Raw genomic sequence first — 230,686 nt, 5'->3', positions numbered from 1 at the left:
AATCCTCACTGAGAATCCTGACTTCTCCGTCACCTTTGGTAAGGCGGTTTATCATGTTATAAAATTCTTCCTGGATACCTGCCGGTATTTTACAGACACAGATCCAAGAACCGTCTTTTTGCCACTCTTCCCTTTCAAGAGTCGTTGAGGATGAAATCTCACCATATGCTTTTGGTGCATAATCTGCAGGAATTTTAACTGCAAAACGCATCTCAGCAAATTTAATGGGAAGAATTGGTCTTAAAGCCTTTATAACATCTTTTACCTGTTCATCAAGATGTCTGAACGGATCGATGCTAACTCTTGCCTCCTCCATTGCCATTTCTATTCTTTTTGGAGGATGAGGAAGTTTTGTCTGGGGATTTATTGCATTTCTTGAAATAAAGGTTATAACCTGGGCTCTTTTTGCCTCAGTCATCTGCTTTCTCTGATCAGATGTTAAGTGAATTTCACCCTTCTTTATTATCCGCTCTGCAATTTCTGCGAAATCTGTTGTCTCAAAGACCTTCTTTAAGGATTCTTCTGATGCCTTGTCAGTCTTGGATGCATTTTCAAATACAAACAAAGCGGCTACTACATCCTCAATATTTACATCCTCTCCCTGACGAATGCGCGCTGCGGCATCGGGATCCACAAGAATTTCAAATCTCTCCCCGTGGCTCTCAAGCCTTGCCACTACTGCCTGCTCAAGAGATATCATCGATTAAACTCCTATTCTTCACTTGATTTTTCTTTGTTTTCAGAAGAATAATCTTCTTCAAACCTGTCAACATATTCTTTAATTTCGTCTCTGCTCATCTTCTTAAAGAGTGAGTTTTCAAGGACAACCACACCTATCTCAACGGTGTTTACATCGAATTTACCTTCTGTTGCCGCATGAAGCGCCTTTAGGCCCATTGGAATTGCCTCAGATATTTTCATATCATCTTTGTAGTCCTCTTCAAAGACTTTCATTACAGCAGGTCTTCCTGTACCTATTGCTGTTGCTTTGTATTCCAAAAGTGTGCCTGAAGGATCTGTCTCAAAAAGACGTGTCTGCTCTTCACTTACACCTGCAATTAAAAGCGCTGTTCCGTAAGGCCTTGCACCACCATACTGAGTCAGTGTCTGCATATGATCACAGAGCTTTTTTGAAAGTGTTTCAATTTCTATAGCTTCATTATATGAAACACGGTTTATCTGACTTTCAACTCTTGCCCTGTCTACAAGTGCCCTTGCATCTCCTACAAGTCCTGAAGAAGCAACGCCGATGTGATCGTCTATCTTAAAAATCTTCTCTATTGAAGACTGCTCCAAAAGCCTGGAGCTTACACGCTTGTCAACAATTAAAACAACACCATCCAGACATTTGATTCCGACCGCTGTTGTTCCTCTCTTAACTGCCTCTCGGGCATATTCTACCTGGTATAGGCGTCCGTCAGGGCTGAAAACAGTAATTGCCCTGTCATATCCTCCCATTTGAGCATTCATTGGTTGCATTATAATTCCTCGAGATCTTCTCTTGTAAAATAAAATGTATCTTGGTGTTTAATTCCCTCTTTATATAAATCAACCTTTTCCTGTGATACAGGACAGACTAAATAATGGATTTCTCCAATGTTTACATCTTTTGTTGTTTCATAAGTATATTGTTTGGGAATTTTCCTTTTTAAACATGCAATAGTTCCTGATGTTGAAATACAGCGTATTGCACAGTTTTTTTTCCCAATTCTGTTTACGGTTGCAACAGCAGTTCTGAGTTTATCTTCAAAGCCTCTGCTGCATTTTATTATAACCCGGTCATCTTCTGAAAAAACAACACTCATGCTTATTTTTGCAGCACCATAGTCGCCGTATAGGGATGCTATTGCATCATAGATTGCATAATAAATCTCTTTTCCGTCCGCAGATATGTTTGACGGAACGATTCTTCCAAGAACATATCTTTTGCTCCCCCTGAGACTTTTTGGAAGCGGTTTCATCTAATTAATCACCTCTACAGGACTATACGGACTTAAAATACCATCTATTGTATTTAAAGCCCCCCGGACCTCATCTTTTTCCATTCCAAAAAGACCACATAAATTCTCAATATCACAGACTGACAAAAGTTCAATGTACGAATGTGCACCTGACGATATTGTTAGTGAAAATCCATATTTTCGCTGAAATTTAAGTATCTCCTCAAATGATATGAGTGCTTTTTGCCTTGATATCTCTCTTTTCCTTGTGATTGCAGAAAGATCTATATCTATTGCAACGTCCTTTTCATATGCAGATTTTGCGCAGACATCATCAAAAGCTTTTTTGGGTGCGCATTCAAGCCCGCGGAGGATTTGAAGCTTTCCGGATGTGAGAAGAGATCGGTTTAATCCGGCATCTCCTGCATGCGCCATTACAATATCTGATTTTTTTGCAGATTTAACCTGTCTTGAAAAATCCCGAAAGTCTCCGGGGCGCAAATTTAACCCGGATAAAACCTCCACTCCAAAGTAACTGCCAGATATATTTGAGCCTGCACAAACAAGCCTTTTTAGACCCAGGTACTTTGCTTCAAGCGCCATTCGTCTAAGTGAAGTATTGCCTGCAGGATATACAAATACGCAGGCGTCAGAAAATACCATCGTATTTATTATTAGAAAAAAAAGAAGAAATTATTTTCCTCTGTTCTGATTTGAACGGATACTTGGACGGGTGTGTTCTGTACCCTTGCCTCTCTTGCTCATACCACGGCCTTTCAGACCTGCACTTGTAAGACCACGTTCTGCACGTCCTCTGTGTTTTGGACTTGACATCCATGAGAGATGTGCATCGCTTTTGATTGCAGGATGATTGCCGTCAACAAGAATGACTTCAAACCATTTTGATCTGCCGTCTTCACCGACCCAGTAGGAGTTTAAAGCTTCCATATTCACAAATTTGCGTGAAGCACGCTCCTCTGCAATTCTCTGAATGCTCTTTCCCATTGTTTTTTTGCGCATTCCCATACGGGCTGTACGACGTCCACGAATGTAGCGTGCTTTTCTAAGTCCACCACGGCGGACTTTTACACGTGCTACAATAATACCCTGCTTTGCACGATATCCAAGACTTCTTGCACGATCGATTCTTGTCGGTCTTTCGATACGGACAACGCTTCCTTCTTTACGCCATCCCTGCATACGGTGCCAGAGAAGGCTTTTTACTTCAGTTTGGTCCGGGCATTTCCATGCGTCACGGACATAGCTGTACATTGATTTTGACATGGTTTTCACCTGAAAGGTTCAGCCTAAGAATTTCCTATTGGCCACATTCCTTTTATAACCAAAAGGGAAAGGTATCCCTGAGGTTCTTTACATATTGTATCTTTGACAAAAAAAAGGTTTTTACAAAGAACAAAATTAATACATTCAAAAAAATAGAACAGGATTCTTTATTCTCCTTTTTTGTTATTTTATTTGCTCACTATTTTGATTTTTAATTCGGTTTTTAATTTGGTTTCTGATTTCTATTTCCACAAGTCAAATCAGATATCCGGTTTTAATATCAAAAACATTCAGGTCAGACAAACTTTTCTTTCTTTACAACATGAATATCTTCAATTCCGGTTTCCGGGTACTGCCCTTCTTCATCTTTCTCAGCTGATTTTACCATATCCCATATTGTAAGAAGAGCAATTGATGCACCTGTCAGAGCTTCCATCTCAACACCTGTTTTTCCATAGGTTTTTACCGTGCAGACTGCCTCGATGTAGTTTTCATCACCGCCATCCTCAAAATCCACCGAAACACCACCTATTGGAAGCGGATGACACATAGGAATAAGCTTTGATGTCTCTTTGACCCCCATTATCGCCGCAACTCTTGCTGTTGAAAGTACATTTCCTTTAAGCGACTCACCTGTTCTTATATTCTCAATTGTTTCTTCACGAAGGTAGATTCTTCCGCTTGCAACTGCAATTCTTCCAACATCAGGCTTTTCTGTTACATCAACCATGTATGCCTTGTCATCTTTTATGTGAGTGAATTCTGCCATAATTATCCTCCTTTTTTTAGATTATTATCCTATTATTTTTGATTGTTATCCACTTATTATTGATTCTCTTTATAAATTACCTGTGCAATGTTCTCAATAACATCCGATGCAAATATTCCGTCACCTGACTTTTCTGATGCAATTTCACCTGCACATCCGTTTACATAAGACGCGATACATGCGGCATCAAATGATGAAAGTCTGCATAAAAGTGCACCGCAAAGCCCTGCAAGAACATCACCGGTTCCACCTTTTGTCATTGCCGGAGAACCGCTTTTGTTGAAACGGACATTATCCCCGTCTGTTATTATGTCAGTATTACCCTTAAGAATAAAAGTTCCGCCATTTTCTTTTGCGAAATCACGAAGGCAAAGGGCACGCTCATAAAGGGAAGATGAAAGATTAATCCCGGACATTCTTTCAAATTCGCCGGAATGAGGAGTATATATGCATTCACCGGCTTTTATTATGGGTGTTCTCAGGGCATCAGCGTCAAACACAGCCTTTCTGCAGTAGGGTGCAATATCGCTTATTACATTGTGGCTTTTATCACCAAGACCACACCCTGTTACAACAGAATCTGATGCCTTTGCAAGCTCAATTAATTTTTCTGTATGTTCATCTGTTATGAATTTGCCATCTAATTTCTCAATTATAAGATCAGGATACTGCATCAGATTAGGAGTTGCAATCCTGACAATATCAGCACCGGCTCTTAAGGCAGAAAGAGCGGCAAGGTAAGGCGCACCCTGATACGGCCCTCCGCCGATTACAAGGACACGGCCTCCCTCCCCTTTATGGGCATCTTTCTTTTTTCTCGATATCAGAGTCAGATCCCCTTTCCCCGTGCAGATTTCCGCCTCTAACGGGATTCCTATATTAAATATATCACATCCTTCCTGCTTGGGACGATGAAAAGCGCAGATTGTATCTGCATGAATGCCCGGTGTAGGGATATCAGCCGAGATTATCAAAGCACCGGACTTGTTTGCAAGCGCAACAAATGTTTTGTAAGGCTCTCTTAACTCTCCGCTAAGTCCAGTTCCAAGAATTGCATCAATTATTATATCAGCGGAGCTGAAGAGATAAGAAAGCCCGGATACGTCCTCAGGGCACCTGACAGGATATAAATATGCACCTGAATGAGACAGTGCCTTAAGATTTGTTCTGCTCTCAGGTGAGTGCCGGGAATCATGAGGATATATCACATGGACAGTTGAAGATCCTGCCAGATATCTTGCCGCAACGAATCCGTCTCCGCCATTCTTTCCGCCGCCGCAGAGCACAAGCACATCAGAGGGGGCATATTTTTCTGCACATAGAGCAAGAGATTTCCCTGCGCTTTCCATCAAAGCCGCGGCTGAAACTCCAAGTTCCATTGCATTGATATCAACAGCCCTCATTCTTTGAGGACTTATAATACCTGATTTTTTAAACTCCTCAAGCTTTTTTATACCCTGTAAATTATCTATCATATTTTACACCCGGATTTGTTTTTTTTTAATTACGTTCACTAATCCAATTTTTTAATGCAACAAATGACATGAAAATCAGATTTGACTTTTTATGAGTTGTATAGTAATCTGGAAAGTGAATTTTTATTTGGAGACTGAATTTTTATTTGGAGACTGATTTTATGCTGAATTTTTTTTTCTGGATACTTATCTTTCGCTGATTTTGATACAGATTGTTCCTGCTTAATGTTTCAGCTGATTTTGATGCCGATTTTCTACTTTCTGTTTTGTTTGATTTTTATTTTCTTCTTTTATCATTAAGATGTATGCATAATTGATGTAGGATATGGTGATTGTATGTCATTATTTTTCTGTATTCAGATTCCATATTTATACAGATGGGTTTTAATCAGGAAATTTCTGAGGCCGCAGAAGTTATAAAAGATGCCGAAAAGGTCACAATAATATCCCATATAGACGCTGACGGCATTACAAGCGAAGCAATCATGCGCCAGGCAGTTTCAAGATGCGGAATACAGATAAATTCTGTTTTTGTAAGACAACTTGAACCTATGACCATGAAATACGTTCCCGATGACGACAGTTTAAAAATCTTTATTGATCTGGGAGCCGGCCAACAGAATCTTTTGGAAGAAAGAGGACTTTTGGAAAAAGAGGTCTTAATAATTGATCATCACATAACACAGGATACTAACACACCATATATGCAGGTAAACGGGCTTAAATACGGTTATGAAAAGCTCTCCGCCGCCGGTACAGGATATCTGGTTGCAAAGGAGACTGATGACTACAACACAGATCTTGCAAAGCTTGCCGTTATTGGAAATGTTGGCGATATGATGGCAAGAGAGCACAGGGGACTTATCGGCCCTGCAAGAGAGATTGTAGATGACGGAGTTTTATGCGGCAATGTCGAGGTTGTAAAAGACGATCTGAACTGCTATGGAATTTCAACAAGGCCTCTTCACCTTTGTCTTTCCTTCTCTGATGATCCATTCGTTTCCGGAATTACAAATAATCCACAAAACGCACAAAAACTTATTGAACGTGATGCAGGGATTGATTTACGAAAGAGAAATGGCAAATGGCGTGTATGGGAGGATTTATCATCGGAGGAGAGAAGAGCAATTATCGGACGCCTTGCCCTTCGCCTTTACGATGCAGGAGAGCCTGTTGAAAGGCTAAAAGCCGAGCATTACATATTTCCAGATGAGAAAAAATACACACCGCTTCGAAACGCATCAGAATTTGCAACAATGCTTAATGCATGCGGAAGATGGGTAAAGCCAAAGACCGGAAGCAGCGTGTGTTGCGGCGACAGGGGAGATGCATACAGGGAAGCTGAAAATATGTTAAGGCATCATCGTTCTGTGATTCGCGAGATGATGGAATATATTCTGGATACAGGTGTAGAAGAACTAAGTCATCTTCAGTATCTTCATATCGGTGACAGGTTTCCCGATACAATCGTTGGGATAGGTGCAGGAATGGCGCTTTCAAAGCTAAACTGGAAGCTTCCGATAATGATACTCTGTTATCTCCCGGACGATCCTGAACTTGTAAAAATTTCAATGAGAACAAATGAAAGAATGGTTTCAGCCGGAGTTGATCTACAGGCGGCCCTTTTGGAGGCATCCGAAAAAGTTGGCGGTGCAGGCGGAGGGCATAAGATAGCTGCGGGTGCATATATATCCAGAAGTGCAGAAGAGGGGTTTGCAGAAAGTGTCAACAGAATCCTTAAAGAACAGTCATCTTAGACGTGTCAGGGTAATTGCTGATTACCAGTTTGGAAGAGAAACAGGCAACAGTCTTTTTCCTGAGGAATGTGAGTTTAAACTCTCATCTACCAAAAGAATCAGATATGTAATGCTTGGAAAAGAAAGGATTGCAACAATAAGGGCAAACGATGGCAGGCTGACCTTAAGCAATGAAGGCGCAAAGCGCCTTTTTGACTGCCTGCCTGCGCCTGCTTACAGGGTTGTTATCAAAGACGAGGTGAAAGAATTTATCTCGCAGGGCAAAAATGCAATGGCAAAACATGTTATTTTTGCCGATAATCAAATTCGGGCAGGAGATGAAGTTTTAGTCTGCGATGAAAAAGGCGCTCTTTTAGCTACAGGAAGTGCACTTTTATCAGCAGAAGAAATGTCTGCATTTAATTACGGTGTAGCAGTACAAATTAGAAAAGGAAGTTGATTAGATATGATTCCGGGAGTAAACCCAAAACAGATGAAACAGATGATGAAAAAGCTTGGCATGAAGATGGAAGAAGTAGAAGATGTCGAGCGGGTTGTTGTCTATACAAAAAATGGAAATTACGTCTTTGAAGATGCAGAGTTTATTATTACAACAATGCAGGGAACTACTACATATCAGGTTCAGGGAACACCTGTTTTTGAGCCGGCAGATGTAGAAATTCCTGAAGATGACGTAAAAATGGTTGCAGAGCAGGCATCAGTTTCAGAAGATGAAGCACTTTTGGCTCTAAAAGAGACAAACGGTGATATTGCTGAGGCAATTCTGAAACTTTCAGAATAAAACACTTTTATGATTTCAGAAAACGAAAGGGTACTTCTCTCAGGAGAGAAGCGTGAATTTTTTGTGAGAGCTCATGATAAAGAGCTTTCAACCGATAAGGGAATAATTAAACTTTCTGAGTTAATCGGGATGAATTCAGGAGATATTATTTATACTCATCTGAATAAGCCATTTAAAGTCATTGTTCCAAGGCCGGTTGACTACTATTCTTATGCCAAACGAACAGGTGCTCCAATGCCTCCAAAAGATATTGGAATGGTCATTGCATACACAGGAATGAACAAAAAAGACGTGGTTTTGGAGGCAGGAACCGGAAGTGCTGTTGCCACGATATATTTTGGAAATATTGCAGAAAAGGTCGTCTCCTATGAAAAAAGAGAGGAATTTTCGGCAGTCTGCAAAAAAAATATTGAGGATGCAGGGCTTTTAAACGTTGAAGTAATCGCCGGCGATATTCTTCAGGCTGAGGGTCTTTATGATATAGTGCATCTGGATATGCAGATTGAAAAAGAGCATGTCCTTCATGCACACAGTCTTTTGAAATCCGGAGGATATCTCTCTACATATACTCCTTTTCTTGAGCAGACATTCTGCGTAATGGATGCGGCAGAAGGGCTTTTTTCAGAGGTTGTCTGCCACGAGCTTATCGAAAGGGAAATTTCAAGGACTGAGAGAGGCACAAGACCATCAACACGTGTCTGCCATACAGGCTATATAACAATCTGCAGAAAATAAAAAAAAATGCATTTTTTAATTTTGGTTTTTAATTTTGGTTTTTAATTTTGGTTTTTAATTTTGGTTTTTAATTTTGGCTTTTAATTTTGGTTTTTAATTTTGGTTTTTAATTTTGGTTTTTAATTTTGGTTTTTAATTTTGGTTTTTAATTTTGGTTTTTAATTTTGGTTTTTAATTTTGGTTTTTAATTTTGGTTTTTAATTTTGGTTTTTAATTTTTCTCCCGGAGAACGCTTTTTTTGTCAGAATTTTAAATACCGGGATAAGGAAGAAGAAATATGCTGCATGAGAAGGGCTGACAAAATAGGCATAAATAATTACAATAACTGCCACAGCCGGGCATGAAAGGCTTCTAAGACTGTATTCAAGAATTACTTCAGAATCAGTATCCTCTTTTAAAAGCTCCTTTTTGGATGTGATATACAGCCATCCTGCCATCTGCAAAACACCGATTATCAAAAGGTTTGCAGAAAATGCCTCTACTGCCAGGGGGTATTCGTCATAATATCCCATAAGATCGGTTGTAAACGGAACAAGAGCAACAAAGAAAAGGACTGCTACATTAATCCAGTTAAAGACAGAATCCACATACCTTACTTTTTCCATAATCCGGTGGTGCGCAATCCAGAATGATATAAGGATAAAAAATGCAATTGCATAATAGAGTATCTGCGGCAGAAAAGAAATAAGAGAAAAATACATATCACTGCCATTTGAAGGTTTGGGAAGTTTTGAGATATCTATTGACAAAACACCAAGAGTAAGTGCAATAGCAAATATTCCGTCAGTTAAAGCTTCTGTTCTTCCTTTTCCAAGCATCTCATTTTTACTCATACTATTCACTCTGACAATTTAATCAAAAATTTTAAAAAAAAGGCTTTCTGCTATTTTTGCTTTATCCTAATTTCTCTTAATTATATATACAGAATCATCTTTAAATAGAATTTGATCAAATATTAACTTAGGTATTTAGAATATGGCCAGAGATATCATTAATTACAGTAGTCCGGGTTTTTCATCCCTCTGCTTTAATAATTCATTTTTCTTTGGCTTTTTTTTCTTTTTCTTCTTTAGATAGGACTATCGGATAAAATAAAAAACCGATAGTCCCTGTATTTTGGTCATAATTCTCAAATACCGTGAGGTTTTTACTATGTTTGGTATTACTGATCCTGGCATATGGGCAGGTTATCTGTTGTCATTTCTTCTGACAGCAGCATGTATAGCGTACGGCATAATCAACTGGAAAAACGGTTTGAATGAGGAGGATAAAGATGACAGTTGATACGCTGTCTTTTTCCATAATTACGGTTGTTTATCTGGCAGCTGTGATCTTCTTAGGTTATCTCGGATACAAAAAAACAAAGGGAAGTGATGATTTCCTTGTTGCCGGAAGAAGAATAAATCCTCTTGTTCTTGCCCTTTCATACGGCGCCACATTTATCAGCACCTCTGCAATTGTTGGTTTCGGAGGAATTGCCGCCCAGCTTGGAATGGGTCTTGTGTGGCTTACAGTCCTCTGCATCGGTGTCGGCGTTTTGATTGCATTTGTCATATACGGCAAAAAAACAAGAACTCTCGGACAGAAGACCGGCGCTGTTACATATCCGGATCTCCTGGGAAAATGCTATAATTCACATTTCATTCGAAAAATTTCGGCTCTTATTATAATTGTAAGCATGCCGATATACACAGCCGCAATTTTAATCGGCGGTGCAAGATTTATTGAAACAACACTCTCAATTCCATATGACACTGCTCTTTTGGCATTTGCCGCAGTTGTAGCAGTTTATGTTGTTGCCGGAGGACTTATTGCCGTTATGTATACTGATGCTCTTCAGGGTGCAATCATGTTTGTCGGAATGACTATCCTTTTAGTGCTTACATATGTCTATCTTGGCGGAGTGAATGCGGCTAACACTGCACTTGATTCAATGTCTTCACTTGTACCGGAAGCGCTTTTGGCCTCAGGAATGACCGGCTGGGCGTCAATGCCAGAATTTTTATCTCCAATCTGGCTTACGATGATTACAACAATGGTTCTGGGAGTGGGAATAGGTGTTCTTGCACAGCCACAGCTTGCAGTCAGATTCATGACTGTAAAGGACAATCGTTCTATTCACCGTGCAGTAATGGTCGGTGGTCCGTTTGTACTTGTCATGACAGGTGTTGCATTCACAGTCGGACCTTTGACAAATGTATGGTTTATGAGAGAAAGCGGTCAGCTTGCAGTTGATGCCGCCGGAGGAAACGTTGATAGTATAATTCCGCTTTTCATCAACTCTGCAATGCCTGATGCTTTCATTATTGTATTTATGCTTGCACTGCTTGCGGCGGCAATGTCTACTCTTAGTTCTTTATTCCATACGATGGGAACAACAATCGGATATGATTTAAATCCACGAACAAAAAGCAACAAGCCTTCGATGAAAGCAATACAGGCTGGAACGCTTCTGATGATTGCGGCAAGCACTGTTGTTGCATATGTTCTTCCGGAAAATATAATTGCAAGGGCAACTGTGATTTTCATGGGACTTTGTGCGGCGGCGTTTATTCCGGCATTTACACATGCAATTTATTCCAAAAAGCCATCACTTTATGCAGCAAAGATAAGTATCATAACAGGCGCCTGTTCGTGGTTTTTGTGGACGGCATTTGTTCATGTAAAGGAGTCGTCAGTTCTTGGATTATCGAATGCAATTTTTGGAGTTAATTCTGTTCTTCCAATGCCCTGGGGAGTAGTAAATCCAATTGTGATTGCACTTCCTGTTTCAATAGCAGCGCTTATTATAGCAATTTTTATTGAAAATCAGAAAAAAGAATGTGCTGTTATAAAAACAGACTGATTTTTACATAGAATTAAAATTTTTTTTTTTTTTAGGATTTGATAACGGATTCATTCAATATTCACATAACTAATGTTAAATCATTAAAATTCAAAACTGTGTACATAATTTCCTGCATGATTCAGGCATAACCTATGCATGATTCATATTTTAATAATCAAAAGAGGAACTGCTGTTGGAAGATATTAAAAAAATATTGTTTGTCATATTTTTTGTATGCTGTCTGGTTTTTCATGCAAATTTAGTAAATTTTGGTATTTTTGCAAATCCGGATTGTTTTAAGAAGAATAATCCGGATGATAATAATTCATACAATAACGCATATGAAGAGAAAAAATACTTTGATTATTTAAAAAATGGTGATTATTTCTCAGATTCTTTTAGATTATTGGAATTTGCAAAGCAACATTCTGCATTGATTCTGTCAAATCTGCAGAATATTGATAACCCGGATTCAGAATTAAAAATGCTTTTTTCTGCTGATGAAAAACTAAAAACAGGCGGAGTTACCAGTTCTTACAAAAATTCTGTTGAAGACATCTCTGTTGTTATTCCGGACAATCAAATAAAATACGATACATCACAGGCTGATGTTGATAAAAATTCATTTAACGAAACCCAGAAAAAATTATCCACACAACTACTCTCAAAAGTTAACCAGTCATACAGTAATCTACATCCAGATAATCTCATAACAAAAAATCAGCCCGCTGAGCCTTCCTTAAGAACACTTAAAAGCAGTGCACAAAAAAACTCTCTATCTTCTGCAAACAGTCCTTTGCATGTATATGTTCATACATATCCAAAGTTTTCAACTGAAATAATAGATTCTCATGTGATTGAAGTTACAAACCGTGATGAAGAAAACAATCTTGCTGTAGCATGGGTAAATGCTGAAAATCTTATGGATATTGCTGGATTAAGAGGCGTCAGAAGTGTTAGTGAAGTCATCGCGCCAAACATCAATACAGGTCTTGTAACTACTGAAGGAGACTTTGTCCACAAAACCGAAGATGTACGTCTGGATTATGGGTATTATGGCGAAGGGCTAAATATCGGAATCATCTCAGACGGAGTTGACAATATTAATTCTTCAATAGCAAGCGGGGATATTCCTGCAGATGTCGGAGTCCTGAGAAATACTATGGGGGGTGATGAAGGCACAGCAATGCTTGAAATAGTTCATGACATGGTTCCGTATGCCAGACTTTTCTTTCATGACTGTGGAAGCAGTACTTTAGAGTTCAATCAGGCAATTGATTCTTTGTTCTCAAATGGATGCACAATAATCTGTGATGATATTAACTGGTTAACTGAACCTTTCTTTGAGGATGGAATAATCGCAAGCCATGTTGCAGAACTTTTATCAGAAAATGAGCTGATTTATGTCACTTCAGCAACGAATGTAGCAGAAAGGCATTATCAGGGAGATTTTTATGAAAGAGGGGATAACTTTCATGATTTTAGCAGTGGAACAAGTGAAGATAGAAAATCCCTGTATGTGAACATACCTTCAGGCTCAGGCGTCTGGGTTGTACTTGAATGGAATGATAAATTCGGCAATTCCGAAAATGACTATGATTTATACCTTTCCGACTCATCTCCAGGAGATTTGGCAATTTCTGCTAATTTCCAGAATGGAACACAGGATCCAATAGAATACATAACCTACACCAACACTGGTTCTTCTTCAGTCACCGGTATAATTGATGTTCAGAAGATAAGTGGAGATGCAAAAATCCTTGAAATTTTCATCTATCCGCGGGGCGAAACCACGGTTTACAATAATAACATTGTTGCACGAGACTCTGTATATGGACATGGTGCGGTCTGTGATGTGGTCACGGTTGCCGCAGTTGACTGGATAACTCCTGAGACAATAGAGCCGTACTCCTCTCACGGACCAAGCACTATTTCCTGGCCTGAAGATGAGATTAGGCCAAAGCCGGATATTACCGGTGTTGATAATGTAAGCATAACCGGTGCAGGAGGCTTTTCTAATCCTTTTAGTGGAACAAGTGCTTCTGCACCCCATATTGCAGCTGTTGCCGCACAGATTTGGGGCGCACATCCGGATTTTTCAGCAGAACAGGTGAGAACTGCTCTTTACTATTCAGCAATTGATCTTGGAGATTCAGGACGGGACAATATATTTGGCTATGGAAGGGCTGATGCACTTTTGATGGAGGAACTATCAGAAGGCCCACAGGCAGATTTTGATTACTCTGCAATCCCCTTCGGCGATTCATACAAAATTTTATTCAGCGACAATTCTTCAGGAATACAAATTACAGGGTGGGAATGGTCGTTTGGCGACGGGGAAATATCAACAGATGAAAACCCAGAACATACTTACGAAGAATCAGGATATTATGAAGCAGTTCTTACGGTTACAAATTCTTTTGGTCTTTCAGACACCCTCTCAAAAGAAGTGAGAATTCCTACGGTATCTAAAAACTGCACCTTTAAAATCAACGGAACAGTGATTAGCGCAGATGTTGTAATAATCGACAAATCTCTGGCAGAGTCAAACGGCACTATTGTCACAATGTCAGATTTGGGAGATGTTATTACTCTGACAGGTCAGGGTTTAAACGGATGGGAGAGTATCATCTATAATACTGATAATGCAGTCAATACATCATCGGCAATCACTGCCAGTATCATAAATATTACTGCAACAACAAAACCACTATCAGCACATCTTTCAGGTGATACTGGAGCAATCGAGTTTTCAATTACTTTGAATTTTGATTCGCCCTATCCTGAAAATGCATTAATACAGCAAAATATCCTCCAAAGAACACCTGAGGCAATAAAATATGCATTCGTGAAAACTGCATCAGATAACGGTCTGATTGTTTATGATATCGCTTATTTAACTGATATTTTAAAAGAAAATTTTGTAAACGCAGATAGTGCTGTAATAAATATGGCAGTTAGTGCCGACTGGGTTATCAGACATCTTGGCAAAAGTCCATCAGAAGTTTCTGATGCCGGTTCATACATCACAGAAAAAAAATATGAAATTGAAAAGAAAATCCGGATATTAAGATATGCTGATGATGGAACGGCACATATTCTAAAAACCAGTTATGTCTCTTACGATGGTCAAAAAGTATATTTTAAGGCAGTTTCACCAGACGGACTTTGTGCATTTGGCTTAGTAGCTCTTGACAGTATATCTGCACCGGCAAAGTCCGGTTCTGACAGGGATTTTACACAAAAACCTACCGAGCTTCCTGTATTAAAAAGGGAGGTTAATGTTGGCGGAGATTCTCATATTACTAAAATTGAGGCAACCGGTACAGGAATTTCCAGTCTGGTTGTTACAGGACTAAAGAAGCAGTCACCTGGCAGTGGAGTTGTACCTCCTTCATCTGTTGTTTATGAATACATCGAACTTGTTCCTGCAGGATATGTGACAATAAAAGATTGTCAGATTACATTTGACCTTCCTGTTATCTGGGTTCAGAAAAACAATATTTCCCCGCGTGATGTTTCTCTATTCCACTATAACAATACCTTCAACAATACCGGGACTAATTCTAAAAACACCAATAAATATACTAATTCTAAAGAAAACGGATGGACTGCTCTTTTTACAGTTCCTGTGACCACAAAAAACGGCATGATTACTTATACCGCCCAAAGTCCCGGCTTTTCCCTTTTTGCAATTGCAAAAAACTCAGGTGATAAAATATCGGAATACAAAAATTCTGAATATAATGATAATCAGTCATATGATGATTTGAAAACTGATGAAAATAATTCTGAATTTGATAATTCCAAGCTGTCTGAAACAGGGAATTATCTTTTTTCGGAGCAGAAACAGACATCCGCTTTTTTGGATAGTGATATAAAAACAGATGAAAATACTAAAATATCCGGAGTTTCTTTGAAGGATATTTTGATAATTGACGCAATAATCCTTGTTTTTATTGTAATGGCCATATTTATTGTGAAAAGAAGAAGATAATGTCAGACTGAAATATGATTTTTTTCATCCGGGTTTTTATTTTTTCTGACAGCATCAGATCAGTTTTTTCATTACATAGCACAGATAACATTTAGGCAGTCATATGCATCACATAATATCCATCAGGGACTTTGAAAGGGATGACATTGACGCTTTGCTGGACAAGGCAGAAAAAATCCAGAGTCTTGGAAGCTATAAGCGGACATTGTCAGGAAAACTTGTCGCTCTTTTATTTTTTGAACCAAGCACCAGAACAAAAATGTCTTTTGCATCTGCATTATCGCGGCTTGGAGGCGATGCTATAACAGTTGACAGCGTTGAGGGAAGCTCTATTTCAAAAGGAGAGACTCTTGCAGATACAATTCGTGTAGTAAGCAGTTATGTCGATGCAATAGTCCTTCGCCATCCAAAGGAGGGTGCGGCACGTCTTGCATCGGATTTTTCAACTGTTCCTGTGATAAACGCAGGAGACGGTGCAGGACAGCATCCTTCACAGACTCTTCTTGACCTTTATACAATCAAGGAAAATATGCCAATAGATGACATTGATGTCGGCCTTTTGGGCGATCTAAGGTATGGAAGAACAGCGCACTCTCTGTCATATGCACTTTCAAACTACAACGTAAGGATTCACACAATTGCTCCAAAAGGACTTGAGATGCCACAGGGGCTTGCAAAAGAGCTTAAAGACCGCGATACACCTATAATTGAGCATACAAATATTGAGGATGTTATCGATGAACTGGATGTTTTGTATGCAACTCGAATTCAGCGCGAGAGGTTTCCGGATTCTGCAAGCTATTCAAAGGTTGCACATTCATACAGAATCACAGCTGAGACTCTTGAAAATACACGCTCAAATCTTATTCTTCTGCACCCTCTTCCCCGTGCAGGAGAAATTGACCCTGAAGTTGACTCTCTTCCAAATGCAAAGTATTTCAGGCAGGCGGAGAATGGGATTCCAGTGAGAATGGCAATGCTTGAGGATGTGATGCTTTGAAAGAAAGTAAGAAAAGACCGGAAAACGGACTTTTGATAAGCCCGATTCAGAACGGAACTGTGATTGATCATATAAAAGCCGGAGAAGCACTGACTGTTTTAAAGATCCTTGGAATAACGGGCTCTACTGAAGAGTCACTTTCAATTGCAACAAATGTGCTTAGCAATACAACCGGAACCAAAAAGGATATTGTGAAAATTTCAGACAGGGAACTTTCAAAAGGAGAAGTCAACAAAATTGCGCTTATATCTCCTAATGCAACAATAAATATCATCAGAAACTACAGAGTTGTTGAAAAAGTAGGTGTTGAAATTCCGGATGTTTTAACAGGAGTTGTCAAATGCCCAAATCCTGGCTGTATAACAAACTCAAATGAACCAATTGAGACTAAGTTTGAGGTAGTTGATGAAACACTCCACTGCCTGTACTGCGACAATATTATCACTTCGGATTTTGTTGAGTATATTGTCTGAATGAATTTTGTCTGACGGATATTGGTTAGATTAATTCATCATCTAATTTTTTTTAATTCGAAATCCGGGTTTTTAAACAATCCATATCTAAATTTCAGAATATTTACACAGAAAAAAAGTTTCCAAACCTAATTTTTCCGGGACGTCTTCTTAAGCAAATAAATGATTTAAATTGAATGATTAAAAATTATTCATTATTTTTGGATTTTAAAAGGCTTCCATGGACATCAATTTCACCTTTCCAGATTCTTGTGCTTGATATCCATCTTCCGTCAGCGGCAAGGACGCATGTTATCTGGTGAATATCCACTTTTTTCATCTTCTTTTCTTTTCTTAATTTGTTTATCTCAACAGCTGTCGGGAAAGTCTCCTCGCTTACAACTATCGCATCAAAATCCTTCTCAAGTGTTGAGCCAAATCTGTCTGAAAGCTCTTCTATCTCCCATTTTGTGCTGTAATTTTTCGACTTAAGATATTCAAAGAGATCATTTCTTCTCTCCAAAAAAGGCCTTATTGGGTGGTTTTTTCTGTTTGCAAATTTATCTCCCGAAAGACCTATTGTTACAAGTCCCAAATCTCCGGCTATTTCAAAGGAGCGCTCCAGCAATTTTTTGTGTCCGTCGTGAAGGGGATCGAATGTGCCCCCGACCATTACTTTCATCTGAGTATATCTCTATGACTGCCTGACTTAATGTATTTTTTTAATACACTTTTGATAATTTCAGAGATTTGTCAGGGAATAAAAGGTGTCGAAGAATTACATCTTTAGGCCAAAAATAGTTGTTAAGATGCAGATTATGCATTAGTCGCTTTTAAATGCCTGATTGTTGTTTATTTATATCCAGAAAGATTCCGATCCAAAGAATTGCTCATAAAAAATTTGTCTGAAATATAGTGGTAACTTAAAATAATGTCTGCCCGGATTTATAGGTAATCAACCAATACTATAATTATTACAATTGTCTCTTCTGCAAACAATTCCTGTTGGATACGTTCACAAAGTTTTTTTGAAATATAAGTACAACCTGTAAGTATTATGAGCAGTAACATCCCTCCGGGCAATGCCACTTTCATAGCAGACAATGCAAAAATAGTAGGGAAGGTAAATCTGGGACAGGATACCGGCATCTGGTTCGGCGCAGTGCTTAGGGCAGACAGGGATGAGATAACAATAGGTAAAGGCTCAAATGTTCAGGACAACTGTGTAGTTCATGAATCATCCTGCCATCCTGTAAATATTGGAAAATACGTAACAATAGGGCATGGAGCAGTTGTTCACGGCTGTACAATAAAAGACCGCGTACTTGTCGGAATGGGTGCTATAGTCCTAAACGGGGCTGTCATAGGTGAGGATTCAATTATTGCCGCAGGTTCTGTTATAACTGAAAATAAAGTAATTCCTCCAGGATCTCTTGTAATGGGAGTCCCGGGAAAAGTTGTTCGTGAATTAAGTGACGAACAAAAACAAAGCATTGTAAAAAATGCGGAGATATATATAGATCTTGCAAAGGAGTATGCAAATGGGTGAAGTTGCAGTAATAGGTGCCGGAGTTGCAGGTATTCAGGCGGCGCTTGACATAGCAAATCATGGCGTCAAAGTGCACTTAATAGAAAGAGAGCCCTCAATCGGCGGGCACATGTCGCAGCTTGACAAGACTTTTCCGACAAACGATTGTTCAATGTGCATTTTATCACCAAAGATGGTAGACGCTGAGAGAAACCCAAATATCACACTCTACACTCTGACTGAAGTTAAAGGTGTAACAGGCGATGTTGGAAATTTCACGCTAAGTCTTGTAAAACACCCGCGTTATGTAAGCGAAACAAAATGCAACGGCTGTGGAGACTGCATGGAAGTCTGTCCTGTTGAGGTATACAACAAATATGATGCAGGTGTGGGTGTCAGAAAAGCGATTTACAAACCGCACCCGCAGATTGTTCCAAATGTTACAATCCGCGATGCAGAACACTGCATCGAGTGCGGACTTTGTTATGACGTGTGCGGACCGGAGGCTGTTTTACATACAGATGAGGATTTTGAGCATGAGTTTACACTTGATGTTTCAAGCATTATTGTTGCAACAGGCTTTGAGATATTTGATGCACAAAAAAAGAGAAATCTCAATTATCTTAGGATTCCGGATGTAATAACAAGTCTTGAGTTTGAAAGGCTAATCTGTGCAAGCGGACCTACGGGAGGTATTCCAAGAAGGCTTTCTGATGGAGAAAAGCCTGATTCAATTGTATTTGTTCAGTGTGTTGGTTCACGTGACATTACAATAGACAGGCCATATTGTTCATGTGTATGCTGTATGTTTGCAATCAAAAATGCAATCCTTCTAAAAGAAAAGAACAAGGATTTAGACATTTTCATGCTCTACATGGATATTCGTGCATATGGAAAAGGCTATGAGGAATATTACCAGAGGGCACAGGATTTGGGAATCAATTTCATAAGGGGACTTCCCGGAGAGATAATTGCAGGGCCAGACAATACTATACAGCTTACTGTTGAAAATACAGAAACAAGAGCTCTTTTAACGCTTAATCCGGGTCTTGTTGTTTTGTCGGTTGGAATGGAGCCTGCCAAAAATTCTGATGAGACAGCTAAAATTCTTGGAATAGAAAAGGACGAATCAGGATTTTTCTCTCAGGAGAATATGAAAATAAACCCGGTTGGAACAATAAGACCGGGAATTTACGTTGCAGGAGCGGCTGTATCTCCAAAAGATATTCCGGACAGTGTTATGCAGGGCGGTGCGGCGGCCATGAAGGCATTTTCGGATGCAATCAAAAATTAACCAGAACCTGACTGATTAATTTATTTAAAAGAGAATAAATATCCTGTAATTGAAACTGCTAAAACATTATATTTTTGATTTTTATGAGCGAAAAGACAATCTTTTGGGATTTTGACAACAACTGCATAAAGTTTGTTGAACAGACTCTTCTTCCTGCAGAATATAAAATAATCTCGTGTGACAGCATAGAAAGGCTTGCAAAAGCGATAAAAAATCTGGAGGTCAGAGGTGCGCCTGCACTCGGGGTTGCAGGAGCATTTGGCGTTTCATTGTCAACATTCATTCATGACGACAAAAACATGGACGGTTTTTTAAAACTGGTTTTTGATGATGGAGATTACCTTTCAAGAACAAGACCTACTGCAATTAATCTTTCATGGGGAATAAAACGGGTTTTACAATCGATTCAGAATGCAAAAAGCCCGGAAGAGGCAAGAGAGAATGCACTATCCGAGGCTGTCAGCATAGCAGAAGAGGATGAAAAAATGTGCCGGCAGATAGGAGATTTTGGAGCAGAACTTCTGCCGGATAAATGCACGGTTTTGACACACTGTAATGCAGGAGCCCTTGCCTGCTACACTTGGGGAACAGCACTGGGTGTAATTCGTTCAGCAGTTGCAATGGGAAAAGATGTATCTGTAATCTCATGTGAGACAAGACCTTTAAATCAGGGTTCAAGACTTACTGCATGGGAACTTTCCAGGGATAATATTCCTGTAAAGACAATTCCAGACTCTTCTGCCGCATTTCTTATGCGAAAAGGTGAAATTGATGCAGTTATTGTCGGCGCTGACAGAATTACACAGGATGCCGTATTTAACAAAATTGGAACATATATGCATGCAGTCTGCGCGAAATATCACAATATTCCATTCTTCGTTGCCGCTCCTTCGTCGACGTTTGACAAAGAGCACAGAGAAAATGAGATTGAAATTGAAATCAGAAACCGAAACGAACTTGCTTTCTGCGGAAATAAACAGTTGATGCCGGATTGTGTTGATACTTTAAACTATGCTTTTGACCCGACTCCTCTTGAGCTTATAACTGCAATAATTACCGAAAGAGGAATTATAAGGCCTTCTTTTGATGAAAATCTTAAGATGCCTTAATCAAGAGATATTTAACTGCACAGCACACAATCTATCTCTGACAAAAATGATATCTGAAAATATCTGGGAGCAACTCATTTTTACAATCGGCGAGATTGCGATAATCTTAGTTATCGGCTTTTTTCTTTTCTCACTGATTGTTGTAGGGATATCATTTTATTCAATTAAAAAAGGCCGTTTTTATTTTCCTAGTCTTGTAAAGTCAGGAATTGTCATGACAGAAGGAATGGCCAAGGGAATCTGCAAGTTTTTTGGTCTTGATGACAAAGAGCTTACTGCTTTTTCTATTAATCTTCACAATACAATGAACCAGACGGCATTTTCAAATGTTTTGCCTGAGAAACGGGCCATTTTTCTGCCACAGTGCCTTAGAAATTCCGCCTGTCCTGCAAATCTGACTCCTGAAGGTCTTATCTGCCGGCGCTGTGGAAGATGCGAGATTGGCGCCCACATTGATGTGCTTGAAAAGATGGGCTATAAGATATGGATTGCGCCTGGTTCAACACTGATTAAGCGAATGGTTAAAAAATACAAGCCTGAAGCGGTTATCGGAGTTGGATGCATTGTTGAGGTAAGAGAAGGGCTTGAACTTCTTGACAAAATCAATCTGGTTGGGATGGGAGTTGTTACCCTAAAAGACGGCTGTGTTGAGACTCTTTTAAACTGGCATGATTTAATGGACGTTGCAGTTCTTGGAATTGAAGAAGAAATCCAGGGATAAAACTGAAAGATTGATAATGAAAATTTATATTGAAAAAAAAGCTTTATAAATGCTTTTATTTTTTCAAAAAGAGGCGATAATGGCCTTAAATGAACTTAAAACCCAATTTTAAAATATTTTTAAAAATATTTACACTTTTTAGACTAATTCTTAGATTCAGTAATCTTCCTGTTGGTATTCTTCCTGTGTTTTTTCAAATGAAAAGCCGGATTCTTCAGATTCGGAAATGACATCCTGTTTTACTGCGTAATCTCCTCTATATTCGTCTGCAGGATTTCTAAGCACTTTTACCTGTCTTCCAAGAAGTTTTCCTGATTTGACTTTTCCAAATATGTAGATTGTTCCACTGCTTTTCACATCACCTGTTTCAACACCGGGACGAAGGATTACATCTCCCCCGGCATTGATAAGAGGCATTTTTGCATTATCACATACCGTAATATCACCTTCGACATTGACATCCCCTCCAATTTTAACGTCTGAACCAATAACTGCATTCCGGCAGGTTACTTTATACCTTACTGATGAGTGCGGGCCCAACTCCAGGTTTCCGTCAACTGCCAGGTGACCCCAGAAATGAGTACATGGAGGAACGATAAAATTGCCATTTATTTTAACATTGCCTTCAAAATAAGAGCCTTTAGGGGCTATGAAAGTGTCCCCGTCTCTGTATAATTTCATTGCTAAATGAGATTCAGGCGCATACAATATAAGTATTATCCAAAAAAGACTGCGGAAATCAGAAAAATCACAAGTGCAAGAAACATGCCTTTTTTAAGAACCGATGTTGCACCGGAATTTTTTAATGATTCTGAATCCTCTGCTTTAATGCCTTTTAATGCCGCATAAAGGATAACAGCGTCTGCTATGATGATTAATGAGAGGTAATATACACCCCAGAAACGAAGGAGAGGTAACAGACTGATAATTACTCCTGTAAGAGCCAGTATAAAACTTAAAAATCCTGTTTTTTTAACTCCGATTATGATTGGAAGGGTTTTTGCACCTCCTTTCATGTCACCTTCGATGTCTTCCGCATCCTTTAAAAGCTCACGTGAAAGCATAGCAAAAAATGTTATTGCAAAAACAACAGCATTCTGATAAAGACCTTCCAGACCAAAGAAAGCGCCGCCAAATAAAAAAACTGACGCTGAAAGATATGATACGGCAACGTTTCCAATAAAAGGCATCATCTTTAACTTTTTTGCATAATATACGAGAATCAAAGAGTTAAAAACTGCAATTGCAAGGCATAAGACATTTATAAAGATGCTTAAGAATATTCCCAAAATGAAAAGCGCGGCACTAAATATTAAAGCTCCTTTAGGTGTTACAAGACCTTTTGGAATTGGCCTCTCAGGCCTGTTTACAGCATCAATTTCCCTGTCGTAATAGTCATTTATTGTATTTCCGGCGGCGGTAATTAAAGCTACAACAGGGATCATTATGAGTGATTCTGCAGGTACAAGCCCTTTTGCAATAATTATTCCAAGTATTACGGCGAAACCTGCAACAACTGAATTGACAGGGCGTGTAATATCCAGATATCCTTTTTTCAGCATCTATAAAGAATATCTTTTTTTAAACTGAATTATTCTTTTGGAAAACTGATTCAAAATAAGCTTAAGAAAAACCAAAAAAATGAAAATTTAAAACGGGCTTGGGGGGATTCGAACCCCCGACTTTTAGCTTAGGAGGCTAACGCCATATCCAGGCTAGGCCACAAGCCCTCAGGTTTCATTTGTGCTAATATAAATTGTACAGGATAAGCTATAAGATTTCCTAAATATCTGCAGAAAAAGCGTTCATGGAATTATATTTCAGGCAACAGTTTCATGTAAGTTACAAAGTAACTTTCATCTAAAAAATCATGTGAATATCTGCAAATCTGAAAAAAAATTATTACAATACCTTTTTCATTTCAGTCATGAAAAGTTGCCGCGATTAACAGATAAAAACAAATGTCTATTTTTGATGCGGTGTAATAATTTACCAGATGAAGCTTGTTGAAGTAAAAGAGGGCAAAACCAAATTTTTAGCGCCGGAAATGGATGAAAACCTGAATTTTCCGCCCTCAGGTGCGCCTGTCTTCTTCAATAAGAGAATGGAGCTGAACAGGGATACAACCATTTTAATGCTAAAATGCCTTGATGCCGAAAGCTACCTTGATGCAATGAGTGCAACAGGTGTTCGTGGAATCCGCGTCTTTAACGAATGCGGGATTAATGCAACGGTCAATGACAAAAGCTCAGGGGCAATTCCTCTTCTTGAATACAACCGTGACACTTATGCACCGGTACTTGAGATTACAAACCGCGATGCAAATGCAATAATGCATGAGAGACGTTTTGATGCTGTTGATATCGATCCCTTCGGAACACCTGCACCTTTTTTAAACGCCGCGGCCGGATGTGCAAAAAAATATCTTTTCATAACAGCGACAGACACTGCACCGCTTTGTGGTTCACACTTAAAGGCCGGCATAAGAAGATATTTTGCACGACCCATAAACAACGAATACCACAGCGAGATGGGTCTTAGGATACTTCTTGGTTATGCAGTAAGGGAGATTGTCAAGTATGACAGGGGTGTTGAGCCTTTGTTCTCATTTGCCCGCGAGCATTTTGTAAGAATATATCTAAAGCTCTCATATGGGGCAGGAAAGGCTGACAAGGCAATTTCAAGCATAGGCTATATTCACCAGTGCAAAAAATGCCCGTATAGAACAGAGCAGAAGGGTCTTTTGGCAGAGACACATACCTGCCCGGAATGCGGAGAAAAATTGACTGCCGCAGGCCCGCTGTGGCTTGGAGCTGTAAGCAGGACTGATATAATAGATGAAATGCTTACTAAAATTAACCAGTCAAAAACGGAATCAGAACCAATGTTTGGAACAGCTCCAAAAATTGAAAAGCTCCTTAACACCTGCAGAAACGAGCTTGAGACATCCACATTTTATGACTACCATGTCCTAAGCCGCTACTGGAAAGTATCACCGGTTGCAATCGATACTGTAATTGAGCGCTTAAAAGATGCAGGATACCGTGCTTCTAGGGTTCACTATGCAGGTACAGGAATAAAAACAGATGCACCTTTAGATGAGATCAGAAAGGTACTGACCTGACAAAGTCGCGTTTAAATTATGACTATGAAAATTTAGGCATGAATATTCGATTAATACCCTATCATGTCCCTATTACAGGAATAATTTTTTTTTCAACATTTTTGCTGATTTTATAAGTATGACAGTAACAATTCTTATGCGAGATTTTTAAATTTTAACAGGTTTAGCAGAGATATTTATTCATATATAACTGATCCGAAAAACCACATCTTTGTATGTTTAAGTTCAAGGTCTAACGGCCAGCAGAAAGTATATTGCCACTCACAGAAAGGAGTTGACATCCTAATAAAATTCGTTGAAGAGATAGATGAAATAGACGTTGACGGAGAAGTGTACGTCAACAATACCGGATGTTTCAGAATATGCGACAAGGGACCGATTGACATCTTCGAACCAAAAACAAATTATCAGCAAAATATAAAAACTCTATTATGAGGGGTGAAATATTTCTTTTACAAGAAGACAAGAGCTTTCTGGAGATGAAAGAAGAAAAATACGATTCAAAGGATCTTTTACAATCACTTCTTGAAGACTATCCCAATCTCATCTCTGGATCCCAGATTGATCCCGATTCTCCAAGACGCTGGATTTTGGTAAAAAGAGAGATGGGGATAAGCGATAAGAAAAACGGGAGCAATAGATGGTCAATAGATCATTTCTTTTTAGATCAGGATGGAATCCCCACATTTATCGAAGTAAAAAGAAGCACTGATACAAGAATCCGAAGGGAAGTTATCGGACAGATGCTTGAATATGCTTCCAATTCAGTCACTAACTGCGATATTGGGTAAATTAGAATGGATTATGAAGACACATGCTCCGAAAAAAATATTGATCCTGTTTCCCATCTTGCCAGATTTCTTGATAAAGAGAGAGAAATCGAAGATTACTGGAACATTGTTGAAAATAATCTAAAAAACAGCAATATCCGACTTCTCTTTATCGCAGATGAGATCCCTTCCGAACTCCAGAGAATTATAGAATATTTAAATGAACAGATGGTCAGTACAGAAGTTTTGGTAATGGAGGTCAAGCAATACACCGGACAAAATCTTAAAACGCTTATTTCGCGTGTTGTCGGAAGAACAATGAAGGCTACTGATCTGAAGGCTGAGAATAAAAAAGAATGGAACAGGGAGATGCTTCTCGACCAGATTCGCGAAAGGGATTACGCCGGGTCTGCATCTGCCACAGCCAGACTGCTTGACTGGTGCGAGGATAAGGGTTACTGGATTCAGTATGGAAAAGGAGCAAAGGTTGGTTCGGTCAATCTTGGTTTTACTTCAGTAAATGCTGACACTTACAAATTCTTCGAACTTGAGCCTAAGTATCTCAGAATCGTGTTTTACAACCTTCAGAAATATCCCCCGTTTGATGACCAGAAAAACAGGATAGATCTTCTCAAACGATTTAATGAAATAGATGGATTTGCCTTTAACATGGAAAAAACAGATACTTCATCAAATACACCGCTTACAGGTCTTTCGAGAGAAGAAAATTTCGAGAAATTCTGTGATATCTACGATTGGATGATAAATCAAATTGAAGAAAATCTCTAAAATCAAATAAAATCCATCCTTTTTTTCAAAGGGCAGAAGATTATCCGAAGCATATATTTTCCCACAAGCTAAAATTCTATCAAAGACGATTTTGTTTTAAGAATTATCTATATTCATTAAAAAGTGAATAATTTTGAGATCACCATTGTTATTATTGTACAAATAATTATACCAATAATAGTAAATACCAAGCTGATAACCCAATTCTCCTTAGCTAACTCAAAAATACCTTGAGGAGTTAAGCCATAGATTTGTCTTATGCTTGTATCAGTTTTTAATCGACTTTCTGCAGAATGTCTCAAATACTTATCAATTAGTTCAACTTTTCTTAAAGTGGAGAGATGTATTTTTGCGAATTCACCATTTTGAAAAGCCTCAGCCTCCTCTTTTCCGTTTAATAAATCACTTTGATTAAAATTATTTTTTTGTGCTAGTGCTATTAACTTAGAGTCCTTGATATATTTTTCACCATACAATTCATCAAAGATCCTTGATAGATCCAGTCGATGGTTTTCATCAATTTCAAAGGGTGTCCCTCCTAGAACTCTATATCTTTGATTTATAGCTTCAAATCCATATTTTATATTCCTCATATTCCAATTTATCCAATAATTCTGAGGGTGTTCTTTCACATATGCAAAAAAACCGTCTAAAAATTTTTTTTCCAATGAATCATAATTTTGCATAATTCTCGAATTACCCACATCTTCTTTTTCAGCAGTGGTGTCAATTGAAAATGATTTAGTTTGCCCATTATCAAAATTTTTTACTACAATAGAGGCAATTCTAGGTGTTTTAGATTCAAAAACATCATTAAACCCCTCACAAGAATAATGGATTATAAGGACGTATTCTTTTTTATTTATAATATCATTTATTCCCTTTTTTGCATTCTTATGAGCCCGTATTCTATTTTTCACTGAATCCATAAATGCTCCTGATAAATAATAGTTAGGGATTATGCCACATAAAATAATGTATTTAAAGGGCGAAAATGAAATATTAAAAGGAATTTTTTACATCTCGATCAAATGATTTTGAATCATATATTAGAGTTCCTTTAGCAGCCATTTTTTCCAGACTTAAATCAGTTAAAGAAACAACATTCATGTATTTTGGTAATTGATACCTACCAAAAGCTTTAAAGAAATCACTTCCTCTCTCACAACCATTTAATTTAAATTCACCATCCATATTTATGTAATTAATAAAATTTCTTTCAGATAGAAGATGAGACAAGTTATTTATTTTGTCCTCTAACTTTTCATTCCCTAATTTTTTTCTTAACCGGGCAATTTCTTGTTTATTTTTTATTTCAATTTTAAAATTATGAGGATTTCTATCATCACTAAATTCTAATTCTGTTAATCTTTTAATATACTCAGGAATTTGGGAATTTATTTTTTCATTTATATGTATCCGGGCTGTAACTGGAAAATTTTCAATATCTACTTCTGATAAACCCATTTGTAATGATTTTGGATTTTTCAACTGTGCAGTTAAATCATATTTTACTTTCCCTTTAATTAATTCTGCAGGAGATCTTGATTTTACTAATTGACGAGAGTAGTCAGGATCTATTCTATATGATAAATCAAAACTAAAAAAATCCGCTTCCAAGGCGGGATTTAAATCAATAATACACTTATCACCGTGGATAGTAGAGTTATTAGTAATTCTATCTGGAAATGGGGAATAAATGGTTGTTTTTACATCATATAAATGTAAAGAAGGTATTACTATTTTCCCTCCAGTAATCTTTCGATACCATTTATCGAATTTACCATCTATTTTCACGAATGTAGAAATTGTCCCTATACCTTTATTGCATTCAATTCTAAGACTTTGTTTTTTATTTGACTCAATCTGGTTTTGGATATGTTTGGCGATTTTAATGAATTCTTTTGTTTCTAAATATGTTGCAGTAGCTACTTCTGTAATCATGAAACCCTCCTAAAGGAAAAGAGATCAACAATAGGAACGAAAATCTCCTCCTCCCCTTCAATCATTATTTTTAATTTAATTGTATCAGATTGTTGTTTAAGAACATCTAAAGCAACAAGTTCAAGAGCCATATTGCATAATCCTTTCGGAGAATAAATATTTAATAAAGGATCGTTGAAAAAAACTCTATTTGTATTTCTGGTTTCTTTAAAATATTCATAAGTAGAACCCAATATATTCTTTTTAAAATCAGCATTCCCCAGCATTGCTGTTATAAAAATATCAGCAATAGTTGATAAAAAAATTTCATCACTAATTGCATCTGAATATTTAGATTCAATCTCTCTTTCAACCTCTTCAGAAAGTGTACTAATAGTTTTTGAATTGTCAAATTCAAGTATATAATCAATAAAATCAGTATAAGCTGGATATTCAGCCTTTAAATCAATCAACCCAGAATGAATTACCTCACCGATATTGAGAAATAGCATTTTTACCTCAGGTAAATAATCCATTTCACATTCATTTTCATCTAGCTTATTTACTTTAAAAAAAACAGATGTTTCTCCCTTTAAATCAATTAATATCTTTTCATATTCGGGATTTGAAAGATCGATTATTTCAGGAATAGATTTAGGGATTATTTTCGTAGTATATAATATCCTATTTTCAAAAAACTCTTTTTTTTGACCATTAGCATATTCTAAATTTACTTTCATAGAAGCTGACACCTGCGGTACATCTGAAATACAGGTTGAAATCAATCCTCCAAGATAACCAGGTGTTTCGGTCTTTGATACGAAAAGAGAATTTGAGGATAGTTCGTAATCATCAGCATTATATATTTCAATAAATTTAGAAAAACCTGTAATTTCTAATTTTAATGATTTAATTTCATCTCCCTTCCACAGAATATAGAAGGGAATTTCTTCTCCCTGAACTATATTATCAGAAAGATAAAATTCTTGCATATTTGATAATATACAACTATAATTCTATAAAATTATCTTTAATTTATTAAAAAACAAAACCCCAAAAGAAAAAAAATATTTTCTGGACTTTGATCCTGATCTTTTTGAGACAAAGCAAATCAGTCAAATAAGTTCTTCCAAATCTTTTAGAGTCATATCAGCCTGTTTCAGGATATGGGAAAGAGTTGATCTCTTTATTGGTTTATGCATTGGAATTGTAAGTTTAATAGTCTCATCAGCCATGTTTTTATGAAGACGGATATGACTTCCCTTTGTTCTGACTATAACAAAACCGTCTCTTTGAAGTGCTCGCACTACTTTGTCGTAATCCAGAAAGGGAACTTTCTTCATACAGCTATCTCGATCTGTTCTGCTCTTTCACCGAGAATTACTTCATCTTCGATCGGTTCAAGGAAAAGATCAATTGCCTCTTTAATATTCTCTATCGCCTCTTCCCTTGTATCACCCTCACTGATACAACCGGGGAGTGAAGGAACATAGACTGTATATCCTCCTTCCTCACTGGGTTCAAGGACTATACGAATATTCATAAAGACTAATTATCTGTTCGAGAATTTAAGAGTATAGTAGCTACAAAAAACCGGTTCAATTCTTTGATTGAAAATTAAATCAAAGAAAAAAAACTATTTTGCCCGGACCTGAACTTTCTCACGCTTTTGTTACAACTGTTAAAATATCTCCGTCTTCTAATGTGTGGTTAAGTCCGACACGCTGTGCATCGTGCTTTACAGAATCACCCCATACTTTTGCATACCTGAATTTTTCAACAAATTCGCGGTGAAGCTTGTTGCATACTGACTCAACAGTTGCAGGCGCTCTTATGATTAAAGGCTCTTTTAAATCTGCCTTTCCGCCGACAGGCTTTAAATAAATTCTAATGAATCCAAGCTGATTATAGATTTCATCTTTTAAATGCTCGATATTATATCCGCTGTGGGCAGAAAGCATAATAGGAGGACGTCCAAATCTGTCTGTAACATCTCCAATTATCTCCTGCCTTCTCTCTTCATCTACCAGATCAACTTTATTGACAGCGAAGAATGCAGGAATATATACTCTGCTTCCCATCATTGCATCAACAAAATCGTCCTGTGTGACATTGCCACGGGTTAAGACATCTGCATTCATTACCTTGTTTTCGGCAAGCATCGATCTTATCTCTTCAAGATCAAGCCCGGCACGTCCAACAGTATTAAATCTTATACCGCCGTTTGAAGTCTTTTTAATTGTAATATCGGGTTTTTCCTTATTCAGCCTTATTCCGGCATCGTTGAGCTCTTTTATGAGGACGTTGATGTGCTTTTCATTGTAAACATCACCTAAAAGAAGAATAAGATCAGCACTTCTGACAACCGCGATTACCTCCTTTCCGCGTCCCTTGCCCATCGCCGCACCTGCAATAAGTCCGGGGATATCAAGAATCTGAATGTTTGCGCCTTTATGCTCCATTGACCCGGGCACTACAGTTAATGTTGTAAAGGCATAACTTGCAGTCTCGCTTTCTGTACCTGTAAGCTTGTTTAAAAGTGTGGATTTACCAACAGACGGAAATCCAACCAAAACTACAGTCCCGTCACCTGATTTTTTAACAGCGTAGCCTTCTCCGCCGCCGGAAGAGGCCATTGCACGGGATACTGCCTCGTCTTTTATCTTTGCAAGTTTCGCTTTAAGTCTGCCGATATGGTTGGATGTGGCTTTGTTGTATTTTGTATTGGAGATCTCGTCTTCAATTGCTTTGATTTCTTCTTCGATGGAGGCCATATTGTGTTGTTATTAATGGGGTTAAACTGATACTTATTGGTAGTGAATAAAATATTAAAAAACCTGAAAATTTAAAGATTAAACAAAATATTTTACCTCAAACAAAACATGAGATATCCCTTTTTTAAAGTCTTAACTAAAAAAAGATTAAAAAAAGAATTTTTTTTACATTTATCATAATTCACACAATAGAATTATTATTGTGGCTGATTAATTACCGTTATCGTGGATCAAAAATCTGACTCTGAAAAAATCTTATGGCATACTCTTTCAAAAGAAGAGGTTTTTAAAAGCCTCAATGCAGATATGTCCGGAATATCAGATGAAGAAAGAGATAAAAGGCTTTTAGAGTATGGTCCAAACAAATTAGAAGAAGAGGTAAAATTATCTGCTTTTGAAATATTTATCTCCCAGTTTAAAAGCATTTTAATAGGAATACTTATTTTTGCCGCACTGGCATCGTTTGCAGTCGGAGAATTAATTGATTTTTCAGCAATTATTGCTATAATTTTACTAAATGCAATTCTTGGTTTTTTCCAGGAATGGCAGGCAAGAAAAGCAATTGATGCACTAAAAAAGATGCTTGGTCTGTCTGCTTATGTTCTTAAAAACAATACAGAGACAGTTATAAATTCTGAAGATGTGGTTTTGGGAGACATAGTTATTTTGGAAAGCGGAAGAAAAGTCCCGGCGGACATTTTTTTGTTTGAGGAAACGACCCTTCAAATCGATGAATCGGTTCTTACAGGCGAATCTGCTCCTGTTTTGAAAAACACTTCTCCATCAGAGCCTGACGCAATGACAGGCGATAAATACAATATGGCTTTTATGGGAACAGTTGTCACAAACGGACGCGGACGCGGAATAGTTGTTGAAACCGGAATGAATACAGAATTTGGAAAGATTGCAGGCCTTACCTCTAAAATATCAGAGGATGAAACTGTCCTTTCAAGGCAGATGAATACACTTGGCAAAAATATCAGTGCAATATCTGTATTTGTAGCTTTTTTAATAGTTATTCTTGGAATTTTTCAGAGTCGCAATCTGATGGAGATGTTTATGACAACTGTCTCTCTTGCAGTTGCGGTTATCCCCGAAGGGCTTCCTGCGGTTGTGACACTGACTTTGGCAGTCGGAATAAAGAGCATGTACAAAAAAAAGTGCCTTATCAGGCATTTGTCGGCTTCTGAAACATTAGGTTCGGTTTCAGTTATCTGCACTGACAAGACAGGAACACTTACTAAAAATGAGATGACTTTAACAAAAATTTATGTTCCTGACATGGTTTTTTTTGTAAGCGGAAGCGGATATGACCCTAAAGGTGAATTTTTCCTAAATGAAAAACCTGTACCTCCAAATGAATATGACGGACTTTTAAAATTTCTGCAGGCAGGTCTTTTCTGCAATCATGCAATTCTTAAAAAAAGCAAGGGTGAATGGTCAGTTATCGGAACTCCGACCGAAGGAGCACTAGTTACTGCGGCGCACAAAGCAGATATTCCGGAATATAAACTTCCCATGCAAAAGATCGCAAAGGAATTTTCATTTGACTCATCCAGAAAGAGGATGACAACTATATATGAAAGAGATGAAGGATTCGTTGCCTATTCAAAAGGCGCTCCTGAGATAATACTGAAACTTTGCAGTCATATTTACAAAAATAAAACTGCTGTGCCCTTATTAGATAATGACAGAGAGATTTTAAAAGACGTTTATGAGTCATTCGCCCGTGAAGGGCTAAGAGTCCTGGCGATTGCCTCAAAAAGGCTGGACAAAATCCCGGATAATTCAGAAGAGGCTGAAAGCAGTCTGGTATTTTTTGGATTTGCAGGAATAATAGATCCTCCCCGTTCTGAGGCAAAAGATGCAATAGCTCTTTGCCGGACAGCAGATGTTGATGTAATAATGATTACAGGTGATTTTGAGATTACTGCAAAAGCTGTTGCAGAATCTGTCGAACTAAAAAGCGATGGTGTCTTGAAAGGCACTGATATAGACAATCTCGATGACAAAGCTCTTTTGGACAAATTGTCACATGTAAAAATTCTTGCAAGGGTAAATGCTGAACATAAACTAAGAATAATTGATGTTTTGAATCAGGACGGCCATATTGTTGCAATGACAGGGGACGGAGTAAACGATGCTCCGGCGCTTAAAAAAGCTGATATCGGAATTGCAATGGGTATTAAGGGAAGCGATGTTGCAAAAGAAGCTGGTGATATGATTCTTCTGGATGATAATTTCGAAAGTATCGTCTCAGGAATACACGAGGGAAGGCGTGAGTATGACAATATCCAGAAATTCACACGTTATCTTTTGTCTTCAAACGTAGGAGAGGTAATAGCGATAATATCCGGAATGCTTATGGGTCTTCCTTTAATCCTTCTTCCTCTTCAGATTTTATGGATGAACCTTGTAACAGATGGTGTATCAGCACTTGCACTTGGACTTGAGCCTGCAGAAAAAGACATCATGCGCCAACAACCAAAAAATCCTAATGAACCTGTTCTTGGAAAAAAAACACTCCTGATGATTCTTGTCGCAGGAATTTATATTGGTCTTTCAACACTTGCCCTTTTCCTGCTGTATGATTTTGACCTTGAAAAGGCAAGAACAATTGCATTTACGGGAATTATTATAATTGAGTTGTTAAATGTTCTGAATTTCAGGTCATTCAGACAGACCTTAAGAACACGTGGATTTTTCTCAAATCCTTATATTATTATTGCAATACTCTCAAGTCTTGTTTTACAGTTAATTGTAGTATATTCTCCACCATTCCAGGCCGTTTTTAAAACAGTGGCACTTAATTTATCAGACTGGCTGGTGATCGCATTTTTTGGAATTTTGCTTGTATTATCAGGAGAAATATACAAATTATTTTCCGGTAAAATCGCTGAGAATAATGCTTCTGATAAATTAAGCACTAATTTAGCTTTTTAATTTGCTTATAAAAATTAAATCTTTTTTCACTTTTGAATACAAGTCTTTTTTTGCCGGCAAATCAGGATTTGATTTTATTAAAAAAAGGTTATCAAAACGATTTTTCATGCGCAGCTATCATAAAAACAGAAATTTGATTTCAGGAAATAGATTCATGAAATAATTTTTCATACAATAATTTCCTGTAAATAACAGCGTGATTTTCATATAAAATCCAAATCAGATTTATCCTCTTTTTCCATACCAAATCTGCTTGTGAATTATTCATGCTAAAATTCAATGCAAAAAATCATTTTTACAAATTAGTACAATAATGTATAAATATGTACAAAGGGAAATATTTATTGTTAATTATGAAAGCAATTGAAAAAACAGGTTTGGTGATGCCGGTGGAATGGACAGCGGCATAAAACCAGCATTTGAGGATAAATCCCATTTATCTTCATATAATAAGAGTTCAGGTCAGGAAAAAAAAGATTTTAAAAATTTCTTAACTGCGGTATATAAGACATTTAAAAATCCAAGGATTTCTCCTGTTTTGGCATATGAGGCGCTTCGATCCGATTATGGTTTTTTGCTTGAATCAATGGAAAATACAGGGCGAAATACTAGATATTCTGTTGTAGGAACAGGTCTTTTACTGCACATTAAAGCAGATCCCGATATCCGGATAACAGGGCCGTTTGGCAATTTCTTCGATTTCGAAGGAGAAACTTTTTCGACTGAAAATCTGCAATCGATTCTAAAAAGCATAGATTATGAATCTCCACAAATCCCGGGATATTCAGGAGGTCTTGCAGGATACTTTTCATATGATTTTGCATTGGATTTGTCAAAAGACAAAAAAATTGAAGGATTTAAAAAAGACAAAGAAGAAAATTATGATTTTCCTCTTGCAGAATTCTTACTTCCAAAAGAGCTTTTGGTCTTTGATCATATCAAAGATACAATAACAATTCTCCATTTCCAGACAAAGTCAGATGATATAGAAAAAAGTTTGCTACTAAATCCTGAAGAAAATGGCATTAAAAAATCTGATGAAAAAGAATCAGACTTTTGTTTTGAAAAAGACCAAAATGAAATTACAAAAACCCTGGATAGAGTTCTAAAGCATCTAAAGAAAAATAATGAGAAAAAAAGCACTTTCTTTTCAAATGAAATGGAAAAAAATCCTGAATGTATCAGCAGTGTTTCTAAAGAAGAGTTTGAAGAGATTGTCAGGACTGCAAAGGATTATATCAAAAACGGAGATATTTTCCAGGTTGTTTTGTCAAAGGGATCTAAATGTCCCTTCAGTTCTGATCCATTTCTGATATACCGCGAGATGAGAAGAATCAATCCTGGTCCTTACATGTATTACCTTGATTTTTCGGATATGCAAATCGCCGGCGCAAGTCCTGAGATGCTTATCAAAGTTGAGGAAAGAAGGGTTGAATCAGTACCGATTGCAGGAACAAGAAAAAGAGGTGCAACACCAAAAGAAGACGTTTTGCTTGAACATGAGCTTTTATCTGATAAAAAAGAATGCGCAGAACATCTGATGCTTGTAGATCTTTCAAGAAACGATATCGGCCGGATATCTAAATATGGAAGTGTCCGTGTCAGGGATTTTATGACAGTTGAGAAATTCTCACATGTTCAGCATATCGTATCAACAGTTGAGGGTGAACTCTTAGAGGGTAAAACTTCTCTTGATGCCTTCATGTCATGCTTTCCTGCCGGAACTGTATCAGGAGCACCAAAGATTCGGGCGATTGAGATAATAGAAGAGCTTGAAAAGACAAAAAGAGGCCTTTATGCAGGCGCTGTGGGATATATTGGACTTAACGGAAATATTGATTTTGCAATTACAATAAGAACAGTGGTAGTCAAAAACAAAACTGCTTATTTTCAGTCAGGTGCAGGTATTGTTGCCGATTCTGTTCCTGAATCTGAATTTCTCGAATCAGAGAACAAGGCCTTTTGCATGATGTCTGCTATTTTATCGGCAGGGGGGATAAAATGAAGGTTTTGATTATTGACTGCTATGACAGTTTCACATACAACCTCTGCCAGCAGATTGGCTCACTCGGTGCCGAATGCGAGGTTATAAAATGTGATTCTTCGGAGGATTTTTCTTATATTTCACAATTTGACAGAATTGTTCTATCACCAGGTCCCGGAAAGCCGGAGGATACAAAACTCTGTCTTAAGGTTTTAAAGGACTTTCACAGAAAAATTCCGATACTTGGAGTTTGTCTTGGCCATCAGGCAATCTGCCATTTCTTTGGCGGAGATGTAGTCTGCACAGGAAAACCGGTTCACGGTATGACATCAGAAATAAATCATAACTGCTCCGGGATTTTTAGTGGAATTAAAAATTCATTTACTGCAACAAGATATCATTCCCTCGCAGTTGATGAAAATACCCTGCCTGATTGCTTAACTGTTACTGCAAGAAGTGCCGATGACAAGATGATAATGGCAGTTTCTCACAGCAGTTACCCTGTTTTTGGCCTCCAGTTTCATCCTGAAAGCATCATGACAAAAAACGGCGATAAAATCATCAGGAATTTCCTCTCTCAGGGAGTGATGCAATGATTGCAGAGTGCATCCAAAAGGCATCCCGGAGATTTGACTTAAGCACACCTGAAGCAGAAGGTGCGATGAATGATATAATCACCGGCAATGCATCAGACAGCCAGATCGGTGCTTTTCTGACAGCTCTTGCAATGAAAGGGGAAACAAGCCTTGAAATTGCCGCTTTTGCATCGATTGTCAGAAAAAATGCGGTTTCAATCTCACCAAAGCCCAAATCAGGAGGGATGCTTGTTGACACCTGCGGAACAGGAGGTGATTTGAAAAACACATTTAATATAAGCACTGCCGCGGCATTTACTGCCGCAGGAGCAGGAGCTTTTGTCGTAAAGCATGGAAACCGCGGGGTTTCAAGCAGATGCGGTTCGGCTGATGTTTTAGAAGCACTCGGAGTTAATATTGACATATCCCCAAAGAAGGTTTGTGAGATTACAGAAAGTAACGGAATCGGATTTTTATTTGCCCAGGCTTATCATCCGGCGATGAAGTATGCAGGAAGGGCAAGAAAGGAGATTGGGATTCGGAGTTTTTTTAATATCACAGGCCCTCTTTCAAACCCTGCAGGTGCTTCAGCACAGCTTTTGGGAGTATATGACAATTCGCTTACTGAAAAAATAGCAGATGTTCTTAATATTTTAGGTACAAAAAGGGCGATGGTTGTCCACGGTGACGGATATGATGAGATAGCAACTACCGGCCCTACAACAGTATCTGAACTTAAACGAGGCAAAGTATCAACATACATCCTTGATGCAGAAGAATTTGGATTTGAAAGGGCAGATGAAAAAAGTCTTTCAGGCGGGGATGCAACTTTAAACGCTTCCATAATAAAAAGAGTTCTAAAAGGCGAAGAAGGGCCAAAAAGAGACATTGTCGTTTTAAATGCAGGAGCGGCAGTATATCTTGGAGAAAAGGCAGGAAGCCTAAAGGATGGAATCAGACTTTGTGAAAAGTCAATTGACTCAGGAGAGGCTCTTTTGAAGCTTGAGAATTTAATTGAGCTTTCAGGAGGCAAAATATGATTTTAGCCGAAATTTGTGCGAAATCACACATACGTGCATCAGCAATAAATCCTGAGATAATAGTGAGAGCAGAGGATGAAAAAAGACACCCTCTAAACATTAAAGAAGCCTTTGATAACTGCAGTACTGATAAAAACGCAGTAATTGCAGAGATTAAATACAAAACACCCTCAGATAAGTCAATTAACTCTCAAAAAAAGCCAAATGAACTGGCAGGCATTTATGAGGCAGGAGGGGCATGTGCAATATCGGTTTTGACTGAGCCTTTCTTCTTTGAAGGGTCTGTTGATTACTTAATGCAGGTCAAAGAGTCAACTAAACTTCCTGTATTAAGAAAGGATTTCATTGTATCTAAAATCCAGATTTATGAATCATATGTATGTGGGGCAGACTCTGTTCTTTTGATTTCCAAAGTTTTAAAGGAGAATTTGAAAGATTTTATCTCACTTTGTCAGTCATTTGCAATCGAGCCTCTGGTTGAAGTCAGAAGTTTTTCTGAGGCTGAAAATGCTCTGAATTCAGATGCAAAAATTGTGGGGATTAACAACAGAAATCTTGTGGATATGAAAATTGATCTTAATAAAACAAAAGAGATCTCTGAAATTTTATCTGATTCAGGAGTTTTGGCAGTCTCTGAAAGTGGCATTAAGACAAATGCAGATATTTCTGCGCTTAAAAAATATTGTAATGGATTTTTGATTGGAACGGCGCTTATGAAAGCCAAAGATCCAAAAGAAGTGCTGGAGGGATTTGTATTCGCGTAAAAATTTGCGGCATCACAACTATCCGTGATGCATTAATCGCTGAAGAAGAAGGGGCAGATGCAATAGGAGTAATAGTCTGTTCGGATTCTAAGCGCTGTATTACAATTAAACGTGCAAGAGAAATTTTTGAGGCTCTCTCACCAAAAACAGAGAAGATCTGTGTCACAAACACGATTAATAATTCAGATGTTGATGTGATTATGTCTCTAAAGCCTGATGCCCTTCAGATTTCGAGAGATTTGATCATCCCGGAAAATATAAAAACAAAAGTTTACCGCTATATCTCTGACTATGGAGATATTCCACTCTGCGATGCCTTAGTAATTGACAACAGCAAAGGAATGGGAATAGCGTATGACAGGGATTTTGCATTGAAAGTTGCAAAAATTTCAAAAGTTCCGATAATTCTTGCAGGAGGGCTTACACCCGATAATGTTTTTGATGCAATAAAAGATATTTCCCCTTTTGCTGTTGATGTCTCATCAGGTGTTGAGAAGTCAAAGGGAGTAAAAGACAGGCAAAAATTACGAAAATTCATAGAAATTTGCAGGGAGGCATGAAATGAGTGCGAAAAGAGGATACTATGGCAATTACGGCGGGCGGTTTGTGCCTGAGACTCTTATGGAGGCTTTGTATGAGCTTGAGAGAGAATACAAAAGACTAAAAGATGATGCCGGATTTAAGTCCGAGCTTGATTATTATCTCTGTGAGTACGCCGGACGAAAGACGCCCCTTACATTTTGTAAAAACATGTCAGAAGACTGCGGCTGTAAAGTCTATCTTAAAAGAGAGGATCTTCTCCACGGCGGAGCACACAAATTAAACAATACATTAGGACAGGCAATTCTTGCAAAGGCGATTGGAAAAAAGCGGCTGATTGCAGAGACCGGCGCCGGTCAGCACGGTGTTGCAACAGCGATTGCAGGAGCAGTTCTTGGCCTTCCTGTCGAAGTGTTCATGGGCGAGGAGGACTGCGAGAGGCAAAAGCTCAATGTTTTTAGAATGGAGCTTATGGGCGCCAAAGTCCATCCGGTAAAATCGGGGACAAGGACTCTTAAGGATGCGACAAACGAGGCTCTTCGCGAATGGGCAGGAAGTGTGGACTTCACACATTATCTTATAGGATCAGTTGTCGGCCCGCATCCTTTCCCGGAGATTGTCAGGGATTTTCAGTCAGTTATTGGAGATGAGACAAAAGAGCAGTGCTTAAAAAAAGAGGGGAGGCTTCCATCCGCACTTGTTGCATGTGTCGGCGGAGGCTCAAATGCAATCGGTATGTTTTACCCCATGCTCTCTGATGATGTAAAAATGATTGGCGTTGAGGCAGGCGGAAGAGGGCTAAAAGCCAGTGATAATGGTGCGACTCTGAATACCGGAAGGCCCGGAATTCTTCACGGGGCATTATCTTACCTAATCCAGGATGAAGACGGCCAGATTGGAGAGACACATTCTGTTTCAGCCGGACTTGACTATCCCGGAGTCGGCCCTGAACACAGTATGCTTTTTGATGAGGGAAGGGTTTTATACTCATATGCTATGGATGATGAGGTCTTGGAGGCTTTTTCGTATCTTTCAAGGACAGAAGGAATTATTCCGGCACTTGAATCCTCCCATGCAGTATCATATGTTCTTAAAAATAAGGATGAGTTTTCAGAGGATGACATAGTTGTAATCTGTCTTTCAGGAAGGGGAGATAAGGATGTGGCATCGGTTTCTAAGATGTATGGGAGGGATTTTTAATGGACGGTGTTTTGGCAAAAGGAATTTTGGGAAGGGAAAGACTTTCACGTGCATTTGAAAAGCCCGGATTTGTGGCATACACAGTCGCCGGAGATCCGACAATTTCAGATTCTGTTCAAATAGCAAAGGCTTTGATTGACGGCGGGTGTGATGTTCTGGAGCTTGGTGTGCCTTTTTCAGATCCTGTTGCAGACGGAGGTGTAATCCAGGCAGGAGATAAAAGGGCTATTGATGCGGGAATTAGTGTTGATGGTGTATTTGAGATTGTAAAAGATATCAGGAAATATTCAGATGTTGCGGTTGTTTTTCTTGTATATGCAAATATTGTTTACCAGCGGGGGATTGACAGGTTTTACAATGAGGCGAAAGAGGCCGGCGTTGACGGAATTTTAATCGTTGATATGCCGCCTGAAGAGGCAGGAGAAGTGTACTCTGCATCTCTTAAAACCGGAATTGCACAGATTTTTCTTGTGACACAGACCACATCGGATGAGAGGCTTTACGGCATTTTAGAGATGGCTTTTGGATTTATTTATCTCGTTTCAGCGCTTGGCGTTACCGGAAAGCGTTCTGAGGTTTCAGGGGAAGCATATTATCTTCTTCAAAGAGTCAGAAGAGCACTTGATTTAGCCGGAAAGGATGTACCTGTTGCAGTAGGGTTTGGAATATCAGAGCCTTTGCATGCAGAAGAGATTATCCGGGCAGGTGCTGACGGTGTTATTGTCGGAAGTGCGATTGTATCAATTATTGAGAAAAACAGGGAAGATATAAGCCGTGCCTGTAGTGAACTTAGAAATTACGTCGGGATGATGAAGCAGGCGGTGTCTTTAAAATAACACTAAAATAACTCTTTAAAATACCACTTAGAAATAATAATCAATAATAACTCTTTAAAATAACATTTTAAAATAAAGGCAGGGGCGGTTTTGTAGTCAGATCTTCTCTAAAAACGTCCATGATAATTTTTTTCATGCACCGGTTTCATGTAAGTTACAAATTAACTTTCATGTAAAAGGACTAAAAGATCTGTTTTTTTAATTCTTTTTTTGGCTTTCTTTTGGCATCAGACATTTTATCCGGGCATCATACAAAGAACATGATAAAGAGAACGTGACAGAGAGAAAAGCACACAGAGAACTAACCACAAAAGAACAGAATTTTCCAAAATCAAATTATCAATCTTTAAGTACTATTCAGGACGATATAATATACGCAATTTAGACACAATTTTTAGCTGATATAGTGTAGTCCGGCCAATCATGTCGGCCTCTCACGCCGACGACTGGGGTTCGAATCCCCATATCAGCACTCCTGTCTAAAGTGAAGAGCTCAAACGATTTTGACGAGCAAAAACTTTTAGATTCTTTTAAATTATTCATCCAGAATAATCCTGATTTTTTGTCTTCTCACCTAACTTTGCCAGTTGATAAAAATTAATAGTGTTCTTAGCGATGTTTGAATCGAGCAAAATGCAAACAAAACTAAGAACTAATGAAATTGAGCCTAACGAAAATATATCCTTTCCTATTGGTACCATTTGCCTTGTCAAAAGACTGTATGAAAGTCTCAATTTCAACGGGATATTTGGGAAACATAAGAGACATGGGGTTGATATCAATAAATTACTCAAGGCCCTTATTAGTTACAAACTGAGTGATAACTTTAGCATTAAAAGAAGTCATGAATGGATCAACAGAATTGAAGTCCTTGAATTGTTTGATCTAAATCCATTTAGTGAAAGAACCCTGTACCGTGTTCTTGAAATCATCGGGACAAACAGAGAAGAAATACTCTCAGACATACAGGATGTAATATTTGAGAGATATGACTTCGAGCATACGAACATCAACATGGACTGGACAAGCCTGGTACTCCATGGAAATAAAGCAGGACTTGGGAAATATGGTTACAGCCGTGATCACAGACCGGATAAAAAACAAATAACTATTGGCGTTACTGAACTTGCAGAACCCATAAACATTCCAATAGGACTTACTATTGAACCCGGAAACACAAATGATCAGAGTCATTTCAAAAAAACATACAGCCAGGTAAGAAAAAGGCTAAAACCTGAATCACTTGTGATTTTTGATAAGGGAGCTAACAGTATCAAAAATACTGCAATGATCCGGGCAGATAATATGCAGTACATAACTGCAAAGAAGCTAAACAAGAGTGATGATAAGATAATTGCAAATTTCGAGAATTATCATCCCGAGACCATTGATGAGGAAACCGGAATTTGCGGAATTAAAATCAAAAAACCAAACAGTATCAATTATCTCTACTTTTCAAAAAAATTACAGAAAGAACAACTGGATTCAAGAGCTCGAAAAGTCCTAAGACAGATTAAAGAGGCAAAAAATGGCTCTTCGTCAGATCGTGTGGGTAGTTATTACAACTTCTACTGAATCATCCGGGTTTTCAGCAGGATTATAACACATTCCTTAATCTAACTGATCAATTCCTGAGATTTCTGGCTGAATTGCTGATCCAACTGATTAAATTTCACCCATTCAAAACAGCGAAGAGCCCAAAAAATATTCAGGAATGTATTGAAAAAAAGAAAAAACTTCCAAAAAAATTCAGAATCAATAATCTGCTCATAGATGTGGATTACTTTGTCCAGACAAAACTGGTTGAACTTTCGGAAGATGAGGCTGTAAGACTACTTGAAGATAAGATAATCACCGGCAGAGAAGGATTTTTTTGCCTGAAATCAAGTAAGAATTTGACACTTCATGAAGCACTTCTGACTTACAGAAAAAAAGACTCGATTGAGAAGATATTCCATTCCCTTAAAAATGAAATCGAAATCAAACCCTTGAGAGTATGGACAGATGAAAGCATTTATGGAGCGATTCTAATAGGATTTATTGCCCAGTTATTCATCTCACTGTTGAGATATGAGATTGCAGAACTAAAGCATACGTCAACAAAATTCATCAAAAAATCAATATCGAATTTGACAGTTACTGTGGATTCGTGGCAACGGAAGACAAAAAAGTGGATCTATTCTAACTTTGACCCCATAAACACCATGATTCTAAGGTTGAATTGGGCAGTTTCATGATCAGATTCACGAAAAATAACTAACTGTCAAATACAGTTTCCTGACAAAAATTTGATTGAGATAGATGAAATCTCCTAAAGGTTAGGAGAGGAAACTGGCAAACTTAGGTTATATTAAAAAAAATTGTAGAAGAAAGCGGCCATCCAAACCATAAGTATCCTGTATATCTTACATTTGATTATTTACGAAATTGTCTATCCAGAGCATCAGAGATAAAAATAGGCACACTCACATTATTTCAATCAGAAAATTATATTTCCATACCTCTTCTAATCAGGCATCAAATAGAATTATGGAGTGCTATAGAATACCTCAAAAAAGGATTGGATACTTTTTATAATTCTGATCAGTCTCCTGAAAAGGAAAAATTATTTTTCAACACTTTAAATCGCTTGTTCTATGGATTAAAATATTCTGATTATCCTCAAGACCAGGAAAATAAAGAACCTGATGTAAAATATGAAAGTATTAATTGTTTAACGATGATTAAAAAAATGGATGCAAATTTATATGGGTTTCCTGTTTTGAGCATCTATAATACTCTTTCTGAACTTTGTCATCCGAATCTCCCATTAAATGTAAAAAATATACAATATGAAGCCTCTATGGAATTTGGATTCAAAATTTCAGATGAGGTTAGACAAATTCATGCCGATACACAATATTCATTTTTAATGATTTTAAAAAAATCTTCTCAAGAGATATATGATAATACAGAAGAAATATTAAATAGGTCAATTGAAGAGTATTTTCCTGAATAATTTAATTTATATAGAATAGCTTGGTTTTTTTATACTCTAATAAAGAAAAAGCTCTAATAAAGAAAAAGATTTTCAATGCCTGCAAATAATTACTATATTAGGTTATTAATATGCATTTTGGGGATTGGATAATATTTCATTCCTTTTTTATTGGGATATAATTATGAATGAAGATAGAACAATTTTTAAAAAAGTGGATATGGATCTCTCAAGTCTGCTTACATATATTGAGATAGGAGACATTGGTCTTCCGGATATTCAGCGTCCTTTTGTATGGTCTGCATCTAAAGTCAGGGATCTGTTTGATTCCATGTATCGGGGATTTCCAATTGGGTACCTCCTGTTTTGGAACAATCCTTCAAGAACAGATGTTAGGCAGATTGGAACTGAAGGAAAACAGCATAAAATTCCAAATCTACTTATCATTGACGGCCAGCAAAGGTTAACATCTCTTTATTCTGTATTTCGTGGACAACCTGTAAAGGATGAAAATTATCAGGAAAAGATAATAGAAATTGCATTTAGACCAACAGATGGAAAGTTTAGTGTATCTGATGCCGCTACAAAAAAGGATACTGAATTTATAGATGATATATCAAAAATTTGGTCAGATGGAAAATCTAGTTATACAATTGTAAAGGATTTCCTAAACAAAATAAAGGAAAAAAGGGAGATTTCCGATGAAGAAGAAGACAAAATAAGCCATAATCTTGACAGATTGTTTGATCTTCAGAAGTACCCCTTTACTGCCCTTGAAATCGCCTCAACAGTTGATGAAGCGCAGGTAGCCGATATATTTGTAAGAATAAACAGTGAAGGTGTCAAACTCAATCAATCTGATTTTATCCTTACATTACTTTCAGTATTCGGCGAAGATTTAAGGAAAGAACTTGAAACATTCTGTTACGAATCGCGATTCCCTGTAAAACCTGGCGGAAAACCCTCACCCTATAATCATTTCATAACACCGTCTCCTGATCAATTGCTAAGAGTATCAGTTGCTCTTGCTTTTAAGCGTGGAAAATTACAAAGTGTCTATCAAATACTCAGAGGCAAGGATCATACTACAGGAAAATATTCGGAAGAAAAAAGAAATGAACAATTTGAAAAACTAAGAATCAGCCAGAAATCTGTACTTGATTTAACAAATTGGCATCAGTTTTTCTCAGCTCTACAGGGTGCAGGTTTTAAGAGTGGCAATCTGATATCATCGGAAAATGCCCTTCTATTTGCATATGCATTCTATCTTATTGGAAAAAATCAGTTCAAACTTGCACAATATGAACTTGATAGGTTAATCTCAAGATGGTTCTATACAATAACTCTCTCTGGAAGATATAGCAGTTCCCCAGAATCAATGATGGACAGTGATTTAAATCTCATAAAAGATCTTCAAACAGAAGAAGAGTTTAAAAGCGTTCTGGAAAATGCAATAAATAATACTCTGACACCTGATTTTTGGACAATATCTCTTCCAAATGAATTAATTACCTCTTCTGTACGTAATCCTGTAATATATGCATTTTATGCCTCACAAATAAAGCAAAATTCAACAGCATTATTTTCAAATAAGTACATATCCAATCTCCTTGACCCTTCAATAAAAGCTAAAAAGAAATTTATGGATAGGCATCATCTCTTTCCAAAAGCTTACTTAATGCGTGAAGGAATAGAAGATTTTAAACTAATAAATCAGGTGGCAAATTTCTCATTCGTAGAATGGCCAGATAATATAAGAATTAGCGACACTCCGCCGCAAGAATACCTTCTAAAAATTAAAGAAGAAAAAAAATTTACAGAGGAACAATGGAGACTCATGCACATAAATCATGCATTGCCCGATAATTGGGAAAATATGGAATATACTGAATTCCTTGAAAGACGACGACTCTTAATGACAGATATAATCAAACAGGGATTTGAATCTTTATAAAAGTATCAAAATTGGTGGTTTGTCCTGGTATCAAAATCCCTTATTTTCACTCTTTTAATTGATAATAATTAATTTAATTCAAAAGGATTTTAATAAGATATAAGTTTTAATTATTATTTAATGACAATCTGGATTGCATCAACCAACCGGGATAACTGGGAAGTTATAAAAAAGAAGAATCTCTGGGGTGTTCCAAAGAGGAATAAAAATAGCATTGAGAGATCGAAACCCGAAGATAAAATTCTGATATTTGTCAAACAGGAAAATGTGGGAGACACAATTCTTCCATCAGCAATAACCGCCGCTTTTGAGATTACATCAAAACCTTTTGAAGATGTATCGCAGGTTTTTATCAAACCATCAACGATGCCAGGTGAAGAGAATTTTCCTTTCCGCATAAAATTAAAGCCTGTAAAAATATTCAATGAACCTCTGGATTTTAAATCCCTGATACCAAACTTGGAGTTCATCACAAATAAAATACAGTGGACCGGACATCTGAGAACGGCAATGCGGATTATTCCGGAAGAGGATTATGAATTTATTCTGAAGGCTGCTGAGACTCCGAGAGGATGACATTAAAAAAAAGTTGAATTTAAAGAATCAAACAGGTTATTTTTTCCCTGCATTTTTAGCAGCAGCGGATTGTGCTCTTGATGCAAAACCTGAATTGTTCCCCGTCTTTGCTGCAGCAGCCTGAATACGTCCAGCCGCTGATGGTGTCATTGCTTTTTTACTCACTTATTTTCACCTCCTTTTCTTGATAACAAATAATGAACAGAGATTTAATAAAACCATACTTGGAAATCATTTCTGTTTTTATCAACAAAATCATTCATTTATTATTAGCTAAAGCAAATTTTAAAGCCAGTTCTCCATTTTCTGTTATAATAAATCGTTTTTCTTTTTTATTAACCGATTTAACAGATCTTTTTTGTTTACCTTTCATACTGGTTTTAAAGACCTCAGTTTCCTGAATTAATTCCCAGTTTTCTAAAACCTCAGTCATTTTAGTAAGGGTACCTCCGTGCATTACTCTGTCTGTTTTTTTATCTCCGGTATTTCTAACAGGTCGATATAACTCTCTCATTTTACTTTCAAGAGATTTCCTTAACTCTCCTTCTTTTTTCCCGGACAATATTTTTAAAATTGAAATATAATTTGGATTTGAAGATACATCTTCGACATACATTTTAGGAATTGAAATTTTCTGAATTTCTGAATCTTCGGATACATAATAAGCATCACCAATTAACCAAATGGACATTAATAAAAGTCCTATTGTGTGGATTTTTGTTCCACCGGTTATATTAAATGAGAAATAGGCATTTGGATATTTGAGTTTAATGTCAGCAATTGCATGTCTTATAGAATTAATATCTAATTTATCAAATTCTGCCGGATAATATTCTATTTTATATTGATCTGATAGGATTCTGACATTATCATATGCCTGTTTAATTCTGATTTTTTTGGGATCATTATTATTTTTGAGAACATCAGATTCAATCAGGACATAGGTTATATCAATTGGTTTTCCATAAGGAGATTTAATATTCATCACAATATGACGATAAGTTTCTTCTATACTGGCCCCTGCAGCCATAATATGAATATGTTTTTCCTCTGGTTCTACCATAAAAGTAATTTCAATCATAAATATAAAATTATTTCTAATTTTGGAAATTATTTCTAAATTTAATTTTATCTGTATTTTTTAAAACTATCATTGAGGTAATGCCTGTAGACCTAAATTCTACAGCTTTACCCGGTATGGAGATAAAATGACATTCAATAAGATGATCCGTTCAGTAAACTGGCATTTCACTTCGAAATGCAACTACAATTGCAAGTTTTGTTGTACTCAAAAAATGAAAGGAGAAATGGAAGCATCTCTGAAACCAGAGAATATTTATGAAAAATTAAACGATCTTGGAATTGAAAAAGTAAATTTTGTTGGTGGAGAACCTTTCATGAGTCCAAGAATCTTTGAACTTGTAGAAAAAGCCAAAGAAATGGGGTTTACAACAAGTATCGTGACTAATGGATCACTTGTTGATAATGAAAAACTGAAGAGAATATCTCCTTATCTTGACTGGATAGGCATATCAGTCGATTCAGCTTCAGAAATTGTAGAAAAAAAACTAGGCAGGGGTTTGGGCAAACATATTCAAAATTCAATTCAGGTTGCCAGATTAGCAGAAAAATGTGAAATTAAATTAAAAATAAACACAACCGTTACAAAATTATCAATAAATGAATATATGGGGGGATTAATAAACGAACTTAATCCTGAAAGATGGAAAGTATTTCAGTTCATGCACGTTCCCGGACAAAATGATGAAGCATGCGAGTTATTTTCGATTACTGATGAAGAGTTTAATAATTATAAAAAACGTAATTCGGAGATTAGGTTGAAAAATGGAAAATTCCCTGTTTTTGAAAGTTCTGCAGAAATGCTGGATTCATATTTCATGCTTTCTCCATCGGGGTGTGTTCATATAAACACTGAATATCCAGGTATCGACATTCCACTTGAAAGTGTAACCAGGGATAATATTTCCGAATTGATTAATTCTAATCACTACTTTCAGAGAGGTGGAATTTACAACTGGATTAATTAAAATAAAAGGCAATTTTAATAATTTTTATTGTATTAAAATATACTAAACGTGGCAGGCTTTAAATGAATAATTTGCAGTTAGAGAAAGAAATTCAGGATATTGAACAAAAAATCCTCTCAAAAGAACAGGCCTTATTAAAATTAATGACTGAAGAAAAGGAGTTGAAAATTCAATCTGAAATTGTTGAACTTAAAGGTAAACTCATGGATTTAAAAACACAATATGAACATATTGAGGAATCTAATGAAGTTGCGAATTCAGGTTCAGTCAATGCTAATAAAAATAGTTATAAAAAAGGGGGATTACTTTATAGAACAGGACATATTTTTACAGGGGAGAATAATTCTACACAAAAAGATGAATTATTGGAGACATCTAAATCTAAACAAAAACCTACAATTCTTGCAGTTTTGGAAGACACTAAAACTGATATAAAAATAATGGAAACCGCATCAGAATATTCAAAATATTTAGGTTATGACATTCAGGCACTTTATATAATGCCTAATTCAAAAGATCTAGGGAAAAAAATAGAGCATCCTGTTTTTAGCAATCCAAATTTACATATGCTGGTATTTGGATGTGGTAAAAAATTTAATGGTGGACCGGATTGTTCTTTACAATCAAGACAAGAAACACTCAAATCAGACCGAAATCTCATTATTATTGAAAATTTTATTAATAATTTCAATTACAAAAATTGCAGTTGTGAGATTCTTCAATTTTCCGGAAACCCGGATAATTTGGAGCGTGAAGGGGCAGATCAAATAATAAGTTACGCAAGTAAAATATCTGCCAAAAAAATAATTATTGGAAATGGAAAAAAGCCTGAATATATAGAATATAATCCAATAGGGTCCTTTGGACAAGAGGTTCTACGAAAAAGTTCAATAGAGACTCAGATCATTAATAATTGAACACTTGATTTATAATTTGAATGTAACTATTCAGCTATGAGATCCTGAACATTGAAGGGCTGACCTTCGGCCAGTTTTTTCAGAGCCTCATACACTGACTTCCCATTTTTCCTGACAGTTGAGATATACCCTCTGATTCTGCAGAAAATCTCTGCTCCCTCTCTTGATCTAAACGTCCCTGAAATTTTCTGTTGTACTTTCATCATTCTGACATCTCGTTCTGCCAGATTGTTTGTAAATGGTACGATAGAATTGTACATAAACCTCAGAATATCTTCGCGATACTCATCCATCCTCATCAGAAGATTAAGTGGTTTTGACTTCTTAATCCGTCCCCTCTTTTTATCATCAGGCCGTACTGGCGGTGGATTTTCTTCAAACCCTCCCTTTAAAACAGTCTGATAAATCTGTTTAAATTCAATCAGTTTCTCTTGGTCTCGTTTTTTCTTAACAAATATGAAATCATAAATATTTTCTAAGAGAGACTTCATCTTTCCAGCCCATTTTTGTTTGTAACCGTCGACAATTCCTTCTAATTCCCTCATAATATGAGCATTACAAAGAGAATGCTTACAATCGTATCTGAAATATGTTGCCCAGAAATCATGTACCAGAATTCCTTTGAATTTTGAAATAATTCCAATATCATCAACCGCTTTTGATCCTCTTTTTTGATGAACAGCGTACAAAGTCAATCTCTCATTACCTATCGTATGCAGCCACCATCTGTTTCCAAGAACTCTTAATCCGGTTTCATCTGCATGTAAAACAGGCGATTGGAGTAAATTTTCTTCGACCTCATGTTCAAATTTATCCAGAGATTCATATGCCTCCATGCAAATATTCAGAATTGTAGCCGGACTAATCTTTTGACCATATTTATCTTTGAAATATGTTGATGTTTTTTCGAATGGCAGCATAAGTTCATCCTTCAGGTACATCACTTCTGACTTAAAATTAGGACCGTATTGAACCGGATTTGTAACATATGATGGAAATTTGCCAACAGTCTTTTTTCCACAGACAGGACAGATCTTTACTTCTGCCTGGTGCTCGATTACTTTGATTTTAACGGGTGGAATTTCAAATTCCTGTCTTTTCAAAATTTTAAAAGGTTTAATTTTCCTGAGAGTATGCCCACATTTACATATTGAAACCGGATGTGAGATGATTTCATCAGGATCTTTCACCATTTTAAGGGTTTTACCCTTATGATTATTCTGACCCCCGGGTTTCCTGCCGCTTTTTTTCCGCAGGCTTTTTGGTTTTGGTTTGTAAATGTCAGTTGAAGGCGGAAGGCTGCTATTGCGGCTATTTTGTTTTAGTTGTGCCTCTAGTTTCTCGATTCGTTCTTCAAGTTCAATGATCTTTTCAGCCTGTTTTTTAACTATCTGATGTAAATCCAAAATGAGATCAGTTGCAGCTTGGGGATTGGTTAGAACAAAATGTAATATCTGTTCCCGATCAGAAAGCATATCCATTAAAAATTAATCTGCGACCATTATATAAAGATCTGGCGGTTAAATGGACTTAAAATAGTTTAACGGGGTGAATAGTTACATTTGAATAAAAATTAAGGTAACATGGAGTAGGCAATCCTTCCGGCAAGCGTGATAGAAATTATTGTCTCTCTGCCGTTTACTTCTTTATTAACAAGAGATGCCTCCTCAAGAACACCAATTGCCTGTGAGAGAACCTGGGAACTAAGTGTTTTATTATTATTTGGATTTTTAGAAATCCTGTTTTTTAGAATACTCTGGTTGATTCTTTGATTTGTATTTCCAACTAGCTCTCTCAGAATCTGCTGATACAATTTATTCTTTGAAAGTGTGTTCATAGGCATTTTTGGAGTAGGAAATTCCAAAGGTTTTTCAAACTCTTTTGGAAGATAATATCCAATTCCATCCAGCCACAATGCCCCCATAAATGTCATTATGGCAAAATCCTTACGTCCAAATGTTATATTGAAATATAACTTCGCCTCAGGATAATTTTTTCTGATTTCAATAATTTTTTCCATTAGATCATTTAAATCTCCTTTTTTATAAGGAATCACATCTAACGGAATATCAAGCGCTGAATGGCATACTTCAATCACTTTTTCAATACTCATCTGAACATCATCAGGTGGGTTTTCTTCAGTTATTATTACATATTTTTCAACAGGATAGAAACGGGTAATTCTTTGAATTCCTTTATCAACATTTGCCCCTGCAGTTAAAATGTGGATATTCAACATATAATATTGAATATCATCAATATATGCTATAATGTTTTCTGGATAATTTCAATATTAACCTGAAAGGTGATCAACCAGATTCTCCTGAAGGCTGAAAAATGTTTCATATATATGGAACATAGTTAAAAATTCTCAAAAATTGAGGTGGAAAACATGGAAGCAATAAATTCAGCAGATTATCAGAATGTAATGAGCATCAAAGGACTTTCAAATGAAATGAAATCCTTACCTGTATGTATTAGCGAATTATTCGGCCATATTGAACCGACAGATGAACTAATAAACTGCTCCTTAAGGCATCTTAGCAAACAGAGTCTTAAAAATCTTGATTCAAATAATAATTCTGCGAAAGGAATCGCACAGGGAAAATTATTTGAATCTGTTGTATATGAGCAAATGCTTGAGATCTTAACCAAATGCGACTTTGTCAGGGCAATTGTAAAAAAGAAGGATGATGCTATTATTTTTAGCCAGAAAGCCGTTTATGGACAAAATGGCTTATTTTATAATGGGGAAGGTGATATTGTTTTAAGAGGAAATGGTCAGGATTTAGGCGAATTTGATATGTTGTTTGTTGATGGAGCCGGCCAGGTATGCTTCTGTGAGATTATGTCAGCGATTCCAAAAGGACATATCATCAGTCTGGCTAACGAAATTAAATATAAAAAGCGAATTTTGTCTAAGATTTTAAACCAAGAGTCAGTACCTTTTCTATTGATAATTGCAGAAAATTCAAAAAATAAAATAATTCAATGGAAAAATCTTTTACTCACAGAAGAATCCGATTCTTTTATTACTTTTCCTTCAATCGAAGAGATTAAAAGTAAAATCAACAACAATTCAGAATCTGTCCCTCTTAATAGCCTTGTTTTTTCTGAAAAAGCAAAAGAATTAAATTTATTAAATTTTGGAATTAATTTTGATTATAAAGAGATACATGATGAATGTGTAAAAGAAATTATAAAATTATGTAGATCTGAAGATTTTAATTCTGTGAATTTTTTAGATAGAATTGAATTGATAAAAAAACAGGTTTTTATAGGCATAATAAATCCTAAAGACATAGAAACTCTCCTTTCAATTCATAACATAGTCAATTATAAGAACCGGTTATCAGCTTCAGAAATAAGAAATAATCACGATAAAATAATTCTTGCAATGGATATTGAAAATGAATTACCAATAATATATATGAAAGAAAAAGAAAAAAAATCATATCTGAAAATGATTTTCACAAAAAATAATGAATTTCATTTTAAAAATAAAAAAAATCAGAGAAATGCAGGATTATTTGAATGGTTACAAAATATGGATAATAATATTTCAGTAGAAGATAGCTTGAATGTTATTTCATTGTGTTCCTGATATCTGGATATTTTTAAAAACAGGATATACTTATGAAAAAAGTAAATTCAGAGCAGAATATGAATTATTTAAATTCAATAATTTCAAACAGATAACTATTTAGGACAATATTTTTTAGATGATGGAAGAATAAAATGAAAGACAATAAACAGAAATCTAAAATAATACATTTTCTTCTCCTTGGAAACTCTAAGGAGCATATAAACCGTGTCATTGAATACTACGAGATACGTAATATTGTGTTTTTTACATCAATCAATCTGATTAACGAAAACCTGGAATTTATTAAGGATATTAAGAAAAAAGAGATTAATGTCCTGGAAACCGTTTTACTTGATCCTTTTGAAGAAAAAGCTCTGGAGAATATGACTAAAAAAATGCTTGATGCATATTCTCTTTATTCAAATGATGGTATAAATCACATAATCGCAGGATTAACCGGAGGAACCAATCTAATGGTTCTTTCGATGGGGATGTTATGCTTTTCTGCCGGATTAAAAGCTCATTATGTGGTTAATAATGAAAATAATGATGTTATTACGATTGATATTTTTCAAAATATGGTGAAAAATGGCGATAATATACAAATTTTTAAAGATCTTTTTAAAGGAGAGTTATAATGAATAATCTATACTACGCCAACCTTGGAGAGGAAGATCCAGAGCAACTAGAGGATAGAGTCGTTCAAAGACTCAAAGATTTTCAGATCTTTTTAAACCAGGCTGAATTTAGATTGAAGAAAAAACGCTATAAGTTTTCTTTTAGCACAAAAAATGCAACAGGCAAAATTTCAGCTACAGATGCAGATATTAATCTCAACCCGTTTTCTTCAGAGGGCATATTTCTTGATGAGAAACTGACGAACAGAATCCAGGAGAATCATATTAACAGGGATAAAAAAACCATTAAGCTAATTGAAGGGCCCTATATCAACAAGATCGTTTATGTTAAATCCAACGGAATGACATATCCTTTTCAATTCACTCCTCAGGAATTTACTCTGAACAATATTCATCCCGAATTGGTCTCAACTTCTGATAATGGGAATTCTGATGAAAAAAGAGTACGAGAAGATGAAGAGGATCTGGCTCTGAATTTTCTGTCTGATTCAGACACAATTGAGATAAAGTCTAAAGGAAAAACAAGGAATATCCGTTTCAGAAATAAGTTAAAACGAGAAGAGTCAATTATTGTCAATGAATTACCTGAAAATGGAACCTTCTGGGCAAAATACAATACTTACATAATTCAAAGACAACGTCAGGCAATTGAAGATCTGGCCTTATCGCCTCAAAGACATCAGATCCCCCTTTTAAATCTTTTCAGACAAAAGGAGCGTGATTTCAGTTGGGGGAATAGTGATACATCATTTAATCCTAAAATGTGGTTTTTGCTCACCGATAAAAACAGGGATGGGACCGATGAACAGCGTGAATTCGTTAGAAAAGCATGGGGTACGCCGGATTTCGCAATTCTTGAAGGACCGCCGGGTTCAGGAAAAACAACCACAATTCTGGAATTAATTGCACAGGCTATATCGAGAAATCAGCGAGTTTTAATGGTAGCTTCGACTCATGTTGCAGTTGATAATGTTATTGAAAAACTTCTTGAAACCTATGTTCAAACAGCTGAAGGAGAAAAAACTCTAAAAGAAGCATGTGGGGCTATCCCTTTAAGGATAGGTGATGAGGATAATGTTTCGGATTTAATAAAACCTTACTGCCTTAATAATTTTGTAGAAAATGAAAGAAATGATCTTATAAATTTTCTAAACAGTAAATCCACATCAGGCAGTTTGACAGAATCACAAAAAATATGGAACCTATCACTTACAAAAAATAAGGCTGATGCAAAAAAGAACCTTCAAACGCTTCTTCTTGATGTAGCGAATCTAATCTGTGGCACAACCATTGGAATATTACAAGCCCCAATCATAAAAAACACTCACCTGACAGAACCTCTATTTGATCTTGTGATACTGGATGAAGCCTCCAAAACAACATTCCAGGAATTTCTTGTACCTGCTCTATACGGCAGGAAATGGATTTTATCTGGTGATGTTAAACAATTATCCCCATATGTGGATCAGACTCCGATAGAAGAGAACCTTAGCAATCTTCCGTCATTTACAAAGGAGAATGGACAAAAAGACCGTGAAATTTGTTTTGCAGCATTCCAGGCATCAGGATTTGATAGAGGTCCAAAAAATGTTCTTATGATTAAAGAAACAGATGAAGATGTTTCTGATTTTTATAAATATTCCCTAAAACAAGCCGAAGAGACAAATAACTATTGCAAAGAGCATAAAATTAAAAATGAAATCCTTACATGTAAAGGGATTTCTCAAACTCCAAGTAGTTATTCAGAAAAACTTGAAATTCTTGGATCAAATTTCCTTATTGCCAAGAAAAATTTAGTCTCTAAAATAGGATCATATCTGCCGCCTGATGTTTATTTCAATGATAATGAAATTCATGGTTTTTTTTCAGATCAATTCATTCGAAAAAGAAATGCCTGGAATGCTAAAACTTATGAAAACAAATCCTGGGAAGGTGAGATCGCCTGGAGAATCAGCAGAATGCATGAGTTAAAAAATTCTGCTGATTATGATCAGCTTTCCTCTGAAGTGGATCTACTCATTCCCAAATATGAAAGAGATAATCCCAAAACGGATGATTCAAGAAAGCATAAACCGAGGTTTGATCTTGTAAAAAATGAGATCGATAAGATACGGAGAATTGCTCTTCCTTCCGTCCTTGAATTACTTCAGGAAGGATTTGAGACACATTCAAAAAGGAGAGATCATGATCTTATAGCTTTATACAGCGGTCTTTCTTATGGTGGGAAAAATCCTGAGATTTTAGATATTCGCCATACCCTTTTGACATATCAGCACAGGATGCATCCTGATATATCCAATCTGCCACGAAAGTATATTTATGAAGGCAAGGCCTTAAAAAACGCAAACGGCGATGAAAGGATGAAAAATGAGCGAGATTGGAAATATAATACATATAGTTCACGATGTGTCTGGATAGATCTAAAGCCCTCAAAAGAGGATTTGGGATTTGGGAAATCAAAGTACAATTTGAAAGAAGTTAAAGCTATAAAAAAATCTCTCAATGAATTTATTCATTGGGCTAAATCTAATCCAAATCCTGGCGATAAATATGGTCTTTGGTCAATAGCCGTCCTTTCTTTCTATAAAGGACAGGAAAAAAAGTTAAAAGATGAATTGGCTGATATTTCTGCAAAAAATGGTATTTCATCTGAATTTGTTCGCCAGGATTGCAATATTTCTGTGAAAATATGCTCCGTTGATCGCTTTCAGGGTCATGAGGCTGATTTAGTTTTCTTATCATTTGTTCAGTCCTGTCGTAGAAGGGATAATAAGCGCTGCAAAAAATCAAGCATTGGATTTCTGAATTTCCAGAATCGGCTGAATGTAGCAGTTACAAGAGCACGTTATCAGCTGGTTATGTTTGGGGATAAACAAAATTTTGAGAGAAGTAAATCTGTGTTCCTCAAAGCACTGGCAACAGAAAGTACGCCCGGGGATATAGAATTTGGAGGTTATAAAAATGGAAATTAAACTTGAACGGAATATTTCAGTCAAATCTTATGAGGCAATAATGGAGATTGCATCATTTAACAAAGATTATGACTTTCTTCTCCCTGTCTTAAAATTAGAAGAAGAAGGTGGAATTACAGCAGAGCAGGTAAATACTAAGCTTCTCAATAAAATTCCAAATAATATAATGGGGAAACGCCTGTTAGACAGAATTGAACAATACAAGCTTATTGAAAAAGGATCCAGCCTGATTAAAAAAGAATCCGTCAAAATTGAGCAGAATAATCATTCAGAATATTTGACGTATGATCGCAATGATCGAGGAGAAAAATTTGTAAATCTTCTGAAAAGTAAAAAATTCATGGACACTTATGAAGATTTTGATGAGGAACTCCTAAATTCTCTTACACAATTAGGCCTTTTAAAATTCAAACCAGATGAATACGACCAATATTCTCGATCATATTATTCACAATCATATAAATGCAAACCTCTATTAATTTCTTCCTGGCCATACACTCCTAAAAATGAAGAAGAGAATCAACTCTTCAGTTCGCTTGAATCCATGGGCTTCATAGAGAGAGTTTCTCAAAACAATCACAATGCCAAATCCTTTGAATTTGAAAATCTCAAAGATAATAATAATAATAATTATACATTGACAGAAATTGGAAGGAAGGCACTTGAAACTGGAAAAATACCCATCCCTGAAAAAGGTCTATTTGTTCTTTATACTACTGAGGACCCGGTTTTCCGTGAAAAACTGATTGCATGTGAACCTAAATCTGAAAATAAAAGACAGGATTTTGAAGAAAAATCAAGGAAAAATGCTCAAAATGAAAATAAAAAAAATAAGAATCAAAAATTCGAAAATCCGGAATGGCTAAAACAAATAATAAAATCATTACAAAATTCTCCTAAAATTGTTGAACTAGATGCACAGAACAGAGAAGAAATACAACTGCTAAATATTGAAGGAGAAGTAAACCACTCCGAACAAAGTAAAAAAATATCAATTAGTCTTAAATTCTCATCAAAACAGTCTCCGGAGATGGAAGTTTATACATCTACATATGATAAGAGAAAAAAAGAGGAAACAAAGATAAAATCTGTCTGTCAACCTGCGATAAATATATCACTCCTTGAAATCCTGAAAAAAATGGTTGCTGAACATGCCAGTGATATTATTGAATTTGAAAATGAACCTACTCTTCTAATAAAATTCTCTGAAATTAAAAATAATCCTTCTGAAATAAATTCGGGAAAAAAGTCATTGAAAATAAAATCCCCGGTTATAGAAGGATTTGGAACTTTCAATGATGTTTCAATCCAAAATATAACATTACTCCCTAAAACTTTAGAGGATGCTGTTTTATGGTCAAATTCTCTTATTTCCAGTTCAATCAATTATTACATAGATAGAGACTCGTATAATGCTCTCTGTGAAAAAGTAATCCTGCGTTTTAAAGAGAGATTTGATTATGATGAATTAATGAAGGGAGTTAGTTCTTTTAATGAACTGAAAAATGAAATCATCGAAGTAAAGGATAAAAATCCACAAAAATACTGGTATTTTACAGCTCCAGAACTACTTACATTTAAGAGGGTGAAATAATATGACAATCAATTATTCTGGTAATATCTTAAAATCTCTTGAAAAACCAATCCAAGAAACATTCAGTTTTGAAGATGAGACACTTGGAACATGCTGGGCAAGCAAAAAAGTTGCGGATTTAAATAACCTTGCGGTTTTCAATGCCGACATAATAAGAGAAACCCAACGGGATATTATCATACCTTCTAAAAAGGGTGAATTGATCAAATATTTAGTTAAAAATATTGAAAAAGCTCACGATGAAATTTATCTATCATCATTTCTTATTCAAAAAAGTCCTGTTACTGAGGCTCTTCTAGAAGCTGAAAATAGGGGAGTGAAAGTTTTCCTATTAACTGCAAGAGAAGAAGATCTCAAAAATATTAATAGTGAAAATCTGGAAGAAGAGAGTGATATAATAAAAGATCACATTGCACTTCTAAATTCTTTTGCTGGGAAGATACTTGTCAGGACATGCGATAGTTTTCATGCCAAATATATTCTGATTGATCCTCTTTCGGATAATCCATTTGGATTGATGATGACCTGTAATGCTACTGTTGATCCTATGACAGGTTCAAATATTGAAATAGCCGTTTCACTTAAGAAAAATGAAATATTATCATTTTTTTCACATTTTCTTAATGGCTTTTGGGAGATGGCAGATCATGAACTTCTGGAACCAGGTAAATTAAGAGCTGTGAAAAAAGATCTCTCTTTCAAACCTGATTTGGGAGAAATTACTCTGCCGGTAACGACCAATAAATCTAAAACATTAAGAAAATACCTGATTGAATTAATTACAGGTGCTAAAAAATCAATTTATATTACAGGATGGTCATTTGATCCTGATTATCAAATTGTTAAAGAATTAGAAGATGCCTCTTCCCGTGGTGTTTCTATTCAAATCGGAACAAAACAGACACCTAAAAGTACAAAAGCACTATTAAAACTTGCAGAGCATAATGCCTCAATTTTGGGTCACTCACGTTTTCATGCAAAATGTGTTTTAGTAGATGGAGAATCAGGAATTATTATTACATCAAATTTTACAAGACTTGGTCTTGAAAGCGGATTTGAAACATCGGTTTTATTAAATAAAGATGAAGTCAAAAAAATCGAATCTATTGTTTCAGAATGGTTTAAAAGTTGTCCCTGGAAATTAAGCCACAGCCTCCTTCTTGGAGTTGCTGATGATAAAATATTAGAATTATCAAAAACAGGAGATAATTTAATTGATTTTCCAATTATAACTGAAGAAGAGAGATCAATTCCTGATTTTTCACCTCAATCATTAGAACTGATCATGAACTACACAATTCAAAAGGGACAGGCTGAAAAAATTAGAAGGAATCTAAATGATAAAAAAATTAAAAAATTGACATTATCTCAGAGAATAATTCCTCCAAAATTGGCAAAAAATGCTAAAAAAGAGGAGCATAAAGATATTCCTTTTCCGGTATATAGCACAGGGAAAGGACTAAAATGCATTACCATCTCAAAATGGGAAGACATTAACTCAGCAAAAGAATTTGCACAAAAATTGAACGCTAAAATTGTTTTAGAAGCCTAAATAATAGTAACAAATGGGGATCTAACATGTCTAAAAAAACAATTATTGAAATTAATGAAAAAATTACGAATCTTAGGGAACAACTTGCGGGTTCACTAATGAGTGCAGAAAAAGAATATAGAATCAGATTTGAAATCAGTGATTTGCAATACGAATCACTCCAGATGCAGATAAATGATCTGCATCAAAAATTAGAGTCAAATCAAAATAAAATCTTAAAACCTCCCAGAAATGAAAATAATAAATCAATAAATTGCAAAAGAGCAATAAAAGATTTTTATAAGCAAATTGAACACTTGGAGATGGAACAACAGACAAGGATTATGAATACTGATAAAGAGCGTGAATTGATTGAAAAAATAAAAGAATTGAGACTTAAAATTCAAGAACAAGAAGATTATTTAGAGAAACAAAAAAATATTCACATGCAAAAAATAAAATAATTCAAGGTAACATTAGCTGAATTTGGTATTTTTTATTAATTATTAGTTTCCACATTCATATCCACACTCCTTCTTTTTTATATCATTATATTATCAAAATTCAGATGTTGTAGATTTAAAGAGAGATCTATTTTTTTATAAATCAGAGATTTGAATTGAAATAAACAAAATCCAACAAAAATTATACATATTTCAGTCTAAATTAAGGAATATCATTTCAAACATTTTATCAAGTTGTTTTACTAGGTTAATTCTATCAGCCACTTCCTTTCTAAACTCAAGGTCGCATTAACTGCATAAAATGCGAAGGGCCGTTTTTATTGACGCCAGATATAATTCTTTGGACCTCTTAGGTTCACTAAGGCTTTTTATTCTCTTTATTTATACCAGAGGATAATCTGGATCTGTTCCAGTCAGATTGGCATATAAGTAAAAAGATTGTCAACATTAACGTTAAATAATATTACCCACATAAAAACTATATGGTGAGAACCGTGGAAAACAAGTGCAATAACGAGGCACTTCAGGAAGGACAGGGGTTCCCCATATCAGCACTTTTAGTAATAATTCATTGTTTTTCTCTAAAAATTAGGATATATTTCTTTAATATTTCACAACATCAGATCTATCTGATAAAATTTATAGTCAAGAACCTAATTAATAATACAACTTTCATTACTAAGAAATTTTTAAATCCAGGATTTAGCAAAACTCAATGAGCAACCAAATTTTTTAAAAGCATCAAGAATTACTTGTTTTAGGTTATCTAGATCTTGAATGAATGTCCGGGAAATAATTCTCCGGATACTTTTCCAGATGTATTCTATCGGATTTAGATCTGGAGAATACAGGGGCAAATATACAAGTTTAATATTAATTTTTTCTGCGTATTGCCAGGTTATATTTGCATGGTGAGAACGAAAATTATCGAGAATTATAACAATATCATTTCCAGGATTCATTTCCCTGATGGTCTGAAGGAACTTACAAACATCTTCCTTTTTAGAATGTTCGTGAAATTCGAGAGTAGATACTCCATTAATTGAATAAAATCCAAAAGTATTTGCCCGAAATTTCGTGGTGTTTTTAATTAGTGTTGGGTGACCGCAAGACCACAATCTCTGAGTATTTGCCGTGGTTTGTGGAGATTTTTCATCCAGAAAACCAATAACCATGCCCTGATTTATTTCAGGTAAGTTTTTTTTAGGGTAGATTCGGCATCATCAGGCCGTCGATAATCAAGAGTGAATGGTTTCCCATATTTCATCTTAAATTTTTTCTTCATAATAATCCGAATTTGTTTAAGAGTATATTCCACCCCAAATTCATCGTATATTAGCTTACAGACTTCATCAGTCGTCCATGTAGATTTTTGATTTATTAGCTCCTTTAGCTGAGTGAAATCTTCGGGAGAGAGTTTCATCGGCCTTCCTCCTGCATATTTTGGAATAATTCCATCATATCCGTCCATATTCCACCTGCGTTGCCAGATATATCCCTCGTTCTTAGAAATTCCTACTCTTTGTGCGGACTCTTCCACACTCGTTCCTTCATATCGATATTTCACAAAATAAAGCCTTTTAAGAATCTTGACATCCTTTTCCAGAGTTTTAATTTTTAATTTTAATTCATCTAAGGCCATATGTTTCTCTATCGGTATTTGTTCAGACCAGGGCATACTTAGTATTGGGGTTTATTGTAATATATGTTTGGTTCCTGACTATAATTCAAAAACAGCTTTATTGATGAGTTCATCGTCATATTCCCCTCTGGCATATTGATCTGTTTTCTTAAGATAGCAGCGGAGTAGTTCTTCTTCGATGTTTTTATTATCCTCCCTCTCTTCCCAGTTGCCGAGATACTCATATTTGAGGGTGTTTTTGAATAATTTGATAACCCTTTTCTGAGTTACAATCTCAAGTTCTCCTATATTACTCATCCTTACCACCGGTTATCTTCCAGTATCCGCCTTTGTTCGGCCCGATCCTCTCAAGCCTGCCTGCCTGCTTTAGTTTTCTGATCTGCCACTCTATACCCTTTGGTGTAATACCAACCTTTACGGCCAGTTCGTTCATGCTGATGTATGGATCTGCCTCAATAAATGAGAGAATTTTATCTTTGGTTTCTTCCCTGGTTTCTTCCCTGGTTTCTTCCCTGGTTTCTTCCCTAGTTTCTTCCCTAGTTTCTTCCCTAGTTTCTTCCCTGGTTTCTTCCTGAAACCTGCGGATAGTTGTCAGGAAACCATCGGTTACGGCAAATTCAGGTTCAGGAAGACCTGCCTCCTCACACCACCTGATAATATCTCTCGTCCCTGTACCCACTTTTTCGATGTAACGTGTCAGGTACATCGGTTCAGCCAGGAGCGGATTGAAGGGAACAGAGGCGTGTGCGACCCTTAGCTTGTCCAGTGTCAGCGAAGGCGGCAGAGAACCGGGATTCCAGATCTCCAGCCGGTCGGCAAAGAGCATCACCTGAACACTGCCGTTGCTTGTATAATCGCGGTGGACGACTGCATTGACAATCGCTTCTGCGACAACTTCCCGCGGGATTTCATATTTCACGGGTGCCTGCGGGCCAAAATTGCGGGTGCCGACAGAGAGTGCTATCTTGCTCATGACGAAATCAATTGCCTGATCTACCAGTTCAAAGACAGTACCCTTGTACACCTGGTACGAGGGAATGGGTTTTCTTACTTCTGTACCATGGAAGTGTGCACATTTGACTTCCGATGATATCAGGTAACGCTGGGGATTTTTTGCGAAGAGAAGTACTGCTGCATTTGTCAGCCGCCCGTCATCGAGAAGGTTTAGGTGTTCAAGCAGTTCATGAGCATCGACATCTTCAGTAAGCGGAAAATGCCGGGATTTTCCTGCGGTACGGACAAACCATCTCATCCGTTCGGGATCAAGGTCTGAAAATCCGGCTTTCATACAGGGTGCTGCATCAAACGGGCCGGATCTTATGAGCTGTTTATCGGCAAGGTAGTCGATGAGTGCTGCGTAGAGTCCTGTCCTAAGTTCTGATGCCGTGTTGAATCTTTTTCTTATCAGATCTGATTTAACTCTGTCAATGAGTGCCTGCATCTTAGGATGGCGGTCTTTATCATCTGTTCCTTTGACATAGATAAGCCTGTATTTCCCAAGAGAGGTTGCATAATCAAACTCCTTTTCTGTCGGCGATCTGCCGCTATCGTCCACGGAGCCATAACTGCTGCCAAAAAGCCCGATGTAAATGTCACAGTTTTCCACTTCTTTAAGGTACATATCATCAGGGCTGCGGTCGGCGGCCGGCACATCCTCAAAGAGAAATACCTCAAAGAAACGCCTCATCAGTGTATCACCCGTGAGGTAATCACGAAGAGCCTCTCTTTCCTCAGCGAATTCTTTCTGAACACTGCTGATGAAGAGGCGGACCGGTTTCAACTAAAACCCCCCCTTCTCATGACAGCATGCAAAGGACATTCATAATCAGGTTTGTCACGAAAGAGTGCGACAACCCTGTTTTGTATATCTTTTTCCCTTTGCACAACCAGAACCGATGAATTCATACAAGCCGTATCCTCCCTGTCAAAAGCTCCTGCATCATTCCTTCTTTTATCATCCTAAGTTTATTGCGTTTTTGTTCCAGTTCTGTTATGTACTGTCCTGAAATTATTTCGCTTTTTAAAAAAACTGTCTTCGTTAATTTGTGCAGGTATTTGTTGTATAGGTATTTGTTTTGCAGGTTGAATTGTTCATCCAAAAAAAAAGAAAAAGTATTACAAAAATATTTTGGTTGTAGTTCTCTCAAAAATTAAAAATTAGTATCAGATTTCATTCAGCAACAGCTTATATCCTCATCAATGTCCAAAAAAAGTTTTACAGTCTTAGAAAGGCCCTGAGGATTCTGGTACATCAGACCATGGCCTGCGCCTTTAAATTCTGCTGTCCATGCACCGTCAATCTCCCCTGCCATTGCTTTTGAAAACTCAGGAGGTGTTAGAACATCTTCTGTTCCGACAATTAAAATCACAGGAATATCTATATGATTAAGCCTCTCATATGAACCGTTCCAGTTAAGCCCTGCGTTATACGCGGCTAAAATTCCATTTTCACTTAGTGTTTCAGACGAAACAGGCAGATATTCATCTGGATTGTGGCATGAAAGCCAGGTCTTTGGAAACATATTTTCAATAACAGTTGTTTTATTTACCTCTCCATAAGCCACCTGACGCAGATATTCCCTCAGATGCTTTTCATCCGAAGATGAAACACCAGAATAAGGTGCATACAATACGGCTTTTTCAACCTTTTCCGGGTACTTTAAAATAATCTCCTGTGAAACAGCGGTTCCCATCGACCATCCCATAAGATATGCTTTTTTTATCCCCAAAGCATCCATAAGTGCGGCAGTGTCGTCAGCATAAATCTCATATGTCATGTTTTCAGGCGAAATCCCCCCGGGTTCAGTATAGCCTGTTCCTCTGTTGTCAAAGATTACAACGCTGTAATTTTCGGCAAGGGAATTTAGAAGATAAGGGCTCCACGCATCCATCGTCGCCGCATATCCCATAACCATTACAAGAGAATCTCCTTTTCCTGCCTGTTTGTAACCTATTTTGACTCCATTTGCATATACAAATTTTAGTTGAGCATCATCAAAGACAAAAATGTCCGTTTTGGAAAGAGTTGTATCTTCAATTTTTTCAGGCAGAGGAGTTTCAAAATCTGTATTACCTGTGCATCCGGCAGAAAATACTGCAAAGACCAGTGCAAAAATTATTATCGCCGGATATATAATATCAATTCTTTTACGCATGAAAAACATCCCAAAGTCAGATTTGTTAAACAATCTATATCAAAACTGCCAGTATATAATAAGCATACGAATTATAGATTACAGCAAACGCCAATACTATTTTACGCAATAGTTTTAACAGATACATTTTCCTGCCGGATTTGTAACTGACAAAAACTACTTAGAACGGACTTTAAAATAATAAGGGAAATAATTAATTACATTACAAACCATATAAATGACGATGGTTAATAGCATTGTTCTGCCGATAAAAAAAGTATCAGCTCTTGTTGACTCAAAAATTACAGTTGAAATCAAAGACGAGGGCAAAAAACTTCAGGGAAAGCTTGTCGCTGTCGATGAGCACTTAAACATTCAGATGGATCAGGCAACAGAATTTATAAATGGTGAAAGGGGCAGAAACCTGGGCACTGTTGTAATCCGTGGAAGCAACATTCTGACCATCGCACCATTAATCTAAAAGGTATTTTTTGGTAGTTATGTCAGAAATTGAAGACGAAGCATTCAAACTTATTCAGTCAAATCCAAAGGGTATACTCCAGAGTGAGTTATGGAAACTTCTGAATATTGACAGCAGAAAGTGTTCAAGAATTGTAAAAAAGCTCACCGATGCTGATCAAATAGAAAGAATTGACCACAAGTCAGACGGAGTTAAAACATACCTTCTAAAAGCAAAAAAGCGGGCCATTGAACCTGAACTTTTGCTTGCCGGAGGTGACCTTCTCCCCTGCATCGGCTGTGAAGAAGAGTGCAGTGTTCAAGACTGCCCTCTTTTAATGGACTGGATGTATCAGCTTGCAATTGAAGAATTTTCAGAAGATACATCATAATATTAATTTTATCTTTTGTTTTTTTTGCAACCATTTTTTTTTTATTATAATCAGATTTGTGGCTTTCATATTCAAAATCTTAAATTGCTACGATAGTCAAAATTCCAAAAAGACTTAATCATCATTTTTGTGCGATAAAAACGCTCATAATACGGATTTTACATGCAAATCAGGTTGTGATAACAGTCAAGTCTACAAAATGATTAATTCAAATAGCAGTCCTAATTTAAATCATGGCTGAATTTGTATGCACTCTCTGCGGAAGATGCTGCATGGGCATGGGGAGATATGTGAAAATCACCGGACATATGGGTCCGGACAGATTTGTTGCCGTACATGAACTTGCAAACGAAGTTTTTTATCCTGTTGTCATGCGAAAATACAGAGATGATTTTTCTGTTGATGAAAGAGAGACACCAAAGGAATGGTGCCCTTTTTTAATGGATAAAGATGAATCAGGAAATTATCTCTGTGCTGTTCACGACACCGCACCTTCGTTTTGCAAAAAATTCAAATGCTGCATCTTTAAAATATTTGACCGGAACAAAAATTATGCCGGAGAAGTTAAGGGAAAAAGCACTCTTATTTCAAAGGATGAAAATCTCAAAAATATCTGGAATGAGGATATTATGACATATCCAATCGATGATATATCAGCATGGAAGAAGAATATGCAGTCAAAGCTTGCAGAAAAAAACTATATTTTAGAAGAATATGACTGAAAAATCAACAAGAACCCTAAAAGCAGAAAAAGGATTTGTTAAATGTCTGCCTGATAAATCTGAAAATGTTGAAAAATGCCGTTTTTGTGTTCACTCTGTTGCATTTTTACATGGGGAAAAATACATTAAATCCCCTGCAAGAGCGTTTTGCACATTGACACGTTCAACAGAAGAAGTGTCATTAAAAGACGTAACAGAAGTAGTCTGTGATGATTTAAAAGGCGAAGGATACAGAAGCATGATGAATGTTATAAGTTAAGAGGCTGATTAGAAGACGCTTTTGACTATTCATACCATATGATTCTGCAATCATGAAACAAAAAATCATCCTGCACTAATAATATTCTTATGGCAACCGATGGTGATAAAATAACAATTAGCCATTAAATATTAATATTTTATCAGATTGAAGAAACTGAGCATGTGGTTTATGTAATTGATATAATGGGATTTGTCAGGCTCATAGTGAACATAAAAAGATATTAATTTTCCGGCTTTTCAGCTTAACACGTCTATTTTTTCTGGAACTTTCTATTTTTACCTCCTTTTCCACAGATTAAAACTTATAAGAGTGTCCGGATGTGTACGTACACAGATGTACAGAAGAAATGAGAAATGGAGAAAAATCGAAAATACGCGAAATCCATAGAATTAAAAAAAAGATTGCATTTAAAAGTAAAACCCTGATAATTACGATTATATAAAAAATAACGACTTAAATGCGTCTGGATTAATGGAAAAAAAGCTCTCAATGAGAACATAAAAAATACATAATTAACATCTATTTTATAAAATAAATGGACAGAGCGGGAATTGAACCCGCGGCCTCTACCATGCCAAGGTAGCGATCTTCCCCTGATCTATCTGCCCGAAGTTACTGCCTTATGATATAGGAATTTTAAGAATAAATACTGTTTCGTTTTACTCTTATCATTTCCAAAAATTATATTCGAAAGCCTGAGACTAATGTTCAAAAGATTTTTTAAATTTTTCCTATTTCTGACAAGTACTTCCAAAAAAACACTCCTGATTTAAACCATCACCTTTAACTAAAACAATAAAAAAACAGTATTATGTGAAAGAGACATACAGACAATTTTCGCATCTTTTATTCGGACTTTTAATCTGCGCATTCATCTATATTGCAAAAACAGAAGTTTCAATATACACATTCATCGCCGTTATATTCACCGGAGTTATAATTGCAGATGCAATATCAAGAGGAATTAATGTTCCTCTTTTCTCATATCTGATTAAGAAACTTGAAAGAGACGGCTCATTTCCGGGAAAAGGGGCTCTTTTCTTTTTCGTAGGCGTTTTGTTCTGCCTTCGTTTCTTTGGAGAGGATATAACAATAACATCGATAATTGTCCTCTCCGTCCTTGACAGTGTATCAACAGTTGCCGGTCTGAATTTTGGAAAACACAAAATATATGGCAAAAAATCACTGGAAGGAACAGTTTTGGGAATCACTGCATCAATATTCGTATTAATATTTTTCATATCGCCAATAACTGCAGTCATATTGTCTGTTATCGCCGGAATTGCTGAACTAATATCTCCGGTTGATGACAATCTTACAATTCCGGTTGTATCCTGTGTCTGTCTGTTCTTCCTGGATAAATTATTCATAATCTAGAAAAACGTTCATAAAAAAAAAGTTTTCATGCACTGTTTCATGAAAATCATAATTTGATTTTTCATGGTAAATCATGACATTTTTCATCAGGAAAATACCGGCAATTTTTTCCGGATTAATAAAATATCACCTGATAGAAAATGTATAAATTCTAAAAGATCAGTTCTTTAAATGACACTAAAAAAAAATCAAAAAAACACAGATTATTCATGCAAAAAAATTTATGAGTTTTGCATATGAAAATTAAAAAAAAAGAGGTCATTTATTTTATGGAAGAAAAAACTCTTTTAAAACTGCTTATTATAGTAATAATAATACTCATGGCCTCGGTTATAGGAAATGTACTTCTCTATATGGGTATTACTGAGGCCAACACCAACACATTCACTTCACTAAAAAATACTTCAGAAACTGCAGAAGTTCCTGACTCAATATCATACATGGACTACAGCGGTGCATACTTTGAAGGAGCAGATCTTTCAGGGATAAACGGATACAAAGCTATTCTTACAGGTGCTGACTTAAGAAGTGCCGACCTTCACGGAGCAAAGCTTACACTTGCAGATCTATCAGGGGCAGACTTAAGAGAAGCAGACCTGATAGGGGCAAAACTTGACTATGCAATTCTTAGAGGAACAGACTTAAGGGGCGCAGACCTAAGCTTTGCAGACTTAAGAGGAGCTGACTTAACAGACGCTGATTTAACAAACGCACTTATCGAAGGAACAGACATCAGATGGATAAAAGGAGAGTATAAAAGGTAATCAGATGAATTTCTGAAGGGCAGATAAAACCCTTCCTCTCGATTTTTGCATATCAGGCATACTTAAAATCTGACCCTCTTTTATGAATATCTTAAGCATCGATCTTGAGTTTTCAGGAACTAATGCTCCAAAAGGAAGCATGATATGAGTTCCGTCCTCAAATTCATACACCTCCTTAACTCCGCTCTTCTTGCCACGCTTGGATATTGGTTTTCCTTCAATATCAACAATATCAAGTGAGAAATCAATTACAGGCGCATTTGCAATCGCTCCTCCGACCCCGAATCCGTCAACAATATCACGGTAACTGATAATATCCTCCAGAGTAAGACCGCCGGATAAAAAAATTCCGACGTCAGAATAGCCGTTTACGTCAAGTTCCCATCTGACCTCTTCTATTATTGCTTTCATGTCACCTCTTCGTGAGCGGGGGGTATCAAGTCTGACAGATGTTGCTCCGGCCTTTGCCGCAGAAAGAGCCTCTGTTTTTTCATCACAGAAGGTATCAGAGAGCATGACCCTGGAAACCTCCGGCGGTGCATGTCTGTCAAAGGAAGTCCACGCTTCATTTGGACTGTCATAGCACATAACAAAAGAATGCGGCATTGTTCCCATAAGCGGTATTCCTGGCGGTGCACAGGTGTTACTTACCCCGTCAACTCCGCCAATCCATGCCGAACGCTCGATCATCGCAGAAATTGCCGGATGCTGACGTCTTGAGCCAAACGACAATACAGAAACGTCACCGGAACAGGCTTTTATCATCGCGGCAGATGATGCAATTCCTGAAGCATGACATAAAAATCCAAGAAGTGCTGTTTCATATTTTGCAAAATCGCGATATTTGCCGGTTATTCTTAAAACAGGCTCTCCGGAATAGAAGATGCTTCCTTCCTGCATTGCAAATACATCAACACTGATACCTTCTAAAAGTTTTAAGACATCAGGAAGACCGCAGAAAATTCCCCAGTCATAAGAAAGATTTGCAGCGGTTACTTCAACAGTTACTTTTGGATTTTTATTTTCAACTGTTAAAATATCATCAGCCCTTTGAAAATAAATATCAGTGCATTCACCTGATTTTATCAGCTCATCACTGACAGTATAAAATATTCCCATTTAAAAATAATGGGGTGACAAACAGTATAAATTGTTTTGGTTGATTACTGCTAAAATCAGGCTCATATAAGTCTTTTTTTTAAAGTTCACATCTACCTGATAAATCTGATTGCATAAATTTTAAAAAAAAACGTTCATGTAACATAATTTAGATGAAGGTTACTTTGTAATTCTAATTGAAAATTTGCATGAAATCAGAATTTCAGGAATGTTTTTTAATGAAAAACAAATCAGGATTTTAATAACAAATCAAATAATAGCAGATAAAAATTTCATTTTTTCTTCATATAACAAAAAAATCTGTCACAAAAAAACCAGTAACTTTTTCTGGTTCTTCAGGATTTTTTAATGCTCTATAAAAACCAACAATTATGAAAGGTGAAAAACAGTCAATGCTTGGAATTTTAGGAGGAACCAGTCTGTTATATGCAGAAATTCCCGAACTGGAGAAAAAAACAGTTGCAACACCATTTGGGCCTGCAGAAGTATACCTTGGAGAAATCGCTCTTTTAATGCGCCACCAGTTTAGAACACCGCCGCATAAAATAAACTTCCCGGCATGCATATCTGCGCTTGCATTATCCGGAGTTGACAAAATAATAGCTTTTGGATCTGTTGGATCACTAAAAGAAGAGATTGAGCCGGGAAGTATAATTCTTCCGGATGATTATTACAGTCCATATTTAATCCCGACAATCCACGACAACGCAATAGGCCATGCCGTACCTTCGGTTGACAAGGAACTTATTAAAAAAATACATGAAAATGTGCCTGACACAATTTCAGGCGGAACATATGTACAGACAGCAGGTCCGCGCTTTGAGACCTCTGCTGAGATTAAGGTGCTTAGTGGTGCAGGAGATGTTGTCGGAATGACAGTTGCAAGCGAGGCGGCGATTGCAAACGAGCTTGAAATTCCGTTTGCTGCAATCTGCTCGGTTGATAATTACTGTAACGGCCTTTGCAGTGATAAGATTTCATATGAGATGATACTTAAAAGATCACAGCAGAACAAAAAGAGAATTGAGGATATTTTAGAGACTGTAATTGATTTGTTTGGCAGTTATTAAATTTTTACAAATGAAATTTTTTGAAATTTTCAGTTCATGAAAAAGATGGTTTATTCAGAAGTTATCATGAAAAAATTCAAAAGTTATAATGAAAAAAACTGCATGATTAAAATTGCCATCACATAAAAAAAGACTCATTAAGGCTTTATGAAACTTTAAATTATCATAACAAACGTCCATTATAATTTTTTTCCCTGCAACAGTTTCATGTAAGTTACAGAGAAATTTCATGTCAAACGCACATGATAAGCTTTTTTCATCATACAAAAAGTGAATGATAAGTTTATCAGGAATTTTGACTTTCATTGCAAATCAAAATAAGGTTTAAAGGAGATTTAAAAACATATGTCTGATAATATGAATGATATTGATATTTTTAATGAAACAGATTCCATACTCATCAAAAAAACGCTTGTAAACGGAAAAATAAAGGACATTTTTGTAAGCGATACCGGAATAATTGAAGAGATTTCTGATAAATACTCAGGAGAATACGGAGAGCCTGAATTTATTATTGACGGAGAATCAACTGTTGCATCACCAGGGTTTTCAAACACACATACGCATTCTGCAATGACTCTTCTTCGCGGATATGCTGATGATATGCACCTTCAGGAGTGGCTTTCTGAAAAAATCTGGCCCCTGGAAGCACACCTTTCAGCTGAAGATGTCTATAACGGGACAATGCTTGCATCAATAGAGATGATACGCAGTGGAACAATTGCCTTTAACGATATGTACTTCTTTATGGAAGAGGCCGCACGTGCAGTTTATGATTCAGGTATAAAAGCGGTCCTCTGCCACGGATTCATAGATTTTGGAAACGAAGAGAAGAGAGAGGCAGAGATAAAAGCAACAGAAAAACTGTGTGAACACATAAAAAGCATGAACAATCCGCGTATAAAAGCCGCAGTCGGACCTCATGCACCATATACTGTATCAAAAGAAGGCCTTCTTTGGTGTTCAGCATATTCGAAAGAAAACGATATTGGAATACATATCCACTTAAGCGAGACCGAACAGGAGGTCAAAGACTGCATCGAACAAAACAACAAAAGACCCTCAAAAGTTCTTGACGAATGCGGATGTCTATCCAAAAGAACAGTTGCGGCGCACGGATGCTGGCTTGATGACTCTGAATGCGAACTTTTAGGAAAAATAGGGGTTTTTGTCGCACACAATCCCGTTTCTAATATGAAACTGGCAGTAAACCGGGCAATGCCATACCAAAAACTCATTGACAGCGGGGTTAATGTAACTCTTGGAACAGACGGATGTTCGTCAAACAACAACTTAGACATTTTAGAAGAGATGAAAACCGCGGCACTTCTTCAGAAGTTCTTCTGGAATTCAGATACTGTTCTTCCGGCTCATGAAACACTTAAAATGGCAACATCGGCAGGCAAAAAAGCTCTTGGCTTTGGAGAGGGAGAACTAAAAACAGGAGCAGAAGCAGATATTGTTCTGATAAACACAAAAACTCCCTGTATGACTCCGCTATTTAACTGGGAATCAAATATTGTGTATTCGGCAAACTCAAACGCTGTTGATACAGTAATCTGCAACGGTCGTGTTTTAATGCATGACGGATTTATTCCAAATGAAGAGGAAATCTGCAAAAAAGCATCTGATTCTGCATACAGTCTTGTAAAAAGGTATAATGATTCATTGTAGAAAAATTACATATTTTAAATTACAGATATCAACTTTTCTTTTTATACAAGATCAGGCTTTTGTAAAATGATAACTTTGCCATTAAATGTTAGTTTAATAATTGTAAATTAAATAAACCCGGAATCCGGATTTTCTAAATTAAATGCCGGATTTAAATTGCCTTTATCATTACAATTCAAAAGTTTTTATAATTAAAAAATTGTTGCAATTCAAAAGTTTATACAATTGAAAAAGTATTGCAATTTAAAATGACATACAATTAAAAAAATTTTAATTCAAAAGCAAATACAATTGAAAAAAATCTTGCAATTCAAAAGTTTATACAATTGAAAAAGTATTGCAATTTAAAAGGACATACAATTAAAAAAAATTTATAATTCAAAAGCAAATACAATTAAAAAAAATTTATAATTCAAAAGTAAATACAATTAAAAAAATCTTGCAATTCAAAAGTATATACAATTAAAAAAATCTTGCAATTCAAAAGTATATACAATTAAAAAAAGATTATAATTTAAAAGAAAATACAATTAAAAAATTCTAAAATTCAAAAGTTTATACAACTAAAAAATAATACAATTTAAAGATTTATACAATTGAAAAAATGTTTTAATTGAAATATAGAATTTTCAGGCTGTCTCGATTGTTGCTTCTTTTTCAAGACCAAGCTCTTTTATTGAAATATCACGCATCTCAAGTTTTCTGATTTTTCCGGAGACTGTCATTGGGAATTCATCAACGAACTTAACATACCTTGGAATCTTATATTTTGCAATCTTTCCATCACAGAATTCCTTAAGTTCTTTTTCAGTCAGGGTCTCTTTATCGCGAAGCTTAACCCAGACCATCAGCTCTTCTCCGTACTTCTCATCAGGAACGCCGATTACGTATGCATCCTCTATCTTTCTGTTTGTGTGGAAAAATTCTTCAATTTCACGCGGATAGATGTTTTCGCCGCCGCGGATGACCATTTCCTTAAGCCTTCCGACAATCTTTACGTAGCCTTCATCATCCATTATTCCAAGATCACCTGTATGATTCCAGCCGTTTGAATCAATGGTCTGGCGTGTTGCACTTGGATTGTTGTAGTAGCATTTCATCACAACATAGCCGCGTGCACAGATTTCTCCTCTTTCTCCACGCGGAACAATTTTTTGTGTCACCGGGTCTATTATCTTTAATTCAACATGAGGAAATGTCCTGCCGACAGTTGTAACCCTTCTATCAAGCGGATCGCCTGTTGTTGTCATTGTAACACCAGGGGATGTTTCGGTCTGCCCGTATACAATTACAATGTCTTTCATGTTCATCTTCTCATTGACCTGCTTCATGTATTCCACCGGGCATGGCGACCCTGCCATAATTCCGGTTCTTAGAGTATCATATCTGTATTTATTGAAATTCGGATGTTTTAGCTCGGCAATAAACATTGTGGGAACGCCATGAAGAGCTGTGCATTTTTCGCTATCAACAGTCTTTAAAACAGCTTCGGCATCAAAAGCAGGTGAAGGAATGACCATAGTTGTTCCATGAGTTACACATGCAAGATTTGACAAAACCATCCCGAAACAGTGATAAAAAGGAACAGGAATACAAAGTTTGTCCTTTTCAGTAAAGCCCATTCCGGAGCCGATTGTATAACCGTTATTTAAAACGCTGTGGTGCGTTAATACAACACCTTTTGGATAACCGGTTGTTCCGGACGTATACTGAATGTTTATTGGATCATCAAAATTAAGAGTTGATTCCCGCTCCTTTAACTCATCCTGGCTGACATTTATACCCTTTGATAAAAACTCATCCCACGTGAACATTCCGTTGTAGGGAATGTTTCCCATAAAGACAACGTTTCTTAAAAACGGAAATTTCTCTGTTGATATTCTGCCCGGGCGTGACTCAATTACTTCAGGACATGCCTCATAGAGCATTCCTACATAGTCAGATTTTTTGAATCTGCCCTGAAGAATCAGTGTGTGAACTTCGGCCTGTTTTAGTGCATATTCAAGCTCAAATGTCCTGTATGCCGGATTAATGTTTACCATTATCGCACCGCATTTAGCGGTTGCAAACTGAACTACAACCCATTCGGCATAGTTCATTGCCCAGATACCCACGCGGTCGCCCTTGTTGACTCCAAGTGACATAAGACTTCGTGCAAGCTCATCCACTTTCTGCAGGAATTCGCTGTACGTCCACCTTATGTTCTGGTCAACCGCGACCAGAGCATCGTTGTCAGGATATCTGCTTACGATATTTTCAAGCATCTCCCCGATGGTCTCACCAATCAGGGGTACATCCGACAAACCACTCGCGTAGCTTATCTTAGCCATATTCATATAAGTATGTAAAAAATAGAAATTATATTTGACGGAATAGTTCTCAGAAAGATACTTTTTTTAGATCTTAAATTCTCATTCTGTTTTTTTTAATACCTGACTTTTTAAAAACAGCCGGATATGCAGATTTTTTTAGAGCAATATCAAAATTCTTAAATTGTATTCCATCTAAAACTAGTTGCAATCCTTAAAAAACATTTAGGGGTCGTGGCCTAGTCCGGCATGGCGACGGGCTCCAACGGTCTTTGCGTATGATGAACAATGGGTCTGCTGAGGAGAAATCCTGTGATGATCCGTTGGAGCGCTGATGCAATTGATTTGCACTTTGATGAATACAGCGTTTTAAACTATAGCGCATGTTCGGAGAGACCCGTCGATCGTGAGTTCAAATCTCACCGACCCCACTTTTACTAAAAACGCTCATGAAATTATCGTTTCATGCAACAATTTTATGTCAGTTACGAAATAACTTTCATGTAAATTTCAATCAATTATGAAGAACTGTAAGCTTACTATTTTTTACCAGTAAAACCCATATCTAAGACAGGTAGGAAACCTGATATGTATTTAATAGGAGAAGCACTCGAAGGTGAAGGCGCAGAGCTTGCGCACATAGATCTTTTAATCGGCGATAAAACAGGTCCGGTTGGAATGGCATTTGCAAATGCGGCATCACAGCTCTCAGCCGGACACACCCCGCTTTTGGCTGTAGTAAGGCCAAATCTTTTAACAAAGCCTGCAACACTCATCATTCCAAAAGTGACACTCAAACATGAGGCACAGGTCAATGCAATGTTTGGCGCAGTTCAGGCCGCGGTTGCAAAGGCTGTTGCTGATTCATATGAAGAAGGAATGTTTGACAACCGCGAATGCGACCCTGAAGAGATGGTTCTTTTGGTCAGCGCATTCCTCCATCCTGATGCAAAGGACTACAACCGCATATACCGCTACAACTATGGTTCAACAAAGCTTGCAATTGAGCGTGCATTTGAAAAATTCCCTGACAAGGCTACACTTATTAAGGAAAAAGACCGTGCAGGACATGCTGTTATGGGATTCAAGGTTCACAGACTCTGGGATCCGCCATACCTCCAGGTCGCTATGGATCTTGTTGACATGGCATCGGTTGAGAGAGTGCTTACATCTGTTCCCAAAAACGATCATGTGTTAATTGAGGCAGGAACTCCGTTAATCAAACAGTTCGGACTTTCAGTAATCGACAGCATCAGAAAGATAAGGCCTGACGCATTCATTATAGCTGATCTTAAAACACTCGATACAGGAAACCTTGAGGCAAGGATGGCTGCTAACGCCTCGGCAGACGCTGTTGTAGTATCAGGACTTGCTCCAATATCAACAATTGAAAAATTCATAAAAGAGGCAAGAAAGACAGGCATATACTCTGTTATTGATATGTTGAATGTTGACAAGCCTGCAGAACTTATAAAAGAGCTTGCAAAATTAAATGCTGTTCCAAGCATTGTTGAGATGCACCGTGCAATCGACAACGAATCAACAGAATACAACTGGGGAGATATTCCGGCAATCAAAAAGGCCGCCGGCGGAAAGCTTCTTGTTGCAACCGCAGGCGGTATACGCCAGCATGTTGTAAAGACAGCTCTTAAGTCAGGCGCTGATATTATTGTTGTCGGCCGTGCAATCACAGCAAGCAAGAATATTTCAGATGCGGCAGAGCAGTTCCTTGAGGAATTAAACAAGGAAGAGATTGATCAGTTCAGAATTATGACTGATTTCTAAATATTTTTTTTCTACATCCCAGACATTTTAAGGATTTATTTTGTAAATTAGCGGTTTTAATAACTAAATAAAGGATTTATTGTATTTTTTTAAGAATCATTTCTGCATGACCGGCACATTTATTCTTAATTCTCATAATATCAGAAGCCGTTTTTTCAAAACTATTATACATTGAGAATTTTTCTCCAAGAGACAGGTACAATTCATCCGATGCTGATTTCAGGGCATTTCTTTTCAGATCACAGCAAAAAATTCCGGCTGAGAATAAATCTTCACCAGGATTCCAGAAATTCTCTTTATTAACCGAGTATACTATTGGAGACTCAGAAACTCCGCCTTTAGCTTGTCCAAACTTTATCCCTGATACCTCCATCATCAGACTTTTGCTGTCAAACCCTGCAAGCGTATACAAAAGTTTTGGGTCATTATCAAGCATCTCAGCCATCAGAAACAAAACGGCATGTGCATGTTTGCAGAAGTCTGAATAGTCAGGACACGAACATGACGGTGAAAAATCTGTTTCTTCCGGAATCAATACAAATCCGGTATTTTCTTCAATAGTTTCTACAAAATCCTCTGAAAAATTTTCAGGACTGGTGTTTAGAAACTCTGAAAAATTTTCTGCAAGAAATGATACCAGATTTTCCTTATAACCTGAATTTTTCTCTGCATGACCAAACATTATCTTAATTTCATATGGGGTTTTCATTGTTCCCTGAACATATGCTTTTACAAGACCCGGAGTAATAGAGATAGAGATTATCTGACCACTTCGTGCATAATTCTTACCACGGGACACTTTAGTGTCACTGCTGTATGGAAGGTAATTATTCTGAATTTTTTTTGTCCACCAGGATGTGCCGATATTACCTCTTTTACTTTCAACCTTAAGCCCTCCTTTTACCTCATAAGGTCTGTTATTTGTATAATAATACCAGCTCATATAAGCTCATCCCCGGCAATACTAAGAGATAATATTTCTCTTATCTCATCATTTGAAAGAGTAGTAAGCCAATTATCCCCGGGAGTTAAAACCTTATCAGCAAGATCTTTTTTTCTCTCAATCATCTGATCTATCTTCTCCTCTAATGTTCCGGATGCTACCATCAGATGCACCTGAACATTTTTATCCTGCCCAATCCGAAATGCCCTGTCTGTTGCCTGTGACTCAACAGCCGGATTCCACCACCTGTCAATATGAAAAACATGTGATGCGGCGGTCAGGTTTAATCCGGTTCCTCCTGCTTTTAGAGAAAGAATGAATATCCCGGGACCCGGTGTTTTCTGGAAAAGCTCAACCATCTGCTCTCTTTTTTTCCTGCGGATTTTACCATGTATGATATATACCGGCACACCTGCTGAAGTCTTTAAGTAATCACCAAGCATATCTGCAAAAGTGGCATACTGGGTGAAAATAAGGGCTTTTTCATTATTGGCACAAACCTCCTCAAGCATCTCTGTGAGCCTGTCAAGCTTTCCGGATCTTCCTTTTTTTAACCTGTCTTCCTTTAGAAATAGTGCAGGATGGTTACATATCTGCTTTAGTTTTGTAAGAGCACTCAACACTCTGCCTTTTCTCTCAATTCCGCCGGACTCTTCTATCTCTCCAAGCATCTCAGAAACAGCGGCAGTATAAAGTGCGGCCTGCTCCCCTGATAGCGGGCAATATACCTTCATCTCCATCTTATCGGGAAGATCTGCAATAACTGTCTTATCAGCCTTCAGCCTTCTTAGCATAAAGGGCCGGATAAGACGCCTTAATTTTTCAGCGGATCCCTCTTTAAGCCCGGATTCACCAAATGTTAATTTATATTCGGCGTAACTTCCAAGATAACCCGGATTTAAAAAGTCCATTATTGACCAGAGTTCCAAAAGGCGGTTTTCAACCGGAGTTCCGGTGAGAGCCAGTCTTTTTTCTGATTTGAGTTTTCTAACAGCTTTTGACTGTTTTGTCCTGTGATTTTTGATATTCTGGGCTTCGTCAAGGACAACCAAATCCCAGTCAATAGCAGATATGAACTCCTCATCCCTCTGCACCAGATGGTAGGTCGTAAGAATTATTCTGTGATTTTTTATGGCCTTTTTAAAATCATCACTCTTTTCTCTTGATGTTCCGTGATGGATGTATACATCTTCTTCAGGCAGAAATACAGTTATCTCTCTCTTCCAGTTTCCAAGAACAGACATTGGCGCAATGATTAATGTCTGCTTTGTTTTTTCCGGAGATAAAGCGAGATACGCAATTAGCTGAATTGTTTTTCCAAGCCCCATATCATCTGCAAGACATACTCCAAATCCAAATTCTAACATATAAGACAGCCAGCACATGCCCCTTTCCTGATAGGGTCTTAATGTCCCCTTAAATGTCTGCGGAACTTTTGCATCGGGGATTTTCCCGGGCTCTCTTATTACAGCAAGCATATCTCCAAAACGGCCTTTTGCCTCAATTTCAATATCAGTCTCGGCCTCAAGCCTGAGAAGCCCGGCAGATGACAGAATATTTTCAGGATGCCTTTTTTTAAGATAATTTATCTGCTTCTCAATATTTTCTATATCAAGTCGTATCCAGTTGCCCTGATATTTTATGACAGGGATTTTTTGTCTGACAAGCTCTTCAAATTCTTCTGCTGAAATCTTTGTACTGCCTATAGCCGCTTCCCATCTAAACCCGGCAAGAGAATTTGCTGAGAAGAGAGTGTCTTCATATGGCTCTGCTGAAATTTTCATCAGGGGCTTTTTTGCAGGGGATTTCCACCAGGATGGCACTTCAACAGTAAAATTTTCTTCCTCAAACAGACCGGCATAGTTTAGTAGAAAATCAAAGGCGTCATCTGAACTTATAACTAAAGGTTCGCAGTACATCGTCTGTAAACTCTTCTTTAATTTAAGGTACAACTCTGATGCACGGTTTATGAGGGAGAATAATTCGGCCTTTGAATAGTGATTTAATTCAGGATTATTGAATATTTCATCAGGATTTATTATATCCCCGGGAGAATTTCCGGTTAAAAATCCATAAGAGACAAGCCAGTCTGCATAAATATCTTCAGGATTACAGCTTAGCCTTATCAATGGTGTGTATTTTTCAGATATTGTTTGTTCAGAATCTGTTTTAAGGAAAAATTTATCTATTTCAGTTAATGAAAGCAGATTTTCTGCTCTCCTTGCAAAATTACCTGTTTTATACTCATCAGATGTGAACTGACTCCTTTCTCCCCGAAGGCATTCGATAAACTGCTTCTCAGGAGAAGTTTTATTGTCAATTTTCTTCTCTTTTCTGTTTAATCCTGAATTTTTGCCAAGTGATTCTCCAAGAGTGCCTGCAATTACTGCACCAAAAAACGAATCAAGTGTATCTTCGGCAGATTTGCCGGACGGAAGTGCGGCAATTGGCGCTGATCTTTTAAGGAGTTCGTAATAGTTTCTGATTTCTTTACCAATAATCAGAGCTTTCCATCCGACCATTGTTTTTTCCGGATAATTGTATGTTATCTTTGGAAATATGAGTCCTGCAGAACAGAGATTTATTATAAAAAAATAGGCAAGCCGCCAGTATTCAAGCGTGCTTTTGTCAGGGACATATGAGTCGGGATTGATTTTTCCAAAAAGAGTATGAATATCAACAGGGTTTAACATAAGGGAAGGAACAGTTACTTCTCTCCATTCAACATTATCAGGTATATTCTCATGCGAACTGAAGGGTATATTTTGCTTTACAGGAAGAGTTATTGTATGACTGCCGGTATTGGCTTTTATAATTACATCAGGCAGGATTTTTTCAAGTAAGCTTAATAAAGTGCCCGGTGTTGCAGAAAAAGGATGAAGGATATTCCTGCCCTTTTTTGATTCAGGCATATTGTTTAAGCGTGATTTATCTTCTCCCCATATAACAAGGCATTCATCTTCTATGCTCCAGAATGAATGAAGAAAAACACCTGGTGCTTCAGATGATTCCTTATTAATAGTATCCTTCAATTAATTCCTCCGTTCATATGTACCTTTTATGACCCAGGCGTCTGTTGACAGTAATTTTTCTGAGAATGGGTGATAAAATATATATCACTTGTACATTTTTAGTAATATCTATAATATTTCAGATAAAAAAAATCACTTATTGCGCCTGTATATGGCTGAATTATATATTACATCCTGCTATACTTTTTATGTGCCTGTTCAATTATCATAACATCATGGACAAGGACTACATGACTCTCATTGTATATTTTATAAAATATTGTATAGCTTCTTCGAATATGAAGCCTGAGTTTTTCTTTATCGTTGCCCGCACCCGGCCACGGGTTATTTTCAAGGCTTTTAAGTGCATCAAAAATTATTCTCCGGGTTTTTTCCGGCAGTAGATTTATAGCCTCAGCTGATTTGTGTTTGATTAAACCATAAATCCTCAAATTATTATCTCCGACAAAGGAACAAAGTCATCTTCCAACATAGAATGCTCAACATCCTCAACAAGACGACGCTTTTTTTTAGCTTCAATCATCTCACATTGTTAATCTGATCTTTCGGTTTCATCTCTAAAAGCTCTTTTCCAGATATTTTTTGGTAACAGGTATTCTTTTAGTAAGATTCATAACAAATATTGTAAATATTAAAATTATTCATAATACAAATAATACACACAGAAATTTGAGTTCTCATTATTTCAGGATACAGAGAAATCAACATATTAATCTGATACCGGATTATTTTCAGGAGACTATGGCCTTATCACTGACATTAAAATCTGTCAGCATCTTTGTAAAAACAGGCTTTAAGATCAGTATAATCTCCGATAATTCCAAAATCCTTATCAGCAGTTGCAATACCTGTTGCGCCGTTTGTTAATGCAATCCCTGCGATAAGGATGTCCATAACATTGACAGGTTTTCCTGATGCTGAAAGCCTGGCGGCAATGGAACTTGATTCTTCAGCGGCGGCAATCGTATAATCAAGAACAGGCGTCTGTGAAAAAAAATCCCTGAAAAATTCTTCTTCTTTACGTGCATGAGTCCTTTTTACTCCTGCTATAATTTCATGATAAGATATTGCAGTTATTGTGTAAACACGATCGTCAATAAGTGCCCGTGTTTCAGGCACACCTTTGAAGAAATCAATTAGAAAGGAAGTATCAAGAACAATCATATACGCGACCTTGCATTTCGGCGGCTTTCAATAGTATATTCTGCAATTTCATCAAGTAGGGAACTTTCGGCAAGGGCACCGAAGAATCTGTCAGGTGCTGAACTTCTTGACTTTAATAGAAGGTCTATAACATCGGAAAAGCTCATATCCGGCTCCTTTATCCTTTTTAGATCTTTATATGTTGAGTCTTTAATTGTAATTGTTTTCATGCATTCGTGTATGCATGCATGATATAATATATTTATGCTGATTTTTTAAAAGAGCAATAAACCAGTCAATCCGGCCAGAGATTAAATTCATTTATCGCTATTCATTTGACACCATTCATTTATGACAGATGTTTTCATTTTCTTAGAATAGGAGTCCGTCCAGACAGAAAATAAAGGCAACTGGATACACTCAGTCAGGTTACAAAACAGTAATGAAAACTGTAATATTTATGTAGAATATTAAATATCGCACAGTTATTTTAGAGGTTAAAAAATGATTCAGTTTAAAGTTCTTCTTGAAAAAGATGAGGATGGTTTTTTTACCGCAACTGTTCCATCCCTTCCAGGATGCATCTCACAGGGTAGGACTAAAGAAGAGGCAAAGGAAAATATAAAAGAAGCAATAGAACTTCATCTGAAATCCCTTGCAGAAGAAGGAATTCCCTTAAGACCGGAGGATGGTCTGACTGAAGCTTTTGTCGCAGTAAATGTATGAATAATAAAATTCCGGTTTTGTCAGGAGAACAGGTTATAAAGGCTTTATCTAAAGCAGGATATTATATTCAATGACCAATATTCTGTTGGTCTTTGTCACTATAGTCATAAGTTGATATATGCGCAAGATTAATGTGTGTAAAATAAATTCGGGATAATACAACTACAGAAATTAAGAGATAAATATGAAAAGAGATATCAAAGAGATTAAAAATAAGATTTTACGGACTTATGATAAACCTGACGTCCTTATTGATGAAAAGGAAACTGTCGGACTTATGAAACTATCAGATAAGTCTCTTAGGAAATTTCTGGAAGATGAACCTGATCGATATTCTGTTTCTGATCTAAAGGTTGTGTATAAATGAAAGGTAATATTGTTCTGGTTCCTTTTTTTCCCAAATAACTGAACGAATCCAAAATACGTCTTTTTAGTTAATGAAAGATTTTACATATAAAATAATACAATCATCTTTTTTTGAATAGTCAGTTTTTCTTTTGAGACCTCTCCTGTAATAGCAATAGCCAGAGATTATTTTAAGATACTTGTAAAAACAAATATGCCTCTAAAAAGTAATTATCTGCTTAGAGGAATTTCATATGTCACACAATCACCTTTTATACACAGTAATGATGGAAAAGAATGCAGACGGAGGATATACTGTAACCAGTGCCATCTCTGCCGGGATGTATCAGTGAGGGTTCAGATGCAGGCACTGGCAAATATCGATGAGGCCATTGCCGGTTATATTGAAGTTGCAAAAAAACTTGGAAAGCCAATTGCGGTTGCAAGTAACTGTCCCAATCCAATCAAAAAAAATTCTTTCATTATTAATTTCAGTTTTTTTCTCAGAATAAACACTTATGATTTATCAAATAACCTAATATCAAATCTAATAATAATCAATATTTTTCACAGAAAGAGCGGGTTATTATTCCGATGTCTTTGAAGATTGATTCATAATTAATATAGATCTCATCAAGAATCAACGTGTCATATGTATGTACTATAGCATTTCTAAGACCATTTAATCTTCTAAGTGTGTTATATTCATCCTCATTAATAAGTTCGTTTTCAAATAATGAGGCTATTCTTTCATAATCACCGACATTTTTCCTTTTACTTCTGCATGTTTCAATTATTATTGCCATATCGACAAGTGCCTCAATTGCTGTATGAATTCCATAAAGAATAGCCATCTGCAGTATTTCATCATTCTTGAAAATCTCAGGACTTTCAGGTTTGTTCTCTCTTAAAAATCTGAGTTTCCCAATTATAAATTCAGTTTTACGGGATATTTTGTCATGCGGCATTTATTACTGCCCCGAGTTCATTTAACAGTTCTTTTCTTGTTTTCTTCACCGGAGTATATTTGAGAGATTGGGTCAGATATTTCTTTAATTCTTCAGGATTGTCACAGTAGGCAATGATATAATCTTTTGATATCTCATATTTCAGACTATCATCACAACTTTCAAAGATTACCACATCATATTCATCCATTTTCACATTTTCATAAATGTTATTGTATAATATTCCCCCCTCTATTTTTCTTTCTTTTAGCACGATGCAGACATCAATATCAGAGCATAGACAATTTTCTCCGCGTGCATATGAGCCAAAAATCAATACAGCAAAACAACTGTCTCTGATAAATATAAAGTCCTCTCTTACTTTTTTTATTATTCTGTCCAGTGTTTCCATCGTTTCTGTCTCCTCTGCTTTTAAAAAGTTCATGAAACTAATATTTCATATAACAGTTTTATAAAATTTATGAGTTTATAGAGTCTAAAGGATTAAAAATTATCTGCCTGTAGATAAGAGATATATCTCTCATTAATGTCAATAAAGGTATCTTTTCTGACGATTGATGTATGACCAGTCAATCCATTACCAATTTGACCAGACATTAGATTCATTTATCGCTATTCATTTAACACCATTCATTTATGACAGATGTTTTCATTCTTTTATAAGGGTTTTAGAAAGACCAATGAATACTATTTTATGACATGCACACAAAACTTCATATGTGATATGCAAAGGTTGTGTCATATCATGGATATTAAGTAAAAAAATATTCAGCTAAAAACTTCATTAATTAATACCTGGGGGGGCATATATTCAATGAAAAAGGATAATCCCGATAATTACGGGATTAACAAAATAGGCGAGGGGGGGCATATCTTTGAAGATGTGGCTCTTGGATTTCCATCAAAGGAAAACCTTAAAAAAAACTCTTTTAATGGCGTCACAATTGGAAAAAACTGTGTAATTAGACCAGGCACAGTTATTTACTGCGATGTTTTTATCGGAGATAACTTCTCATCCGGACATGACGTCATGGTTCGTGAGAAAACTGTTATTGGCGATAATGTTTCTGTTGGAAGCAGATGTATAATTGAAGGAAACTGTTCAATAGGAAGCAATGTTTCTCTGCAGAGTCTTGTATATATTCCAACCAACGTTGTTATTGAAGATGATGTCTTCATAGGGCCAAATGCAGTTTTAACAAACGATCAATATCCTCCAAATGGAGAAATCAAAGGTCCGGTTATAAAAAAAGGAGCATCAATTGGTGCCAATGCAACAATTCTTCCGGGAGTAATAATAGGAGAAGGCTCACTTGTTGGTGCCGCCTCTGTTGTTACAAAAAACGTTCCGGCAAAAACACTTGCAGTCGGAAACCCTGCAAGATTTAAACCACTTCCGGCAGGTGCTAAAAAATGATAAATATAGCACAGCCTGCACTTGGAGGAGAAGAGATTGCCGCGGCAAATGAGGTTTTCCGCTCAGGAATGCTTGCACAGGGAAAAATAACAGAAGAGTTTGAGAAAAATTTTGCTAAATACTGCGGTGTATCATACGCTACAGGTCTTAATTCCGGAACAGCCGCTCTTCACATGGGCCTTTTGGCGCTTGGAATCGGCAAAGGTGACGGGGTGATAGTTCCTTCCTTTACATTTATTGCAACAGCAACATCTGTTAGCATGTGCGGTGCAAAACCTGTTATTGTGGATGTTTTAGAAGAGAGCTACACAATTAATCCTGATGAGGTTTTGGAAAATTTATCAGATAAAACAAAAGCAGTCATCGGAGTGCACCTCTTTGGACAACCCTTTGATGTGAAGTCACTGGATGATATCTGCAAAGACAAGGGAATTTTTTTAATCGAAGATGCCGCACAGTCTCACGGAGCGATATATGATTCGAAAAAAGTCGGAGGACTTGGAGATTTAGGCTGTTTCTCATTTTATCCGACAAAGAATATGACAACAATCGAAGGAGGAATGGTAACAACCAATGACAAAGAAGCTGACTCCAAACTAAAAAGACTGATAAATCACGGTCAAAGCGCTAAATATCTCCATACCGAACTTGGATACAACATGCGAATGTCAAATGTATCAGCCGCCATAGGAAACGTTCAGCTCTCAAAGCTTGACGGGATGAATAAAAAAAGAGCAAAGAATGCAGAGATTCTATGTAAAGAAATCAATGTACCAGGTCTTAAAAAACCGTTTTGCAGGGATAATTCAAAACATGTCTGGCACCAGTATGTACTTGAAATAGCCAAAAACTTCCCTCTGACCCGTGATGAGTTTAGAGATTATCTCTTCGATAAAGGAATCGGAACTGCAGTTCATTATCCCATTCCTGTGCACAAACAGCCCCTTTATGAGAACTCAGGATATAAATGTCCGGTTTCTGAGGAGCTTTCATCAAGTGTTTTGAGCCTTCCTGTACATCCGGGAGTTTCAGAAGAGGAGTGCAGATTCATTGCAAAAGTCATAAACCAGGTGGCATAAATGGATGTCGGAGTAATCGGCACCGGCATCATGGGAAAAAACCATGCACGCATATATTCAGAGTTAAAAGGTGTTGATTCTGTAAAGGTCTTTGATTTGAATGAAAAATCTGCAAAATCTGTTGCAGAAACGATTGAAGGTGAGGCAGTAACATCAGTTGAAAAACTTCTGAAAGGAGTTGACTGTGTCAGTATGTGTGTCCCGACACCATATCATTTTGAGACAGCTAAAAGAGTGGCTGATTTTGGTGTTGGAATGCTTATTGAAAAACCAATATGCTTAAATTCAAAAGAAGGAGATGAACTCCTAAAAATTTTTCCAAAAGATCTGATTGTAGGAGTAGGTCATATTGAAAGATTTAATCCAATAATCAGTGAAATTCTAAGAATAATTACAAATCCAATTTATATTGAAATTCAAAGGCATAATCCTGCATCTGCAAGGGTTACCGGAAGTTCTGTTCTGGAAGATCTGATGATCCATGATATTGATTTGATTCAGAATATGTTTACAGACAAAAAATGCAGAATTGCCGGATGCTCCGGAAATTTTGATGTTTTTTCAGCCCTTTTTGAATCAAACGGAACTACAATATCACTCTCTGCAAGCAGAAAATCATCTAAAAAAATCCGCTCCATGTATGTTGAAGAAGAAGAGTTTACAGTAGAGGGCGATTTTATGTCAAGAGATGTCTATATCCACAGAAAACCTGAGAACTACTCAATTGAACATGACAGATACGTACAGGAAAATATCGTTGAAAAAGTTTTGGTAAACAAAGATGAACCGCTAAAAGTCGAATTGAAAACTTTCATCGACTGCATCAAAACAGGAAAACAATTTCCTGTAACACCACAACAGGCCAATGACAATCTAAAGACATGTGAAGAGCTGAAGAGAAGATGCCATCTGAAGGAAGCATAAATTTTTTTAAGCCTGTTGAAAAAATTGGCGTTATTGGAATGGGTTATGTCGGGATTCCTTCTGCAGTCTTATTTGCAGATGTACCTCATTTTAAGAAGGTATACGGATTTCAGAGGAATTCAGAGTCGTCAGGATATAAGATTGACATGCTCAATTCCGGCATTAGTCCTCTTAAAGGGGATGAGCCGGGACTAAAAGATCTTTTGAAAAAAGTTGTTTCTGAGAATAAATTTGAGTGTACATCTGATTTTTCAAAAATTTCTGAATGTGATGTAATAACACTTGCAATACAGACTCCCTTTAAAAACCGCGATTCTTTGATTCCTGATTTTACACCATTAAAAGACGGTCTTGAAAAAACCGGACGATATATGTCAAAAGGCTCTTTAGTTGTTTTGGAATCAACAATTACTCCCGGAACAACAGAAGGAATGGCTAAAGAAATTCTTGAGACAGAGTCAGGCCTTGTTGCAGGAAAGGATTTTTTCCTTGCACATGCACCGGAAAGGGTTATGGTTGGAAGATTATTGCAGAATATCCGTGAGCACGACAGAATTGTCGGCGGTATCAGTAGTTATAAACCCAGTGATTCCGGAGAAAAATTAATTTTGGACGGCCCTGACTCACCGAGCACAAAGCGTGCGATTGAATTATATTCACCAGTCCTTACAAAAGGAAAGATAATCCCTATGAGTGCAACGGCAGCGGAAGTGACAAAGACTGCCGAGAACACATTCCGGGATTTACAGATTGCCGCGGCAAACCAGCTTGCACTTTACTGCGAGGCTATGGGAATTAACTTCTATGACGTTTTCAGAGGTGTTGATTCACTGAAGGGTGAAGGAATTACACGTGCAATGCTTCTTCCCGGTGCCGGTGTCGGAGGACACTGCCTGACAAAGGATACTTATCATCTTGAAAGAGGTATTAAAATTGCCGCTGAAAATTCTGCTAAGATTGCTAACACCGGCCTGAATGCCGGATCCCCTGATCCTCTTGATTTCCCAAAAGGAAAGGATTCACTCTATGTTCTTGCAAGGCAGATTAACGACTTCATGCCGCATCATATGCTTACCCTTACCAAGTCTGCTCTCAGACGTGCCGGAAAAGATATTAAAGGCTCTAAGATTGCACTTCTCGGCTGGGCGTTTCTCGCAAACTCTGATGATGCAAGGGACACTCCCTCTGAAGTCTATTACAATCTCTGCAAAGAAGAAGGTGCATGTGTTTTTATACACGACCCTCATGTCCTGAAATATCCGGGTGTTGAGATTTCACAGTCACCTGAAGATGTTTTAAAAGGTGCGGATGCGGTTGCAATTCTTGCAGGGCATCGGGAATATTATCAAATGAGACCTGAGATTATCAGCGGTCTGATTAATCTTAAGAATGGAAATCCGGTAATAATTGACGGAAGGAACGTGATTTTGCCTGACGCCTGGATTGACAAAGGTTTTGTTTATAAGGGGATTGGACGAGGGGATAAGAATGGTCATCCGGTTCGCTTAGATATTCCCACAGGGGGGTGAATGATAAATGAAAATAGTATCAATAGTCGGTGCACGTCCGCAGTTTATTAAGTGTGCACCGGTATCAAGAGAGCTTAGAAAAGAAAATCAGGAGATTTTGGTTCATACCGGCCAGCACTATGACGCCAATATGTCAGATGTTTTTTTTGAGCAGTTAAATATCCCAAAACCTGATTATCATCTCAATATTGGTTCAGCAAGTCATGGTGAGCAGACCGGAAAGATGCTAATTGAAATTGAGAAAGTCTTAATCACAGAAAAGCCGGACATGGTTTTGGTTTACGGTGATACCAACTCAACTCTTGCAGGCGCTCTTGCCGCATCAAAGCTTCACATTCCCGTTGCACACGTAGAAGCAGGTCTCAGGTCCTTTGACAGAACAATGCCTGAAGAGATAAACAGGATTATGACTGATCATATCTCAGATTTGCTTTTCTGCCCAACTCAGACTGCGGTTGATAATCTTGCAAAGGAAGGGATAACACAAGGCAGCAATGCGTCAATAATGCAGGAAACCAATGGAGAGGGCGGTAAAGGCAGCGGTAAAGGCAAAGGTAAAGTTAAAGTTAAAGGTAAAGGGGTTTATCTAACAGGCGATGTAATGTTTGATGCTCTTCGGTACAATCTGAAAATTGCTGAAGATAAATCTACGATTTTAAAAGACCTGAACCTGACCGAAAAGAATTATTTTGTTGCAACAGTTCACCGGCCTTCAAACACGGACATTGAAGAAAATCTGAGAAATATAATTGGAGCATTTTCTGAAATAATAAAAAGAAGTTCATGTCCTACCATATTTCCTGTTCACCCAAGAACTGTCAAATTTTTAAAAAGCTACGGCCTTTATGAAAATCTTCCTGAAAATTTAATTCTTTTAGAACCTCTGCCATACCTTGACATGCTTCTTTTAATGTCAAAGGCAAACAAAATCATGACAGACTCAGGAGGAATTCAAAAAGAAGCATATATTTTGAATATTCCATGTATAACACTCAGAGAGAATACTGAATGGGTTGAGACTCTTCAAGGCGGTCGTAATATTCTAACAGGAGCTGACAGGGAAAAAATTGTTCAGGCAGTTTTTGATTGTGAAACTGATAAACTTTTTAATTCAGAGATATTTGGCAAAGGGGATTCTGCAGTGGATATTGTATCTGAAATTGCCTCATTTTACAGTGAAAACACATAGAATCTAAATAGGGGGGAATAAATGAATCAGGACTATCTTGAACTAATTAAAAGTCATCCGGAGTTATGGGATCATTTTACACGAAAAGAGGAATATAGTTCTGAATTTCGGGATCGATTTGACAGATTTCCATATTATCTGAGTAAAACCAGAAATATCTTTGAACCAAATGTATCTGAATTTCTCTTTAAATCCGGCTATACGCCAAAGTATCCGGATGGTAAAAAATTCGCTGTCTGCCTGACTCATGATATTGACAGCGTTTACAGAAAATTTCCTGCCAAATGCTACCATATCGCCAAATCCACCTATAAAAAAGACAAAACTGAATTTTCTAAGAATATAAAGACTATTTTTAATAAAAAACAACCTCTCTGCAACTTTGAAGAGATAATGGACCTGGAAGAAAAATACGGTGCAAAATCAAGTTTTTATTTTCTTGCTTTAAAACCCGGTGATCAGGATTATACATATGACATCATGGACTTAAAGGATGAGATAAGAAATATCAAAGACAGGGGATGGGAAGTAGGTCTTCACGGAGGTCATGAAGCCTACAATTCCTATGAAAAGATCTGCGAAGAAAAAAAGAGGCTTGAAGACGCTCTTGGATCAAAAGTCATTGGCTACCGAAATCATTTTCTTCACTTTAAAACACCGGATACCTGGGAGCATCTTGCCCGTGCCGGATTTAAGTATGACACAACATTTGGATACGCAGACTGTGTTGGTTTTCGGAATGGCATGTGTCATCCATTCCGGCCATACAACTTGAACACAAATGAATTCATCAACATAACAGAAATTCCACTTGCAGTTATGGACTGCACAATACTACACTCATACATGAAGTTAAACTACGACACGGCAATGAACCTTGCAAAAAGAATGATAGACAAAGTCGCAGAGCTAAACGGTGTTTTTACACTATTATGGCACAACACATATCTGCAAAGTGGCACACCGGAACTCAGATTCTATGAGAAAATACTAAACTACTGTCAACAAAATGATGCCTGGATTACTGATGGGAAAAGTATTCAATCTACTTATGAAAATAAACTTTTGGATAGTGTGAAAATATGATTAAAGTTCTGATTACAGATGCTCAATACAAACACACACTTGGTGCTGTTAGAAATCTAAATAAGAAAGGATATTATATTATTGCAGGTTCTCAAAGCAAAAATGCACTTTCATTTTTTTCAAAATATTGTAATGAAAAATTAATATATCCCGATCCTAAAAATGTTGATGAGTTCACTAAATTTCTAATTAAATATTTAGAAAATAATCATATTGATGTTCTTCTTCCTATTGGATACAATACTACAGTTGCAATTTCTAAAAGGAAAAATGAATTAATAAAATATACTCATATTCCTGTAGCAGATTTCAATGTTATGGAAATTGCTTCCAATAAAGACAAAACAATGAAATTAGCTTCAAAATTGGATCTAATTACACCTAAAGAATATAATGAGAAGGAAAAAATTGAAAGATTTCCTGTAGTTGCAAAGGGAATATATGAATCAGGTAATATTCAATATATCAATAGTCAAAAAGACTTCTTAAAACTAAAATTATCTAATTATATAATACAGGAATATATTCCAGGTGAAGGTTATGGATTTTATGCCTTGTTAAACCATGGTAATGTAAAGGCCATATTTATGCATAAAAGATTAAGGGAATACCCAATAACCGGTGGTTCCAGTACTGCTGCAATGAACACATATGATGAAGAGTTAATGAATTTGGGATTGAAATTATTAAAAGCTCTGAAATGGCATGGAGTTGCAATGGTAGAATTCAAAAAGGATTCTCGGGATAATCAATTTAAACTAATGGAGATTAACCCAAAATTCTGGGGTTCACTTGATTTATCAACCACTGCAGGGGTGGACTTTCCAGAACTTGCAATTAAAATGGCATTAGGCGAAGAATTTGATCCTGTAATGACATATGATCAAAATACAAAGTTTAGGTGGCTGTTTCCTGATGATACTATACATCTTTTTGCAAATCCCAGATCATTTGGATCATATATGAAAGATTTCTTTGATAAAAATACATATGGGAATGTCCAATTTGATGACATTAAACCGAATATAATTCAAATTTTTAATACTTTTTTTTATCTACTTATTCATATAAAGAATAGAAATCTCAAATATCCACACGGAAAACCAGAGGTATAATATGAATTTTGATTTTCACATACATTCAGATTATTCTTATGATTCAGATTCTAAAATAGAAGATATTGTAAAAGAGGCCAAAAAAAAGGGTTTAAATGGAATAGCAATTACAGATCATGAAACAATAAAAGGTGCATTGGAAGCTATAAATATTAATCATGATCCTGAATTTCAAATAATTATAGGTTCTGAAATAAAAACTGAATATGGAGACATTATAGGACTCTTTTTAAAAGATGAAATTTCATCAAGAAATTTCATTGAAGTTATACACGAGATAAAAAACCAAGATGGAATTGTTGTTTTACCACATCCGTATAGAGGAACCAAAATCCAGAATATAATAAATAATGAATTATTAGAACATATTGACCTCATAGAAACATTTAATTCTAGAACAGGAAGATATGATAATTTTTATGCTGAGGAATTGGCACAGAAATACAATAAGCCTACAATAGGAGGTAGTGATGCACATTGCTTATCAGAAATTGGATTGGTTTCCATAAAATGTGATTTGGATACAGATTTAAAGGAACAATTATTGGATAATAAATGCCAAATAAAAAAGACAAATCTTTCATATTCATATCAAATAGCTCATAGCAGATATATAAAAGAAAAGAAAAAAAACAAAACTATCTCTGCACTAAAAGAAAGATTAAAAGAGCAATTTTTATACTTTTTTAGAGTTGAACAAGATTTCTTTATTCCAGAAGTTATTCCTAATGATAAATTACAGAATAAATTAGATCAGCATATAAAATATTATAACTCTTGGATATGGCGGTACCAACATAGACAGAGAATAGATAATGTAATATCTTTATTACCAAGTTTTAATGTCAATAATAATTCTAAAGTTTTAGAAGTTGGATGTGGCAGAGGTCCATATACAAATATTTTAGCTAATTTAAGTAGTTCAGTATGTGCAATTGAATATTCAACCAGAGAGATAAAAGAGGCTAAGAAATATATTGAACAAAGCGGACTCATTGATAATGTCACCCTTATAATTGCTGATGCCCAATTCCTTCCATTTAAAAATGATACTTTCAATTTTGTATTGTGTTCAGAGGTTTTAGAACACCTAAATCAACCTAAAACAGGAGTCAGTGAAATTTATAGAGTACTTATTCCTGGCAACAAAGCTTTAATCAGCATGCCTAATCTAATCAGTTATTTCTGGATGAAAAATCGCATACAAGTAGAAATTAAAAATAAAATATTTAGGAAAAAAATACCAATAGATCCACATGTGAGTTATCCATATTGGAGGATAATTAACTTAATTAAAACATCCAATTTTAAAATAAAAGTCCTTAATGGTACGCATTTATTCTCTGGAGGATTAATATTTGGATATCTTATTCAAAATCATCCTATGTGTGTCAAATATTTAAATAAATTAGAAAAAAAATTTAAAAAAGGATTTTTATTTTCATTTTTTTTCGTTAAAATTGAAAAATAATACCCAAAAAATCAATTATTTATATCTTTTTTTCATAGACAACACTTTTATTGCATAAATATTAAACAGAACCAATAAACAATACATCAATGTCATCATTACTGAATATAAGATCAACGTCAATATTACAGAAAAATTTAATTCATAAGATACATAAAAAATACCAAATATGCTTGATAAACGTATTATATCCCACAATAAGTTAATATAATTTAAACCAAAAATTAACATTTGAGAGATTGGAGAAACAATAAATTGCATAACAACAAACAAGGCCAACGGCCAACAATACCACCCGGCTTCAACCCATGCTTCTCCAAAGATTATAGGAACTAAAAATGGTGCAAACAAAGCAGGTATCCCTATCAAAGGTATAGCAATAATTGACAAGTGTTTAAGCGTTCTAACATACAATGATCGAAGTTCCGGTGATTTCTCTCTGACCATTTTTGAGGCTTCTCCCAAGTACGCCTGCCCCATTGATTGAGAAATAACACTTCCCGGAAGAACCATCAACATGTGTGCAAGTGCATAATATCCTACAATCTCAGAATTATACAGTATTAAAAGAGCAAGAGGCGGCATTTGCAATGAAATTGTATTTACTATGGAAGCTGGGAAATTATAAATTGGAAAACTTTTGTACCTTTTTGCAACGCTTTTCATCCCGCTAAAAGAAATACTTTTTAGATTTTCCTTATCCTTTATCCACATTGAACGTGCAAGAGTGCCAATACCGGCAATCTGGGATACAATATGTCCCAAAATAAGTCCCATTGGTCCAAAAGAAACGATGCCAAGAATTATTTTACATACTGAACCGCTGGCTCCCTGGTTTACTTTTGTATAAGTAATTCTTTTGTAATCCCTTTGTCTTATTGCCCAATAGTTCAGAGTTGTATAAAGACCCATACCTATGAATCCAATAATTAAAAACAAGATGTATGGTTCAATAATACTCATATCAAAAAAGTTAACAAGCAACTCTCTTCCAAAAAATAATAAAAATCCTAAAATTATTGTTGTAATAAAAAGAATTATTAAACACAGACCAAAAAGATTTGCTGCGTCATTATCCTCTTTTGGCAAAGCATAAGCAAATTCATAACGCAAAGTAGCTCCAATTCCAACAATTGCCAATATTGATGAATAAACCGCAAGCACACCCAAATCATCAGGAGTATAGAGGCGTGTAATAACTGGCATTGTAATAATTCCAATTATCTGAGCAATTGCAGTACCGCTGCCAAGGACAAGAACACCTTTATAAAGTGGATTTTTTAATATGTAAGAAAAAATTCTGGATGCTAAAGGAATTTCTTCAATTATTTTTATAATTTTATTAACTAATTTGCTCAAAAGTAATGCCCCCCCCAGATTAATAATTCTCTAAAATCCTTTTATATTATTATCACTTGAATCAGTAATCTATCTTATTAGTCCATTTAAGATTAAAAGGTGTTCCAAATTTTATCAAATCCCTTCCATTGCAGAAGTAATTTAGCATTATAAATACAATCTGCCCCACAGCACCAAGAAGAATCAGCCCGGCGCCGGCTTTGACATAATATGAAGCACTTTCATCCTGGAGAATAAAGGATGCAATATTGTCCGATAATAAAAAGACAGCTGATGAGATGATCAGGCTTGTTACAAATACAAACAGAAGTATTGAATAGAAACTCTCCTGAATCTTTTGCTTATCCTTCTCAGCCGATAAGAACCGGACCGCTGACATCTGAAGTCCCATAATGCCAAGAGGTGTGAGCAGGGAGACAGTAACAGAAATCTGTGCCCATATACCATAATCATACGGCCCAAGTGTCTTTGTGATGAGTGGCAGTAGCAGGAACGCTGCAAGTGATGTTGTTGCCTGCGTTATGCCGATTATTCCGACATCTTTTATGAATTTTTTGTAGGACATATGGATATCACTCTTAATATTACCACTAAAATAATATAATCAATATTTTTTTGACTACCTTAAAGAAATAACATCTAGTGCCTCTGAAAATTTTCTAGCCATTTCATAATGACTATATTTATCTATTTCTGATTGTATCCCATTATATTGTACAAATCCATTTTTTTTATATTCATTATAACTCTTTATTAAAAAATTTTTAATTTCATATTCATTTGAAACATGAAAACCTGCATTAGTATCGGTGATAAGCCTAGTAACAACTCCTCCAGAAAATCCGAGAGAAAGTATTGGTCTTTTTGCTGCAAGGTACTCAAATACTTTCCCAGTATATATACCTTTTTCTTCAGGATTATTCCAAGTCAAGAGAAGAAGTATCTGAGACTCCCATTGTTTTCTTATCGCAACATCATGGGGTACTTGTCCATGAAATTTAACAATATCTTCCAGATTATATTTTGCAACTTTATCCTCTAACCAAAAATCAAATCTACCATAAAAATTTATAGAAATCTCACTTGCATTTATTGTTTCCTCAAAGATTAATTCACTCAATGCCTTAAAAAGTGGCTCAGGATCCATCCACCTTTTATATATAGATCCTGTATATGTTATTGTGTAAACTTTGCTCAAAGGAACTCCGGGATTCATTTTTTCCGGATCAAATCCATTTGGAATGGTAAAAATTTTTTTTTCAGAATATCTCTTAGATAATAAATTATTCAATGGATCTGAAACAGTTGATAATGCATCTGCTGTTTTGAGTATTTTTTTTTCTAAACGCGTTTCAATTATTCTTCTAATTTTTGAATGAAGATAATAGTGATTCTGAGTCCAAAGATCCCGAAGATCGGCAATCCAGGGTAGATTATATTTTTCAGAAAGAGTATGAGCAATAAGATGTGTAGTAACTGGAGATGATGAACTTATTAACGCCTCACAGTCATAATTTTCAATTGATTTTATTCCTGCTTCTAAACCATCTTTATACCAGCTTTTTTCTCTATCAGGATAGCATAAGAACTCATTTATTATTTGACAGAGATATCCAAATAAATTGCTTAAATGGTTACCATTTTGTATATTAAGTGATTCATTAATAGTTTTGTTGGGATCAATTCCAAAAAATAATTTTATAAATGAATAAATGTCTCTATAATCAGTTTCAACTAAATTATATTTATTATGATCAAATAAATATTTATCATCATTTGTTTGTTTTATAGTAATAATTGTTGGATCCCAACCAAATTCTGGTAAATATTTCGCAATTCCTCTAAGTCGAACAGAGGCAATTATCTCCTTTTGAGAAAAATAAAAAGTGATTATTATAACTTTTTTCAAATATACTCCCCCCAATTTAATATTATGCAAATGTGTATATATATAATTTCTTTATAACTATAGTTGATTGAATTACACCTAAGATAGTGTGTAGTGCCTCAAAACATTCGTGAATTTTTATAACATGCCATGATAATCAACTAAGATAACAATTAGCTTTTCCATTATTATAGATTAATTGTTTTTCATCGAATTTAAAAGTCTTAATGCCAATATCATTATAGTGACTGGATATTATATCTGAATCAACGTAATATTCTGGAGTTAAGGAGTTACTAACAAAACTGATCTTTTTAAATTCAAAATAGGGCTTTATATAATAGTAAGTAAATTTTAGTCTGGATCCAGTAACAAATTTATCTGCTTCCCAAACATTATGTTGATTTTTTAATGAATTATCTAACCAGAATAATGTATTTTTTTCATAATTATCTGTAAATCTCCATGAATTTGATACTAAAGGTTCACCTGTAATATAAAGCAAAGAACCAATTGAGAAAAGCAATATTAAAAATATTATAATGATATTATAGTTACACAGCATAAATTCATATATTGATTTATTAAAATGAGATATATATATGCCAATAATCAATATAGAAAAAGGAATTATAAATTGAGTTGTTCTTAATTGGAGATTTGTACCAACTCCACCTGCTCCAATAAGATCTACAATAATTGAAAAAACAACAATTATTCCCAATATAGCAAATATCAGCAAAGATAATAAAAGAGATCTTTCTTGTTTTATATTTTTAATAAATATATTAATAATAATTGAAACAAAGAGAACAATTGACAAGGGTAATATGGTTATTTGATAAAGAGCAATTACGCTCCAATATAATATAGGTGATTTCCAAGCATCCGTAACATAAGTATAAGCAGATGGTGTTTGAATTTCATCAAATGAAAATATAAACAAATCATCTCCTATATTTTGAAATGTCCATAATGACATTTCAAGCATAGGAGAATAAATATAAACAATTGTTAGGCCAAGTATAGATAAAATTATTATAGAAATTATTACATGTTGGCTTAATAAATAATTTATTTTTCCACCCGATATTTTATCACACCTCTTAAAATAATAATCGGCGAGAATAATTATCATAAATACACAAACACCAATTAAAATAAAATAAAAATTTGTCGAAGAAAAAGTAAAAAATACAATTAAAATTAATAGAAGCCAATTTATATCTTTTTTTTTGAAATAATTTATAAAAAGATATATTAGTAACATAAAAAAAGATAAAGTCATAAAAAAATGTGACCCACGTGTAGTTTCAAAGAGCGTCATTGGAGATAATAATAATAATAATACTGAGAGTGTTATGAGTTTTTTTTCTTTTAAAAAGCAATAATAAAATAAATAACTAATAATGATGAAAATTGTACCAAGTGCCGGTCTAAAATATATTTGAAAATTTATAGCTGAAATATTTGTCATTATAGATATTATTGCAGCAAACAACTGATAGCCAAAACCATTTGAATAACCTATTTCAGATAGACCGTTTGCTAATAATCTTTCAATACTTTTGGTTATTATTATTGCATCCCCATCTAAAACAAGAAAGTTTAGTCTTAAAAGATAATAATTTCTAAAAAAAATACTAATTGATACAATAATTAGAAAATACAAATAATAGCGTATATTTTTTTTTTCACTTTTTCTGCTTATGACTTTATTAGTCATTATTAATATTCTCCAATTTTATTTTTTATGTAATACTTGTCAAACTAAATTATATTATATGTTTAATTATATTACTCCATTGATATAATGTTTTTTCAAATGAATAATTTTCATAAACAAATATATTCCCATTCTTGACAATTTCTTCCAAATTTGAAATTTTTAAGACCCTGTTTACACTTTCTGCAATACACTTTGGGGAATTGTTATCCATTATAAAACCATTTATGCCATTATTTATAATGTCCGGTATAGCACCTACTGGAGTCGCGAGTACAGGAGTACCACAGGCCATAGCTTCAAGAATTATATTCGGAAGACCTTCAGTATAAGATGGAAGGATAAGAAGACGTAATTGATTTAAATATTTTGGTATCTCATTATGAGATATCCAGCCTGAAATCTGCACTCTTTCAGTGAGACCGGATTCTGTGATATAAATCTCAATCGATTCTTTCAACTGTCCATCGCCACAAATAAGGATATTTAAGCCATCATTTTCTCTTAGAAGAATCTTTAATGCCAAGATAAAATTTAGAATTCCTTTTTCTTCACTAAGACGCCCAATATATCCTATAAGAAAAGGACGTTTATTTAATGGTGTAATAATATTGAATATATTGAAATCAATAAAATGTTCTCCAGCTATTATTATTTTATGTTGATACGATTCAAGTTGGTAATCCTGAATTAATAATTTTGAATAGATTAGAATATTATCGGCAAAAAAAAGACAAGGTTTACGGATAATCTTTAACATTACAGTTAACTTATCTTGATTTGTGTGATGTGTTTTTATAGATGAACCAGCCAACAACAAAATAACTTTTTTCCCAAATAATTTTGCACATATAATTGGAAGTAAAAGAGTATCTCCGCCAATAAAAAATATAAAAACATCAATGTCCTTTTTTTGCTTTAATATTGCCTTGATTAGTTTAATTTGTAAATTAAAATAATTTAGAATTCTAAAAAAATAATTATTATACTGCTTATTGTAAATCACTTCACAGGTTATATTTTGATTTTTTTCATGATGCTGAAATTCATAAATTCCAAAAATACAATGAATGTCACAATTGATCATTGTTAAAATTTTAAGGAGATTGTTTAGAGGAGTTATATTAATTGTATTGGGATGATTAATAATTCCTTTCTTCATGGTATATTCCTCCAATAATCATAATTATCTACAAATAATTAAATTTTCATATATTTTTTCTACCCTTTTTACAATATAAACCCAGTCCAAATTTTTATAAATATAATTTTTGCCACATAATATTTTTTTCCTATTTTCTTCGGGATGTAAAAGTACGTAATTAATCATTTCTGCCAAACATAATTCATCCCCATAAGGAATTATATAGCCACATTCAGCCTCCTTAACTATCTCACCACACCCACACCCATCAGTAACAATAACTGGTGTGCCACAAAGAACTGCTTCAAAAGGAACAAGACCAAAAATCTCATAAATAGAGGGATAGACAAGTAAATCAGCATCCTGATAAGCAAAATTCACACAGGAAATATTATCTATAAATTTAATATATTTAGAAATATCAAGCCTTTTTACAAGATTTTCTAAATTAGAACGATAACCTTCATCAGGACCAATAATGATTAAAGCTACTTCTTGTTTGTCCCAATTCTGAACAAATATTGAAAAAGATCTTATCAAAAAATCAATACCTTTAATTTTATGAATCCGACCAACAAATAAAATCATAAATTTCTGGTTAATACCAAAATTCTTTCGAAAATAACCAAAAGGAGGAAGATCTTTTAAAGGTTTAATAGCTATACCATTAGGTATTACTGTGATCTTCTCATCAGGAATCCCTTTCTGTTTGAGCTGTTTAACTTCACTTTGTGAAACAGCAACAATTTGTTTTGCAAGTTTTATTAGATTTTTTCCCCAGACTATATCAAAGAGATATTTCAACCATTTTTTTTCAATAATCTTTGGGAATGAACCATGTGGTTGAATAATAACGGGGATACCATAATTGTGTGCATATCTACTAACAACAACATTCTGGTATGATCTGAAATTATGAAGATGGATGATATCAAATTTCTGAAGATTGTCCTTTAACCACTTTTTTATTTCTGGAGAATAGAAAAACATTCCATAGTTTATAACCACCTTAAAAGGTATCACTTCAACACCATTAAGAGATTGAGCAAATCCAGAATCATAATTATAATCAGAAGTTATAATAGTAACATCATGTCCTTCTTTGACAAGCCCATTTGATAGATGATATGGAATCATAACTGAGCCACCAAATGAAGGAGAAAAAAATTGAATAACATGTAATATCTTCATTTAGATACTCTCTTCAAATCCTGATTTACAACTTCTTCATCCTTGTTTTTCAACTTTGTTGCAATACCATATATAATAGGTTTAATTGGTGAATCCATCACAATTTTAGCCATGCATTCGCTATTAAATGGTAATATAGAGACAGAATCAATCAAGGTTCTATTCACACTAAATTTCATCTGATATTGTTTCCAGTCTTGATTGAATCTGACTTCATTCAATTCTGTTGTTCCAAGTCCCTCCCTCTCTGCAATCTTAATGTGCTCAATATCATTAACCTGAAACCCCATCAATGAAGTTCCAAGTGAATCAGCAACAACAGGATTATTCGCAGATATTAAGAGATCAGATTTAACAGCTTCACCATGCATTGGTCCATGCTTGTTAAGTGCATTTATGCCATCAATCACAATAATTTGGGGTTTTAATAACTTTGTTAAGAGAGTCAATTTATAAGCAAGATTCTTATGATATAACCCTCTCATTGTATCTGGATAGCATCCCCAAAGATTCTTCATACTTAATGTGATAGTTGTCATTGCATGTACCTTCAGAACTGGAACAGAGATAAAACAATCAACATCATTTATTAGAATATCTGGGACCTGAACCTTCACCTTTTTATTTAGAATTTTATCTTCAACATATGTAGCAGGAATCTTTGAGAGATTCACGAGTTCAGTACCTGTATTACTGCAGATTTTGTACATGTTATGACCCTTGAATCCATCATCTGCTGAGAAAGAATGATTTCCACCATCAGATTCTCCAATAATGACCCTATCAGCTCTGTCTTTAAGTTTAGCCAATAAAATTTCAAGGAGTTCAGGAGTTGTTGTTATACCTGGTTTATGAAATGGATATGTAAAGTTTGGTTTTACAAATACTAAACTGTCATTTGAGATTTGATTTTTCCATTCAATATGATCAAGGCTATTTGAAACATCTTTTTCTAAATCCGTGATTTTTGTAATAAATGCTCGATAATCAGTATTCATTGTTATTAACCTCCACAGACTTACTATAACATTCAAGATCGCATATAATCTGCTCTAATTGTTTAACAATACTTAACTTATCATTATTTTCAATGCAATGTCTAAATCCAGCAATCCCTATTTTTTTTAAAGCACTTTCATCTTTTAAAATTTTTATCGTATTTTTCGCAAAATCATCAATATCTGAATATATTATACCATAATTTTCATTGGGCAATAATTCTTTCATGCCCTGCAAAGGAGTTGCCAAAACTGGTTTTGCACAAGCTAAATATTGATAAACCTTACCGGGGATTATATCTCTAGTTGTATCATTAATCTGAAATGGATTTATACATAAATCTGCAAGATTGATGAATTCTGGCATTAATTCAAATTGCTGAAATCCAGTCAATAATATACATTCTGTCAAATTTAATTCATTAATCAGTAATTTTACACGTTCAAATAGTGGGCCTCCACCAACAAGTATAAGTTTTGCTTCTGGAATTTCCTTTACTACCTGAGAAAATTTTCGAACATATAGATCTAACCCAGAAAAATCAAAAAATGTCCCTATAAATATTATAATTCTGTCACTACTACCTATATGCATTGCATTTTTGAGTTCAGATACGTCAATTGATGGATGAAATTTTTTTGTGTCAGTACCAAATAGAAGTAGTTTCACTTTTTCTTTTTTAGCACCAAAATTTATTACATAATCTGCAAGTTTTGGCGTTAATGCAATTATGCAATCAACGTTTTTATAGACATATTTTTCAAAATAAAATGTAAATTTACTCAATGTTTTAGATTTTACTAGTCCATGAAGATTATCAATAGACCTGAAGACAACAGGAACTTCATATTTTTTTGCAAGTAATATTGATTGTATCCCATTAGTAGGGACAGAATACAAAATAATTACGTCAATATTATACTTTTTAATTGTGCTCTTTATTGCATAATAATGTGAAATCATAGCAGAAAATCGATCAAAACCAGGAATTTTAAAAAAACCAGGCCGAATTAAACAAATAGATGCTTCATCATAGATTCTTTTTTTGTTTGAAAATTCCTTTGTTTTGATATAACCAAAATCTATCAAATTTTCTCGTTGCCACGTATCTTGGTAATCAATTAAATATATTGAATGTCCTAGTACAGATAACGATTCAGCAAGTTCATGCATATCAAAAATGACTTTTTTATTGTAATCCACTTCATGAATAAAAAGAATGTTCATTTTATCTCCTGATCATATTAATTAACATTTTAGCACCACCAAAATTATTTCTTAAATCGTTTAGACTATGAATACTCATGATTCTTTGTTTAAAATAAGATAATCGCAAGTAAAACTCTTTATATGCTTGATCATTAAGCATGCTCAAATCATTTTTTGATAATAATTCAGTCTCAAATACAGGTTGTTTGCCAGAGTCAAGGTTGGCATATATAAAATCTTCCCAATTCTCACTAATCGCATGCGATTTAATGTATTCGTCGTAAAATGCAGTTCCAGGGAAAGGAGTTGCTATAGAAAATTGTACATAATCTAAAGGGAGGCTTTTTGCAAAATCAATTGTATTTCGTATTGTATCAGGTGTTTCACCAGGCGACCCTAGCATAAAGTATCCCACACTTTCAATACCTGCATGATGTGTTATTTCGACTGCATTTCGTATCTGTCGTAAAGTGATTTTTTTATTAAGTGTATTAAGAATATGTTGATTGCCAGATTCAATTCCAAAAGAAACTAAGTAGCAACCTGATTTCTGCATTGCATTTAATAGAACCTGATTGATTAAATTTACTCTGGCTTCACATGTCCATTCAATATCTAGATTTCTTTCTTTCAATTCCTGAGTAAATTCAATTACACGCTCTTTTCTAAGGGTAAATGTATCGTCATAAAAATCAATTTCTCTTACATTAAAGTTATCATAAAGGTATTCAATTTCATTTACAATTCTGTTTGGACTTTGATACCGAGGAATATCTCCAAATACTGATTTTGAACAAAAGGTACACTTATATGGGCAACCACGACTTGTAAGCATAGCCATATGTGCTCTTTTTCTACCATGGGGTGGATGAAATTTATATTTTTTAAGTGGAAGAAGATGGTACGCTAGAAAAGGTAATGAATCTAAATCACTTATCAATTCTCTATTTGGATTGTTCTGAATATTATTTCCAAGTTTATAAGATATTCCAAGTATATTATTGAAAGACTTCTTATTCTCAATTGATTTAGCAACTTCTAATATCGTATTTTCTCCTTCTCCCCTAATAACTAGATCAATACTCTCACTTTTTCTAAGAGTATCTTCAGGAAGTATTGTAGGATGCGGCCCACCAAGTATAACTATTGCTTTGGGATTTAACTCTTTAATTTTTTTTGCCAAGATTATAGCAATATTTATTGAAGGTGTCATTGCAGATATTCCAACAATGTCAGAATTTCTTGTTTTTTCTGCAATATCATCCATTGATAAGTTTAAAGCATTTGAATCAATTATTTCAGAAAAAAATTCTTCTTTTTCTAAAACAGCTGCAAGACTAGCCAATCCAAGAGGAGGTTGAGGATATCTAGAATTCCTCGGTAGATTTATTAGTGATATCTTTGTATCTTTCATATCATGCCCATTTTTATGTTTAACTAATTCTCTCTTAAAAATAGCAAATAGTTAAAATTCAGCAAATTTCTGAATGTTGTCCCAGTTGTCAACAAACCACTGATGGGTCTCCTTCAGGCCATCCCTAAATTCAACCTTTGGCTTGTAATTAAGAACATTTCCGGCTTTGTTGATGCAGGATAAAAGACGGCTTTTTGCGTCCCAGTCACGTCTTTCTTTAAAGTTTATCCCGGCATCATTACCTGTCAGCTCATTAATCCACGATGCAAGGTCTTTTATCATAATCTCCCGGCTTGCACCAAGATTGAAAGCCTCACCAATTGCTTTCTCATAATGTGCCATAGCAAGCAGACCGTCTGTTATATCGCCAACGTAAGTAAAGTCACGGGTTTCCTCCCCAGTACCTGTAATTGGAAGTGGTAGACCTTTCATTGACCAGTAGAAGAAATTAGGAATAACATTCCGGTATTTACCCGGAACTTCCCCCGGACCAAAAGAGTTGAAAAATCTTGCATTTACTATAGGAAGATTATAGAGATTATGATAATAATTTGTGTAAAGTTCTCCCAGAAGTTTTGTTACCTGGTAAGGTGTGTGCAGATTTATTGAAACATCATGTTCTTCAAATGGCATCTTCGAATCCAGGCCATATACTCCACAGCCGGATGACGAATAAATAAATCTCTCAACATCGCAAAGCTGTGCATATTCCAGAACCTTTAATATACCAAGACCATTGATCATTAAATCTGTTTCTGGTTTATCAACAGAATTCTGATTTGCAAAATGTGCCGCAAGGTGATATACAATGTCAGGTTTTGATTTAAAAACCCATTTTAATTTTACATCATCAAGAATATCTCCTTTAATGAACTGGACTTTGTCACTTTTAGGAATATTCCATTCATATGATGAAGAAAGGTTATCAAGAATAGTGATCTTTTTTGTATCAAGATCAATCAACTTTCGGACTAAATTACCGCCTATTGCACCAGCACCGCCTGTTACAAGCACTGTTTTATTAATAAAAGAATCTTCTACTCTATCCATTCTGCATCACTCTGAAATTCTGTAATACCATTTCATCCATTCAACTGTACGCTTTATTCCTTCTTCAGGAGAAACTATGGGATTGTGTTTTAAATCACGGACTGCCTTTGAAAAGTCCATTGTTTTGACTTTGGTTGTAAAAGGCTCCGACTCCTCATATGTAACTAAAGAATCGTTTCTGCCGACTGCCTTTAAAATAAGATCAGAATAACTCTTAATGTCCATTTCCCATTCAGGGCGGCTTCCCACGTTATAAACTTCTCCAGGTATAAAATTATCAACAATATTTGCCCATGTTCTGCAGGAATCCTCTACAAAATCAATAATTCTTTTATGGCCTTTAAAAACCATATAGGGTTTATTATAGAGTGCATGATAAATGAATTTAGGAATAAAACCACGATATGGAGTATAATGCTCACCCGGACCATAGCAGTTGACAGGTCTTACACGTACCGTTTCAGTACCAAACATTGTGGCAGAATTCATACACATAAGCTCTCCCGCCCATTTTGTTATGGCATAATCATTCATCTGATAAGTGTCAATAATTGGGTTTTTTTCCATTACATCTTCAGACATTTTCCCCATATAATCTCCATATACTTCAGCACTTGAAAAAAAGATCATCCTGAATTTCAGTTCTTCCTGAAGTCTTAGCATATGTTTAGTACCAATGACATTTGTCTGCCAGAGATTCTCATAGTATGCTTCACCATTCCAACGTCCATACTCTGCTGCAAGATGATAAACATAGTCAAATTTATCAGATTTAACAACACTCTCAAGCTGCCGATAATTTTTCACATCAGCACGGATGTAGCCATTTCTCTCATTATTTAAGAGATCAAGAGCGAGAACCTCATGACCCCTGTTTCTTAATTCATTAACAAGGTTTGTTCCAATAAACCCGGCTCCACCTGTAACTAAGATTTTTTGTGATTCCATTAATTGCTCACTTCTCAAAATTATATTAATCTATAGAATGATTATTAGAATTCATAAGTCTCACAATCGAGTTCAAAATAAGCCCCGATGTAAACAAAAGCATTCCAAAAACCATTATCAGAATTGCAAGCAGAAATACTACATAGTGAAATGTTCCTGCAGTGTGATATTCACCAACAGTGTACAGTCCCGCAAGAAATCCTAACAGACAGAGAAATCCTCCGGGAAGTCCAAAGAAATAAAGAGGTTTTTTGAAGCTTATAAAACCGACAATCTTTGAAAGGACAGAAAGTCCATGTTTCACCGGGTTTTCAGATGACGTATCCTCAATATCATATCGAACCTTAATTGGCACTTCACATAACTGAAGACCTGCCTCACTTGCTAAAAGAAGTATTTCAGACCCTGCAGACATATCATCTCCGGAAAGATTTGGTGCTATTGCCCGTATTGCTTTTTTATTATATGCTCTAAAACCGCTTTGTGAATCAGATACAGAGCACATGCATTTCGATGCTGCCATATTTGTTGCAGTGTCAAGAATTTTCATGCCAAATTTCCGATATAAAGGAATTGATTTTTTGGCACTGTTTAAGAAACGGGAACCAATAACAAGATCACAACTCGATAATTTAAATGAGTTCAAAAGCATTGGTATCTCCTCAGGATTGTGCTGGCCGTCTGCATCAATTATCACCAGAAAATCGGCATCCTGATTGAAGGCTTCAGTAAAAATTGTCTTTAATGCTCCACCATATCCCTTGTTTATTTCGTGAACAATGACATTTGCTCCAAGGGCTTGTGATATTTCACTTGTCAAATCTGAAGAGCCATCATCAACGACTAAAATTGAATCAGAATACCTTTTTGCACCAAGAATTGTCTTTGCAATAAAACGTTCTTCGTTATATGCAGGCATTGCAATAAGGATCATTGCAAATCACACCCCTTAAAATAAATGCAAAAACGGTTTTTACAATTGATTTTTACATCAATAAAAATGTCTAAATTGGCAATTTTGAAACTGCTCAATACTTTATTAACAGAACTACCTGCATCTCCTCTCATATGCTGAAAATCCCCCCCGAATTCAGCTATTATACAATATTAGTCGTCCAAAACCTGGGATTTATAGACGCAACCCGTTATTGCATACCAGTATTGGACGTATAAGTATACTTAAACATCTATTGATTTATAGTTTTTTATTTAGAGAAGATAATGGTTAATTGGTTTTAATTTTCCGATTTTCTGCCGCAATTTTTAGGATTGGCAAATATCTACAATCCTCTCAGAGCTTTTACCATCACCAAAAGGATTATCTGATAAAGAACAGGCATTTCCAAAACCTGATTCAAACTTTTTAAGCATTTGACCAGCCATAAGGGAGATTTTTTTGGAATCGGCACCTGCAAGAACATTAAAGCCGCATTCAACAGTTTCAGGTCTTTCTGTATTGTCCCTTAACGTCACACAGGGAACACCCATTATACATGATTCCTCCTGAAGACCACCTGAATCTGTTAAAACAAGCCTTGCATTTGATTCAAGAACTAAAAAATCAAGATAACCAACAGGCTTTGTAATATTTATACCTTCAAAACTTATTCCAAATTCATCAGCCATCTTTTTGGTCCTTGGATGCACAGGAAAAATTGCAGGAATTGAATATTCATCTGAAACAGCTTTAATTCCGCTGATAATTTCATAAAGCTTCTCTTTATTGTCAACATTTTCAGCTCTGTGTGCTGTTGCAAGAAGATAATTTTTATTCTTCAGACCAAGCCTTTTTAAAACAGATGATTTATCCGATGCAATTTCAAGATTTTGAAAAACAGCATCAACTACGGTATTTCCGGTGATGAATATTTTACCTTCATCAATTCCTTCATGCAACAGATTATTGTATGAATTTTTAGTTGGAGCAAAACAATAATCAGAGATATTATCTGCAACTATCCGGTTAATTTCTTCAGGCATCCGCCTGTCAAAACTCCGAAGACCGGCCTCAACATGTCCGACTTTTATGTGAAGTTTGGACGCTGCAAGAGCGCCTGCCAAAACAGTGTTGGTATCTCCCTGAACAAGAACACAATCAGGCTTTTTTTTAATCAAAACTTCCTCAACACCGGATAAAATCTTTGCAGTCTGCTCTCCCTGATTTCCTGAGCCGACATCAAGATTATAATCAGGGTCTGAAAGATTCAAATCTTCAAAAAAGGCTTTATCCATCTCATATGAATAATGCTGACCGGAATGAATCACAAAATAATCAATATCTTTTCTTTCACACTCCCTGATAACAGGAGACATTTTGATAATTTCCGGTCTTGTCCCAAGAACAATGCAGATCATTAGTATCTACTTATATATTTCTGGCATAAAAACTTACATGAAATTATATTTCATGTACAATTCAAATACTCACAAGAAAAGTACATATAATATTTTTTTCACCAATCTGTTAAAAATCAGATTCCAGCTTTCAAATTTCAGAGGTCTTTAATTTCATAAACCATTGAAAATAATCTTCCATTAAAATTAAATTTCATATAAATTACGAAGTAACTTTCATAAACGTATTTAAAAAAGAGAACTAAAAAAAAATTCAAATCCTAATCTTTTCAACCGCTGTACATACAACCTCTGCCAGCTCATCCTTTCCCCATTTCTCAGAGCTTATAACAAAGTCATATACCGACAGGTCAAAAATATCAATACCGTAGTATTTTTTATATCTTTCAGCCTCGGACTTCTCCCGAAGAATTGTCTCATCCCTTGCAGATTGGAAAGATACCTCCTCTCTCTCTGCAATTCTTCCTGCCCGGCATTCAGCTGATGCCAAAACCCAGATTCTCAAATCAGCATTATCAATCATATGACCTGCAAGCCTGCCTTCGATAATAATATCGTCATCAGCGCGACCGATCTCTTTTTGACGCTCATCAATTAACTTATCAACAGAAGCGTCTTTCTCGCAGAGCTCACCGAACTTAATTAAGTCAAGGCCACGCTCCTTTGCAAGGCTTCTGAAAACCTCACCTGCCGAGATAAGCTTAAAAGAATATTTGGATGATAAAAATTTTGCGAGAGATGTCGTGCCGCTGCCCGGCGGGCCGCTGACAGTAATTCTCAAAATCAAAGACCTCCTATATCAAGGGTCTTTCTGATAACCTGTGAAAGAGTCAGTGAACTAAGCATATACCAGATAATCCATGCCGGCAAAAACAGAAATGTCGGGTCTGAAAGATGTAATGTTCCCATAAACGGAAAAACAATATCTCCCATAACAGGCGCCATCTCCAAAAGCCACAGGAATATCGGAATTGTGATAATCATAATCCAGCCAAGCGGCTTGAACTGTTCCTGCGACATTTCAAGCTGTTCCTGCATCATCTTATCACGCTTTTCACTTAATTTACGAACCCTTTTCTCATCTCCGGAAAGCTGAGCCTCACGAAATTCCTTTTGAAAATCACGCATCTTTTTCTGAACTCTCTGCATCTTCTCATAATCAATTGTATATTTCTGGAGAAGTGAAGAGTAGCAACCTGTAATTGCGGCAAGGACAAATATCATCACAGGCCATGAAATTCCAAGAATACTTTGCATAGGCTCTAAAACCAGACCTGCAATATCTGCAATGGAAGTTCTTAAAAAAGGAACACTGTAGACTATCATGACAATGACCATGATAATCAAAAATGTAAACATCCCCCCGCCTACAGGATTTGATTTTGCCGAAGACATAACCTTTTATTCACCTCAGAAGAGAAACCATTTCCTCGACGGCTTTTTCAAGCAGGAAGTCCTGGTTTTTAACAATTTTAACAGTACATCCTGTAAACATTGAGTATGCCGCCGCCATATAACGATTATATCTTTGATGATCCTTAATTGAATTATATCCTTCAACATCTCTTGTCCTTGTAGTATCAGATAATCTGCGTTTTAGAATCTGATCCTCATCTGTTTCAACAAGAACAATAACATCCGGCTTTAATTCTTCAAGTACCCATGACGGAAGTCCGGCAAGGTAGCCCGAAGGCGTACTTACAGTACAGTGTGTGTCAATTATAACATTTTCAGAAATCTTTGAAATTACCTGAGCGGCAGTTTTCTGAAGAGTCCTTTGAACTTCCTGATCAAGCTTTCTCATCTCATCCCTGTCACTGACAACACCCTGATCGCATGCCACTTCAAACATGCATGTTCCAAAATTAATGGAGGTATAATTTATACCTTCGGCCTTTAAGGCCTCCATTGAAGCATCAATAACTGTTGTCTTTCCAACACCGGGAACACCTGTAATTACAACCTTCTTGCTATTAGACATCTAATAAATCACTCCTTTCCAAAGAAACCGCGCATGAACGGATACATCTCCATCATCTGTTCACTTGCAATCTCCTCATAGAGGCGGTACACAATACTTACTGTAAGTAAAAGACCAGTACCACCAACAGCACCTATTACACCAAGATAGTTGGCAAGAATACTTAAAAGACCTACTGCTATACCACCGATAACTGTTACACGGGGGATATAGCGATCGAGATATCTTACAAGAACCTGCTCATTTCTACGGTATCCGGGAATATGCATCCCGCTTGACTGAATCTGCCTTGCAACATGTGATGAATCAAGACCTGCAGTCTTAACCCAGAACAGTGCGAAAATTGCACCGCCGACAACCATAACCAAAAAGTCAATTCCCATTCTTAGAATAACTTCCCATATAGGATGTCCGAGATCTGATAACCACCACATCCAGTCAGTCGGACTGTTTATCGGTGCTGTTACATACATAATTCCGCTTGTAGGCGTCTGGCCTTCAAAAGTACCAAGGATTGTAATTCCCATATTATTCAGGAAAAGTCCAAACATCTGCCAGTTTGCCTGAAGAACACGGACTAAAATCATCGGAAGAACACTTGCATATATAAGTTTTACAGGGAATCTTCCTCTTGCACCACGAACAGCCGCATGTGCGAGCGGAATTTCAATCCTTGTAGACTCTGCATATACAACAAGACCAAATATGAACACTGTTGTTAGAAGTGCCAACAGATCAAGTCCGAAATACTCAATTAAATTTGCGCCGTCTCCGATTATTGCAAAAATCCTTGGGAAAAATCCGACAGGATATGCATCTTCAACCGGTGCCCAGTTAAGAAATCCGTTTATAAGTCCCTGGGAAACACCGGCAACGATGAATAAACCCACACCGGAACCTACTCCCCATTTTGTTACAACCTCGTCCAGCAGGAAAATGATAAGTCCGCCGATACAAAGTTGCAGGAATATTATAAACGAAACAGCGGCCATACTGCCGCTGAAGAACTGCAATGCAATATTAGGATCAGGTGCAAGGAAACCTCCGACAACGTTAGGAGCTGCTTCGACAACAATCATTACGAATATCAAAAGCTTCTGCAGGCCCATATACATGACCTGACCGCGTGGTTCTGAGGTATTGATTCCTAAAAGGTCTGCACCTTTTAAAAGCTGGAGAACGATAGATGCAGTGACAATTGGTCCGATACCGAGATGGACTATAGATCCGCTTGCACCGGCAAGAAGTGCACGGTACATGCCGAGCCAGTCGGTTGAATCGGCACTCAGACCGAATATCTGAATATTAGTCAGCAAAAAATACAATATCAGAACGGCAACTGTCCACAGCACCTTGTTTTTGAAGTGGACATGCCCTTCCGGACTCCTGACTGCAGGCATAGCTGCCAGCAGAGGCTCCATTCGATCCAGCATTGCTCCCATAATATTATTCACCAAAAAATGATTAAGCGGTCAGTGCCTGACCACCCATCTCTTCGATTTTTGCTTTAGCAGTTTCAGAAAATGCTTCGGCAGTGATATTTAACTTATGAGTAACTTTTCCGCCGCCAAGTATTTTATCAATTCCGATCTGCTCTGCATCAATTACGAAGATGTCTCCGTCAACTCTTGCAAGACCACTTGCAACAAGTTTGTCCAGAATCTGATCAAGATCCCCTACATCAATTACCTTGTTTTTGCTTTCGGTCTGGTTTACAAAACCATGTTTTCCATTGTTTATCTGGTCAAGGAGAAGGTAATGTGTGAAACGGTGGTCTCTGTGACCTGCTCTGCCCTTTCCTCCACGGTTTCCGGCTCCACGACGGTTTTTGTGTGTACCGCCGCCGCATGTGCGTGAACCACGATATTTGCTTCTTTTATTTACCGGCATAAATCTTCACCTCATCCTGTAGAGGAGATTGTTTATCTCGCTTCCGTAGTTTCCAAGAGCACCGCCCTGCTGGAAGGTGCGCTTGATTGACTTGTATCCTTTTCTTGGAGGGTGCAGACGAAGAACCGGTTTTAATCCTGGTACGTCTGAAATTTCAGCTTCGCCCAGACAAATTGCCTTTGCAAATTCCTTAATATCAGAATACTGGGAATTTTCCTTTACATATTCGTTTGTAAGCTTCTCGTCTGCTGTAAGGCGTCCGCGTGTCTCTAAGATGGTTGCCAAAATTTCCGGATCTGCCTCACCATATGCAACGTAGTCTTTGACTTTCCGAATCATACCCATGTATGCCGGTGTGTCCGGAATTAAGACACAGTGGTTGATGTGGTGGAGACGAAGCATCTTTAGTGTGTCTTTAATCTCCTTTCTTGTATTAACGACACCACGTACCTGAACTACGACATACATTATTTGCGACCTCCCTTTCTTACAGCATTTGCCTGCAGGAGTGCATCATATGTTGCTTTTGCGTAGTTGATTGTTGTACGTGTCTGACCGCTTGAGGATGTCCATACATCGCGGACACCTGCAAGCTGCAGAACTTTCTTACCAATATCTCCGGTAACAAGACCGATACCCTGTGGTGCCGGCATAAGTGTAACTTTTACACTGCCTGACTTTCCTGTAACACGCAGAGGAATCGAGTGTCCCTGTCCGCATGCACATTCCCAGCTTCCACAGCCTCTCTGAATTTTAATGATATTTAGTTTGGCGTTGTCGATTGCTTTTTTAATAGCATTTCCAACCTGGACATCTTTGCCCTGGCCAAAGCCAATATATCCGTTGCGGTTTCCAACAACAACAGCACAGCGAAACTTAACACGCCTTCCACTGTCGGTCATTCTCTGAACCATGTTGATGTCTAATACCTCATCCTCAAGATCAGGGATAAAGTAGTCTACAATCTGTGGTTCTTTAATAGGTCTGCCACTTTCCAAAACATCATCAATGCTTTTTATCTCGCCTGCGGCAACCTGTTTTCCAAGACCGGTGAGAGGAACCCATACTTCCTGTTCAAAGGCCATTATTTCAGCTCCTTCATTATTGCATCTTCAACAGCTTCGACATTCTCAACAAGGTCGCCTGCTCTTTCAGGTGCGTAATTTGCAATTGCAGCGCCTTTTACCCTGTCATCATCAGGTAAAATATCCTCACTGTGAGGAATATTTAAGCCTGCACTGACAGCTCCTTTAAGTGCGGCGAATACTTTTGCACCATATTTTGCACGGTGCAGACCAATATCGAGGATTGCCTCTTCATAGCCTGCATTGAATGCCTTTACGGCAAAAAGCATGCCTGTCAGATATGCGGCGGGTGTATTTCCTGTTGAACCCTTGTATCCGTATTTCACAAGTTCACCTGAGTATGCAGCGACAAGTGTCCTGTCACCCTCAAGTCCTGCTTCTACAAGCTGACAGATAATCTGTTTGTTTGTCTTTCTGACAACCATTCTGTGCTTGTTTGAAACAATGAGTTTTAAGCGCCTGTAATAGTCGGTTTTGCCTTCTCTGCGCCTGCGGAACTGGACAAAATACCTTGGACCTGTTGCCATTATTCTATCCTCCCTGTGATCTGCTCAAGCTGTGCTTTCATATGTGCAACACTTCTGAACTGCCCGCCGGCAGCTTTTCTGTACATGATTCTGTATGCATGTGCGTCAATTGTGCCGTCATCACGGAGTACACGAAGCTCTCTTCTGATTGCACGGATTTTTTTGATCCAATCGCGCTTTGACGGGTGGCGTGCTCCTGCAGCACCCTTCCTGCGTCCGGGGCCTTTGCAGTGTCCGTATGAACGCTTTGCCATACGTGCATGTGTTCTGCCACGGCTGTTGCCTTTCTTTGGCTTTGCAGAAATTACGCCTTCTTCAACAAGTCCTCTGACATCCTCACGTGAGATTGCATTTTCAATATCTTCTGCACGCTCAGAATCCATTTTTACACGGTGAAGACCGCATTTTAAAACTGAGGCTGCCATACGCTTCTGATTTTTCAAATCACTCATCGTCTGACACCTCTTCTACATCTTCCTTCTCTTCAGAACTGTTCTTTCCGGGCAGTGCAATCTCTTTTCTGTTCAGGATTTTTACATCCATCTCATCAGCTTTTGCCTGAATCTCAGAGCGCTTTTTGCCGCCTACTGTAGATGAAATTCTGATTGCCTGTACTTGTGCATCAACATCTGCAAGACCTGCAACATTGAATACTATTACTTCCTCAAAGCCTGAAGGGTGCATTCCGCGAACAGCCCTTGGACTGCCAAAGCCTGGTTTTGGATGCCTTCCTTTTGCACGGATAAGCTTTCTCTGTTTGCTCTGAAGACCACGTGGTCTTCTCCAGGTATCTTCAAGTCTCTTTTTTCTTGAGATTCCCTGGCGCTTGAAAGTTCCACGCTGGGCGTTTCTTGCTTTGATTAATCTTGTCTTTTCGTCAGCCATCAGAATCACGCCTTATCTACAATATAAATTCCGTCCTGAAAGACACGTGAATCACGGCCGCGGACTTTTGTTGCTCTCTCGATTCTGCCTGATGCAATTCCGACAAGCTCTTTGTTAATTCCTGAAAGAATTACCTCATCGTTTGCCAGTTTCATCCTGACACCTTCGGGAATTGCTGCGTAGCGGGTTTTTTTCTCTCCAAGGAAGTTTGCTATTTCTAAAACATCCTTGTTGGCCTTAAGCTGAATTGGAAAGTGGCTGTATACAACTTTCATTGTATAGACATACTCTTCCAAAACCCCTCTGAACATGTTGTTCGCATGTGAAACGTAGGTTCCAAGCATTGCAAAGATCTTTTTCCTTTCAGATTCGGTTTCAGCAATAAAGTAACCGTCTTCAATTTTTACTGTGACACCCGGATAGCGCATGTTCCTCTCAAGTTTTCCCTTTGGTCCGGATACAACAAGAGTTGAACCATTGATTTCCGCGGTAACTCCGTTTGGAACAGCTACTTTTCTCTGTGTGATCATTTCCTTTATCACTCCTTAGTATACATATCCCAAAAGTTCTCCGCCGACACCAAGACGGCGTGCATTCTCATGAGAAATTACACCTTTTGATGTGCTGATAAGGAGTGTTCCAAAGTTCTTTGCCGGGAGGTACTGGTTTTCCCATCTCTCCATTTCATCGACTTTGACTGCAAAACGCGGGGTAATTGCACCACATTTATTGATATTTCCGTTAAGGAAAACCTTGTACTGGTTTCCCCTGTTGTCTTCTATAAATTCAAAGCCGCTGATGTATCCTTCTTCCTTCATAATGCCGAGCATTGCTCCAAGAAGTGTTCCTGCAGGTTCGACAATACATTCTGTCTTGCCTACGTCAGAAGCGTTTTTGATAGTGCACATTGCATCAGCAATTGGATTTAACCTTGTCATTTTCTAAAACACCTCTTAGTTCATCTTCTTAAAGCCGATTTTTGCGGCATATTCACGGAAGCACTGCCGACAGAGCATGATATTGTATCTGCGTACAAGACCCTGTTTTCTGCCGCACATCTGACACTCATTTGCACCACGGCCAAATTTCTTTGTGGGTGCCTCCTCGTTTGTCGATTTATTCTGCGCCATAATTACTGTACCTCCACGCCAAATTCTTCTTTCATGAATCTGACGGCATCTTCACGTGACACTCTCTGCTTTCCAGGAAGCTTTTTTGTCTGAATGCTTCTTCTTGCAATACGAATGCCTTTCTTCTCCAAAACCACATTGACGTCCATACCATAGATACCGATCATCGGGTCGTAGCTTTGTCCGGGGAAATCAGTGTGTTCCTCAATACCAAATGCAACGTTTCCGGATTTGTCAAACTGAGTTGCAAAGAGTTTTTTCTCAATGATTTCAAGAGCAGTTGCAACAAATTCCTCTGCGGCCTTTCCTCTCAGACAGACCTTACAGCCGATTGGCTGGCCTTTTCTGATACCAAAAGCAGGCTGGGTTCTCTTTGCAATTGTACGAACTGACTTCTGGCCTGAAATGTCCTGCATGATGTTCTCGGCTTTTACAAGTTTGTCACCTGATTCGCCGACACCCATGTGAATTATGACCTTGTCAACGTGGACTTTCTGCATTGAGTTCACTCTTAAATCCCCCATTCGCTGACTGCAGGCTCGGAGTTTCCAACCATGAAAACATAGTCTTCAACGGTGTCGAAATCCTCATCTGTTTTGATGTCTTTTAAGTAGACCCTGTTTGCAATGCTTCCCGGAATTATGTCAATCTTTGTGATTTTTCCGACCTTTCCTGAGTGGCTTCCACCAATAATCATTGCACAGTTACCTTCTTTGTATACGAAGTGATCAATGATTTTTAAGTGATCGTCACCGGAGATTGTCAAAACAACAGAATCTTTTGGCTTGTAGTCCTGTGAATCAACGATGATGTTTGCACCATAGCGCAGATTCAGCTGGATTTTGCCATTTTTCACAATTGTTTTGTCTTTGATTTTGCTAAGACGAGTCTTTGCATCCTCTTCAGAGATCAGAACAGAAACATAGTCTGCTTTTTTGTTTCTGAGAATTCTGTAGTATTTCTCAACCTTTGGGAGTGCAATAATGTCAAAGACGCCGACACCCATTTTGGGGTCAGTGCATACAACACCGTTTACAAGAACAGATCTGTCTTTTAGGATTTTCTTAACCTCTTTCATGTTAAGAGCAAGACCCATGTGATCCCTTAGCCATACAGCAATTGGCATTGCATGACTGTTGTGTGGACCCGGAGCTGTCTTTGTAACGAACGTGTTTTCCTTCTTAGCAATACGCCATCCTGTTGGCGAAGTTAGCCTTTTGATATGATTTGACATTATTTCCTACCCTCCAGCCTCTCCTCACGAAGTTTGTCCTTAAGATTGAGCTTGACAATCTCAACGGCTGATGCATAAACAGGTCTTGGAACTTCTGTTCCGTCAACTTTTGTTACTGAAACGCCGTGGACAAGAAGTGTTCCCTTCTCTGTGTTGACTCCGTCTACAACTCCTTCATCGCCTCTGTTGTCACCGCGAAGCACTTTTACTGTGTCTCCCTCGACTACACGGAAAGAACGCCTGTTATATTTTGTGCGAAGCTCTTTTGAGAGAGGTGCACCCAGGAATTTTCCGCTCATGTGAAGGGGTGCATTGTAGCGTGCCTTGCGCTGCTTTCTTGGCTGACTGCTTGCAATTCTTACCATTACAATTCCACCTCAGACGATGATTGTTGCCATAGAGCCAATCTTTGGGAAACGCTCTGCAACTTCACGGGCTACAGGTCCTTTAATCTCTGTTCCCTTCGGCTCGCCCCTCTCATTTGTAATAACCATTGCATTATCCTCAAATGTCAGACGAAGACCGGTGATTCTTCTTATTTCTTTCCTCTGCCTGATAACAACCGCTTTTTCAAGTTTGCGGCGCATATCAGGGTTACCCTTTTTGACACTGACTGTAGCCATGTCGCCAAGACCTAATTTTGGCTGACGTCTTCTTACACCATGGTAGAGATCTACAGATACTACCTGCACAATACGTGCACCGGTGTTGTCTGCACAAGTAAGTCTTGTACCGGTTGAAAGTGCCCTTGGAGTTTTGGACTGTTTTGCTCTCATTCCTCAGACACCTCCACTACAACAAATGTCTTTGTCTTGGAGATTGGTCTGCACTCTGCAATTTTTACAGTGTCGCCAACCTTTGCGCCAAGACACGGGGGGTTGTGTGCGTGAAGCTTTGATGAGCGTTTTTCGTAACGCTTGTACTTCTTCACGTAGTGCAGGTAATCTCTTGATACTACAACAGATCCCTGCATATGGTCACTCACGACCTTACCGGTAATCACCTGGCCGCGTACCGGTAAAGTGCCGTGGAATGGACAGTTTACGTCACTGCATTCCTTTTCAGGAATACTGACGTTTAACCCTATGTTTTTAGCCATATTTACCTCAGATTTTTGATTCGCATGCTGATTCTTCTTTCAGGCTGCATAACCAATACTGATCCATCAACCCTTACAAGGGTCTCATCTGGAAGCAGAAGGTCAAATGCCGCGCCTTTTTTCTGCACTTTCTTAAGGCTTCCTTCAGAACATATCACAAACATGTTTTTTGTTTCATCAACAATCAAACCGGATATTCCAGTCTGTTTGGGATTGGATGAATGGGAGACTTTCGCCTCCAATCCGATTAATTCATGCCTGCATACATTCTGAGGGTTGATCAAGCCTTATTTCTCCGCTTGTTCTGTTCGGTCTTGATACGTGCGATGGTGCGTTTGATTTCACGGATACGTCCCGGATTTTCATGTGCACCGCCGGCGCTTACCTTGCCCAAATCCTGAATGAGTTCAAGTTCAAGCTTCTCTAACTGCTCTGCAAGTTCGACATCGCTGAACTGTGCTACCTCTGATGAACGGAAAATTGCCATTTTCAGAAATCCTCCACTTCAGGTACATCCTCTACTGCTTCCATCTCTGCATCAATCTCTTTTCCGATGATGTCTTCAGGGATATCCTCAGCAGTCTCATCATATGCCTGTCTTTCTTCAGGAGCGGCTTTTACAGGCTCAAGCACTTCAAAGTGGTCAGGAAGATTTGCTCCCGGAGGAACTATTTTTACCTGGCATCCGATTGTGCCGAGCTTTTTAATTGCAATTGCATATCCGTGCTCAACGATTGTCTCGCTTGGCTCACCTGCATGTTTGATATATCCTTCTGTAAACTTCTGAACACGTGAACGTGCACCTGTAAGCTTTCCGGACATTATAACTTCACAGCCAAGACCGCCTGATTCCATTACACGGCGAAGGATGCTTGTTCCTGCCTTTCTGAAATACCAGCCGCGCTCAAGTGAGTTTGCAAGGCGCTCTGCCATAATCTGTGCGTTGAATGCAGGGTTTTCTACCTGTGATACTTCAATCTGCGGAGATTCAATGCCAAAGTCGTGTTGAAGGGTTGCTGTAATCTCACGGACTACTTTTCCGCCTTTTCCAATGACAATTCCCGGCTTTTCTGCAAATATTGTTATCTGTGTTCCAAGAGGAGTTCGAACAATATCCATTCCGCCGTATCCGGCTCTCTTGAGCTCTTTTGTGAGGTACTGCTCTACGCGGGCACTTCTGATGCCGTCCTCAACAAATCTTCTCTCTACTGCCATTACTCCACCTCTCTGACTATAATTTCAACATTTACAGATTCTGCAAATTTTGCAGTTGCCCTTCCCATTGCACGTGGGAAAACACCGCGTGTTCTTCTGCCTCTGTTTGCAGACACTGTTGTAATTTCAAGTTTATCGGTATCAAGACCAATATACTCGGCATTTTTCTCAACAGAGTGAAGAAGCTTTAGGAATTCAGATGATGCCTTTACAGGGTATCTTCCTGCATCCCATTTGTCAAGACCGCGTTTGTGTGCAACATTTCTGTTAAACTTCTTGAACGGAATTGCTTTTTTAAGGGCTACGACATCCTCTAAGTAGGCGATTGCGAACTTTGTGTTTTTGCCTCTTATGAACTTTGCAATCTCAATTGAATGTTTTGGAGAGCATGGAAGTTCGTTTGCTTTGGCACGGGCATTTTTATCCCCGTCCATCTTAAGTGAATAATCAGTTCTTGCCATTTTACATCACTTCAGTGGAACGAATTTACTGGACCTTGTTGCACCGATACCTGCACTTCCATGGCTGACACGTTTTCTAGTCAGTGCGAATTCTCCAAGAAACATAAATACTGCCTCAGGCTGTATTTCGACCTTTAAGAAGTCCTTTCCGTTGTGAATCTCAACGCTTTTTCCAACCATTTCAGGCAAAATTATCATATCACGCTCATGTGTCCTGATACGCTCTTTGCCTTCCCTGAATTCAGCAAGAAGCTTCTCATGTCCTTCTGTTAAACCGCGGTCAAATTTGCGGCGGGTTCTAGAAGGCATAATAGGGAGAAGCTCTGACAGACTCATCTGCTGAAGTTCTTCAATTTTATAGCCGTGATAGGTGAACTCTTCTTTTCGCCTCGGCAATCTCTTCTGCTGTTTTTTTGCCATAGTTTGCTACACCCCTTTATTTCCTTCCGGTCCTCTTGGCAGCGATTGAACCAACCTTTCTTCCAGGTGATGTGCCGCGTGAAACAGTCTTCGGGCGTCCACAGTGCTGATGTCCACCGCCACCGAACGGATGGTCGATAACGTTCATACAGACACCTTTTACGCGAGGCCACTTTGCCGCCTGGGTCTTCATCTTGTGGTATTTCTTACCGGCTTTTACAAACGGCTTCTCGCTTCTTCCGCCGCCTGCTACAATACCGACTGTTGCACGGCAGTCGCCGTGGAACCACTTGTGTTTACCGCTTGGCATCTTTACGCCTACGCGTCCGTCTTCTGATTTACCAATAATTTGTGACTGAACACCAGATGAACGGATGAATTTGCCGCCATCATTTGGCCTTGCCTCTACATTGCAGACATATGCTCCAATCGGGATGTTAATCATTTTTAAGGTATTTCCGTTCTTTACTTCTGCTTCAGGTCCCCATGCAACCTTCTCGCCGACACCCATGCCTTCTGTGACAAGCATAAAAATTTTCTTGCCTGACTCAAGTTCGACTTTTGCAATAGGTGCATGTCTTGCAGGATCATGCTCGATGTCGATGATCTCTCCCCTGATTGTTTCTGTAATATATCCGGGGTGTTTTAGTGAAGCCTTGTAAAGATGCGAAGGTGCACGATATACAGGTCCTCCACGACCACGGTTTTGTGATATTATTCTTTTTCCCATTTACACCACCCGTTTTTTACATTACTCCAAGTCTGCTGAGAATCTCTTCACCGGCTTTTTCATCTTCAAATGTGACAATAGCCTTCTTCTTTCCCTTCATTGTGAGGAGGGTCTGAACGTTTGACACTTTTTTGTCGAACATTCTCTCTAGTTCTTTTGCAACCTGCTCTTTTGAAGCTTTCAAATCAATAATGAACTGGAGCTTTCCGTCAAACTCAAGATCTCTTGAAGCTTTTTCTGAAACATACGGATATTTAATTATCATTTCAGCTCCTCCAGTTTGTTGAGTGCAGAAACAGTCCATACAGTTAAGCGTCCTGCCTGTGTTCCGGGTGCTAAGTGCTCGGCGTTTAACTCTGCAACTGATACTGCATCAACACCTGCAAGATTTTTTGCACACTGAAGAGGCCTGTCGCCTGTAACGATTAAAAGACTCTTTCTCTGTTTGTAACGGCGTCCACGGAGTTTTCCGCGTCCTGCACGAACTTTTCTTGAGTCTCTTGCACGAACGACATCTTCGTAAAGACCGTTTTGTTTTAATGCTTCTACAACTTCCTTTGTCTGTTCAAGTGCTTCAAAAGAGTCATCAAAGACAAAAGGAACTGTTCCTTCAAATTTGTGTCCGCGTGCCAAAACAAGCTCTTCCATTATGGTTGCGGCGATTGCCGACCTGATTGCCTTTCTCTTTTCCTGCTTGTTTATCTTGCGGATAAGATTTGTTTCTGTTTTTGGCGGGTGAGCCGCACGACCACCGACTGCCTGCGGGATACGGGCTACACGTGAACCGTTCTTAATCCTTGGCACCTGTGCAACACCGCGGCCGCTCCCCCATGATTCTGCAGATGTTTTCAGACCTGCATGAGGGTTTGTGCCATGTCTCTGATAACGGGTGCTCTGAAGCGCCAGTACTGCATTCTTTATCAGGTCCGGGCGGTATGGTTCATCAAATATTGCCGGAAGCTCGATATCGCCTGCAACTTTGCCGTCAATTGACTTAATCTGTGTATTCATCTCAGATCATCCCTGTTTGCTCATTGTGCTGACATAGCTGACTTGCGGTACACGATCTACATGATCTCTGTTTCTGATTGCAGGGCGGAGTCTTATCAGACGCTTAATAGGTCCGGGGACTGATCCTTTGATTGCAATATATTTGCCTCTTACAAGACCGTATTTTACAAAACCGCCTGCAGGATTAATCTCTTCTGGAGAGTCTCCGACTTTTAAGACACGCTTGTTAAACTCAGTTCTCTGCTGGTATCCCATCTGACCCATCTGTGGTACCTGCCATCTTACATGGTGAGGTGTCCACGGACCAAGGTTTCCTATATGACGCAGTTTGCCCTGGCGTGAATGTTTGCTCTTCTGTTTCTGAATTCCCCAGCGTTTAACAGGACCATTTGTTCCCTTACCTGTTGTAACAGCTGTTACGTCAATGTACTTTCCGACATCAGAAACTGCATCAAAATCAACTTCCTGTCCAAAAAGACCTGTTGCAAAGTCGAAGCGTGCCTGCATATCGCCGCCTGCGACTCTGACTTCCATTAAGTCAGGAACTTTCTTTGGAACACCTGTAAGCATTGCAGGCTGGGTGTACATAAGTGCAAAAATGTCTGTTACCAGTCCTTTTTCAATACCTTCAGTGATTCTTTGGATGCTTTCTTCTTTGTTGTTCTTCTTCGGAATAGCAATACGCTCGTCAAGTGCTTCTTCGACACCTTCTGCCCACACTTCTGAGAATGCATGCCTTCCGTATGTGTCTGCACTGTATGCACGCACTGCAACTACCTTCATTGGCGGAATTTCAACAATTGTTACAGGTACTGTGATGTCTTTACCCTCGCTCGGGCTGTTTTTGTGATCATCAACCATAACAATGTGAGTCATACCCGCTTTGTATCCGGCAAATCCCTGCAGTTTTGGCTCCCCTTCGTACTCAGGCCAGGATTTGTACTTTGGTACCTGGCTTTTTGCACGCTTGCGGGGGCTGTATGCAAGTGATCCTCTGCGTGGTCTGGATATGTTGGCCATCTTTCAATCAATCCTAAATCTTGCTTTTATTTTGCATCGATTCTGACTATTCCGAGATTCCGATAAGAAAAATAAAACATAAACTTGTACGCAAATGTTTCAGCAATTTTCTTCCGGAAATATTGGGTTTAATAACAGACGGTCTCGTCTGGTCAAAATGAACCTGGATATCCGTGATTTTCAGGTCTTCGCAGTTACAAATATGTAATGCTTCAGTTTCCTGCTTTTTTTGGAATTTAAAAATTCCTGTATAAACCTACATCTCTGCAGTTTACCACACGTCTCTCTAACAGATTCTGACCGCTATCTGCGCTCTTCCTAATTATTAAAAACAGATCTCTTTTTTACCTGTATTTTAATAAAGTGCGGAAAAAGGGCCGAAAAACAAATTTTTCGTCCACCCTGCATTCGGCGCATACATCAGATCCTACGTCGTCAGCCCGTTGTCAATATCTTAATCATTAGATTTGACAACCTACTATCTCGGCAATCACCGGCAGACTTTTTTTTAAAAAACATAAACCTGAAACAGATGTTTCATGTAAACTTCTTTTTAAAACCCCTGCCGGGCAACCACATTACAAGGTCTGAATTCCTTTGCTTTTCAGATTCACAGTATTAAAACTGAAATCAGATGTTTGGGAATTCATACAAACCTTATAACGGTTTCCTAAATATTTTCTTTATTGCATTATAAAGCTAGTGATGTGAAAAGATTTGAGGAAAAATTCTTTGACAGGAATTCAGACTTAAGTTCCATCACCAGATTTCCAATATAATTTTTAAATTCTTTTTTAAAATCAGGCAGACTGTTTCTTTTTAAAATTTAATTTTTTAGAAATTTATTGCCGCTGGAGGTGATGAATCTTAAAAAACAACTCACATTTAAAGTTAATTTCATTGATGGATTGGAAAAAAATATTTTTTTAACATGAAAGTTACTACATGAAACTGTTGCATGAAATATAATTTCATGAACGTTTTTAGTTAAAATATATGTCTCCGTCTTCGTTTATGTAGACATCAATGTCTTCTCTTATGTATCTCGCTCTGAATCTTTCAGGGTTTGAATCGCGCATACGATTAATCAGAGATATTGTATCATAGCGGACTTTAATCCCCTGACCTTCAGCCGCGCTGAATATCTCTTTTGCGGCATCAAGAAAATCAGAACCTGCCTTTATTGTGCAAAGATGCGTAGCATCAAGAGTATACAAAAAATCCAGCGTTTCCTTGGCTTTTTTAATATTTTCCATCGCCGCTTTTTCTATTGTGCAGACATTGGCTTTTGACGTTTCTATGATGTCTGCTATCTGTTGCTGTGTATATCCCTGTTTTCTGTATCGAAGAACTTCTTTCTGGCGTTCAGTTAGGAGACTCTCTTTCATCAATATAGTTATATGTTTTCATTAATTTAAACACTTCTAATTAACATATTAAATTAACAGGATTGTTACGGATTATTTTCAAAATCTTTATTAGCAGATCTGATGAATTTAAAGTGTTCTCATAATTGAGAGGTATAGAATATGGTAGTTAAAGTAGGAATTGCAAAACTTGGAAATATAGCAAGTGGTGTTATGGCAGAACTGCTCCTCGATGAGCGTGCAGACCGTGAAGACATGCAGTCATTCATGGCAACAAGCGGAACAAAACTTCAGCCTGAAGATATTGACCGTGTTGTTGACAACATGAAAGCATGGGCTCCTGACTTTTGTATTGTTGTTTCACCAAACGGCGTTCTTCCAGGACCAAAGGGTGCACGTGAGGCACTTGCCGCGGCAGGAATCCCATGTGTTGTAATCACAGACGACATTACAACAAAGAAAGACGACTTTGCCGCACTCAAAGAATCATCATTTGGATACATCATCATGAAGGCAGACTCCATGATTGGTGCACGCCGTGAATTCTTAGACCCGGTTGAGATGTCAGATTACAATGGAAACCTTGTAAAAGTTCTTACAATTACAGGCGCTTTCAGGAAACTCCAGCTTGCAATTGACGCAGTAATTGATCAGGTAAAGGCAGGCAAGAAAGGAGCAGAACTTGAGCTTCCAAAGATTGTTATGACATCAGACAAGGCTGTTGTAGATGAATTTTCAAACCCATACGCATATGCAAAGGCACGTGCAGCATACGAGATAGCACAGGCAGTAGCAGGCGTCAACGTCAAAGGCTGTTTCATGACAAAGGGACACGAGAACTATACGCCAATCGTTGCATCCGCACACGAGATGATGCGCTCTGCAATGCTTCTCTGTGAAGAAGCACGTGAGATTGAGAAGGGCTGTGATGGCGTAATCAGAAGACCACACAAGTCAGACGGTGAGATAGTAAAGAAGACAGAACTTATCTCAAAGCCCTGGTAAACCTAAAAATAAATAAATCCTTTTTTTTAAATCCGGTTTTTATATCTGTTTTTTTCGCATTTATCTACATTTATGTCTGTAATCAGCACCAATTTCTTCCGGAATTGTCAAAACAACAGGTTCAAAATTAAGCCTCTCCATATACGCAGAATCGGATGTGGAATCAGGGTTTGGGTTAATCCTTGCAATAACTGATACAAATGCCTTAAATGATTCATCTGAATCTTTTTTGCCGAAACGAATCGTCATATTGTATGCAAAATGCCCGGATTTTTTGTAGTAATCAATGATCTTTAAAATATCAGATGATAAAAGATCTACATACTCAGAAAAATCACAAATCTTAGAAACCGGCATATAGCCTCTTATCTCTTTTTCTCCAAAAGGGACAGGATTTGCAGACCATACTATCTCATCACCGAAAAGATACCTTTCCGAATTTACCTCACAACAGGATAATATATCCCAGTAATTTTTGTTATTCTTCAAAAAATATTCCCTGCTTTTTTTTATGTAAACTCCTGTTACATATGAAGGACTATCATCAGAGATTCCCTGCATGTGGGGATGAATCATACTTGCACCGGCGGATGATAAATTATTCCAGTTGACAGAGGGATAGCCTGCTGTATCTTTTAGCGCCATATACTGAGCCTGCAGGGCATCTTCAATCTGCCTTTTGGTAAATGAACAGGGAGAATGTTCTTTTGTAATTACAGTAACAACATGAGTCTTTGAAAAAGGAAACAGATTGGGAAAAGTCACACTTTCACCAATTTCAATTCTTTTATTGCCGGCAAAAACAGGAGTCTCAGAGTATATCCTTTCAGGACAAAAAGGACATGCATTAATTTTTCCTTGCTCAAAAGAGGTGTTATCAGATCTGCAGTCAATCTCTCTTTTTGCTCTTGCAGGGCTTATTCTTGATTTAAAGCCTGTCAGAGTTTCGCACCGAAAGTTTATCAGATGATTTTTATAATTATCAGAACTGCCATACAGATTATTATTTTCAAGACGGATTACTGATTCTGAAAACATGACTTATACCCTCTTCCTGTAAAAACGTTTATGAAATTATCATTTCATACAAACAGTTTCATGTAAGTTTACGAAGTAACTTTGATATATAATTTATAAAACCCAAACAGGTAATTTTGCAGTTATTATCAGATAAATCATAATGGATTTTATAATTTATCAAAAAACGTTCATGAAAAATATATTTCATGTAAAACAGTCTCATGTAAGTTCCAAAGTAACTTTTATAGCAAATGCACTCTCTTCAAAAGAAAAAATACCGAATTTAAGATTTTTTTGTTCTCTCACACCCGGATATTTTTTTTGCGCTAAACAAAACTGAAATTTTTAAAAAAAATTGTGTTGTATTTTTAACTAAATCAGTCTTAGATTATGTATTTTCCAAGAAGACGGATTGAGTTTGTCATGTCAGGACCAAGAGGTGAACCAAAGATAATCTGTGTAACGCCTGCTTTTGTAAGGTTTTCACATTTCTCTTTTACCATCTCAGGTGTTCCTGCAATTGTAAATGCATCGATTTCAGCATCGCCGACAAGGCCGCCGACTGCACCAAAGTCAAAGCGTGAAAGTGCATCTTTAATCTTACCAACATTTGCCTGGTCAAGTCCGTGGCGGTCAAGAAGTGCGGGTGGTGAACCTGCCGCAATGAATGCCGCAACAATCTTTGCCGCATTGCGTGCCTTCTTTTCGCTCTGGTCAATTGACATTGCAGTGTATGCACCGACATCGAATTTCTTGAATTTCTTGTCGTCTATTTTGTCGCATGCCTCTTTGATAAGTGGAATTGCTACTTCAAAGTCCTTGGAGTTTGAAGCGTTGATAAGTGCTCCCTCACCGATTTCTCCGGCAAGCTGAAGCATCTTTGGTCCCTGTGCACCAATGTATACAGGAATCTGCTTCTTCTTTGCAGGAAGCTGGACACCGGTAAGTTTAGCTCCGTCATAGTCGAAGAAATCCATGTTTCCGGACTTCTTTACTTCCTCACCTGTGCAAAGTGCCTTTATCTGCTGTACACCCTCTTTTAAGCGTGCAACAGGTTTTACCGGATCAATTGCAAGTTTTGGAAGTGTTGACAGATCACCCGGACCAATACCGAGGACTGCACGTCCGTCTGAAATCTCATTGAGTGTGCACATAAATGATGCAATCGCTGCAGGAGTGTCAGTAAATGTGTTCATGATACCCGGTCCCATCTTGATGCTGTCAGTTGCCTGAGCAATTGCTGCAAGTGTCGGGTAGCAGTGGCGGTTGTTATAGTGGTTTGTAATCCATGCAAAGTCAATATCTTTCTGCTCTGCAAGTTTACAGTATTTTACTACTTCCTTAACGGAAATATTTCCTGGCACAAATTCTATTCCATAACTCAAGGTAATTCACCTCAAATAGTAATTATTGCGCGAGGATTTAAATACGTTATCATTTGGTTTTATTTTATAGAAACCGTCTGAAAAGCCCATTATTTGTTTTTATTGGATCATAAGCCTCCTATGAATCATGCCAAAACATACAATACGGAATGCACAATTGCATTATATGTAAAACCTCTTAGCGCGTTTATGAAAAAATATTGAAAACAAATTTTCAAACAGGTTTGAAAACCAGACTTAAAAACAGATTTAAATGCTAATTAAAAAGCAGACAAATAATTGAAAAAATAGGATTTTTTTTAATTTTTACTGCCATTAACTTTTCTTTTTATTGTAATATATCCATATGCCTGCTATCAAAACGAGGATAACGACTATTACAAGAGCCCAGGCCCATACAGGAATTTCTCCTGCAGGTTTTTCTCCTTCACCCAAAGGTGCAGTAGTCACAGTCTCAGTAACAACTTCGAATGCAGTGTCTTTTACCAGAAGGGCATATGTACTGAAGTGTAAAACCTCTCCTATAACCTGATGTGTGCCCGGATTGACATATGTTCTTACTTCAACCCATTCTCCTGTTGATTCATCATAGTATTGAACTGAGAAGTGCTGGTTATCTTCAAGTGAATAGAACTGATCTTCTGTAAGCTGGAACACTATGTCGATTGGAGGATCAAATGTCGCACCTGCAGGAGAGCATTCATAATACATTCCGTTAAAGGAGAATATTTTGCCTTTGCCCTTTTCTGGAGTATAAGGTGCGGATGACTTTGAAACCGGAATTATTGTAACTTCTCTTAGAGGATCTCCGAAAATATCCAGAGCAGTTGTGCCCCTTAATATTACAAGACCTGCAAGTTCGTCTTTTGCATCAATTTCTATTGATGTTTCAACAACACCGTCTTTATCTGTATCAAGTCTGCCTGTTGTGGTGACTGTTGTTATAGTCCCGGCTTCTCCTCCGGCAATGATTGAACCGGCAAATCCGCCACCGCCTCCGGAGCCGCCGCCCCCTCCACCGCCGCCTCCGCCGGTGGGTGTTGGTGTTGCAGTTGTTGGTGTTTCTGTTGTCTTTGTAATAATCGCAAATGTCGTTAAGTGGGTGACATATCCATATACCTTATTATTGACAGTATCTACACCACTATCCGTTGTTTCTTTGTAAGTTTCTGAGATGATATCCCAATAATAAAGTCTTAATTTGGATTCATCAATTCCTGCGTTCTTAACCTGAGTCTCATTATATGAAGCCTCTATCCTGACAGATGATAAATCATCATTTGAAATCGAAGCTTCGATTGTCAAAAATTTCATCAGCATTTTCTCTCCGGATGGCGGATTACTGCCTCCTTCCGGCGGTTCTGTACCAATGGTTACAGTTATCTTCTGACTTCCTGAAGTGGAATTACTGGTTGTAAGATTTATAACAACATCAGTTTCGGTCTCAACAGTATCACCAACTGTTCCCACATTAATAACTACTGGTGTGTTAGGCTGTATTGGTTGGCCGCCGTTGACATCTTCCTTTTTCAAAGACTTTTCTGTCTGATCAAATGCAATAACGTCATGTTTGTCATTAAGACCCATCAGATAAAGATAGTAATTGCCGGTTTTAAATGCATCATATGTTGCTTTTGGAACTATTGCATATGAACCATCATTTTGACCTGAAGCACCGTAACCTTCAGAGATTGCGATATTAGCCCAGTTATTTGCGTATGAAGGCTCACTTCCCCCCGCGGCTTTGAATTTGTATGTGGCGAAACTTTCACCCACATCATTTCTGACCATATCATACATGATACCGGTTATATCACCAGAACCTGCAAGACTTCCCCATCTGGAGCTTGCATCACCAACAACAGCACTGGTATTAATTTTCATATCAAGGGAATAATCAGCATCTTTATCAAGCATCAGCCAGACGACTTTTGAAAGACCGGATGGATTTGTTGCAAATGAAACCTTTATGTCACCATTTGTCTGCTCAGTCCAGGTTCCAGTATAATCATTGTCAAGGATTAACACTGGAAATCCGGCAAGAACAGTCACGGTTTTGGCATCATTGTCAAGATAAATCGCAGAACCTGAGTACTTTCCAATCTCAGGAATATCTTCTGAATAGGCTTTTTCATAAGTTCTTGAATTATCAGCAGGTGCTGAAAAGCCTGAACTGAGCTGTACAATATTTTTATTTAAAGTCCAGCTTATATCGCTGGTGTTGTAATCTTCTGAGCTAAATGTACCTGAACCTCTGTATTGACTACTCTGGATATTTACATGCATTATCCTGTCAGGATGATAAACAAAAGTGGGTTTTGAGTTGTCAATGAAAGTTGAAAGATCACTTGCCTGGTCCTTAGTCAGATCATCACTTATCTGAACAAGCATCGGATTGCCCCGATAACCGGGAACCGTGAATTTAAGGGTTGGAACAGTTCTTTTGGTGTATATATTATACCCTGATATCCCGGACCAGTCAATGTCACTGCTCATCTGAGAGGTGTCTATTGTAACTGCCACTCCCTGAAATTTGCCGCTGGTTGTTGTAAAAGTTCTTTTAACAGAACTGATTTTAGGAATATTTACTTTATCAATATCCGAGCCGTCGCCGGCAGTAGATAATACATCAACTTTTGATACCGCAGGATTGGCGATATCCAGACTATTTATGTTTCTGATTGTTACATTTTTATAATTATAATCCTTGGTCAGAACAGACTCAAAAGGATCTGCTAAGACAGACGAAGGGATTACAAGCATAAAAAATAAAAAAATCAAAATTAAGGATAACAGATTTTTGTTATTCAAATTTATACCCCCCAAAACTTATGCTAATCGTTTTTGCATCACATATATATATTACTTGCCATCTTATACTTTTACTCAGATGGAAAAATATGAATTTTTGGCATCAGCCCTGATATTACTGGGTCTTTTAATTCCTTCTGCCTGTGCAGTTTCAATCTCAGTAAGTCCGACAAATCTCGATCCAGGAGACTATGTTACAATAAAAATAAAAGATCTTGAAGAGGGAGCATCTTTTTCTCTTCTTATAAAAAGCGTTTTTGATGTAAACCCGGGAGACAATTTTGAATTTAAGGTAACCAACTTCAACATCCCCTTTGGTCTGGAAGAGGGGCATGTCTCTGCAAACACAAAAAATACTGATTTTACAAAATTGACAGTTCTAAAGGACGGTACTGAATACAGTATAGCCGGTTCTTCAACAGACGGGATGTATTCAACAACACAGACACGCGATACAAGTGCAGGATTATATTCAAAAATATCTGTTGGCGGAGATGCACTGCCTGATAAATATTCAGTTTCAGCCAATTTCAACATAGAAGGTAAAAAAACAGGCCAGAACACTGGAGATATTACTTTTCAGATAAGCGGCATTGAAAAATCAACCGTTGATGTAATATGCACTATAAACAGTGTCGTTGTCACAAACACACCGATTTCTATCGGAGGCGGAGCTGTCAATACAAATACTCCGACTGCAACTGCAACACAATCATCATCAGGGGGCTCAGCCTCTGGCGGTTCTTCGGGTGGGGGGTCTTCAGACAGTACGACACTCTGGTGGACAGAAATTGATAGTTCAAAAAAGTCTTCTTCAGATTCATCTTACAGCAATGATCTAGAAGGATTATACGCTTCGGCGTCTGTCAAAGGTACAACAGAATCGGTTGATGGTGAATTTTACTATACAGGGGATGGATCTTCAAATGCAATTCTGATGTATGACTCGGCAGGTCAGGCTCCTGCAGACTGGAAAATTTTAGGAGGTGCATATGCTCTCATTCTCGAAGGGGATGACATAAACGGATTTGTAAGCTTTAAAATCCCTGATTCATTCAAAGAATCAGGAACAGAAAATACTCTTTTCATTGCGAAATATCTAAACGGCGAGTGGATTAGACTTGCATCAGTCATAAAAGGAGACTTTGTAGTATCATCGGTTTCAAATGAAGGAACTTTTGCACTCATGAGTCCGGCTGACAAAGAACCAACTGAAAAAGACAGCGTTCCTAAAAAGACAAATGCAACAGGAATGCCGTTTGTGTTCTGCCTTCTTCTAATATCTCTTGCAGTTGCGATAACTGTAAAACTCAGAAAATAAAATATATATTTTTGAGGATTTTTTGTGCCCGATGATATATACGATACAATAACAGATGCTTTTTCTCCTGAATATTTGTTTAAAGATTTGGTTGCAGTCTTTTTCTGGCTGATATTAGCTGTAGTCTTCATATATGTACCCTTTCTGAATGAGACATTTCTAAGAGTTTTATTCGCACTCCCGGTTGTCTTATTCATACCGGGCTACTCATTGATTGCGGCGCTTTTTCCATCAAATGAAGACATAGACGGAATTGAACGAACCGCACTCTCGTTTGGATTATCAATTGCAGTAGTTCCACTAATAGGGCTTTTTTTAAACTACACACCATTTGGGATACGACTTGACCCTATTGTAATATCGCTTGCAATTTTCACAACGGCAATGCTTGTAATTGCGCAATACAGGCGTTTTTTACAGCCTGAAGAGAAAAGATTCAGATTACCCCTAAAAGAGATGATTTCTGAGGCAAATTCAGAACTGTTCTCAAAAGACCAGACAAAAACAGATAAAATCCTTTCAGTTGTTCTGATAATCTCAATAATTGCCGCAATTGCAACAACTGTTTTTGTAATAGTTGTTCCAAAAGAAGGAGAAAAATTCACTGAGTTTTATATCCTTGGAGAAAAAGGTATGGCCGCTGATTACCCGACAAAATTTGCCGCCGGTGAAATGCAGGATTTAATAATCGGAGTTGGAAATCACGAATACAGAGATGTTAATTATTTCATAGAAACCTATGCTGTATCACAGGTTTTTGATGAAAAAACAAACACATCATCTGTTTTAGGAATGGTTCTCCTGGACAGAATAACAAAAACAGTTTCGAACAACAAAACAGAGGAGATTTTATATCAGTTTGAATTTCCCTCATCCAAATACAATAAACTCCAGCTTTTGCTTTTCGCAGATGATTGTCCCCCGGATGATATAACAGGGTTTGACAGAATCAATGCAAGCTATCGCGATCTTCATCTCTGGGTTGATGTGAGAGAGCCTTTAGGATAATATTCAAATCTCCAGATTTATAATCCGGCCATACTGCAGAGAAAGACACAACACTGTTGAAATACTCTGCAGTGAGGGAGGCAACAAGACTGCACACAGGACATGGCGCAACTGTACAGCATTTTAAAGACTCTTCTCTCACTTCACTGCACCCCGATATCAGACTGAAATTTTTAAGAGTAATTATTAATTCATCGCTGTTTGAAGAGACTTTTACTTCATCACAAAATGATGAATATTCACAAAGGACTTCTTTTAGTATCTCTGAAAAAACATCAGTCTGTTTCGGATTGAAATCCCCGTAATATTTTGTTTCATTGGAATCATCATAATCGGGAATGAAAAGTCCAGCTTTTTTATAAAGCATTTTCATCAGTGAATATGAAGAAGGTCTGGAAAAAAAGCCGGCTGTTTCTTCATCTTCCATTGAAAACATTTTGTTGTTCCAGGAAAAACCCTGATATTCTCCGGGAGGATTAAACTGCAGTGTATATGGTTCCTCAGAAGCGCTCTTTGGAATAAAATGTGCATCTCCAAAAACCTTTAATAAAGAGAGCATTTTGGCCAGTTCTGTTGAATGTGACGGATAAAGCATTGATGAAATATCAGGATTTATTCCTCCTGACCTGCTAAATCCCGCAATTATTACTGCGGCAAGAAAATTTGCAAACGAAACTGCTATTAAAACTGCAGTTGTGAAGTCATTTCTGTCTGTAAGATATGCAATTAACAAAAGAACAACAGAAAAACAGATTAATATCAGCGATAATAGAGCGTAAATATTGTAATGTCCGTTGATGTAGAATCTGTTTTTGAAATCTGATATTTTTTCCTTCATTTATACCCCTCTGTTTTTTTAGGATTTGTTCTCCTGGCAATTCTTCTCCAGTTTATCTTTATTAAAAGATAAAATGCCGACAGGAATAAAATACACAATAAAAGATATTCAAAAATGTTTAGAATCTCTGAAAATAAAGAAAATATCAGGCAGACAGGCAATAAAAGAAGCAGATATCTAAAAATATCAGACTTCTTTTCAGATACATATGAAAGATAAAAAAATACTCCGATGACTGCCTGAATAATAAACATAATTAAGAAATCCCCGGTTGTAAATACAACAATTTCACCAAAAACCACTGCGAAGAGAGGCTTAATTTTAATGTATGAATAAAAAGATGCAAAAAGAAATGCAAATAGTGCAAAAATCCGGGCTGAAAAAATCAGATCTGAAAAATTGCCGGATAAAAAAACTGATAGTAACGATAACACTGAAATTGTCAATGAAAATACAACATACTGTATTTTAAAAGATTTAATTTGTGCATTTTCACCAGAAAATCCTTGTTTTGTCATACGAAAGTCACCTCATCAAACCCGATGCCGGCAATTTTTCTAAAGAATTGTCCTGAATCTTCGCCTTTAGGAATAAAGCAATAAGATTTAAGATTTAATGCATCAAATGCAGAACATACAATCCTTAAGTGGCTTAAGTCGTTTTTTGGAACGGAAATTAATAAAATCTCTTTTCCATATACATTATCCTTAAGAGCGTTGAATATCTGTCTCTCAAAAATATGTGGTTTTTTCATTTTCAGGAAAAATAAAGACTTTTCCCTGACAGAATTGCTATAATCTGACTTAAAGGCAAAATCAAATTCATTTTTTGGAGAATATCCATAGAGATGCTTATCGGAAAATACTGTTTTTATGCTGTTTATCAGGCTTAAAATTTCTTCAGGGTTGTTTTTGCAACGGACTACTGATATGAGATTTGGACCTGCTATCAAAATAAAAGAAATTATCTTCTCTTTTTTTTGATTTTTGATTACCGAACCTGCAGTATCCTTAATAAATCTCAGTTTTTCTTCAGCACCGAAGTCTTCGGTTTCCGGAACATCAATTATTATCGTCTGAATATTTTTTTCAATTCCTGTATATTCTCTGACAAAAAGTTTGTTAAATTTTGCAGATGCCTTCCAGTCAACCCTTCTTAGATCATCAGATTGTGTATATTCGCGAATCCATTTAACAAAGTAGCTTTTAAATATTGCCGGTTTGTCTGTTAATTTACCGGAAAGAGGGTAAAAAGTTCCCTCAATAAAAGAAGGTTTTGGAAAAACACTGATTTCTGTATTTTTTTTATCGCTCTCAGATACTTTAATCTCTCTTTCAAAGAAACCATCTTTAATTTTTAGAATAAATCCTGGAAATATATTTTTTCCATGAGAACGGCATAAAATCTCATATCTGAGATTACCTTTTTTGGATTTAATTAAAACAGGACTTTTATAGTTGCCCTGTGTTAAGACAGAGCCTTTCGGATTTATATCAATAACCTGAACTGATGTCTTTTCAGGAACAAATGCTTCATACTCCAACTCAACAGAGACGGTGCTTCCACGCGATATTATTGTTTTTTTTGGTTTTCGCAAGTACCAAAATTTTAAAACTGCAAAATCTATCTTTTTATTCAGCTCATGATAATCAAAAAGGAGTATGAATAAGAGAGAGAAACCTGCAAAAATAATTTTTTTGTCCCGGAAAAAAATTCCACAAAAAATAAGGAAAACTATAACCAAAGCAAAAAAATCCTTTTTGTCAGGCATTTTTCTACGGCACCTCGATGGTGTCAAGAATTTGTTCTATTATGTTTTCAGGCGTTACTGCACTTATCTCAGCCTCGTAATTCAAAATAAGCCTGTGTGGAAATACAAGTCTTGCAATGTTTTTCACATCATCAGGAATTACATAATCCCTGCCCTTTAAACATGCGTAAGACTTTGCACCTCTTAGAAGCGCAATGCTCCCTCTTGTACTTATTCCAAGTTTCACATCCCCGTGCTCTCTTGTTGCAACAACAATATTTCTGATATAGTTCATAACCGAATCCGAGACTTTCAGATTTTTGACAATATCCTGAATTTTTATTATCTCAGAAGGGGATAATGCAGGAGGCTTTTTTTTAAGAAAACGTATTATGTCCAGATTTCCTTCCTGTTCTCTTTTTATTACTTTTAACTCATCATCATCCTTTAAAAACCCGGATTTCACACACAGCATGAATCTGTCCTTTTGCGCTTCAATAAGCGGGAATACTCCTTCCTGTTCTATCGGGTTTTGTGTTGCAATTGCAAAGAAAGGATTTTTCAGCGGAGTTGTGATACCATCTATTGTTGCCTGTTTTTCACTTAGAGCTTCTATAAAAGCGCTCTGACTTCTGGGCGGAAGGCGGTTTATCTCATCGATTAATAAAATATTTGTAAATATAGGTCCTTCTTTTAGCTCAAATTCACGGATATCAGTATTCCAGATTCTGACACCAAGAATATCAGCCGGCTGCATGTCAACAGTGCACTGAACTCTTTTTGTTTTACATCCAAGAAGATGTGATATTATTTTGATTACCGAAGTTTTTGCAGTGCCGGGCATACCTTCAATCAAAACATTCCCGTCACTTATCACTCCGATGAATACTGCCTCTGTTAAATGCTCATTGCCGACAATAAACTCAGAACATGTATCTTTTATCTCTGCAAATTTTTTGCATATTGACTGAATTTCAGTTTCAAACTCACTGTTGGTCATTTTTCCCCCTGAAGACGAACAGCACCAATAAAAATATTATAGTTGTTGCCGCCCCCGTTTTGATAAAATCATTTTTGCGCATTATGTTTAGATATTTTAAGATACCATCTTCCAATGCAATTTTTGAATGACTGTTCTCCAGATATATCTTATCTGAGGATTTGAGCAGATTTGATATAAACCTTTTATTATCTTTTAATTTTTCATCTTTATATAACGAATTCAAAAATATACCTGAGTCAGAGAGAAGATAAGTATTTTCGGACTTTACAAACACTCCTCTTTTTCCAAAAGGTTCATCAAAATCCGCCCTTTTATTTTTATTCTCATCAATCCAGCTTAGTATTGATGTGGAAATTAAAACATCTCCTCCTTGTGCAGAAGAAGGCCGGTTTAAGACAATGCTTTTTACTCCTGTTGTTAAAGTATCATTTTTATTTACATACGCAATTATAAATCCGGGATTGTCAAATTCCCTGTCTACAGACATTAAATCTATTTTAAGGACTGAAATGTCTGTTCCAAGAACTTTAAAAAGATTTTTTGATAGTCCGGATTTTTCAGATATAAATACTATATTCCCGTTATTTTTAAATTCACGAAGAATTCTTAATTCATCCGGAGAAAAATTATCTTCAGGCTCTATTATTATTAATGTTGAATTTTTAGCAGATGATAATACTTCATAATCCTCAACTAAAACCGCACCATTTGCCAATGCATCAGAAACAAAAAGCGATGTGCCGTTCCAGTTTGAATTATAACTGCTGTATTCATCATAAGAAGAGGAAAAATGAATATCTACTGCAAATAAAGACAACAATATAAGAAGAATAGAAATTATAACAGCCGGTTTCATATCCCGCCCTCATAAATTTCATAAAGTGTAGAAAATAACAAATAAAGATTCTCTTTGTCCTCAGATGTTTTATTGTCCGAATATACTACCTTTTCATAAAGCATAACAAACGAAAGAAGCCTTGTCTTTTCCTTCTCAGGGAGTAGCTTTAAAAAATCATTATTTGTAAGAGATTTTTTGTATTTTATTTTTTGTGAATGTGCGACAGTGCCAAACAAACTATCTGCAAGAAGCCTGAAGGCTTTATCCTCCATTGAAGAAGAGATAAGCCTTTGATACTCATCCTGAATATTTGTCAGATTTTGATTTTTCGCTTTTTTATCTTTTTTTCCTGCTTTTTTTCCTATTTCGCCTTTATCGGGTTTATCTTTGGTCAGTCTCTTTTTGTATTTCTTTTTGCTCTTATTTCTCCGTATCTTAACAAAGCCAAAAAAGCTTAAAACAACAATCAATACTGTTGCCAAAAGCAAAAATGAATCAGAACTATCTTCGGTTTTTTTATCGGATGAAAAAATACTCAAAAAATTCTTAATTAATAAATTTAAGTGTTTAAAAGGATAATAATCCAGGAAAACATCATCTTTCCCCGATTCCTGACCGGAGATTTTAGTTGTTGCATGAGGTGTTTTTGGTTTGATAGTACTTTCCAAAGTATCCTGAAGTGTCGGGGTTTTTTCTGTCGGGTTCGAAGTTATTTCATAGTCAGACCCACCACCTGTCATTTCAGAATCTTTTGGATGGGTGGTGTTTAAAGAGGATTTTCCACCACCTTCAGGTTTTGCTAAAATATCATCTTCTCTTTTTAAAACTCCGATGAATTCTATCTCTTTTTTTGAAGTATTGAGGGATTCTGTCTGAAGACTGTATTTTTCTCCGGATTCAATTGTTTTTTCGGTAGTTTCTGCCAGATCTTTTTTAGTTCCTGAAATCTCTTCTCTAAGCTGTGTTATATTATATGTAACCGAATAGTAACTATTCATATCATCTGAGTTTTGATACCGGATTTGAAGCATTTCCAGTTTTAATAGCTCTTCATTTTGTTTTGCAAGTGTTTCAAGATTTTTCAGATGCTCTTTGTTGTTTCTTCTGAATTCCTCAATCTCTGATTTTGTCATATCAAGGTTGATTACAAGATTGTCGTATTTTGAGAGATAATTTTTATACTCTTCAATATCATCATAAGCATCCTCTACTCTCTCATATCTGATATTTAGTATAATTGTTTCTGAAAGTGAAATAAAATCCTGCATCACTGATAAGGTCTCTTCAGACTTTTCCCTTGAAATTTGTTTTAATGCATCAGGATTCAGGTTGCTGTCTGTTCCGGGAATGTCTTTTGGAGAGAAAAGCTCGGTGTTTTGTGTATATGGAGCAAAAATCAAAAGAAATAATGCAGATACTGCAATCAATAAAAAAAGCATTATTATTTTTTTCATTTCCCGATTATCTCCATTACCTTTAGAGCAACAATTATGAAGAACACAATTACGCCAACAGCGGCTACAGATTTGATATATCTGATATAATGCGGCTGAAGATATACAGAATCGGATAATTCAAGGATTACCAAAAGCCCGATTAACCATAAAACAAATAATATCTCCAGATTTATTATTGACGAAAGAACTGTGAAAATTATCAGAATGACTAACCATAACGTCATTGAGATAATTATCAGGTTTTTTTTCCCGGATTTCATTGCCTCTTTTAATATATTCTGTCTTAATAAATTAAGTTTGGTTAAAATCAGGGTTTTTTTGCCACTCCCTGATGACATTTTGAAGTGAACTGATATAAGTTGAATTGGGTTAATAAATTAAAAAGTATCTGAATTCAATATAAAACTGGCTGAAATGATTTCAACTGCATTGATATAATTTAAATTGTGTATGTAAATTGAAAATAATCTGAATTGATTTTTGACTATCCTACACTTTGATATACAAGTTTTTACATAATACCTGCCAGAGTGATTTGTATGGGAAAATGTATGGGTTTTTTAGCCGCAGGAGTAATCCTTCTTTTACTTATTCCCTCTGCACTGGCATATAATACAGAGGGGGCTGAAATTACAATCAATACTGATGGAAGTGCAATTATTGTTGGTTCATATCAGTTAAATCTTGGAGAATATATTGCTTTTAAATTTACTCCGGGAAAGGAAAATCTGCTAAAAGATGCAATTGAACAAAAGCTTGGCAGAGATGTTACTGTTAATTACATGAATGACAAAGAAGTGTCAGTTACAATTCCGTCTTTTGCGAAAGTTGATAAAACAGAGAACAAAACATCTTATAAAACGCCAAAACTGCCGTATAATGAGATTGGAAATTATATGGACAATTTTTTAAAGGATAACCCGGTTCTTAAAAATTTCTCGCCTGACGCTTCTATGGTTGTTCCTCACAAAACCGTAATTATATTTCCGGACGGTTATTCTGTAACCTATGAAAAACCTTATTTAAACGGGGTTGTTCTACCAGTAACCCACTAATTTTATGCTTTTTTTCTGCCACCTTTTATCAGGATTTGTCGCAGGATTTATTCTTTTTTTAATCTTTAAAGACAGACGCGTCATTTTGATAACAGCTTTTGGAAGCATTATTCCGGATTTAATAGACAAGCCTCTTGGACATATTGTTTTTTCAGAAACAATAGGTTCAGGAAGAATTTTTTTTCATGGCTTTTGGATTATGATTATTCTTCTGATTTGTGGAACAGTTATTTATCTTAAATTTAAAAATCCGACTTTATTCTCCTTTGCATCCGGAATTTTAGTTCATCAGGCAGGAGATAATATGTGGTCAAATCCTCAAAACTGGTTTTGGCCTCTTTTAGGACCATATGTAACTAAAAACAGATATGATGATTATTTTTTCAGTATGATTCTTGCAGAGATTTCATCTGTTGAAGAGATTTTTTGTCTGATTTTGATAATTATTGGAATTTGTGTTTATTTTGCTATAGAAAGCAGATAATAAAATTTCATGAACTTTTAAAAATAGCTAATAAAAACTATTATTCAAAAAAACTATTGACTCTTCGCCATATTTCTTATCACCCTAATTTGGAATTGATTTGTCGCTATGTAAAAAACATCCCCAGGAGCCGGAGGGGCTTGTTGCCCCCTTCCGGTGACCTATCGTAAGCGGGGTGGGTTTTAAGGGAGGGGCCTGTCCCCTCCCTTGCTAATAATCGATTAGCTTTGATTGTCTTTTAGTCAAGGCCAGTAACCTGAGAAACTGATGAAATTGTCATTTTGGAACATAAAGTTGCAATATATGCTTCAAATCGTTTGGTACAGTATGAATAAGGATTGACAAAGTCAATATATTGGCCACCCAGGCATCCACATTTGCATCGAATTTGGCATACTGGGAACTGAATACGACAGGAAAAAATGGGAACAGGAAAATCATTGACAGATCTGATATAGACATCATCATATCGATTACATAATTCAACCGCACTTGGGACATCTTGGTAATTCTGTTGCATCCAGAGTGACAGTAAGTATTTCTTTTGACTCTTCCAGATCAATAATCTTAAAGCCCACAAATGAAAACATAGATGTGAATGTAGAGATGCATTCCCTTTATTTGTAATGTTTATTGGACATATCATCACATTTAGAAGTTATTCTCTAAGTTGTTTTTCTTTTTGGATAATCCTAACTTTCAGAAAAATGGAGAAGAACCAAACTATTACTCAGAATTTTAAGAACTAATAATTCCAGATATTATGAACTGATAATTCTGAATTACAATCGCAAGCTCTATTTATTTTTGAACAAAACTCATTTTGAATGCATTATCTTGTAACCGGTGGCGCCGGTTTTATAGGCTCTCACATTGTTGATGCACTTGTTGAAAAAGGACACAGTGTCACCGTATTAGACGATTTATCAGCCGGAAATGTGAAGAATCTTTCAGAAAATATCGATAAAATAAACCTGATTCAGAAAAGTATAACAGACAAAGATGTTTTGCCTGAGGTCTGCAGAGATGTTGACTTTATTTTTCATGAAGCCGCAATTGCGTCTGTTCCATTCTCTGTAGAAAACCCTTCTGTTTCACATGAAGCAAATCTGACAGGAACATTAAATATCCTGGAAGCGGCCAGAAAATCTGATGTTAAAAAAATAGTTATGGCATCATCTGCGGCAATATATGGAAACAATACTGAAATGCCAAAAACAGAGGATATGCCTGCCGAGCCCATGTCTCCTTACGCTGTCCAAAAACTATCATCCGAATACTACGGAAATGTGTATTCCGATCTTTATTCAATCGACTTTGCCGCACTTAGGTATTTCAATGTATTCGGGCCGCGCCAGCTTTTAGGATCATCATATGCCGCGGCAATTCCAGCCTTTATTAATGCAATAATAAAGGGGCAACAGCCTGTTGTATTTGGAGACGGAAATCAGACCCGTGATTTTGTATATATTAAGGATATTGTCAGTGCAAATCTTAAAGCGATGGAATCGAATGCAAAAGGTGTTTTTAATGTTTCATGCAATAAAGGGACATCATTAAAAGAGCTTTTGGAAATAATGGGAGAAATTTCCGGAGTAAAAGTAAGACCCATATATTCAAAACCCCGCCCGGGAGACGTTCGTTATTCATATGCAGATTATTCAAAATTCTCAGATGCATGCGGGTGGAAACCCAAGGTTAGTTTAAAAGACGGACTTTTAGAGACTTTTGATTTTTTTAAGAGTCTTTAATTTCTTTTTTAAATTGAAAAGTAATATTCAGAGGATTTTAAAAATCCCCCTCTAAAATGAAAGTTTTTTTTTATTGTGCTGAAATTATCAGATTAATCTCTCTAATCTTTACTTTTAGCGGGTCAATAAATGATATTCCAAGCGAATTTCCAATGTGTGAATCAATATCTTCCTGATAGCACAAAACATGAACATTATTAAATTTCCTCTTTTCAATCAAAGCGAGCTTTTTATTCATATCTTTCCAGAGAGTTTCATTGATATTTAGAGGCGTTTCTTCAAAAACCGTGAAATTGATCTTTTCTTCTGTGAAATCATAATTATTTATCTGTGTTTCAAGACTAAGTGCTGAAAGCCCGTTTCCACTTGCATAATTTTTCTCTCCGGTTTTAAATCCTGTAAGAGTCATAGAAATCTCAGTGCAGTTTAAATAATTTGTACCTGTGAAATTCCCATAGGCATCCTTTTCAAAAACAGGCTCATACATGCAGTTTATATCAAACAGAGATGAAAAAAGTCCGGAACTATTTGAAGAAGTATTTAGTTTAAGTTTAACAGAGTTCATATCACTGTATAAAAGAGGGGTTTGTTCTCCATACTCAGTTGTAAGATTTACATAACCAAACTGCCAGGAATAACCCTGATTGTGCCAGAAATTGCTTATAGGAGTATATGAGAATCTGACTGCTGAAAAATTCTTAGAAATTCCTGAACTGTTTTTAATCTGGTACAGAACAGAATCATTAAAAACCTGCAAAACTCCGCCTGATTTAATTGAGGATAAAAAAACATCTCCTCCACCAAGCTCAATATTTCTTGAAAGTCTTCCCTCTGATTTTTGCCAGACAGCGTTTTCAATATCTGATGAAAATAATAAAAATTCCCTTTCAACATTTGAAAGATGCTCAATCTCCGCCTCCTCTTTAAGTGAGGGAACATATGTTGTAAAATAAACAGATATTACAGTAACAATTACTGCAAGAATTAAAAGTCCGGCAACAACAGGAGCTACTGCACAATCATTTTTCAATTCTTAACCCTCCCAAAATAAATTACAGACTTCGAAACTACCATCTGTACATCATAGCCTCTGATATCCACTCCAGTGGATATTTTCATAGAATCACCAGGCATGAAATTCATGGAATCAGAAACGCCGTTAATGGTGATATTATCAGAATAATAAACATTTCTGTCATCATCCTTTGAAAAAATCACCTTGATATCACGCTTTTGTACTGTATCTCCGCCTTTATGCCATAATGTCAGATTGCAGTTGTCTTCCGGATTCCCTGTTGTCATTATAGTTAAGGAAGGCTCCCTGTCCTGTGGAATGTATTGCCCTGCAGAAACTGCAAAGAGAGAGACAAGGATTAAAACAAGACTTAACATAAGCATCTCTCCAATAACAGGAGATACTCCCTCTTCGGCTCTCTTCAAAAAATTTAATTCATTGGTTCTTTTTTTCATATTAGAAACCTCCTTTAAATTTATACCTGTATTATAACCGCGAACAAAACAAGCGATGCCGCCATGAAAACCATGCTGTGCTTTAATCCTGCAAGGATGTTATTTGAGCTAAGCTGTCCTGCCATAATTCCTGAAAAAAAACCAAGAATAATTGATATGTGAAACATTTCCGAGATGTTAGCGGCAAGGTTGAAATTAATATCAAAATCCTTAAAACTTTCCACAAATGAGACGTTTAACTGGTATGCAGAATAAAGAAATATTCCATATGATAGATAAATTATTGCGACATAGATAAAAGACACACCAAATCTTTCGTTTTTCATCTTCAGGTAGTGTTCAAGGTCGCCTACAGCAATTGCAAGAATTTCTCTCAGGTGATCTGTGATTTCACTTGCCTTAATAACAAGGGATATTGCTCTTTTAACAGATACAAGACCAATTCTTTCTTCAAGTTTGTACAATGCACCGGAAACGCTTGTACCCATCTTAATTTCTTCTGATGCAATTTTAACTTCTGATGTTAAAACTCCTATTTTGCTTTGTGCAATTATATGAATAGCACTTTGAAGTGTCATTCCCATATCTTTCATATCGGAAATTTCCCTAAGAAATCCGGGAAGCTGGGATTCAAATCTCTTAAGATACCAGTTTCTGGCTTCATATGCAAATGTTATTGGAAGCATAAATGCAATGAGCATGATACAGATAAATGCTTCAAATGAATAATCTGGAAATATTTCTGCAATAAAACCATTCATATGCAAAAGAAGCACTACAAATGCAAGAAGCATTCCAAAAACAAGACCATACTGGTAGTCGGATACATAGTATCTAAGTGGATTTCTCAAAATTGATTTTATTTTAATAGCCTGCTTTTTAGCCTGAAGATTTTTTAGAAATTTATCATCAATAATTTCAGGATTGTCTTTTTCTATATTGGTATCTATGTATTCTGCCTGTGCAACCTCTTTTTTGCTGACAGACAGGCTGTCGGGCGGCATCATGATGTATAAAAGAAAGATCATGGCAGTAGCACCAATAGGAAGGCCAATGTACATAAGAGGCTCTAAAAGATCTATTGTTGATTGTCCGGAGAGATTTTGTGCAACAATCATTATCATAATTGCAATAGGACCTGCAACAAATGCGGTTACATAAATCTCCGCCATAATCTCCATTGTTTTTAATGTGTTTTCAAGTTCCTGCATTGCAGTTTCGCGGAAATGTGCAGATTTTGAGGCAAAAAAGTCTGTCATACTGCCGCCTGTCTTAAAAACCATTGCTAAATCATTTAAAAGTTCTGAAAAATTAGGAGATGGTGTGTATTCCTGTAAGTTTCTCATAGCTGTCAGAAGGTCATCGCCGAAATATTCAACATCCCTTACTATCATACCGCACTCCTCTGAAACCTCGCCATAGAGATCTTTGTTCTCAGCAACACTCTTAAAAATGGAAAATAGTGTCATTGTTGTAGAAAGAGCCTGCATGTATGTTATTGCATATGGAAGTTCAAGCTCAATTTTGGTCTTTCTTCCTGTTGCAATGGTCTGCGGATACATATATGCAAAGAGGAATATCCCTAAGACAAGAACAAAGAATAAAAGAACAGCTGTTGTCTGTAGCGGCAGAAATGATATCGGGTTTATCTCTATTTCAAGAAGTATCAAAAAATTGACTATCAGTATATAGTTCATCCCTGCAAGAACAGTTCCAAGAATTAAAAGCAGAAGGTATTCTGCCGCAGGTACAGGGATATGAGCTGCCTTAAGAGATTTTTGAAACTCTTCTGTGTTTAGGGAGGATATAAGAAAATTATTCTGTAAATTCATATCTGCCGCTCTTTGAAAATTCGTCAAACACTTTTGTTATCTCATCCGAATTTCGGATATTATGCCTCAAAAGACCCTCAAGAATCTCTTTTCTGATTTCCACCTGTCTTAGGGTTTCATCAATACTCCAGCCATGACTATATGCAATCTCATTTATTATTCTTGATTCTTTGGCAACTCTTCTGAAATTATCCTTTGCAGGATTCCATTTGTAAAGCACATTATAAGAGATCTGATCTTTTTCTGCCACAACCTCATCTATTGTTATACAACGCCTGACCATTCTTCCGCCTATATACTGGAGTTGCTGGATTATCATCAGGTCAAGTGCTCCAAACATTGCGACAGGTACATTAATCGGGTTTGTTGTCAGTCGGTTAATTGCCTGTTCAACACCTCCTGCATGCAAAGTTGAGTATGTAGTGTGTCCTGTGTTCATTGCCTGAAAAAGAGTCTGGGCTTCAGCGCCTCTTACTTCTCCGACAATTATATATTCAGGTCTTTGCCTGAGCGCTGTTTTTAAAAGCGAGAACATATCGACATTTCCCTTTCCTGATTCTGAGGCACTCTCACGTGTCTTCATCGGAAGCCAGTTTTTATGTGGCATCTGAATCTCACGGGTATCTTCAATTGAAACAATTTTTGCAAAATGAGGGATAAAAAGTGAAAATGCGTTCATCATTGAAGTTTTTCCTGATGCGGTTCCCCCAACAACAATTGCGCTTTTTCTGTTTTCAACACAAAGCCATATGAATGCTAAAATTTCCGCATCATACGTCCCGTAGTCAATTAAGTCAACAGGCGTCATAGGATCTGCCTTAAATTTTCTTATTGTAAATGAACTTCCTTTTGAGGAGACAACGTCGGTATACGTAATCTGTGCACGCGCTCCTTCAGGAAGAGCGGCATCAACCAGTGGAGCTGTTAATGAAAGCTGTTTATCGGCTTTTTGTGCAATTTTAAGGACAAATTTATTCAGTTCATTTGCGTCAAATAAAATATTTACAGGCAGATTTGAGTATTTCCTGTGGAATATGAAGACAGGAATGTCAGGGCCGTTGCATGTTATATCCTCAATTCCCTCGTCATGCATCAGAGGATCAAGCTTCCCGTAGCCCTGGAAATTTCTCTCCAGATAATAGCATATTATTCCTGTTCTATTAGGAGTAATTTCCGGATCAAGATTTTTTATTATGCGAAGAATCATCTCAGAATCAAATTTAAGCTCTTCTTTTTGAAGATTTCGGTCATAAAGGATTGCTGATCTAAGCTGTGCATCAGTTTCTTCAAGAATTAAATGTTCTTTTTCAGATATTTTTGGTTCAAATACAAGATATTTTCTGTTTTTGTCTTTGTCATTTATAATAACTGCATAAGAATGAGGAGGTTTTAACCAGTAGCGGTCAAGTATCTCATCATCTGTTTCTCCTTTGAAGTCTTTTATATCAGGAACGGGGGGATAGTCAAATATATGTGGTTTTAATTCTGGATAAACTGCCTGGTTTTTTGGATTTAAAACCGATGTAATTTCACTTATTGATTCAAGGTAATTTTTAAGAGCTGATTTTTTTATATTAGATGTATCGTTTTCAATATCCTTTTTTTTCGTATCGCTTATATCAGATAATTCTCTTTTATTACCGGATTTCAAAATGAAATTTTTATAACTGACTGCCTTTTTTAACCGGTTTGTTTTTTTGTTTTTTAATTCATTATCATCCTTTTCTTTACCTGAAAATAATTTACTCCGCAAATCATTTGCAGACTTGAATAATTCATTTGTTTTTTTGTTATTAGTGTCTGAAACAGGCTTTTTTTTATATTCCCTTAAATTTTCACTCTCAATAGAAGTTTTAATTAGAGATTCATCTAAAGGTTCAGCTGATTCAAATTCAAAGTCATATTCAAAGTCAGAATTATCACTTTTATCTTTTGGTTCTGAAATTCTTGTGCATGATTCTGATTCAGTATCTTTTTTAGAATCAGGTTTTAATTCCGGTTTTTTTTCTCTTTCAGATGCTAAAATTATATCAGACATCTAAATCTTTCACCACCATTCCTCTTCAGGAGGTGCTGTGTTTTTAGCATTTGATGATTCTTCACTTTTCCCTAGTTCAGAAAATTTAACAGATGCTGCAGAATCAACAGGAATTGCGTCCGGATTTTCAGGTACTGTCCCTGAAAAGATTTTAAGATCAGTATCAAGACCGCTTCCGTAGAGATCAATTCTAAATTCTCCTGTTTCATAGATGAAGATATCTTGTTCATCGGTGGATGGAAATTGTCTGCTAAATCCGCCTTCTTTTAAGAGTTCTCCTGTCATGTTGTCTGAAACTCTTATATTTAGAAATGAATAGAAAGGCACTTCGGTTGGAACACCTGTAAATGTGTGAACACCTGAACTGTATTTCGGACTGCTTCCTCCTCCTGTTGAGGATTTCCCTGTTGTCACTTTAACATTTGAAATTTTGAAATTAACTACCAAAGGCCCTTTTCCAACATTAACAACTACACTTAACGGAGTGTATTTCATGTCTTTTATTTTATTTTCATAAAGAAGTTTATAAAAATCCAGGGAAAGACTATAATCAGCTGATGTTGTGTTAAACTCAGGTGGTGAAAAATATGGATCGTTTGGAGTATAGTTGTCAACAACCCGTACTTTGTCATCAGCGCTTTTGTCAACCGGCATTGTAAATATGTTTGAAGACTGATCTGCAGTCTGATATATTGTTGGATCACTTATTTCAGGAGTGTTTGCATCAGGTACCGGAGATGGAATTTGTGTTGGAATTGTTGTTTTTATAATATTTTCATCTGGCAGAAAAGTATCATCATTATTGTCATTTGAAAATATTTTTATTACATATAATGCACTGACAGCCGCGACCAGCACGAGAGTTGCAACAATTGCTATAATCATTATTTTGGTGAGCTGACTGGTATCAAGTGTTTTTCCTTCCATTTTTTCTAAACCTGTGTTTTAGTCATATTTTTCATCCGCATTCTCATGAATAATGATTAACTAATTTGAATTGTAAATAATAATATCTTTACTATTAGATAATACCGGAATGAATTTTTTTACATTCTTCGTTAATTATTTGCAGAATGTATGTTATCATTGAAAATTTCATCCGGTTTTATGAAGGTGTTCATGATTTTTTATTGTGAAGTCTGATTGTTTTTTAATCAGATCAAATCATTCTACAAATATATTTACTTTATGTTAATTTATATTTACCAATTGTATTGTTGTTTTTGGTTTTTTAAGTGCATGTTGTGAATACTGATTTCATTTGAGTAATAACTTTTTTAATTTAAGTATTACACAATCAACAATTAATATTTTTTTATATGTTGCAATAAAGTATAATTATGTTTGATGAATGATTTGCGATGTAAGTTACTTCGTAACTTACATGAAACTGTTGCATAAAATGATAATTTCATGAACGTTTTTCTGAAGAAAAACAGATTTAAAAAAGAGATTATTCTATTGCACCTTCTATTGCCAGTTTTCCATAATAATCATAAGGTATAAATCCAACATCCCAGTTATTTGTAGATTCAAGGTAAAGGTAATTTTCACCTTTAAATTCAATCAGTGCGCAGTTCCCGCACACAGGATTGATAACATCCTTTACTGCCACTGCGACATGTCCCTCATTTTTGTTCTCTCCAACCCCCAAAAGACCAAAAGTTATGACATCATAATCCATCTGATCAAGTATTGCCGCAAGAAGGATTGCTGTATCTTCACAGTCTCCTGTGCCGTCAATTAATGTTTCAACAGGATAGCGCCAGTATTCTCCAGAATTTTTTGTCTCTTTATCACTGGCATACACAATGCAGTTTTGAACAAATGATGCTGCGTTCATTGCGTTTTCATATTTCCCATATCCGTATTTTTCTCCTGAACTGCGTATTTTTTCAGCAATCTGTTCTACTGCCTCCTGATTGTGTGTATTGTATATATATTCTGAAAAATTTCTGCTTAAATGATCAGCTTTTTGAGACTGATAATATGAATTTTTAGAGATATTTGCAGTTATTGAAAACTGTCGGGGTGATTCTGCATTTGACCATAAAAATTTGTCACTCCTTCCATCAAATTCCCAGGAGAAGGTTTTTTTATAATATCCCGATTTAATCTTTTCTTCAGATGTATAATCCGAAAAACCTGCATATGTGCTGATTTTACTTCCAAGATCAAGTGCTGCCTCTGCGGTTTCGTCACCCACACCAAACAAAAAAATGACTGTTGTGGCTATCAAAACTAAGAAAACTGCACCAATAGTAATTATATTCTTTGTTTTTTTGTTTTTCAAAAGTTTATCTGATGAATAAGCAAATCTTCTGAATTCTTCATAACTGCCGTTTAAAAAAATATATTCTTTGCCTTTGATGCCAATGTGTCTGACTAAATTTTTGTTCTCTTTTTTCCCATTTATGAAAAGATCCTCTGAATCTTTGATTTTAGTAAAATCGATATCGTAAATACTGAAAGGAAAATTTTCTCTTTTATACGGAATGAGTGAATCTTTGACATCAACAAATTCTTCTCCATTAATTATGACATGCTGAAAATCCCCTGAAATTGTCTCTATTTCACCGGTTTTTTTATTAGTCCTTTTTATTTTTTCATTATATGCAATGAAAAAATGATCTTTTTTTCTGTCTTTTTTTGTCATTAATTCTCCTTTCAATCAAATTTTTGGCACAAATAAAATATTTATGTTTTATAACAAATTAATTTACATCATTTATATATTTCATCATGGTTCGTAAAACTACACAGGATTAGAATTATTTTTTTAAATTATATAAGCATTATTTCATATCAAAAAAAAATCTATTTTAATTTAGTAATATTTTTATTATATTATGTAATAATTTTTACATTAATTTATTACAGGAGGTGTTATAATTACGACATCGTGTTTTGTTTTGAACAAATACATGCCAGATTTCGCTTCAGGTGATAAACAGGAGATTAAAATGAACAAATATATAAGACTGATAACAGGCATCTTTCTTTTATGCCTGATGACTGCACCGGTTTTTGCCGAAACAACTGATGATTATCGCTTTTATGAGCTAGGAGAGCGTTCTGCCGCACTTGCAATGGAAAAACTGGATTTTGAGTACGGTGATTCTGATGTTGCCTGCTTTACAGACGCAGGGCGGGTTTTGATTAACGGGTATACAACACAAAAAGCAATTTCAGGGATAACACATGTTTCTGGTCTTCAGAATTCTGATGACACACTTTTTCAGATAAACCGGGCCGACTCAAAGCCGCTATGGTTTTATTTCTATAATAAAAATACGGGAAAAGGCCTCTATCTTGAGCCTGCAGAAAGATATTATTCAATGACAAAGGGAGAAATCATGAACCTGGCTGAAGAAGGTGCATTTTCAAAAGTAGCTTTAGTTACAGGTGATATTGATAAAATGCTTGCCAACACGGAGGATGGGGATGCAACACAAAAGGCGCTTGGAGCAAACGCCTTCTCAATTCTTTCACTATCAAATGCATGGGCACATGGTGCACCATATGATCTTATGTATGCGGCATCTCTTCACAATCATTTCTGCCCCGGTGTTTCAAGCGGATACATTCTTGTAAAATATGTAGAGGAGAATCTGCCGCTTACCAAAGATACATCATATGTTGCCATGTCAGCGCCGACCTGGTGTAAAGAGGATATATTCCCGACAATCTGGGATATGACTCCCGGAAAGGGCGGAGTATTAAATTCAGTTTCCTTTACATCTGATGACCAGGCATATCTGACGGAAAAATACGGCACAAGGCCGGCTGGAATCTTTATTCTCTGGAACAAAAAAGCCAAAACAGGAACCGGTCTTGCTCTCGGATTTGACTTTGACTCTTCTGTTTGGACAGGGCCTTCCTGGGGCGAAAAAGTCTCAAAAACTGTTGATATGGTAGAAAACCTAGACAACTATGATAAATATGTAACAGTTATGAACAAATTTTCAGTAGATGAAAAGATGCTTGCTGAACTTAAAAACCCCCAGAACAATCCTTATGCTGTATGCGGGATGATGTAAACTCGTAATCTCTAAATAAGCCGGTAAAAGTTTTGCATAAAACACGGAAAAATATTTTTATTTTTTCCGGCTGACAGTATATTCAGATAATTTTGGGGAGGAGAGATTTTTTGATTAAATCAGGAAAAAAAAATGAAGCTGTTTCACCGGTTGTAGGCATCATGCTGATGCTGACTCTTGTAATTATCCTTGCCGCCGTTATCTCGGGTTTTGCCGGCGGAATTGCAGGAAACTCCGGCGGAAGCACTGATATTCAGATAACCGCACAGACTAATATTATTGTCAATAAAGGCGAATCCGCGGACAGCAAATTTGAGATTGATATTCTCTCTGTAAACAGCCCTGTGAGCACAAAGGATCTTAAGCTTAAGACTTCCTGGAAAACCTATGATAAGGACGAAAATCCGGTATCAAATGATACAGCTGTAACTCCTGGTTCTAAGAATTTTTATTCTAACGGGGGCGGTGTTTCTCCTCTTGGAAGCGGTCTAGGTCTTTCTGAATGGAACAGGACTACCAATCCTCTCCCTGATGACATAAACTTTGGAAATTACACACTTATGGCAGGAACCAGAATGACTGCATATCCGGCAGAAAATTATGGTGAATCTGATTACGGGAGTTCAGGAGAAGATTCCATTCAGGCAGTATTGGGACAGGACTGGGATAAACTAAACCCAGGAGATGTCGTGTCTGTAATGCTGATACATGTTCCTTCAGGGCGGGTAATCTATGATGACGAAATCTATGTAAACGGATAGCACGGGTAGCAAAAAACTGTGAAAAACAGAATATTTTACCCTGAAAATCAAATTCTAATTTTCATGAAACAGTGCATGAAAATTTGTTTCATGAACGTTTTTTAAAAAAACTTTAGTTTAAAAGTTCACCGCAGAAATCCATCTCTTTTGATGCAATTTCTGAAATATTTTCCTGATTTAATTCATCAAGTGAATAATAGCTTCCCTGCGAGTGCTCTGCAATCATTTTACAGTAGCCAAGCTGCATTTTTAAGAATCCGCCTGATAAATCCTCAGTATCTATTAATACGGTATGAATATTGTTCCTGAAAATTTCCTGTGAAACTGCCAAGAGCTCCTGTTTTATATTTCCCGAAAGAGAGGAGTTTGATCTTCCATCGGATATGCACACAAGAAGTGGAATAACATCGCCGTTTTTCTTCTTCTCCTGCATTAATGCCTCCAGTCCTCTCATAAGTCCGGCGGAGAGAGGAGTCCTTCCTCCTGTTGGAAGCTCTTCTAAGCATTTCTTTGCCAGGTCAACACTTGAGCACAGCGGAAGGAGAACTTCAGCCCTGTCACCTTTAAATGCAACGAGACCTACTCTGTCGCGTTTCTGGTAGGAATTATTAAGCATTGATAAAATTGCACCTTTTGTGCTTTCCATTCTCTTCTTTGCACCCATCGAACCGCTTGCATCGACGACAAACATGCAGGCTGTTGAAATTTTTCCAGCTCTTCTCTTCTCCCTCAAATCATATTTTTTAAGTGAAACTGCAAGCCCTTCTTTCTCCCTCTGATTTTGAAACGGTGCTGCTGCCCTGATTGTTGCGTCAAACGCAATATCATTAGGCTCTTTTGAAATGTCAAATCCCCTGTAATGCCCTCTTTTACCAGACACCCCTGATTCAACCCTTTTCCCGCTTGCATTTTTTCTTTTCATCCTGTCTTTGTGTATTTCATCATTAATCTTTGATATATCGACAGGCTTTCCAACGGCATACGTGACTTCGGATGAATCCTCTTTTTCTCTGTCTTTGGAATTATCACTGTTTTTTTCAGGATCGCCTGTGGAATGAGGCTCTTCGTTTCTTTGCGGATTTTTTCTCTCTTCAGGCTGGTTTGATTGATTTTTCTCACCGGGCGACTTTTCATTTTTGTCATCCGGCTCGTCTAAGATATCGTTTAGCATATCCTCATCAAGTTCAGGCTCTTCAAAAGGTTTTTTCCGCATCCTGTGGGGAAGGGCAAGCTGTATTGCTTCTTTTATATCTTCTGTTTCAACATTTTTTTGCCCCTTTAGCGCCGCAATTGTCTTTGCTGTTCTCATGACCGTAATCTCGGCGCGGTGTGTTGTAATTCCGGCATTTATGCAGACTTCTGCAATCTTTCTGATCTGTGAATCTGTAATCTCAACAAGGGGCAATATCTTTGCGGCAGCCTCTATTTTATTTCTGAGTTCATCCTGTCCGGTACAGCATTTTTTAATAAATTCTTCAGGATTTTTCTCAAAATTTTCTGCTGTCCTTACTATTTCTATTCTTGAATCAATGTCCTTTATTCCCTCAACAGATACCTGAAGGCCGAATCTGTCCAGAAGCTGGGGGCGAAGTTCGCCTTCTTCGGGGTTCATTGTTCCGATAAGAATGAAGACTGCCGGGTGCGACAGTGAGATTCCTTCTCTTTCAATGACATTTACCCCCATTGCAGCGGAATCAAGAAGAATATCCGCGATATGATCATCAAGCAGATTAATCTCATCAACATAGAGTATTCCCCTGTTGACATCGGCAAGTATACCCGGCTCAATTACCTTTTTGCCTTCCTTTATCGCCTTTTCAATGTCAATTGTGCCGGAAAGCCTGTCTTCTGTTGCACCAAGCGGAAGGTCAACAACTCTTACCTTTCGCCTGTATGATTTTGGCTTTTCAGATTTTTCCCGGCAGAAGTAGCACATCTCCTTTTCATTGTCGGGGTTGCAGTTGAACGGACAGTTGACCGATACATTAATCTCCGGCAGAACTTCAGCAAGTGCACGAACGGCTGTTGATTTGGCTGTTCCCTTATCGCCTCTTATTAATACTCCGCCGATTCTTGGATTGACGGCATTTAAGAGAAGTGCTGTTTTCATCCTTTCCTGTCCGACGATGGCTGTGAACGGTAAAATGTTTCTCCGGGATGATGATTCCATTATATTATCATATGAGGTATTGACGTATTAAGTTTTTATTTTTTATTATTACTATTATAATCTGAATTTAAAAAAAAGTATTACAATTTAGGGGCATTAGTAATATTCGTGCATTGTAATCTGGTTATGCACGGTTATGCCTGTTTGCCGCAATCTCTTTCAATGTAAAAACATCAATCGATCCGCCCTGAATGTCACCCTGCGACTCACCCCTTCTATCTTCCATGTCACCCTCAATATCCATGTAAGCCTCTTTTAGTTTTTCAATCAAATCCGGATCTGCTTCCCAGAGTTCCCGTGCATTCGCTTCTAAAAGGCGTCTTCCTATCTCTTCAAGAGCCCACGGGTTTTTCTCGGAGAAGAATTTTCTGTTCTCCTCATTTAAGACAAAAGTTTCTGCGATGCTATCAAATATTGAGTCGTCAACCTCTCCTGTTGTCGCCTCCCATCCGTAAACATGGGTGATTCTTTTTGAGATGTCCTCAGCACCTTTGTAGCCGTGCTTTTTCATCCCGTCTATCCACTTTGGGTTGAGAAGTTTTGTCCTTACAACACGTCTTATCTCATCAGCAATTGTTCTGACCTCAACTGTATCCCTACTTCTTGTATCCCCGTAATAGACAGGGATTTCGTTTTGGCTAACTGTTCTTGCCGCAATTGTAAGTCCGCCGTGTGCTCCGAAATAGCAACAGCACCCAAGGAGATCATATTCATCTGTCATAGCGACATTAAACGTCAGGCTTACTGATTTTAGCTGCGCAGTCATTTTTTCCTTTGCGGAAACTCCAAAATTCTCCTTTCCTTTTCCGTATGAATAACTGTTCCATTCCAAAAAAACATCGGCGATATCAGCCTCATCTTTCCACGCCGATGCATAAACTGCAAGATTCACACCGTTTCCATAAGTTCCCGGACGGTTTCCAAATATTCTTTCGCTGTTTCCGGTTTGCAGGAAATGTTTCCTTAGGAAATTTATCTCAGGGGGCTCATCAAGTTCTGATACAGCCTTTACAGCTTCATCTAAAAATTCAATGCAGTTGTAAAAATTATCACGCATGATTCCGCCGATCTTAACAGTAATATCTATTCTTGGCCTTCCAAGTTCATCAGCGGGAATTACCCGGAATGACTTCACCTTTCCGGACTTCCATACAGGTTCAACACCAATTAATTTGAGCATCTGGGAGAATACCTCACCATCTCCCCACATGATGTCTGTTGATACCCAGTAAAAAGCAATGTTTTCCGGATATTTCCCATTCTCTTCCAGATATTTACCTAAAACTTCATCTGCAAGCCTGTTTCCAATTCTCCATGCCGCCTTTGTTGGAACTTTGTTGGGGTCTAGCGAATAAAAATTTCTTCCGGTAGGCATTATCTCAGGATTTCCACGTGTAATAAGGCCGGATGGCCCTGGTTCGACGTATTTACCGTCAAAGCCATGGAGAAAACTTTTAATTTCATCAGAATCTTCTATTCTTTCATTTATTGAGTTAATTATTCCAAATATCTCATCGGCGTGTTTTTTCTGTTCAGATGTAAATTCTTTTCCGATTGCGGATTTGATTGTTTCATAGGGGTCTGTTTTGTTTACTATTGCCAGGATTATTTCTTTTGAAAGGATTTCTTCTTCCCTTAACTTTTCGATATCAGATTCAGGTGAAGTATTTCCTGAAATTTCAGATGTAAAATCATTCAAAATCCCCTCATAACAAAGAACCGAGTATATCATATCGGCCCTGTCTTCACCTTCCGGTTTTCTTCCGAAGATATGCATTCCCTTTGGAATTTTTGTTTCATATGTTTGTGTTACGACCTTATGGGCGGCCTCAATAATCTCATCAAATCCTGCCTCAATATACTTCAGACCTTTTAGGTTTATAGAATAAGAAATGCCGGTCTCCTCCAGTAACTCTTCAATAGTATGAGTAAGTGCATGTGCACGTGCTTTGTCGGTTGAAACTGCCCGTTTGTATTCGGCAATCTGCTCTTCAAGTTCCTTTAAATTCCCGTAAAGCTCCGATGTTGCCATAACAGTCTGCATGTGATCGATAAGTGTTGCATATGAACGCCTCTTTGCAGTCGTTCCTTCAGGCGGATTGTCAGAGTTGTATATGTAAAGATGCGGCATGCTTCCAATGGCTATATCAGGATAGCAGGAATCTGAAAGTCCAACGCCTTTTCCGGGCAGGAATTCAAGGTTTCCATGGGTTCCAACATGCACTATCGCATCGGCGCCATAAGTTTCGTCAAAGTAATGGTATGTTGCAAGGTACTGGTGAGTAGGAGGTGTTTTTGCATCATGAAGGATTTTGCAGGCTTTCCCGTCGCATCTTGCACCAGAGCATCCTCTTTTTGGCTGGACACAGACAAGTGCGTTTCCAAAAGAAATGCCTGTTACGACAATGTCCCCTTTATAGAGCATTGCCGGCGGTACACCGTCAATCTCCTCTCCAGGAGGTTTTCCCCAACATCCCGAAACCTGAATCTTTACCTTTTCCGGAAGTGTTGAAAACCACTCTTTGTAGTCATCTGCTTTTATGAGAGTAAGTGCTCCTCCTTTTTGTACAATTTCCTCAACTGATGTCCACCTAAACTCCGATACAGCTTTTTTAGACATTATTTCATTTATGAGAGCTTCTCCTGATTCAGGTGGGTTTACATTGTAGCCCCTCTCTTTCATGGCTTTTAAAATTTCAGAGACGCTCTCAAGAGTGTCAAGGTTGGCACCTGAACCCACTGTTCCCTCAACAGATGCACAGGGTTTATTATGAAGAATAAAGACTATTTTTCTCTCTGAATTTTTCTTTTTTGAAAGTAGAATCCATCTCTTTATTCTCTCAGCAATTTTGTTCATTCTTTCTTCATGCGGAACGTGCAGGCTTGTTTCAACGCCGGATACAGACTCCTTTTCAGCAAAAGAAAATGGTATCATCTCTGTTAAGCCCTGAAACTCAGGAAGAGCTACTGTCCATCCGGTTTCAGAGCCTGTCATTCCAAATTCAGACGCTTTCCAGTCGTCAATTGAGCTGTGATACATTGTAAGAGGATGGAAAACAGGCACATCAAGCTTTTTTAAGTGTTTTATTAATGATTCACGGTCTTTGCTCTGGACAAATGACCGAAGGTCAATTAATGCATCCAGATTATCCGGCATGTATTTTTTAAGGCATTCCTCACTTGACAATGCTCCCAATTCTTCATCGCCGTTTGAAAAGCAGAAGACGCATACAGTGTTTGCAAACTTTTCAATTCTCCTTACAAACGCATCTATTGCCTTTAAGTCCCCGCATATCCACTGCGTTCGCGGGAATAAAATTCCGACATTATATTCTGATATGACTCCCCGGTAATCGAAATACTGCCCGGGGCTGTCAAGGACAAAAGGAATATCAGGGTGATAGATTCCCTCCCATCGTGTAACGGATGGTTCTAAATAGTGGTAATCAAGGCCAAGGATTTTTGATGCACAGAATGCAAGCATATTGCAGATATTTTCAAGACCGCCATAAAGGAAATAGGCGCTTACGGCTGATACAACTGATAAAGGAACGGTTGATGCCGACCAAAACATATCTGAAAAACCGTATGATACAACAGGCATCTCCTTTGGAAATCCGTCTATTATCTCATCCCAGTATGAGTCATGTGACGGGTGGATTAGAACAAAATCCGAGTCAGAAAATGAGTTTATACATCCGGATACTAAACTTTCATTCTCTTTTAAATCGTATACATTCCAGTCTGAAAGCTCAAAACCCAATTTTTTTGCCGCATGCCTGATTACTGAGATTTCGCTTCCCCATGATATTACTGATATTTTAACCATTTTGTGTCTCCGCTGAATTTTCTGCCGGTCTTAAAGGTATTATATATGGTCTTTCATTTTCCCGGTTTATTGAAGCATCAACCTCGTAAACGCTTCTAATCGTTTCGCTGTTTAAAACCTCGACGGGCGGTCCGCAGCTGTGAATTTTTCCTTTCTTTAACATAACCATCGTATCGCAGTAACCTGCGGCAAGATTTAGATCATGCAGTGAGACAATAACGGCAGTGTTCTTCTCTTTTGCCAAAAGACGCATGTTCTCCATGACTTCCATCTGGTGCCTTATGTCAAGACTGCTTGTCGGCTCATCCATGAGAATTACAGGAGTTTCCTGCACAACCGCCCTTGCAATCATAACACGCTGGCGTTCGCCGCCTGAAAGTTCGTTTGTCTTTCTGAATGCAAAATCCTCAACTCCTAAAAGTTTCATTGCCGAAAAGACCTTCTCTTCATCTTCAGGCTTTACATTCCAGTTAAGATACGGCCGTCTTCCCATCAGAACAGTTTCATATACATAGGATGAAAGTCCGTCCGGAACACTCTGCGGAACATATGCAATTTTTTTTGCAATCTCTGTTCTGTCAAGAGATTTTGAGTCAGTGCCAAAGATTTCAACCGTTCCCTTTGGATCTAAAATCCCGTCAATGCACTTGATAAGTGTGGTCTTCCCACATCCGTTCGGGCCGACAAGCCCCAGCACTTTTCCTTCCTCTGCTTCAAAAGAAACATCTGAAAAAACGTCCTTTTGCCGGTAAGCATAGGAAAGACCGCTAACTTTTACTGCTACCATCCCGTATCACCTCTTCTTAGGAATAAATACAAAAAGAACGGAACACCAAGGAAAGCAGTCATGATTCCAACCGGAATTACAGAAGGATATATTATTGTTCTGCTTAAACAGTCAGCACCAAGAAGGATTGCAGCGCCCATAAATCCTGATGCCGGAATTAATATCCGATTGTCGCTTCCTGTAACCATTCTTGCAATATGCGGTGCAACAAGCCCTATAAAACCGATAGTTCCGGTAAATGAGATTATAACAGCAGTTATCAGTGATGCAATAAACATGAAAATTGTCATTTCACGCTCAACCGGGACACCTATTGATTTTGCAACTTCAGATCCTTCAGAAAGTGCGTTTAAATCCCATGCCTTCAGGAGAAGATACGGGACTATTATTAGAAGAACAAGAAAGACTATTCCGAGGTTTAACCATGTTGTGTTGTCAAGCGATCCAAACATCCAGTAGACAACCGCTGCTGCCTGATCAGCGGACCCGAAATACTGTAAAAGTGAGGTCACAGCAGAAAAAAGATACATCAGGGCAATTCCTGCCAAAATCATCGCCGATGACGAAAGCCCCTTGTGGCGTGCCATTAAGTAAATTCCAAATGCCGCAAGCATTGCAAATAAAAATGCAAGAATCATAGTTGTAATACTGCCTGAAAGGAGTGCAAATCCTCCAAAAAGTATTATCGCAACCGATGCACCACAGGATGCGGCTGAGGAAATTCCAAGTGTAAAAGGACTTGCAAGCGGGTTTCTCAATATCCCTTGCATAACTGTTCCTGCAATTGCAAGCCCGAATCCGGCGGCGATTGCAAACAACACCCGGTGAAGTCTGATATCCCAGATGACAATCTCCGTCATTGACTGTGAACCCTGTTCAGCGCCGAAGAAAAATACACAGACTCTTTCTGAAAGTCCGGAAAAAAGCGCCTGATAGGACTGCAGAATTGAAATTTCTGCTGAGCCGAGAGTTACTCCGATGCCGGTTAAAAGAATTAAAAGAAGGGTTAAGCCTATGAAGAATGTCCTGTTTTTTGCCTTTATTTTCCTGCACTGTGCATGAAATTTTTTTGAATCAAGTGTCATCTGTCGCCTCATTTAAAAGCAAAAATTATTGTTATTATAATGGATAAGCAAAAATACCGTCTTTTTTTACATCAAAGTCAAGGTTTTGAAACTGTGATATGTATCTCTGGTGAATTTCTTCAGGTTCAATATTTTTGAATTCATCAGGGTACAGCCATTTTGAAAGGTAAAGAGTCCCAAGTATGTATTCAGGTCCTCCAAAAATGTCATTACTGAGAATATGAACACGGTTTTCTTTTACAGCGTCAAGATTCTGCCAGCCGGTGCGGGATGTCATGGCCTGATAGACTTCTTTTACTTTTGCAGTATCTGAATCCTCATATCCGCCAAAAGCAAGTTTTCCTGACCCTATTAACTTTACAACAACATCCGGATTTTTAATGAGAATTTCTTCAGGATTTACAACCGGATATTCAGGTGTTGCATCTTCAAATATGCTTACTCCGCCTGCAAGGTTTATTTTTTCATTGTATCCCGAGCCGTTTGCAACACTCTTGTAGTCATCCCAGCTTTCAAAATAAATCTGTGTTTGCTTCTCTTTTGGAATGCCGGAGATTACAGAATTTATGAGATCTGTCTGCTCGGAATAGAAATAAGTAAGGGTTTCTGCATTGTTTTCTTTGTCAATCACACCTGCAAGAAGCCTTGTTTCTTCAAGGTAGGTTGAAGGATTATAGAGATCAAATCTGAATATTTTTATTTTCGGATTCATCGACTGGATTTTCTCCTGGATTTCATCTGATTTGTCCTCCATGAAATCTGCGTAGATGAATACTGCATCAGGCGAAATGGAGATTATTTTTTCATAATCAGGCGACCAGACCGAACCTATGTTTGCTTTATTAGAATACTCCGGGAAGAAGACTTTATCTTCAAGTGTATATTTTCCGACACCTGATACTTTACTTTCATCAAATCCAAGCGATCTCATTGTTTCAAGTGTTTCGCCGTTTAAAACAGCCACTTTTTTAAACGGCCTGTAGAGTGTTACTGCCTGACCTTTGAAATCCTGAACATTTTTTGGTTTTCCGTTCCAGTTGGCGTAGATATATGTTGCATCGGAGAGATCGGTTGTTGGCTGAATGTCTGTATTCCCATTGAGATATTTTTCTGTTAAGTATGAGAGGATTTCAGGCGCAAGTTCGTCTGAGGTTATAATCAGATCATTGTTTTTATCGAGAGGCAGAGTTTCTGAATTGCTCTGTGTACCTGCATATGCCGGATTTATTAGTAGGATTGCGGCTGAAAAAAGGAGAATAATTAAAACAGTCTTTTTATATACCATTTCAATTATCCTCCCTGTTTGAAATAGTCATTAAAAGTCCTGCGATGATGATAGAGAAGACACTAAAAATGCCTGAAAATCCAAACGGACTTTCTTTAGGAGTTATATTATTCTGATTGTTTTCTTCCTTTTTTTTGTCTGTTTCCTGCTCTTTTTCTGATTCACTAACAGATAATTCATCTCCTCCCCTTGTGCCGGATGAAAGATCTTCCCACGTTTCGAGGATTTCGCCTGTCGCCAGATTTGGACAGACTACATCAAGATAAATTTCTTTTTCGCCTGTCAGAGTTACAATAAGAGTTTCACCATCGCTTCCATAATGGCCGTTTGGGATATTTGTGTCAGTTATTTCAAAGCTTCCGGGAAATTCAAGGCTCAGACCGCCGGCTGTGATATTTGATATTTCTATTGATATTTTGTATTCATCAGTTTCCCCTGTCGGAGTTATTGTATATGACACTCCTGAAATGTCTTCTGTGGCGGCAGAGGGTATTACTGCAATGAATGTTGACAGAACTATTATCGCTAAAGGTATTGTGTATTTCATATGCCTTTCCTTTTACTAACTATCCTTTTACTACTACTTTTACTAACTAAGTTTTAAAATATACTTTTTATTTAGTAATATTTAACTCTTACAAATCTGATTTCTTTTTATTTTTTAAAATGTAATAATTATCAAATAAAAATTTAATTTATTCATTAGTGAAAAAATAATAATAAAATTTATTTATGACTAAAAAAATAACACTTTTATTGATTCTGGTAACATTATGATCTGGTAGGCCGGTTTCGATAAATTTTAACTGAAGGAGTTATTATGAAAAAAGAAAGAATAACGCAAACTGAAGCTGTATCGCCTGTTGTGGGCGTTATGCTGATGCTTGTTGTGACGATTATCATCGCTGCGGTGGTATCCGGTTTTGCCGGGGGTTTAGTGTCCGGTCAGGAAAAAGCACCTGTTGCCTCTTTTGAATGCAATATTGTAAATGATGGTACCTGGGGAGGCAGTGGATTTAATCTGCGCGTGCTTTCTACAGAAGAAGGAATCCCTACAAAAGATATTCAACTAGTAACATCTTGGAAAGCTTCTGATGGAACATCCAATAGTACGATTATTACTGGACCAATGAATAATGCCAACGTACACTACGATTGCGGTACTGGAATAATTAACAGCACTTATGTAGCACCTTTAGGATTTGGACAGGCAATTGAAGGCTGGAAAGCATCAGGTTCTTATTCCGTAAATCAGCATTATGGAAATTATACTCTAATGGCTGGAACAACAATGCATAACAGCCCATATGGCTGGAGTGCATCTTATGGAGGATATGGTGTTTCTTCAGACACTCGATATGAATATACAGATGGCACTAAATTTTCTATAGCAAATGGAGATCAGGATTCTCTTATGGCAATACTTGGTATTGATTGGTATCATCTTCAACCAGGTGATGTTGTTTCAGTAAAATTGGTGCACGTACCAACTGGAAGTGTAATTTTTGATAAAAATGTCGTTGTGGAGGGATAAAATAATGAAATCATTCACAAATAATGAAGCAGTGTCACCGGTTGTTGGCGTTATGCTGATGCTTGTTGTAACAATTATCATTGCGGCTGTTGTAAGTGCCTTTGCAGGCGGTATTTCCGGAACTGCTGATAAAGCACCACAAGTACAGATTAAAGGTACTTACAGTATATCAGATGGAATGACAATTGAACATATAGGAGGAAGTGCAATTGGTACAATTGATACTATTGTAATGGTTCGTCCAACCAAAACCTTTGGGGATGCTGAACATATGATTTGGACAATAAACAAATCAACAATTGTCAATAGTCCTACGGCAGATGCAGGATCAAAAAATGCCTGGATGAGGGAGGACGGTTATTCTGGTGAAAAGAATTTTGCAGCAGGATCTACAGCATACATTAATCCACCATATCATTTGGATAAATTTTTGCAGCCAGGTGCATCAAAATATGGAACTTATTCTTTTAATTGTACTGCAAATATTGGAAAGACGTTCTGGCTTGAACTTGCAGATTCTTCAGGAAAAGTATTTGCACAGAGTGAAGTAACCATTACTTCTTAATTTTTTTCCTTTTTTGTAAATTTTTGATTGTCACAAAAAATAATTTGGCAAAGATGCAGTTTTAACAGCTAAATTGATTTTCTATCAAATATATTGAATTTAATCGGTTTTGATAAATTTGTACAGTTACATTGCATCAAATAGTGCATATATCTTATAGAGGACATCAATTAACCCACAATCATGCCCAACCGCCATATAACTTCTTTTTATAACAGGGCCCTTTAAATTAAGGTTTTTGGAAATTATTCAGAACTTATTTTTTCCTTTTAAAAAACAACCATCACAATCCCGATACAAACAATCTTTGCCGCCATGCTTATCGCATAAGTTTTGTATGTTATCATAAGGCCGTCTTTTCCAAAAAGAGCAAGATACATTGGAAATGAATATTTGACATAAATCATTGTTATAACAACCATGCTCCCGAGAATAAGCGTAACAAGTGCCTGTTCCATATTCAAAACTCCTGTTTCAATAAGTGATCCGACAATCGTATATCCTGCAGAAAAATGAATAAACTGTGCCACAAGAGCGGCTGTTGCCTCACCTGGAAGGCCAATAATGTTAAGAAGAGGATCAAATACCATCGCGATGATATTCATCAAACCCAAAAGTGATAATAGATAAAAAACGAGCATTGCAGAAATCGTAATTGGAATGATCTGCTTTAAACCAGGGATAGATTTTTTAAAACCGTTTTTGATATTTTTCTTTGTAATTTTTCTTTTCTTTTTGCTTTTTTCCTGACTTTTATCTTCATCTGAGTCTTTAGAATTTCCATTTTTTTCATCTCCGGTTTCATTTTTTGGAATGTATCCGTTTTCATGAAGAACAATGTGATTGTATAAAATTGCAAAAAAAGCCTGCAGAAACGAAGAAAAAAAGTTGAAAAAGGTATATGTAAATCCAATTACAGGACCAAGAAGAATAACTGCGGTTGGAAGCTGTACTCTAAACAAAGATTCACCGAGAACTGTTGGAAATGTTCCTATAAGAAGTGAAGGCACAATCTCCTCCTTTTTCACTTTTCCTTCCCTGTAATACTCAGCAAGCATTGATTTGCCTGCTATTGAATTAACGGCCATTGAAAGAACAGAAATAGCAGCACCTTCAGAAAGTCCGGAAATTCTGCACAAAGGTCTGCTCACTTTTTGCAATCTTTTAAAAAGACCTGTTTCACCCAATATATTTACAAAAACAATACCTGTGCTTATGAGAATTATGGCTTTAATCATATATTCAAGCATTGAAAAAAAAGATATTGCATCAACCATAATTCACTTCATTTATTATTTTGGTATAACAATTTCATAAACTATTGCATATTATTTTTACGAGAAGTCAGACGAAATTTTATTTCATTCACTTTTTTATGAAAACATTCATGAAAATATATTTCATGTAGCTTTTCACGTAAGTTACGAAGAATCTTTCATGTAAAAATTCGCATGATAAGCGTTTTTCATCACACAAAAAGCGATAAAAAATCTCTCTCGAATTTTGACAGTCACAGCAAAACAGATCTAATTTTAATACGCGAATTCTACAAGTCAGTATCTATGATTAGTATCCCCGGAAAAAATTTGTTACCTCAGATCAACAAAACTAAATTTGTTAAAACATCATTTATATTTACTAAATCATTCTCCCATTTTTTTGATGGCAGATAAAAGGTGTTTTAATTGACAGAAAATAATTTGAAACATATAGATTACAGAAAAGATATCCGATTGATTTTAGAACTCAGCTCAAAGAAGGAAAGATACTGCTGCGAAGATTCAATCTTTGTAAAAATTCTCAAAAAAAGAAATTTTATGTTAGAAAACCTGAAAAAAATTACCTTATGCCTTATAAGAGATAGTTCGGAGGCATTATTATGAGTGACGATAATCCGGCATATCCCTTCTCCGCAATAGTAGGGCAGGAAGATATGAAAGATGCTCTTCTTTCAAATGTGGTAAACCCGTCAATAGGCGGCGTTCTTATAAAAGGTGAGAAAGGAACGGCAAAATCAACTGCTGTGAGAGCAGTAGCTGATCTTCTGCCTGAGAGAAAAACTATAAAAGACTGCATCTTTCACTGCGAAGCCGGGCAGAAGAGATATCTTTGCCCATCATGCAGGATATTAACAGAATCAGGAAAGACTCCCGAATATGAAGATATAAAAATGCGTGTTGTAGAACTGCCATTAAGTGCCACAGAGGATCGTGTTGCAGGCACACTTGACATTGAAGAGGCAATTACCAAGGGTGAAAAAAAGTTTGAGCCAGGCGTTCTTGCAGCAGCCAACGGTAATATTCTCTATGTTGACGAAGTTAATCTCCTTGATGATCATATTGTGGATCTCCTGCTTGATGCGGCCGCAATGGGTACAAATTTTGTTGAAAGAGAAGGAATTTCATATTCTCATCCATCCAGATTCATGCTTGTCGGGACAATGAATCCCGAGGAAGGCGACCTTCGTCCCCAGCTTCTTGACAGGTTCGGCCTTTCTGTTAATGTTGAAGGTGAGAAAAATACAGAAAAAAGGATAGAGATTGTAAAAAGACGTTTGGAATTTGAGAAAAATCCACATGAATTCTGTGATAAATATAAACCTCTTCAACAAAATTTGAGGGATAAAATTGAAACAGCCAAAAAAATAATATTAGAAATAAAACCCGATGATCTTCTGCTGAACACGGCTGTTAAAATCTCCCTTCTTTTAAATGTGGACGGCCACAGATCAGATCTTACTCTTGTCAAAACTGCATGCGCATTTGCAGCACTTGATGAGAGAAATAATGTCGAGGGAAATGATCTGATAAAGGCAGCAGGGCTTGCACTGCCGCACAGGATGAGAAAACTTCCCTTTGAAGAGGCCAGGCTTGAATTTGACAAAGTCGAGTCATTAATTCTGGAGAGTTATAAAAATTGACAGACTATAAGCCATACCCTTTCCCTGCAATTATCGGAAACAGTATTGCCAAAAAAGCATTGTTATGCATAATCATAAATGAAGATATCAACGGGTTGCTAGTTACCGGCACAAGAGGTTCGGCCAAATCTGTCCTTTTAAGATCTGCGAAAACTATTCTTGAAGATAAAAAAGTAGGGATAGTTCCTCTAAATACCACGGAAGATAGACTTTTGGGTTCTATTGATATTGAAAAAGCAGTAACTCGAGGAGATATCGGAATAACCAAAGGGATTTTAGCCGAGTACAACCGGCAGATGGTTATTGCAGATGACATAAATCTGCTTGATGAAAATATTGTCCACGGGATACTTAGTACGTCTGAAACTAAAAACCTGATAATAGAGCGTGAAGGTTTTTCTGAAATTACTAAGACAAGATTTATTTTTGCGGCAACAATGGACTCTGAAGAAGGCGAACTGTCACCACAAATGCTTGACAGGTTTGATCTTTGTATTGATACTGATGTTATCAAAGATGAGGCAGAAAGAACAAAGATAATCAGAAACTGCCTTGAGTTTGAGAAAGACCCGGATAAATTCACTCTGAAATTTCAATCAGACATTGCAAAAATAAAAGATAATATTGAAAAAGCAAAGGAGAGGCTTTCCTATGTGATGATTCCCGAGGCACTTTTGGAGATAATGTCAGAATTATGCCTTGAAATGAATGTTTCCGGACAAAGAGGGGATATCGCACTTGCAAAGGTTTCGAAAACTCTGGCAGCGATAGACGGGAGAGATAATGTTGTCTTTGATGATATCAAAGAGGCAGCGCTCATCACTCTTCAGCACAGAAGGAGAAATCCTCCGCCTCAAAATGATAGTCCCAAAAACCAATCCAAAGACCAAAATGAAGAAAAAGGCAACGATGAAGATAACAGCAAAGATGAAAACCAGGACAATAGTCCGGATAAAAAGCCGACGGGAAGTCCAGATACAAATATTGATATTCAAAGCGAAGATGAAAAAAATGAGGAACAGGACGATAATAATTCAAACCATGATATCCCCCATTCAGAGCAGGTATTTACCATAGGTTCCGTATTTGAAGTCATAGATTATCTGAATGAAAAGTCGGTCAAAAAGTCAAAACAGGATAAAAGCGGTAACAGAAGCAGCATTATCAGTTATAATAACAGTGGACGCTACATCTCCTATAAAAATCTCAACAAAAAAAGAAATGACATAGCAATCTGCCCTTCAATAAGAGCCGCCGCACCATTTCAGAGATTCAGGACAAAGAACGGACTTGCAATCAATGTTAAAAAAAGTGATCTGCGTGAGAAGGTGAGGGAAAGAAAAACCGGCAACACAATTCTGTTTCTGGTGGATGCAAGCGGTTCGATGGGCGCAGGCAAGAGAATGGTTTCTGTTAAAGGGGCAATTTTATCACTTCTTAATGATGCCTATCAAAAAAGGGATCTGGTTGGCCTTATGATTTTCAGGAAAAAAGAGGCAACTCTTCTTCTTCCCCCTACAAAAAGCACAGATCTTGCCTACAAAATGCTAAAAGAGATGCCAACCGGAGGCAAAACACCTCTTTCCAAAGGAATTACTGAAGCAGTAAAACTTATGGCACAGGGATGCTACTCAAAAAAAGGAGAATCCAGAGCAGTAATTATTCTTACAGATGGCAGAGTTAATGTTTCAGAGTCAGTTAAAAAACCATATGAAGAACTTATCGAAACTGCCAGATTAGCATCAAAAGAAAATATTAATTTTGTTGTTATTGATACAGAAGAAGGATTTCCAAGGATAGGCCTGGCAAAGAACCTTGCATTCGAACTTGAAGCAACATATTTTTACATCGATTCTCTTGACAAGGCAAAACTTGCAAATTCAGTTAAAGAAGCAGTATACAGGCAGATACCACAATGAATCCTAAAGAACTGATGAATTTTTCAATATATGATTTTGATTTAGATAAATTTGGAGGCAGCTTTGAAAATGTCAGGAGCCTCATAAAAAACCTTGGTCTTGATGGTCTTGAACTTTTAGTAAATTTTGATCCTGTACCGGAAAAAATCCCAAACGAAATTGTAAAGGCAGTCCATCTCCCTTCTTTTATGAGCTGGATGAGAATCTGGAAGGATGAAGCATTTAAAATTCCAAAACAGATTGAAGACAATTCTATAAAATATTTTTATGGGGGAAAAAGCCATGATGAAATCGTTTCTAATTTCTGTGAATGCTTATCCTGCGCCAAAGAATTAAATCCGGCATATGGAGTGTTTCATGCAACATTTACAGAAGTGGAGTCTGCATTTTCAAAAGAGCAGTTGTATTCTGACAGAGAAATTCTATATGCAACTGCAGAATTATTAAATGAAACTGCATCTTCATTTCCAGGAGGAGAACCTCCATTTGATATATATATTGAAAATCTCTGGTATCCTGGGCTTAAATTTCTGGATTCAGATTTAACTCTTGAATTTATGGACAATCTTGAATTTAAAAGATGGAAATTTCTTCTTGACACAGGGCATCTCATGAATGCAACACAAGAGTGCAATGATGAGGAAAAGTCAATAGACACTATAATAGAGTGTCTTGAAAAGCTTGATTCTGAAATAATTAAAAATATCAACGGAATGCACCTCCAGTTAAGCACTTCCGGTGATTATCAGAAAAATACAAATGAACCGGAAAAGTATTCAGATATTTCTTTTAATGAAAAATACTGCCTGATTATTGATCATTTGAGAAGTGTTGATGAACACCGGCCATTTTCGTCTGAAAAATGCAGAGAAATCATCGATTATATCAGGCCTGAATTTCTGACACATGAACTTCAGACAAAAACAGGACAGGAATTAGAAAATTCGCTCAGAAAACAGATAAAAGCATCCAGAAAAGAAAACCAGATTCATCTATAGTACTTTAGTTTTAGCTGTTGGATGTTATCAAACTCCAATAAATAAATTTATATGCAATTTTTACACCACATCTTTTTTACAAAAATTAAACAATAAGGAATCTAAGTTACCATTATCTTTTTTATTGGATTTTATTTTTAAAAAAGACTTTAATCATAACAAAAAGCGAGCGCTAGCAAAACAATAATCATATATAGTGATAAAATTAATTTTAAAAGTGCTTATAAAATTAACTAAGAGATGATACTAATGAAAGGACATGGAAAAAAAATTGAGAGCCATGGTGCAGTCCTTGTTGTTGCAATGGGTACAACAAGGAAAGAAGGCCGTTTAGTTGTAGAAAAATGTATGAAACTTGCAAGAGAGGCATATCCAAAAGCAGAAGTTGAATTTTCATTTAATTATGAGGCAGTAAGACTTGTTCTAAAAGAAAGTGGTGAAGAAGTATCTGGTCCGCTTGCGGCAATGACCAAACTTTTGGATAAAGGACATTCACAGATAGTAGTTCTCCCCATTTATCTCACACCAGGAATGGGCTATCATGAATTATACCGGATAATTTCCTCATTAAATGACCTTGCCGGCGCTCATGGTGCTATAGGATTTGACGGAATTTTGGTTGCAAGGCCTCTTCTAATGAGGACTGAGGATTATTTTGAGGTTGCAGAGGCTGTCAACGGAATTTATGGAAAGTCACTCTCTGATGATGAAGTCCTCATACTTGTTGCACCTACATCCGAAGGCGGCGCTGATACATCACTCTGTCAGATGCAGATGGTGATGGACGATGTATGTAAGTCGGGAAAGGTTGTTATCGGAGGAGTCGGAGGCTATCCGGGAGTTGAAAAGATAACCAGACGTCTGGAGCATATGAATGCCAAAAAGGTGAGACTTGCACCCTTTGCATTAGTCTCCGGAATTCATGCATCTCTTGAGATAGCAGGAGAAACCAATCCGGATTCATGGAAAAAGGCCCTTGAGTCCAAAGGATATGCTGTATCTGTTGATGACAAAGCCCTTGGTGAATACGATGAAATAATCGGAATATTTGCCGGAAGACTTAAAGATGCAGCTTCATCACATGGGTTTTTAAAATAATCCTGAAAATTATTATTCAATCATTTTTCTTTTCAAAATAAAAACCAGTAATGGCTGATTAAACATATAAATTGATATTCTTTTCTCATTACATACATCTCTTTGAAAACTAAATTTTACTAAAGACAAATTATTTTTAATTATAAATGTCAATATCATTATTACAACAAGAGGTGTTCTTCTAAATTGACAAGTTATACAACAGACTCAAAAAAAGACCTTAAACTGATTTTTGAAACATCAGGTGGAGAAAAAGTTTACAGATCGGAAAATTCGGTTGTCGTAAAACTTCCTCCTAACAGAAATTCAATTACAACATCATACATAAACGGCGGCCATCAGGAAAATCTCGAAGCTATTTTTAATCATGAGCCTAATCCGACAAGAGGTCACTGCGGTCATGACCTTGAAGGTGGAAGTGTTGAAGAATATATAAAAATCCAGTCAAAAAGGCTGGGTCTGAATCCTGAAAAGACAGCTGCGATGATGACAGCCGCAAAGATGAAGAACGCTGCCATAAGCACAAGAACTTTCAGGGATCTTGAGGTTACAGCAATAGTTACCGCAGGAATAGAAGTAAACGGAGGACGTGCAGGCGACCCGGCAAACTGGCATGAAGAGAATGGAAGTACTGTTTATGTCGGCGGAACAATCAATACTTTTTTAATTTTAAGCTCATATCTGCCTGCACATGCTCTTACACGAGTTATAATGACCGCAACTGAGGCAAAGACAGTTGCAATACAGCAGCTTATGGCGCCAAGCAGATATTCAAACGGAATTGCAACGGGTTCAGGTACAGATCAGATATCAGTTATCTCAAATATGAGTAGTCCAAATGTTCTGACCTGGGCAGGAAAACATTCGAAACTTGGCGAACTTGTCGCTCTTTGCATTATTGATGCAACAACAGAAGCACTTGACAAGCAAACCTGCTTAAACCCTCTGACACAGAGAGATATGCTTGTCAGACTTAACAGATTTGGAATAAACGAGGACAAATACTGGGAGACTGCGGCTTTAATCGAAGGAGAGAACAAAAAACCTGTTTTCATAGAAAATCTTCGCGAATTTTCAAAAAATCCGTCTGTGGTTGCAATGACAACTTCACTTCTGCACATTATTGATGAGATAAACTGGGGTCTTATCCCTGAAAAATCAGGAAAAACTGCAGCTTACTCTGTTATGAAAACACTTCCCGAAATGATAGCTGTAAAAAATCAGCCTGATTTTGAACATCTCATTGACGAAAAAATGACTATTATTGAAAACTGGATAAGAATTAGTTCCTGGTGCATAAAAAACGGTTTTTGAGGATTTAGTTTATGGCTAAAATCATTACATTTTTGTTTCAGTACCAGTCGCATAAAGGAAAGAGAATACAGCGGAAGTGAGTGTTATGTTTAAGAAATACAAAATAAAATCAATATACATTGTTTTGGCTGTGTTGATACTTGCTGTCATTTTTACAGCAGGAATTGCTGCTTTTGCTGATAATACAGAAGAAAGTCATTCGAATGTAAAAATCCCTGAAGAAAACCCGGATGCAAAAGATCTTTTCACAGACAAGGCATATCCGGAATATGCCAAAGGCTACTCTGTTGAATACCACAATACCTACAAAGTTGTTACTATAAAAGATCCCTGGGACAGAACAGCAAAAGATTTGAAATATATCCTTGTTCAAAAAGGAGAAGAAATTCCCCAAGGATATGATAATTACAAAGTAGTCTCAATCCCGGTTGAATCAGTAATTACACTTTCTACAACACAACTCCCACATATAAAAGAATTAGGAGAAATATCCTCAATTAAAGGACACAATGGAATTAATTTAATTTTTGATGAAGATTTTCAAAAGCGCTTTCAAAATGGCTCACTTGCTGAAATCGGAAGTGGTGCTCTTTCAATGGAAAGTCAACTTAAAATTGAACAGATGATTGAATTAGAGCCGGAAATAGTATTTTGTTCTGCAAGTAATACAGATGAATATGACAATCGGGGTAAACTCGAAGAAGCAGGTCTAAGGCCTGCAATAGTTTCTGACTGGATGGAAAACACTCCTCTTGGGCGTGCTGAATGGATAAAATTTTTTGCATATTTTTATAACAAAGAAGAAACTGCAAATGAGGTCTTTGAGATAATTAAAAATAATTACACTCATATTAGCAATATAACAAGAGATATTTCAGACAAACCAACTGTTTTTGCCGGAATTGACTATCAGGGTACATGGTATGCACCAGGCGGTGAAAGCTATGTTGCAAAATTATTCAGAGATGCCGGTGGAGATTATATTATCACAAAAGGGCCTGAAACAGGAAGTATTTCACTTGATTTTGAATCCATATATGAAAAAGCATATGATGCGGATTTCTGGCTGAATACCGGATCAGGCAATTCGATTGAAGATATTTTAGCAATGGATTCCCGTTATTCAAAATTTAAAGCATTAAAATCAGGAAATGTTTATAATTATAATGCAAGAGTAAACGATTTTGGAGGTAATGATTACTGGCAGTCCGCAATATTAAATCCTGACGTAATACTTGCCGATCTTGTAGAAATACTTCATCCGGGACTTCTTGACAGACATAATCTTTATTATTACAAAAATCTTGCAGACAACAATTCAGGAGGATTTAAATGAATCTTTCTGCTGATGAAACCGGCGACAGCTTTAAGAGAACTATTCTTTTAATTCCGCTGATTTTCGGAGTTCTGATATTGCTTTTCACGCTGGATCTTTTAACAGGATCAGTAAACATACCATTAGATGCTTTTTTTAACATAATCACAGGAGGAGAAGTCAAAGAAACATGGCAAAACATCTTCTGGGCCTGGAGACTTCCAAAAGCTATTACTGCAATATTTGCAGGCGGAGCTCTTGCTCTTGCAGGTCTTTTAATGCAAACTTTTTTTAGAAATCCACTTGCAGATCCATACATTCTGGGTATAAGCTCAGGTGCAAGTCTTGGTGTTGCTCTTGTCATGCTCTCTGCAGGAGCGGCAGGCGTTGGTGTAATATTTCAGACATTCGGTTTCATTGGTGATTTAAGCATCTCTGTTGCCGCAATTTGTGGATCTTTTGCAGTTCTGGCACTGATTCTTGCAATTTCATCAAAAATTCAAAGTAACATCACAATATTGATTCTTGGAATAATGGTTGCATACATTAGCAGTGCCCTCGTAACAATTTTGTTGCAATTTTCAGACGAATCAAGCATGCATTCCTATACCGCATGGACATTTGGCAGTTTTTCAGGTGTTACCTGGGGACAAATCCCTGTGATGACAGTACTTCTTATGGCAGGTTTTTTGATTTCGTTATGTTCAGTAAAATCTCTAAACGCATTGTTACTAGGAGAACAATATGCAGAAAGTATGGGAATGAATTTCAAACGAACAAGAACCATTATCATTGCAAACACAGCTCTAATGGCAGGAGCTGTCACTGCCTTCTGCGGACCAGTCGGATTTTTAGGGATTGCTGTTCCACATTTATGCAGAGCCCTTTTTGTAACGGCAGATCACCGTATTCTTGTTCCGGCGTGTATAATTGTTGGAGGAATTATCTCACTTTGCACTGACATCATCTCGCATTTCCCTGGAACAGACATTGTATTGCCTCTCAATGCAATAACCGCCCTTTTCGGAGCACCGGTTGTTATATGGGTGATTGTCAGGGGAACCAAATTCGGAAGAGGGGTTACAACATGAACCAAAGCCCCATTCTTGTATGCAAAAACCTGACAATAGGATACAATAGCCAGAAATCCGCTGCAAAAGAGATTTCAAAAAATCTGAATCTTACCTTAAACCGCGGAGAGCTGGTATGCCTTATCGGTCCTAACGGTTCAGGCAAATCCACTCTTATCAGAACTATTACCGGAATTCAGCCGGCAATAGATGGGGAAGTCTGGCTGTGCAATAAAAGAATAGAAGATCATAGTTCAGATGAGAAGGCAAAAACACTGAGTGTTGTACTTACAAATCCTGTTTCGGCAGGCTATCTCACTGCTTATGATATTGTGGCCCTTGGACGCTTTCCCTATACTAACTGGGCAGGGAGACTTTCAGAGTCAGACAACCTGATTGTGACATCTGCTTTAAAGTCGGTTGGTGCAGGAAATCTCACCCGCCGCTTCATGCATGAAATGAGTGACGGGGAACGGCAAAAAGTAATGATTGCCCGTGCACTTGCACAGGAGCCTGAGATGATGGTTCTTGATGAGCCAACAGCCTTTCTGGATCTGCCGCATAAGATTGAAACAATGCGTATTCTAAGAAATGTGGCGCAAAAAACAGGAAAGTCGATTCTTCTCTCAACCCATGATCTGAATCTGGCAATCCGCTGTGCTGATCAGCTCTGGATAATTGACAAAAACGGCAAAATGATCTCAGGTGTTCCCGAAGATCTGATATTATCCGGAATTTTTGGCTCTGCTTTTGAGATTGAGGGTGTCAGTTTTGATTCTATAAGGGGGGAATTTACAATTCCTGTACAGAAAAAAGGTACTTTTACCTTTACAGGAGCTGAATCTGTCGAACGCATCTGGACATTATGTGCACTTGAGCGGATTGGGTTTACTCCGGCAAACGGTGGCGAATCTGATATTTTCCTGACTCTTGAAAAGAACGGGGATAAACCTGCATGGCTCCTGACTCATACGGGCGGTGAGAACAGGTGCGAGAGCATAAGCAAACTCGTTGAAAATATCTCACATTTATATCCTGCTACAGGGGATGATCTCAATTAAAATCGCTGTCTATGGCAAGGGAGGAATCGGAAAATCCACAATCTCCGCAAATGTATCTGCCGCATTCGCAAAGAATGGTCACAGCGTTCTTCAAATAGGATGCGATCCCAAACATGATTCAACAAGGCTTCTTCTTGGAGGGAAAATACCGGTAACCGCTCTGGATTATATCAGGGATATCCTCCCTGCTGACAGGAATCCCGAGGATATTATTTATAAGGGCTATGGAAATGTCGCATGCGTCGAGGCAGGAGGGCCTAAGCCCGGAGTAGGCTGTGCTGGCAGAGGGATTATCAGCACATTTGAGCTTCTAGAAGAACTTGGCATAAAATCATCGCTTTTTGATATAACCCTTTATGATGTCCTGGGAGATGTTGTCTGCGGTGGATTCAGCGTTCCCATAAGACGCGAATATGCCGATGCAATATACATCGTAACATCCGGAGAATTTATGGCCATTTATGCAGCCAACAACATTCTCAGAGGAATCAGGCAGTTTACTGAAACAAAGAACAGGGTTGCCGGAATAATTTACAATGCACGCGGACTTTTGGAAGAGGACGAGCGTGTGGCAAGATTTTCAAAAGCGGTAAAACTTCCGGTTATTGTAAGTGTGCCTAGAAGTGAGATCTTTGCGGATGCGGAAAAAGACGGATGCACTTTAATTGAGAAGTACCCTGATTCAGATGAGGCCGGACTGTTCTGCAAACTTGCAGAGCATATGAAAAATCTGGAGTCAGAAAGAGGTTTTTTGTATCCGGCACTGCCGCTGAGTGATGAAGAGCTCGAAAACACCGTTCTGATGAGAAATGAGAAAATTCCTGCGGATAAATTCAGGCTTTCAGAAATAAGAGTTATGGAGAAAAAATGCATCTCAAACTCTGTCAAAAACAAAAAGCCGCTCATAGGTTGTGCTTTTGCCGGTGCGGTCTCTGTAACTGCACAGATAACCGATGCTATGACGGTTATGCACTGCCCGAAAAGCTGTGCACTGATGATCTATGAAAAGATGCTTGATACAAGCCAGTCTTCCACCGCCCGTTATAATGACATGTATTCAGGAGGTATGCCACAACGAATGATAACAACAGATATGACAGACGATGATTTCATATTCGGAGGTGAGAAAAAACTAGAGGATGCTCTTGAAGATTCTATTGATAAGGGATTTAAGACAATATTTGTTATCACTGCATGTCCTCCCGGAATAATTGGTGATAATATAAAAAAGGTAATCTCCTCAGTGTGTGAAAAAAACCCGGACATATGTATCATTCCGATAGAAACAGATGGTAATCTGACAGGTGATTTTGCTCAGGGAGAAATGGACGCTTACAGGGCCTTAACCTGCCTTATAAACAAGGAAGTAAGTAAAAAGGAGAGCCGGTCTGTAAATATCATCGCTGAAAAATACCTTGCTTCAAACGCGGATAATAATATTCAGGCCGTAAAAGATCTTCTAAATAAACTTGATATTTCAGTCAACTGCCGTTTTCTTATCAGAAGTAATATGGATTCAATAAGGAAATTTAATGAGGCTGCTTTAAATCTGCCGGCATATTCAGATGAAACGTCCGAAAACATACAAAAAATCATATCTTCAGTATCAGATGTTCCCTTTTTTGAAAAAACTCTTCCAACAGGCTTTAGAGAGACAAAAGAATGGCTATTATCCATTGCGGAAATATTTGAAAGACAGGATGTGGCTTTAAGAGTTATCGCTGAAGAGGAGAAGGAATATCAGAAAAGAGTGGATGCATTAAAACCGGTTTTGAAAGGAAAAAATGTGCTTATATCAACGTATCCAAAATCAGTTGACTGGATATTTGATATTGCATCGGATCTTGGGATGAATATCTTAAAAGTCGGACTTACATACTCCCCTTTTTCAGAAGAGCTTCCATCGTGCCGTAGTCATCCGTTTCCTGTTGAAAAAAATTATTCAGTTGAGATGCGTTCAGATGATATCAAAATATTAAATCCTGACTTTATTCTGCATACCTATCCGTCGCTTAAGTCTTCTGATAAGGTAAAAAGTGCAGGCATTCCGTACTGTCCGGGATTTGGCTTTTCTGCCGCCCTTGCGCATGCAGAAAGATGGACCAAATTAATAAGCTATCCGCTTTCTGAAGGATGGAAACGTGACGGGGAGGGAATTATATGAATTCAGATCCTGACGGATTTATAGGTACATTGCTTGCAATCGAGGGGATTTCTGATGCACGTGCTGTAATGAACGGGCCTAACGGATGCCGGGGAAATCCTGCTTATTTTTCAGACAAGCATTTCCCAAGGGAGAATTCACTTAACAGACGTTCTTTTGAGGAGCCTTTCTTCTTCGGACAGTCAAGAATACCCTGTACATATCTTGAAAGTGATGATTATATAAACGGCTCAACACAGAAGCTTGAAGAAATACTTCCTCTTATTGCAAAGAAAGGAGATGCTTTTCTTGCAGTTATAAACTCTCCCGGTGCATCGCTTATCGGTGATGACTTAAACCGCTTCCTTGCCGGAGCCGGTCTTGATAATATCTGCATGGCTTTTGAAAGCTGTGGATATTCAAAACCCTTTCATGAAGGTTTTGACTCTACAATAGCAGAAGTTCTAAAATGGCTGTGCTTAAACAGTCTTCCTAAATTAAAAAAGCGAGTGAATCTTTTGGGATTTTCAATATCCCAGAAATACTGGCAGGGGAATGTCGCTGAAATAAAGCATATCTGCGAACTTATGGGTCTTTACGTTGTTTGTGTCCCGGGTGCAGGGTCATCAGTATCTGAGATACGTGAGTCAACAACAGCATCCTACAACATAGCCGTATTCCCTGAATACTGCAAAAAAACTGCGGAATTTTATGAATCAGAGTTTGGCATACCTGTATTCTGTTCTGATTGCGGCGCACCTGTCGGATTTACTTCAACAGAAATATGGATTAAAGAGGTGGCAGATAAAACGGGATGTGATCCCACACCTGCTCTTGAGGAGATAAGAAAGAAAAGAACACTTGCTTTCCATAAAATTTCACGTTATTTCCATGAGGCAGGGTATCCGAAGGGTGCTACATTTGCGGTTCGCTGTGATTCTTCATTTGCTCTTTCCCTGACAGTCTGGCTTTCCGAATATCTCGGAATGATTCCGGTATCTGTAGAAGTAATGCCAGGCGAAGATGATTTTGAAACAACAAAAAGGCTGAAAGAATATCTTTATGCAAATAACTTTGCAGAAGCCTTTAATTCTGATCCATATGATAAAAAGCCGCAATTTTATTTTGGTGAAGGTCTGACAGGAAAAGATCTCTGTCTTTCAGGCAGATGCAAAATATCGGTTGAATTTTTCAACAGAACAAACAGCGATATTTATTTCAAAGAAAAAACATTTTTGGGCGGAGATGGTGCCCTGTGGATTTTGGAATATATCTTTGATGCTGTTAAGGATTTTCGGGAATAAATAAATCAGCTGGAATTATTGCATTATCTCTCAAAAAAAGACAAATATACATTCATCATCTCTTTTCTTTCGGAGGTGGAGTTGAACATACATATACATGAATTGTCCTGTTGAGGATATCTTTACCGTCAAGTGCCTGATTTTCTGTTGTCCGGTTATAAACCCACATTTCTAATTCCTTTGATGAAATGCCAAAGCCTGCGATTTTCAACTCGGGATGATTTTTTTTCATTTCCTCAAAATATTCTGCTGCCATATCCATCTCCTCTTCATATCCAATATCATGAATAAATTTAAAGCTCCATTCACCTACCTGCAGGCTCTGGAGACTGTTTACCTCTCCTTCATCTCTTATATTGAAGACATAGACAATGATCTGCTTATTTTTGGATTCTATCTCATATTTGCTTATACTGAAATTTCTCGGTGGAAATTTTAAGTTCTCAATTTCTTTCTGTACTTCTTCAGGTAGATCTTCAAGTGTCATATTTTCTACCTCTTTATTTTCATAATTTTCATTTTCCTGGAAAAATCCGGACATGAATAAGACAATACAAAAGATCAGCATTATAGCAACAGCTATGATGATTGCAAGGAATGACTTTTCTTTTATTCTTTGTTTTAATTTCACCGAAGATCCCCTTCGTAAATGGAAAATTTTGCAGTCGAAATAATAAAACAATCCAGAAAATACAATTTAGAGAGAGAAGATACAGCATTCATCTAAACTACCACATCCCTGTTGCAAAGGTCGCCCCTGCCAAAGAAATAAAGAACTCCTCCTTCGCTTACGGCTGAAATGTAAGAACCGTCTGTACTCACCTCAACATCCGTAACTCCGCCTTTGGTAGTGTAGTTCCCGATAAGGTTGCCTGATCCATTCAGGCAGTATATTTCCGAACTGTTGGATCCTGCAACGATCAGATCTCCCGATGAATCTGTTTTGATGCTCCTGATAATGCTCCCCGTATCATAGCTCCATAGAAGATAACCAGTCCGGTTGAATAAAAAGATCGTACCTGTATCTGATACCGAGACGATACGGGAACCGTCGGAAGTTATATCAGTTACACAGAATGGTCTTTCTCCCTTGTATCTCCAGAGACGTGTCCCGTTATTGCTGAACAGGTAGACGTAACAATCCAGCGAACCTGCGGCAAGGTATCTGCCGTCATCGCTAAGGGCAACATATTGACCCGGATTGCCTTCATACCAATACTGATAATATGCAGTATCACTGGGCCCATAAGTTGTGTAATCTAGAATTTCAGTTCCATTTTTGAAGAAAAGGTATATCTTATTATAATCAGTTCCGGCGGCGACATATTCTCCATTCTGGCTTATATCTACACTAATAACATCACAGCATGTTGGAGATGTACCTACTTCCCAAAGGAGCGAACCATTTGAATTAAATAGCATTATCTTTGATATTCCTGATGATCCAGAATCGGTTCCGGCTACAATATATCCCCCGTCAGAGCTGATTTTTATACAACTAACAGGGCCCCCTGTCATATATTCCCAGAGAAGTGTACCATCCTCGTCAAAGCAGCTGACAATTCCACGATCCTGATTACCCTCCGTCATAAATGAACCGATAACCGCTCTTTTTTCGCAGGAACTTACATCAATACATTCTATTCTGGACCATTCTATTTGGGACTGCTGATCGCTGAAATTTAAAATTGTACCTTCACCCACGTTAAAAGAATATATAGTGCTGGAACCGGATACAACAATATTTTCACCGCTGTCACTCATTGCAAGATAATTAGGATAAGATATTTGCTGGCTATTAAATTGCCAAGGAGGAGTAAGATTATTGGCCAGAGATATATCATTAACAGGTAGATCTTCTATGTCTCTGTTTGTAATATGACTAAAAATTATAAAGATTAAAAATATGGCAATAACTAATAAAACTGCGAATAGTGTTTTTTTTGAGAGATTTTCATTTTCATACACTTACCTAAACTTAAATAAAAAAATCATTGACTAATAAGCATCAATAATAAATTCCTGCATCACTTTCTTGATCTATTATAAATCTCGCAACAATCTCATAATCCGACCATCCGCACTAAAAATCCACACATTTCACAATATTCGACCGCAAGATCCTTGTACTTTGAGGGAATAACCTATAATATGCCCATCATTGACGGTTTTGATGACGAATCTATCCTTTCTGTTGGTCATCTTGGCATCGTTGCCGGAGCCTATAACTCTCTTAGTATCGCGAATATGATCGACACTGCAATACCCAAGACCCGAAACCATAATCTCACCCATTCTCAGGCCGTGAAAGCTATGGTGATCAACGGTCTTGGATTCATCGAACGCCGTCTTTATCTGTTTCCGGAATTTTTTGATGATATTGCCGTTGAAAGACTATTTGGGGAGGGAATTTCCCGAGAACAGATAAATGATGATGTATTGGGCAGAACACTGGATGCTATTGCAGAATATGGTCCAACTGAGTTATTCAACGATATCGTGGCGAATTGCCTTATTCCAACAGAATATGGCTCGCATTGCATTCACGTCGATACCACTAACTTTAGCGTAACCGGCGAATACGAATCCGATTTCAACATAGAAGGAATTCAGATTACCTACGGCCATCCGAAGGATGGCCGATGGGATCTCAAGCGTTTTGTCCTTGGCATGGCATCAAATCAGCATGGTGTACCATTATTTCTTCAGACTTTTTCCGGGAATGAATCGGATAAAGAGACACTCCGAATCATTATTGAAAAACTTCAGAAAAGTCTCAAATCAGGCGAAAAAGTCTATCATGTAGCTGATGCTGCATTTTATACCGAAAAAAATCTCCAGACTTTAGGTCAGCACACTTTCTGGATTAGTCGTGTACCGGTTATCATTAAAGAGGCCAAGGAACTGGTCAAATCAGATTGTCAGTTCATACCGTGCGATGATAATCGCTATTCATATAGTGAATCTTTCAGTGAATATGCAGGAATCAGACGGAAATGGGTGATGTATCATTCAGAACCAATGCATGAACAACAGAGTAAAACGTTTGATAAGAATCTGGTAAAAGAACTGGAAAAAGCCAAAACATCTCTTCGAAAAGTCTGTGCACAGGAATTTGCATGTGAACCTGACGCACGCATTGAAGCAGAGAAATGGTTAGAAAAGAATCATAAGTATCAATTCAGCAAGCTTGAAATTCTCATGATTCAAAGGAAAGAAGAGAAAAAACGAGGTAGGCCAAAAGCCGGTGAACCATTAGTTAATTCGTATAAGATTACTGCTGATATCGAATACAATGACAGCGTAGTCGAGCAGGAACGCCAAAATCTTGGACGTTTTGTTCTGGCAACGAATGACACTGAGATGTCTGCGGATGAATTGCTCAGGAATTATAAAGCTCAAGGAACAGTTGAGAGAGGATTTAGGTTCCTGAAAGACAAGTCGTTCCGGGTTGCTGAGGTCTATTTAAAGAAAAATTCGCGGATTCAGGCTTTGGCTATGATCATGGTATTGTGTCTTTTTATTTACTCTATGACTGAGTTTCGGCTGAGAAAGATGCTGGTACAGTCTGGTGAAACAGTCACCAGCCAGACAAAAAAGCAGACACAAAGACCGGCATTGAAATGGACATTTTTCCGATTCAGGAGGGTGAGGGAGTTCTCATTTGTTGAGGGTGATAAAAGAATAAAACGAATTACAAATCTGAATGATGAATTGAAAAAGATATTGCGGTTATTGGGGGGAGAGTATGAAAAATACTATTGTTGAAGAAATACCTGCGGAAAGTCGGATAATAATAAAGTGGAGTATAATAATATTCACCATTATCTTTTATTGTCCTACTGCAGTAGATCTCGGTTATTTTTTGTATAATAACCTTATTTGGATTACCGGGATCATTTGATGGATAATAAGGCATCTGACCATCTCCTGGTCTTATGTCTAGATCCTCATATTGAAAGAAATTCCAGTTGTCAAAATTTGTTTTCTCCGTATCAAAATTGCTAAATTCACCAATAAATTCAGCCAATATAGCGTGATCCCCATGATTTGTTACCCCCAATTCAACGACATACAGATGCCTAAAATGATTATTGGAAACCAAAAAGCAGTTCTCCCAGCCCTCACATACTTCATCATCACGCTGATACTTGAAATAACCAAGCTTATCACTGGATTCAACTATGTCATCATAGCTATTAGTAGGAATATTTCTAGAGATACTGGCATATCCCCATCTTGCGAGAGCATTTTGATGACACATTGCTTTCCTCCATTTGGATTCTTCAGAATCACAATCCGAACGATATTTTGCAAATCCAAAATCAATGTATTCACCTGTTGGAACGCAATGAGAAGAACTTTCAATTTTCCAACTCCAAGTTAAAGAACAACTTCCAACTGTATTAATCGCTTCTGCAACAACAGAATATGTTGCATTACCTGAATAACTGGAAAAATCACAGTTCCACGTTGCACTTTCCACAGCACAAAATCTTCTCTTCTCCAGCCCGTCAACCGAAAATATAATCGTTGCCGGCTGATCAGTGGCAACTTCAAATGTCCTTGAATTCGTTCCCCCCTTTGCATCAGTAATGCTTCCGGAAGAGGGAGTATGACTCGTTATCTGAGGCGGAGATGTAACTGGTGCGTCTGTAATTACTTAATATAATATTTTTTCAGAAGAACCTGATCCATTAGTAATAACAATTCTTATTGTATGAACCGGTATTATAGGATCAGGATCAATATTTTCTGGATCAAAAGTCCAAGATACATCTGTCTCATATATACTTGTTACAAATGCTATTATGTCATCAAACCAAATTGTTACAATTGATGCTACATCCATAGTTATCTCAAAAAAACGTGAAAAGAAACTATCCAGGGTATCAATTATGCAATCCTGTGCAGGCACTATTAAAAGGATAACCGGAGGACTTGGCGGGGGATTGCCCATATCACCCCACCTCCTAAAATCCATCACGAATTAAATATTGAGGGAGAACCCAGCCGTTGCAAAAAACGATATTATCTTCCTTTTAATTATATCAAAGCCAGGATGCGTCCTGTATGTCCAGTATTTATTATTATAACCCGTGAAACCGCCGCCTTCCTTTCCAACAGGCGTTCCGACGGGTTCATTCTTTATTGTTCTGTAAACGTCCATGAAGTTATCAGTTACTTTTCTGTGATCCTCAACCCCATCATGACCGTGAGCCAATCTCTTTAAATCATGATATACTGACGGCTGATAACAGATGATATCAGGCCCTTCAGGCCTGTCATGAAACTTAAGATTCTGGTTCATACATGCACCGATGACAGCAAGATCATAATCCTTCTTTCTGAACTGCTCCATGAATCCGGCATAATCAAAACCATACCATTTCAGATCCGGATAAATATCCCAATATTCAGCAGGAAACGAACCGACAGCTATTGCTTTTTTACCGCTTTTCGGAAAGGCGTACCTGGGACTGATGCTGTCGCATACAAAATCACCCCGATTTCCAATGTTGAAACTTTCATCAACAAACGGCCCGTCGATTTTTCCTTTTGTTTTTGTATGGACTCTCTTCACATTTCTGTCATTGAAAGACTTCAGGAAATCCGGAAAATGGCCGGTTGAATCAGACAGCGGCCCCCAGTGCTCACTGACTTTTTGACTGAGATAGTCTTCCCACAAATTCCTGAGATCATAAGAAACAAGTTCATTAATATTTTCAAAGAGATCAATAAATGCCGACCCAGGAGGAGAATATAATAAATTAACCATTAAATTAAAAACACCACCTGACTGACAGTATTTACTACAAGAATTTCATATCCAAAAAGAACGTATTTTTCTGCAAGAACTGCTATTATAATTCCACTCAGAACCGCAATTATAACCTGATTTTGCGACTTCTTTAAAAGACATGATATTCCTAAACATTCCATGTATAAAACAGGCAATAAATAAATCAAAATAGCAACAATTGCCAGATATTCAAAAAATATGCCCCCTGATAAAATTTCTATTGCGAGGACTATCAAAAAGAAAGGATAGGCTATCGCCATACCATAAAATATTGTATTCATGGTCTTGACAAGTGGGGGTTTCATACGCAATACCCATAGCAAACTAAAAATAAATACCGCAAAAATTGTAAATTTCAATAAATAGATTATAATCATAATTATTGAACCAGATATTCCATCATAAACAGCTGACAATAATCCTCTTGGGAGAAAGCCTGACACCATCATAGCTGAAATACATGAATATGCAGAATTGTAAATGAAACTGACGATGAACAAGTATATTACACAAAATACAATACCATGAACTTTTTTCCCACTATTTACTATCTCAAAGGCCTGTTTTGGATGCCTGTAGAAAAGATAAATCAGATGTAGGTAATCTAAGATAGTCAGATATATTTGCCCAAATATATTCTCATCATTTTTTCCCATATAATTTACCTCTAATTATTAAAATTCTAAAATGACATATTTATTGAGCATTCCTCTTCACAATCAACAAAATTTGACCATATGAATAATGCTTCCAAATCCTCGAAAAAATCTGATGTTCTGAATACCAAAACTTCACACCCCTATGCCAATAATATACCCTCAAGCCAGAAGGCATTAATATATATTGCCGCATTTGCGGCCAAAATAGAAATCATGGCGATTAAATATGATTTAACTCTGGAAAGACCATTCAATGTCCTTATCCCTTCGGCTGAGACCCGGATAAAAAAAAGGTTTGCGAGAATAAAAAGTAGATAAATAACAAAATCTACCAGGCCGGAAATGCCATAATTTATATTCAATAAATTCAACACTGCATTTATTACAGAATATAATCCCAATATAAAGATAAAAAAGGCACATCTTATAAATGTAATTTTAAAAGAATTAACAAAATTTACATTTTTATTTTCAAATTTAGATACAGAATAGATTACAAATATAACAACCAGAATCTCAATAGAGACATATAGAGCCTGGTATAACATAAATTGCAGCGATAATAAGTCCAAATCAATTGTTCGTCCGCATAAAATATCATTAATTAGTAGCAAAGATTTCGAAAGAAACCAAATGACACTATAAAGAATTACAAATATTGCTACTGCATGAGAATAACCCTTATTTCTATTTTTTTCATATGTTACCACAGGATTTATAATATAACCGGAAATAGACCTTAAAATATTTCCCAAATCACAAAAATTGAACATGATTTCTCCACAAATATTCTATCCTAAAAAGACAAAAAATCCCATAGATTAAGAGAGATAATAATATTCTGATTTTCATTCTTAAAACTCCAATTTTCTAGTAATTTCATTAACTCCTATTTTCTTCCCAGGATAAGACATTCCATGTCCATGAACGAATTGCTGTTCCGGTTGTCGTATTATCCGCACCAAAAACAGATGCAATTACCATATGCGTACCGGGAGAGACATTTTCAAAAATGAACGAATCCTGCAGGACACCGGTATCGCTCAAATAAACCTGTTCGTCAGAATCAAGTGAAAACCTCATTGTCGAAGGAGAACCTGAGACGACAGTGAATATTCTGTCCGAACCTACAGTATCATTAACAACACGTCCCTCAGGAGAGGAATACACTATCTCCGGCAATGTGACTCTCACAGTATTATCATATGTATCACGATATTCACTGATGCTCTCAATACATCTTTCCTGCATATTTTTCAGCCTGATTAAATCCAGAATTGTGGAAAAAAGTTTACACCAGTCGATACCGTCCACAGGTGACAACCGGACGGTGCACATGGGGCTGTATGCAACATGTCCATCACTGCTCATGGTGAAGGAGATGCTGTCCAAAACCGGCACTGCATTACGCTCCCCGGTTCCGTCAGAGTTCACTGTCTTTATCATCCTGCCGTCAGTTGTGAGATATACTAATCTCCCGCCGGTTGAATCCCATCTGGGATTTTCGGAAAAATATACGCGATCATCGCCGATTTTATAATTGCCGGAACCATCAGGGCGAACCGTCCATATGCCGTCAGTCGATGCATATGCAATCCAATCTCCAGCCGGACTCCACGACGGCAGGCTACAGTCTTCAACTTCAATCAGGGTCTCAGACTCATTCTCGATATCGATAATCAACAGCCCTGCACGGGAATTATTTTCAGAAATAAGAGTGCCGTTTACAGTAGTGGTTCGGCGTGAAGGACATGAAACGACAATCCTCCTGCTATCAGGACTCCACGATGGAAAAACATCAAAATGACATCCGTCAACAACAATTTTACTGTTCCCGCCATCGGCATCTATCACCCTAAGAGAGCTATTCTGGATATAGGCAATCCGTCTCCCGTCGGGACTCCAGCCCCGACAAAGAGCCAAAGACTTACTATCCGTGAGCCTGGTGAGGTTCTTACCGTTTCTCTCGATCGTCCAGAGATCCCTTCCGGCTAAAAACACGATGGTTTCTCCTGATGGATTCCAATAAGGGCGAAAGGGGACATCTTCCAAAGAGGTCAGCCTCCGTGTATTCCACGTCCGGGTATTCACTATCCAGAGATCAGACGAATCAGGTTCACGATAGGAATAGGCGACATAAGCGATCTCTCCTCCGTCAGGGCTGATTGAAGGGTACATGGAGTCGTATTTTCCACCAATCTCAAGAAGAAAATAGTTCCCCGGGAGAACACCTGCACAAGCGGACGCCCAGATTAATATTCCACCGGCTGTGATGAACACAATTGCAATAATTGAGATTACATTTTTTTCTTTCATTGATACAATCCCATTCTCATTCTCTGAAAGAACTATTGAACATCCCCATATCCATACGGCCAGTTGATCCCATATATATCCTGATATTGTGACGGTTCTCTTAACAGACCGCCTGCATTTTGCGCACCACTTAATCCCACCGACACCACATCAGCAGAACCCCAGTTTGCTGTAGCCGGAATTGTTTCAAGTGTATTACAAAATCCAGCAAGCATCATCATTAATTGAATTAAAGGATTATCGTTTCCTGAATATGCCCAGTGGCGGACAAATGTATTTACCTGGGGTTCAGAGTGCCTCATTGTGATTGTATATTGAAGATCAAATTCGACCGAAAATTCAGCATCAGGAAAAGCTACCATCAATTCATACCAGTTTACCAGAACACTGATTTTTAAAATATAACCCTGAGTATCAGGATGAATCCCTGTAATTTTTTGGATTTCGGAAACAGGTTTAACAATATCCCGGATTGGCTTTGCCTCAACATTATATCCTGAATTATTTACCAGATTATTAACCGATGGTTTAACATTTGATATATTTACACCAATATTTTCTGCCGTTATCGGTACTGAAGAGCAGTAGGGATCACCTGCAAACAAATACAACTGGTAAACAAACGGTTCAACTTCAATGTTTCTATAAATCCGATCTGCTTTATATTTCACTGTCCCCGAATATGTATACGACTTAAAATCATAGGTTTCAATTGAAACTGAATGAAAAGGATCGGTAGAAACGCTAACAGCAGCTGCCTTAGGAGATGTTGGATGACAGAATAAATCCACATAATGTTGGATTTTTCGAAGAGTTAAAGGATCACTCCATCCGCACTGAGGTGAATTTGATTCGTAAACGGTCCACTGACCATTTATGCACTTGTATAAATCATACCCTTTACATTGTAAATCATTTTCGATGCATGATGTTGGATTGGTAAGATGCCAGTTCCAATGTTTTTTATCTCTTCCATTTGCATTAACAGCAGTAACTTCAACCTTATGATCTCCTGCAGATCTGCTTGCAAATTTAAATGAACAAGGATAGTTTTCCCATATAACACGCTTCTTACATACCGGCAAGCCATTAAAAGCAAATTCCAAATATGCCGGCTGGTTGGCACTTGCTATAAAAGTCCTGGGACTGCCAATCTGATCAGTAATGTCTTCAGAGACCGGCTTGATAAGTGTTACAACAGGTGAATCAGCGGAGCGGATATGCCAGTTCCATGTAGTTTCTCCACTACCATTTGTGTTATCTGCAGTAATTTTTACAACAAAATTCCCTAATATTGTATTATTAAATGTACATGAGATATTCCTGACAAAATATTCAGACTCACATACTAAAAAATCATCAATATATACTTTCATTAAAGCATTTTGATCAACACTTGCTTCAAATCGACGCATTGTATTTATAAGATCAGTAATTTCCTGTTCCCCTGGATCAACCCGTGTTACAACAGGCGGTGTTGACAGGACATTCCAGTTCCAATAATTTTCCCCGGATCCATTGGCATTCTCTGCAACCACCCGGACTACGTGACTACCCACAGGTGCACTCTGAAAAGCGTATGAAATCTGTTGGACAGTAGAACTAGTCTCAAATAAAAGAGAAACACCAAGATAAATTTTCATTATTGCAGGCTGATCACATGATGCTGTGAACGTCCGCATAGTACCGACAGGATCACAGATATCAGAACCTGAAGGATTAACGAGTGTCACAACAGGAGGAGTCGGCGGGGGATTGCCCATATCACTCCACCTCCAAAAATCCGTCACGGATTAAATATTGGGGAAGAATCCAGCCGTTGCAAAAAACAATATTACCTTCCTTTTTTATTATATCAAAGTCAGGATGTGTCCTGTAGGTCCAGTATTTATTGTTGTAAGATCCAAACATTCCTTCGTCGCTTCCGATAGGACTTCCGGGCTTTTTTGATTTTATTCTCTTAAAAACTTCCATAAAATCATCCTTTTGAGTTTTAAGTTTGTAATCTGCAGAAAAATTGATGTAGACCGACGGCTGGTAGCAGACCACTTCACAATTTTTTGGCCTGTCATAAAATTTTAGATTTTTATTCATACACTTTCCGATTACGGCAAGATCGTAATCCTCCTTCCTGAATCTTTCCATAAAGCCCGCATAATCAAAACCAAACCATTTCAGATCAGGAAAAATATCCCAGTATTCGGCAGGAAATGCCCCAACTGCGATCGCTTTTTTCGTGCCGTACGGAAATTGATATTGAGGCTTTATCTCTTCGTAAACAAACTCTTCAGGATTCACTAATTCAAATTCGGCATTAACGTAAGGTCCTTCAAGTTCAACTGGAGACTTGGTATATACAATCTTTACATTTCTTTTATGAAATAAATCCCATAAAACCATCAAATAATCCTCGCTCTCTCCATCTATAATCATATAATGATTACGCATGCAATCCAAAACAGCGTTTTTAGCTGATTTCTGCCATTCGTCTTTCAAATAATGAGAAATCACCTCATTCACATTATTGAAAAGATCGATATACGCCATTCCTTTGGGAGAGTATGCAAAAGTAATTTCCAGCAGGTAAACATCAAAGCCGGCAGGAATACATCGTTCAAAATCCTCCCAGGTCTTTGTTGCTTCAAGAGGAATTGTATAGTGGTAGCAGTCATTTTCAATGTAGGAATGTACATCAAAATAGCCTTTGTCCATCTGAAGACAGGCAACTTTCAGATTCCGTTCTCGAAAATATTTCTCCAAAAGAAGAGCAGTCGTTGTCTTTCCCTGACAGGGAATCGATGCAAGTATGTAAATTCGTGAAGTTGTGTTTTTATTATTCATATTATCCATTCAATAATTTTATAAAATTTATTAGCATTAAATATTATAAAATAATATTTATTAAGATTAAATGTTAATATTTAATGAAATCGTGTAACTGTTGAATACGTATAAACGAGCAGGCATATTTATTCAATATAATTCATAAAAAATAGAACAAAAATCAGAGATATATACTCCAAAGCCAGATCTCCCTGAACCTATCAAAAACCTCTTCTGCACCCAAAGATTTATCAAATCTCCCTTAATTCCATACCACCGGAGTAGGTTTTTGCAAGATCATCCGCACTCCCCGAAAGATCCATTATTCCAAGAAGCTCATCCACCTTGTCTTTTGGATTATCAATCCCGTAAAGGCGGGCAAAGATGAGCATATTCTCACGTCCTGTAAGATTTGTGTCAACCGCCATGTCCTGCGGGACATAACTGAGGCAGCCTCTTACCTTATCAGGCTCTTTTAAGGTATCATAGCCGCATACGCTGGCACTACCCCTTGTCTGTCTGATGAGGGTTGTAAGCATAAGGACGGTTGTTGTTTTTCCGGAGCCGTTCGGACCTAAAAGGCCAAATATCTCACCATCAATATTCAGATTCAGACTGTCAACCGCACAGAGACTCCCAAACTCTTTGGTGAGATCTGCAGTCTCAATTGCGGTCATTAATCCTCGCCCGTTCTTTCAAGGAAATCTTCGGACTCAAGATAAATCTCCTGAAGTTTTCGGATTGTCTCTTCATCAGCATCCCAAAAACCACGATCCTTTGCCTCAAGAAGCCTTCCTGAGATGCTGTGAAGAGCATATGGATTATTATCCTCTATCCACTGCCTGTTTTCAGGATTAAAAAGAAAATGTTCTGCCGCCGCCTGGTATTCCCAGTCGTCTAATGCATCTGATGTGACATCCCAGCCAAAGGCATATTCAACGGTTGTGACAATTTCCTGAACTCCTCTAAACCCGTGCGGTTTTAATCCTTCAATCCAGCGTGGATTTAGAACGCGGCTTCTAAAAATAAACCTTATCTCTTCATCAAGAAGTTTTGTCTTTATGTTTTTGGGATCTGATGCCTCGCCTATTACTGATACGGGGTCTTTATTGCCATATGCCTTGACACACGCATTCATTCCTCCAAGGACAGCATAATCATCATCGGTCTCAAGAATATCCCATTCACGTGAAACGCGGTTTTTTACGGTTGCATCAAGACTGCCAAACTGTTTTTTAAAGAGTTCAGGGAATTTTTCACCCCTGAACTTTCTCCCGTACGCATGTGCTCCCCAGTTTGTGAAAACGTCAGCCAAATCCTTTCTGTCCTTCCATGCCGATGCATGTACAACATCACACACTCCTACACCATGCTGTCCCGGAGGGTCGCCAAATATCCGTATAAGCGCCATCTCGCGAGCTTCATCTTCTGGAAAGCCCTCTTTAATCCTCTCAAGCAAATCTTCTTTTAAATGGGCTGAAAGGAAGTTGACATCATCTGTTTCATCCAAAGAAGCAATTGTTTCAACCCCCTCATCGATCATATTAACAAGGTTTGGGAAAGAATCACGAAACATGCCGCTGATTCGCAAAGAAGCATCTATACGAGGCCGGTTTAACTCACCTGCCGGAATTACCTCAAGACCTGTTACGGCACCGCCACGGTCCGACCATACAGGCCGAAGTCCCATAAGCCACAGAATATATGCAATGTCATCTCCGCCTGTTCTCATTGTATCTGTTGCCCAGACAACAATTCCCACCTTTTGCGGGTATTCGCCTTTCTCTTCGATGTAGCGCTCAACCATCTGATCTGCAAGCTCTTTTCCGGTCTTCCATGCCGAAGGCGTCGGGATGCATGCAGGGTCTATTGAGTAGCAGTTTTTGCCTGTCGGAAGAAGATGTGCGTTTCCGCGGGTTGGATCACCCGAGCCTCCTGGTGGAACATATCCTGCATCAAGCCCGAGAATCAGGTTTGTCATTTCATCAGTTGTCAGATTCAGGTTTTTGACGAGTTCATCACAGATATATGCCGCACAGGTTTCAAGATCATTATTATCAGGACCATATTCAGCAATTATCAGTTCAAGCACTTCTTCGCAATTATAGCCACACTCAGCCATTTTAAGAATCAGATCTGTGGAGGAAGCGTCAATCAGATCAATAAGGGCGCCGTTTGTCTGACCCCTGGTTTCATTGAAATCAGACGGACTTTCCATTAAATTCCTAAGCGACAGGGACATTGCCTTTGCAATGCTTTCCCTAAGAGAAGGAACAATGCCGTTCTCAAGCCTTGTCAGTGCATAAATCATCTCTAAAAAGCGGTTGCCGGCGGGTGGTTGTCCATAGATGTGCAGGCCGTCTTTTATTGTGGCGTCACGAAGTTCACAGATATAATCATAAAGCCGTTCAGCGTTTTCTGCAATTTCTTCACATACGGGTTCATCCGAAAGGCCAAGATCCTTTGTGAGATTTTTGTCTATTACAATGCCGCGTGCCTCTTCAATCAGGTTTTCGGCCTTTTTTGCTTCACCGCCGCGCCTTGCACGCAGATATTCCTGAAGAATTGTGTCAAGTTTGGATAGCTCTCCATATCCTTCGGCACGCATCATTGCCGGAGTGTTGTAGTCAAGAGCAACGGCCCAGCTTCTTCTTTTTGCCTCCATTCCCTCGCCGGGATCGTTTATGATGTAAGGATAAAGGTGAGGCATATCCTCAAGAATCAGATCAGGATAACATTCCTCTGACATTGCATTTCCCTTTCCGGGTAGCCATTCAAGAGTTCCGTGTGTTCCCATATGAATTACCGCATGTGCGCCGAACACATTTTTTATCCATCGGTAATATGCTAGATAATGATGGGGCATTACAAGATCTGTTGAGTGAATCATAGTTTCTATCTGCTCAAAATGACCCCTTGGCGGCTGAATTCCGATGAATATATTCCCCTTGACAACACCGGGGATGCAAAGCTCTCCTTCATATTCAAAAAGCTCTCCTGGTGCTTCACCCCAGTCTTCGGATATTTTTTTCTGGTTCTTTTGAGGGATTTTCAAAAACCACTGCCTGTATAAATCAGCGCTGACAAAGCCTGCCGACCTTTCCTTCATCTGCTCCTTTGTCATCCAGCGGGTGTCATTTGTAAGACCCGCAATCATCTCATAGATAAGAGCATTTCCATCTTCAGGAATATTTTCTACAAAATAGCCTTCATCTTTTAAGTGATGAAGAATTTCAATGACACTCTGCGGAGTGTCTAGTCCGCCGGCATCACCGAGAGCATCCATATCTCCGGTATACTGGTAGAGGAAAATTACAACTTTTCTGTCCTTTACAGGTACTCTTTTTAGTTCTGACCAGCGTTTTGCCATCTCTGCAATTCTTTCGGGGCGTCCAGGTATAGGAATTGCAACATTTTTTCTGCCTTCATATTCACCTGTTGTGCCGAGAGGGATTGCAATTATCTGTCCGTCAAACTCCGGCCAGATGATTCCTGATGAGATCTCCATTGCCGATAATCCCTGATCATCATTTATCCACTGCTCATATGACCTGTACATCGTTATCGTCTGAAGAAGTGGTACATTTAAGTCGCAGAAAAAGTTGTAGACAGGATCTGTTTTTGTACCGTCATTTGGATCTGATAAAGAAAGCTGTGAAAATGACATATTAAGAATTAATACATCTATTATGGCGACATCGTCTTTTATCAGGTAAGTTTCAATGAATTTTCTGATACCAATTGCACCTGTGACTTCATTAGGGCTTGTTACAAGGAAAAAAGGCAGAACATTCATACCTCTCTCTTCAACAGCCTTTATCAGTGCATCAACTGCAAGAAGATTTCTCCTGATGTAAAAAAACTGGTGAATAAGAATTCCAACGGTTGGTTTTTCCGGGTCAATTCTCTTTAAGTGAGCTTTAAAATCATAGTTTTCAGGCAGGGACGGGTGATAAAATCCTTCAGTGGGCGGATAATGCAGCGGCGGGATTTCAACATCAAAACCGCCCAGATTTTTGCAAATCCACATTAGGAGGCAGTTTGTATTCTCCTTTCCGGAAAGTTCAAGGCATGCATGCAAAAACTTATAATCCTCTTCATTCTGTGCAAAGAGATGACGATTCTCGGCCATTTCCTCTCTGACCGAACTTACAAAAAATGTATTTATGCTGTATTCTTTCGCTGTATTTATGAGGCGATCGAATTTCTTGAAATATGTTGCACTACCGTGATTGCTTACCACCAAAAGCAGGCATAATTTGACATCCTCAAGAATTTCTGCAAATTTTTTCTCCTCTGAATCAAGTGCCTCGGAAGTTGACTGTACAACCTCTATCTGGAGTCCTGATTTTCTGCAGGACGCCGCAGCCTCCTCTACCCATGGATTTTCGCCTGTTCCGGCGCTTATATAGACTATTTTCAACTGATAATCCTCCATTTCAAAGTCTGGATTAAAAATTATTGTATAATGAGTCAGCGGCCATAGGTAAAATTATTTTTATTTAAAACAAATTAAACCGTATATATTCTAGAGACAACTATGACATTATCGCATAACATCAAACGAAACATCCTCATCTGCCTGGTTATTGTGGCTCTGGCGGCGGTTTCTTTTTCAGCAGGATGCCAAAACACGCATTACTCTTCAAATCCGATTAATGTATCCATTTTAGCGGTCAACGATTTCCACGGGCATCTCTATCCCGAACAGGAGCTGAATTGCCGCCCGGCAGGGAGTGCTCCCATTCTGGCATCATATCTTAATTCGGCCATGGATTCATCAGATGCGGATTATACCGTAATAGCTCTGACGGGCGATACTATTGGGGCATCTCCGGTAGAATCAGCTCTCCTTCAGGATGAGCCCGCAATTGAGTTCTTTAATTCATTAGTGAACAATGAATGCAATCCGCGGGACAGCGGAAAATGCACAAAATGCAATTTAATCTCGATTCCCGGCAATCATGAATTTAATGACGGAATGGATGAGCTGATGCGTATTATCTACGGCGGAAACGGGGACACAAAAATACAGCACATCACAAATCCATATCCAGGCGCTATGGCGGATTACATCTGTGCAAATGTTGTGTGGAAAGATAACAAAACGCCCGTTTTCCCGCCATACACAATCCGTGAAATAAATGGTGCAAAGATGGCTTTCATCGGTGCCGTTACTACTGAAACAACCATTCTTGAGCTTCCACAGAATATTGAAGAAATATCGTTTATAAACGAAAGTGAGGCAATAAACAGTTATGTACCCGAAATTCAGGAACAGGGAATACATGCTATTGTTGTTCTGCTTCACAACGGAGGAAATCAGGAGGCGTATTCAGGGCCGACACGTAAAGGATGCAATGTTACAGGTCCGGTAACCGGGATCGTATCTGAACTTGATGAGGATGTAGACGTTGTCCTTGCCGCCCACACTCATGATTTTATAAATGCATATCTTCCAAATGCCGGAGGGAAAGATGTCCTTGTCGCTGAAGCGTATGCTTACGGGGCGGCATATGCAGATGTTGAGCTCCTTATTGACCCTCATAGCAATGAGATTATCAGAAAATCGGCAGTTATTGTGCCTGTATATGCTGATCAGTCGCCGGGGACATCACCTGATCCTGCCGCTGAGAAACTGCTTTCTGAAATGAATATAGCTGTTTCAAAGCTGCGTTCTGAGGTTATTGCAACAAGTGAAGCAAATATTTCACGAATTCCTGATGTCTCGGGGGAATCAGCGCTTGGCAGTCTTGTGGCTGATTCCCAGCGGGCTGCCATGAAAACTGATATTGCACTTGTGACAGCAGGCACTCTGCCGGGTTCAATTCAAGCAGATCTCCCGAAAGGCAACATTACATGGGAAGATTTGGAAGCAGTCCTCCCTGCGGATGCGTCCATTGCTGCAGAGTACGGCGGATGGTACAGCCGGCCGCATGTTGCATCACGTGAGATCACAGGAGAGCAGATTAAAACAATTCTTGAAAGACAATGGCAGGAGCCGTTGCCGGAGGAGTACCTTTCCGTTTCCGGAATAACATATGCCTGGGATCCCTCCCTGCCTGCTGGAAGCAAAGTAACAGAAGTTCTGATTAACGGCGTTCCGCTTGACGAAGATGCAATATATACCGCCGCCATGAACTACTATATGGCCTATGGAAATGCCATGGGCGGAGGAGTTTTAGCACCGCCATGGGACTGGGAAGTTAATGTGAATGTCGGCCCGGCGGATATTGATGCACTTATAAATTATATTCAGGGACTGCCTCAGCCGCTGGATATGATAAATAATGAGATCAGCGTACCTGCTTGTGGCGTTTGAATTTTCCACCAATATATACAATAATTGTGATTAATGGTGTAATATAGGGATTTTGAGAAATGTTCCTTCACAACAGATATACAAATTGCATGAGAGAAAATAGTGATCTATTCTCTACTTTTTTTGTAATTATATCAAATTAAAAACATTTTGTAATTTGTTTTTCTGAAATTTATCAATCTGATAAAAGTTATTTTGTAATCTCAGCAAGGTCTGAGTGATTGAAAGATATCAGCATCTTCACTGATTGCTGTGGGAGCAAACCCCTCGGTCAGTATATTTGGCTAAGTGAGTACACAGAGGTGCCCAATCAAAGTAGTCCGGATACTATCAAAACACTAAATATGCTGGTAAAAATTTAATCGCATAAAAACGACAGGTTTCCGTCAATAAAATTTCTAAAAAAGAATAAAAAAATTAATTCTGTTGAATTTCTCTTTTTAAAATATGATTTTAATTTTGAGCAATAAAAAAAGATATTGAGGATGTTGTAAACCTCATTAATTATCTATTTGAATACAACAGCACCACTTGCTATAATCTTTGCTGAATCCTTATCAATTAGTTTGTATCCAATCTCCTTTCCAAACTGTGCTCCAAATCCGTTAATTGTACCTTTTGGTTCCCATACAAGATATTTTCCATTGCTGGATGATGGTCCATACGCCGAATCAGTAGTGTCATAACATCCGCATGCATAGAGCATAAATTTGTCACCAGGTGAAATAGAGATGTCCTGAAGACTCGAACCTCCAATCTTCGCGAAATGATTCCATGCTATAGGTACAGATACATAGTTTTGATCATATTCAAAATCAACACCGGCAGTAATGTTCTCTTCCAAACAGGTCCAATCAGAAGAATAGTCAACCTGATCTATATATGACAGGGTATATTTTGTGGTCCCTGAACTGAGTTGTACGTCAATATCAGTTAAAGAGAAAGAATCTCCACCCGTATTTTCAAATTCTATACCATTGTTTGCAGTAAAATCAGATGTGCCGTAATCGGCCTCGGAGTTTGTTTTATCTAGGTCTAGGAAAGCTTTGACAACAGGTTCTGCAGTGATTGTTACTTGCGGGGCCATCTTTTGATTTCCTGCCAGTCCTCCGGCAAATCCGCTAACAACTGCAGCAATTATAATTGTCACTACAAGCATAAGCATGACGCCGACTACCGGCGATACTGCTTCATTATTTATTCCTTTCATGCTACAACAACCTCCTTGTCATAGATATATTTACCACTTGGGATGTGCATGATTTTTACGTCAACTACACTGCCTGTTCCAAAGTCGGGATCTCCTATTTCATATGGGGAATCCGGTTCACTGATCCCAAGCATCTGTGCAAGTCCTGCTTCACTATAAGACCCCCCAGTATCCATAATATCACCAGTCTTCCATGTGAAGTTTCCAAACCATTTTGAAGGAGTCGCGTAAGCATATCCGTCCCTCATATCATTTAGGAATGGAGTTGGAATGTAATATTCGGAACCATATTTTGTAACAAAGTGCGTTGCTTCACTTGTGGCAGTCTGTTCATGGTGGAATGTCTTCCCGCTATTATTTGTGTAGTAGGTGATGATAGCCAGATCCTTTGTCGGCATGGAATCTCCGCTCAGGAGTTCAAATTCCATATTATAGCCATTACTTCCCATGCCCACATCACCATATCCTATTCTCACATCAATGGCTGCTTGTGGCGCTGTCTGAGTATTCCCGACAAGACCTCCGGCAAACCCACTTACAACTGCAGCTATAATAATCGTTACAACCAGCATCAGCATCACTCCGACAACCGGTGACACTGCCTCTAAATTTTCAATTTTTTTCCTAAACATTTCCATAATACCTCCAATTTCATTGGGGAGCTTATGTCAAAACCAGCACATCAAAAATAAATTGGGTTAACTCAACATAAGTTGAATGAGTTATTTTATTATTCTAACATATATTTGTTTTGAGATGTGATTCCACAATTTAATTCTACAAAATTTCAAACTGACTATTGTAAAAAAAATATTTTTAAGAAAATATCTTTTGCAGGATTACTGCAATACGGCATTATGGAAGTATACTATAAAGCTAAAATATGATGTAAAATTGGCACAAAACGCCAGAAAATCTCACCTTCACAGAAGCCATGTGTTGGATTATCTCAACCCTTCCCTATATAAACATCGTCTGAAAAAAAGAGGGCAATAGCGGGCCACTACAGGGGTGCTTTCCGACCTTTAATCATTCTAATACGGACGTATTGCCTTTATTGAAAACCCTCCTTTACAACCGTCTCTAAAATGCAAAAATAAGCTCAAACTAAATATTTTCAGCCTGCACACCTGCTATGAAAAAGAGATATAAATGCCTTTTACTAAAATCCCTTTTACGAGAAGAGATCTGAAAAACCTCATGATAATTACAGGGATTTGTGAAAAAACGGATTACCAGATAATGATTTATACAAAACCCGTTTTATAATTAAAAAAAATACAGACCAAAATGGAGTCAGATAGAATAAATTTAAAAATCAGGACATTCAGGAGTATGTCCGGACAAAAGCATGAGTAACCGGATGCACCCATTCAGGGTAAAACTTTTACTTAAGTAAATATTTATTTCAAAACATCAAATTCCTTAATATGAAATACCTCCCGCTGATTTTTTTAATAGCAGTAATAGTATCAGCAGTTTTTGCCTGCGGATGCACAGAAACACAGATTAATCCTGATTCTTTATCAGAATCACAGGAAACATCCGTCCTCCAACCGTATGCAGATGAAAATGAGACCAGTATAAAAGACACATCAGAGATTTCAGATTCAAATACAGATTTTTTAAAAATAACTGACGATACCGGATTTGAATCAGAGATCAAAAAATATCCAAAAAGAGTAATCTCACTTGCGCCAAGCATAACAGAACTTTTCTTCGCGATTAATACAGAAAAATCCGGCGCAAAACTTGTTGGAAGAACAGCATATGACACACACCCGCCAGAGGCGCTTTTAGTGGAATCAATAGGTGGAATGACAACAGGAACAAGCATCGAATCAGTAATCTCAAAAGAGCCGGATCTTATTTTTGCAACAACAATGGTTGACACAACGATGGTCTCGCAGTTAAGGGATAACAAATACCCCGTCATTCTCTTTCATATTGAATCTGTAGATGATATTTATAAAAACATAGAAGTTATCGGAGAAGTCTTAAACGAAAAGAAAAGTGCTGTCAGTCTAACGGAAAAAATAAAAGCAGAGATTGATGAAATTTCAAAAAGACACCATCCTGCAAATCCGCCAAAGACAATGTATGCAGTATCAGCAGATCCAATGTATGTAACAGGGAAAAATACATACTTAAATGAACTAATCGAGCTTGCCGGAGGAGAAAACATCTATTCAGACACAGAAGGATATTTTGTCGCAACAACAGAGTCTATTATTATGCGCCAGCCGGAGGTAATCATTGTAATAGACGGTGTGATGAACTCCGGCATTGACTTAAGAGAACAGATTCTAAACAACAAAGAGCTTGCAGATATTCCTGCCGTTAAATCAGGAAGAGTCTATTCAGTCGATGACGATCTTATTTCAAGGCCCGGACCAAGAATCGGAGAGGCCCTGGAGATTTTATATCAATGTATCAGCGGCGAAGAACAATAGCCATATCAGCAGGGCTTTTCATCGCAACAATAGTTGTAATGGTAATCTCAATTGGTGTCGGAGAATCAGGAATAAGTGCAAAAAAAGTATTTGATATCCTCACATATCCCTTGTCAGGATTCATACCTCATTTAACACAGGTTCCTTACTGGACAGGCGGTGAAGAGACAATAGTTCTTGGAATCCGTCTGCCAAGAATCATCTTAGGAGCACTAGTAGGCTCATGTCTTGCACTTTCAGGAGCGGCGCTTCAAAGCCTCTTTAGAAATCCTATGGCAGACCCGTATATCCTTGGAATTTCAAGCGGGGCTGCTTTAGGAGCACTTTTGGTCTTTGTATATGGAGCAACTGCTTTTTTTACAATATACAGCATTCCGGTAATGGCGTTTATCTTCGGCCTTGGAACAATGTTTCTTGTATACAATGTTGCAAGAATTGGAAATCTCGTTCCGGTAAACACTCTTCTTCTATCAGGTATTGCAATATCAGCTCTTCTTTCTGCCTGCAACTCATTCCTGATGTTCTCAGCAGGCCACAATCTCAATGCTATAATGTTCTGGACAATGGGGGGTCTTTCAGGACGGGGTTGGGATTATGTCTGGATAATGCTCCCCTTTACAATTCTTGGAATAATCATTATGATGGTTCTTACAAGACAGCTTAATGCCATGATGTTTGGTGAAGAATCAGCACTGTATCTTGGAATCAATGTGGAAAGGCTAAAAAAAATTCTTCTTATTACAACCGCTCTTATAACAAGTGCGGCAGTATCGGTAAGCGGAATTATCGGGTTTGTCGGCCTTATAATTCCACACATCGTAAGGCTTGTAACAGGTCCCGATCACAGGATACTTATTCCGGTCTGTATTTTTGCCGGAGCACTCTTTATAGTCATTGCAGATATGATTGCGAGGTTAATTATTGCACCCTCAGAGCTCCCATTGGGAATTTTAACTGCTCTATGTGGTGCTCCGTTCTTTTTGTATCTTTTGAGATCAAGGAAAGGTGAGCTGTAATGCCAATAGAAGTAAAAAATGTCAGATTCGGATACAGTGACTCATCTGATGTTTTAACTGACATGAATTTTACATGCCACGACAACAGGATTACAGGCATAATCGGGCCAAACGGATGCGGAAAAACAACAGTTCTCAAGATTATCGCAGGCTTTCTTAAACCAAAATCAGGGAGTGTTTACTACAATAACAAAACTACAGATTCCCTTAATTCAATAGAACTTGCAAAACTGCGTGCAGTTGTAGAACAAAGCGTCTATTCTCCTTTCTCATTTCCAGTGTATGACTATGTAATGCTTGGGCGGACACCATATCAGAAGAATTTTACGGCAGATTCCGAAGAAGATCACAGAATTGTGACAGAAAGCTTAAAAGATACCGGCATGCTTTCATTTCAGACCCGAAAGATTAACGAACTTTCCGGCGGAGAACTCCAGCGGGTTATGATTGCACGTGCTCTTGCACAGGAGCCTGAGTACCTTCTTCTTGATGAACCAACATCACATCTCGATATCAGGCATCAGCTTGAAATGATGAAACTTCTCTCAGACATATCAAAGGATAAATCAGTTCTCTGCATAATACACGAAATTAACCAGGCATCTGCATACTGCGATGACATAATTATAACAAAAGGCGGCAGTGTCCTAAAAGAAGGCCGTGCATCTGAAGTTCTCAAAACCGACAATATAGAAGAGGTCTTCGGCGTTCTTGCAATGCAGTATAAGCATCCGGAGGGAGGAAAAGAACAGTTTGTATTCTCACTTCCGCCGGATATAAAATCTGGCAAAAAAAAGCATATCCATGTAATATCAGGAGAAGGGCGTGGCAGACAGATAATTCTATCCTTGAAATCTGCCGGATTTCATGTAACGGCAGGAATTTTAAATGTCGGCGACCAGGACTATGACACCTGCACCTCTGCAGGAGTTGAAACTATCTCAGCACCTCCATTTTCAGGTTATTCGGATACAGATGTTTTAAAGCTTAAAAAAATGTGCGACTCATCAGATGCAATCTGTTTTATCGCAACAAATGTCGGCTTTGGAAATCTGGCAAACCTAAAGACCGCTCTTGAATACATAGGCAAAAAGGAGTTTTTCTTCGTAAACGCTGACAAAAACTTCAGAAAAATTGATATGACAAATGGCCTGGCAACAGAAATCTACAACCGCATGATAAAAGAGGCAAAAGTAATCTCTGATGTTGATGAATTATTATCAGAGCTTATATAAATTTTAGAGCAGATAACCAAAAAGGATTTTTAAAAGATGACAAGAGGATATATTCAGATAAACACAGGAGAAGGCAAGGGAAAGACAACAGCCGCACTGGGGACATGTATTCGCACCTTAATCGCCGGAAGACAAGTCTTTTTCGGTCAGTTCATCAAAGGGCAGAACAGCGGAGAGCTAAAGCTTTCAGAATATTTTAATAATTTTCATATCGAACAGTTCGGCGATGGCTGTTTTATCTTCAAAGAGCCTGATGACAATGATATTCAGCTTGCAAAAAATGGTCTTTTGAGATGCAGTGAAGCTTTGTCCTCAGGGAAATATTCTCTTGTTGTAATGGATGAGATTAATGTTGCAATACATAGCGGCCTTTTGGAAACCGGAGATGTAATGGAGGTTTTGAAGAACAAAAACGAGGCGACTGAAGTTATACTTACAGGCCGTTACGCACCAATTGAACTGATAGATGCAGCAGACCTTGTAACCGAGATGAAAAAAGTAAAGCATTACTTTGACAACGGTGTCAAAGCACGCGAAGGAATTGAATTTTAATTCCTGATTTTTAAAAATTAAATAAGCCCATTCACTATATTTCCTGTTTTAATCACTCTTACTTTCCCAAATTTTTGCTTTCTAAATTTTAATAATCCAAAATACAACTTGTAAAAATTCAGATCTTTAATATCACATTTTGTTTGTGAAAAAAAGGTTCATGAGATGTAGTCTCATGGCATTATACTAATGTTAAGGGAATAGCCCCAGACCAAAAAGATAAACTATTACTGCTATTGAACAAATCAGCAGAGATATCAGCATATAGTCTGCATAGCAGAACTCTTTTTCAACAAGCGGTGTTCTTTTCATAGTCCGAAGTCCACGTAAATCAATTGTAAGTCCAAGAACGTTTGCCTTTCCAAGAGCGTTTGAAACAAGCGGAATCATAATAGGTGTCAGTGATTTTAGCTTTCCAACAACTCCTTTCCCCGGATTTAGTGCCCTTGCAAGCTGTGCTTCATGAATCCTTTTTCCCTCAAGCTGAAGACTTGGAATGAATCGTATCGCAATCAGAAGCATAAGAGTATAGTCAACAGGAAGCCTCATAGTCTGAAGTGCATGTACAAGATCCCTTGGCTGTGTTGACAATATTAAAATCTGAAATGCAAATAGCATGGCAAAAAATCTAAGAGACAGTATCATTGCAAAATTAAGAGCACCTGCTGTTATTGCGATATTTCCGCCAATATAAGGAATTGCTGATGGAATAAGATATCCGATAACATCTCCGGACTGCATAGTAAGAATTGTCAGGAGCAAAAGCCCGAGTGACAGGAAAATAAGCATCGGAACCTGCTTTAAGAGTTCTTTTGAAAACTTTCCTAAAGCTGAAAGCAGGAAAAGAACTAAAACAAGTACTGCAATTATTTCAGGTTTTGTGGATATAACAGCAATTGAAATTACTAAGACCAGAAAAATTATCTTTGTCAGAGCATTCATCCGGTGAAATAATCCGTCAATTCTAATGTACTGCAAAATTTCAGCCATCTTAAATACCTCCCGGACAAATTCCGCTGTCGCCTGTTATTTTTCCGTCAGCCATTGTAATTATCCTTCTTGCATAGTTTTTCACAATTCCCATATCATGGCTTACCATGATTACAGTATGACCCTGACTGCTTAATTTTTCAAGAATAGACATTATTCTTCGGGATTCTTTGAAGTCAAGACCGGTTGTAGGCTCATCAAGAATTATAATCTCAGGCTTCATTGCAATAACGCAGGCGATTGCAAGTCTTTGGCGCTCACCCCTGCTCATTGAACGCGGAAATACTTCTGCTTTTCCAAAAAGCCCCACTTCATCAAGAATCTTTTCGATATAATCAGAATCATCTTTTAGGTCCATTCCGATGTTTTTAAGCCCAAATGCCACTTCACGCTCAACAGTATCCTCAAAGAGCATTGTATCAGGATTTTGAAAAACAAGGCCTGCATGCCTTGCAAGTTCTGTTACACCTGCATCTTTTGTTTTAATGTTACAGACAAAAACCTCACCTGAAGTTGGCTTTAAAAGTCCGTTTAAGTGCTTTGAAAGTGTAGTCTTTCCTGAACCATTCTCACCGATTATAGCGATAAGTTCTCCTGGCATAATCGTTAAGGAAATATCATCAAGTCCGCGGTGTTCACCGTAATCATGAACAAGATTTCTGATTTCAACAACAGGTGTCTCATTAAAAGATATTTTACAGTCAGCAGGCTTTTCAAAGCGGCCGGATTCATCATCAGTGTAGTTTTTGAAAAAATCATCTGATGATAAAACAGACACAATTCTTCCATTGTCTATTAATGTAACACGATCGGCAATTTCCGCCATTTCACGCGGCTTTTGTTCAACAACAATGATTGTGCTCCCCTGCTCTTTCAGCCTCTTTAAAACAGATATAATAACAGAGGTTGCCGAGGTGTCAAGTTCTGCTGTTGCTTCATCAAGTATGATGCATTCTGTTCCTGATGCAAGCGTTGCGGCAAGAGACACTCGCTGTTTTTGCCCTCCTGAAAGAGTGTGTGGTGCACGATATCTGAGTTTTTCGATATCTGTTATACTCATTATCCTCTCAAGCCTTTCTTTAACATCTAAAGGGCTTAGACCACGGTTTTCAAGGCCGGACAACACCTCTTCCTCAACAGTTGTAAATATCAGCTGAGCGTCTGCATCGTCAAACACAACACCGATTTTACTGCCGATATCCCCCATGTCTTTGTATTCCGAGACGTCTTTTCCAAAAATGCGGATATTTCCTTCACGCATTCCTTCATATTCATGCGATATTATTCCGGCGGCGGCAAGACAAAATGTTGTTTTTCCGGCACCTGTTGTTCCGTTTACCAGGATACATTCGCCTTTTTTTATATCAAGAGTTATACCTGAAAGTGCAGGTGAATCTGCTGACGGATATTTGTATGAGAAATTTTCAAAGCTTATTGCAGAATCACTTTTTTCATCAGTTCCAAAAGAACCTTCAGAAACATGCAGAGGGGATTTTACACCTCCTGTAGCATGTGAATCAAAATCCTCTTCTAACTCAGACTCTTCCACTTCAAATTCCTTTGGCTTATATTTTATCTCTTCAGTTGAAGATGCACTTCTCATAAGAATCTTAGAGGAGGGAATAAAGAGAGCCTGTGTTATAACCGAGTTTGCAACCGCTGTCAGAATAATTATCGGCGATAATGTAACAACAAAAAGTCCGACTGTGAAAGACTCATAAGGCTCTGTAATAACACCTGATACAATAACGACCAGGCTTATTAAAAGGAATGAAAAGCCGCTTACAAGCGTTGCTATAAATGTTGAAATTCCCGGTGCCAGAGGAATTCTACCCTTTAAAAATACATAAACAAGCAGGCAGACAAGTGCTCCCAACGGCTCGGATATTAAGTTTGCAGGCGGAAATATAGAATGGCTTATAATTGCAGATATAATTCCCGCAACAATTCCTATTCCAAGTGCATCCTTTATCTTTGGCGCAATCAGTATTATCGCAAGACAATAAAGAGCGATTATCGGATTTGCAACGATTGCCCCTGGAACAACATTCAGAATATATCTTAGAATTGCACCGATTGCAAGAAGAATTCCAACTATTGCAATATCTCTTGATTTCATATTGAATATCCTCAAAAAGAAGTGCTTACAACACTCATTATTGTATATGTTTGTTCATCAAAGAGTTAAATTGTTTATGATAAAACATACGGATTTTTTTTTTTGAATTTAAAAAAATTAAATTTTTAGCGGGAGATTATCCGCTTTGCCGGAATATATAGAATCTGTGTTACAATACAGTTGAAAACTGCAGTGATTATTACAATAGGTGCAACCATTCCGAAAAATCCGATGACAGTTCCGCTTGGAATTGATATGAATGATGCAAGCATTACAACCATACAGATACCAATGAATGAAAAGCCGCTTACAAGCGTTGCAATGAATGTTGTAATCGCAGGAGATAAAAGCGAAATCTTCTCTAACTTTTTGGAATCTCCTAAAAGACCATAGATTCCTGCACATGTCAAAGCACCTAAGGGTTCGGATATTAAGTTTGCAGGCGGGAATATCGAGTGGCTTATGAGCATAGATACAACTGCCGCAACAAGACCAATTCCAACAGCTTCCTTAAGCTTAGGCCTTATCAGAATAATCGCAAGACAATAAAGTGCAATAACCGGATTGCCAACGATTGCACCCGGAAACATGTTTGCCGCAAATCTCAGAATTGCACCAACGGCAAGACATATTCCGACAATTGCGATATCTTTTGATTTCATCTGGTAATACCCCCGAAATCACAAGCTAAAAGATTGTTCTTACGACTTTGCAGTTTTGAATTATTATTTTTAAAAATGCATTCCTTCTTCATCTATGAACATATTTGTTCATTACTGTATAAATATTTATGCAGACTTTTGTCTTTGATCTTCAACACTTTTTTTTGAATATTTTTTCTTTTTTTTATTTTTTACCCACATCAAGCCCTTTCAGAAAACAGGAAAATAAGTAATCCTATTTAAAATTAAGTTCATGGAACAGGGTTTTTATAAACTTGGGACGATTTTATCAGCCTGAATTTAAAAAATTTGAAAAGTTCCATTACAACCAGTATCAATGAGGATATTGCAAGAAGAACAAACCATGTTTCAAGATTAACAGGGCTGATACCTAAAAGGTCCTGCATAAAAGGAGTCATCATGGCAAGGATATGAATTCCCTGTGCAAAGATAATTCCAAATATCAGATAATAATTGTTCTTCAAAGGCACCCCAAATACCGAGTGATACTCAGAACGGCAGTTTAAAGCGTGGAAATTCTCTAAAAGAACCATCAGAAGAACAAGAATGCTTCTTGCTGAAAATTCATCAAAGCCTTCAGACATGAGCCAGAAATACACAGAAAATGCAATAAGACCGATAACCATTCCTGAAAGAACCGACTCCTGGATCATCAAAGAATTAAAAACACTCTCCTTTGGATCCCTTGGCTTTCGCTTCATAGTTTCAGGCTCACCTTTTTCAAACGCAAGAAAAACATCCTGTATTCCGTTTGTAACAAGATTTAACCATAAAAGCTGAACTGCAATCAGAGGAAGCGGAAGTCCGGCAAAAAGTGCCAGTGTAAAGAGAATTATCTCTGCAAATCCGGTTGATACCAAAAGATACGTAACTTTCCTGATGTTGTCATATGCATATCTTCCCTCTTCTATTCCGGAGACTATTGATGCGAAATCATCATCGGTTATAATCATAGACGAAGTGTCTTTTGCAACGTCTGTTCCTGAACCCATTGCAACACCGATATTTGCTTTTTTAAGGGCCGGAGCATCGTTTACACCATCACCGGTAACCGCAACAAAATGTCCGCTTTTAACCATAGTATCCACAATCATCAGTTTTTGAAGAGGGTTTACACGGGCGAATATACGCACATTTTTTAATTTTTTTATAAAAATGGGAAGATCAGGCGTTCCTGCCTCTAAAAGGTCATTGCCAGTCATCACAACAGAGTCATCAGATGCAATACCAAGCTCTTTTCCAATAGCAAGTGCGGTATCAGGATGATCTCCGGTTATCATTGAGACCTCAACACCTGCATCCCTGCATTTTTTTATTGCGTCAAATACACCCGGCCTTAAGGGATCTATGAAGCCTGCTATGCCCTGAAATACCAGGTCCGGCTTTACATCTGACAACCCGGGATTTCCTTTCGGCATCTCATCAATACAACCTTCTGCAAAAGCAAGGACACGATAACCATCCTTTGCAAGAGAGTGAAGCTGGTATTCAAGCTCTTCTTTATTTATCAGCATTTTTGCGTCTTTTACTGCAACATGACTGCAAAACTCTGATATTACCTCAAATGCGCCTTTAACTGCAATCTTTAACTGACCCGAACTATCAGTATAGTAAACAGCAGAGTAGCGTTTCTCAGGCTCAAAGGGAACTGTTTTTTCAACGACAATGCTGTTTAAAAGAGAATCCGGATCAATTCCTGCTTTGTATGAGAATGAAAGCAGGGCAACATCCATTGAATCGCCATGTATGATCCATGAATCGCCTTCTTTGTAAAGACTTCCCTCATTGCAGATAACCCCTGTCAAAGCCAGGTTTTGAAGAACACCCCTGTTCTTATCTGAGGAAAAATCAAAGCTCTCTTTATCTTCTCCGGCAGGATAAATTTCTCCAAAACCTGTATATCCTGCGCCTGATACATCATAGATATCTCCTTCCGGCAAAATTATTCTTTTAACAGTCTGTTCGTTTACAGTCAGTGTTCCGGTCTTGTCAGTTGCAATCATTGTACAGCTTCCAAGACTCTCAACGGCGGCAAGACGCCGCACAATTACATTTTTCCCACCCATACGGGTTGTTGCAATCGAAAGTGCAACCGTAATTGCAACAGGCAGTCCTTCAGGAATTGCCGAGACTGAAAGGGCAACTGCGAAGAAGAACACATCTGTAAAGCCTGTTCCATTATAAAGCATAACAGACGCCATCAAAAAACATGCCAGTATGACTAAAATTCCAATATCCCTTGAAAATTTTTCCATACGAATAAGAAGCGGGGGTTTGGAGGCTTCTTCTGATGAAACACTCTTTGCAATAATTCCAACTTCGGTTTTAAGACCTGTTGCAACTACAATTCCCCTGCCTCTTCCGTTTAAAACAGTAGTTCCACCAAAGACCATATTTTTCATTTCGCTTATAGATTCACCGTCTTTTAGAACTGTAAGCTTTTTTTCAACACCAACTGATTCACCCGTTAGAAGTGATTCATCTATCAAAAGATTGGCCTCATGTATAAGACGTAGATCAGCCGGAACACGACTTCCTGATTCAAGAGAGACCAAATCGCCGGGAATTAGGTTTTCAGCATCAATATACTGTTCTTTTCCGTCTCTTATGACAGTAGTTGTGATATGAAGAAGGCTTTGAAGCTTAGTTGCACTCTTCTCAGCCTTCCACTCCTGAAACATTCCGATAAAAGCGTTTAGAAAAACAACTGCAAGAATGAAAAAACCGTCTTTATAGTCATTTAATAAAAAAGAGACAAACGCCGCGGCAAGAAGAATATAGATTAGAGGACTTTTGAACTGGTGAAGAAAGACAACTATTATTCCGGGAGGCTTTTTTACCGGCAGGCTGTTTTTTCCGTAATGTTTCAGACGCTCTGATGCTTCCTCATCTGAAATGCCATCTGTTCCTGTGGCTAATTTTTCATAGACATCTTCTATTGGAAGTGAGTGCCAGGAAATACTCTTTTTTGCCTCTTTGTTGTTCATATTGACTACGATTAATTAATCAGTCGAGATGAACTTAAAAAGGTTTGCAGTATTTAAGCAGTTTGACAAAATTTACTTTTAACAGTAATCCGGATTGAAAAAATTTAAAAAAAAGTTATGTCAGATGTTTTTTAATTTACAATCAGAATTGGAACATCAACATCCTTTGCAATTTCTGAATAAAGTGTTCCAACCAAAACATTTGATTTCTTTCCAAATGCTCCCATAACAATAAGGCTGTAGTTGTCTGAATTAATTTCTTTTAAGATTTCCTCAGCTCTTTTGCCCTCAACAATCTTTGAAGAGCAGTTTATGCCTGCCCGGTTTAGGTGAAGTATCATATCTGCCACATCATCGCCGATATTTTTTCTCATATCACGGGCAATTTTTGCTTCATGCTCTGCAATTCTGTCACACATATTGCTTTGCTTGCAGAGGTAAAAAGCAGACGAGCGAACCTCATTTCTGTCAAGGACAGAAAACAATACAACCTCTGTTAAATCCTCTCCCTTCTCCTTTGCAAGCATTAATGCATGCATTGCGGCCTTCTGACTCCATTTTGTGCCGTCCATCAAAACTAACATTTTCATAAATATTACACCTCACTTAAAACATCAGATATAAAATTCCAAGTCCGACTGCGACAGTTATGAACAAAACCAAAAGTCCGACTTTTAAGAAATCTATAAATGTAATTTTTATTCCTTCTCTTTCTCCAATTCCCAAAACCACAACATTTGCAGAAGCCGCTATAGCAGTTCCGTTACCTCCAAGACATGCTCCAAGTGAAAGCGCCCACCATAGAGGATATGTATCAATTGTAGTGGATGTTGCACCAATATCATGAATAAGAGGAATCAAAGCGGCTGTAAGCGGGATATTATCTACAATTGCGGAAGCAATAGCTGAAAACCACGCAATAACAAACATAGCCTCACCGGTTGTGCTTACATTGTTGATTACCACCTGGGCAAGATCTGAGATTACGCCGGTGTTAACCAGTCCTCCGACAAGGACAAAAAGACCACCAAAGAAGAACAGTGCAGGCCATTCAACCTTCTCAAATATCATCTCAGGTGATGTTCTTGACCAGAATAAAATCAAAGAAGCTCCAATTAAAGCCACCTCTGCAGGCTCAAGAGACATTGAAGGATCAACAAACGGCAGTATGACATTCAGCATGCTTCCGATGTTATTATGGACAAAGAAAAGCGCTACAACAATTATAAGTGTGATTATAGACTTCTTGAAAAGTTTTGCATCCTGAATTGCGGCACGCTCATCTAGTGAATCTATTGTCTTTTTAATAGCTGACCTTTCAGTATCTGTAACCTTCATCTGCTTTCCATACATCAATACAAAAAGCACCAGAACAATTACCAGATCAACTGCCGCTATTGGCCCCATTGTCACAATAAACTCATTAAATGTCAGACCTGCTGATGATGCAATCATGATGTTTGGTGGATCTCCAATTAGTGTTGCCATTCCGCCAACGTTTGAAGCCATAATCTCAGCAAGCAGGAAAGGAATTGGATTTAAATTCATTACCTTTGCAATGTACAGAAGCATTGGCGTAAGCAAAAGAACGGTTGTTACATTGTCCAGAAATGCACTTGTAACGGCTGTTACCAGGGAGAAAAGAAGGAGGACCATAATCGGGCTTCCCTTTGCCGCTTTTGCAGTTTTTATTGCAAGATATTCAAAAAGACCGCTGTTGCTTGCGACATTGACGATAATCATCATTCCCATTAGCAGGAAAATCGTTCCAAAATCAATGTGCTCTAATATACTGTCCCATGGAACAATCCCGATAAACACTAAAACAGACGCACCTGCCATAGCGGCAACAGCACGGTGGATTCTCTCGTCAATAATCAAAGCATATGTAAGCAGGAAAACTACTACTGCAATTAAAGTTTCAATTGGAATCATTTGTTATCACTCAAATATTTGTCAGTAGAGTACAGCCGCCGCATTTATCTGGCTTATAAGCCTCTGAGATACAGGACTAATCTCGTTTTCGTCACCGCGTCCGCCGCCATAGCTTTTTGATATAGCAACAAGATCAAAATCATTTGACATTGTTTCGATATTGTCGAGCTTATGCCCGGCAAATAGTCTCTCCTTTGATGAAATCCCTCTGTCTTCAAGTTCGGCAGAGATTTTTTCAATAAGTTTATAGCCGTGTTTTTCCTTTTTCTCCGCATATTCTTTTGCTGAATCCTCGCCTAATATCTCTTTGACCATTGCTATTGCATCACGGTCAACAATATAGACAAGCGTTACTTCTGCGCCATAAATGCTTAACAATTCATAGAGTGTATTAGGAATCTCCTTAACAAAAATATCCAGAGGAAGAAGGATTGTTTTAACGTCTTTTACAACCTCTTCTTCTGTCAGCAAAAACTCCTTGTATTCCTTAATAATCCCTTCGTAGCGGTTTCCCACCACGTCCTTGAATTTTCTGTTGATAAGTGAAGAATAATATCCCATCTTAATCGTCCAAACTGATGATTGGGTACTATAAGAGTTATTAGTGATTAATATTTTTCCAACCATCAAAGTTTAAAGGCCAGTAACTTAAATAAAAATAGAAAAACGAATGGTTCTCAAATTAGTTTTATAGCAAACTCACATAATGAGCTTTTTTAATCACACATAAATTCTGATCACACAAAAATCCTGATAAGCCTATCCGGGATTTTGACTATCATAGCAAAAGCCACAAATAACTAAAAACAAAAAAGATGATTTTATCTGTAAACATTCAAATCTGAAATATCCTTATCTATTTTTTCAAGAAGGCTTTCAAGCTGGTTTTTAGCACCTGAAATATCAGGATTTATGCCTTCAGGGAAAGAAGATTCATCAATATCTCCGGCCAGGATGAGCAGTTCCTGTATCGAATATCGCAAATTACCAAGCCTGAACGATGCATCTTTTAAATTTTTCTGGTACTCGGAATAGTTTTTATCTGAATTGTCAGATATAGTTTTAGAAACATCAGCATATTCAAAATAAACATCCATAAGTCCATATTCAAGCTCTAAAAGTCTGATTAGATTTTTGTATTCATTCTTCTCAAAACATTTCCTGACATTTTCAGACGCCATTAATGAAAGGGCAGTTGACATTTCTTTTTTTGACTGTTCAGCCTGAAATTTAAAAAAATCATCAGGATTCGAGAAATCCATTAAACTGAAGCGATCTACAGCGGAATTTATAAGATTCGTCATTTCAGAAATAGTCGCATTACAGGAATTGTTCTCTGATGAAGTACATCCACAACAAAGCAGAAAAGATGTCGATATGATTATCAAAAGAAAAATTGTCAATATGCTTTTATAATGCATTGAGTGTATCCACTCCGTTCATCTTCTGCATATAATAGCCATGTTGAGGCGTTGATTTTATAGATTTTCCATCAGGATAATAAATTGTAACTTCTGAATTGGCGTTATAGTATTCTCTGCCCGGATGATTGCTGTTTTTAATGTATGACGAATCTCCATAACGATAATAATCTATAGATAAATTTTTACCAGACCAGTCAAGATTTAACCAGTATTCAGTCATTTGGTCATTATTTGAAATACTGTAATACACTTTTTCACACCCGTACTCTGCTGAAATACTTCTGCTGATATCTACCACCTGATTTTTGTCAGTGCCGATGAATAGTTCAGGGTAAGCATGACCGGTATTAGAACCATCAACAGGAGGAGACTCTATTATTCTGCATTTTCCGCCAAGAGACAGGATAAGAGAGGATAAAAATACAGAATAGTCATCGCAGTCACCTCTAAGACCTGCTTTTATTGTATCAGATGCTTTCGAAATATATTCAGGACCTTTTGGATCATTTGCATAAACCCAGTTTTTTTGAAGATAATCCCACATATCAAATGCCTGATTGTATGAATATTCCCCGGCATTACCGGAAGATATTCTTAAATATGCAAATGACTGTACAGCAGGATTTTTATAATCCATCGCTTCAGAATAGCTGATAACTGATTTATCAGAAGCTAAAGAGGAAGTATATACAGTTATTACTTCAAATGGTTCTGACTGATAACCTGATACTGAGTCTTTAGTGCCTGAAATACTATCCGGTGCATTATCACTGCCTGCAGAGACCATGAAAAAACCACCGGTTACTACAAGGCTTAGAATAACTGCTATCGATAAATATTTGAGAATATCAAACCCGGATATCATTGCTATATAATACTTGGATTTTTTTAATATATAAGTTATTAATTTGCATAATATAATCTGAGGTATATTTCAATTCAGCCTGAAAGGGAGCTAAATCTTATATTATTCCACGAAGAATCTGAATAAAACACTGTTGCGTAATTTAAGTCATTATAATAACTGTCTCCCGGGTAACTTCCAAACCAGTCCAGTTTCAGCCAGAAGGACTTGTCGTTGTTCTTTTCAAGTTCTGATGAGTATGAAATATCCCTCAGAGTTGATACATCAGAATATTCACTAACATATGGATTTGTGTATCCTCCATACCTGAATTTCAGATACATAATCTGAAAGTCTATTTCATTCATGTCCTGATTTATGAGTATATATTCAATCATCTTTGGATATTCATAGCACATTGAAGAGTATTTTTCAGGCTCATTCAAAATATGATTTAAAGGATATTGAGCCAGTAAAGATGTCCCGCCGGATTCGATATTTACATATTTATATTTGAAAATATTGAATCCATATGGATCTTTTGCAAAAATACCTGAATATTTAGACTTAAAATCTGAGAATGCTGTTGAATTAATTATTTTTTTATTAAAGTCCTCATTGTTCCCAAGGTACAATTCAGCATATGCATGCTCTCCTGCCTGAGGAGTGTTTGCAAGTTTTATTCTGGACTGGCCGCCTGTTGACTTGATTAGAGATGCAACGAAGACTGAAAAATCGTTCTGATCCCCGACAAAACCTGTATTTATTGTTCTGCTTGCAGGAGAAACATCCCATATCCCGTAACTGTCATACTCGTATGTCCAGTCTTTCTTCGCATTGTCCCACAAATCACAGGCCTGTGCAATAGAAAAATCACCACTATGTTCCTCAGGTATCAGCCTTAATGCAAAATCTCTTGTTACAGGCTCATAATAATCCATTGCTCCGGATATTCTGCTTGCAAGCATCCACATATCATTATTTTTAAAAGATTCTGAAGAAGAATAGCCTGATGAAACATAAGTCTCATCAGAAAGGAAAAGATCCTCAGATGAAGAGGGTAGTTTTTTGGTTAAATCACCTTTCTCTGATGTATCTTCAGAAACAATCGCGGGATTCATGACAAATGCAATTACAATCACAATCAGCAAAGCGCCTACTAAAGACAATATGTCATAAAATCTTGAATTCATTGCAAATACCAAAGAGCAATATTTTATTTTAAAAATGTTTGTCCTTTCTATTAATTAATTATAATCGAAATGATCATAAATTGCAGATATTAATTTTTCCCATCATCAGTTATTCAGAAAACTTGTAAATATTTAAATTCTCTCTGCATTTGGGGCATAACATCTTTTTTTTCCTGTCAAGCTCATCCAGTGTCTGCGGATAATACATGATGCATTCCGGATTATCACAATGGTCAAGCCCCATGCAGTGGCAAAGCTCATGTGTGCCTTCTTTTACAATCCTGTCCATTAAATCCTCATCCCTGTCTGCCCGTCCGTACCAGCTGTTCATAAGCCTTGCCGCAGATACAATTGACACATTAACACCAGGCCTTGCAAGACCAAATACAAAGTCCCTTCCACGAATAAAAAGATCTTTTCCTGTAACAATTAAAATCGAATCAGCGCATCCCATCCTGCGTGTATATACATCCTGCATATCACCAAGTATTCTGCTTGCATCATTTTGATTTCGCGAGCGGTCATATCCTCTAAGCATTACAGGATTTTCTTCAGCAAAAACCGGCATATCAATTATATCAGATATCATCCTTGCAACCGGATGCATTATTCCCATCGAGACGTCATTATCCCAAAAAATAAGGATACTCATTTAAGAATAATATTAGCAATGGAGAATCATAAGGGTATTGAAGAAAAAATTTTTTCCCATCTGAAAAAATATCCAAAAACTACCAAAATAATTGAAATCGGAATTGGAAAAAATTTCTATGTAGCAGAAAAACTGCATCACGAAGGATATCTCATTAAAGCTTCGGATATAAAGAAAAATCCAGATCTCACAAGTATTTCATACAGGACAGATGACATTTTCAGCCCGGATATTTCCTTATACACTGATGCCGACCTGATATACTCAATAAGACCCGGAGTTGAAATGATGCCGGCATTAATAGAGATTGCAAAAAAAGCCGAATGTGAACTTTTAGTATATCATCTTGGAAATGAAATATACAAAGACGGCGGAGAATTAATTGACTGCGGAGTCATACTCCACAGATACTACAAACCACCGCGCTAAAATTATAATTATAAAAATTCACTCAAAAAGAAAAACTATTTTAAAATGAAAAAAGGGTTGACTGTGAAGGAGAAACCTTTTTTTCTGATGATTTCTCAGAGGATTCATCAACTTTCTTATTATCCAAATCTTCCCTTTCAGAGGATTTTTCATCCCCGTTATAATCTGATAAAAATGTTGATTTGGGATTTTTTATCGAAGATGTAGCATCTTTGGATGCATCTGATGCATCAGATTCACCTGAAGGAGAGGCTTTATTTTTATTGCCGTTTGCCTTCTTTTTTGTCACCTTCTCCTTTTTTTCAAGCTCTTTTATTTCTTTTTTTATGGTTTTTATAACTTCAGACGAGACAGCCTTGTCGTGAATCAAAAAGTCAAGCTCATCCTTGTCTAGTGAAAACTCTTTTGCAAAAGCAAGAGGGTTTTTTGATGCAAGAACAGAGACTGATTTTAAGTATTCATCCCTAAGCGTATCTTCAGGAATATGATAACCGGATGAAAGCCGGTTTAAAACAGACTGACGGAGTGCTTTTTGCCTTCTCGCACCAGACATCCTGCCCCACCTTGAAGGAGGCATGATTCTGTCTGAAACACCTGCTCCATCTGCCGCCTGTGCTGTTCCAAGAATCATAACTGCGGTTGCATATCTCCATAGCGTGTAATACTGCCTCTTGTAGGTTTTTCCAATATAATCGTCTGCATAGGAGAGATACCGGTATGCTTCAGCACGGTTTTTTATATCTTTTATCTGGGAGAGTGACTTTTCAATCCACTGGATAATTGTATCAGGAGTGTCTGAAAGCTCATACGACATCTCCATTAAACGCCTGTCATCCTTTCCTTTCAAAACAGCACCGACAAGCTCAAAGATTGTTGCACGTTCATCTTTTTTTGCGGTGCTCACATTGTCAAGAGTCAGATTGTCAATTCCTGTTCCTGCGGCATAGAGCATATTGACAGCTGATCTCATATCCCCTGAGGAGCTCTCGGATATTTCTTTTAGGGCCTCATCACTGCAGGACTTTTTTTCCGCTGAACAGATATATCGTAAATGTTTTATTATGGTTGCAGTCTGAAGCGCCCGGAACTGAACAGGCTCACATAATGCCTTTAACTCTTTTGCAACCCCGTAAAGGTCATTTGCAATCATGATTATCGGCTGACGCGAATTTTTGATTACATCAATTATTGCACGCGCTCCTCCCCTGTCTGCTGTCCCGTGCAGATTGTCCGCCTCGTCAAGCAAAAGAAGCTTCCGAGAAGATCCCAAAAGGCTCATTGTGGTTGCAGTAGAGCCTGCAATCCTTTCAATTATGCCTTTTGTTCGATGATCACTTGCATTTAGCTCAACGACCTCCCAGTTCATGTCATTTGCCAGAGCATAGGCTGAAGAAGTCTTACCAATTCCCGGCTTTCCGTATAAAAGAAGCGGAGGGGTGCCTGTTTTCCAGTTTTTTGCCCACTCCATCATCTGCCGAATTGCCTGCTGATTTCCAACAATATCGCCTAAGGATTCCGGCCTGTATTTCTCTACCCAGTCATGCATGCGGTTATACTAATTTATTGATTTCATATCTAATTTAATTAAGCGGTATCTGTAACTGATGAAAAGAATTCGTAAAAGAATTCATAATTGATTAAACATATTTTATGATACAAAGATCTAATATACATCTCATATCAGAGGCTTTGAAAAACCACAATAAGCCTTGGATTTTCGAAAAAGAAACGTTCTGAAACCAGGCTTATGAAGAACAGCCATAATAACATAGGAATTCTCTGAATTACAAATTTTCATAATGCCTCTTTTTTCGTCATGAAAAAATTGTATTAATTTGAAAACAGTTTAATGCCAAAATGATAAAATCAAAATAGCAGATTATATTTTATTGTATACAAAACCAAAAAAGTAGTTTAGTTGGTGTTATTGTGGAGAACAACTGTTCCACAGAATCGATTGCAAAAGCAGTCAGAGAATATGCAGGCGTCAGGAGGAAACATGCAATAGGTGAGATTATCCACTGCTTAAAGCTTGATTCAGATGATGTTTTAGTTTCATTTGGAGAGGATGCCGCACTAATAAAAAATAATGATGATGGAATCCTTCTGGCAGCCGACGGTATATGGAGTATGCTCATGGAAGCAGATCCATACTGGGCAGGATTCTGCTCAGTTTTGGTAAATGTTCATGATATAGCAGCTATGGGCGGAAGACCTCTTGCAATGGTCGATATACTCTCAATCCAGAACGAAAAGGTATGCCATGAAGTCTTACGCGGAATGGCGGATGCATCAAAAAAGTTTAATGTTCCTGTTGTAGGCGGGCATCTTCATCCCGATTCTGAATTTTCAGCAATAGATGTTGCAATTATGGGAATTGTAAAAATTGAGGATGCTATATTTTCCCACACAGCAAAGGCCAGTGACAGAGTTATTGCGGCAATTGACTTAAACGGAAGGATTCATCCTTCATGTGCTCTTAACTGGGATTCTGCAACTCTTAGAAGTGCACAAGAGGTGAGAGACCAGATTAATGTCATGCAAAAATTCGGTGCAAAGCATCTTTTAACGGCCGGAAAGGACATAAGCAATCCGGGAGTTATCGGAACACTTGGGATGCTTCTTGAGTCAAGCGAAGCAGGTGCGGAGATTGAACTTTCAAAGATTCCGAGACCTGATCTTTTCTCGCTTGGAATCACATTTTCACAGTGGGTCAGGATGTATCCGGGAATGGGTTTTATTGTCACTGCAAAAGAGGAGAATGTAGCCGAAGTTATATCAATGTTTAATAATGTCGGAATTACTGCTTCAGAAATAGGAGTTGTAAACGACACCCGCCATCTTTCAATAAAATACAACGATAAGGAATCTTCGGTATTTGATCTGAGAAAAGAAGGGATAATGGGCCTTTTTGACTGAAAATGTTCATGAAACAATTGTTTCATGCAACTTTTATTTTATATCACAACCGAATTTTAATGTAAAGATTCATATCAGCATTCATGATTAAAAAAATTCAACAAATATAATCAATAAAGAATTCATCAAAATTTTCCGGCGCGATATTATGAAAATCGGCATTGGCTGCGGGGCTGATCCTGCCAAAATTCAAAAGAGCCTTGAAAAAATTAAGGATAAAGCAGAATACGTTCTTTTTTTAAAAGATGTTTTAGATGAGCCTTTAGACTGGATTCATTACGACATATCAGAAGAACCGGAAATAAGGCTCGTTGATGCACTTTTCAACGGTGAAATTGATGCCGCTGTAAGGGGAACTCTTCCGTCCAACAAAACCATGAAAGCCCTGAAGAAAAGAGCAGGAACTAACAAATTAAGACGTGTGGCTATTCTTCAGACTGCAGACAACAAAAAATTTCTTTTAGCACCTGTCGGAGTTGATGAAGGCTGGAGTGTTGATGAAAAAATAGAGTTTATCAGGGAGGCAAAACCTCTCGCTGATAAAATTGGATTAAATAATTCGGTTGCTGTTCTTTCAGGCGGACGCTTCGGAGATATCGGAAGGCACAAAATTGTTGATAAAACTATCAGCGATGCTGAAAGAATATCAGAGCTTACAGGCTCTGACAACTGTGAGATATTAATCGAAGATGCTGTCTTAAATCACGGGATAATAATAGCTCCGGACGGCATTTCAGGCAACCTTATTTTTAGAACCTTATGCCTTCTTGGAGGTGGTGATGCACATGGAGCACCCGTGCTAAATATAGGCAAAATCTTCGTAGATACATCGCGCGCCGGCATTGATTATTCAAATGCGGTTTTGCTCGCCATTTCTTTGGTAAAAAAATAAAAACGACATATAGAACCTATTATTGATATTGGAGCGCTAAAAACCATTTGTTTGAATTTTTGTTTTAAGATGAGATAATTAAAAAAAAAAGGTACAAACACCCAGATATGACTTTTCAAAGGTAAAAATGGTCTAATTCCCCAAAAAGTATTTATGCTCACCGATATACTTTCATTTGAGGTGGAATTAAAAATGGCAAATGATCTACCAATTGCAGCAGTCGTAAGGATTGCAAAGAAGAATGGTGCAGAGAGAGTAGGCAGCGATGCTGCTCAGGCTATTGTTGACGCATCAGAAGACTACATTGCAAAACTCACAAAAGAGGCAAGCAAGTACGCTCTTCACGCTGGCAGAAAGACAATCAAGAAGGAAGATGTTGATATGGCGGTAAACGCCTGAACACTTCTCCTTTTATAAAAACGTTCATGAAACATATTTTTCATGGTAAATTACAACAAAAATTCAAAAAAAATTCATAAAACGTTCATTAAATTATAATTCATGCACTTTTTCATTTAAGTTAAAAAATAACTTTCATGTAAATTTAAAGATTAATTTAAAAGTTAAAAAAGTTTTAAAGATTTTAAACGTTTTAAAAAATTAATCCCGGAAATTAAATCAAACAAAATTAAAAAGGAATTATATTAAAAGCCAGAATCTTTTAAAAAAGGAATTTTTTCAGATATTTTATCAGGTTGGATTTACATAAAAATCGTTTTTCTGTGTGTAATTTTCGCTTCTTTTTACAACACTTCTCTTTGAAATTTCAATTTTGAAATCTTTACTGAGCTAAATCTTTACTAAGCTAAATCTTTACTAAGCTAAACCTGTAATTTGGAAAACCTAAATTATTAAATTGGTTTTTGAGGATTTTGAGAATTTTGAGGTTATTAAGGCTTTTTTTGCTTTCTGCAAGTGCCTGCGGACTGCATATTTAATGCCTCACAAAGTAGCTTTCTCACAAAATACCTTTCTTACAAAATTCCCGTCTTACAAAACGCCTTTTGTACTTGGGATGCCTTTGTTTGAATCAACCCTTGACGCAGTCTTTAAAGCAACTCCAAATGCCTTAAAAAGCGCCTCACACATGTGATGTGAGTCTCTTCCTGAAAATGACAGGTGAGCAGTTATTTTGGCATTGGTGCAAAAGCTATAGAAAAAGTGCTCTACAAGAGTGTCAGGGAAAGGAAGCCCTCCTAAAAATTCACCGTTCATTACAAGATAAGGCCTTTTGCTGATATCCAATGTTACATACGAAATTGCCTCGTCCATTGGAACGGCAATGTGTGCAAACCTCTCAATTCCCTTCATATCCCCAAGAGCTTCCAAAACCGCCTGCCCAAGAACTATTCCGACATCCTCTATTGTGTGGTGATAATCCACTAAAAGATCGCCTTTCACATTTACTTTCAGATCAAATCCGCCATGACGCCCGAAAGCTGAAAGCATATGATCAAAAAATGGAATGCCTGTATCAGCTTCAACAATACCTGTGCCGTCAAGTGATATGCTCAGCTTAACTGCAGTCTCTTTTGTATCTCTTGTAATCTCACAACTTCTCATATACAAATCTCCAGTGCATCCTTAAGGGCTATTCTCCCGCTGTAAAGCGCTGATCCCAACACTATACCATCAACACCTGTGTTCTTTAGTGTTGCGACATCTGAAGGGCTTGAAATGCCTCCTGCGGCAATCACAGAAATAGACGTACTCTCAACCAGTCTTTTTACAGGATCAATACTGATTCCTCTCTGAAGACCCTCTACATCAACGTTTGTAAAAAGAAGTGAACCTGCACCAAGCATCTCAAATTTTTTGGCCCATTCGATATAATCGCCGGCAGACTTCTCCCAACCTCTTACAACAACCTGGCCAGCCTTTGCATCAACGCCGGCAACTATTGCCTCACGTCCATATTCCTCTGATAAAAATTTAACAGATTCCGGCTCTTCTATTGCAAGTGTTCCAAGAATAACCCTGTCAACTCCGGCATCAAGCCAGCCTGCGGCATCCTCAACACTTCGGATTCCTCCGCCAAGCTGAACAAAAACGCCGGTCTCCAAAATAAGCTCTTTTATCAGACCTGCATTTTTCAGACTGCCTTCAAATGCCCCGTCAAGGTTTATGACATGAAGTGCATCTGCACCTTCATCTATCCATCTTTTTGCATTGTCAAGCGGACTTCCGTATTCCGTTTTATTTTCACGTTTTCCCTGCACGAGCTGAACGCATCTGCCGTCAAGGATATCAACTGCCGGAAAAACTCTCATATGCCTTACCTTATCATCCTTTCAATAGGCACTACAAGTATGTCTTTTGCACCTGCACGCTTTAAAGTGCTGACTAAGGAATAGAGATGATCCTCTGATACAACCGCATGTACAGCAACCATATTGTCTGATGATACAACATCCATTACAGTCGGACCTGAAAGCCCCGGAAGAACATCTCTTACTCTGTCAAGGCATTTTCGTTCGACATTCATCATGAGATAACGCTGGCCGCGTGCACGGATTACGCTGTCAATTGCTGTGCAGAACTCCTCAATTTTTTCAGAGAATTTAACTTTTGAATTTTTATTTCCTATCAGAATTGTTGTTGAATTGAGAATTTCGTCAATAATTATTAAATTATTGGTTGCAAGAGTCGTTCCTGAACTTGTAAGATCTACCACAGCATCTGCTATTCCAAGATATGGTGCGGCCTCGCAAGCCCCGCCGACAGGAACAAGTGATACTGAAATATTCTGCTCATTAAAATACTTCTCACAAATGCCCGGAAATTCGGTTGCAACCCGAAGTCCGTTTAAGTCACTTGCACTCTTTATTCCTGAATCCTCAGGGACTGCCAGAACAAGCCTTGCATTTCCGGACTTAAGATCTAAAATTTCTTCCACATCAGAACCACGCTCCAGGACCATGTCACGCCCTGTTATGCCTATATCTGCCGCACCGTTTGCAACATATTCAGGAATGTCAATCGGCCTTGCAAAAAGAACCTCTATCTCTGAATCAGATGTTTTTGTAATAAGTTTTCTTGTCCTGCTGTTCTCAAGCTTTAAGCCTCCCGCCTCAACAAGTTCTATTATCGGATCGGCAATCCGGCCTTTGTTTGGTATTGCAAGCCTTAAGACATTACGGACTTTTGTATTCGGACTCATTTAATCTAAAGAGTATTTTGTATTACATTAAAAAGACATTTGTTATTTTTTTTGGTTGTATTTTTTTTAGTATTTTTTTAGAGTAATTGTTTTCAGAGTAATTTATTAGGAGGTGAATTATTTTTAGGCAATTATTTTCAGAGTAATTTATTTTAGCGTTAATTTTTTTAGAATTTACCAAAAGTTCTGTAAATGTTTTGTAAATGTTCTGTAAATGTTTTGTAACAGGTTCTGGAAGAATTCTAAAAATAAGTGTATCAGAGGTTTATTTGAAAAGAAAACCACAGGACTATAATAAACATTAATAACCCTTAGACTTAGTGTGCGATTTAAAATGAAGCTTATTTACACAATTTTATTTACGCATTTTTATTTACACAATTTTTGTCTTAAAAGCAATGAAGAAATGTTCAATCATGAATTTACATCAAATTAAATCAAGTAAAATCATGAACTATAAATTATAAAATATAATTTTGAAGTAAAATCTGTCTGTTGTAATAAAAACATCCATGAAATTAATTTCATGAACGCAATTTTTTTTATCAGACAACCTTCAAAGCCTGAATAACCTATTGAATCAGAAAGTTTTTAATTCGCCACGAATGACTCTCCGGGTTATTTCACTGATGTTTTCAAGTGAATCGTCGAGTAATGCGTTTATCTCTTTTTCTATTTTTGCGTCATCACAGGTGCCGTCTGATATAAACTGTGCACTTGCAACAAAAGGCTGATCAATGGGCTTTCCTATCTGTGATAAAAGACGGACGTATAAATCTTCTATGCCGTCAACTTCATTGACACACTTTGTCGCAATATCAGTTGCAAGGAGATTGTATATCTTCCCAATATGATTAATCGGGTTTTTACCGGATGTTGCCTCCATACTCATCGGACGCTGTGGTGTAATCAGACCATTACAACGGTTTCCACGACCGACACTGCCGTCATCACCCATCTCGGCAGAAGTCCCTGTAACTGTTAAAAAGACACTGTTTTCAGAGACACGATCTCCTGTATTTACAAAAACGTTTACTTTTCTGCTGGTTTTGGAAGATGCAAACTTTGAGACATCCTCTTTTATAAACTCAACTGCCTCTACATAATCGCTCATATCAGAGCAGAAACGATCCACCATAGGAACACAGAGTGTGAGTGATATATCATCATCACTACGAAGACCCATTATCTTAATATCTGTCCCGATAACAGGATGTTTTGGCCTGACTGTCTCGTCAATATGACTGCTAACGCCAAGAATAATACTTTCAAGATCGCTAAAAGGTGCATGTCCTATACCAAATGAAGTGTCGTTTGCGTGTGGAAGCGTGTTATTTCCACATGCCTTAAAGACATCACGAAGATCAGATGATCCAACACCCATTCTGCAGTCAACAATAACATCGCTGTCCATATTCAGGAACTGAAGTGTCTCTTTTAAGTACTTTCTTGCAGCTTCAACTGCAATAGAGTCTGTTGGAATTGTGACATTGTCAAACGTTTTTGTTGCTCTTCCTGTTAAAAGAACATAAATTGGCCTTGTTACCTTTCCGCCGCCAAACTTAGGCATTGATTCGCCAGCAACAATCTCACCCTGATCTGTATTGTGGTGAAGAACGGCATCACATTCTTCAAGATATGCCTTTGAAAGGGCTCTTGAAACAGACTCTGCAATTCCGTCTGCAAGACTGTCAGGGTGGCCGACACACTTTCTTTCAACAATTTCAGTCCTCTGCTTTTCAATAGGTGTCTGTAATAGCTTTTCTACTGCAATATTTCTTGGCATTGATAATTCATTCTCCGGGAATAATTTATTATTAGTAGTAGTATTTTATCCCATAATAAATTACTATCACGAAACATATACAGAAAATAAAAAAATATGTCCTTATACAAAACAAAAATATAAGTTTGTAAAATCAGGCGCGCAGATGCTGGCAAAGCCAAATTAAGTCTGAAAAAATATAAGACTGAAAAATTAATTGTGATTTTTTATCGCCTGACTCTGACATCAGAACGAATTGTCTGAACAACCTTTCCGTCACGGAAAATTCTTACAATTCCGCCTGACTCAGAGACTGTTATACCAATTACAGGCAGATCAAGTGTTATCGCCGCCGCCGCAAGATGCCTTCCACCCATTCCGCCGGGAAGCGTGATTAAACCTGTATTTATATTCAGGTACCTTCCTGCAGCGGCTATCCTTCCTTCATTGTCAACTACAAAAACACCGTCAAGCTGTGCAAACTCTTTTACACTCTCCCAGTTATGCTCGTTTTTTATATCGCAGTCATCAGGATGCTGGCCTTTGTACGGATTGATAATTGCCTGATGAGAGTTTTTCATAATGTCATCAGAATTGCCGATGATAAAAGCTGTACCTATCTTTCTTCCTTCTCTTCCCTCAACTGCAATATCAAGTGCAAGCCTAAGCACCGCTGATACAACATCACGGTTTGCAATCCCGTCATAGTCACGGACATTAATAAAACCCGGACCTTCTTTTATATCATAAATTAAGATTGCATATGGAAATACTCCAACAACCTGACCTTCCTCAAAATTTTTGCTAAGATATATCTGAACAGCTGCGTCATGCAGGTGTTTTTCAGATATCTCCAAAATATCGTGCATTGTCAGATCTTTTAAGACATCAAGCTGAAGGTCCTCCACCCAGATAACGGGTATCTCCGATTCAAAAGATATCGGTTTTATGAATGAGACTATAGCTCTTGCTCCTATATTTTCTGCAAGCTCGCGGGCTTTGTGAAGCATCATCAGTGAATCGGCAGATACCATTGGAATAACATCTCGCTTTTTGTTTAAAGCATTTCTCCTATCAAATGAGGAATATCAGAGGGTTTTTCTGCAACAGTGATACCCATAGACTCAAGACGTCTTATCTTTGAGCCTGCATCACCTTCGCCTCCGGCAACAATTGCACCGGCATGACCCATACGCTTCTCAGGCGGGGCTGAAACTCCTGCAACATAAGTTACAATTGGAAGATTGGTAAACGATGCTCCTTCTTCTTCTAAATTCCCGCCCACTTCACCTATCAAAACAACTGCCTTTGTCTGAGAATCTTTTTCAAACCTTTCTAAAACATCAACAAAAGTCTGACCGATTACAGGATCACCTCCAATTCCGACAACCGTACTCTGGCCGATTCCAGAACGGGTAAGCTCATTTACAACTTCATAGGTAAGCGTTCCGCTCCTTGAGATTATCCCTACATTTCCCGGAACTGAAAGGTTTACAGGCATTATTCCAAGCTTAAGCTCTCCCGGAGATAGTGTTCCGGGACAGTTTGGCCCTATCACACTGCACCCTTCAAGCTGTGCATAGGATATCGCCTTCATCGCGTCATGAACAGGGATGTGTTCTGTAATTGCAACAACAAGTTCAAGCCCGTTGTATGCCGCCTCCATTATAGAGTCTCCCGCGGCACCACCCGGAACAAAAAGAACACTTGTAGATGCATCATGTTCGAGAAGTGCTTCTCTTACAGAATTGTAAACAGGAACACCATGGACTTCCTGGCCGCCCTTGCCGGGCGTTACTCCGGCAACAACTCCAAATCCTCCAACCTCTTCTGCATACCGATTCATCAGGTCAATGTGAAATGCACCCTGATTTCCGGTTGCACCCTGGACTATGACCTTTGTTTTTTTATCGCCGTAAATCATAGTCCTGCCTCCGAAACTGCATACTTAACAACCTCATCCATTGTATCGAGCATCATGTAGCCGTGTTGTTTTAAAATTTCTCTTCCTTCTCCCTCGTTTGTGCCGGCAAGCCTTACAACAACCTTCTGTGGAATATTTGCCTTTACAATTCCCCGTGCAACCTCATCACATCTTGTGATTCCGCCAAGAAGATTTACAATTATAACACTGACTCCGGGCATCTCAGATACAAGTTTTACAGCATTGCAGACTCTGTCTTCTCCTGCGCCACCACCGACATCCAGAAAATTTGCCGCTTTTCCTCCGTAAACGCTGATCAAATCAAGTGTTGACATAGTAAGCCCTGCACCGTTTCCAACAACACCTATCGATCCATTAAGCTCAACATATGAAAATCCAAACTTCTCAGCTCTTTTTTCGCGATCTGTTAAATCGCGGTTTACCTCTATTCCCTGCCTGTACAAAGCATTATCATCTATTATCAGCTTTGCATCTGCGGCATAGACTCCTTTTTTTGTGGTTACAAGAGGGTTGATTTCGGCAAGCATTGCGTCAGACTCACAGTAAACACGATAAAGCGAGTTGATAACAGGCCCTAATTCCTTTGGAGCACCATTTAAAAGACGTCTCATCATAAAGGAGGGAATATCATGTAAAAGAGGCGTAATCCATACTTTTTGAAGAGCATCGGGATTGTTTTTTGCAGTCTCTTCTATATCGACACCGCCTGTTGCGGAAAACAAAATTACAGGCATCTTTTTTGCCCTGTCAAGAGTTATGCTTACATAATATTCATTCTCAATTGCAAGCTTTTCCTCGACAAGGATTTTGTCAACTGAAATTCCTTTTATTTTTCTGGAAAAGAGAATTTTTGCATTCTCTTTTGCAGATTCTGCGTCAGTTATTATGACTCCGCCTGCTTTTCCACGGCCGCCGACATCAACCTGGGCTTTTAGCACAACGCCATCGCCCATTTCTCCCATACCGGCGTCCAGTTCATCCGGACTTTTTATTACAAACCCTTTACCAACAGGTATTTTGGATTTTTTAAAAATTTCCTTTGCTTCAAACTCCAAAAGCTTCAACTCTGACTTCCTCCTTTCATCCCAAGTTCAAAACCGGCATTAAGGGCTTTTAAATTCAATTCTTCCGTTCCTTTGGGAACGCTGTCTAAAACTGCCTTTTCTATTGCATCTTTTGTTACAACGCCGGTAGCACTGACAAGTGCTCCAAGCATTATTATATTTGCAACAATTGCACGTCCGGTGAGCCTTTTTGCCTCTTCTGTTGCAGAAACAGGCAGATTCCTGCATTCCGGACGCGAAAAAACAAGAGCTGAATCAAGAATCATAAAAGATTCATCTGATGCATCCAGCCCGTATTTCTCATAACCCTGCTGTGACATAATGACATAAATGTCAGGCTCAGATACCTCAGGGTATAAAATCTCCTCGTCATCTATCACAACAGCAGACATTGAGGCACCGCCTCTTGCCTCAGGGCCGTAAACCTGAGTCTGAACAGCATATTTTTTGTCATAAATAGCGGCGGCACGACCCAGAACAACAGCAGAAAGAATAATTCCCTGACCTCCAAATCCTGAGAACAAAACTTCATGCCTCATTTATTTTTAACCCCCATTACAGGACGATTACGGCGTGCAAACTCCCCAACGGCAAAATAATCATCAGGTACTTTCTGACCTGCTTCTTCAAGCCTTTTTTTCTTTGAAAGAAGTATTGTATGCGTCTTCATATGATCTATCATATCAGAAGGCTGTCTTTGCTTATTCCTTCTGCCAAAAGAAGTCGGGCACTGTGTTACCGATTCAATAAATGAAAGACCGGGAGTCTCCATTCCTGCTTTAATTGCCTTTGTAAGCTCTTTTACATGGTATGTAGTCCAGCGGGCAACATAATTTGCACCTGCGGCGACTGCAAGTTCGGCCAGGTCAAAAACAGGCTCGCTTGCTCCATAGGGTGTTGTTGTCGAAAATGCGCCTGAAGGAGTGCACGGACTTCCCTGCCCTCCGGTCATTCCATAAATCATGTTGTTCATGCAAACAACAGTAATATCGATGTTTCTCCTGCATGCATGGATAAAGTGATTTCCGCCAATTGCTGAGAGATCACCATCTCCTGTGAATACAACAACATTAAAATCAGGCTTTGCCATCTTAACGCCGGTTGCAAACGCAAGCGCACGACCATGTGTGGTATGAAGTGAATCTGTCGCGACATATCCCGGTGCACGGGATGAACAGCCAATTCCGGAGATGAAGATTGTATCGTCAATCTCCCATCCCATTTCTACAACAGCGTTTAGCGTACAGTTTATAACTGTCCCGTTGCCGCATCCTGTGCAGAATATATGCGGCATGCGGTCCTGTCTGTACCATTCCTCAACAGAAGGACTCACAGGTATTCCTCCACTGCATGAATAAGCTCTTTTGGATTGTGCATTTCTCCGCCGATTTTTGGAAGTGAGTGTATTGGAACATTTGTATGCCGCCCGACTTCCCTTGCAATCTGCCCAAGATTCATTTCAGGAATAATGAATACTTTTGCGGATTTAAACTTTGAGAGAACTTCTTCAGGGAAAGGCCAGACAATGCGGAGGTTTATGTGGCCGATGTTTAAGTCAGGCCTGTCTTTTATAATCTGCCTTACAGTCCTTGTTGCAGGACCGTATGTTAAAAATACAATCTCAGATGAGGTATTTTCAATATCATAATCTGCTATCTCATGACGCTTTGACTCAACCTTCCAAACAAGCCTTTTTACAAGTTTTTCATGTGTTTCATGATCATTGGTATCAGGATAGCCCTTTTCATTATGAGTCAGACCTGTTACATGCACACGATGACCCTGTCCGAATACCGGAAATCCCGGAATAAGAGTTGAATCAGCTTCAAA

221 protein-coding genes, 4 tRNA genes and 2 pseudogenes (2 of these 227 running past the window's edge) are annotated in these 230,686 nt (G+C 37.5%); 88 read left to right on the top strand and 139 right to left on the bottom strand.

Annotation, left to right across the window (positions count from 1 at the left end):
- From L1994_RS03640 to L1994_RS03610, 7 genes are all read right to left on the bottom strand, one after another.
- Positions 1–700: the 5' portion of a ribosome assembly factor SBDS gene (locus L1994_RS03640; protein WP_278100331.1), read on the bottom strand. 2 nt of this gene lie to the left of the window's left edge; the window shows 700 of its 702 coding nt (coding positions 1–700); its start codon is at positions 698–700; its stop codon straddles the left edge of the window (only 1 of its three bases is visible, at position 1).
- 11 nt (positions 701–711) lie between these two features.
- A complete protein-coding gene (gene psmA, locus L1994_RS03635) occupies positions 712–1,479 on the bottom strand; it encodes an archaeal proteasome endopeptidase complex subunit alpha (RefSeq protein ID WP_278100330.1) in 768 nt (255 codons plus the stop codon).
- Positions 1,479–1,961 (bottom strand): Rpp14/Pop5 family protein, encoded by a 483-nt coding sequence (locus L1994_RS03630; protein WP_278100329.1) that lies wholly within the window; start codon positions 1,959–1,961, stop codon positions 1,479–1,481. The genes psmA and L1994_RS03630 overlap by 1 nt, the downstream gene beginning before the upstream one ends.
- Positions 1,962–2,603, bottom strand: a complete 642-nt coding sequence (locus tag L1994_RS03625) for an RNase P subunit p30 family protein (RefSeq protein WP_278100328.1) — start codon at positions 2,601–2,603, stop codon at positions 1,962–1,964.
- A gap of 30 nt (positions 2,604–2,633) precedes the next feature.
- A complete protein-coding gene (locus L1994_RS03620; protein WP_278100327.1) occupies positions 2,634–3,224 on the bottom strand; it encodes a 50S ribosomal protein L15e in 591 nt (196 codons plus the stop codon).
- A 295-nt stretch (positions 3,225–3,519) separates the two neighbouring features.
- Entirely contained in the window at positions 3,520–3,993 is a 474-nt protein-coding gene (gene moaC / locus L1994_RS03615) for a cyclic pyranopterin monophosphate synthase MoaC (protein ID WP_278100326.1), read from the bottom strand.
- Between the two features lie 56 nt (positions 3,994–4,049).
- Positions 4,050–5,468, bottom strand: a complete 1,419-nt coding sequence (locus L1994_RS03610) for an NAD(P)H-hydrate dehydratase (RefSeq protein ID WP_278100325.1) — start codon at positions 5,466–5,468, stop codon at positions 4,050–4,052.
- Positions 5,469–5,845: 377 nt separating this feature from the next.
- On the opposite strand from L1994_RS03610, the gene recJ reads away from it, so the two are divergent.
- Genes recJ through L1994_RS03590 form a run of 4 tightly spaced genes read left to right on the top strand, consistent with a single transcriptional unit; the run spans position 5,846 to position 8,741 of the window.
- The gene (gene recJ, locus L1994_RS03605; RefSeq protein ID WP_278100324.1) at positions 5,846–7,225 is read left to right on the top strand and encodes a RecJ family nuclease; all 1,380 of its coding nucleotides are present in this window, start codon (positions 5,846–5,848) and stop codon (positions 7,223–7,225) included.
- Complete coding sequence (locus L1994_RS03600; protein ID WP_278100323.1) at positions 7,191–7,664, top strand: PUA domain-containing protein; 474 nt, start codon at positions 7,191–7,193, stop codon at positions 7,662–7,664. The genes recJ and L1994_RS03600 overlap by 35 nt, the downstream gene beginning before the upstream one ends.
- Before the next feature lie 6 nt (positions 7,665–7,670).
- On the top strand, positions 7,671–8,006 hold the full coding sequence (locus L1994_RS03595; RefSeq protein ID WP_278100322.1) for a nascent polypeptide-associated complex protein: 336 nt from the start codon (positions 7,671–7,673) through the stop codon (positions 8,004–8,006).
- A 9-nt stretch (positions 8,007–8,015) separates the two neighbouring features.
- Positions 8,016–8,741 carry an rRNA adenine N-6-methyltransferase family protein gene (locus L1994_RS03590; protein WP_278100321.1) on the top strand — a complete coding sequence of 242 codons (726 nt, stop codon included), beginning with the start codon at positions 8,016–8,018 and terminating at the stop codon, positions 8,739–8,741.
- Positions 8,742–8,938: 197 nt separating this feature from the next.
- Here the strand turns inward: L1994_RS03590 and L1994_RS03585 are convergent, their stop codons facing one another.
- Entirely contained in the window at positions 8,939–9,574 is a 636-nt protein-coding gene (locus L1994_RS03585) for a TMEM175 family protein (protein WP_278100320.1), read from the bottom strand.
- A gap of 319 nt (positions 9,575–9,893) precedes the next feature.
- Between L1994_RS03585 and L1994_RS03580 the strand changes: the two genes are divergently transcribed.
- The 5 genes from L1994_RS03580 to pyrI all read left to right on the top strand — a co-directional run bounded on the left by L1994_RS03580 (position 9,894) and on the right by pyrI (position 17,038).
- Positions 9,894–10,025, top strand: coding sequence for a symporter small accessory protein (locus L1994_RS03580; RefSeq protein ID WP_278100319.1), 132 nt, complete (start codon positions 9,894–9,896; stop codon positions 10,023–10,025).
- On the top strand, positions 10,015–11,586 hold the full coding sequence (locus L1994_RS03575) for a sodium:solute symporter family protein (RefSeq protein WP_278100318.1): 1,572 nt from the start codon (positions 10,015–10,017) through the stop codon (positions 11,584–11,586). The genes L1994_RS03580 and L1994_RS03575 overlap by 11 nt, the downstream gene beginning before the upstream one ends.
- A gap of 175 nt (positions 11,587–11,761) precedes the next feature.
- Complete coding sequence (locus tag L1994_RS03570; protein WP_278100317.1) at positions 11,762–15,565, top strand: S8 family serine peptidase; 3,804 nt, start codon at positions 11,762–11,764, stop codon at positions 15,563–15,565.
- Positions 15,566–15,668: 103 nt separating this feature from the next.
- Complete coding sequence (gene pyrB, locus L1994_RS03565) at positions 15,669–16,565, top strand: aspartate carbamoyltransferase (protein WP_278100316.1); 897 nt, start codon at positions 15,669–15,671, stop codon at positions 16,563–16,565.
- Positions 16,562–17,038 carry an aspartate carbamoyltransferase regulatory subunit gene (pyrI, locus tag L1994_RS03560; RefSeq protein ID WP_278100315.1) on the top strand — a complete coding sequence of 159 codons (477 nt, stop codon included), beginning with the start codon at positions 16,562–16,564 and terminating at the stop codon, positions 17,036–17,038. The genes pyrB and pyrI overlap by 4 nt, the downstream gene beginning before the upstream one ends.
- A 187-nt stretch (positions 17,039–17,225) precedes the next feature.
- On the opposite strand, the gene L1994_RS03555 is transcribed toward pyrI, so the two are convergent.
- Positions 17,226–17,699, bottom strand: coding sequence for a phosphopantetheine adenylyltransferase (locus L1994_RS03555; RefSeq protein ID WP_278100314.1), 474 nt, complete (start codon positions 17,697–17,699; stop codon positions 17,226–17,228).
- A 375-nt stretch (positions 17,700–18,074) separates the two neighbouring features.
- Between L1994_RS03555 and L1994_RS03550 the strand changes: the two genes are divergently transcribed.
- From L1994_RS03550 to L1994_RS03535, 4 genes are all read left to right on the top strand, one after another.
- A complete protein-coding gene (locus tag L1994_RS03550; protein WP_278100313.1) occupies positions 18,075–18,566 on the top strand; it encodes a gamma carbonic anhydrase family protein in 492 nt (163 codons plus the stop codon).
- Positions 18,559–19,839, top strand: a complete 1,281-nt coding sequence (locus tag L1994_RS03545; protein WP_278100312.1) for a CoB--CoM heterodisulfide reductase iron-sulfur subunit A family protein — start codon at positions 18,559–18,561, stop codon at positions 19,837–19,839. The genes L1994_RS03550 and L1994_RS03545 overlap by 8 nt, the downstream gene beginning before the upstream one ends.
- Positions 19,840–19,922: 83 nt before the next feature.
- Positions 19,923–20,948 carry an S-methyl-5-thioribose-1-phosphate isomerase gene (gene mtnA, locus L1994_RS03540; protein ID WP_278100311.1) on the top strand — a complete coding sequence of 342 codons (1,026 nt, stop codon included), beginning with the start codon at positions 19,923–19,925 and terminating at the stop codon, positions 20,946–20,948.
- Positions 20,949–20,994: 46 nt separating this feature from the next.
- A complete protein-coding gene (locus tag L1994_RS03535; RefSeq protein ID WP_278100310.1) occupies positions 20,995–21,669 on the top strand; it encodes a DUF116 domain-containing protein in 675 nt (224 codons plus the stop codon).
- Between the two features lie 156 nt (positions 21,670–21,825).
- Here L1994_RS03535 and L1994_RS03530 read toward each other — a convergent pair whose 3' ends face one another.
- The 3 genes from L1994_RS03530 to L1994_RS03520 all read right to left on the bottom strand — a co-directional run bounded on the left by L1994_RS03530 (position 21,826) and on the right by L1994_RS03520 (position 23,399).
- Positions 21,826–22,350, bottom strand: coding sequence for a bactofilin family protein (locus L1994_RS03530; RefSeq protein WP_278100309.1), 525 nt, complete (start codon positions 22,348–22,350; stop codon positions 21,826–21,828).
- Positions 22,351–22,385: 35 nt separating this feature from the next.
- A complete protein-coding gene (locus L1994_RS03525) occupies positions 22,386–23,231 on the bottom strand; it encodes a geranylgeranylglycerol-phosphate geranylgeranyltransferase (RefSeq protein ID WP_278100308.1) in 846 nt (281 codons plus the stop codon).
- A gap of 93 nt (positions 23,232–23,324) precedes the next feature.
- A tRNA-Arg gene (locus L1994_RS03520) sits at positions 23,325–23,399 on the bottom strand.
- A 266-nt stretch (positions 23,400–23,665) separates the two neighbouring features.
- Between L1994_RS03520 and L1994_RS03515 the strand changes: the two genes are divergently transcribed.
- From L1994_RS03515 to L1994_RS03505, 3 genes are all read left to right on the top strand, one after another.
- Complete coding sequence (locus L1994_RS03515; RefSeq protein WP_278100307.1) at positions 23,666–24,793, top strand: tRNA (guanine(10)-N(2))-dimethyltransferase; 1,128 nt, start codon at positions 23,666–23,668, stop codon at positions 24,791–24,793.
- 479 nt (positions 24,794–25,272) lie between these two features.
- Positions 25,273–25,584, top strand: coding sequence for a hypothetical protein (locus L1994_RS03510; protein ID WP_278100306.1), 312 nt, complete (start codon positions 25,273–25,275; stop codon positions 25,582–25,584).
- Positions 25,585–25,590: 6 nt separating this feature from the next.
- Positions 25,591–26,352: a hypothetical protein gene (locus L1994_RS03505; RefSeq protein ID WP_278100305.1), complete on the top strand. Its 762-nt coding sequence runs from the start codon at positions 25,591–25,593 to the stop codon at positions 26,350–26,352.
- A 116-nt stretch (positions 26,353–26,468) separates the two neighbouring features.
- Here L1994_RS03505 and L1994_RS03500 read toward each other — a convergent pair whose 3' ends face one another.
- The 6 genes from L1994_RS03500 to L1994_RS03475 form a co-directional block, all read right to left on the bottom strand.
- Positions 26,469–27,281, bottom strand: a complete 813-nt coding sequence (locus L1994_RS03500; protein ID WP_278100304.1) for a hypothetical protein — start codon at positions 27,279–27,281, stop codon at positions 26,469–26,471.
- Between the two features lie 73 nt (positions 27,282–27,354).
- On the bottom strand, positions 27,355–28,296 hold the full coding sequence (locus L1994_RS03495; protein WP_278100303.1) for a hypothetical protein: 942 nt from the start codon (positions 28,294–28,296) through the stop codon (positions 27,355–27,357).
- Positions 28,293–29,267 (bottom strand): hypothetical protein, encoded by a 975-nt coding sequence (locus L1994_RS03490; protein WP_278100302.1) that lies wholly within the window; start codon positions 29,265–29,267, stop codon positions 28,293–28,295. The genes L1994_RS03495 and L1994_RS03490 overlap by 4 nt, the downstream gene beginning before the upstream one ends.
- A gap of 123 nt (positions 29,268–29,390) precedes the next feature.
- Positions 29,391–29,618 carry a type II toxin-antitoxin system HicA family toxin gene (locus tag L1994_RS03485; RefSeq protein ID WP_278100301.1) on the bottom strand — a complete coding sequence of 76 codons (228 nt, stop codon included), beginning with the start codon at positions 29,616–29,618 and terminating at the stop codon, positions 29,391–29,393.
- The gene (locus L1994_RS03480) at positions 29,615–29,818 is read right to left on the bottom strand and encodes a type II toxin-antitoxin system HicB family antitoxin (RefSeq protein WP_278100300.1); all 204 of its coding nucleotides are present in this window, start codon (positions 29,816–29,818) and stop codon (positions 29,615–29,617) included. The genes L1994_RS03485 and L1994_RS03480 overlap by 4 nt, the downstream gene beginning before the upstream one ends.
- Positions 29,819–29,936: 118 nt before the next feature.
- The gene (locus L1994_RS03475) at positions 29,937–31,049 is read right to left on the bottom strand and encodes an OBG GTPase family GTP-binding protein (RefSeq protein ID WP_278100299.1); all 1,113 of its coding nucleotides are present in this window, start codon (positions 31,047–31,049) and stop codon (positions 29,937–29,939) included.
- A 225-nt stretch (positions 31,050–31,274) separates the two neighbouring features.
- Here L1994_RS03475 and L1994_RS03470 point away from each other — a divergent pair, with 225 nt between their 5' ends.
- From L1994_RS03470 to L1994_RS03405, 14 genes and pseudogenes are all read left to right on the top strand, one after another.
- Positions 31,275–33,992 carry a cation-translocating P-type ATPase gene (locus tag L1994_RS03470; RefSeq protein ID WP_278100298.1) on the top strand — a complete coding sequence of 906 codons (2,718 nt, stop codon included), beginning with the start codon at positions 31,275–31,277 and terminating at the stop codon, positions 33,990–33,992.
- Between the two features lie 394 nt (positions 33,993–34,386).
- On the top strand, positions 34,387–35,997 hold the full coding sequence (locus tag L1994_RS03465; RefSeq protein WP_278100297.1) for an anthranilate synthase component I family protein: 1,611 nt from the start codon (positions 34,387–34,389) through the stop codon (positions 35,995–35,997).
- Complete coding sequence (locus tag L1994_RS03460; protein ID WP_278100296.1) at positions 35,994–36,572, top strand: anthranilate synthase component II; 579 nt, start codon at positions 35,994–35,996, stop codon at positions 36,570–36,572. The genes L1994_RS03465 and L1994_RS03460 overlap by 4 nt, the downstream gene beginning before the upstream one ends.
- On the top strand, positions 36,569–37,591 hold the full coding sequence (gene trpD / locus L1994_RS03455) for an anthranilate phosphoribosyltransferase (RefSeq protein ID WP_278100295.1): 1,023 nt from the start codon (positions 36,569–36,571) through the stop codon (positions 37,589–37,591). The genes L1994_RS03460 and trpD overlap by 4 nt, the downstream gene beginning before the upstream one ends.
- Positions 37,588–38,355 (top strand): indole-3-glycerol phosphate synthase TrpC, encoded by a 768-nt coding sequence (locus L1994_RS03450; protein ID WP_278100294.1) that lies wholly within the window; start codon positions 37,588–37,590, stop codon positions 38,353–38,355. Before trpD ends, L1994_RS03450 begins: the two co-directional genes overlap by 4 nt.
- A complete protein-coding gene (locus L1994_RS03445) occupies positions 38,283–38,915 on the top strand; it encodes a phosphoribosylanthranilate isomerase (RefSeq protein ID WP_341275812.1) in 633 nt (210 codons plus the stop codon). Before L1994_RS03450 ends, L1994_RS03445 begins: the two co-directional genes overlap by 73 nt.
- Before the next feature lies 1 nt (position 38,916).
- A complete protein-coding gene (gene trpB / locus L1994_RS03440; protein WP_278100293.1) occupies positions 38,917–40,095 on the top strand; it encodes a tryptophan synthase subunit beta in 1,179 nt (392 codons plus the stop codon).
- Positions 40,095–40,931, top strand: a complete 837-nt coding sequence (gene trpA, locus L1994_RS03435) for a tryptophan synthase subunit alpha (RefSeq protein ID WP_278100292.1) — start codon at positions 40,095–40,097, stop codon at positions 40,929–40,931. The genes trpB and trpA overlap by 1 nt, the downstream gene beginning before the upstream one ends.
- Before the next feature lie 397 nt (positions 40,932–41,328).
- Positions 41,329–41,403: transfer RNA gene (locus L1994_RS03430), tRNA-Glu, on the top strand.
- A gap of 161 nt (positions 41,404–41,564) precedes the next feature.
- The gene (locus L1994_RS03425; RefSeq protein ID WP_278100291.1) at positions 41,565–42,506 is read left to right on the top strand and encodes an IS1634 family transposase; all 942 of its coding nucleotides are present in this window, start codon (positions 41,565–41,567) and stop codon (positions 42,504–42,506) included.
- A 131-nt stretch (positions 42,507–42,637) separates the two neighbouring features.
- Positions 42,638–43,168: pseudogene (locus L1994_RS03420) on the top strand (IS1634 family transposase); the annotation flags it as partial.
- Between the two features lie 323 nt (positions 43,169–43,491).
- Positions 43,492–43,929, top strand: a complete 438-nt coding sequence (locus L1994_RS03415; protein ID WP_278100290.1) for a hypothetical protein — start codon at positions 43,492–43,494, stop codon at positions 43,927–43,929.
- A gap of 124 nt (positions 43,930–44,053) precedes the next feature.
- Positions 44,054–45,862, top strand: a complete 1,809-nt coding sequence (locus L1994_RS03410; protein ID WP_278100289.1) for a GmrSD restriction endonuclease domain-containing protein — start codon at positions 44,054–44,056, stop codon at positions 45,860–45,862.
- A gap of 120 nt (positions 45,863–45,982) precedes the next feature.
- Positions 45,983–46,438, top strand: a complete 456-nt coding sequence (locus L1994_RS03405; protein ID WP_278100288.1) for an EVE domain-containing protein — start codon at positions 45,983–45,985, stop codon at positions 46,436–46,438.
- Between the two features lie 36 nt (positions 46,439–46,474).
- Here L1994_RS03405 and L1994_RS03400 read toward each other — a convergent pair whose 3' ends face one another.
- Both L1994_RS03400 and L1994_RS03395 read right to left on the bottom strand, forming a co-directional pair.
- The gene (locus L1994_RS03400) at positions 46,475–46,603 is read right to left on the bottom strand and encodes a hypothetical protein (RefSeq protein WP_278100287.1); all 129 of its coding nucleotides are present in this window, start codon (positions 46,601–46,603) and stop codon (positions 46,475–46,477) included.
- 94 nt (positions 46,604–46,697) lie between these two features.
- Positions 46,698–47,501: a hypothetical protein gene (locus tag L1994_RS03395; RefSeq protein ID WP_278100286.1), complete on the bottom strand. Its 804-nt coding sequence runs from the start codon at positions 47,499–47,501 to the stop codon at positions 46,698–46,700.
- 145 nt (positions 47,502–47,646) lie between these two features.
- Here L1994_RS03395 and L1994_RS03390 point away from each other — a divergent pair, with 145 nt between their 5' ends.
- Together L1994_RS03390 and L1994_RS03385 are read left to right on the top strand one after the other, a co-directional pair.
- Entirely contained in the window at positions 47,647–48,486 is an 840-nt protein-coding gene (locus L1994_RS03390; protein ID WP_341275804.1) for a viperin family antiviral radical SAM protein, read from the top strand.
- Positions 48,487–48,548: 62 nt separating this feature from the next.
- Positions 48,549–49,403: a hypothetical protein gene (locus L1994_RS03385; protein WP_278100285.1), complete on the top strand. Its 855-nt coding sequence runs from the start codon at positions 48,549–48,551 to the stop codon at positions 49,401–49,403.
- Positions 49,404–49,429: 26 nt separating this feature from the next.
- Here L1994_RS03385 and tnpC read toward each other — a convergent pair whose 3' ends face one another.
- Both tnpC and L1994_RS03375 read right to left on the bottom strand, forming a co-directional pair.
- Positions 49,430–50,884, bottom strand: a complete 1,455-nt coding sequence (tnpC, locus tag L1994_RS03380) for an IS66 family transposase (RefSeq protein ID WP_278100284.1) — start codon at positions 50,882–50,884, stop codon at positions 49,430–49,432.
- A gap of 92 nt (positions 50,885–50,976) precedes the next feature.
- Positions 50,977–51,642 carry a hypothetical protein gene (locus tag L1994_RS03375; protein ID WP_278100283.1) on the bottom strand — a complete coding sequence of 222 codons (666 nt, stop codon included), beginning with the start codon at positions 51,640–51,642 and terminating at the stop codon, positions 50,977–50,979.
- A 153-nt stretch (positions 51,643–51,795) separates the two neighbouring features.
- Here L1994_RS03375 and L1994_RS03370 point away from each other — a divergent pair, with 153 nt between their 5' ends.
- The 6 genes from L1994_RS03370 (at position 51,796) to L1994_RS03345 (ending at position 60,188) form a co-directional block, all read left to right on the top strand.
- A complete protein-coding gene (locus L1994_RS03370) occupies positions 51,796–53,007 on the top strand; it encodes a hypothetical protein (RefSeq protein WP_278100282.1) in 1,212 nt (403 codons plus the stop codon).
- Between the two features lie 134 nt (positions 53,008–53,141).
- Positions 53,142–53,627 carry a hypothetical protein gene (locus L1994_RS03365; RefSeq protein WP_278100281.1) on the top strand — a complete coding sequence of 162 codons (486 nt, stop codon included), beginning with the start codon at positions 53,142–53,144 and terminating at the stop codon, positions 53,625–53,627.
- Positions 53,627–56,599: an AAA domain-containing protein gene (locus L1994_RS03360; RefSeq protein WP_278100280.1), complete on the top strand. Its 2,973-nt coding sequence runs from the start codon at positions 53,627–53,629 to the stop codon at positions 56,597–56,599. The genes L1994_RS03365 and L1994_RS03360 overlap by 1 nt, the downstream gene beginning before the upstream one ends.
- Positions 56,574–58,193: a hypothetical protein gene (locus tag L1994_RS03355; protein WP_278100279.1), complete on the top strand. Its 1,620-nt coding sequence runs from the start codon at positions 56,574–56,576 to the stop codon at positions 58,191–58,193. The genes L1994_RS03360 and L1994_RS03355 overlap by 26 nt, the downstream gene beginning before the upstream one ends.
- 1 nt (position 58,194) lies before the next feature.
- Positions 58,195–59,745, top strand: a complete 1,551-nt coding sequence (locus L1994_RS03350) for a phospholipase D-like domain-containing protein (protein ID WP_278100278.1) — start codon at positions 58,195–58,197, stop codon at positions 59,743–59,745.
- Between the two features lie 26 nt (positions 59,746–59,771).
- A complete protein-coding gene (locus L1994_RS03345) occupies positions 59,772–60,188 on the top strand; it encodes a DUF7121 family protein (protein WP_278100277.1) in 417 nt (138 codons plus the stop codon).
- A 689-nt stretch (positions 60,189–60,877) separates the two neighbouring features.
- On the opposite strand, the pseudogene L1994_RS03340 reads toward L1994_RS03345, so the two are convergent.
- The 6 genes and pseudogenes from L1994_RS03340 to L1994_RS03315 form a co-directional block, all read right to left on the bottom strand.
- Positions 60,878–61,866: pseudogene (locus tag L1994_RS03340) on the bottom strand (IS630 family transposase).
- A 42-nt stretch (positions 61,867–61,908) separates the two neighbouring features.
- Positions 61,909–62,127 carry a hypothetical protein gene (locus L1994_RS03335; protein WP_278100276.1) on the bottom strand — a complete coding sequence of 73 codons (219 nt, stop codon included), beginning with the start codon at positions 62,125–62,127 and terminating at the stop codon, positions 61,909–61,911.
- Positions 62,120–63,610: a DUF4062 domain-containing protein gene (locus tag L1994_RS03330; protein ID WP_278100275.1), complete on the bottom strand. Its 1,491-nt coding sequence runs from the start codon at positions 63,608–63,610 to the stop codon at positions 62,120–62,122. The genes L1994_RS03335 and L1994_RS03330 overlap by 8 nt, the downstream gene beginning before the upstream one ends.
- On the bottom strand, positions 63,607–63,735 hold the full coding sequence (locus L1994_RS03325; protein WP_278100274.1) for a hypothetical protein: 129 nt from the start codon (positions 63,733–63,735) through the stop codon (positions 63,607–63,609). Before L1994_RS03325 ends, L1994_RS03330 begins: the two co-directional genes overlap by 4 nt.
- A complete protein-coding gene (locus L1994_RS03320) occupies positions 63,732–63,929 on the bottom strand; it encodes a hypothetical protein (RefSeq protein WP_278100273.1) in 198 nt (65 codons plus the stop codon). The genes L1994_RS03325 and L1994_RS03320 overlap by 4 nt, the downstream gene beginning before the upstream one ends.
- A gap of 75 nt (positions 63,930–64,004) precedes the next feature.
- A complete protein-coding gene (locus L1994_RS03315) occupies positions 64,005–64,985 on the bottom strand; it encodes an alpha/beta fold hydrolase (RefSeq protein ID WP_278100272.1) in 981 nt (326 codons plus the stop codon).
- Between the two features lie 223 nt (positions 64,986–65,208).
- Here L1994_RS03315 and L1994_RS03310 point away from each other — a divergent pair, with 223 nt between their 5' ends.
- The 4 genes from L1994_RS03310 (at position 65,209) to L1994_RS03295 (ending at position 66,796) form a co-directional block, all read left to right on the top strand.
- On the top strand, positions 65,209–65,445 hold the full coding sequence (locus tag L1994_RS03310) for an LSM domain-containing protein (RefSeq protein ID WP_278100271.1): 237 nt from the start codon (positions 65,209–65,211) through the stop codon (positions 65,443–65,445).
- Between the two features lie 19 nt (positions 65,446–65,464).
- A complete protein-coding gene (locus L1994_RS03305) occupies positions 65,465–65,815 on the top strand; it encodes a helix-turn-helix transcriptional regulator (RefSeq protein ID WP_278100270.1) in 351 nt (116 codons plus the stop codon).
- 233 nt (positions 65,816–66,048) lie between these two features.
- Positions 66,049–66,537 carry a hypothetical protein gene (locus tag L1994_RS03300; protein ID WP_278100269.1) on the top strand — a complete coding sequence of 163 codons (489 nt, stop codon included), beginning with the start codon at positions 66,049–66,051 and terminating at the stop codon, positions 66,535–66,537.
- Positions 66,530–66,796, top strand: a complete 267-nt coding sequence (locus L1994_RS03295) for a hypothetical protein (protein ID WP_278100268.1) — start codon at positions 66,530–66,532, stop codon at positions 66,794–66,796. Before L1994_RS03300 ends, L1994_RS03295 begins: the two co-directional genes overlap by 8 nt.
- 539 nt (positions 66,797–67,335) lie before the next feature.
- On the opposite strand, the gene L1994_RS03290 is transcribed toward L1994_RS03295, so the two are convergent.
- Positions 67,336–67,407, bottom strand: a tRNA-Ala gene (locus tag L1994_RS03290).
- Between the two features lie 205 nt (positions 67,408–67,612).
- On the opposite strand from L1994_RS03290, the gene L1994_RS03285 reads away from it, so the two are divergent.
- Together L1994_RS03285 and L1994_RS03280 are read left to right on the top strand one after the other, a co-directional pair.
- Positions 67,613–68,176: a diacylglycerol/polyprenol kinase family protein gene (locus L1994_RS03285; protein ID WP_278100267.1), complete on the top strand. Its 564-nt coding sequence runs from the start codon at positions 67,613–67,615 to the stop codon at positions 68,174–68,176.
- Between the two features lie 269 nt (positions 68,177–68,445).
- Complete coding sequence (locus tag L1994_RS03280) at positions 68,446–68,940, top strand: pentapeptide repeat-containing protein (protein WP_278100266.1); 495 nt, start codon at positions 68,446–68,448, stop codon at positions 68,938–68,940.
- Here the strand turns inward: L1994_RS03280 and L1994_RS03275 are convergent, their stop codons facing one another.
- Positions 68,941–70,059: a nicotinate phosphoribosyltransferase gene (locus L1994_RS03275; RefSeq protein ID WP_278100265.1), complete on the bottom strand. Its 1,119-nt coding sequence runs from the start codon at positions 70,057–70,059 to the stop codon at positions 68,941–68,943. It abuts the gene before it with no gap.
- 371 nt (positions 70,060–70,430) lie between these two features.
- Between L1994_RS03275 and L1994_RS03270 the strand changes: the two genes are divergently transcribed.
- Both L1994_RS03270 and L1994_RS03265 read left to right on the top strand, forming a co-directional pair.
- Positions 70,431–71,129, top strand: a complete 699-nt coding sequence (locus L1994_RS03270; RefSeq protein WP_341275803.1) for an MTAP family purine nucleoside phosphorylase — start codon at positions 70,431–70,433, stop codon at positions 71,127–71,129.
- 345 nt (positions 71,130–71,474) lie between these two features.
- Positions 71,475–72,803: an amidohydrolase family protein gene (locus L1994_RS03265; protein WP_278100264.1), complete on the top strand. Its 1,329-nt coding sequence runs from the start codon at positions 71,475–71,477 to the stop codon at positions 72,801–72,803.
- Positions 72,804–73,432: 629 nt separating this feature from the next.
- On the opposite strand, the gene L1994_RS03260 is transcribed toward L1994_RS03265, so the two are convergent.
- Positions 73,433–75,133 carry an AMP-binding protein gene (locus L1994_RS03260; protein WP_278100263.1) on the bottom strand — a complete coding sequence of 567 codons (1,701 nt, stop codon included), beginning with the start codon at positions 75,131–75,133 and terminating at the stop codon, positions 73,433–73,435.
- A 207-nt stretch (positions 75,134–75,340) separates the two neighbouring features.
- On the opposite strand from L1994_RS03260, the gene L1994_RS03255 reads away from it, so the two are divergent.
- Positions 75,341–75,543, top strand: a tRNA-Trp gene (locus L1994_RS03255).
- Between the two features lie 157 nt (positions 75,544–75,700).
- The gene (locus L1994_RS03250; protein ID WP_278100262.1) at positions 75,701–76,897 is read left to right on the top strand and encodes a bifunctional 5,6,7,8-tetrahydromethanopterin hydro-lyase/3-hexulose-6-phosphate synthase; all 1,197 of its coding nucleotides are present in this window, start codon (positions 75,701–75,703) and stop codon (positions 76,895–76,897) included.
- Positions 76,898–76,973: 76 nt separating this feature from the next.
- Here the strand turns inward: L1994_RS03250 and L1994_RS03245 are convergent, their stop codons facing one another.
- The 5 genes from L1994_RS03245 to L1994_RS03225 form a co-directional block, all read right to left on the bottom strand.
- Positions 76,974–77,840, bottom strand: coding sequence for an SWIM zinc finger family protein (locus L1994_RS03245; protein WP_278100261.1), 867 nt, complete (start codon positions 77,838–77,840; stop codon positions 76,974–76,976).
- Positions 77,837–80,872: a DEAD/DEAH box helicase gene (locus tag L1994_RS03240; RefSeq protein ID WP_278100260.1), complete on the bottom strand. Its 3,036-nt coding sequence runs from the start codon at positions 80,870–80,872 to the stop codon at positions 77,837–77,839. The genes L1994_RS03245 and L1994_RS03240 overlap by 4 nt, the downstream gene beginning before the upstream one ends.
- A 167-nt stretch (positions 80,873–81,039) precedes the next feature.
- A complete protein-coding gene (locus L1994_RS03235) occupies positions 81,040–81,303 on the bottom strand; it encodes a type II toxin-antitoxin system RelE family toxin (protein WP_278100259.1) in 264 nt (87 codons plus the stop codon).
- A gap of 328 nt (positions 81,304–81,631) precedes the next feature.
- Positions 81,632–82,036: a type II toxin-antitoxin system VapC family toxin gene (locus tag L1994_RS03230; RefSeq protein ID WP_278100258.1), complete on the bottom strand. Its 405-nt coding sequence runs from the start codon at positions 82,034–82,036 to the stop codon at positions 81,632–81,634.
- Entirely contained in the window at positions 82,033–82,245 is a 213-nt protein-coding gene (locus tag L1994_RS03225; RefSeq protein WP_278100257.1) for an antitoxin VapB family protein, read from the bottom strand. The genes L1994_RS03230 and L1994_RS03225 overlap by 4 nt, the downstream gene beginning before the upstream one ends.
- Positions 82,246–82,519: 274 nt before the next feature.
- On the opposite strand from L1994_RS03225, the gene L1994_RS03220 reads away from it, so the two are divergent.
- Both L1994_RS03220 and L1994_RS03215 read left to right on the top strand, forming a co-directional pair.
- Positions 82,520–82,741: a type II toxin-antitoxin system HicB family antitoxin gene (locus tag L1994_RS03220; RefSeq protein ID WP_278100256.1), complete on the top strand. Its 222-nt coding sequence runs from the start codon at positions 82,520–82,522 to the stop codon at positions 82,739–82,741.
- A 184-nt stretch (positions 82,742–82,925) separates the two neighbouring features.
- A complete protein-coding gene (locus L1994_RS03215; RefSeq protein ID WP_278100255.1) occupies positions 82,926–83,108 on the top strand; it encodes a hypothetical protein in 183 nt (60 codons plus the stop codon).
- Between the two features lie 535 nt (positions 83,109–83,643).
- Here L1994_RS03215 and hepT read toward each other — a convergent pair.
- Together hepT and L1994_RS03205 are read right to left on the bottom strand one after the other, a co-directional pair.
- Entirely contained in the window at positions 83,644–84,054 is a 411-nt protein-coding gene (hepT, locus tag L1994_RS03210) for a type VII toxin-antitoxin system HepT family RNase toxin (RefSeq protein WP_278100254.1), read from the bottom strand.
- Positions 84,044–84,445: a nucleotidyltransferase domain-containing protein gene (locus L1994_RS03205; RefSeq protein WP_278100253.1), complete on the bottom strand. Its 402-nt coding sequence runs from the start codon at positions 84,443–84,445 to the stop codon at positions 84,044–84,046. The genes hepT and L1994_RS03205 overlap by 11 nt, the downstream gene beginning before the upstream one ends.
- A gap of 423 nt (positions 84,446–84,868) precedes the next feature.
- Here L1994_RS03205 and L1994_RS03200 point away from each other — a divergent pair, with 423 nt between their 5' ends.
- Genes L1994_RS03200 through L1994_RS03165 form a run of 8 tightly spaced genes read left to right on the top strand, consistent with a single transcriptional unit; the run spans position 84,869 to position 93,864 of the window.
- Positions 84,869–85,471: an acyltransferase gene (locus tag L1994_RS03200; RefSeq protein WP_278100252.1), complete on the top strand. Its 603-nt coding sequence runs from the start codon at positions 84,869–84,871 to the stop codon at positions 85,469–85,471.
- Positions 85,468–86,550, top strand: a complete 1,083-nt coding sequence (locus L1994_RS03195) for a DegT/DnrJ/EryC1/StrS family aminotransferase (RefSeq protein ID WP_278100251.1) — start codon at positions 85,468–85,470, stop codon at positions 86,548–86,550. The genes L1994_RS03200 and L1994_RS03195 overlap by 4 nt, the downstream gene beginning before the upstream one ends.
- Positions 86,551–87,474, top strand: coding sequence for a Gfo/Idh/MocA family protein (locus L1994_RS03190; RefSeq protein WP_278100250.1), 924 nt, complete (start codon positions 86,551–86,553; stop codon positions 87,472–87,474).
- Positions 87,453–89,003, top strand: coding sequence for a nucleotide sugar dehydrogenase (locus L1994_RS03185; protein WP_278100249.1), 1,551 nt, complete (start codon positions 87,453–87,455; stop codon positions 89,001–89,003). The genes L1994_RS03190 and L1994_RS03185 overlap by 22 nt, the downstream gene beginning before the upstream one ends.
- A 7-nt stretch (positions 89,004–89,010) precedes the next feature.
- Positions 89,011–90,192 (top strand): UDP-N-acetyl glucosamine 2-epimerase, encoded by a 1,182-nt coding sequence (locus L1994_RS03180; RefSeq protein ID WP_278100248.1) that lies wholly within the window; start codon positions 89,011–89,013, stop codon positions 90,190–90,192.
- Between the two features lie 21 nt (positions 90,193–90,213).
- Entirely contained in the window at positions 90,214–91,278 is a 1,065-nt protein-coding gene (locus L1994_RS03175; RefSeq protein ID WP_278100247.1) for a polysaccharide deacetylase family protein, read from the top strand.
- Positions 91,275–92,393 carry a carboxylate--amine ligase gene (locus tag L1994_RS03170; RefSeq protein WP_278100246.1) on the top strand — a complete coding sequence of 373 codons (1,119 nt, stop codon included), beginning with the start codon at positions 91,275–91,277 and terminating at the stop codon, positions 92,391–92,393. Before L1994_RS03175 ends, L1994_RS03170 begins: the two co-directional genes overlap by 4 nt.
- 1 nt (position 92,394) lies before the next feature.
- Entirely contained in the window at positions 92,395–93,864 is a 1,470-nt protein-coding gene (locus L1994_RS03165) for a methyltransferase domain-containing protein (protein ID WP_278100245.1), read from the top strand.
- A 15-nt stretch (positions 93,865–93,879) separates the two neighbouring features.
- Here L1994_RS03165 and L1994_RS03160 read toward each other — a convergent pair whose 3' ends face one another.
- From L1994_RS03160 to L1994_RS02960, 41 genes are all read right to left on the bottom strand, one after another.
- Entirely contained in the window at positions 93,880–95,223 is a 1,344-nt protein-coding gene (locus tag L1994_RS03160) for an oligosaccharide flippase family protein (RefSeq protein ID WP_278100244.1), read from the bottom strand.
- Between the two features lie 61 nt (positions 95,224–95,284).
- Positions 95,285–95,788, bottom strand: coding sequence for a lipopolysaccharide biosynthesis protein (locus L1994_RS03155; protein ID WP_278100243.1), 504 nt, complete (start codon positions 95,786–95,788; stop codon positions 95,285–95,287).
- Positions 95,789–95,842: 54 nt separating this feature from the next.
- Entirely contained in the window at positions 95,843–97,132 is a 1,290-nt protein-coding gene (locus L1994_RS03150) for a glycosyltransferase (protein WP_278100242.1), read from the bottom strand.
- A gap of 136 nt (positions 97,133–97,268) precedes the next feature.
- Complete coding sequence (locus L1994_RS03145) at positions 97,269–98,837, bottom strand: hypothetical protein (protein ID WP_278100241.1); 1,569 nt, start codon at positions 98,835–98,837, stop codon at positions 97,269–97,271.
- A 49-nt stretch (positions 98,838–98,886) separates the two neighbouring features.
- Positions 98,887–99,999: a glycosyltransferase family 4 protein gene (locus tag L1994_RS03140; RefSeq protein WP_278100240.1), complete on the bottom strand. Its 1,113-nt coding sequence runs from the start codon at positions 99,997–99,999 to the stop codon at positions 98,887–98,889.
- 24 nt (positions 100,000–100,023) lie between these two features.
- Positions 100,024–101,172, bottom strand: coding sequence for a glycosyltransferase family 4 protein (locus L1994_RS03135; protein ID WP_278100239.1), 1,149 nt, complete (start codon positions 101,170–101,172; stop codon positions 100,024–100,026).
- The gene (locus L1994_RS03130) at positions 101,169–102,170 is read right to left on the bottom strand and encodes a DUF362 domain-containing protein (protein WP_278100238.1); all 1,002 of its coding nucleotides are present in this window, start codon (positions 102,168–102,170) and stop codon (positions 101,169–101,171) included. Before L1994_RS03130 ends, L1994_RS03135 begins: the two co-directional genes overlap by 4 nt.
- A complete protein-coding gene (locus L1994_RS03125; RefSeq protein ID WP_278100237.1) occupies positions 102,160–103,398 on the bottom strand; it encodes a glycosyltransferase family 4 protein in 1,239 nt (412 codons plus the stop codon). The genes L1994_RS03130 and L1994_RS03125 overlap by 11 nt, the downstream gene beginning before the upstream one ends.
- 1 nt (position 103,399) lies before the next feature.
- Complete coding sequence (locus tag L1994_RS03120) at positions 103,400–104,794, bottom strand: B12-binding domain-containing radical SAM protein (RefSeq protein ID WP_278100236.1); 1,395 nt, start codon at positions 104,792–104,794, stop codon at positions 103,400–103,402.
- A 51-nt stretch (positions 104,795–104,845) separates the two neighbouring features.
- Positions 104,846–105,844 (bottom strand): NAD-dependent epimerase/dehydratase family protein, encoded by a 999-nt coding sequence (locus tag L1994_RS03115; protein ID WP_278100235.1) that lies wholly within the window; start codon positions 105,842–105,844, stop codon positions 104,846–104,848.
- Positions 105,845–105,850: 6 nt separating this feature from the next.
- Positions 105,851–106,792 (bottom strand): NAD-dependent epimerase/dehydratase family protein, encoded by a 942-nt coding sequence (locus L1994_RS03110; protein ID WP_278100234.1) that lies wholly within the window; start codon positions 106,790–106,792, stop codon positions 105,851–105,853.
- A gap of 25 nt (positions 106,793–106,817) precedes the next feature.
- The gene (locus tag L1994_RS03105; protein ID WP_278100233.1) at positions 106,818–107,726 is read right to left on the bottom strand and encodes a glycosyltransferase family 2 protein; all 909 of its coding nucleotides are present in this window, start codon (positions 107,724–107,726) and stop codon (positions 106,818–106,820) included.
- A 329-nt stretch (positions 107,727–108,055) separates the two neighbouring features.
- Positions 108,056–109,147 carry a non-hydrolyzing UDP-N-acetylglucosamine 2-epimerase gene (wecB, locus tag L1994_RS03100; RefSeq protein ID WP_278100232.1) on the bottom strand — a complete coding sequence of 364 codons (1,092 nt, stop codon included), beginning with the start codon at positions 109,145–109,147 and terminating at the stop codon, positions 108,056–108,058.
- Between the two features lie 253 nt (positions 109,148–109,400).
- Positions 109,401–109,928 (bottom strand): (d)CMP kinase, encoded by a 528-nt coding sequence (gene cmk, locus L1994_RS03095; RefSeq protein ID WP_278100231.1) that lies wholly within the window; start codon positions 109,926–109,928, stop codon positions 109,401–109,403.
- Positions 109,929–109,930: 2 nt separating this feature from the next.
- Positions 109,931–110,542 (bottom strand): DUF106 domain-containing protein, encoded by a 612-nt coding sequence (locus tag L1994_RS03090; protein WP_278100230.1) that lies wholly within the window; start codon positions 110,540–110,542, stop codon positions 109,931–109,933.
- Positions 110,543–110,552: 10 nt separating this feature from the next.
- Positions 110,553–111,128, bottom strand: a complete 576-nt coding sequence (locus L1994_RS03085) for an adenylate kinase (RefSeq protein WP_278100229.1) — start codon at positions 111,126–111,128, stop codon at positions 110,553–110,555.
- A gap of 8 nt (positions 111,129–111,136) precedes the next feature.
- Complete coding sequence (gene secY / locus L1994_RS03080) at positions 111,137–112,570, bottom strand: preprotein translocase subunit SecY (protein WP_278100228.1); 1,434 nt, start codon at positions 112,568–112,570, stop codon at positions 111,137–111,139.
- Positions 112,571–112,592: 22 nt separating this feature from the next.
- Positions 112,593–113,018, bottom strand: coding sequence for an uL15m family ribosomal protein (locus tag L1994_RS03075; RefSeq protein WP_278100227.1), 426 nt, complete (start codon positions 113,016–113,018; stop codon positions 112,593–112,595).
- Between the two features lie 6 nt (positions 113,019–113,024).
- Complete coding sequence (locus L1994_RS03070; RefSeq protein WP_278100226.1) at positions 113,025–113,486, bottom strand: 50S ribosomal protein L30; 462 nt, start codon at positions 113,484–113,486, stop codon at positions 113,025–113,027.
- Positions 113,486–114,103 carry a 30S ribosomal protein S5 gene (locus tag L1994_RS03065; RefSeq protein WP_278100225.1) on the bottom strand — a complete coding sequence of 206 codons (618 nt, stop codon included), beginning with the start codon at positions 114,101–114,103 and terminating at the stop codon, positions 113,486–113,488. The genes L1994_RS03070 and L1994_RS03065 overlap by 1 nt, the downstream gene beginning before the upstream one ends.
- Positions 114,103–114,630, bottom strand: coding sequence for a 50S ribosomal protein L18 (locus L1994_RS03060; protein ID WP_278100224.1), 528 nt, complete (start codon positions 114,628–114,630; stop codon positions 114,103–114,105). Before L1994_RS03060 ends, L1994_RS03065 begins: the two co-directional genes overlap by 1 nt.
- Positions 114,630–115,082: a 50S ribosomal protein L19e gene (locus tag L1994_RS03055; RefSeq protein ID WP_278100223.1), complete on the bottom strand. Its 453-nt coding sequence runs from the start codon at positions 115,080–115,082 to the stop codon at positions 114,630–114,632. The genes L1994_RS03060 and L1994_RS03055 overlap by 1 nt, the downstream gene beginning before the upstream one ends.
- On the bottom strand, positions 115,075–115,515 hold the full coding sequence (locus L1994_RS03050) for a 50S ribosomal protein L32e (protein WP_278100222.1): 441 nt from the start codon (positions 115,513–115,515) through the stop codon (positions 115,075–115,077). Before L1994_RS03050 ends, L1994_RS03055 begins: the two co-directional genes overlap by 8 nt.
- A gap of 5 nt (positions 115,516–115,520) precedes the next feature.
- On the bottom strand, positions 115,521–116,045 hold the full coding sequence (locus L1994_RS03045; RefSeq protein WP_278100221.1) for a 50S ribosomal protein L6: 525 nt from the start codon (positions 116,043–116,045) through the stop codon (positions 115,521–115,523).
- Between the two features lie 15 nt (positions 116,046–116,060).
- Positions 116,061–116,453 (bottom strand): 30S ribosomal protein S8, encoded by a 393-nt coding sequence (locus L1994_RS03040; protein WP_278100220.1) that lies wholly within the window; start codon positions 116,451–116,453, stop codon positions 116,061–116,063.
- Positions 116,454–116,468: 15 nt separating this feature from the next.
- Positions 116,469–116,645, bottom strand: coding sequence for a 30S ribosomal protein S14 (locus L1994_RS03035; RefSeq protein ID WP_278100219.1), 177 nt, complete (start codon positions 116,643–116,645; stop codon positions 116,469–116,471).
- A gap of 2 nt (positions 116,646–116,647) precedes the next feature.
- The gene (locus L1994_RS03030; RefSeq protein ID WP_278100218.1) at positions 116,648–117,145 is read right to left on the bottom strand and encodes a 50S ribosomal protein L5; all 498 of its coding nucleotides are present in this window, start codon (positions 117,143–117,145) and stop codon (positions 116,648–116,650) included.
- A gap of 11 nt (positions 117,146–117,156) precedes the next feature.
- Positions 117,157–117,879, bottom strand: coding sequence for a 30S ribosomal protein S4e (locus tag L1994_RS03025; RefSeq protein WP_278100217.1), 723 nt, complete (start codon positions 117,877–117,879; stop codon positions 117,157–117,159).
- Entirely contained in the window at positions 117,879–118,244 is a 366-nt protein-coding gene (rplX, locus tag L1994_RS03020) for a 50S ribosomal protein L24 (RefSeq protein WP_278100216.1), read from the bottom strand. The genes L1994_RS03025 and rplX overlap by 1 nt, the downstream gene beginning before the upstream one ends.
- 12 nt (positions 118,245–118,256) lie before the next feature.
- The gene (locus tag L1994_RS03015) at positions 118,257–118,655 is read right to left on the bottom strand and encodes a 50S ribosomal protein L14 (protein WP_278100215.1); all 399 of its coding nucleotides are present in this window, start codon (positions 118,653–118,655) and stop codon (positions 118,257–118,259) included.
- Complete coding sequence (locus L1994_RS03010) at positions 118,652–118,978, bottom strand: 30S ribosomal protein S17 (protein WP_278100214.1); 327 nt, start codon at positions 118,976–118,978, stop codon at positions 118,652–118,654. Before L1994_RS03010 ends, L1994_RS03015 begins: the two co-directional genes overlap by 4 nt.
- Before the next feature lie 2 nt (positions 118,979–118,980).
- Positions 118,981–119,262: a ribonuclease P protein component 1 gene (locus L1994_RS03005; protein WP_278100213.1), complete on the bottom strand. Its 282-nt coding sequence runs from the start codon at positions 119,260–119,262 to the stop codon at positions 118,981–118,983.
- Complete coding sequence (gene rpmC, locus L1994_RS03000) at positions 119,259–119,465, bottom strand: 50S ribosomal protein L29 (RefSeq protein WP_278100212.1); 207 nt, start codon at positions 119,463–119,465, stop codon at positions 119,259–119,261. Before rpmC ends, L1994_RS03005 begins: the two co-directional genes overlap by 4 nt.
- 2 nt (positions 119,466–119,467) lie before the next feature.
- Positions 119,468–120,193: a 30S ribosomal protein S3 gene (locus L1994_RS02995; protein ID WP_278100211.1), complete on the bottom strand. Its 726-nt coding sequence runs from the start codon at positions 120,191–120,193 to the stop codon at positions 119,468–119,470.
- A complete protein-coding gene (locus L1994_RS02990) occupies positions 120,193–120,654 on the bottom strand; it encodes a 50S ribosomal protein L22 (protein ID WP_278100210.1) in 462 nt (153 codons plus the stop codon). Before L1994_RS02990 ends, L1994_RS02995 begins: the two co-directional genes overlap by 1 nt.
- A 6-nt stretch (positions 120,655–120,660) precedes the next feature.
- Positions 120,661–121,074, bottom strand: coding sequence for a 30S ribosomal protein S19 (locus tag L1994_RS02985; RefSeq protein ID WP_278100209.1), 414 nt, complete (start codon positions 121,072–121,074; stop codon positions 120,661–120,663).
- Between the two features lie 16 nt (positions 121,075–121,090).
- Positions 121,091–121,804: a 50S ribosomal protein L2 gene (locus tag L1994_RS02980; RefSeq protein ID WP_278100208.1), complete on the bottom strand. Its 714-nt coding sequence runs from the start codon at positions 121,802–121,804 to the stop codon at positions 121,091–121,093.
- A 16-nt stretch (positions 121,805–121,820) separates the two neighbouring features.
- Positions 121,821–122,069, bottom strand: coding sequence for a 50S ribosomal protein L23 (locus L1994_RS02975; RefSeq protein WP_278100207.1), 249 nt, complete (start codon positions 122,067–122,069; stop codon positions 121,821–121,823).
- Positions 122,066–122,815, bottom strand: a complete 750-nt coding sequence (rpl4p, locus tag L1994_RS02970; RefSeq protein ID WP_278100206.1) for a 50S ribosomal protein L4 — start codon at positions 122,813–122,815, stop codon at positions 122,066–122,068. Before rpl4p ends, L1994_RS02975 begins: the two co-directional genes overlap by 4 nt.
- A gap of 6 nt (positions 122,816–122,821) precedes the next feature.
- A complete protein-coding gene (locus tag L1994_RS02965) occupies positions 122,822–123,835 on the bottom strand; it encodes a 50S ribosomal protein L3 (RefSeq protein WP_278100205.1) in 1,014 nt (337 codons plus the stop codon).
- Positions 123,836–124,818: 983 nt separating this feature from the next.
- Positions 124,819–125,223 (bottom strand): Tfx family DNA-binding protein, encoded by a 405-nt coding sequence (locus L1994_RS02960; RefSeq protein WP_278100204.1) that lies wholly within the window; start codon positions 125,221–125,223, stop codon positions 124,819–124,821.
- A gap of 141 nt (positions 125,224–125,364) precedes the next feature.
- Between L1994_RS02960 and L1994_RS02955 the strand changes: the two genes are divergently transcribed.
- Positions 125,365–126,207, top strand: a complete 843-nt coding sequence (locus tag L1994_RS02955; RefSeq protein WP_278100203.1) for a F420-dependent methylenetetrahydromethanopterin dehydrogenase — start codon at positions 125,365–125,367, stop codon at positions 126,205–126,207.
- Between the two features lie 60 nt (positions 126,208–126,267).
- Here the strand turns inward: L1994_RS02955 and L1994_RS02950 are convergent, their stop codons facing one another.
- The 3 genes from L1994_RS02950 to L1994_RS02940 form a co-directional block, all read right to left on the bottom strand.
- Positions 126,268–127,245, bottom strand: a complete 978-nt coding sequence (locus tag L1994_RS02950; protein ID WP_278100202.1) for a galactose-1-phosphate uridylyltransferase — start codon at positions 127,243–127,245, stop codon at positions 126,268–126,270.
- Between the two features lie 365 nt (positions 127,246–127,610).
- Positions 127,611–128,612, bottom strand: coding sequence for a 5,10-methylenetetrahydromethanopterin reductase (locus L1994_RS02945; protein ID WP_278100201.1), 1,002 nt, complete (start codon positions 128,610–128,612; stop codon positions 127,611–127,613).
- A gap of 315 nt (positions 128,613–128,927) precedes the next feature.
- A complete protein-coding gene (locus tag L1994_RS02940) occupies positions 128,928–131,375 on the bottom strand; it encodes a hypothetical protein (RefSeq protein WP_278100200.1) in 2,448 nt (815 codons plus the stop codon).
- A 127-nt stretch (positions 131,376–131,502) separates the two neighbouring features.
- Between L1994_RS02940 and L1994_RS02935 the strand changes: the two genes are divergently transcribed.
- Together L1994_RS02935 and L1994_RS02930 are read left to right on the top strand one after the other, a co-directional pair.
- Positions 131,503–132,744 carry a hypothetical protein gene (locus tag L1994_RS02935; protein ID WP_278100199.1) on the top strand — a complete coding sequence of 414 codons (1,242 nt, stop codon included), beginning with the start codon at positions 131,503–131,505 and terminating at the stop codon, positions 132,742–132,744.
- A 24-nt stretch (positions 132,745–132,768) separates the two neighbouring features.
- Positions 132,769–133,752 carry a DUF1616 domain-containing protein gene (locus L1994_RS02930; RefSeq protein ID WP_278100198.1) on the top strand — a complete coding sequence of 328 codons (984 nt, stop codon included), beginning with the start codon at positions 132,769–132,771 and terminating at the stop codon, positions 133,750–133,752.
- Here the strand turns inward: L1994_RS02930 and L1994_RS02925 are convergent.
- Genes L1994_RS02925 through L1994_RS02895 form a run of 7 tightly spaced genes read right to left on the bottom strand, consistent with a single transcriptional unit; the run spans position 133,694 to position 139,898 of the window.
- Entirely contained in the window at positions 133,694–134,590 is an 897-nt protein-coding gene (locus L1994_RS02925; protein WP_278100197.1) for a hypothetical protein, read from the bottom strand. The genes L1994_RS02930 and L1994_RS02925 overlap by 59 nt on opposite strands.
- Positions 134,587–135,108, bottom strand: a complete 522-nt coding sequence (locus L1994_RS02920; RefSeq protein ID WP_278100196.1) for a hypothetical protein — start codon at positions 135,106–135,108, stop codon at positions 134,587–134,589. Before L1994_RS02920 ends, L1994_RS02925 begins: the two co-directional genes overlap by 4 nt.
- Positions 135,105–136,361, bottom strand: a complete 1,257-nt coding sequence (locus L1994_RS02915) for a DUF58 domain-containing protein (RefSeq protein ID WP_278100195.1) — start codon at positions 136,359–136,361, stop codon at positions 135,105–135,107. Before L1994_RS02915 ends, L1994_RS02920 begins: the two co-directional genes overlap by 4 nt.
- 4 nt (positions 136,362–136,365) lie before the next feature.
- Complete coding sequence (locus L1994_RS02910) at positions 136,366–137,340, bottom strand: AAA family ATPase (RefSeq protein ID WP_278100194.1); 975 nt, start codon at positions 137,338–137,340, stop codon at positions 136,366–136,368.
- Positions 137,327–138,199: a DUF4350 domain-containing protein gene (locus tag L1994_RS02905; protein ID WP_278100193.1), complete on the bottom strand. Its 873-nt coding sequence runs from the start codon at positions 138,197–138,199 to the stop codon at positions 137,327–137,329. The genes L1994_RS02910 and L1994_RS02905 overlap by 14 nt, the downstream gene beginning before the upstream one ends.
- Positions 138,196–139,635: a CDK-activating kinase assembly factor MAT1 gene (locus tag L1994_RS02900; protein ID WP_278100192.1), complete on the bottom strand. Its 1,440-nt coding sequence runs from the start codon at positions 139,633–139,635 to the stop codon at positions 138,196–138,198. The genes L1994_RS02905 and L1994_RS02900 overlap by 4 nt, the downstream gene beginning before the upstream one ends.
- The gene (locus tag L1994_RS02895) at positions 139,632–139,898 is read right to left on the bottom strand and encodes a DUF8044 family membrane protein (RefSeq protein WP_278100191.1); all 267 of its coding nucleotides are present in this window, start codon (positions 139,896–139,898) and stop codon (positions 139,632–139,634) included. The genes L1994_RS02900 and L1994_RS02895 overlap by 4 nt, the downstream gene beginning before the upstream one ends.
- A 279-nt stretch (positions 139,899–140,177) precedes the next feature.
- Here L1994_RS02895 and L1994_RS02890 point away from each other — a divergent pair, with 279 nt between their 5' ends.
- Positions 140,178–140,693, top strand: a complete 516-nt coding sequence (locus L1994_RS02890; protein WP_278100190.1) for a hypothetical protein — start codon at positions 140,178–140,180, stop codon at positions 140,691–140,693.
- A 4-nt stretch (positions 140,694–140,697) separates the two neighbouring features.
- Complete coding sequence (locus L1994_RS02885; RefSeq protein WP_278100189.1) at positions 140,698–141,177, top strand: metal-dependent hydrolase; 480 nt, start codon at positions 140,698–140,700, stop codon at positions 141,175–141,177.
- 238 nt (positions 141,178–141,415) lie between these two features.
- On the opposite strand, the gene L1994_RS11920 is transcribed toward L1994_RS02885, so the two are convergent.
- Positions 141,416–141,697 (bottom strand): helix-turn-helix domain-containing protein, encoded by a 282-nt coding sequence (locus L1994_RS11920; RefSeq protein ID WP_422656652.1) that lies wholly within the window; start codon positions 141,695–141,697, stop codon positions 141,416–141,418.
- A gap of 307 nt (positions 141,698–142,004) precedes the next feature.
- Between L1994_RS11920 and L1994_RS02880 the strand changes: the two genes are divergently transcribed.
- Positions 142,005–142,928, top strand: coding sequence for an SDR family oxidoreductase (locus L1994_RS02880; RefSeq protein WP_278100188.1), 924 nt, complete (start codon positions 142,005–142,007; stop codon positions 142,926–142,928).
- Positions 142,929–142,998: 70 nt separating this feature from the next.
- Here L1994_RS02880 and L1994_RS02875 read toward each other — a convergent pair whose 3' ends face one another.
- From L1994_RS02875 to L1994_RS02850, 6 genes are all read right to left on the bottom strand, one after another.
- The gene (locus L1994_RS02875; protein WP_278100187.1) at positions 142,999–143,958 is read right to left on the bottom strand and encodes a flagellin; all 960 of its coding nucleotides are present in this window, start codon (positions 143,956–143,958) and stop codon (positions 142,999–143,001) included.
- A complete protein-coding gene (locus L1994_RS02870) occupies positions 143,955–144,398 on the bottom strand; it encodes a type IV pilin N-terminal domain-containing protein (protein WP_278100186.1) in 444 nt (147 codons plus the stop codon). Before L1994_RS02870 ends, L1994_RS02875 begins: the two co-directional genes overlap by 4 nt.
- Before the next feature lie 20 nt (positions 144,399–144,418).
- Positions 144,419–146,230, bottom strand: coding sequence for a type II secretion system F family protein (locus L1994_RS02865; RefSeq protein ID WP_278100185.1), 1,812 nt, complete (start codon positions 146,228–146,230; stop codon positions 144,419–144,421).
- Positions 146,214–148,268 (bottom strand): type II/IV secretion system ATPase subunit, encoded by a 2,055-nt coding sequence (locus L1994_RS02860; protein ID WP_278100184.1) that lies wholly within the window; start codon positions 148,266–148,268, stop codon positions 146,214–146,216. The genes L1994_RS02865 and L1994_RS02860 overlap by 17 nt, the downstream gene beginning before the upstream one ends.
- Positions 148,269–148,277: 9 nt before the next feature.
- Complete coding sequence (locus L1994_RS02855; protein ID WP_278100183.1) at positions 148,278–149,195, bottom strand: hypothetical protein; 918 nt, start codon at positions 149,193–149,195, stop codon at positions 148,278–148,280.
- 526 nt (positions 149,196–149,721) lie between these two features.
- Positions 149,722–150,924: a transglutaminase-like domain-containing protein gene (locus L1994_RS02850; protein ID WP_278100182.1), complete on the bottom strand. Its 1,203-nt coding sequence runs from the start codon at positions 150,922–150,924 to the stop codon at positions 149,722–149,724.
- A 307-nt stretch (positions 150,925–151,231) separates the two neighbouring features.
- Here L1994_RS02850 and L1994_RS02845 point away from each other — a divergent pair, with 307 nt between their 5' ends.
- Complete coding sequence (locus L1994_RS02845) at positions 151,232–152,308, top strand: FmdE family protein (protein WP_278100181.1); 1,077 nt, start codon at positions 151,232–151,234, stop codon at positions 152,306–152,308.
- 110 nt (positions 152,309–152,418) lie between these two features.
- A complete protein-coding gene (locus L1994_RS02840) occupies positions 152,419–153,069 on the top strand; it encodes a type IV pilin N-terminal domain-containing protein (protein WP_278100180.1) in 651 nt (216 codons plus the stop codon).
- Positions 153,070–153,181: 112 nt separating this feature from the next.
- On the opposite strand, the gene L1994_RS02835 is transcribed toward L1994_RS02840, so the two are convergent.
- From L1994_RS02835 to L1994_RS02810, 6 genes are all read right to left on the bottom strand, one after another.
- Positions 153,182–155,239, bottom strand: coding sequence for a magnesium chelatase subunit D family protein (locus L1994_RS02835; RefSeq protein ID WP_278100179.1), 2,058 nt, complete (start codon positions 155,237–155,239; stop codon positions 153,182–153,184).
- Positions 155,240–155,363: 124 nt separating this feature from the next.
- Positions 155,364–159,068 (bottom strand): cobaltochelatase subunit CobN, encoded by a 3,705-nt coding sequence (gene cobN, locus L1994_RS02830; protein ID WP_278100178.1) that lies wholly within the window; start codon positions 159,066–159,068, stop codon positions 155,364–155,366.
- A complete protein-coding gene (locus tag L1994_RS02825) occupies positions 159,061–159,855 on the bottom strand; it encodes an ABC transporter ATP-binding protein (protein WP_278100177.1) in 795 nt (264 codons plus the stop codon). Before L1994_RS02825 ends, cobN (L1994_RS02830) begins: the two co-directional genes overlap by 8 nt.
- Positions 159,849–160,940 (bottom strand): FecCD family ABC transporter permease, encoded by a 1,092-nt coding sequence (locus L1994_RS02820; RefSeq protein ID WP_278100176.1) that lies wholly within the window; start codon positions 160,938–160,940, stop codon positions 159,849–159,851. The genes L1994_RS02825 and L1994_RS02820 overlap by 7 nt, the downstream gene beginning before the upstream one ends.
- 34 nt (positions 160,941–160,974) lie before the next feature.
- On the bottom strand, positions 160,975–162,225 hold the full coding sequence (locus L1994_RS02815) for an ABC transporter substrate-binding protein (protein WP_278100175.1): 1,251 nt from the start codon (positions 162,223–162,225) through the stop codon (positions 160,975–160,977).
- A gap of 1 nt (position 162,226) precedes the next feature.
- A complete protein-coding gene (locus L1994_RS02810; RefSeq protein WP_278100174.1) occupies positions 162,227–162,772 on the bottom strand; it encodes a hypothetical protein in 546 nt (181 codons plus the stop codon).
- A 273-nt stretch (positions 162,773–163,045) separates the two neighbouring features.
- Here L1994_RS02810 and L1994_RS02805 point away from each other — a divergent pair, with 273 nt between their 5' ends.
- Both L1994_RS02805 and L1994_RS02800 read left to right on the top strand, forming a co-directional pair.
- Positions 163,046–163,759 (top strand): type IV pilin N-terminal domain-containing protein, encoded by a 714-nt coding sequence (locus tag L1994_RS02805; protein ID WP_278100173.1) that lies wholly within the window; start codon positions 163,046–163,048, stop codon positions 163,757–163,759.
- Between the two features lie 4 nt (positions 163,760–163,763).
- A complete protein-coding gene (locus L1994_RS02800) occupies positions 163,764–164,324 on the top strand; it encodes a type IV pilin N-terminal domain-containing protein (RefSeq protein WP_278100172.1) in 561 nt (186 codons plus the stop codon).
- A 269-nt stretch (positions 164,325–164,593) separates the two neighbouring features.
- On the opposite strand, the gene L1994_RS02795 is transcribed toward L1994_RS02800, so the two are convergent.
- Positions 164,594–165,601: a nucleoside recognition domain-containing protein gene (locus L1994_RS02795; RefSeq protein WP_278100171.1), complete on the bottom strand. Its 1,008-nt coding sequence runs from the start codon at positions 165,599–165,601 to the stop codon at positions 164,594–164,596.
- Between the two features lie 602 nt (positions 165,602–166,203).
- Between L1994_RS02795 and L1994_RS02790 the strand changes: the two genes are divergently transcribed.
- The 10 genes from L1994_RS02790 to L1994_RS02745 all read left to right on the top strand — a co-directional run bounded on the left by L1994_RS02790 (position 166,204) and on the right by L1994_RS02745 (position 179,466).
- Positions 166,204–167,244, top strand: coding sequence for a magnesium chelatase ATPase subunit I (locus L1994_RS02790; RefSeq protein WP_278100170.1), 1,041 nt, complete (start codon positions 166,204–166,206; stop codon positions 167,242–167,244).
- Positions 167,241–169,163, top strand: coding sequence for a VWA domain-containing protein (locus L1994_RS02785; RefSeq protein ID WP_278100169.1), 1,923 nt, complete (start codon positions 167,241–167,243; stop codon positions 169,161–169,163). Before L1994_RS02790 ends, L1994_RS02785 begins: the two co-directional genes overlap by 4 nt.
- Complete coding sequence (locus L1994_RS02780; RefSeq protein WP_278100168.1) at positions 169,160–170,161, top strand: hypothetical protein; 1,002 nt, start codon at positions 169,160–169,162, stop codon at positions 170,159–170,161. Before L1994_RS02785 ends, L1994_RS02780 begins: the two co-directional genes overlap by 4 nt.
- Positions 170,162–170,401: 240 nt before the next feature.
- On the top strand, positions 170,402–171,259 hold the full coding sequence (locus L1994_RS02775) for a sirohydrochlorin cobaltochelatase (protein WP_278100167.1): 858 nt from the start codon (positions 170,402–170,404) through the stop codon (positions 171,257–171,259).
- Between the two features lie 186 nt (positions 171,260–171,445).
- Positions 171,446–172,573, top strand: a complete 1,128-nt coding sequence (locus tag L1994_RS02770; RefSeq protein ID WP_278100166.1) for an adenosylcobinamide amidohydrolase — start codon at positions 171,446–171,448, stop codon at positions 172,571–172,573.
- Between the two features lie 85 nt (positions 172,574–172,658).
- Positions 172,659–173,909, top strand: a complete 1,251-nt coding sequence (locus tag L1994_RS02765; protein WP_278100165.1) for an ABC transporter substrate-binding protein — start codon at positions 172,659–172,661, stop codon at positions 173,907–173,909.
- Positions 173,906–174,979 carry an iron ABC transporter permease gene (locus L1994_RS02760; RefSeq protein WP_278100164.1) on the top strand — a complete coding sequence of 358 codons (1,074 nt, stop codon included), beginning with the start codon at positions 173,906–173,908 and terminating at the stop codon, positions 174,977–174,979. Before L1994_RS02765 ends, L1994_RS02760 begins: the two co-directional genes overlap by 4 nt.
- Positions 174,976–176,019 carry an ABC transporter ATP-binding protein gene (locus tag L1994_RS02755; RefSeq protein WP_278100163.1) on the top strand — a complete coding sequence of 348 codons (1,044 nt, stop codon included), beginning with the start codon at positions 174,976–174,978 and terminating at the stop codon, positions 176,017–176,019. The genes L1994_RS02760 and L1994_RS02755 overlap by 4 nt, the downstream gene beginning before the upstream one ends.
- The gene (locus L1994_RS02750; RefSeq protein ID WP_278100162.1) at positions 176,006–178,183 is read left to right on the top strand and encodes a nitrogenase component 1; all 2,178 of its coding nucleotides are present in this window, start codon (positions 176,006–176,008) and stop codon (positions 178,181–178,183) included. The genes L1994_RS02755 and L1994_RS02750 overlap by 14 nt, the downstream gene beginning before the upstream one ends.
- The gene (locus L1994_RS02745) at positions 178,180–179,466 is read left to right on the top strand and encodes a nitrogenase component 1 (protein ID WP_278100161.1); all 1,287 of its coding nucleotides are present in this window, start codon (positions 178,180–178,182) and stop codon (positions 179,464–179,466) included. Before L1994_RS02750 ends, L1994_RS02745 begins: the two co-directional genes overlap by 4 nt.
- A gap of 55 nt (positions 179,467–179,521) precedes the next feature.
- Here the strand turns inward: L1994_RS02745 and L1994_RS02740 are convergent, their stop codons facing one another.
- Together L1994_RS02740 and L1994_RS02735 are read right to left on the bottom strand one after the other, a co-directional pair.
- Positions 179,522–180,097, bottom strand: coding sequence for a hypothetical protein (locus L1994_RS02740; RefSeq protein ID WP_278100160.1), 576 nt, complete (start codon positions 180,095–180,097; stop codon positions 179,522–179,524).
- A gap of 92 nt (positions 180,098–180,189) precedes the next feature.
- Positions 180,190–181,170 (bottom strand): WD40 repeat domain-containing protein, encoded by a 981-nt coding sequence (locus L1994_RS02735; RefSeq protein WP_278100159.1) that lies wholly within the window; start codon positions 181,168–181,170, stop codon positions 180,190–180,192.
- Between the two features lie 447 nt (positions 181,171–181,617).
- Between L1994_RS02735 and L1994_RS02730 the strand changes: the two genes are divergently transcribed.
- The gene (locus L1994_RS02730; RefSeq protein ID WP_278100158.1) at positions 181,618–183,234 is read left to right on the top strand and encodes an IS1634 family transposase; all 1,617 of its coding nucleotides are present in this window, start codon (positions 181,618–181,620) and stop codon (positions 183,232–183,234) included.
- Here the strand turns inward: L1994_RS02730 and L1994_RS02725 are convergent.
- From L1994_RS02725 to cobN (L1994_RS02680), 10 genes are all read right to left on the bottom strand, one after another.
- On the bottom strand, positions 183,161–183,952 hold the full coding sequence (locus L1994_RS02725; protein ID WP_278100157.1) for a hypothetical protein: 792 nt from the start codon (positions 183,950–183,952) through the stop codon (positions 183,161–183,163). The two genes, L1994_RS02730 and L1994_RS02725, sit on opposite strands and share 74 nt — an antisense overlap.
- A 177-nt stretch (positions 183,953–184,129) precedes the next feature.
- Positions 184,130–184,426 (bottom strand): hypothetical protein, encoded by a 297-nt coding sequence (locus tag L1994_RS02720; protein WP_278100156.1) that lies wholly within the window; start codon positions 184,424–184,426, stop codon positions 184,130–184,132.
- A gap of 30 nt (positions 184,427–184,456) precedes the next feature.
- Entirely contained in the window at positions 184,457–185,245 is a 789-nt protein-coding gene (locus tag L1994_RS02715) for a hypothetical protein (protein WP_278100155.1), read from the bottom strand.
- Positions 185,245–185,925, bottom strand: coding sequence for a hypothetical protein (locus L1994_RS02710; RefSeq protein ID WP_278100154.1), 681 nt, complete (start codon positions 185,923–185,925; stop codon positions 185,245–185,247). The genes L1994_RS02715 and L1994_RS02710 overlap by 1 nt, the downstream gene beginning before the upstream one ends.
- A gap of 143 nt (positions 185,926–186,068) precedes the next feature.
- On the bottom strand, positions 186,069–186,701 hold the full coding sequence (locus L1994_RS02705) for a hypothetical protein (RefSeq protein ID WP_278100153.1): 633 nt from the start codon (positions 186,699–186,701) through the stop codon (positions 186,069–186,071).
- A 109-nt stretch (positions 186,702–186,810) separates the two neighbouring features.
- A complete protein-coding gene (locus tag L1994_RS02700) occupies positions 186,811–188,244 on the bottom strand; it encodes a hypothetical protein (protein ID WP_278100152.1) in 1,434 nt (477 codons plus the stop codon).
- A 32-nt stretch (positions 188,245–188,276) separates the two neighbouring features.
- Positions 188,277–190,007, bottom strand: coding sequence for a hypothetical protein (locus tag L1994_RS02695; RefSeq protein WP_278100151.1), 1,731 nt, complete (start codon positions 190,005–190,007; stop codon positions 188,277–188,279).
- A gap of 1 nt (position 190,008) precedes the next feature.
- On the bottom strand, positions 190,009–191,094 hold the full coding sequence (locus L1994_RS02690) for a hypothetical protein (RefSeq protein WP_278100150.1): 1,086 nt from the start codon (positions 191,092–191,094) through the stop codon (positions 190,009–190,011).
- Between the two features lie 224 nt (positions 191,095–191,318).
- Complete coding sequence (locus L1994_RS02685; protein ID WP_341275801.1) at positions 191,319–191,744, bottom strand: ATP-binding cassette domain-containing protein; 426 nt, start codon at positions 191,742–191,744, stop codon at positions 191,319–191,321.
- The gene (cobN, locus tag L1994_RS02680) at positions 191,744–195,490 is read right to left on the bottom strand and encodes a cobaltochelatase subunit CobN (protein ID WP_278100149.1); all 3,747 of its coding nucleotides are present in this window, start codon (positions 195,488–195,490) and stop codon (positions 191,744–191,746) included. The genes L1994_RS02685 and cobN (L1994_RS02680) overlap by 1 nt, the downstream gene beginning before the upstream one ends.
- 117 nt (positions 195,491–195,607) lie before the next feature.
- Here cobN (L1994_RS02680) and L1994_RS02675 point away from each other — a divergent pair, with 117 nt between their 5' ends.
- On the top strand, positions 195,608–197,389 hold the full coding sequence (locus L1994_RS02675; RefSeq protein WP_278100148.1) for a bifunctional metallophosphatase/5'-nucleotidase: 1,782 nt from the start codon (positions 195,608–195,610) through the stop codon (positions 197,387–197,389).
- Positions 197,390–197,897: 508 nt separating this feature from the next.
- Here the strand turns inward: L1994_RS02675 and L1994_RS02670 are convergent.
- Entirely contained in the window at positions 197,898–198,599 is a 702-nt protein-coding gene (locus tag L1994_RS02670) for a type IV pilin N-terminal domain-containing protein (RefSeq protein ID WP_278100147.1), read from the bottom strand.
- Entirely contained in the window at positions 198,596–199,237 is a 642-nt protein-coding gene (locus tag L1994_RS02665) for a type IV pilin N-terminal domain-containing protein (protein WP_278100146.1), read from the bottom strand. The genes L1994_RS02670 and L1994_RS02665 overlap by 4 nt, the downstream gene beginning before the upstream one ends.
- A 792-nt stretch (positions 199,238–200,029) precedes the next feature.
- Here L1994_RS02665 and L1994_RS02660 point away from each other — a divergent pair.
- The 4 genes from L1994_RS02660 to L1994_RS02645 are packed head-to-tail and all read left to right on the top strand — an operon-like array spanning position 200,030 to position 203,855.
- Positions 200,030–201,052, top strand: a complete 1,023-nt coding sequence (locus L1994_RS02660) for an ABC transporter substrate-binding protein (protein ID WP_278100145.1) — start codon at positions 200,030–200,032, stop codon at positions 201,050–201,052.
- Complete coding sequence (locus tag L1994_RS02655; RefSeq protein ID WP_278100144.1) at positions 201,028–202,068, top strand: FecCD family ABC transporter permease; 1,041 nt, start codon at positions 201,028–201,030, stop codon at positions 202,066–202,068. The genes L1994_RS02660 and L1994_RS02655 overlap by 25 nt, the downstream gene beginning before the upstream one ends.
- A complete protein-coding gene (locus L1994_RS02650; RefSeq protein WP_278100143.1) occupies positions 202,068–203,303 on the top strand; it encodes an ABC transporter ATP-binding protein in 1,236 nt (411 codons plus the stop codon). The genes L1994_RS02655 and L1994_RS02650 overlap by 1 nt, the downstream gene beginning before the upstream one ends.
- Before the next feature lie 36 nt (positions 203,304–203,339).
- The gene (locus L1994_RS02645) at positions 203,340–203,855 is read left to right on the top strand and encodes a cob(I)yrinic acid a,c-diamide adenosyltransferase (RefSeq protein WP_278100142.1); all 516 of its coding nucleotides are present in this window, start codon (positions 203,340–203,342) and stop codon (positions 203,853–203,855) included.
- Between the two features lie 192 nt (positions 203,856–204,047).
- On the opposite strand, the gene L1994_RS02640 is transcribed toward L1994_RS02645, so the two are convergent.
- The 11 genes from L1994_RS02640 to L1994_RS02585 all read right to left on the bottom strand — a co-directional run bounded on the left by L1994_RS02640 (position 204,048) and on the right by L1994_RS02585 (position 216,682).
- Positions 204,048–204,845, bottom strand: a complete 798-nt coding sequence (locus tag L1994_RS02640; RefSeq protein WP_278100141.1) for an energy-coupling factor transporter transmembrane component T family protein — start codon at positions 204,843–204,845, stop codon at positions 204,048–204,050.
- A 1-nt stretch (position 204,846) separates the two neighbouring features.
- Positions 204,847–206,964, bottom strand: a complete 2,118-nt coding sequence (locus L1994_RS02635; RefSeq protein ID WP_341275800.1) for an energy-coupling factor transporter ATPase — start codon at positions 206,962–206,964, stop codon at positions 204,847–204,849.
- Between the two features lie 125 nt (positions 206,965–207,089).
- The gene (locus L1994_RS02625) at positions 207,090–207,626 is read right to left on the bottom strand and encodes a tryptophan transporter (RefSeq protein ID WP_278100140.1); all 537 of its coding nucleotides are present in this window, start codon (positions 207,624–207,626) and stop codon (positions 207,090–207,092) included.
- Positions 207,627–207,877: 251 nt separating this feature from the next.
- Complete coding sequence (locus L1994_RS02620) at positions 207,878–210,634, bottom strand: cation-translocating P-type ATPase (RefSeq protein WP_278100139.1); 2,757 nt, start codon at positions 210,632–210,634, stop codon at positions 207,878–207,880.
- Between the two features lie 131 nt (positions 210,635–210,765).
- Positions 210,766–211,224, bottom strand: coding sequence for a universal stress protein (locus L1994_RS02615; RefSeq protein ID WP_278100138.1), 459 nt, complete (start codon positions 211,222–211,224; stop codon positions 210,766–210,768).
- 16 nt (positions 211,225–211,240) lie between these two features.
- The gene (locus tag L1994_RS02610) at positions 211,241–212,569 is read right to left on the bottom strand and encodes an ArsB/NhaD family transporter (RefSeq protein ID WP_278100137.1); all 1,329 of its coding nucleotides are present in this window, start codon (positions 212,567–212,569) and stop codon (positions 211,241–211,243) included.
- Between the two features lie 21 nt (positions 212,570–212,590).
- Positions 212,591–213,130: a hypothetical protein gene (locus tag L1994_RS02605; protein WP_278100136.1), complete on the bottom strand. Its 540-nt coding sequence runs from the start codon at positions 213,128–213,130 to the stop codon at positions 212,591–212,593.
- Between the two features lie 260 nt (positions 213,131–213,390).
- Positions 213,391–213,831, bottom strand: coding sequence for a hypothetical protein (locus tag L1994_RS02600; protein WP_278100135.1), 441 nt, complete (start codon positions 213,829–213,831; stop codon positions 213,391–213,393).
- A 148-nt stretch (positions 213,832–213,979) separates the two neighbouring features.
- Positions 213,980–214,858, bottom strand: coding sequence for a transglutaminase-like domain-containing protein (locus L1994_RS02595; protein ID WP_278100134.1), 879 nt, complete (start codon positions 214,856–214,858; stop codon positions 213,980–213,982).
- Between the two features lie 74 nt (positions 214,859–214,932).
- Positions 214,933–216,030: a hypothetical protein gene (locus L1994_RS02590; protein WP_278100133.1), complete on the bottom strand. Its 1,098-nt coding sequence runs from the start codon at positions 216,028–216,030 to the stop codon at positions 214,933–214,935.
- 109 nt (positions 216,031–216,139) lie between these two features.
- A complete protein-coding gene (locus L1994_RS02585) occupies positions 216,140–216,682 on the bottom strand; it encodes an archaemetzincin family Zn-dependent metalloprotease (protein ID WP_278100132.1) in 543 nt (180 codons plus the stop codon).
- Between the two features lie 18 nt (positions 216,683–216,700).
- Between L1994_RS02585 and L1994_RS02580 the strand changes: the two genes are divergently transcribed.
- Positions 216,701–217,111 (top strand): UPF0146 family protein, encoded by a 411-nt coding sequence (locus tag L1994_RS02580; protein ID WP_278100131.1) that lies wholly within the window; start codon positions 216,701–216,703, stop codon positions 217,109–217,111.
- Between the two features lie 40 nt (positions 217,112–217,151).
- Here L1994_RS02580 and L1994_RS02575 read toward each other — a convergent pair whose 3' ends face one another.
- A complete protein-coding gene (locus L1994_RS02575) occupies positions 217,152–218,657 on the bottom strand; it encodes a replication factor C large subunit (protein WP_278100130.1) in 1,506 nt (501 codons plus the stop codon).
- Positions 218,658–219,040: 383 nt separating this feature from the next.
- Between L1994_RS02575 and L1994_RS02570 the strand changes: the two genes are divergently transcribed.
- The 3 genes from L1994_RS02570 (at position 219,041) to L1994_RS02560 (ending at position 221,321) form a co-directional block, all read left to right on the top strand.
- Complete coding sequence (locus tag L1994_RS02570; RefSeq protein WP_278100129.1) at positions 219,041–220,030, top strand: methanogenesis marker 2 protein; 990 nt, start codon at positions 219,041–219,043, stop codon at positions 220,028–220,030.
- 148 nt (positions 220,031–220,178) lie between these two features.
- A complete protein-coding gene (mtxX, locus tag L1994_RS02565) occupies positions 220,179–220,922 on the top strand; it encodes a methanogenesis marker protein Mmp4/MtxX (RefSeq protein ID WP_278100128.1) in 744 nt (247 codons plus the stop codon).
- 192 nt (positions 220,923–221,114) lie between these two features.
- Positions 221,115–221,321 carry a histone family protein gene (locus L1994_RS02560; RefSeq protein WP_278100127.1) on the top strand — a complete coding sequence of 69 codons (207 nt, stop codon included), beginning with the start codon at positions 221,115–221,117 and terminating at the stop codon, positions 221,319–221,321.
- 591 nt (positions 221,322–221,912) lie between these two features.
- On the opposite strand, the gene hisB is transcribed toward L1994_RS02560, so the two are convergent.
- From hisB to L1994_RS02510, 10 genes are all read right to left on the bottom strand, one after another.
- Entirely contained in the window at positions 221,913–222,485 is a 573-nt protein-coding gene (hisB, locus tag L1994_RS02555) for an imidazoleglycerol-phosphate dehydratase HisB (RefSeq protein WP_278100126.1), read from the bottom strand.
- Positions 222,482–223,192 (bottom strand): 1-(5-phosphoribosyl)-5-[(5-phosphoribosylamino)methylideneamino]imidazole-4-carboxamide isomerase, encoded by a 711-nt coding sequence (gene hisA / locus L1994_RS02550; protein ID WP_278100125.1) that lies wholly within the window; start codon positions 223,190–223,192, stop codon positions 222,482–222,484. The genes hisB and hisA overlap by 4 nt, the downstream gene beginning before the upstream one ends.
- Before the next feature lie 5 nt (positions 223,193–223,197).
- A complete protein-coding gene (gene hisG / locus L1994_RS02545; protein WP_278100124.1) occupies positions 223,198–224,082 on the bottom strand; it encodes an ATP phosphoribosyltransferase in 885 nt (294 codons plus the stop codon).
- Positions 224,083–224,662: 580 nt separating this feature from the next.
- The gene (locus tag L1994_RS02540; RefSeq protein ID WP_278100123.1) at positions 224,663–225,868 is read right to left on the bottom strand and encodes a methionine adenosyltransferase; all 1,206 of its coding nucleotides are present in this window, start codon (positions 225,866–225,868) and stop codon (positions 224,663–224,665) included.
- A gap of 206 nt (positions 225,869–226,074) precedes the next feature.
- Positions 226,075–226,881 carry a DNA integrity scanning protein DisA nucleotide-binding domain protein gene (locus L1994_RS02535; protein ID WP_278100122.1) on the bottom strand — a complete coding sequence of 269 codons (807 nt, stop codon included), beginning with the start codon at positions 226,879–226,881 and terminating at the stop codon, positions 226,075–226,077.
- Positions 226,882–226,904: 23 nt separating this feature from the next.
- Positions 226,905–227,771, bottom strand: coding sequence for a succinate--CoA ligase subunit alpha (gene sucD, locus L1994_RS02530; RefSeq protein ID WP_278100121.1), 867 nt, complete (start codon positions 227,769–227,771; stop codon positions 226,905–226,907).
- Entirely contained in the window at positions 227,768–228,856 is a 1,089-nt protein-coding gene (locus tag L1994_RS02525) for a succinate--CoA ligase subunit beta (protein ID WP_278100120.1), read from the bottom strand. The genes sucD and L1994_RS02525 overlap by 4 nt, the downstream gene beginning before the upstream one ends.
- Positions 228,853–229,395, bottom strand: coding sequence for a 2-oxoacid:acceptor oxidoreductase family protein (locus L1994_RS02520; RefSeq protein ID WP_278100119.1), 543 nt, complete (start codon positions 229,393–229,395; stop codon positions 228,853–228,855). Before L1994_RS02520 ends, L1994_RS02525 begins: the two co-directional genes overlap by 4 nt.
- Complete coding sequence (locus L1994_RS02515) at positions 229,392–230,150, bottom strand: thiamine pyrophosphate-dependent enzyme (protein ID WP_278100794.1); 759 nt, start codon at positions 230,148–230,150, stop codon at positions 229,392–229,394. The genes L1994_RS02520 and L1994_RS02515 overlap by 4 nt, the downstream gene beginning before the upstream one ends.
- A gap of 35 nt (positions 230,151–230,185) precedes the next feature.
- Positions 230,186–230,686 carry the 3' portion of a 2-oxoacid:acceptor oxidoreductase subunit alpha gene (locus L1994_RS02510; protein WP_278100118.1) on the bottom strand. Its footprint extends 600 nt past the window's final position, so 501 of the gene's 1,101 nt are visible here — the last part of the coding sequence; the start codon falls outside the window, past its right edge — the gene reads right to left on this strand; it ends in the stop codon at positions 230,186–230,188.

The organism is Methanomicrobium antiquum, assembly GCF_029633915.1.
In the GTDB taxonomy this organism is placed as follows: Archaea; Halobacteriota; Methanomicrobia; order Methanomicrobiales; family Methanomicrobiaceae; genus Methanomicrobium; species Methanomicrobium antiquum.
This window is presented reverse-complemented; position numbering and strand designations above follow the sequence as displayed.

Excerpts from the sequence above, each read along its gene's own strand:
- psmA (WP_278100330.1), bottom strand. The coding sequence starts at position 1,479 with ATGCAACCAATGAATGCTCAAATGGGAGGATATGACAGGGCAATTACT.
- L1994_RS03630 (WP_278100329.1), bottom strand. The coding sequence starts at position 1,961 with ATGAAACCGCTTCCAAAAAGTCTCAGGGGGAGCAAAAGATATGTTCTT.
- L1994_RS03625 (WP_278100328.1), bottom strand. The coding sequence starts at position 2,603 with ATGGTATTTTCTGACGCCTGCGTATTTGTATATCCTGCAGGCAATACT.
- L1994_RS03620 (WP_278100327.1), bottom strand. The coding sequence starts at position 3,224 with ATGTCAAAATCAATGTACAGCTATGTCCGTGACGCATGGAAATGCCCG.
- moaC (WP_278100326.1), bottom strand. The coding sequence starts at position 3,993 with ATGGCAGAATTCACTCACATAAAAGATGACAAGGCATACATGGTTGAT.
- L1994_RS03610 (WP_278100325.1), bottom strand. The coding sequence starts at position 5,468 with ATGATAGATAATTTACAGGGTATAAAAAAGCTTGAGGAGTTTAAAAAA.
- recJ (WP_278100324.1), top strand. The coding sequence starts at position 5,846 with ATGGGTTTTAATCAGGAAATTTCTGAGGCCGCAGAAGTTATAAAAGAT.
- L1994_RS03595 (WP_278100322.1), top strand. The coding sequence starts at position 7,671 with ATGATTCCGGGAGTAAACCCAAAACAGATGAAACAGATGATGAAAAAG.
- L1994_RS03590 (WP_278100321.1), top strand. The coding sequence starts at position 8,016 with ATGATTTCAGAAAACGAAAGGGTACTTCTCTCAGGAGAGAAGCGTGAA.
- L1994_RS03585 (WP_278100320.1), bottom strand. The coding sequence starts at position 9,574 with ATGAGTAAAAATGAGATGCTTGGAAAAGGAAGAACAGAAGCTTTAACT.
- L1994_RS03580 (WP_278100319.1), top strand. The coding sequence starts at position 9,894 with ATGTTTGGTATTACTGATCCTGGCATATGGGCAGGTTATCTGTTGTCA.
- L1994_RS03575 (WP_278100318.1), top strand. The coding sequence starts at position 10,015 with ATGACAGTTGATACGCTGTCTTTTTCCATAATTACGGTTGTTTATCTG.
- pyrB (WP_278100316.1), top strand. The coding sequence starts at position 15,669 with ATGCATCACATAATATCCATCAGGGACTTTGAAAGGGATGACATTGAC.
- L1994_RS03555 (WP_278100314.1), bottom strand. The coding sequence starts at position 17,699 with ATGAAAGTAATGGTCGGGGGCACATTCGATCCCCTTCACGACGGACAC.
- L1994_RS03550 (WP_278100313.1), top strand. The coding sequence starts at position 18,075 with ATGAGCAGTAACATCCCTCCGGGCAATGCCACTTTCATAGCAGACAAT.
- L1994_RS03545 (WP_278100312.1), top strand. The coding sequence starts at position 18,559 with ATGGGTGAAGTTGCAGTAATAGGTGCCGGAGTTGCAGGTATTCAGGCG.
- mtnA (WP_278100311.1), top strand. The coding sequence starts at position 19,923 with ATGAGCGAAAAGACAATCTTTTGGGATTTTGACAACAACTGCATAAAG.
- L1994_RS03535 (WP_278100310.1), top strand. The coding sequence starts at position 20,995 with ATGATATCTGAAAATATCTGGGAGCAACTCATTTTTACAATCGGCGAG.
- L1994_RS03530 (WP_278100309.1), bottom strand. The coding sequence starts at position 22,350 with ATGAAATTATACAGAGACGGGGACACTTTCATAGCCCCTAAAGGCTCT.
- L1994_RS03525 (WP_278100308.1), bottom strand. The coding sequence starts at position 23,231 with ATGCTGAAAAAAGGATATCTGGATATTACACGCCCTGTCAATTCAGTT.
- L1994_RS03515 (WP_278100307.1), top strand. The coding sequence starts at position 23,666 with ATGAAGCTTGTTGAAGTAAAAGAGGGCAAAACCAAATTTTTAGCGCCG.
- L1994_RS03510 (WP_278100306.1), top strand. The coding sequence starts at position 25,273 with ATGAAAGAAGAAAAATACGATTCAAAGGATCTTTTACAATCACTTCTT.
- L1994_RS03505 (WP_278100305.1), top strand. The coding sequence starts at position 25,591 with ATGGATTATGAAGACACATGCTCCGAAAAAAATATTGATCCTGTTTCC.
- L1994_RS03500 (WP_278100304.1), bottom strand. The coding sequence starts at position 27,281 with ATGGATTCAGTGAAAAATAGAATACGGGCTCATAAGAATGCAAAAAAG.
- L1994_RS03495 (WP_278100303.1), bottom strand. The coding sequence starts at position 28,296 with ATGATTACAGAAGTAGCTACTGCAACATATTTAGAAACAAAAGAATTC.
- L1994_RS03490 (WP_278100302.1), bottom strand. The coding sequence starts at position 29,267 with ATGCAAGAATTTTATCTTTCTGATAATATAGTTCAGGGAGAAGAAATT.
- L1994_RS03485 (WP_278100301.1), bottom strand. The coding sequence starts at position 29,618 with ATGAAGAAAGTTCCCTTTCTGGATTACGACAAAGTAGTGCGAGCACTT.
- L1994_RS03480 (WP_278100300.1), bottom strand. The coding sequence starts at position 29,818 with ATGAATATTCGTATAGTCCTTGAACCCAGTGAGGAAGGAGGATATACA.
- L1994_RS03475 (WP_278100299.1), bottom strand. The coding sequence starts at position 31,049 with ATGGCCTCCATCGAAGAAGAAATCAAAGCAATTGAAGACGAGATCTCC.
- L1994_RS03465 (WP_278100297.1), top strand. The coding sequence starts at position 34,387 with ATGGACAGCGGCATAAAACCAGCATTTGAGGATAAATCCCATTTATCT.
- L1994_RS03460 (WP_278100296.1), top strand. The coding sequence starts at position 35,994 with ATGAAGGTTTTGATTATTGACTGCTATGACAGTTTCACATACAACCTC.
- trpD (WP_278100295.1), top strand. The coding sequence starts at position 36,569 with ATGATTGCAGAGTGCATCCAAAAGGCATCCCGGAGATTTGACTTAAGC.
- L1994_RS03450 (WP_278100294.1), top strand. The coding sequence starts at position 37,588 with ATGATTTTAGCCGAAATTTGTGCGAAATCACACATACGTGCATCAGCA.
- trpB (WP_278100293.1), top strand. The coding sequence starts at position 38,917 with ATGAGTGCGAAAAGAGGATACTATGGCAATTACGGCGGGCGGTTTGTG.
- trpA (WP_278100292.1), top strand. The coding sequence starts at position 40,095 with ATGGACGGTGTTTTGGCAAAAGGAATTTTGGGAAGGGAAAGACTTTCA.
- L1994_RS03425 (WP_278100291.1), top strand. The coding sequence starts at position 41,565 with ATGCAAACAAAACTAAGAACTAATGAAATTGAGCCTAACGAAAATATA.
- L1994_RS03405 (WP_278100288.1), top strand. The coding sequence starts at position 45,983 with ATGACAATCTGGATTGCATCAACCAACCGGGATAACTGGGAAGTTATA.
- L1994_RS03395 (WP_278100286.1), bottom strand. The coding sequence starts at position 47,501 with ATGGTAGAACCAGAGGAAAAACATATTCATATTATGGCTGCAGGGGCC.
- L1994_RS03390 (WP_341275804.1), top strand. The coding sequence starts at position 47,647 with ATGACATTCAATAAGATGATCCGTTCAGTAAACTGGCATTTCACTTCG.
- L1994_RS03385 (WP_278100285.1), top strand. The coding sequence starts at position 48,549 with ATGAATAATTTGCAGTTAGAGAAAGAAATTCAGGATATTGAACAAAAA.
- tnpC (WP_278100284.1), bottom strand. The coding sequence starts at position 50,884 with ATGGATATGCTTTCTGATCGGGAACAGATATTACATTTTGTTCTAACC.
- L1994_RS03375 (WP_278100283.1), bottom strand. The coding sequence starts at position 51,642 with ATGTTGAATATCCACATTTTAACTGCAGGGGCAAATGTTGATAAAGGA.
- L1994_RS03370 (WP_278100282.1), top strand. The coding sequence starts at position 51,796 with ATGGAAGCAATAAATTCAGCAGATTATCAGAATGTAATGAGCATCAAA.
- L1994_RS03365 (WP_278100281.1), top strand. The coding sequence starts at position 53,142 with ATGAAAGACAATAAACAGAAATCTAAAATAATACATTTTCTTCTCCTT.
- L1994_RS03360 (WP_278100280.1), top strand. The coding sequence starts at position 53,627 with ATGAATAATCTATACTACGCCAACCTTGGAGAGGAAGATCCAGAGCAA.
- L1994_RS03350 (WP_278100278.1), top strand. The coding sequence starts at position 58,195 with ATGACAATCAATTATTCTGGTAATATCTTAAAATCTCTTGAAAAACCA.
- L1994_RS03345 (WP_278100277.1), top strand. The coding sequence starts at position 59,772 with ATGTCTAAAAAAACAATTATTGAAATTAATGAAAAAATTACGAATCTT.
- L1994_RS03335 (WP_278100276.1), bottom strand. The coding sequence starts at position 62,127 with ATGAGTAATATAGGAGAACTTGAGATTGTAACTCAGAAAAGGGTTATC.
- L1994_RS03325 (WP_278100274.1), bottom strand. The coding sequence starts at position 63,735 with ATGAATTCATCGGTTCTGGTTGTGCAAAGGGAAAAAGATATACAAAAC.
- L1994_RS03315 (WP_278100272.1), bottom strand. The coding sequence starts at position 64,985 with ATGCGTAAAAGAATTGATATTATATATCCGGCGATAATAATTTTTGCA.
- L1994_RS03310 (WP_278100271.1), top strand. The coding sequence starts at position 65,209 with ATGGTTAATAGCATTGTTCTGCCGATAAAAAAAGTATCAGCTCTTGTT.
- L1994_RS03305 (WP_278100270.1), top strand. The coding sequence starts at position 65,465 with ATGTCAGAAATTGAAGACGAAGCATTCAAACTTATTCAGTCAAATCCA.
- L1994_RS03300 (WP_278100269.1), top strand. The coding sequence starts at position 66,049 with ATGGCTGAATTTGTATGCACTCTCTGCGGAAGATGCTGCATGGGCATG.
- L1994_RS03295 (WP_278100268.1), top strand. The coding sequence starts at position 66,530 with ATGACTGAAAAATCAACAAGAACCCTAAAAGCAGAAAAAGGATTTGTT.
- L1994_RS03280 (WP_278100266.1), top strand. The coding sequence starts at position 68,446 with ATGGAAGAAAAAACTCTTTTAAAACTGCTTATTATAGTAATAATAATA.
- L1994_RS03275 (WP_278100265.1), bottom strand. The coding sequence starts at position 70,059 with ATGGGAATATTTTATACTGTCAGTGATGAGCTGATAAAATCAGGTGAA.
- L1994_RS03270 (WP_341275803.1), top strand. The coding sequence starts at position 70,431 with ATGAAAGGTGAAAAACAGTCAATGCTTGGAATTTTAGGAGGAACCAGT.
- L1994_RS03265 (WP_278100264.1), top strand. The coding sequence starts at position 71,475 with ATGTCTGATAATATGAATGATATTGATATTTTTAATGAAACAGATTCC.
- L1994_RS03260 (WP_278100263.1), bottom strand. The coding sequence starts at position 75,133 with ATGGCTAAGATAAGCTACGCGAGTGGTTTGTCGGATGTACCCCTGATT.
- L1994_RS03250 (WP_278100262.1), top strand. The coding sequence starts at position 75,701 with ATGTATTTAATAGGAGAAGCACTCGAAGGTGAAGGCGCAGAGCTTGCG.
- L1994_RS03245 (WP_278100261.1), bottom strand. The coding sequence starts at position 77,840 with ATGAGCTGGTATTATTATACAAATAACAGACCTTATGAGGTAAAAGGA.
- L1994_RS03230 (WP_278100258.1), bottom strand. The coding sequence starts at position 82,036 with ATGATTGTTCTTGATACTTCCTTTCTAATTGATTTCTTCAAAGGTGTG.
- L1994_RS03225 (WP_278100257.1), bottom strand. The coding sequence starts at position 82,245 with ATGAAAACAATTACAATTAAAGACTCAACATATAAAGATCTAAAAAGG.
- L1994_RS03220 (WP_278100256.1), top strand. The coding sequence starts at position 82,520 with ATGATTCAGTTTAAAGTTCTTCTTGAAAAAGATGAGGATGGTTTTTTT.
- L1994_RS03215 (WP_278100255.1), top strand. The coding sequence starts at position 82,926 with ATGAAAAGAGATATCAAAGAGATTAAAAATAAGATTTTACGGACTTAT.
- hepT (WP_278100254.1), bottom strand. The coding sequence starts at position 84,054 with ATGCCGCATGACAAAATATCCCGTAAAACTGAATTTATAATTGGGAAA.
- L1994_RS03205 (WP_278100253.1), bottom strand. The coding sequence starts at position 84,445 with ATGGAAACACTGGACAGAATAATAAAAAAAGTAAGAGAGGACTTTATA.
- L1994_RS03200 (WP_278100252.1), top strand. The coding sequence starts at position 84,869 with ATGAAAAAGGATAATCCCGATAATTACGGGATTAACAAAATAGGCGAG.
- L1994_RS03195 (WP_278100251.1), top strand. The coding sequence starts at position 85,468 with ATGATAAATATAGCACAGCCTGCACTTGGAGGAGAAGAGATTGCCGCG.
- L1994_RS03190 (WP_278100250.1), top strand. The coding sequence starts at position 86,551 with ATGGATGTCGGAGTAATCGGCACCGGCATCATGGGAAAAAACCATGCA.
- L1994_RS03185 (WP_278100249.1), top strand. The coding sequence starts at position 87,453 with ATGCCATCTGAAGGAAGCATAAATTTTTTTAAGCCTGTTGAAAAAATT.
- L1994_RS03180 (WP_278100248.1), top strand. The coding sequence starts at position 89,011 with ATGAAAATAGTATCAATAGTCGGTGCACGTCCGCAGTTTATTAAGTGT.
- L1994_RS03175 (WP_278100247.1), top strand. The coding sequence starts at position 90,214 with ATGAATCAGGACTATCTTGAACTAATTAAAAGTCATCCGGAGTTATGG.
- L1994_RS03170 (WP_278100246.1), top strand. The coding sequence starts at position 91,275 with ATGATTAAAGTTCTGATTACAGATGCTCAATACAAACACACACTTGGT.
- L1994_RS03165 (WP_278100245.1), top strand. The coding sequence starts at position 92,395 with ATGAATTTTGATTTTCACATACATTCAGATTATTCTTATGATTCAGAT.
- L1994_RS03155 (WP_278100243.1), bottom strand. The coding sequence starts at position 95,788 with ATGTCCTACAAAAAATTCATAAAAGATGTCGGAATAATCGGCATAACG.
- L1994_RS03145 (WP_278100241.1), bottom strand. The coding sequence starts at position 98,837 with ATGACTAATAAAGTCATAAGCAGAAAAAGTGAAAAAAAAAATATACGC.
- L1994_RS03140 (WP_278100240.1), bottom strand. The coding sequence starts at position 99,999 with ATGAAGAAAGGAATTATTAATCATCCCAATACAATTAATATAACTCCT.
- L1994_RS03135 (WP_278100239.1), bottom strand. The coding sequence starts at position 101,172 with ATGAAGATATTACATGTTATTCAATTTTTTTCTCCTTCATTTGGTGGC.
- L1994_RS03130 (WP_278100238.1), bottom strand. The coding sequence starts at position 102,170 with ATGAATACTGATTATCGAGCATTTATTACAAAAATCACGGATTTAGAA.
- L1994_RS03125 (WP_278100237.1), bottom strand. The coding sequence starts at position 103,398 with ATGAACATTCTTTTTATTCATGAAGTGGATTACAATAAAAAAGTCATT.
- L1994_RS03120 (WP_278100236.1), bottom strand. The coding sequence starts at position 104,794 with ATGAAAGATACAAAGATATCACTAATAAATCTACCGAGGAATTCTAGA.
- L1994_RS03115 (WP_278100235.1), bottom strand. The coding sequence starts at position 105,844 with ATGGATAGAGTAGAAGATTCTTTTATTAATAAAACAGTGCTTGTAACA.
- L1994_RS03110 (WP_278100234.1), bottom strand. The coding sequence starts at position 106,792 with ATGGAATCACAAAAAATCTTAGTTACAGGTGGAGCCGGGTTTATTGGA.
- L1994_RS03105 (WP_278100233.1), bottom strand. The coding sequence starts at position 107,726 with ATGATCCTTATTGCAATGCCTGCATATAACGAAGAACGTTTTATTGCA.
- wecB (WP_278100232.1), bottom strand. The coding sequence starts at position 109,147 with ATGATCTGCATTGTTCTTGGGACAAGACCGGAAATTATCAAAATGTCT.
- L1994_RS03090 (WP_278100230.1), bottom strand. The coding sequence starts at position 110,542 with ATGTCTTCGGCAAAATCAAATCCTGTAGGCGGGGGGATGTTTACATTT.
- L1994_RS03085 (WP_278100229.1), bottom strand. The coding sequence starts at position 111,128 with ATGTCTAATAGCAAGAAGGTTGTAATTACAGGTGTTCCCGGTGTTGGA.
- secY (WP_278100228.1), bottom strand. The coding sequence starts at position 112,570 with ATGGGAGCAATGCTGGATCGAATGGAGCCTCTGCTGGCAGCTATGCCT.
- L1994_RS03075 (WP_278100227.1), bottom strand. The coding sequence starts at position 113,018 with ATGCCGGTAAATAAAAGAAGCAAATATCGTGGTTCACGCACATGCGGC.
- L1994_RS03070 (WP_278100226.1), bottom strand. The coding sequence starts at position 113,486 with ATGTATGTCGTAGTTCAGGTACGTGGTGTCGTTAATACAAGAAAGGAG.
- L1994_RS03065 (WP_278100225.1), bottom strand. The coding sequence starts at position 114,103 with ATGGCCTTTGAACAGGAAGTATGGGTTCCTCTCACCGGTCTTGGAAAA.
- L1994_RS03060 (WP_278100224.1), bottom strand. The coding sequence starts at position 114,630 with ATGGCAACAGGTCCAAGGTATTTTGTCCAGTTCCGCAGGCGCAGAGAA.
- L1994_RS03055 (WP_278100223.1), bottom strand. The coding sequence starts at position 115,082 with ATGAGTGATTTGAAAAATCAGAAGCGTATGGCAGCCTCAGTTTTAAAA.
- L1994_RS03050 (WP_278100222.1), bottom strand. The coding sequence starts at position 115,515 with ATGGCTGACGAAAAGACAAGATTAATCAAAGCAAGAAACGCCCAGCGT.
- L1994_RS03045 (WP_278100221.1), bottom strand. The coding sequence starts at position 116,045 with ATGATCACACAGAGAAAAGTAGCTGTTCCAAACGGAGTTACCGCGGAA.
- L1994_RS03040 (WP_278100220.1), bottom strand. The coding sequence starts at position 116,453 with ATGACAAGGTTAAATCCAATTGCTGATGCAATGTGCACTATCAAAAAC.
- L1994_RS03035 (WP_278100219.1), bottom strand. The coding sequence starts at position 116,645 with ATGGCGCAGAATAAATCGACAAACGAGGAGGCACCCACAAAGAAATTT.
- L1994_RS03030 (WP_278100218.1), bottom strand. The coding sequence starts at position 117,145 with ATGCAGAAAGTCCACGTTGACAAGGTCATAATTCACATGGGTGTCGGC.
- L1994_RS03025 (WP_278100217.1), bottom strand. The coding sequence starts at position 117,879 with ATGTCAAATCATATCAAAAGGCTAACTTCGCCAACAGGATGGCGTATT.
- rplX (WP_278100216.1), bottom strand. The coding sequence starts at position 118,244 with ATGGTAAGAATTGCAAGCAGTCAGCCAAGAAAGCAGCGCAAGGCACGC.
- L1994_RS03015 (WP_278100215.1), bottom strand. The coding sequence starts at position 118,655 with ATGAGAGCAAAACAGTCCAAAACTCCAAGGGCACTTTCAACCGGTACA.
- L1994_RS03010 (WP_278100214.1), bottom strand. The coding sequence starts at position 118,978 with ATGGCTAAAAACATAGGGTTAAACGTCAGTATTCCTGAAAAGGAATGC.
- rpmC (WP_278100212.1), bottom strand. The coding sequence starts at position 119,465 with ATGGCAATTTTCCGTTCATCAGAGGTAGCACAGTTCAGCGATGTCGAA.
- L1994_RS02995 (WP_278100211.1), bottom strand. The coding sequence starts at position 120,193 with ATGGCAGTAGAGAGAAGATTTGTTGAGGACGGCATCAGAAGTGCCCGC.
- L1994_RS02990 (WP_278100210.1), bottom strand. The coding sequence starts at position 120,654 with ATGGCAAGAACTGATTATTCACTTAAGATGGACGGGGATAAAAATGCC.
- L1994_RS02985 (WP_278100209.1), bottom strand. The coding sequence starts at position 121,074 with ATGGCAAAAAAACAGCAGAAGAGATTGCCGAGGCGAAAAGAAGAGTTC.
- L1994_RS02980 (WP_278100208.1), bottom strand. The coding sequence starts at position 121,804 with ATGGGAAAAAGAATAATATCACAAAACCGTGGTCGTGGAGGACCTGTA.
- L1994_RS02975 (WP_278100207.1), bottom strand. The coding sequence starts at position 122,069 with ATGATAATTAAATATCCGTATGTTTCAGAAAAAGCTTCAAGAGATCTT.
- rpl4p (WP_278100206.1), bottom strand. The coding sequence starts at position 122,815 with ATGAATACACAGATTAAGTCAATTGACGGCAAAGTTGCAGGCGATATC.
- L1994_RS02965 (WP_278100205.1), bottom strand. The coding sequence starts at position 123,835 with ATGGCCAACATATCCAGACCACGCAGAGGATCACTTGCATACAGCCCC.
- L1994_RS02960 (WP_278100204.1), bottom strand. The coding sequence starts at position 125,223 with ATGAAAGAGAGTCTCCTAACTGAACGCCAGAAAGAAGTTCTTCGATAC.
- L1994_RS02955 (WP_278100203.1), top strand. The coding sequence starts at position 125,365 with ATGGTAGTTAAAGTAGGAATTGCAAAACTTGGAAATATAGCAAGTGGT.
- L1994_RS02950 (WP_278100202.1), bottom strand. The coding sequence starts at position 127,245 with ATGTTTTCAGAATCAGTAATCCGTCTTGAAAATAATAATCTGTATGGC.
- L1994_RS02940 (WP_278100200.1), bottom strand. The coding sequence starts at position 131,375 with ATGCTTGTAATCCCTTCGTCTGTCTTAGCAGATCCTTTTGAGTCTGTT.
- L1994_RS02935 (WP_278100199.1), top strand. The coding sequence starts at position 131,503 with ATGGAAAAATATGAATTTTTGGCATCAGCCCTGATATTACTGGGTCTT.
- L1994_RS02925 (WP_278100197.1), bottom strand. The coding sequence starts at position 134,590 with ATGAAGGAAAAAATATCAGATTTCAAAAACAGATTCTACATCAACGGA.
- L1994_RS02920 (WP_278100196.1), bottom strand. The coding sequence starts at position 135,108 with ATGACAAAACAAGGATTTTCTGGTGAAAATGCACAAATTAAATCTTTT.
- L1994_RS02915 (WP_278100195.1), bottom strand. The coding sequence starts at position 136,361 with ATGCCTGACAAAAAGGATTTTTTTGCTTTGGTTATAGTTTTCCTTATT.
- L1994_RS02910 (WP_278100194.1), bottom strand. The coding sequence starts at position 137,340 with ATGACCAACAGTGAGTTTGAAACTGAAATTCAGTCAATATGCAAAAAA.
- L1994_RS02905 (WP_278100193.1), bottom strand. The coding sequence starts at position 138,199 with ATGAAACCGGCTGTTATAATTTCTATTCTTCTTATATTGTTGTCTTTA.
- L1994_RS02900 (WP_278100192.1), bottom strand. The coding sequence starts at position 139,635 with ATGAAAAAAATAATAATGCTTTTTTTATTGATTGCAGTATCTGCATTA.
- L1994_RS02895 (WP_278100191.1), bottom strand. The coding sequence starts at position 139,898 with ATGAAATCCGGGAAAAAAAACCTGATAATTATCTCAATGACGTTATGG.
- L1994_RS02890 (WP_278100190.1), top strand. The coding sequence starts at position 140,178 with ATGGGAAAATGTATGGGTTTTTTAGCCGCAGGAGTAATCCTTCTTTTA.
- L1994_RS02885 (WP_278100189.1), top strand. The coding sequence starts at position 140,698 with ATGCTTTTTTTCTGCCACCTTTTATCAGGATTTGTCGCAGGATTTATT.
- L1994_RS11920 (WP_422656652.1), bottom strand. The coding sequence starts at position 141,697 with ATGCAACAGAATTACCAAGATGTCCCAAGTGCGGTTGAATTATGTAAT.
- L1994_RS02880 (WP_278100188.1), top strand. The coding sequence starts at position 142,005 with ATGCATTATCTTGTAACCGGTGGCGCCGGTTTTATAGGCTCTCACATT.
- L1994_RS02870 (WP_278100186.1), bottom strand. The coding sequence starts at position 144,398 with ATGAAAAAAAGAACCAATGAATTAAATTTTTTGAAGAGAGCCGAAGAG.
- L1994_RS02865 (WP_278100185.1), bottom strand. The coding sequence starts at position 146,230 with ATGAATTTACAGAATAATTTTCTTATATCCTCCCTAAACACAGAAGAG.
- L1994_RS02860 (WP_278100184.1), bottom strand. The coding sequence starts at position 148,268 with ATGTCTGATATAATTTTAGCATCTGAAAGAGAAAAAAAACCGGAATTA.
- L1994_RS02855 (WP_278100183.1), bottom strand. The coding sequence starts at position 149,195 with ATGGAAGGAAAAACACTTGATACCAGTCAGCTCACCAAAATAATGATT.
- L1994_RS02850 (WP_278100182.1), bottom strand. The coding sequence starts at position 150,924 with ATGACAAAAAAAGACAGAAAAAAAGATCATTTTTTCATTGCATATAAT.
- L1994_RS02845 (WP_278100181.1), top strand. The coding sequence starts at position 151,232 with ATGAACAAATATATAAGACTGATAACAGGCATCTTTCTTTTATGCCTG.
- L1994_RS02835 (WP_278100179.1), bottom strand. The coding sequence starts at position 155,239 with ATGGAATCATCATCCCGGAGAAACATTTTACCGTTCACAGCCATCGTC.
- cobN (WP_278100178.1), bottom strand. The coding sequence starts at position 159,068 with ATGGTTAAAATATCAGTAATATCATGGGGAAGCGAAATCTCAGTAATC.
- L1994_RS02825 (WP_278100177.1), bottom strand. The coding sequence starts at position 159,855 with ATGGTAGCAGTAAAAGTTAGCGGTCTTTCCTATGCTTACCGGCAAAAG.
- L1994_RS02820 (WP_278100176.1), bottom strand. The coding sequence starts at position 160,940 with ATGACACTTGATTCAAAAAAATTTCATGCACAGTGCAGGAAAATAAAG.
- L1994_RS02815 (WP_278100175.1), bottom strand. The coding sequence starts at position 162,225 with ATGGTATATAAAAAGACTGTTTTAATTATTCTCCTTTTTTCAGCCGCA.
- L1994_RS02810 (WP_278100174.1), bottom strand. The coding sequence starts at position 162,772 with ATGAAATACACAATACCTTTAGCGATAATAGTTCTGTCAACATTCATT.
- L1994_RS02805 (WP_278100173.1), top strand. The coding sequence starts at position 163,046 with ATGAAAAAAGAAAGAATAACGCAAACTGAAGCTGTATCGCCTGTTGTG.
- L1994_RS02800 (WP_278100172.1), top strand. The coding sequence starts at position 163,764 with ATGAAATCATTCACAAATAATGAAGCAGTGTCACCGGTTGTTGGCGTT.
- L1994_RS02795 (WP_278100171.1), bottom strand. The coding sequence starts at position 165,601 with ATGGTTGATGCAATATCTTTTTTTTCAATGCTTGAATATATGATTAAA.
- L1994_RS02790 (WP_278100170.1), top strand. The coding sequence starts at position 166,204 with ATGAGTGACGATAATCCGGCATATCCCTTCTCCGCAATAGTAGGGCAG.
- L1994_RS02780 (WP_278100168.1), top strand. The coding sequence starts at position 169,160 with ATGAATCCTAAAGAACTGATGAATTTTTCAATATATGATTTTGATTTA.
- L1994_RS02775 (WP_278100167.1), top strand. The coding sequence starts at position 170,402 with ATGATACTAATGAAAGGACATGGAAAAAAAATTGAGAGCCATGGTGCA.
- L1994_RS02765 (WP_278100165.1), top strand. The coding sequence starts at position 172,659 with ATGTTTAAGAAATACAAAATAAAATCAATATACATTGTTTTGGCTGTG.
- L1994_RS02760 (WP_278100164.1), top strand. The coding sequence starts at position 173,906 with ATGAATCTTTCTGCTGATGAAACCGGCGACAGCTTTAAGAGAACTATT.
- L1994_RS02755 (WP_278100163.1), top strand. The coding sequence starts at position 174,976 with ATGAACCAAAGCCCCATTCTTGTATGCAAAAACCTGACAATAGGATAC.
- L1994_RS02750 (WP_278100162.1), top strand. The coding sequence starts at position 176,006 with ATGATCTCAATTAAAATCGCTGTCTATGGCAAGGGAGGAATCGGAAAA.
- L1994_RS02745 (WP_278100161.1), top strand. The coding sequence starts at position 178,180 with ATGAATTCAGATCCTGACGGATTTATAGGTACATTGCTTGCAATCGAG.
- L1994_RS02730 (WP_278100158.1), top strand. The coding sequence starts at position 181,618 with ATGCCCATCATTGACGGTTTTGATGACGAATCTATCCTTTCTGTTGGT.
- L1994_RS02720 (WP_278100156.1), bottom strand. The coding sequence starts at position 184,426 with ATGGGCAATCCCCCGCCAAGTCCTCCGGTTATCCTTTTAATAGTGCCT.
- L1994_RS02715 (WP_278100155.1), bottom strand. The coding sequence starts at position 185,245 with ATGGTTAATTTATTATATTCTCCTCCTGGGTCGGCATTTATTGATCTC.
- L1994_RS02710 (WP_278100154.1), bottom strand. The coding sequence starts at position 185,925 with ATGGGAAAAAATGATGAGAATATATTTGGGCAAATATATCTGACTATC.
- L1994_RS02705 (WP_278100153.1), bottom strand. The coding sequence starts at position 186,701 with ATGTTCAATTTTTGTGATTTGGGAAATATTTTAAGGTCTATTTCCGGT.
- L1994_RS02700 (WP_278100152.1), bottom strand. The coding sequence starts at position 188,244 with ATGAAAGAAAAAAATGTAATCTCAATTATTGCAATTGTGTTCATCACA.
- L1994_RS02695 (WP_278100151.1), bottom strand. The coding sequence starts at position 190,007 with ATGGGCAATCCCCCGCCGACTCCTCCTGTTGTGACACTCGTTAATCCT.
- L1994_RS02690 (WP_278100150.1), bottom strand. The coding sequence starts at position 191,094 with ATGGATAATATGAATAATAAAAACACAACTTCACGAATTTACATACTT.
- L1994_RS02685 (WP_341275801.1), bottom strand. The coding sequence starts at position 191,744 with ATGACCGCAATTGAGACTGCAGATCTCACCAAAGAGTTTGGGAGTCTC.
- L1994_RS02675 (WP_278100148.1), top strand. The coding sequence starts at position 195,608 with ATGACATTATCGCATAACATCAAACGAAACATCCTCATCTGCCTGGTT.
- L1994_RS02670 (WP_278100147.1), bottom strand. The coding sequence starts at position 198,599 with ATGAAAGGAATAAATAATGAAGCAGTATCGCCGGTAGTCGGCGTCATG.
- L1994_RS02665 (WP_278100146.1), bottom strand. The coding sequence starts at position 199,237 with ATGGAAATGTTTAGGAAAAAAATTGAAAATTTAGAGGCAGTGTCACCG.
- L1994_RS02660 (WP_278100145.1), top strand. The coding sequence starts at position 200,030 with ATGAAATACCTCCCGCTGATTTTTTTAATAGCAGTAATAGTATCAGCA.
- L1994_RS02655 (WP_278100144.1), top strand. The coding sequence starts at position 201,028 with ATGTATCAGCGGCGAAGAACAATAGCCATATCAGCAGGGCTTTTCATC.
- L1994_RS02650 (WP_278100143.1), top strand. The coding sequence starts at position 202,068 with ATGCCAATAGAAGTAAAAAATGTCAGATTCGGATACAGTGACTCATCT.
- L1994_RS02645 (WP_278100142.1), top strand. The coding sequence starts at position 203,340 with ATGACAAGAGGATATATTCAGATAAACACAGGAGAAGGCAAGGGAAAG.
- L1994_RS02640 (WP_278100141.1), bottom strand. The coding sequence starts at position 204,845 with ATGGCTGAAATTTTGCAGTACATTAGAATTGACGGATTATTTCACCGG.
- L1994_RS02635 (WP_341275800.1), bottom strand. The coding sequence starts at position 206,964 with ATGAAATCAAGAGATATTGCAATAGTTGGAATTCTTCTTGCAATCGGT.
- L1994_RS02625 (WP_278100140.1), bottom strand. The coding sequence starts at position 207,626 with ATGAAATCAAAAGATATCGCAATTGTCGGAATATGTCTTGCCGTTGGT.
- L1994_RS02620 (WP_278100139.1), bottom strand. The coding sequence starts at position 210,634 with ATGAACAACAAAGAGGCAAAAAAGAGTATTTCCTGGCACTCACTTCCA.
- L1994_RS02615 (WP_278100138.1), bottom strand. The coding sequence starts at position 211,224 with ATGAAAATGTTAGTTTTGATGGACGGCACAAAATGGAGTCAGAAGGCC.
- L1994_RS02610 (WP_278100137.1), bottom strand. The coding sequence starts at position 212,569 with ATGATTCCAATTGAAACTTTAATTGCAGTAGTAGTTTTCCTGCTTACA.
- L1994_RS02605 (WP_278100136.1), bottom strand. The coding sequence starts at position 213,130 with ATGGGATATTATTCTTCACTTATCAACAGAAAATTCAAGGACGTGGTG.
- L1994_RS02600 (WP_278100135.1), bottom strand. The coding sequence starts at position 213,831 with ATGGATTTCTCGAATCCTGATGATTTTTTTAAATTTCAGGCTGAACAG.
- L1994_RS02595 (WP_278100134.1), bottom strand. The coding sequence starts at position 214,858 with ATGATATCCGGGTTTGATATTCTCAAATATTTATCGATAGCAGTTATT.
- L1994_RS02590 (WP_278100133.1), bottom strand. The coding sequence starts at position 216,030 with ATGAATTCAAGATTTTATGACATATTGTCTTTAGTAGGCGCTTTGCTG.
- L1994_RS02585 (WP_278100132.1), bottom strand. The coding sequence starts at position 216,682 with ATGAGTATCCTTATTTTTTGGGATAATGACGTCTCGATGGGAATAATG.
- L1994_RS02580 (WP_278100131.1), top strand. The coding sequence starts at position 216,701 with ATGGAGAATCATAAGGGTATTGAAGAAAAAATTTTTTCCCATCTGAAA.
- L1994_RS02575 (WP_278100130.1), bottom strand. The coding sequence starts at position 218,657 with ATGCATGACTGGGTAGAGAAATACAGGCCGGAATCCTTAGGCGATATT.
- mtxX (WP_278100128.1), top strand. The coding sequence starts at position 220,179 with ATGAAAATCGGCATTGGCTGCGGGGCTGATCCTGCCAAAATTCAAAAG.
- L1994_RS02560 (WP_278100127.1), top strand. The coding sequence starts at position 221,115 with ATGGCAAATGATCTACCAATTGCAGCAGTCGTAAGGATTGCAAAGAAG.
- hisB (WP_278100126.1), bottom strand. The coding sequence starts at position 222,485 with ATGAGAAGTTGTGAGATTACAAGAGATACAAAAGAGACTGCAGTTAAG.
- hisA (WP_278100125.1), bottom strand. The coding sequence starts at position 223,192 with ATGAGAGTTTTTCCGGCAGTTGATATCCTTGACGGCAGATGCGTTCAG.
- hisG (WP_278100124.1), bottom strand. The coding sequence starts at position 224,082 with ATGAGTCCGAATACAAAAGTCCGTAATGTCTTAAGGCTTGCAATACCA.
- L1994_RS02540 (WP_278100123.1), bottom strand. The coding sequence starts at position 225,868 with ATGCCAAGAAATATTGCAGTAGAAAAGCTATTACAGACACCTATTGAA.
- L1994_RS02535 (WP_278100122.1), bottom strand. The coding sequence starts at position 226,881 with ATGGTATCTGCCGATTCACTGATGATGCTTCACAAAGCCCGCGAGCTT.
- sucD (WP_278100121.1), bottom strand. The coding sequence starts at position 227,771 with ATGATTTACGGCGATAAAAAAACAAAGGTCATAGTCCAGGGTGCAACC.
- L1994_RS02520 (WP_278100119.1), bottom strand. The coding sequence starts at position 229,395 with ATGAGGCATGAAGTTTTGTTCTCAGGATTTGGAGGTCAGGGAATTATT.
- L1994_RS02515 (WP_278100794.1), bottom strand. The coding sequence starts at position 230,150 with ATGCCGCATATATTCTGCACAGGATGCGGCAACGGGACAGTTATAAAC.